The organism is Komarekiella delphini-convector SJRDD-AB1, assembly GCF_014831675.1.
In the GTDB taxonomy this organism is placed as follows: Bacteria; Cyanobacteriota; Cyanobacteriia; order Cyanobacteriales; family Nostocaceae; genus Komarekiella.
Genome location: NZ_VJXY01000001.1, coordinates 343681 through 574366 on the forward strand (window position 1 = coordinate 343681; position 230686 = coordinate 574366).

Sequence of the window (230686 nt, forward strand, 5' to 3'; positions counted from 1 at the left end):
TGGCAATTCTGTATTACGGGGACAGGAACCAGGAATCAACTCGACTTCAGACTATGTACTGATTGAGTAGAAAATCATATATGCACTACTTTTGTTGTGTGATGAAAATATGAGAGTCTCTTACAAAAATACTTAGTATCTTTGTATCTTGGTGTTTAAAAAATATTGAACCACCAAGGCACAAAGACACGAAGAAAAAGGTTTTGATTGGAAGGAGGTAAACGAATGAATGTTGCAAGCTTTAATCTTCAAAGCTGGCGGGGTTATTTAGAATTGATGCGTCCTGCCAATATTGTTACTGCTTGGGCGGATATTCTTGTTGGCTTTGCTGCTTCTGGCGGGATTATTTTTGATAAATTAATTAGTGGACAGGCAATTGCAACTCTAATTCCATTAGCTTGGTTGTTATTAGCCACAACTGGTTTATATGGTGGCGGTATTGTTTTTAATGATGTTTTCGATGCTGAATTAGATGAGAAAGAGCGACCGAATAGAGCAATTCCTAGTGGCCGCGTGTCTCGTGAAAGTGCTACTTTATTGGGAAGTGTGCTGTTTGTAATCGGCATTGTTGCGGCTTTTCAAGTATCTTGGTTGAGTGGTGCGATCGCTATAATCATAACTTTTTCAGCACTACTATATGACTCACTTGCTAAACATCATCCTTTTTTTGGCCCTTTAAATATGGGTTTGTGTCGTGGTAGTAACTTACTCTTAGGTGTAAGTGCTGTACCAGCAATAGTATGGGAACGTTGGTATTTAGCTTTAATTCCTGTTCTTTACATTGCTGCTATCACTGCAATTAGTCAGGGAGAAGTTCACGGAGGCAAGAAAATTACAGGAGTATTAGCATTACTATTAATTGCTATAGTCTTGACAGCAGTTTTAGCCTTGGGATTGTTAGAAGATTATGCAGTTTTAGCTGCATTACCATTTGCTGTTTTATTAGCTATTCGAGTAGTTCCTAATTTTATCTTAGCTGCACGTGAGCCAGTACCCGACAAAATCCGAACTGCTGTGAAAGTAGGCGTTTTATCTCTAATCATATTGGATGCAACAGTTGCATCTGGTTTTGCTGGTTTGTATTACGGCTTATTAGTTCTACTTTTACTCCCAGTTTCGATGAAATTAGCACAACTATTTGCCGTTACTTGAATCAGATTAAAAGATTAGCCATACAAACTCTAAAAACTCTCTGCGTCTTTGTCTTTAAAAGTTTCCTACGGCGGGAAACCCGCCTACAGAACTTTTCGCTGCGCCTTTGCGTGAGATTTAACTATGAAGATTACAACAAATAGCAACTTTCACCTAACTTACTGCACTAATATTCATCCTGGTGAGAGTTGGTTAGAGGTTTTCGCCAATTTAGAAAAAAATGTTCCCGAATTAAAGTCACGTCTATCGCCTAAAGCACCCTTTGGAATTGGTTTGAGGTTAGCAGATGTAGCCGTAAAACAACTTTTGGAAAGTAATAATTTGGCTCAATTTCAAGCGTGGCTAACTCAACAAGATTTATATGTTTTTACCTTAAATGGATTTCCTTACGGGGGATTTCATCGACAAGTGGTAAAAGACCATGTTTATGCACCAGATTGGTCAACTCAGGAACGACTGAATTACACGTTAAGCTTGATAGAAATTTTAGCAGATCTTCTACCAGAAGGTCTTGATGGTGGAATTTCTACACTACCTTTATCTTATAAACCTTGGTGGAAAAAAGACCAAGCAAGTTGTGAAACAGTTCTGAAAAATAGCTGTTTTAACATAGCATCAGTTGTAGCAGAAATGATTCGTATCCACGAACAAACAGGAAAACTGCTGCATATTGATTTAGAACCTGAGCCTGATGGATTAATTGAAAATACTTCAGAAGTGATTGATTTTTTTCAAAATTGGTTATTACCAATTGCTGGTAACTATTTATCAGAAAAATTAAATATTGAGCAGAATTTGGCAGAAACTAAACTGCTTGAACATGTTCGTATTTGCTATGATACCTGTCATTTTTCAGTTGAATATGAAGAACCAAAGTCTGTGTTTGCTCGTTTACAATCAGCTGGAATTAAGATTGGCAAGATTCAAATCAGTGCAGCGATTAAAGTAAAAATACCTGCTGAGGTTGAGAAGCGTAGCTTGATAGTTGAGCGCCTACGTCCATTTGCTGAATCTACTTATCTTCACCAAGTAATAGAACGTCGCAGTGACGGTACGCTTTATAACTATCCTGATTTAATAAATGCGTTACCACATTTAGAGCAATCTTTAGCTGAAGAATGGCGCACTCACTTCCATGTGCCAATTTTTATTCATGATTATCAAATTTTGCAGTCTACGCAAGACGATATTGCGACTGTTTTACAGTTACTTCAAGCAAATAATGCTTGTCAACATTTAGAAATTGAGACTTACACTTGGGATGTATTGCCATCCGAAATGAAGATAGATTTGCTGACTTCTATTCAGCGGGAATATGAGTGGGTATTATCGGAGCTTGCTGCATAATTAAGAGGAGATTAAGTTTATGCAAAAAACGGTTATTCTAAATGTCGTGGGATTAACGCCTAGTTTACTAGGAGAAAACACGCCGTTTTTATCTTCTTGGGCTGCTAAAGGGCAAGTTGTGAACATCGCACCAGTATTACCTGCTGTGACTTGTTCTGTTCAGGCTACTTATTTAACAGGAAAATTGCCTGATGAACATGGAATTGTTGCTAATGGCTGGTATTTCCGCGATGAGTGTGAAGTGAAGTTTTGGCGACAGTCTAATAAATTAGTGCAAGCTCCTAAAGTTTGGGATATAGCTAAATCCATTGATCCAAACTTTACTTGTGCCAACCTTTTTTGGTGGTACAACATGTATTCTTCAGTAGATTATGCCATTACACCACGCCCAATGTACCCCGCGGATGGCAGAAAATTACCTGATATTTATACTCATCCAGCAGATGTACGATCGCAAATTCAATCTGATTTAGGTCAGTTCCCTCTATTTGACTTTTGGGGCCCAAAAACTTCTATTAGTTCTAGTCAATGGATTGCTAACTCAGCAAAATGGATTGAGGAACGCTACAGCCCGACACTATCACTAGTTTACTTACCACATTTAGATTACTGTCTGCAACGATTTGGTAACGATGAAAAACAGACCCAAACAGATTTGCAAGAAATTGATGCTGTTTGTGGTGATCTAATTGAATATTATCAAGCACGTAATACCCAGGTAATTATTCTTTCTGAATATGGGATTACTCCAGTCTCCAAAGCAGTAGATTTGAACCGTATATTACGGGAAAACGGTTTAATTACTGTGCGGGAAGAATTGGGGCGAGAATTGCTCGATTTTGGTGCTAGTATTGCCTTTGCCGTAGCTGATCATCAAATTGCTCACGTATATGTGAATGATCCAGCTTATATCTCTAAAGTTCGCTCTGTTTTAGAAGCAACTGAAGGCGTAGCGCAGGTATTGGATGAAGAGGGTAAGCAAACCTACCACCTTGGTCATCCTAGATCGGGAGAGTTAATTGCGATCGCTCAATCAGATACTTGGTTTACCTATTATTATTGGCTTGATGATCATAAAGCGCCTGATTTTGCTAGAACTGTAGATATCCACCGTAAACCTGGTTACGATCCTGTAGAACTTTTCCTTGACCCACAGATCAAATTTCCTCAAGGAAAAATTGCTCTCAAATTACTTAAGAAACAACTAGGTTTTCGCTACTTAATGGACGTGATTCCTCTAGATGCTTCCTTAGTACGTGGTTCTCACGGTAACATTACCACTTCACCAGATGAAGGGCCTCTATTTATCACTCATCAAAGTCACCTAGTTGAGACAAACCGAATTGAAGCAACAGATGTTTGCTCATTGATTCTCAGACATTTAAATAAGTGAAATGGAGCAAAAATACCCACTTTAAAGAAGAAGTCAGAATTCAGAATGCTTTGAAGCAGACCTTACGATATTCTCACACAGTATTCCTAATAATTACTGATGTTTAAATATACATCTATAAAGGAAGCTAGAGAAAGTAAGTTCTTTGTGCATTTATGAAATTAATCCAAATACTAAAAGTAATTGTAATTCCTGTTTTGACTGTATTTAGCTTTCTGGGAGCATCAAATATAGCATTAGCTGACTACTTAAAGAGCCAAGGGACAGGAGGTAATTACCGTTATGAATTATGGTCTACTGATGATAACAACTATTACTACTTGAAAATTTGGTTACATGAAGCAAGTTCAAAAAGTGATCCATACTCCACAACTATAAAATTTACCTCTAGTAGAGAAGCTCTAATTTATTTTGATTGCAATTACACTGGTAAAAATTTACCAGAATGTTCTCGATGAAAGTTTTGAAACTCTCTCAAACCATCCTGGAAGTTAGCAGTGATATTTAGGAGCGGCTCTATATAAGGACTTTAACAAAACCATTGGCACAGAATTCAATTATAAATTCTGGCTGATTCCTGAATTCTTTTTTGTTAAAGTGTTTCACCTCAATTATCCTACTATTTAAAAAATATCTGCTACATATTCATTGTAGGGGCGCATAGCTAGCTGTGCGCCCCTACTGCTGCTTGTTCCAAAGATACAAAACAAAATTGTTGCAATTCATAGTCATACCGATTATGATTCATATATAAACTCGGTATGACTACGATTTAGTTAGCTCCAGCTAATGATTATTCGTCTATTTGCTAACTAAAATGTACTCTGGGCAATCTGAGTAACTCAATGGAGAACTTTTTTACCCATGACTGAACCCCAAAAATTGACAACTGCTGACGGTATCCCTATTGCTGATAACCAGAACTCACTCACTGCTGGGCCGCGTGGCCCTGTGTTGATGCAGGATTTCCACCTGATGGAAAAGCTGGCTCATTTCAACAGAGAACGTATACCTGAGCGGGTTGTCCACGCCAAAGGTGCGGCAGCTTTCGGTACTTTTACTGTTACCAACGATATCACTCGCTACAGTAAAGCCAAACTTTTTTCTGAAATTGGCAAAAAAACCGAAGTTCTCCTGCGCTTTTCGACAGTCGGGGGAGAAAAAGGTTCAGCAGATGCCGAGCGTGATCCTAGAGGCTTCGCCATCAAGTTCTATACTGAAGAAGGTAACTGGGATATTACAGGCAACAATACCCCTATTTTCTTCATCCGCGACCCGCTTAAGTTTCCTGATTTTATTCATACCCAAAAGCGTAATCCTCAAACCAATTGCAAAGACCATAATGCAAGGTGGGATTTCTGGTCACTCAGTCCAGAATCGCTCCACCAGGTGACAATCCTGTTTTCTGATCGAGGAATTCCGAAAACTTATCGACACATGGATGGGTTTGGTAGTCACACCTTCAGTTTGATTAATGATCAAGGCGATACTCTTTCAGAGTCACTTCGTGAACGCGTTTGGTGCAAATTTCACTTTAAGACGCTGCAAGGGCATCAAACTTTGACGGAACAAGAATCGGCCAAGCTCAAGGGAGAAGATCCCGATCATGCGACTCATGATTTGTTTGAAGCGATCGCTCAAGGAGACTATCCCAAGTGGCGGATGTGTATTCAGGTGATGAGCGAGGAGCAAGCGGCAAAACATCCAGACAATCCCTTTGATTTGACAAAAGTTTGGAAGCACTCAGACTATCCCTTAATCGAAGTTGGGATACTAGAGCTAAATCGTAACCCTGAAAATTATTTCGCCCAAGTTGAGCAAGCCGCTTTTAGTCCTAGTGCAGTAGTTCCTGGCGTTAGTTTCTCTCCAGACAAAATGCTGCAAGCTCGCATTATGTCTTACCCAGACGCTCAACGGTATCGCCTGGGTGGTAACTATCAGCAACTACCCGTCAACCAGCCCAAATGTCCGGTGATGCATTATCAGCGGGATGGCTTTATGGCTTTGGGAAACAACGGCGGTAGCACTCCTAACTATGAGCCAAATAGTGCTGAGAGTACGCCCAAACAAAATCCAGCTTACGCAGAGCCACCCATGCATCTGGGTGATGTTGCAGCTGATCGTTACGATCATCGTCAAGGAAATGACGATTACACCCAAGCAGGTAATCTCTATCGATTAATGACTCCTGAGCAGCAAGAGCGTCTTGCTCAGAACATTGTCGGCAGTCTTAGTCAGGCAAGGCAGGACATCCAAATGCGTCAACTTTGCCACTTCTTCCGCGCAGACGTTTCCTATGGTCGTCGTGTAGCTGAGGGATTGGGCATTTCAATTGATCCCTCAATGCTTCCCGCTATTGCTCAACCTGTAAGTATCTAGTGCAAGAAGGCAGGGAGAGTGGAGTGAGGAGTAAGGAGTGAGGAGTAAGGATTGAGGAGTCAGTATTTATTCCTGCTCTGCCCTCCTACCTCCTATCTCCTGCCTCCTATCTCCTACTTACTTCAATCACTCGCTTGATTAAACACTTCTAAAATTTGTCGGCAAATCTGTTTTAGCTTTTCCCTAACTTCACTAGAAGGCAAAGATGCGCCGACAAAACTCCAGTTTTCTACCGTAGAAAGTCGCCATGCCTCGCCGCGATGGTCAAATCCAGCTACTTCAACGCCGATCGCACGACGTGAGTCGTTAATGGGATCTTGGTAAAATCGGATTTGAATCAAAATACTGCGACTTCGCCAAGATTTGCTAATACCAGGAAAGTGAAAGCCAATATCTATAGAATCTGGATCAACCAACTCCCTGGTTTCTGGGTCATTTTTCCAGGGTTTGAGATCAGATTTGGCATCAGGGAATTCCAATTTGAACAAGTTAACTACCGTAGCAATCTTGCTGGCGAGTTCAAGGTTGGTTGCCTGTTCAGCTGCGTTCACTAAAAAACACTCCTATATTGGGTCGGCGTCTGGGATGTGAAGACAGAAAAACCGCCAGAAGGCTTACACTCTTGGTGTTTCAGCTTATCAATACCTTTGAGATTTAGCAACTCTAAATCTCATTTTCCTCACAATCATTGTTTACCAACAGATGCAAAAAATTGCTTCTTATTGTGACTGAGTAACACCTATTAAGTAATTGTACTTAAAAATTTCAAAATTGCAGATGAAACTCTGCCGTTTATGGAAAATATGGGATTTTCTACAAAATCCTTTGTTGGCAAGAAGGATAAATTGCGCCAGCGATCTAAAATTACACTGTTAATAGACAAACAAAAAGCAAGTAAATTCAGTGTATGGTGCGTCAACGCTCGATTTTGTCATTCATTCTGGTATTATTGGCCACATTTCTCATTAGTTGTGGCGGCCCAGGTGTTGCAGTAGCACCTCCAACCTACACAGCATCTCAAATTGAGAAAATTCAGACATACGTTCCTAAAATTCAGACTGTGCGCGATCGCTCAGAAGAACTGAAAAAGCTGATCCAAAGAAAAGATTGGATTGACGTGAGTAACTTTATACATGGCCCCATAACAGAAGCAAGGCTGAGTATGACTTATGTCACTCCCAATCTTTTACCCAAAGATCAACCTACAGCACGTCAAGTAACGCGAGATTTATTTAACCACCTGGTTAAAGTCAATCAAGCAGCGCTCGATAGGAACTCTCAACAAGCTTTGAGTAACTCCCAAGCGGCTTTCGCAGATATTGACAAATTCCTCCAGTTGCTTCCTCAGACAACCAGTCAGGTTGAGTAAGGAGTGAGGAGTGAGGAGTGAGGAGTAAGGAGGTAGGAGGGAGGAGTAAGGATTCAAGGGTCAAGGGTCAGTATTTATTACCCTCTGTCTCCTATCTCCTACCCTCCTATCTCCTACCCTCCTATCTCCTACCTCCTACCCATACCCCATAAAAAGTCATGAATGTAGTCATCATTGGTTGTGGCGTAGTTGGGGCTGCGATCGCCTATGAACTGAGTCAAGTTAAAGGAAGCAAAATCACAGTTTTCGACCGACAACCACCCGCCCAAGCCGCCACGGGTGCTGCACTTGGCGTTTTGATGGGTGTGATTAGCCATAAAATCAAGGGTAAGGCTTGGCAGATGCGACAAACTAGCATCCAGCGCTATGAAACCTTGGTTCCAGAACTAGAAGCCATAACCGGCCACAAAATCCCTTTCAACCGCCAGGGAATTCTCAGTCTTTGCTTGGAAGAAGAGAATTTCCCAGCATGGGAAAAACTAGTAGAAATTCGCCATTCTCAAGGCTGGCAGTTGGAAATTTTGGATACTGTTAAACTCAAAAATATCTGTCCTCAAGTCAATAATCCGAAAATTACTGGCGCTGTCTATTCTCCTCAAGACCGCCAACTTGATCCAACTGCTCTTACCTTAGCTTTAGTCAAAGCTGCTCAACACAACGGCGTTACTTTCAAATTTGGCGTGACTGTTTTGGATGCGCCAGCGTCACCCTCTGAGTCTGACTCTGAATTTTGCGAGCAATTAGAGACTACAGAAGGAAAAATATCAGCGGATTGGTTTGTGATAGCATCTGGACTGGGTTCAACGCCATTAACGGCAAACTTGAACCAAATTGTTGATATCCGCCCTGTGCTGGGGCAAGCATTGCAAATACATTTAGGGCATCCATTGGGAAATCCCGACTTTCAGCCAGTAATCACTGGGAATGATGTCCATATTGTGCCTGTTGGCGGTGGAGATTACTGGGTAGGTGCAACAGTGGAGTTTCCTAGCAATGACGATGAGATACCGCCAAATCAACAACTGCTGGAATCTATTAGAGAACAAGCGATCGCTTTTTGCCCAGAGTTAGCAGCAGCAAGTATCATCCGCACTTGGTCAGGGTTACGTCCCCGTCCTGAAGGACGCCCAGCACCCGTTATCGGTAAGCTACCAGGATTTAATAATGTCCTTCTTGCTACTGGACACTATCGCAACGGCGTTTTACTAGCACCCGCCACAGCTCATGCAATTCGTGAGATGATGATTTCTCAGGGGACTGGTGATTGGGGACTGGGGACTGGGGACTAGGAAAGAGTTTTGCCAATGCTCGATGCCAATCCCTTTTATAAAAAATACCTTTTTATCTTTGTGCCTTTCTTTATATGTAAGGCGCGAAACTTTTGCACTCCAAATTCATAGGAAAATAGCGTGTCAATAACAGAACATAAAATCAATGTAGATTCACTGGAATGGTTTTATCGAGAATCTTCACCAATTGGTAGAACTGACTTACTACCTGTATTGTTGCTGCATGGCATAGTATCACAAAGTTACAGTTGGCGTCATATTATACCTGCTTTAGCCAACCAGGGTACAAGAGCGATCGCTCCAGATTGGATTGGTTATGGCTTTTCTGCAAAACCAGAAAAACGAGATTTTGCTTACACTCCCGATGCTTTCATTAAGGCTTTAGAAGGATTTATCAAAGCCTTAGAAATTGAACGTTTTTCTTTAGTTGTGCAAGGATTTTTAGGTTCTGTAGGACTACAATATGCCTTGCGTCACCCGGAACAAATTGCTAACTTAGCTATCTTAAATACACCAATTTCAACTGCTGCCAAATTACCCTGGAAAATTAAACAAATGGGTTTACCTTTAGCTGGTGAAGTGATGACTCAAGACCCACTGTTAGTTGACCGGACGCTAGAAGGTGGTTGCCGTTACCGAATAGAAGATCAGGATTTAGATATTTATCGCAAACCATTTTTGAAAACTTCTGCTTCTGGACGAAGTTTATTAGGAACTATTCGCAATTTGCAACTGGAACCAGCAATGACAGAAATCGAATCTGGTTTTAAAGAATGGCAGCAACCAGTTCTTATTCAATGGGGTATGATTGACCCTTGGTTGCCCGTAGACGTAGCACAAAATTTTGTCGATTCTGTACCGAATACCGAATTAATCAAACTTAATAACGTTGGGCATTATCCTCAAGAACACTACCACGAGGTGATTCTACAAGACCTTTTACCCTTTGTTCGTCGTAAAGATTCCTAATGAGAATAGAAATCTGGCAAAAATCGATATTATAAAAATGAAACCACTGTCTTGGAAAATTCTGAGCGTTGAAAATTGAAACTCAGACTTTTCACTGATAAACACAGATAAAAATCGAGAATTTATCTGTCTTGAAAAGTTTTGCGCCGGGAGACCCGGACGCGCAAACTTTTTGCTGTGTTTATTGGTGTTCATCTGTGGTTAAAAAAATAAGTTAGAGGTTTTGCTAGCAATGGCTTATTCCTGGTATAAAGCATTTCATATTGTCGGATTTGTAGTTTGGTTCGCCGGTTTGTTCTACCTGGTACGTCTTTTCATCTATCACGTTGAAGCTAACCAAGAACCTGAACCAGCACGCACGATACTGAAGAATCAGTATCAAATTATGGAAAAACGCCTCTACAGAATCATCACGACTCCAGGAATGTTTTTGACGGTAGCAATGGCAATCGGTTTATTAAGCACTGAACCGGATGTTTTAAAAGAAGGTTGGTTGCATATCAAACTACTGTTTGTTGCCATTTTAATTGGCTATCATCATTACTGCGCTCGTCTGATGAAGCAGTTAGCAGTAGATGAGTGTCGCTGGAGTGGTCAGCAGTTGCGTGCTTTAAATGAAGCACCTACAGTCATGTTAGTGGTGATTGTATTGCTAGCTGTATTTAAGAACAATCTACCTACAGATATCACCGCCTGGGGCATTTTCGGGTTAATTATTTTTATGGCAGTAACAATTCAACTTTACGCTAAAAAACGCAAGCGAGATAAAGAGAAGGTGATGACACAAATACCACAAGTTCCCCAAGAACAAAGTTAGACAAAATTGCCTGAGATACTTTAAATTAAGAAATTTTAAGAAATAGGTTTGATATCTCAGAGGATGTTTGAAAAGTCCTTAGTGATGTATCAAATATTTTGAGATCCCCCTAAATCCACGCCACTTGCTACAAGTCGGGAAACCCGACGACAGTCGCCTCAAGTCGGGAAACCCGCCCACGGCGCTGTCTCCCCAACACAGTGGCTCCCCTTTGCAAGGGGGACTTTGAATCAAATTCCCCTCTTCTCAAGGCTACGGTGTACACACAAATCTTCTAGAGTTGTCCCACAGGCTTTTGATCCCCCCAACCCCCCTTAAAAAGGGGGGCAAAAACCTCTCAAAGTCCTCCTTTTTAAGGAGGATTTAGGAGGATCTACAACGATTTTAGTTTTGTACAGAGATGTGTGTACACTGTAGCCTTGCAAACAGGGTCAAAAACCTCTCAAAGTCCTCCTTTTTAAGGAGGATTTAGGAGGATCTACAACGATTTTGGTTTTGTACAGAGATGTGTGTACACCGTAGCTTCTCAAGGGGAGCCAGCGCGGTCTTCTCTACTTTGAGGCTGCGCCAAGGGGGTGGCTCCCCATGAGCGACTAGCGTGGGTTAGGGGGGAGCAACAAGTGCAAAGATACAGCCAACCACTTTTCAAACAACCTCTCAGGCGTAAATATTTCAGCTACAGTGGTTTGCAAGTAGGTGAGGTACATAACCAACATTTCAAAGCCAGATATTTAGGACTTAGGCATTGACACGAAAGACGAAATATGGAAATTGAAAAAACCACATCTGTCGTAGGGTAACAGCATTGCTGTGCCCTTACAGCGTGGGTCTATTTACCATCAAAGAATTATTAATAAAAACCTGAAACAATGTATTTACGTGAATACACAACATGATTATTTTGTACAGTGCGTAAGTTCTAATATTGAAAAATGTTTTACTCCTGGCTTCTGAATTCTGCTATGGAACCTACCTTTATTTGCTTGCAATAGCGAAGAAGGTAAACTAATGATGCAAAACCAATTATTTAATAATCGAGTGGGCATACTAGCTACAATGCATCAAAAAGAGAAAGTAATTGCCCCACTGTTGCAACAGGAATTAGGAATTAAAGTTATAGTACCGTCAAATTTTAATACTGACATTTTTGGAACATTCACTAGAGAGGTGAAACGTTCTGGTACTCAAATCGCAGCAGCAAGATTAAAAGCTGAAAAAGCATTGGATATTACAGGAGAAACTTTGGCGATCGCAAGCGAAGGTAGTTTTGTACCTCATCCAAGCTTACCTTTTATCTACTCTAACAGAGAAATTGTCATTTTATTAGATAAAGAAAATGATTTAGAGATTATTGGCGAGGAATTTTCTCTAGAAACTAATTTCAATTATCAGGTAGTGAGCAACTTTGAAGAAGCAAAGCATTTTGCTATAAAAGTTGGTTTTCCTGAACACGGACTAGTTACTAAGTTTGAGCTATCAGCCACAAATGATATCAAGATTATCAAAGGTATTACTACAGAAGAAAAACTTTTAGAAACTGTTAATTTTGCTTTGAATAATTCACTAGATGGTCAAATACATATCGAAACAGATATGCGGGCACTTTATAATCCCACGCGGATGAAAAATATAAATAAAGCTACCCATGACTTGGTAAGAAAAGTTAACAGCCATTGCCCAAACTGTTCTGCACCTGGTTTTTCAATAACTGAAAGCATTAAAGGATTGCCCTGTGCAATTTGTTATATGCCTACTTCTTTAACTCGTGCGGTAATTTACCAATGTAAAAAATGTGGTTTTAGTCAAGAAAACTTATTTATTGATGGTAACGAGTTCGCTGATCCGTCCCAATGTCCTTACTGTAATCCATAGGCTTTCAAGTGAACGCTAAATATTTAGATAAAACCCCCCCCTGTTAGGTAAAAACATGAGGGGAGCTAGAGTTAAAGTCCGGTAGGGTAATCGGGCTATCTAAGTATTTAATATTTATGCCTTCTTTCTTTGCTCCTCCTGAGGGCAGATAAAAATTTTATTGAAATTATGTGTTGGTATCTTTTGAAAAAATCCCCCTTTTCTAGGCAGTAAAGGGGGATGTAGGGTTAAAGTTATTCAGGTGATCGGAATATATATTTTTATAATTTATGATGTTTAAATTTATTCCTTCATTAGATAGAGAAATTTATTATCAAAATTCTCAAGCATGTATCCTTTAGTACAGAAAGTGAATATTACCCAAAATTAAATTTTAGTAATCAATAAAAAAGCTCTCTTGTGGTTAACCAGCAAGAGAGCAGCAATATGGTTATGGTGTGAGGAGCAAACTGAATATTTGCTTTCGTTTATAACCTAACAAGTGAATGTGGCATGTTTGTAACAATTGTATGAACATCATGCGATCGCTTTATCCCTAAACTAGAGCATTTTTTCTAAAAATTGCTTGGCGCGATCGCACTTAGGACTCTGAAAAAACTCGCTAGGTGTGGTATCCTCTGCTAAACTTCCTTGATCAAGAAACATAATCCGGCTAGCAACTTCTCTAGCAAAGCCCATTTCGTGAGTGACAATTGCCATTGTAATTCCCGTTATCGCCAAAGCTTTCATCACTTCCAGCACATCTTTGACCATTTCTGGATCTAAAGCAGAGGTGGGTTCATCAAACAAAATCATTTCTGGTTCCATTGCCAACGCGCGAGCGATCGCAACGCGTTGTTTCTGTCCGCCGGATAATTTGGATGGGTAAACATCGGCTTTTGGCTCTAAACCTACTTTACCGAGCAATTCTAAACCCTTCTGTTGCGCTTGCTGTTTATTAACCCCTTTGACCTTAATGGGTGCATAGGTGACATTTTGCAGCACTGTCATGTGAGGAAACAAATTAAAGTGTTGAAACACCATCACCAAACGTTGGCGAATCTTGCCGATATTTATTTTAGAATTAGTAATTTCTTGCTCGTGAAAGTAGACTCGTCCTCTGGTGGGGTATTCTAGCAAGTTCATGCATCGCAAAAAAGTAGACTTACCCGAACCAGAAGGGCCTAGGATAGCAACTACTTCTCCCTGGTAAATCTCTGTAGAAATATCTTTGAGTACATCGAGTTTGCCAAAAGATTTACACAAGAACTCTGTGCGAATTACGGCATTACTCACTTTGTCTTAACCTCTTTTCTAAAGCGGATGCGCCAAAAGTCAAACCCATCACCAGAACATAGTAAATTAACCCGGCAAACAGCAGGGGTTCAAAATAAATATACTTATTTGCACCCACAATTTGGGCACTGCGTAAGATTTCCACCACACCAATTGTTGACACCAGCGCAGAATCTTTCAAGAGTCCGATAGTTTCATTCACCAACGCAGGAAGAATGTTCTTCAATGCTTGAGGCAAAATCACATCCCACATCATCAACCAATAGGGTACACCCATAGACAGCGCCGCTTCACTCTGTCCTTTATCTACCGCCTGAATCCCACCTCGAATAGTTTCCGACATATATGCGCCTGAGTTGAGGGTAAAAGTTAGTACCCCTGCCTCCAATGCTGAAATATCATAGCCTGTGAGTTGAGGTGTGGCGTAGTAAACTAAAGCCAACTGTAACAGCAGAGGTGTGCCTCGAAATACAGAGGTATAAGCGTTAGCAAGCCAAGTAAGCGGCTTGATACCAGTAATTTTTAATAGTGAGAGAACTGTCCCCCAAATTAACCCTAAAGATACAGACAATAGCGTAAACAACAAAGTTAAAGGGATTCCCTGAAGAATAAAGGGAATATCTGGAAGGATTCTTCTGAAGTCTAGATTTAGTCCACTTTTAGTTGAGGATGCCGTATCAACAGTAGTTTTTTGCGAAAACCACTTAGTTGCGAGTTTTGCTAATTCGCCTTTATCCTTCATTTGTTGAAGGACTTTGTTAAACGGTTCAACCAGAGAGGAACCTTTAGGAAAAGCGATCGCCGATCCGCTAGCTTCCTCTGAAGGAATAACGTTAAACTCTAAATCTGGGTTGGCTTGGGCGAATCCCTTAGCAACGGTATCTTCAACAATTGCTGCATCAATTCGCCCAGATTTGATTTCTTGAACTACTTCTGGTACTTTGTTGAGTTGTTTTAGCTGAATACCCGCAACTTTTTGGGCAATTTTTTGAGCATTTTGCTCTTGGATAGTCCCTAGTTGTACTCCAACCTTTTTCCCTGATAAATCTTTTGGCTGCTTCAGGTTACTATTTTTAGGAGCGACAATTGTATCTTTTGCTTCGTAATAAATAATCGAGAAATCAACATTTTTTTGACGTTCTGGCGTCGGAGTCATCCCAGCCATCACAAAATCAGCCCGATTTGCTTGGAGTGCAGGAATTAAACCATTAAAATCGGATTCCATCACCTTGAGTTTGAAACCAAGTTCTTTGGCAAGGGTATTAGCAATATCAATATCAAAGCCAACAATTTGGCGATCGCCCCCTTTTGTGTCATAAAACTCATAAGGTGGGTAATCTGGTGAGGTAATTAACGTCAGCGTGTCTTTGCCAATAGATGAAACTGCTTGTAAGGGATTGCTATGGCCCGCGATGCTGATTACCAGCATCACTGCAAACATCGTCAATAGCCATGCTTTTCTGTTCTTCATAGGCTTGCTGATTATATAAATACACCCTGATATGAGCAGAATATCAGGCAATTATATAACTGTACCTTTTGAATAAACAGTAGAGACGTTGCAATGCAACGTCTCTACGATATAATCGGTTTTTTTGCTTGAATACTGAATCGGTGTTCTAGTGGCAGAAAACGCATTCAGCACTATGTTTGGTTATCTTTAAGACCGCGATCGCTTACTTGCACAAATATCTACATTTACTAAAATACCTTAAGTAAATTCTGAATTTTTATTAATAATCAAATGCTGGACTTGCTCGTAACAACAATCAATAAAATAACTAAACCAAGTAACTATTCCTAGAAATTTTGAGCCTTCTTCGATTGTGGAATGTAAAAACATTTTTTCTGGGGTAGCAACATCAACAATAGTTGATATCACAAAAAAGAAAAGTGATAGAAGCAAAATTGTATAATTAGTCTTTTGAAATAGCGATTTAAATTTTAACAAATAAATTAAGATTATAATAGCATACATAGCAAAGAAAATTGATTCAAAAAGGTTTTTAATAGGACTAGGATTAGTAAAAGTACTCAAATCTATAAAAGAGCGATAATAATATTCATGAATTTGAAATAAGTCATCCAAAAGAACAATCAGTGTAATGCAACCTGAAAATAGTAAAAATCTCGACCATTTTTTAGATTTTAATCCACCCTTTTTTTGTAAAAGGAAGGAACTAAATATAGAAGTTGCTGCTGACGCACACCAAAACAATATACCAAGCATAGAAATCATGCCTGTGTAAGGAGGTAATTTCCCCATTTCGTTAGGATCTACAACTAATACATAGAATGGAATGCCTTGAATTTTAACTATAATTTGCGTCACTATAAGAAAAATTGTTGTCGGCAAAACCACTCTAACCACGATTGCAGGTAGATTTTTAAATAACCGAGAGTTGAACGAATTTGATTGCATGTCCATTTTATAGTCATTCCTTAAATAAAAATTCGCGCTCTTAAAAAACAGAGGCGCATATAAATTTGCAATTTTTACCTGTAATGCATTGCGACATTAAAGGCATAAGTGCCATGCCAGATGAAGTATGCATCTGATAAGCGCTTTAGAACCATATACATTGACTTTGCCAAAGTGCCTAATCTATATGGGTATTAAAGTTAAGTAAAGATTAAGCTACTGCTAAGAATATCTTAAACTAAAAAGTCACTGAAGTTTTTTTACTTACAAAGTTTTTAAATAAAAAAGTCTACCCACTCTTTTATGTAGTTTTTTGTACATGAAGGATAAGTAATAAGACGTGGGACATTAGCCTGCATCTAGCACTCCGCTACGCCGCTCAATCTTCCCCAGTTGTTGGATTTGTCGTAGAGGTTAAAAAGAGCATGACAAATTTACCCAAGTAATCCTTCGGCGTAAACATCACCTGCTGTTGGCGACTCTAAAGTATAAAAACGTAAGTGTTATTAAGCATCAAAAAGTCAACATAATTCGTAATTGATAATGATGCTCAAGATCTCGCTACCGCTACGAAGCGCGTAATTCGTAGTTATAATCAGCTTAGGCTTGAACCCACCACTCTCTTACAAAGTTAAGCCAGTTGCTTGGGCGGGTTAAGAGACTTGTGAATTAGCGTAGCGGTAGCGACGCAGGAGATCACTGGCGTCAGAGAGCGCCGGCTTCCGGCGCTCTTACTTTGCGCTAATTGAAGACCACAAAGCCATGCAGATTTGGTGGGGGCTATGACACGAAGTAATTACGAATGACGCGCTTGGCAGCTCTCTTCGACGCAGGAGCATCCAGAGCGAATTAGTAATTATTTGGTCACTTTTCAAAACAAGACTTCATTGCCTCAATCCTCTAGCTGTTTTTTATGGGCTACAACCCGCTACGCTTACAGCATTCAGCACTACTGAACTACTTACAGTTACCATCTACACAGTATGCTGATTGATAGGTACTAGGACGCTTACCAAAAATTGTATAACGATTGTCGCGGACTTGTTCGTAGAAGCGATCGCCTACCCACTTAACTCCAGGTAAAGCTCGATAAGCATCTACAAATATACTTCCTAGTGGTAATAACCGCCCAATTTCTTCAGCAGCGTCACTACCTTGCCAACGTCTTTGAGGCACATTGCCATCAATTAAAATCATGCCTTGTTCGCAATCTTGGGCTGTGATTCCCCACCGTGAAAGTGTTTCTTCCTCTTGCATAGGGGCGTAGCGAAACAGCTTTCCTTGGTCTAGGGTTTCTAACAATTGCACTAAAGTAACGCAGAGATGACAATTTCCGTCGTAGATCACGTAGTAATTCATTTTTCCTGTTGTATCACTACATCTAGTGTAATTATTTTACATGTAATCTGCTGTGCAGCAATGCAGTGCCCCTACACCTGACGATGTAATGTTGTACTGCATCTGAATGAGAACCGCTATAAATATAATTTAGGATATAAGTCTGGAGCTTTTAATCACAGGTAGTTGTTAAAATCTTTTCCACTTGTTTAGGAGCTTTCATCTCAGCAAATAGCTGAATTGCTCGGTTAAAGTTTACTTTACTTTCATCAGTCTTTATCATTTTGGAATAAGTTAAACCTAATTTAAAATAAGCCTCAGCTAAGTCACATTTAGCACCTATTTTATCCAAAAGTTCAATCGCTTCTTGATGATTGGTAAGGGCTAACTTAAAATTACTTTGTTGGCGATGGATTTCTGCTAAGCCATTAAGTGTTTTTGCTTTTACCTGCATGTAATGACTCTCCTCAGCAAAAGTCAAAGCTTTGCAGAACATTTCATTTGCCTTGGCGAAATCTCCTAAATTGACGTATGTTTGACCTAAAATCTGAATAAAATAGGCAAATCTTCCGGTTTGTTCTGCTTTTTCATTCGTGATAGCATGATAAGCCACATCTGCTAGTGAGTAGGAAGCATCACACAAACCTAAATAGGAATTTACCAAAGCTAAACATACCGAAGCTTTTTCTGCCCAGCGATGATGATCAGTATTTTGAGCTAGGTAAATGACTTGTTGAAATAACTTTGCAGATGCCTCTAATTCCCACAAATCTATTTTGTAAAGACCAATGCTCAATAGAGAATCTACTTCTAGCATTCTGAGATAGTAGACTGTATGTTTATTTTCTGGCTGAGGTACGAGTGATTTGAGTGCTTGCGTTGCTAGGGTAATAGTTTTTTCCTGACAGGCGATCGCCTGATTAATTTTACCAGTTATCCAATACATATCACCTAAAATATTGTACAATTCAATTAAATGTTGCTCATCTTGAATATTGCTAATAATTTGATTAATCGCAGTCAGTATAGGCTGAATTAAACCCATACGATATAGCGTACTACCAAGAGTTAAAAACTGTCGCCATTGATTATTTCTACTTTTGAGAATAACTTTGCCTGCTAACTCAAATTCATTAATCTCTACATAGTGATAATAGGCTTCTAAAGCTTGTAAAGCATCTTTAAATATGGCAATTTTTTCAACACTAGCTGTCCAAAACTCTGCGGCTTTGTGGTTGGTAATTTCCCACTCATGGCTATTACGTAAGCGAGCGATCGCCTCGGCTCGAATCACCGGATGCAACCAGTATTCGCCTTTACGGCACTCTACCAAAGAACGATTTTTCAGAGAGGTAATGATTTGGCGATGCTCAGAAGATGGGACATCCCAAAGTAAACAGAACAGCCCTTGAGATGGAATAGTGGGTACGTCTTGGTAACGATAACATCCCAATCGGCAAAGCAAGCGATATGCTTGCAAATCGAGAGCTTGCAGACGGTTAATTTGACTAACAACTAAATTTTTTAAGTCGGTTGCTGCTAACGGATCAGCATTATTTTCTCGCCAATAGGCAGCCATATCACCCTCAAAATCCTCTTGAATCGAACCGCAGAGAATGCCCATTGCTTTAGCATTGCCTCCATAGGTGCGATGCATAGTTTGTATAGTTGGCTGGTCGATGGGTATTCCACGGTTAATAAAAAACTGTTGCCATGCAATTTGATTCAAGCCAGGAAGCCGATAGTGTTCAACATTTACCGCCGATTCACAGAGGCGATCGCGACTTGTAATTAGAGTTACAGACTGCACCCTTGCATCAGCCAAAACCCGCAATAATTCTACATAGCTGCGATGAGGAGAAATCAAGCGTCCTTGCTGATCTAACGCTGGTTCTAGGTTGTCAATTAACACCCCAATGCGCCGGGTGTGGAGTTGGCGCTTCAGTCGTCCCAGTGTAACCCCAAATTCTACTCCAGGTTCTTCCTGAAAGTCCTGTTTTAGCCATTCTTCTACTACACGTTCCGCAGATGTAATATTCTGAGTTTCCTTCGCCATCAGTAATTCTAAAACCAACTCAAATTCCTGATGAAGATATTGCTGAGCTAAGGTAGTTTTGCCTAAACCTCCCTCCCCTTGAATGACAATCACCTTAGACCCTTGATTTACCAAAGTATTGAGGTGAGCGATCGCTTCTTTGCGTCCAATAAAATTAGCGTCTTCTGACTCTGGAGGGAGGTTGTGAGGCGATCGCGAGTAATCAAGCTTGCTTGATATTACACTTGTTTTCCTTAAACACCGCTCTAAAGTGCTTCGACAATTACTTTTGGTAATCTTCTCCCGCAGAGCTTTAGAAAGCAACTTCCACAACTGCGAGCCAACATCCTTGGCGTGTCCTTCAGTACAACCGTAACAATTGGCGATATCTAAGTATTTTCTACCCAACCAAACTTGCTGAAGAATAACTTTTTGCAGATCGCTCAACCGTTCCCCGGTCTGAGCAGGAATTATGGTGTCTAACCATGCTAATGCTGCTTCAGCGTTCATTGCGTAACGACAAGGGTAGTTTATTTCAAATTTTAGAGTCAACTATAGTTACTCTACAGTTCCCCTCGCAATTTTTCGGATAATTTTCTGTGAATCCGACTTTTTTCCCGACTTTTACAAACTTCATTGAAAATTCAGTTTGGGGAATTACCAGAATAAGGTGAGCATTAACTTTAAGGAAGTGCTTTTTCAGCTTCTAACAAAAACAGAATTGTACTGGCAGTCATGTGAAGCTGATAAGCAGCAAAGTACTGTGGTACGTTAATCTGCTGAGAACCTTGACCATGCCCTCCATTTTTATTTCTTACAGCAGGAACTCCACTTTCAAGATTTTGCTTAAGCGAAGTAAATTGAGTCTGTAAGTAAGAAGGAATCAGGTTATTCTGAAAGCAAACATCAATAAGTTTTTTCGCCCCATCTGTAGGTTGATAAATCCAGCCTTGCGTATTGCAAATAATTTTCATAGTACTCTCGAAGGCTTTGAGACAATCAACAAGACATTCTTTGTAGCGCCCATGTCTGTGATGTTCGTGTGCTTGCAAAAATTCCTCGTTTGCTCCCTGAAATCTAGGATCACTAAGTAAATGTAAAACTGGCTTGACCACCTCAGCATGGATAATCTGAGAATCGACTCTTATAATTTCTCCTGACTCATGCTGATAGCCTACTCCGTGTTCTCTAAATCTAAAACAAATTTTTGACGTGAAAATACATACATTTTTCAACAGACTTTTCCAACTACATCATATAAAACTGCCGACTTCAGCCGACTGACAAAAGAAAGTGCGATCGCTTAGGCTATTGGACACAGAGGTAAAAATTAATGTAAAAAAATATGCTTAAGACCCTTAGCCAATCTACAGAAGATTTGGCTGCTCAAAACTATACTCAAGCTGATTATTTTCATATCCAGCGCCGCGTTCATTCTCTGATCAATAGTTATCTTACGGCTGGAAAACTACACGATCGCTTGCGGGATTTACAGTTACAGTTGCAAAATCCTCAATCGCGTCCTTGGAAACCTATTGATTGGCAGACAATTAATCGTGACCAAATTATTGGTATTGACCCAAAAATATTTTTGTCCATTCTTATAGGTGCAATGGATACAGAAGCTCCTATCCGAGGTTATACCCAAACCAGTCGGCAGTATTTGGAAAAATTGCATCCTCAAATGGCTCGCTTTGTTGGAGGAACAGTCGATGAAAATGACGAACTACTAGAGCTAGGTTTGTGGGAAAAGGAGGAGCGTCAGCACACACCTGCATTAATCAAGATCTACATGCAACTAACAGGTGAGAAAATTACCCCAAAACTTCGCACTGTTAGAGGCTATCTGCCTTCTAATGACCCCAACGAAGACTTATATCGCCACGGCTTACACCGCGTTGCTACTGAATACGGTGCTACTTGTCTCTATCTGTGGCTGATGGCTCATACCACTGGCGCACTCCAGGATGTTCTAGAAGAACTGGCTCAAGACGAAATTAACCACATGACGAAATTCTGGGGGTTTGGGGTTTGGGCTTTTCCTGATACCTCCCTGATGCGAATTGGACGCACGCTAATCAAAACGCGATCGCATAACTACAAGCGCAACAACCTGCTGCGTACCCTACGCCGCATGATGGAGACACTCAACTGGAATTCCTGGACTTTGAGCAACAAGACAACTCTCATCTTCACCTTCATCTATGCAATGCGTCGTCTGTGGGTTTGGAACAAAAGCCTAACACCAGAGTATTTGGACGATTTGTTTGGAATTAATCATTAAACTCTCTGTGCCTTTGCGTGACGGACACTTTCTTCACCTGACGGAGGCGCTACGCGAACAACGAGGGGAACCCCCGCACGGAAGTGTCCTCCTCTGCGTGAACTTTTCATACTGTTACTTAGCAACGCCCAAAATCCGATGAATTCAACATTACCCACCGATTTAAACCCTCAACACTTACCCCAACATGTAGCTGTCATCATGGATGGCAATGGTCGATGGGCGACCAGTCGAGGACTACCGCGCATTGCTGGACATCGCCAAGGGGCAAAGACGCTCAAAGAACTGTTACGATGCTGCAAGGATTGGGGAATCAAAGCGTTGACAGCCTACGCTTTCTCCACTGAGAATTGGCAACGACCAACTGAAGAGGTGGATTTTCTGATGCTTTTGTTTGAACGACTGCTGCGCCGCGAGTTAGCCCAAATGCATCGGGAAAGGGTGCGAATTTCGTTTATTGGGGATTTGTCAGCTCTACCCAAGTCTTTACAGGCAGAAATACAGCGTTCGATGACAGAGACATTAAACAATCAAGCAATTCACTTTACTGTTGCAGTTAACTACGGTAGTCGCAACGAAATTATAAGAGCCTGTCGTCAGGTAGCTGAACTAGTGCAACGCGGAGAACTCACAGCCGAAGAGGTAAATGAAAGTCTTGTGGAACAACACCTTTACACGGTGAATACCCCAGAGCCAGATCTGCTAATTCGCACTAGTGGAGAGATGCGGTTGAGCAATTTTCTGCTGTGGCAAATAGCGTATACAGAGATGTATTTTACTGATATTCTTTGGCCGGATTTTGACAGAGCAGCGTTTCATCAAGCATTGTTGAGTTACCAAGGACGCGATCGCCGTTTCGGTCAAGTTAAAGCTTCACTGTCAGCTTAAGTTTAGTTTGACTAAATCTTATACGGCAGCTTTCACAATAATTTTTTTATGCTGCTGATTGCACTCATATAATAAATGGAAAAAGCGGAAACCGTCTTGACGCCAACCTATTTATTACAGATGATTTGGTCGATGTCCCCCAAACACAGCAAAGCTAAAATTTTTGTACCAGCAATCCACATCTTCAAAACCTGCGGCTTCTAGCCAACTTAGTTGAATATCCAGGGTTGCCATGCGATCGTATTCCATACGTTTTTGTGCAGCTTTAAGATCTTCCTCTGAGATACCCAAAGCGCGGACAGAATCCAGCCAGCTTTGACGATAGAGTTTTTCTAGATTAGGAGTTTTGCCCAAAACTTGATCAGCGTTGACAAACATCCCTCCCGGATTGAGGACATTGTAAATCCGCTGAGCAAGACGTTCTTTATCAGCATTAGACAAATGGTGAATCGATAAGGCAGAAATTACAAGGTCATAAGAACCACCCAAATCAGCCTTAACGTAGTTACCAATCAAGATTTTGGGAGATTTACCCATTTTGCTAAATCGAGACTTAGCTTTCTCCAACATCTCAACAGCTAAGTCTACCAAGGTGAACTCTGCATTGGGAAATATTGCCTGAACCATACCTGAGAAAAGTCCAGTACCAGCGCCCAAATCTAAAACCTTCAGCGGTGCATTGCGATCGCCTGGTATGATTTCAACAGCCGTTTTGTAAAAGTCATCAAAACACGGAATTAGAGTACGACGCAGATTGTCGTAATCTGCTGCGGCAGTATTAAAAGCTTCTTGAATATTCATGTTTTAAGTTTTAATAGAGGTAGTACCTTCTGCTTTAATAAGTCAATTAAAGCTGGTTCCATAAATTCATATTCATCTGGTATATCCAAACATATAATTCTTTTGTTTTTTAGAAAGGGCTGAAAATTTTTTGATAGCTTGCTTTTATGTGATTTTTCCATCACAAAAATAATATCAGCCCATTCAATGACTTCTGTGGATATTTGTACTTCGGCATAGGGATCTAAACCTGCTGAGTCTGCCTCAAGTCCTTCATATTCAGAAAACACAGCCTCAGCGGTGGGACTTCGCAATTTATTCCGGCTACAGATAAATAAGAGCTTTTTCATTGATTAGTAAAAATTTGGCGTTGCTAAGTATAAGTATGAATTAGCCTTACTCAAAGAGAAGTTTTAAGCGGCGGAAGCCGCCTGCCGTAGGATGCCCGTTCGCCTTGGTCTCCTTTATGAGAAGGGCTGTAGGGCGAACGGTTGGCTCAGAGACTAAGAGTTTGAGATATAGAATTTTTGAATTTCATACTCATATTCAGCAACACCCAATTATGCTACGCCGTAATTAGACATTCAGAGGGTATTAATGGGGAAAAACTTCTTGTCGAGTCAAACCCAAGCAAGAAGAGTTTCCCAGATTACACTAGAGCCTACTACTTGATAATCTCTAGAGAACCACTGGTTGACGAACTGAGACTACCATAGCTAGTGAGATTTGCAATCAAGTTTGTACCATCTAAGGTAACGCTGCCCGAAACCTGTGCATCACGAGAGGAACCACTAGAGCGATAACTTGATGTGTAGCCAGGCCCTTGATTGCGGCTACTGTATTTGCCACGGTAGGTATCACCTGTACCCGTCCAGTTCAAATTTACTGTTGCAGTCTTGGTAGTCCCTAACGAGTAATCGTAGACTGGAAAGGTGGCATTCAAAGCAGCTGAGTTGAGCTTGCTACTCGTGAAAATAACGTTTTCACTAAAGCCACTACCATACACCTGTGTTCCAGTGCAGTAATCATAGCTTGAATAGTAGAAGTAAACCCCTGTCTGGGAAGTAGGAGCGCCAGGCCCGCTTTTAGTAACATTCTCAAAAGCAGAAACATAAACGTCGGTATAGCTGCAATTATCAGATTGGTAAAAAGAGGCAGAAGCATTCTGTCCCTTGAATTGGTATTTAGTAGCGCTAGCAGCTAGGACTGGAACAGTAGTTAGACTGACTAGTGCCAAAGCGGTTGCAATTGCTGTTGCAGTTTTCATGACTTTTTCTCCATTGGTGTTTGTTTTTCGCAACATTTGGACTTATGCACAGCACAAATTGACATTCCATGAGTAATGGAACTCTCTAGTTTGAGACTAATAAGATCATCTTCAAGCATTTATTTACTTGCACAAGCAAGCGAATAATCAAACATTAATGCTTGAAAATTGCTGCATTATTCTTAAGTATTTGTAATACTCTGTAAGCCCAAAAGATGTTTTTTAAGGGAATAAATTTGATGTTAGAGATGTGCTTACTATTCAAGTTTCTAGCACAACATTAAAATCCGGCTGTAGCGCTTATATAGCAGTCGAAGTATAGGTTAGGACAATGTTGATTGTCCAAAGCCTTAAATACCTGTATTTATCTCAGCACGGGCTAAACGCCCCGCTACGCTCTAAGCGCAGCCATGCCCACAGGACTTTACAGCACTTTGCTATACAGTCAGAGTTCTGCTGATTAGAGACATTTTTAAGGCTGTATGCCGAGACTAATTACCAAATATAACAGCCTCCTTTCAACTTGATAGGTGATGGTTGATAGTTGTATAGTACCATACCATTTGCTGGATAGAATATGCGGCATACATAATTCGTAAACAGCAAATTTAATGTCACTTCACTGTTCACAATCGCTTTCTTTAATTACTCTAAATAGAGAATAATACAAGCTAAATGATGAAAGTAGATTGAATGAGGAAACCAACGCTTGGACAACCTACCGTTCATCTAATAAAATGTTTGGTATACCAGTTTCGATAGCTAAACAAATAGCTTAACGCTCTCTATTATTTAGTTATTTGTAAATATTAAATGCTATTTTTGACAGGAAAAATAAATTTGAGCAATGTACCAATATGCAATAAAACAAAGACGCAGAAAACACCTCTGCGCCTTTGCCTTGGAAAGTTCTGTTCGGAGGAAACCTCCGCTCAGACTTTCCGCTGCGTCTGTGCGTGAAATATTTCCTACTTACACCATCTCAGACGAAGCTTGCACCATCGGCTGAGGCTGTGGCTGGAACATGAACAACGAATACACCACATCTCGGCGGATGTTGACCATCATATCTAAGAACAATTCATACCCTTCACTCTTATACTCAATCAGCGGGTCTTTTTGACCATAGCCACGTAATCCCACCGATTCGCGTAAGGCATCCATTTGTTGCAAGTGTTCTCGCCACAGGGTATCAATGCGTTGCAAAATAAAGAAGCGTTCAGCTTGGCGCATGAGTCCTGGCTGAATTTGGTCAATCTGTGCTTCTTTGAGGTCGTAAGCAATTCGCACTTGTTCGTGGAGAAAGAATTTAATCTCACTAACAGACATATCCTCTAATTGACTAGCTTGTAAGTCTGCTAGCAAATAGACGAATTCTTTGACTTTCTCAACCAACTTTTCTAATTCCCACTCTTCCGAGGGTAAGTCTGGGTTGATGTAGTAGTCAACGATGTCATCCATCGTTTTTTCAGCGTACTTAATTACCTGTTCTTTCAAGTCTTGACCTTCTAACACCCGGCGGCGTTCGGCGTAGATGGCGCGACGTTGGTTGTTCATTACCTCGTCGTACTCAAATACCTGCTTACGGATGTCGTAGTAGTAGGTTTCGACTTTTTTCTGTGCGCCTTCCAAACTGCGGGTAAGCATCCCAGATTCGATGGGCATATCTTCTTCAACTTGGAAAGCATTCATTAATCCAGCAACGCGATCGCCACCAAAAATCCGCAGTAAGTTATCCTCTAAACTGAGGAAGAATCTCGTTGTTCCAGGGTCGCCTTGTCGGCCTGCACGACCGCGCAACTGATTGTCAATACGTCGTGATTCGTGGCGTTCTGTACCAATGACGTGCAAACCGCCGATTTCCACTACTTCGTTATGTTCGCGGGTAGTAAATTGTTCGTACTCCTGCTTAACGCGGTTATAAGCTTCCCGCAATTTTTGGATTACAGGGTCGTCGATGGGAGCTTTTTCTGCTGCCACAGCTACCTTGTCTTCTGCTTCTAGTTCGGGTAAGCTGCGATCGCCATACTCACGCACCGCAATTTCTACTGCTTCTTTTAATAGCTGTTCTGTCTCTTTTGTCAATTGGGTAGGGAAAATTTCTGGTGAAGCCCGCCAAGTTTTGACTTTTTTGCCAGGGACAAAACCTTGACCACCACTACTTGCACTCGGTAGACCACCTGCTCTTTGAACACTAAACGCATCTTCATCTTCTGGCTGGACAATCCGCGGCATAAAGTATTCCCGCAGCTTCAGACGTGCCATGTATTCGGAGTTACCACCCAGAATAATGTCTGTACCTCTACCAGCCATGTTCGTAGCAATAGTCACAGCCCCTTTACGCCCTGCTTGAGCTACAATCTCTGCTTCACGTTCAACGTTTTCTGGTCTAGCGTTGAGTAGTTCGTGGGGAATTTCTAGCTGTTTAAGGAGTCGGCTGAGATACTCAGATTTTTCTACACTAGTGGTTCCTACTAATACGGGTCTACCGATTTCGTGCATTTCGGCACATTCTTTGGCGATCGCTCCCCATTTACCTGGTTCGGTCTTAAAGACCATATCAGACAAGTCTTCGCGTCGTCTATCGCGGTTAGTAGGAATTACCGCAACTTCTAGTTTGTAAATTTTTTCAAACTCAGGTTCTTCTGTTTTTGCCGTTCCTGTCATCCCACCCAGTTTTGGATACAGCAAGAACAGGTTTTGATAGGTAATCGTCGCCAAAGTTTGAGTTTCTGGCTGAATTTCTACGTGTTCTTTGGCTTCAATCGCTTGGTGCAGTCCATCACTCCAACGCCGTCCGGGGAGCACCCGACCGGTAAATTCATCTACAATCACTACTTCCCCGTTGCGGACGATATAGTTTACGTCCTTCAAAAACAGTTCTTTGGCTTTAATCGCATTAAAAACAAAGTGTGCCCAAGGATCTTCCGGGTCAAATAAATCTGTGACTCCCAAAAGATTTTCGGCTTCCGCAAAGCCTTCATCTGTCAGCAGCACGTTACGAGCTTTTTCATCCACCTCGTAATGCTCGTCATTTTTGAGAGTTAATGCTATTTCAGCGGCTTGCAGGTATTTTTCTGTAGGTCTTTCTACTTGTCCAGAAATAATCAGCGGTGTCCGCGCTTCATCAATTAAAATCGAGTCTACTTCGTCAATTACGCAGTAATTGAATGGGCGCTGTACCACATCTGCCATTGATGTCGCCATGTTATCCCGCAAGTAGTCAAAGCCTACCTCGCTGTTGGTAACATAGGTGATGTCACACTCATAGTTTCTTTGGCGTTCGCTGGGAGTCATGCTTGCTTGAATTAGCCCTACACTCAACCCCAAGAACCGATGCACCTGTCCCATCCATTCCGCGTCTCTACGAGCGAGGTAATCGTTGACGGTAACGACATGTACACCTTTACCACTAAGGGCATTCAAATAACTTGGCAAGGTAGCAACCAGCGTTTTACCCTCGCCGGTTTTCATTTCGGCAATTTGCCCTACATGCAGAATCACACCGCCTAAGAGTTGGACATCAAAGTGTCGCAAGCCTAAGACTCGGCGTCCTGCTTCCCGGACGACAGCATAAGCTTCTGGCAAAATGTCATCCAGAGCTTCACCTTTAGCAAGCCGCCCTTTAAACTCTGTGGTTTTACCTTTTAACTCATCATCAGAAAGAGCTTTAATTTCTTCCTCTAAAAGGTTAATTTCAGTAATGTAAGGTTGGTATTTTTTAAGCTTACGAGCGTTGGGATCGCCCAACAATATTTTTAGCATGGCAGGTTATGGAACTGAATCAAGGGGGATAGGGATTAAATGAGTGGTATTGATTATAAACGTTTAACCCAGCTTAGCCGTCTTATCCGTGAATGGGTCTTAAATGAGAATCAACTCCAAAATAGGAGAAAAACTTGCTAATCAGTTTACTAAATGATGGGTTTTAACTCTTATCTTATATTTAGACTTCCTTCATAGTATCATTTTGCCCCCATCTCAGGACACGGAAGGCTACCCATGCTGAGGTAGCGATCGCCGGAGTGAGGAAGTGGGGGATCATGGAAGGTAGATTATGCTTCCTCTGTTTCTATCCCCCGTCTTCAATGCGGCGGAAATTGAACTCACTAGCGCTGGGATGACAGCTAACACAGCTGCCGATTTGGACAGGACGTGGTAAGTTGACTTTTGGATGCAAAGCTCTGAAATAACGTGAGTTATTAACGCGGTAAGGTGTTTCTTCGTCTTTTAACTGGGTACGCGAGAAAGTCGAAAGATATTTCCACACCAAAACACGCGGCGGATCGACTAAAGGCTGTAGTTGTGCGCCGTAATGCTGCGAGTCTTGCAGGAGATTTTTCCAAGTTTGGGTGGGTAAGACTGCTGGTGGCAAAGCAAGGTGACATGTAGAGCAGTTTTCCAAATATAGTTGTTGTCCTAATTGGTACTGTGCAGGCACTATGTCAACAGTGCCAACTTCGGAGGTGGGAGTAGCGCTGTAGGCACTAGTTACTGAAGACAGCAGCCAACCCATAATAATACTCCAAGCCAAAACTATTAAAAGTAAACCGAAAGGTTGGGGTTTGAGCTGGCGTTGGTTATTTTGCTGTAGGACTTTGCGATCGCTGTAAAGCGTACGCTTTTCGCGATCGCGGGTTTTGCGCTTAACAAAAATTGACATTCCTCACATTCCCAGATATTTAAAAGTGGTGCTTGTGCTAATCATAGAACTTACGCAGTTTTGGCAGTGTTTCAATTTTGCGTAAGTATTTTTGGTAAACAACGCATCTGTAACATGCATAACAGTAATATAAATATCTATTCAGCGCACCACTGAACTATGCAAGGAAAATGTTCTAGCAGTTTTAACTTGAATCACTAGAAAAATCAGCTAAAATATCTCGGATTTCATTTGCACCAATATTTCCTCGGTCAGATTTTGAATAAATTGTTAATAGTAAAATATTTGTAGGTGACTTAACTTATAAAAAGGCGTCGTAAAACCCATTCCTTTTCGGTAGGTGATGAAAGACGCCTTTTTAGGCCGTTGACAGTTAACAGTTAACAGTTAACAGTCAACAGTTAACAGTTAACGTGAAATCCCATCCCCTTTTGAGGGTGAAATGAGCTTAACCCTTTTTTGTCACTCTCCGTATTAAGTAAATGGTGAATAAGTTAAACTATCCAGAAACATAAAAGGCTTTAAATTGATTGATTGTACAAATTAAATAAAGAGGGATACTTACAGCAACCCTTTAAGATGTACGCGCAAAATATCCTGAATCATCTGGTGTACAGTTTCTTTATTTAAACTGCCATTTACTCGCACAATCCGCGAGGGATTGGATGCTGCTAACTCTGCATATCCTTGCTGGACACGTTGATGAAAAGCGATTGTCTCCTGTTCAATGCGATCTAGTTTTGCTTCATCTTTGCGTTTCCTAGATAGTCCCACTTCTACATCGATATCTAGCCAGATAGTTAGGTCACTTTCTAAGCCAGTAGTGGCAATATCATTGAGTTGATGAATTAACTTGAAGTTAAGACCCCGGCCATAACCTTGGTAGGCAATGGTAGAGTCGGTGTAGCGATCGCACAAAATATATTTCCCTGCTGCTAGACTTGGCTTCAGTTCTTGTTCAACGTGTTGCGCTCTGTCAGCAGCATACAACAAAAGTTCTGTTACTTCGGCTACTGGTTTGTTCTCGGATTCTAACAACAGACTACGCAGATGTGAGCCTAATTCTGTTCCCCCTGGTTCACGAGTCAGAATCACAGAAATACCTAGACTTTTCAGCCAATTACTGCAAAGTTGCATTTGGCTAGTTTTGCCGCAACCTTCCACCCCTTCAAATACAATTAATTTGCCACCCATGCTGTTTTCAGTTTTTTGCAATCGACTTATTCACTGATGTTTTATTACGCTACCAGTTAAATCAGTGAACAGTAAACAGTAAACAGTAAACAGTTATCAAGGCGTATGGTGGGAAATTTAAACCCGCCAGATAGCGCTTGTCACTAATCGACTTTCAGTTATTAGTTTTCAGGTGTTCTTCAGGTAAGTTGTAGGCGATGTTTACGACGGGCTACGCCTACGCACTCATGTAAAATACTGGTACAGCCCAAAAATCAGCTAATGACCAGGTTTCCATACGACCAGTTTGCAAAAGACTATCTTAAAGAATTGTTACAACCATTAGGAGAAGTAGAAACAAGTCGCAAAGTTCCGGCAGAAATCCGAGAGATTGATGTTTATTATGCACCTTCACCCCAATCGACAAGCGATAAAATAGAATTAGGACTGTTAGGAAAATTGGCGACTGAACCCGCATTAATTGAACCATTTAGAAATGCGGCTACAATTGCAGAAATTCGCAGTTGTATTAACAAGTTATTTGATATATTTGCTGAAATAAAGCGTCAGGCTAAAGGAGATAAAAACCGGATTATCGAATCAGAATTACCACGTTTGTGGATTTTGTCACCCACGGCTTCTGAATCTATATTGAATTGTTTTAGAACTAGTATAAATGAAGAAAACTGGGAAGTGGGGGTAAATTTTTTAGGTGATTATTTGAGAACAGCAATTGTGGCAATTCATCAATTACCTTGTACAAAAGAAACATTATGGTTGAGAATTTTAGGTAAGGGAAGAGTTCAGCAACAAGCAATAGATGAATTAGAAGCACTTCCACAAGATAATCCCTTACGTTCCAAAGCAATAGACTTATTATTGAGTTTAAAGACTACCTTAGAAGTAAATCAAAACGTAGATGAAGAGGATAGAAATTTAATTATGCGCTTATCACCTATTTACGAGCAAAAATTAGCAGAAGCTAAACAGCAAGGACTTCAAGAAGGAATCCAAGAAGGACTTCAAGAAGGAATTCAAGCAGAACGCCGTAATGTTATAGAAAATTTATTGCAGGTTCGATTTGGCTCTTTAGATGCAGAATTACGAGTAATTATTGAACCCTTATTGGCATTATCTCCAGAAGAATTTACTCCTTTGTTATTGCAATTATCCCGTGAAGAATTATTAGAGAGGTTCCGTTAAAATACTCAGCTAAAAAGATTGGATTATCTACCTTTACTTAAAAATCGTTTAATTAGACAATTGAAGTTTTAGTCTAATATATTAGCTTCATTTCTTAACCCAAAGGCGCGATCGCACCAGATGGAATTCTTCAGGTAAGCTGTAGGCGATCGCATAAGTTAGCAAACTGCCTATATCGATATCACATTTTTAACTCTTTGAGGTGGAAATTTTCATTAAAATCTGCTATGGAGGGATAAGCGATCGCTGGAGTTTGATTAATCGTAATTATTTGGTCAACTTCGCTAGAAAGTTGAGTAGAACTGAAGCCACAGCATCCGGTGACTCAATCAACAAGCCATGACCTCCACAGTTGAGCACTACAATTTTAGCGTTCGGAATACTTTGAGCAAGTTGCTCAGAAAACTTCACCGGAGTGAGAATGTCCTGTTTACCAACCATAACCAAGGTGGGACAATGAATATATTTGAGGCGCTCTGTTGTGTCATTGCCAAGGATAGCTCGGCTGTGATGATAAAGTGTACGAGTAGAAGGCTGGAAGGGATAGTTGATTGCAAATTCGATTAAGCCTTCTATCATTCCAGGAATCGAGTAAAACTCATCTGTAAATATCCAAGGGAACACGACTTTTTCATAGAGCTTCAGGTCTACATTGCCAGGGAGGTCGCCCCACGTCTCAATAATGCTATTGAACCGTTGATCACCCTTTGCCCAAGATGATATTAACATCAGACTGTTGACCTTTTTAGGGTGTGCCAAAACTAGCTCTTGGGCAATCTGACTACCCATTGAATGACCTAATACATGCACCTTGTCGATGCCAATGAAATCAAGTAATAGCGCAACATCACTTGCCATCTGCTTAATAGTATAGGGATTGTCAGGTGCAGAACTCCGCCCCATACCCCGATTGTCTAGGCGAATTACCTGATGGCGCGAAACCAGCGACGGCATTAATAGCGACCAATAAGTATGATCGCAAAGAAAGCCAGCGATTAATAATAAAGGCTCACCAGCTCCCTTAATGTCGTAGAACAAATCAATCCCGTTAATCTGAACTTTTGGCATAATCAATTGAACAGCAAGATTCCCAACTTTTTAAAGAAGTCGGGAATCTTGGAAACATGTGTTAAATATAGTTGCATAAATTCTTAATGCACCTCTGATAAATCTACAAAAGAAGATTATTAATGCGAGACAAATTTATGGTCAAGCCTATTCAGGAACAAAAAGACGGCTTTATTTATCCACGCAGTCGGTATTATGGTGAATTTAAGCCAGAGAACTTAGTATTTAATGCCAACCTTCAGGAATTTTCTCAAAAAGTTGGTTACATTGCAAACTTAGAAACAGGTGGTAAACTCTCTCCTGAAGAAGCTTATGAATATATCCAGACGTTCTGGAAAGAGTTGAAACATAGCAAGCAGCAACTAAAAATTGGTCTAAAACAGGATAATTTGTAATTCGTAATTTGTAATGGGTTAGGCTCCGGTTCTCTATCAAAGACTGCGCGTAGATTGCTTCTGCTTGACAAGCCAGATGGAGAGCAAGGCAAGTGAGATACCAGCTGCAATAAAACAAGGAACATAGCCGAAACTATCCACAATCCTACCAAAGGCTGCTGCACCGATTCCCTGTCCGATAAACAGGTTAAAGACGAACAGTGAGACAGCAGTACCTCTGGCTTCAGGTGTTAATTCAGTAGCTTGGGTCTGGAGAGTGCTGTGCATCATATAAAAGCCTAATCCTGTTAACATGCTCAAGGGGATAAACAGCACCCAGTTTTGGAAAAGTGCGATCGCTAAGAAGCCAATGCACATTAAGCTGCCTCCAACCCCAATTAGACCAATCTCACCCAGTCGCCGCACCAACCACTTCACGGAGCGACTGTAAATTAATCCACCCAATCCAAAACCACTGAGCATAAACCCGATCGCTACATAGGGTAGATTATATTGCTCTCTCAAAAATGCACCAACGTAAGCGAATCCCCCAAACACACAAAAGCCTTCAATAAATACTCCTAAAATCACGGTACGCGCAACAGGTTGAGTCATGAGTTGGTAATAAGGCCGGAACGTTAGCACTATCCGACCTTGGGAACGATTCCCATCACTGAGGTGGCGCGTTCCTCGCCAGAGAAATCCAGCAATACCAACAGAGACGATGCCAAATAACAGAAAGATGTCACGCCAGCCGATATATTCCCCAAAAATGCCTCCCAAACTACCGCCCAGAATTTGGCCCAGCACCAGCGCACTCAAATACCGTCCGATAGCCGTTTGGCGTTCTTCGTAAGGGAAATTGTCACCAATATAAGCGAGTGTGATGGGAATGATCCCAGCAGCAGCCATCCCCGTCAAAAACCGTAGCAAGGTCAGTAAAATGATATTTGAGACAAAAGCACAAATAGCCGTACCAATAGCAAATGCCGTGAGTGCTGCCGTAATTACCTTAAGTTTACCGATGCGATCGCCCAGTGGGCCATAGATTAACTGAAATAGTCCGTAGGGAATTGTATAGGCTGAGATAATCACCGCAGCACTACCAACGCCAACGTTAAACTCGTCCGCAATGATGTGCAACAGGGGGTCAATCACACGCGCATCAGCAATTACCATGAAGGCAGCAGCACCCAACAATCCCAATGAAACAGGCTTCTTGCCTGTTATATCTGTTGCTAACTTGCCCACTCAGTTCTCCTATTTGGTAAGCACAAACTGCTCTAGGTCGTGATACTGTCCCTTGAAGAAGCCACACTGTTTCAGGACACCTTGGCTTTGAAAACCTAACTTTTTCAGCAACTTTTTAGAAGCTATGTTGTCCAGCATGACTTGGGCAATAACGAAACGCAAACCCATTTTCTTAAACCCAAATTGCAATATGGTACGCACCGCCTCAGTCATGATACCTTGTCTCCAAAAAGTGCTTGCAAGCTCGTAACCGACCTCAGCAGAGGGTTCTTGTGTGTTCCACCTCAACCCACAAGAACCGATCAAAATGTTGTCTTGCTTATGGGCAATTCCCCAGCGAATTCCATCTCCTCGCTCAAATTGCTTGGCTCTGCGTTCAATAACAGCGATCGCTTCTTCAATTGAAGTAAAGGTATCAAGATCATGAAACTGAGTCACGGCAAGATCAGAGAACACACTAAAGATAGCTTCAGCATCTTTCAAAGTTGTCTCACGAAGAAGTAGCCTTTCTGTTTCTAATTGAGGAAAGGAAGATAATGAGAAGTTGTTGCCCATAGTTGCTTTTGAGTTAGCGATCACCGCCACAGTAACAAAACACTCAAGGTGCTCAAGGCTGAATAGTCTTCGCGGACTGGTTAAATAACAAATCTCGTGATTTTTCGACATCTAGCGTCTGATTTTTGAAAGCTTCTGCCTTTTCATAAGCGCGAATTGTTGCTGGGCGTGCCTTAATTGTTTCAAACCAGCGCTTCAAGTTGGGAAAATCTTCTAGCTTCTGGCTTTGGCGCTCATAGGGCACAATCCAGGGGTAAGCGGCAATATCGGCGATGGAATAATCGCCAGCCACAAACTCTCTATCTGCCAATCGCTTATTTAGGACTGCATATAAGCGTCCTGTCTCCTTCACGTAGCGGTTGATGGCATAGTCAATTTTTTCGGGAGCATAGCTACTAAAGTGATGGTTTTGTCCCGCCATTGGCCCTAGCCCTCCCATTTGCCAGAATAACCACTCTAGGGTTGCAACGCGATCGCGCAAATCTTGAGAAATCAATTTCCCGGTTTTTTCTGCCAAATACAACAAGATTGCACCAGACTCAAAAACAGAAATCGGCGCACCTCCCGTTGCTGGTTCATGGTCAATGATCGCCGGGATGCGATTATTGGGAGAAATCTGAAGAAATTCCGGCTTAAATTGATCCCCAGCGCCAATATTCACAGGAATAATCGTGTATGGTAAGCCGACTTCTTCCAGGAACATCGTGATTTTATGACCGTTTGGGGTTGTCCAATAGTAAAGCTCAATCATGGGTTGTTTATCCTATTGTGTTTGATTCAGTATTAGCACGGATAGCCGAGTTGAATTATAACGTCTCTGCTCCTGTTGTTTCTTTGCTCAACAGCGAACATGAATCAAAAAAACTACGGTAAATTGAGAATTAAAGAACAATCCAGTTTAGATGTAGGTCAAAACATCAACATGTATGAGTAGTAATTATGACTTTGGTGATTTTGCGATCGCTACCCAAACTCGATGATGAACCTGAAGAATCGGCGTTAGATATTTTACATACTTCTATCTCTAGAATTTCTCAACCCACGGACGTAGTTCAATTTCCCATGTCCAAGCACTGCGGGGTTGACGTAGAATACTGAGATAAGTCTGAGCGATGTCTACGACGGGCTACGCCTACGCTTCTGGATCAAGAGTGCTATCAGGATTGTCTGCTGGGTCTTGGCGTTCAGCTGAACGAATTGCACCATCAATCACGAAATGCGCCACATGGATATTCTTTGGTGCTAGTTCCCTAGTAGTCTGCCAAGGAAACTTTGCATGGTGATAGGCTGAGGAAGCTGGAGAGGCTGGGGGAGAAAAAGCATTATTGAAAAAGAATTCTTTCTCCCCCTGCTCCCCCTGCTGCACCTCTCCCCCTGCTTTGCCTACACGGCAAAATTGGGTTGGTGAACTACTAGCGATGCTCTGAGCCAAACCACGTAAGGCAAATTTACCCATTGCAAAGGGAGCAGACTGAGGATAACCTTTGACGCCCGCTGAGGCTCCGGTAAAGAAGATAGCACCACTCCCTTGGTGTAACATCCTTTTGGCCGCAGCTTGAGCTACCAAAAAGCCACCATAGGCAGTAATATCTAGAGTTTTCGCCACTTCACTGGGGTCTAAATCAATAAGAGGCCCCCGGACTCGGAAGCTGGGATTGTAAACGACGACATTCAAAGAACCCAATTTTTTGTCAACATCAATAAATAACTGCTTCACCTCATCCGGTTTTGAAACATCAGCGGCGAAACTGACTGCTGCAATCTCATTACTGAGCTGAGTAAGTTTCTGAATTTGCCGAGCAACTAAACCTACAGTCATTCCCTCTTTTGCAAACAGGCGAGCTAACGAGGCACTTAGTCCACTACCCGCTCCAACTATTAAAGCTGTTGTTGACATACGTGTTCATGTTGTAAGTAATTGGGGACTGGGAAAGATTGCCTTACCTTAATACCTTTTTCAGTTAAGAGGGGAAAGGGAAAAGGCTGAAATTTACCCTTTACCCTTCAAAACGGGCTATTAGATCCCCGACTTCTTAAAGAAGTCGGGGATCTGACCACTTTTGCAACAGACAACTAGCTTTTATAAGGATTACCTATTGTGTCTACAGAGACGTTATAGGAGAATGGTAAACGACCGGGATTCAAGCGTGGTTCTGCTGCATAACCTACAGGAACTAAAACAGCGATCGCTAAATCTGGATTGTCTGTTGCACCAATGACTTCTTTAACTTTGTCTTCAATCCAGCCATTCATAAAGCAGGTTGACAATCCCAAACTTTCTGCTGCTAACACCAAATGGGTAGCCGCAATCATGGCATCTTTAATAGCATATTCCCGGCGCTTATCTCCCAGCGCTGCTTGGAATTGCGGAATGGCGGTTTGAAAATAGTTCACTGTACCTTCATTCCATGCTCCTGTTTGGAGTCCTCGCTCTAGGATTGGCGTCAAGTCTTTTTCGCCTGCTGTTGCATCAGCAGCAAAGACAAATGTAACAGGTGCTTGGATAATTTGCTGTTGATTCCAAGATGCTGCTGCTAGTGCTGCCTTTTGTGCTTCATCTTGGACGAGGATGATTTGCCAGTCTTGAATGTTATAACTGCTGGGTGCAGCTACGGTTAACTCTACTAGTTGCTTGAGCAGTTCTGGGGCAATGGGGTCTGTTTTAAAAGTTTTGATGGAACGACGTTTGACTATAGCACTGGGTACATCCAGAGCTGGAGTTTGGGTAATAGAACTCATGATCTCCCCTTACGTAATTTATGACATTGCTGTAGCGCTTTTTATTATCGGACTTAATGCCCTGTAGGTGTAAAAAGTCGCCGAAAAACAGATTATAGGAATTAATGATTGGCTACCTTGCTAGCAACCGACCAAAATGGATAGTCTGTATATCCCTTCTCAGTACCACCATAAAAGGTTGTCGGATCTGCTTCATTCAGTGGTGCATTCAAAGCCAAGCGTCGGGGTAAATCTGGATTTGATATAAATAAAGTGCCAAAGGCAACTAAATCCGCTTCTTTTTTTGCCAATACAGCATTACCTTTTTCACGGGTATAACCGCCATTGACGATGAGTGTACCTGTAAAGCGATCGCGCAGATGACTAGTTGGCACAATCGTCCCACCATGTCTGATGTCTGCGTCTGTAGCCTCAAATAAATGTAAATATGCCAAATCAAATCTGTTCAACGCTTGAGCCGCATAACCAAAAGTTTCTAGGGGATTGGAGTCACGCATATCATTAAAGGTTCCACTGGGGGAAAGGCGTACCCCTACTCGGTTAGAATCCCACACACTAGTTACCGCCTCTGTCACCTCCAACAAAAATCGTGCTCTATTCTCAATTGCACCGCCATACTGATCTGTGCGCTGATTAGTACCATCCCGGAGGAACTGGTCAATTAAATAACCATTAGCTGCGTGAATTTCTACCCCATCAAACCCAGCCGCTAGAGCATTTGCAGCGCCCTGACGGTACTGTTCTACAATTCCCGGTATTTCTAAAGTTTCCAAAGCACGGGGAGTAACAAAGGGTTTGGGCCCTTCATAGGTTGATGCCTGACCTTTGGGCGCAATAGCAGAAGGCGCTACAGGCAAGGCTCCATCTGGTTGTAAATCAGGGTGAGAAATCCTACCTACGTGCCATAGTTGCAGAAAAATTTTCCCTCCTTCCTGATGTACAGCATCCGTTACCAACCTCCAACCCGCCACCTGTTCTGGTGAATGAATTCCTGGTGTAAGAGGATACCCCTGTCCTTGAGGAGCAACCTGAGTTGCTTCCGCAATAATCAGCCCAGCTGAAGCGCGTTGGACGTAGTAAGTAGCGTTAAGTTGGCGTGGAACGTTTCCCTCACCTGCTCTGTTTCGAGTTAAGGGAGCCATAACTATCCGGTTGGATAGTTCCAAATTACCCAATTGATAAGGAGAAAATAAGTTGATCTCAGTATTCATTGGTCGTATCTCCAAATGAGTATGCAAAACTGTCAGGAGAAAGGAGAAAGGAGACAGTCAACAGTCAACAGTCAACAGTCAACAGTTAGGAAACAGCAGTTATTATTCCCCTGCTCCTCTGCTCCCCCTGCCCCTCTGCCCTCTGCTTCCTCCACTCAGCCCTATTATGAAATATGCTGTGCTAAGGTCTTATTTAAGGTGGTCTTTGGCACTGCCCCCACGACAGTATCGACTTGCCGACCACCCTTAAATACCATCAGTGTCGGTATGCTGCGAATCCCGTAGTGGCTAGCGACAGTAGGATTTTGATCTGTGTTCAGCTTCACAAATTTCACCTGTCCTTCGTATTCCGCAGCAACTTCATCGACTACTGGGCCCACCATCCGACAAGGGCCACACCAAGGTGCCCAAAAGTCCACTAAGACTGGAATCTCACTTTCTAGAACTTCTTGCTTGAACGTGGCTTCTGTGACATTTGTGATGGATGACATAAATCGTCCTTCTGATTTAATTCTATAATTCGATAATATCGAATAACAAAAATATATGCCACTTTAAGAGATAATGCAACTATGAAATTCCTATATCACCCAGATAGAAAAGACATATCTTTACCAGGAGTGCTGTACGCATTGGGCGACCCAGTGCGGCTAGAGATTGTGCGGCTGCTGGCCACTGAGGGGGAACAGTGCTGTGCTGGATTCGATTTTGCGATCGCAAAATCAACTATGTCCAATCACTTTAAGATTTTGCGGGAGTCAGGGATAGTTTTGACACGCAAAGAAGGGACGCAGCACATCAACAGGCTGCGGCATGAAGATTTAGAAGCGCTGTTTCCAGGGTTGCTAGATGCAGTGTTGCAATCGGCTCAACCGTTGCCTATTTGTTCAGCAGCTAAACAAAGAGCATCACAGATCTAAGCGCATCTCATTGCTTTGTGAGAAACCAAGGGTTTTCTAAACAGATTTACCCGATGGTGAACCAATTAAAAAAAAGAATGTGACAGACAGAACACGTAGAGACGTTGCAATGCAACGTCTCTACTTGGCGATACCTTGGTAGATGAGTGTCATAAAATACAAAAAAAATGTATTTTCTATCTTAAGGTAGATGAAAAAATTATTTTCTTTAGAAGAGTAAATTATGGATAATTTTCAGCCATGCAATTTTAGGAGAAAATCAGCTAAGCATTAGTTAGGCAAAACCTGTTGCTTGATGAATTTACGACAAATCTAGTTTCGCTACTTGAGGTACAATCAGCTACTTTCCTAAAAAGAGAATGAGATGTTAAGACGCACAAATTGCTATCAGCAAAGATGAATCAAGTCTCTCCCGTATCAATTGCTCAGTTAACAGATACGCATCTGTTTGCCTTGGAAAAACGCCAACTGCTAGGAATGCCCACTACAGAGTCTTTCCAAGCAGTCATAGAGCGGTTAAAGAATCTACAACCTGAACTTGATTTACTGCTGCTAACAGGAGATTTGTCTGGTGATGGTACGCCTGAGTCCTATGAAAATCTCCAAAACCTGCTGAGTCCATTACAAATACCGAGTTACTGGTTGCCAGGAAATCATGACTGTGCGATCGCAATGGATGAAATCTTAAATCTGGGGATGATTTCCCGGCGTAAGTCTTTTAAACGCGGCAGTTGGAATTTTATCTTACTCAACTCTTGTGTATCTGGGTGCGTGCATGGTCATCTTTCAGATAAAATCTTGGATTGGCTGGATTCCGAGTTAAAAATGTTGGGTGACAACCCGACTGTGGTAGCACTACATCATTCGCCTCTTTTTATAAATTCTCAATGGTTAGATGCAAGTATCCTAAAAAATCCAGAGGAACTTTTTGTTGTTTTAGATAGCCACCCACAAGTCAAGTTAGTTTTGTTTGGGCACATTCACCAAGAATTTCATCACCAGCGTTATGGTGTCCATTATCTAGGTACTCCCTCAACTTGCATTCAGTTTCAACCAGAAAGCTCAACTTTTGCGATCGACCAAACACCCCCTGGGTTTCGTTTATTGAAACTATATCCCAATGGTGATTGGCAAAGCTGGATTGAGCGAGTTCCTTATTCTTATCCACAAGAATTGGCAGCGATCAGATGTTAAAAGACAAATCGCTTCGCTCTAATTCGTAATTCGTAATACTCGCCAAGACGCGAGAAGCAAGCTACGTAATTTGTAATGGACTATGCCCCGCTGCTAACGTAATTTTTTAGGAGTCAGGAGATAGGAGTTTTGAATAAACAACTTTCTTTAACTCATCACTCCTAACTCAGGACTCAGGACTCAGGACTCAGGACTCACTTTCACTTCATCTGCAAAATTGCCCCAACGGACAAAGTGAAATGGGCCGGCGATAGAACCCCAGAGATGCTCATCGCTTTCTATATCCCGTCCCCTGTCGAGGCTAAAAAATTTCTCAGCATCAATCTCAAATTCATTGTCGAGATAGGTGTTTTTGCCGTCGCGAACTACGATGCAGGCTTTACCAGGTTCAACTCTGCCTTTGAAGCTTGTGCCTGTCCACTCTACAATCATGTTACAACCTGGCATTTTCTCCAGTTGGTCAATAGATAAGTCTTGAAGGCGTTCGGGGTTCCGAGATGCGCCGTAAAACTTTTGTTCTTCTTTAATTGTGTAGTGTTCGATGAGAATGTGGTTTTCTGCCTTAATCAAGTTCATTACCCGCATTCGGTAGGGTTGAGTGAGCATAAAATCATAAGCTTGTTCGAGAAACAAGCTAACCCCTGAGAACAATTCCAAGGGTAGGGGACGGATACACACACGAATATGGGCATATAAAGGCGGATTTTCAAAAGCTTGTTCTTGATTGCTAAAGTCAGCGGCCATCCAACGAGCTAAAGTAGCAATATCCGTAGAATGAGTCATTACAAATGATCAACCAGTTGTTTAAAAATTATCTGGGAGTATTGTAGAGCTGAGGAATGGGAACTGGGAACTAGGGAATGGGAAATGGGGACTGGGGACTGGGGAGCAGGGGAGCAGGGGAGCAGGGGCAGAGGGGTAGAGGGGTAGAGGGGTAGAGGGGCAGGGGGCAGGGGGCAAATGAAGGGAATAACTCTTGACCGTTGACTTTTGACCTTGACCTTTGGCTGTTGTCTCCTGACTCCTGACTCCTTTCTCCTAACTCCTTTCTCCTGACAAATGCAACTTACTCAAAGCAAGGTAAAGTATTGATGCTAAAGCGATTAATTGTTATTGTTACTGCCGCTACATTCTTTAGCAGTTCCTTGACGCTGGCACAGAGTAAAAAGCCCAAGGAGCCTGATAAATTTCCTCCGAGTCCGCTAGAAATTACTACACCCGATCCACTGCTACCACCTTTGCGTGATAAGCAGCCGTTAACTCCGGGTGAAAAGCAGAAGTTGGAGGTGGCGCTGGATGAGTTAAACCAAGAAGCTGCGGCAAAACTGCAAGCAGGGGATAAGGTGGGAGCGTTTGAAATTTGGAATCGAGAACTGCGCTTGCGGCGGTTTTTAGGTGCATTAGCAGAAGTGCAAGCACTATCACGAGTAGGTGCGATCGCCTGGAATCAAAACGATCGCCAAGAATTACAATATATTACTCAGCGCTTGCAAGCAATTCAAAAGCAAGCACAACCTAAAAAAACAGATACTCAAAAAAATGTCGATATAGAACTTTTGCGATCGTTAGGTGAAGCTTACCAAAATGTGCGATTGCCCAAACTAGCCGTAGAAGTTTATGAGCAAGTTTTGGCAGTGGTGCGACAACAAAATCCAGCAGCGCTAGTAGAAACTCTCAAGACGCTTGGGGAACTGAATTTGAGTTGGTTTGATTATCCCAAAGCTGCAACTACCTACGAGGAATTGTTAGCTTTAGCTACTTCTAAAGGCGATCGCCTGAATGAGTTAGCATACTTGAAACAACTCGCTTATATTTACAAGCAAGTAAAACAACCCCAGCAGGCAATTAATGTACAGAATAAGCTAGCTGAAATTTACATAAATGAAAATAATCTTACTGAAATCCCAGAATTGAAGCTAGCGATCGCTTCAGAATATGAATCCCTAGCAAAGGAAAATCCCAGTTTATTGCAACAAGCTTTTCAAAACTATCAAGAAGCTTACACTACAGCTTGGCAATTGCAGCAATATGTTCGTGCTGGTGAAGCTTTGCAGAAGTTAATCACACTGTACCGTTCTCAAGGACAAACAGACGAGGCTTTGCAAGCTAGCCAAATTCTCGTGGGAATTGAGGAGCGAGCTGTTAACTTTTACGGAATGATGCAAGCATATGACCAAATTGGTCAATTGTATTTAGAACGTAAAGAATATCCTCAAGCACTAACAGCTTTTCAAAAAGGGTTAGAACTAGCGAAACAGATCAAACATAAGGAAACATACTTTACTGGGCAAATTGAAAAACTGTCGAAAACAAATTTTTAATTGATCCCGTCAAGTATAAAATTTGATGAGCTATAACTTTCAAATATGTTGGAAAATAAAGAATTTTCAGACGAAAACAACTCTTCAGTTAAAAATATCTTGCTCCTAGGCGCAACTGGCTATATTGGTGGAGCGTTGTGCCGTAAGCTTCATCAAACGCCGGATTTTTCCGTCTTCGCGCTTGTGCGTCCAAGCAGTGATATTGAGGCTATCAAGCCGTTTTGTCAGGAAATAATCTGCTCCAAAGGAGTAGAAATTGCTAAAAATGATGTCGAAGAAGCAATTCGCAAACATGATGTTAAAACAATAATTAATTTGGCGTGGCACATGCCCCCAGAATTAACTAAAGAAGCTCAATTTGAAAAAGATCGTATAGCATTAGAAGCAGCTTTACACAGTGCTAGAGCAGTTTCACCAGATATTCACGTAATCGCAACCAGTGGAAATTTCTCTTTGATAACCGCTGATGGAGGACGAATAACAGAAACACCTCCGCACGAAGGTTTTGAAAAGCCTGACTATGCCGCGTGGATTGATTTAATAGTAAGCGTCAATTTGATGAAGGATAGACTAGTAGAGGAACATATAAACAATGGAGGTAACGCATCTATTGTTTATCCCTCATCAGTATATGGTTCGTCGCCAACCCGTGGGAGTTTCTGGGATTTTGCAATTCAGCAGTTTATTACGGGGAAACCACATCAGGGTTATCAACCGTTTCCACCAGACTTTATGACGGCGTGGATTCACGTTGAAGATTTAGCAGATTGCTATATCGCTGCTGCACGAAGAAGTTGCAAAGGAGAGCATTATCTCGCAGCAGGTGAAAATCTAAGTATTAGCCAGATGGCAAATTTGTTTGCGGAAGCTGCTCAGATAAAGTTCCAGTGGACAAGATTTGAAAATAAATATAATGTGGTATTTGATGATTCTCATACCCGAAAAATACTTCAACTTAAATGGAAGTATAAAGTAGCTGATCAGGTTAAATCTTGGGTAGAGCGAATTAAAGAGTTAGGGACTTATTTCTTAGAGTAGATATGAGCAATAGACTTGACAAATTTTGTAGTTTTTACAGATAATACCAATTTAAAAAAAGAATGTGACAGATAGACTATGTAGAGACGTTGCAATGCAACATCTCTACCAAGGATTTGTTGCAATCATTAATTGAATAGGTATAAGCCAAAGATTTATCACAGTACAAAGTAATACTGACAAAGAAGATAGATTTGAGACTAAATAAATAAAGTCCGCTTTCGCGGACTTTGGACATTGGATAAGGTTAAGTTGTCACCAAGAGCGTCTATCAAGATGTTAGACCTAATGTTTATTATTCATGACTAAACTTTAAAAATCAAGCTTTCACAATCAAGTATTAGGACTTAACTCCTTAATTTATGTCTTTTAATAATGTTAGTTTAAAATAAGTTTTACTGAGTTTTTATGACGTAAATAATTAATCTAAAACCCTTGATTAGTAAAAGGATTTGCGAAGTATGAAGCACTATAAATTATCTAAAAACTAGTAATTTATATTACTAAATTATCAGACATAAATATTTGAGTTATGTCGTTTTTTTTCAGATAATAATATTTTTATTCTCTCTGCTGCACCAAAACTTGCAGCCCAAAAATTTAAGCGATCGCCAACTAAAAATAAAGTAATGTAATTTTGTCCATAGTGAGCGATTTATCGTTATATTTCAGTCCCTAAGCGTAGAATTTAGCTTCTAGCCCGGAAATAATCCGGGCGGGATATGAAGCTAATTGAGAATTTGGCAAAATCTCAGTTGAATGAGACTCTCATACTGCCTGAACTTTCTTTGATATTTCAACGATCTGGTAAAGCTTGTCTTCAAACTTTTGCATACATGCCGACCAATCGAATTCGAGTATAGAGGGACGAGCCTGCCGAGTCAAATCTGCTTTCAGGTCGGGATTTTCTAGAATTGTAATCACCTTCTGGGCGAAATCTGCCGGGTTGTTGGGTTCAGCCAGGAAGCCGTTGTGTCCAGGGAATACCTGCTCTGAAGTTGAGGGAGCAAGCGCAGCAACTACAGGGGTTCCAGACGCCAGCGCTTCGTTGTTTGTAGTGCAGAAGTTCTCAGTGACGGATGGATTAACAAATACATCCGCTCTAGCAAACCAACCTAAAAGTTCTGCGCCGTGGGATTCACCCCACATAGTAATTCCAGATTTAAACTTTTGAGCACGCTCACGAATTTCTTCATCTTGAGGGCCGCTACCAACAATAACTAGATGGACATCAGGAATTTTAGCAGCGATGAGCGGATATGCATCTAGAAGTTGGCTGACATTCTTCTCCGCAGTAATGCGTCCAACAAATAGTAGAGTTGGTCGATGGTCATTGGGAATCGGATTATAACAAATATTTCGCGGATGAAATTTTTCGCAATCGATGCCTTGATAGGGAAGATATTCAGCGCGTTGGCATTTCATCTCCCTGTACTTAATCAACTGTTCTTGGGAAGAAAAGTAATTGAAGTCGTAAGACTCAGTAAATTGCTTGATTAAAGCCGGAATAATTGGACGCACCAAGCTAAAAAACTGATCTCCCAAATAATATTTGATATAGGCAACGATATCAGTATGGAAAAGCGAGATTATTGGCGTGCCTGTTCGCCTTGCGTATTCAGTGCCAACAGGGCGACCATAACCTTGCAACAAAAGTGAGTACAATCCTCTCATTTGCGCCGCTTCTTCAACCACTACAACATCAGGCTGAAAGTTCTCAAGTAACTTGGTATCACTCCAATGTCGATAGTTCAACGGTTGGGGCAGAGATTTGTAGAAAATTAGCGGCTTGGTGGGGAATGCATAAGCAGAAAAGTTGGGGAAGGGCTGTAGTTCATCCAGTCCTTGCATCGGACGTTTGCCAACTTTTTCGGGGTACTGGTCGTTGATTTGAGGGTGGACAAGTAAGACTTCATGTCCTTGTTGTAATAACCAGCGAACTCGTTGGTGTACTGCAACCGAAACCCCTGTCAAGAACGGCGCATATAATCCTGTAAACAGCGCAATCCGAAGAGGTGGTGTTTTCATAGTGCAAGATAATGCTTTTCTATTTTTTAATTTGTCATTTCTTACAAAGTTCTGATCTAAGGAAGCCTTAGCTCAGACTTTGCGCTTTGTCATTTGTCATTTGTTATTTGTTATTTGTTTTAATACCAATTCTTTAAATTAAGGCTACAGGTGCTTTATTTAAAAATCTAAGAATTACAAATTGGTATTAATTGGTTGTAACGATAAACTAATGACTAATGACCAATGACGTTAAAGAGAAGCCTTACTATCAACAGGTTGATCCAACCACTGATAAGGGCGGTATTCAACTAGTCGGATATTCCAGGGCCCTTTAACTCGATAGCTGACACCGCGCCAGGTGACTGTTGATATCCACAGTGATGATACTAGCGCTAACCCATAAACCCACTGTGTCAGAGGAATCCCAATCAACATTTTGATGATTGTGGTAGCCGATAATTCTGTCATCGGCTGCTCATTCAAGCGAATTACTTGCTGTACACCATACTCTACGATAAGCATTAGCAAAAGTAATCCTATGGTATAGATGCTATAGCTTTGAAATAAAAGAGCCGCTGTTTCCCATTGTGTCTCTAACAATGACTCTAAGAATAAAACTATGGCTGTAGTAGGAAACAGTATGCTAGAAATCGCTTCACTAACTAAAGCTAACCAATGCGGGTGATAAAATCGAGAACAAACCATCAGGCGTTTGAGATGATCTAGTAAGCTCGGTAAATCACTTTCTTCCCGATTGACTATTAATAAAGAAGGCACAAACTTTACCCGTAAACCTTGTTTTTTCAAGGCTTTATGGATCATGAGATCTTCGCCTAAAGCTTGTGCCCATTTATCTAGCAATCCTGTTTGGCGAAGTACTTCTGTTTTTACAGCCAAAGTCCCACCCCAAGGAATTTGGAAGAGGAACATTTGCACCACTGTAGATACGTTACCTATGTACCGTACCAAAGATCCCCAATGCTTACCTGTTGGCACATACCAACGGTTTCCCGTTGTTGCTCCCACTTTGGCATCAGCTAGAGGACTGACTAATTCTCGCAGCCAATTGGGATGGACTATTGTATCGGCATCTACTAAGGCAACTACCTTGTAGGAATCGTCCAACTCACGAACAGCTTGCACTAGGGAACTGCATTTGAGGCTACAATTGTTGCGTACGATTCTCAGAGGGCTAATTTGAACGTTGCTCGCTTCTTGCTCTGTGATGGTATTGCTGGCAATTTTCCAAGCAGGATCTTCGTGACTATCAACAATCAGCTTTAAATCATAGTTTGGGTAATTCTGGTTGAGGAGCGATCGCAAACAGTTGGGTAAAAAAGGATCGGCTCCACGTAAGCAAAGAATCACTGCTGTTTTAGGCAACTGGTCATCTGGTAATAAGTTTTTTTGGGACAAGCGCAGATACCATATAAAGACAAGTGTAAAAAACACCTGAATAGCCAGCCAACTTAGCAAAGACTTAGACAGAAATATCGTCAAATCTTTCATTAAATTTTAGTCTCCGGCAGAATATCGGCTTGTTTGTAGCGGCGGTTAATTGCCTGTGATGTGCTCTGGTGTGGGAGTTAGGAGTCAGGAGTTAGGAGTTAGGAGATTTCTGTACTTTTGGCTCCTGGCTGCTTAATTGGTAATAGTAGAAAAGCTATTACCAATTACTTTTTTATTTATGGATCTAGCGAATATTTCATGACAATGTTGAGTGTTGTATTTTTGCTCACCGCAACACTAGCATCACGAAACTTTGGTGTTCCTGTTTGGATTGAGACAGTGGGATTTTTGGAAATGCCAAAACCTTCTTTGGGAATACCGAAAAAGTCTGTATTGAGTTTGCGATCGCCATTTTGATCGTCAACTACAGCGACAGCATAAGCGCCCGGTTTTAAGCCAGAAAACACTTTTTTGACAGAATTTCCGGTAATTTTAGCGCAGCCACTTTGAACTTCACTGGTATCACTCAGAGGAAATCCTTCCTCATTTGCGAAAACTCTAAAACAAATCTCACCTTTTTGGTGACGGATGCCATTTACTGCAATAGTCAGGGTTGCAGTTTGCTCAGCATGTACGGTTTCAGCGAGGCTGAGGCTCATTAAAGTAGCAAGCAAAAGGTGATGGAGTTGAGATATTTTCAGCATAATCTGGTAATGAAAAAAGGTAGTTTTTGATTTTGTCTTGGTGCTCAGAAAAAACTGCATTAGTCGCAGATTTTGGCGCAGCGATCGCTAGGTTTTATTTCTGGCGATATTAGTTCAAAAGGTAACTTGCTGTTTCTTCGTTGATAGTATTTGCCACCGTTCCCAAAGTATTTGAATAACTCTCAGCAAATCTTCCAGAAGAAGATATTCTGTACCTTTTAACTGCGTATATAAACTTAGATGGCAACGTAATCGCTCATACAAACTCAGTTGAAACAGCCATATAGAGCGTGAATACTCCCATAAAATTGTCCAATGGGGCAACAAAATTTTCCCCTCATTTGCTGAATCAAACCACACTGAATAAGCATATAAATCAGACTTCATCCTCAATAATTCTTTTGGATTATCGTTAATAACCAACAAGTAATTGGGACAGAACATACTCATTGATTGTTGCGGATGGTATCTGGCAAAAAAGAGGTATTCTGGAATTTCATAAAACCGACCAAGAAGACTAAGCCTTAACAACAAAGTTGCGTCTGCTTGAGCGTAACTACCCATAGGTGGTACTATCCTCAAGGCACTGGCGCGGATTACCCCGTAACATTGATAATTTACATGCCTACTCAGTAATTCGTGAAAACGCTTGTGTGGTTGTAGTGAATCTGTCTTGAATTTAATATCGTAATTTTGGATAAATTTTCCATGTTCGTTAATGAAATACGCATGGGAATGGCACAAAATTACGGTAGGGTCTTTATCAAGTATCTCCACACATTTTATGAGAAAATCAGGCGCGTGCAAGTCATCATAGGCTGCCCACTTAAAGTATTCACCTGAAGATAATTCAAAGGTACGATTGAAATTACAGGCGCAACCTATATTCTTTTGATTGCGGTAATAACGTATACGTTGGTCTTGAGCTGCATAAGCTCTACAAATTTCCTCAGTTTTATCTGTAGATGCATTATCTGAAATAATTAGCTCAAAATCTTCAAAGGTTTGAGCCAAGAGTGAATCTATGGCTTCTTTGATAAACTTTTCACCATTGTATACAGGTAATCCAATACTCAATCGCGGCTGATTATTGCTCATGATCAACAATGTTTTGGAAAATCCATAGTTTATTGTATCAATTTGTGAATATCTGTCTTTTCAGTCATTTATATATTCACTAAAATCTCGCGTTTCGATAAATTATTGCTCTCTAATTAAATAAATTTTGTGCTTTATTGATGTAATAAGTAGATGCAAAAGGCATAAAATCTATCACTAGAAAGATGGCATTAATCAAATGCTCATTTTTGGTCTAGTAAAATAAATTTTGGTAAAGTTATTTTGATATGAAACTATAGTTCGTAGTTAGCACTTCAGCGCTAACTACAAACTCATCTCATTACTGAAGCAACTTTTGAATATCTGTTTCTTGCAGCCATTCATGTGTTCGCTGCATTCCTTCTTCTAAATCAATTGTTGGTTTAAAATTTAACAAGCTTTGTGCTTTGGCAATAGAACAGGCATAGGGACGAGTCATAAAATCTATAGACTCCGGTAGAATATCCACTTTTTTCCGAAACAGCTTTTGTCCTTGGACACGCAACCGTAGAAACAATTTGATTTCATCTTTTGGTAATGAAAGCGGTGCAGGTAAACTTTCCATTGCTGCTAAGCGCATAAAATACTCTTTCCAGGAAGTTTCTTGTCCGTCGGTGATATTAAATATTTCACCGTAAGGTTCTTTTTCTATTGCCAGAAAGATGCCATCGATGAGATTGTCTATATACACATGATTTATCACTCCTTTGCCATCGTTAGCATAGGCGAATAATTTTTGGCGCATCATGTGAATTGGTCGGACTATCCAGGGAATACTCCCAGGGCCGTAAATATCTCCGGCTCGAATGATAATAATGCCAAAATCTGGTGAAGCATTTAGTTCTAAAAGTGCTGTTTCGGCTTCTATTTTTGTTTGACAATAGGGATTATTATCGCCAGATATCGGCCCGGATTCTGTAACGCCATCAGGATAATCAAAACCGTAGACCATCACACTAGAGAGATGCACAAATGTTTTGACACCAGCATCTTTAGCAGCTTTAGCCATGTTGATACTACCGCCAACATTGATTTCTCGAAAATCATTAATTGAGCCTGCTTCCTGAGCAATTTGAGCGGTATGTAAAACGATATCTACTCCCTGACAAGCCTTTTTGGCAGTGGTAGGATCTGTAATGTTGCCAACAATTACATCAATACCTAAATCATGCGCTTTTTTGTCCTGTTCTGTGGAATGTAAACCACGAACTTTCATTCCCTGCGCTATGGCTAACTCGGCTGTACGTAAACCGATAAATTCGTCAATATCGGTAATCAGAAGAGTTTTGTTTTTGAGGTTCATATGGCAGGCTTAATTGGTAGATTGATTTGTGTTTAATTTGTCAGTTATAAGACTGTGATCCGCCATAGTAATTAGTACAGCGATCGCTTGCTTATTTGCATATATAATTGGATAATTTTTATTACTACGAATTGTCTAGAAAATATCTCCCGGATCTGCGGAACGAAGTTTATTAATCGCCAGCGCTCCAGAAGTTATGCACATGAGAATTGTTGATGTCAGGACAATTACTGCATTATTCACAGTCATAATTATTGGCAATTTAGTAGCTTTCATAGCAAAGTCATATAAAGCTACCGAAGCAAGAAATCCTGGAATATAACTCAAGATTGCCAAGATTAAAGCTTGCTGAAAAACCACATTTAGTAAATAATTATTTGCATAACCTATTGCTTTTAAAGTGGCGTAAGCAATGAACTGTGTAGCAATGTTGCTGTAAAGAATTTGATAGACAATAACCACACCAACGACAGCAGCCATTGTCAGCATCAAGTTAAGAATAAAACCAATAGGTGTTCTGACAGACCAATATTTTTTCTCAAAATCAATGAAGCCTTGACGAGTAAAAACTTGGATATCATTAGGTAAACTGGCTTGCAAATTTTTCAGTACTTTTTCTGGTTCAGCACCAGGTTTAAGAGTGATCACACCAACATCTATCATTTCTGCCGGGCGGCTATTTGGATTTATTCTCAGAAAAGTAGAGTCACTGACAATTAAATTGCCATCTACTCCAAAGGAAGGGCCTAAGCTAAATAAGCCACCAACTCTTACCCTATAGCCAATTAATGAATTAAAGGGAAATATTTCAATTGTCTGCTCAGAATCTCCCACATTAAATTGTTCAGCAATTGGCCCAAACTCTGTACGAGAATCCCGGTCAAAAAGCATGACATCAGGAATTTTTAGTTTATCTAAATTTCTATCAACCTCTGGAATATCCATCACAGGGTTTCCTGGATCGAAACCAATAACATATATTGAATATTTCTCTCCAGTTGCCGGATTTTTCAGTTTTGCAAACTGTAAATACATGGGGCTAACTGACTCTACACCATCAAACCCCAGAGCTTGATACAAACGAGTTCGTGAAAAGCTTTGATTTGAGGTCAAAGATTTATACTGCGAACTGACTAAAAATAAGTCTCCTCGCAGATTTTGATGCACTGCGGTGGCGCTAGAATAAAGAGCATCTTGGAAACCAAGTTGCACAAACATTAACAACACAATAAAAGCAATACCCGCTACAGCTACTACAAAACGCACTTTTTGTTGAGCTAGCTGTAGCCATGCCAAAGGAATCTTAAAATTCATGGATTTACTTGTTATTTGTTATTTGTCATTTGTGATTGGTTGTAACCACTGATTAATAACTGTTGACTGTTGACTGTTGACTGTTGACTGTTGACTGTTGACTGTTGACTGTTGACTATATTTGAATCGCAACATCTACCTGCAAGTTAGTTAAACGAGCCACCCGTTCACTATCTGCGGGATTATCGATGGAGATTTTGACCTCAACTATTCTGCGGTCTGTGTCTGAGCCGGGGTTAAGGCTGAAGATGCTTTGTTTGTCAACTTGCCAACCGATTTCTTTTACAGTTCCTTGTAATACTCCAGTAAATGCAGTGCTGGTAATGGTGGCTTTTTGTCCTACACGCACCTTTTGAACATCGGTTTGGTACACCTCTGCAATCACATACATCTGAGAGGTTTTACCTATCTCAGCAAATCCTGTATTAGTGATAACTTCTCCGGTTTTGGCATGAATTTTCAAAATTTTGCCATTTATGGGAGATTTGATATAGGTTAACTCTTGGTCTGCTTTTGCTTGTCTAATACTTGTCACAGCACTGTTGACATCGGCTTGCGCTACTTCAACATCTACAGTACGTACTTCGCTAATACTGTTGAGTTGAGCTTGTGCTTGCTTTTGTTGTTCTTGGAAAGTGTCCTGAGTCCGTTTGAGAGTGGCTTGAGCTTCTGTTAATTGCTGTTGTGCAGTTGTCAGTTCCAAAGCTTTAGTATCTGCTACGGAAGCTGCGATCGCACCTTGTCTGTATAACTGCTGATATCGATCATTCTCGGCTTGAGCGTTGTTTACCTGAGCCTGGATACGCGCAATTGTCGCCTCTTGTGTTGCAATGTCTCCTTTGAATTGAGACTCTAAAGTAGCGATCGCTGCTTCTTGAGCATTGATGTCTCCGGTTTTCGCCCCAGATTTGACTTGCGCTAGTTTAGCTTTAGCAACTTGCAGTTTATCTAAAGCTTGTTGTAGAGCTGCTGTAGAGCGAGTATAGTCTTCCAAATAAGCTAATACTTGTCCTGCTCTAACTTCGTCTCCTTCCTTAACCAAAAGTCTGTCTACTCGTACACCACTATTAGAATTAGGAGCAGACAAAGAGGTAATTTCGCCTTCTGGTTGCAAACGTCCTAGTGCAGTCACAGCAACTTTTACCGGAGTCACAGCCTTTGGTGGATTCGCCGGAGGTGTCTGAACTTTAGGTTTAGACCAAAATGGTGAAAAACTGTAAAAAGATACTAGTCCGGTAGCTAAAAGTATAGAGGTTGCCAATATTACTCGCCACCGACCTACGTGTTTTGTGAATAATCGGCTTTCTTTATTTACTGCCATATTTTTATTCCAATTCTGTTTTACCAAGGGATAGCCTAAATAGCTACATCAGTCGATTAGAACAGACTCATTCGATTAACTAAGAGGGCTTTTCCTCTGCGGTTTTACCTGAAGACATCAAAGAAGTCTAATTGGTTTTATATGAATTGTTGTACACCTTTACAGCCGCCATAAAGCACTAGGTTGGCGTCAAAATTAATAGTGGCGTTACTCCAAAGCTTCCTAAGTTTTATCCTAATTTGACCTCGAACCCAGTAGCGTAAAATACAATAGCGCTAGCTAAAAAAATTAAATCTCAAAAAGAATGAAGCGCTGGGAAAACTCGGATAAACTTATGTTCAAGTATGGCAAGAAAACTGCATTTTGTCAATCGGTTAATTCTATCTAATTTTCAATAGAATTACTATAATGTTTGTCATGGAAATAATTAAAGACTCAGAAAAACTACTCATCTAATAATTATCATTACAACAGATTATTAATTATCAATTGACTTTAATATTACTAGCAGATTATTGTTAGCATAGTTGTGTAGTATGAGACATTATCATCAGTTTTACTAACAGTAATAAAAGATATAAGGATAGGACGTACTTGTTTTGTTGGGGATGAGTTAACTGTAGAGACGTTGCAATGCAATGTCTCTACGAAATAATGGGTTTTTTCGCTGAATCGGTGTTCTAGTGGTATTCTGCGGTAGCAGAAGTGGACTGGAGAACGGCCCCCAAAGACATCCCCGTCAAGTTATTAGCATTATTGAAAAGAATTTCTCAGATTTACTGCGTCTCTTCTGCGAGTCATACCATTTTACGAAATTCTTGATACAAATCACTAAACAGTGAACAGTAAACAGTAAACAGTAAACAGGTGGGAGATTTAAACCCGCCAGATAGCGCCTGCGACTAATCGGGTTTGGGTTATTAGTTTTCAGTTGGAAGTGAGCACCCCCTTAGTGGTTCTCCTTAAACCCAATTATCTTGGCTGATTATTGTTTATCGTTTACTGATAACTGTAGGCGATAGCCCCCTCTATAGACATTCCCAGCCGCAGACTGGGAGCGAATAAACTTAAAAATGAAATCATTATTATGTTTATCACGCAACATATTAAAAATTAATATTTGCTTTATAAACAACCACTTTAGTTCTTAAATTGATTTAAATTAAAAATTCATCAAAAATCTTTGCTCAATTATGATGTTCCTCTGAGAAAAAGACACTTGTGGCTATTCAACTTATCTATGTATTCATTGAATTGTTACTTGTTAGACAATATGTTTGCGTTGTTAACTTAATCAAGAGAAAATTTATGAATTACCCGCAAAAAACAAAATTACTTACTAGAATCAAAGTCATAAATTATACTTTTTTCTAGAAAATTATTCAAAAATTACATCAGCGAGAAGTTATTTTATTTATAAAATAAATTTAAAGTAATGATTTAGTTTCTATAAAGTATGCTAGGGTTTTTATTAATTCAATGCTTCAAAGCGGTCAGATAAATTAGTTATTTAATTTATATTTTAAAAACAGAAATAACTAAATCTAACTACTTTGTCATTACCTTTAGACCATTTATGTAGTTGTTCATATTGCACAAATTTTGATTATAGGTAATGTCTTTTCTGTAACGAACTTGTCTTCTTTTTGTGGTCAAATTCCATAAGATAATTATCCTGGATGTCGAAACTGGCTATGACATTTTTCAAGATACAGAACGTTGTCATTAATACCAGCTATATTGCTGCAATTAGGCTAGAAAATCAAACTAGTTCAGGAGAAAAAAGCGTTTCTGTTCTAATAGCTGCTACTAAGTTTCCATTGCTCCAGTGGGATGCCATTTATAAAAAGGTCTCGGGAAAACCGATTCCTTCTAAGGATGGGATAAAAGACGCCCCGATGCCGTTGACGGTTAACAGTTAACAGTCAACAGTCGACAACATCGTTGACCTATTACCACAATACCAAGAGTCAAGCTCTGTATAACATTCTGACGCGATCGCTGTATGCCATGCCTATAAATCTGTGGCTCTATGAGGGCAGTATGTATCGTGTGGTGTTGATTTGGAGAAAAGCATTTATTCTTGCCTGCGACACGCTACACAAACGTAGATAAGATAGCTAGCTGCTTGTAATAAAAAGTAGCCCCTCATTGTTCGTAGGTAACAGAAATTACTGTCGCTACACAATCCACAGTACTCAAGATTAGTCTATGTCCTATGCCTGCTTATTCAATTGATACTGCCTTAGCAGAGTTAGAAGCTCAGATCAACAATTGTGAAAAGGATTTGATTAGGTCTATAGAAGGAAAGAAAATGAAATCAGAAAAATCAGTGTCAATCAACAAAATTAACAGACAACTGCAACATAATCCTATAGCGATCGTTGGGATGGCATCTCTATTACCCAAAGCCAGAAATTTGCGAGAATACTGGCAAAATATAGTCAACAAAATTGATTGTATTACTGATGTTCCATCCACTCACTGGAGCGTAGAAGATTACTACGATCCAAATCCGAGAACTTCCGAAGATAAAACCTATTGTAAAAGAGGTGGGTTTATTCCAGAAGTGGATTTTAACCCAATGGAATTTGGTATACCACCAAGCATTTTAGAAGTCACAGATGTATCGCAACTATTAAGTTTAGTAGTTGCAAAAGAGGCGATGGAAGATGCAGGTTACGGAGAACAACGTGACTTTAATCGCGAGATGGTTGGCGTCATCTTAGGTGTGGCAATGGCCAAGCAATTGGGAATGCCACTTTCTGCCAGATTAGAGTATCCCATTTGGGAAAAAGCTCTTAAAAGTAGCGGCTTATCTGATGAAGATACGCAAAAAATCGTCGATAAAATCAAAAGCGCTTATGTGAAGTGGGATGAGAATGCTTTCCCAGGGATGTTAGCTAACGTAGTCGCCGGCAGAATTGCCAATCGCCTGAATTTTGGCGGGATGAACTGTGTAGTTGATGCTGCTTGTGCGAGTTCCTTCGGTGCTTTAAAGATGGCAATTAGCGAGCTAGTTGAGCATCGCTCTGACATGATGCTAACTGGTGGTGTTGACACAGACAACACAATCATGGCTTATATATCATTCAGCAAAACACCGGCTGTCTCACCTAGTGAGAATGTCAAACCTTTCGATGCGAAGTCGGATGGGATGATGCTAGGTGAAGGTATCGGCATGATTGTACTCAAACGCCTAGAAGATGCCGAACGCGACAACGACAAAATCTATGCAGTCATCAAGGGGATTGGTACTTCTAGTGATGGGCGTTACAAGAGTATTTATGCCCCTCGCAAAGAAGGCCAAGTTAAAGCTTTAGAGCGTGCTTATGAGGATGCCGGCTTTTCTCCCGCCACAGTTGGTTTGATGGAAGCGCATGGTACAGGTACAATGGCTGGAGATCCAACAGAATTCGGATCTTTAAATGACTTTTTTGCTGAACATGACTCCAAAAAACAACACATTGCTCTAGGCAGTGTGAAATCCCAAATCGGACACACAAAAGCAGCTGCGGGTGCGGCAAGTTTGATTAAAACTGCTTTGGCGCTACATCACAAAGTATTACCACCCACAATTAACATCACTGAGCCGAACCCCAAACTTAATATCAAAAATTCGGCATTTTATTTGAATACAGAAACCAGACCTTGGATTCGCGCAGAAGGCGAAGCACCAAGACGAGCGGGTGTGAGTTCTTTCGGCTTTGGTGGCACTAACTATCACGTCGTTCTCGAAGAATATGGGGAAGAACAAAGCCATGCCTATCGCTTAAATAATGCTGCTAGCGAAGTTCTATTATTTGCTCCCACTCCAGCCCAATTGTTGGCTAAATCTGAAGAGATTTTAGCTAAGTTGCAATCGGATGGGGGTGACAGACACTATGCAGAATTAGTCAAAGAGTGCAAATCGCAAGAGATTCCTCTTTCTAATGCCAGAGTTGGGTTTGTTGCCGAAAATCTGCAAGAAGCTTGCAAGTTCCTGCAAGTTAGCATCGATTGGCTAAAACACAAAGGCTCAGTAGCATCCTGGGAGCATCCCCAAGGAATTTACTATCGTTCCTCTGGGATGAATCTGGGCGGAAAAGTAGTTGCGCTATTTTCTGGACAAGGTTCGCAATATTTGGAAATGGGTCGGGAAGCGGTGATGAACTTTCCGGCTCTGCGGCGTCTTTACGGGCAGATGGATAGCCTGTTACTCAAAGATAATTTGCGGCCAATTTCAGAGATAGTGTTTCCTCATCCTGTGTTTGAAGAAGCAGAAAAGAATGCCCAAATTGCTGCTTTACAACGCACAGAATATGCTCAACCTGCCATCGGGGTGTTTAGCGCTGGGCTTTATTCCATACTGCAACAAGCTGGGTTTAAATCAGATTTTGTCGCGGGACACAGCTTTGGAGAATTAACAGCCTTGTGGGCTGCGGGCGTTTTAAGTGAGGAAGATTACTTGTTCCTAGTGAAGGCTAGGGGTCAAGCAATGGCGGCTCCAGAAGACCCCGATCATGATGCGGGAAGTATGTTGGCTGTCAAAGAAGATATCAGCAAAGTAGAAGTAGTGCTGAGACATTTTCCACAAGTCACGATCGCAAACCAAAACTCTCCAACTCAATTTGTCTTAGCAGGGCCTACCGCCGAAATCGCCAAAGTCCGTCAGGCTCTACACGACAAAGGATATGCGGCTGTTTTATTACCTGTATCAGCAGCTTTCCATACACCGTTAATCGCCTTTGCTCAGAAATCCTTTGCGATCGCTACTAAGGCCGTCACCTTCCAAAATCCTCAAATCCCTGTTTACAGCAACGTCACCAGCAAGCAGTATCCCAAAGAACCGCAAACTATTCAAAAAATCCTAGAAAGCCATCTCTCAAACTCGGTGCTGTTTAAGCAAGAGATTGAAAATATCTATGCAGCCGGTGGTTATTGCTTTGTGGAATTTGGCCCTAGGAGGATTCTCACCAACTTGGTAAAAGATACCCTCGGCGATCGCCCACATCTTACCGTATCCCTAAACCCCAGCACCCAAAAGAATAGCGATCGCTCCTTACGTGAAGCAGTAGTGCAGTTGCGCGTAATTGGTTTGGCTTTGAATAACCTCGATCCCTACCAACTTCCTCAAACACTACCCGCAATTGAGAACAAGAAAGCCTTAAATGTACGTTTAAACGGCATCAACCATAGATCCGAAAAAACGAAAAATGCCTTTGCTCTAGCTTTGCAGAATGGACACAAAGCAACATTACCTGTCAACAGTCAACAGTTAACAGTCAACAGTCAACAGTCAATAGTTAACAGTCAACAGTTAACAGTCAACAGTCAACACTCTCTAGAAAGTAATGGACATAAAAAAACACCCCCATCAGTGAGCAGTGTGATTAACTCCCCCACTAGTATCACTACTCAACCAGAGCAACAAATGAATCCTGCAACCCTTGCACATCAAACAGCCCAGGAGTCTTACGCCCAGCATCCCGGAGGGAAGATGCAACCAACACCAGAAAAACTTGCAAATTATCAACAGCTTTTAGAAAGTTTAGAATACCTGCTGACACAGTTCCAGCAAAATCAAACGGAGAATTTACAAGTTCACGGAACTTATCTCAACCATCAGATGGAATACGCCAAAACGTTTTTCCAACTAATGCAACAGCAAAATTCTTTGTTGAGTAACAGCAAGTCTTCAATAGAAACTACCAAGCTCAAGCAAGTTGTCATGGAAAGCTTAGAGCGTAGCATGATGCAATTTCACTCTCAACAAGGTGAAACCCTACGCATCCATGAACAATATCTTCGAGAGCAGGTAGAACATACTAAAAACTTTTTCCAACTTATTCAACTAGAGTATTCTCAGCTAATTTCTGGTGATGAAACAACTCAATCTGTGGTGTCCGCTCAACCGCAAGAGACACTCAGCAACGGAGTAAAGGAACGCCATCATTTCGTACCTTTCACCACCGAAACAACTGTTACAGATGCACCTGTATCCCCAACTACCAAGATTGTAGAAAGCCAACCTTTACCTGCGATCGCGCCTGTAGCTAAAAATGGCGTAACTTTTACCCAAGCACCTCTCCCCGCCATTTCCAAGGTAGTTGAGCCGATAGTTGAGATACCCATCCCCCCAGTAGAGCCTGTAGTAGAAGTATCTGTTCCTCCAACAGTAGAGCCTATAGCTGAAGCATCGGTTCCCATAGCAGAACCCCATGCTGAGCTAGCAGTCAAAATTAGCTCGCCACCAGTCAACGAAGTTGTCGCATTTAGTCCAGAACCAGCACCAAGTGCAACCATTGATATTGTTGACTTGGATAAAAACCTGTTAGCCATCACCAGCGACAAAACGGGCTACCCAGTAGAGATGCTGGAAATGGACATGGATATGGAAGCAGATTTAGGGATTGACTCTATCAAACGAGTGGAAATCCTAGGGGCGCTACAGGAGATGTATCCCAACTTACCCAAACCAAACATGGAAGACTTGGGAGAACTACGCACCATCGGGCAAGTTGTAGAGTATCTGCAATCCCATGCTTCTAGAAGTGTTTCTGTAGAAATCGCCATTCACGAAGTACAACACGCAACCGAGACTCCAGAGGTAACGACTGCGCCTGTAGCTGAGGTAATCACTTCACCTGAGCCAAGCGTAGTTGTTGAACTCAACACAGTACAGGAACCTACAGTAAGTAATGAATTCGCAGACTTAGGTCAAACCCTGTTAGCCATTACCAGTGATAAAACTGGTTATCCAGTAGAAATGCTCGAACTGGAAATGGACATGGAAGCAGACTTAGGTATTGACTCCATCAAACGAGTAGAAATCTTGGGGGCGATGCAAGAAATGTACCCCAATCTACCCAAACCAAATATGGAAGATTTGGGAGAACTACGCACCATCGGTCAAATAGTCAATTATCTCCAGCAGTTGGTTGGAGGTGAAAAAAAAAAGTTTGAGCCTGAGTTTGAGCAGCAGCCACCTCAAATAGTCCACAATATTCCACGCCGTCCAGCCAAACTCAAACCCTTAGCGCCACCAGATTATTTGGATTTCAGTTTACCAGAGGGACACGTCGGCTTAATCACCGATGATGGTTCCCTCACTACCTCTAAATTAGCTGAGTCGCTAATTGAGCAAGGCTGGAAGGTAGTAGTTGTGAATTTTCCCCAATCGCTGATTCCCCAACAATCACCTTTACCCGCAGGCGTGACTCGCGTTACCCTAGCAAACTTGAGTGAAGAACATCTTCAACAACAATTGCAGGCGATCGCATCTCACTGCGGGACGATTGGGGCCTTTATCCACCTACATCCTGTATTTACAGCAGACACCGGAAGCATTTCTTATCTGGAACAGGAAAAGGCGATCGTCAAGCACGTCTTTTTGATGGCGAAATATCTCAAACCATCCCTAAATCAAGCGGCGCATCATGGACGTAGTTGCTTCTGCACAGTTGCTCATCTAGATGGAGCCTTTGGCTTAGAGCATCAAGTCAACTTTGGTGCAGTTGGCGCTGGTTTATTCGGATTAACCAAAACCCTGAGATGGGAATGGCCAAAAGTATTTACGCGGGCGATCGACCTAAATCCAGCTATAGACCCCAAACAGTCAGCACAACACATCATCGCCGAGCTTCACGATCCCAATCTTTATATCAGCGAAGTTGGCTACACTTCCCAAGGACGAGTCACCCTCATCGCTAGTTAATTACCTCATCTTCCTCTCTGCGCCTCCGCGGCTCTGCGTGAGCTTATTTTCACCTAACCGCAGAAGACGCAGAGTCACACAGGAAATAAATAATTTGATTTACGCAGATATTCCAGAGGATTTATGACACAAACAGCCCAGCTTAACCCATCATCTGTCTTTGTTGTGAGTGGCGGTGCAAAAGGGATTACGGCTGAGTGTACTATCAAATTGGCACAGCACCAACCCTGCAAATTCATCCTCCTCGGTCGTTCCGAACTATTAGAAACCGAACCAGATTTTGCTCAGGGTTGTTTGGAAGATTCCGCATTGAAAAAACGCATCATGGAGAATCTTCTTGCTCAAGGCGAGAAGCCCACACCGATGAGTGTGCAAAAAGTTTATAACAAGATTACCTCCAGCCGTGAAATCAAAAAAACCCTCTCTTCAATTCAACAAACTGGAGCGCAAGCAGAATATATTAGCGTTGATGTTACAGATACAGCGGCTTTACAGGAAAAATTAGCTACTGCTGTACAACGTTTGGGTACGATTACAGGAATCATCCACGGTGCGGGAAATTTAGCTGATAAGTTAATTGAAAAGAAAACAGAACAGGATTTTGAGAAAGTTTACACCGCCAAAGTTCAAGGTTTAGAAAATCTGTTAGCTTGCATTAATCCCAATCAACTTCAGCACTTAGTTTTGTTTTCTTCCGTAACAGGATTTTACGGTAATGTTGGTCAAACTGATTATGCGATCGCTAACGAAATTCTCAACAAATCAGCTCATTTAATCAAACAAAACTATCCCGCTTGTCATGTAGTAGCAATCAATTGGGGAGCCTGGGACAGTGGTATGGTGTCACCGGAACTCAAAAAAGCTTTTGCGGAAAGAGGAATTGAGGTTATTCCTGTAGATGTTGGGGCACAAATGTTAGTTAATGAACTGCATCCCGCGCATCATGAAAACACACAAGTTGTCATTGGTAGCCCCCTAACTCCGCCTGCAATAGAGTTAGATACTGAACTACGAACCTATCGTATCCGTCGCCAAATGACATTGGAAGCAAATCCATTTTTGCGTGATCACATGATCGCTGGTTATCCAGTTTTACCAGCTACTTGTGCAATGACATGGATTATCAATGCCTGTGAGCAACTTTATCCAGGCTATAGGTTGTTTAGTTACAAAGATTTCAAAGTTTTGAAGGGAATTACTTTCAATGAAAAACTCGCAAAGGAACATGTTTTAGAAATACAAGAAATTTCTAAAGTTAATTATCAAAACATTGAAATTAAGGCTCAAATATGGAGTAAAAATCCAGAAGGCAAAGTTCATTATAACTTTAGTGCTCAACTGAATCTCCAGCGAGAAATTCCCATTGTTCCCACCTACGAATCAATCAATCTTGAGTCGGATAATATTATTACCGCTACAGGAAAAGATTTTTATCAGAATGGGGGAGCTACATTATTTCATGGCCCAGCTTTTCAGGAAGTTAAAAGAGTTTTAAATATTAGTCCTGACAAGATAACTACAGAATGTTTTTGGCAAGGAATCAGCGAACAAGAACAAGGACAATTTCCAGTTCAATGGGTGAATCCTTATACAACTGACTTGAGTATGCACGCTTTATGGATTTGGACACAGCATTTCCATCAAGAAGGTTGCTTACCTGGAAGAGTAGATAAATTTGAACAGTTTGCAGCTGTACCATGCAATGAAACTTTTTATGTTTCTTGTGAAGTAAAAGCCAAAACAGCAAGTAGCGCGATCGCCAACTTTATCATACACGATGCTCAAGGGCAAATTTATTCACAAATGCTCGGAGCTAACGCCATTATTTGGTCTATGAAATTACTCAAAAGCTAGTAGTCTACTAGGTTCGTAGTGAGCGCTTTAGCGCTCAATTCAGCACTTTAGTGCTGACTACAAACATTTTCCTTTTAACACTCAGTTAGCAAGCTTTCATCGCATATTGACTTGCATTTATTCAGTTTGGGGAACAGCGTAAATCCTAGCGTTTCTTAGTTACTTCTTGCCTAATACCCAAACAGGTAAGTTAAATGCCTAGCGGCTGATGAGGATATAAACAGTGGAAAAAATAGCTATCATCGGATTATCTTGTCTATTCCCCGATGCTCAAAATCCTGAAGAATTTTGGCAGAATCTTATTGCTCAAAAAGATTCGACATCATCTGCAACTTCTGCGGAAATAGGGGTAGACCCGACAATGTTTTACCACCCAGTTAAAGGTACACCAGATAAAACATATTCTCTCAAAGGCGGATACATCCGCAATTTTCAGTTTGATCCATCTGAGTATAATCTACCAGCAGAACTTGCGGAAAGCTTGGATGATACTTTTAAATGGTCGCTCTATGCTGCTAAACAAGCAATTGTGCAGAGTGGTTATTGGGGAAATCAAGATGTTCTTTCAAAGTGTGGCGTAATTTTGGGAAATCTCTCATTCCCAACAAAATTTTCTAATCAATTATTCTCTCCGATTTACCAGCAAACTATTGCGCCTGCTGTTAGAGAACTTTTGCAGTATGAAGACTTCGATTTGGCTGGATTAACTACAAATAAAGCGTCTTTATACAATGCTATGATATCTGGCTTACCAGCCGCCGTAGTTGCTAGAGCTTTTGAACTATCGCAGATTCATCTATGTTTAGATGCTGCTTGTTCTTCATCATTTTATGCTATCAAGCTTGCGTCTCATTATTTGCGATCACACAAAGCTGATGTAATGTTAGCTGGAGCAATTAGTTGTGCAGATTCTCTGTTTGTGCGGATGTTATTTTCTGGTGTTCAAGGATATCCAGAAAATGGTATTAGTTCCCCATTCGATAAGTCATCTAGAGGACTAACTCCCGCTGATGGTATTGGCATGGTAATGCTGAAAAGATATTCTGATGCTGTGAGAGATGGCGATAATATTCTCGCTACCATCTGCGGTAATGGACTATCGAATGATGGCAAGGGTAAACATTTACTTAGCCCTAATTCTAAAGGGCAAACTTTGGCTTTTGAAAGAGCTTATACTGAGGCACAAATTAGTCCCCAAAGTATCGATTATCTAGAGTGTCATGCTACTGGTACATTACTAGGAGATACCACCGAAGTCAAATCTATAGAAACCTTTTTTGGTCAATATCATGCTACCCCTCAGCTAGGTTCTGTGAAAGCTAATGTTGGTCACTTGTTGACCGCTGCTGGCATGGTTGGTTTGACTAAAGTGGTTTTGAGTATGGCTCATGGCGTAATTCCGCCAACTATTAATGTTTCTGAGCCTTTAACATCTGAAAGTGGTATAATTTCCGCTGACAAAATTGTCAGGAAAGCTACAGCATGGCCACATAAGAATACATCAATTAAACGGGCCGCTGTAAGTGCTTTTGGTTTTGGCGGTACGAATTCCCATCTAATTGTTGAACAAGGAACTACAACACCAGCTGACTCAATTGCACCGCTTCCACCAGCCAAAATTGCCATTGTTGGTATGGATGCGTTTTTTGGTGGCTGCAATGGATTAGATGCTTTTGAACGCAGTATTTATGACGGTAAACAGCATTTTATTTCCCTACCACCAAACAGATGGCATGGAATTGAACAGCAAGAAAACTTACTCAAAGAATACGGATTGACTGAGGGGAAAGCACCAGTAGGGGCATATATCAAAGATTTTGATATCGATACTTTAGCTTACAAAATCCCCCCGAATGAAGTTGAAAAGCTAAATCCGCAACAACTGTTATTGCTGAAGGTGAGCGATCGCGCCCTCAAAGATGCCAAAATTCAAGAAGGTAGCAATGTTGCGGTTATTATTGCCGCAGAAGCCGAATTTTCTGTACATCAGTTACAGCAGAGATGGAATTCGTCCTGGCAAATTCAAGATGGCTTGAACGATGCACAAATTACTTTACCAGAAGAAAAACTTGCTCAACTAGAAAGCATTGTCAAAGACAGTGTTCACAATCCAGTAGAACTTGGTGAATATCTCAGTTACATCGCCAATATTATGGCGAGTCGGATTTCTGCACTGTGGAATTTCACCGGGCCGGCGTTCACCGTTGCGGCGGTGGAAACTTCCGTTCTTAAGGCGTTGGAAGTGGCACAAATGCTACTAACTACCGGGGAAGTTGATGCTGTTGTTGTTGGTGCTGTTGATTTAGCAGGCGGCGTGGAAAATGTCTTGCTGCGAAACCAACACTCACAAATTAACACTGGTGTTAATACTTTAAGTTACGACCAGAAAGCAGATGGCTGGATGGTTGGCGAAGGCGCGGGTGCAGTTGTGCTAAAGCGTCATGAAACCGCTCAAGAAAATAATGAACGCATCTATGCAGTCATTGATGCAATTAGTTTTGGACAAGCTAATTCGACCTCTGTAGATGCGGGAACTGTTAATGAAGTTTGCAACCAAGCTTTTCAGTTGGCGGGTATTGACCCTACAGAGGTGAACTATGTGGAAGTTTGCGGTAGTGGTATTCCCCAAGAAGATGCAGCCGAAATTACAGGTTTACTGCAAGCTTATCCTCCGGTGGGAAATGGTCTACACTGTGCGCTAGGTAGTGTCAAAGCTAATATTGGTCATACCTATGTAGCTTCGGGAATTGCCAGTTTAATTAAAACCGCTTTGTGTCTGCATTACAGATACATTCCTGCTACCCCTAACTGGTCTGGCGTCAAAACACCACAAATTTGGGAAGGCAGTCCTTTCTATGTCGCCACGGAATCAAGACCCTGGTTTCTGGACAAAGGTGGCACACGCAGAGTTGCAGCAATTAACGGTATGGGGATAGATGGGACTTACGCTCATTTAATCTTGTCAGAAGAACCCGTTCAAGAGGAGCGCAGCAGCAAGTATTTGCAGCAAATGCCTTTTTATCTTTTCCCCATAGCAGCGGAAAATAGATCAGATTTACCCGAACTTCTCAACAGTCTCCAGCACACTATCGAGGATAGTTCTTCTTTAGCAGCGATCGCTAGTCAAACATTTGCGACTTTTAAACAACATCCTGAAGCAAAATATGCTCTAGCAATTACAGGACGCAACAAAAAAGAACTACTCAAAGAAATTGAATCGGCTCACAAAGGTGTAAATAATGCTTTTGAAAATGGGACAGATTGGCAAACACCTTTAGGTAGTTATTTCACGGCTAAACCATTAGGTAAAAATGGAGCTTTAGCTTACGTTTATCCAGCGGCAGTCAATTCTTATATCGGCATTGGTCGCACTGTCTTCCGCTTATTTCCCAAAGTCTTTGAGGACTTGAAAAGTAACAATCTCTACAACCGTGCTGCTGATGTTGAGAAACTGGTTTATCCCAGAAGCTTGAATAAGTTGTCAACAAGGCAATTAGAAACTCTTGAAAAGCAATTGTTAGATGATTCTCTAGCAATGTTTGAAAGTGAAATAGCTTTTGCTAGATACATGACGGCAATTTTTCGAGATGATTTTCAAGTCAAGCCACAATGCGTTTTTGGCTACAGCTTGGGTGAAACTAGTATGATGGTTGCCCAAGGAGTTTGGAGTGATTTTGAGGGTGGAAGTAACACTTTAAATTCGTCTCCGTTGTTTGGAGATAAGTTATCTGGCCCGAAAAATGCGGTGCGTGAATATTGGGGATTGACACCAAATTCACAAAACAATGATTTTTGGAGTACCTATGTTCTCATGGCTACTCCATCACAAATTAGGGAATGTATTAAACATGAGAAGCATGTTTATTTAACTCAGATTAATACACCAGAGGAAGTTTTAATTGCTGGTGAAACAGCAGCTTGTAAAAGAGTGATTGAAACTCTAGGTTGCAATTCTTTTCCGGCTCCCTTCGATCATGTGATCCATTGTGAGGCAATGCGATCGCAATACGAGGAAATTAAGAAGGTAAACACTTTACCATCCCAAAATCTTCCGGGTGTTGTATTCTATTCGGCGGCTGATTATCAACCTATAGCACTGGATAGTGAGGTTATTGCTCACAATATTGCTACAGGATTATGCCAAGAACTGGATTTCCCGCGATTAGTTAACCATGTCTACGATGATGGTGTCCGAATATTTCTTGAAGCGGGTGCTGGTAGTGTTTGTTCTCGATGGATTGATAAAATCCTCGGCAATCAAGAACACATCACAATATCTCTAAATCGTAGAGGTATGGATGACCATACTTCGATGGTCAAAGCTTTAGCAAAACTACTCAGCCATCAGGTGAATGTGGATTTATCACCACTGTACAGTCTCACACCAGAAACTAATAACCATAAAACAACCTTGAGAACAATTACCCTAGGTGGCAACCCAATTACTAACGCAATATTGAGTGAAGAAAACCGGAAACTTTTTCAAGATATAGGTGAACAAATTAAACGCGATTCTCCTTTTGAGAGGCTGCGCCAACGCACCCAAAAACAGCAGCTAAATATACCTAATCTCCGAAACTTGGAAATAAATTCTGTGAACATTGGTGGTGCGATCGCTCAAGAAAAAAGTAATTCCCATCACATTTTACCATCTAATACTCAACCAGAAGAAGTCAAAACGAAAAATATCATTGATAACGGTTTTGAACTTAAAGAACAATTACAATCTTCTGAGTTAAGCGTAATTGAGCAGCAAATTCCTCAACCCATTTCTTCTCCACCTGCCATAACCCAAAAATTTGGTAAAACCATCAGTATGTTCGATTTAAATAAGTCCCAGTATCAAAAGCTCAACTCTAATAATTCAAAGTTAACTAGAGCACATACTGTTTTTTTACAGGCAAGACAAGACTTTAGTCAGCAAATGAGTGAAATCATTCAATTGCAATTAGCTTGTGCCGAAAATCTACTTAACGAAGAAACCTAATAATGAAGCGTGTAGGCTCTATAAAAGAGTCTACATTGTTCAACTTTTATTCGATACTAGGTACTAAGAATTAGGGACTCTTAAGATTTGGTTAAAACCCCGCCTAACGTGAATCGGATTTCTTCCCCAGTACCCAATCCCTAGTACCCAGTACCCAGTCCTGCTTATAATTTGAGGGATAACTGCCGTGACAACCGTAGATGCGGTACTCAGTAAACACGATAATGGTCTTGGATTTTCTGCCTGTTCTCATCACCAAAACCAAGTTTGGAAAGGTTCTTTAGAATCTATATCTTTTGAGCAATCAGCCATCAAAGAAAAATTGATGGTATTAGATAAACCTTGCTACATCGTTAAAGTTGCCGGAAAAATTGGTGTCACTAACGAAGGATATTTATCTGCTGCTGAGAATGACACAACATCACAAGTAGAACTGCTGACATTTGTACCACCAATTCGTATTCAACAATTAGGAGATCCCAATTTTATCTCCTTTCATGGCGTTAAATATGCCTATGTCACTGGTGCAATGGCTGGTGGTATTGCTTCTGAAGAAATGGTCATTGCACTTGGAAAACAACAAATTTTAAGTTCCTTTGGCGCAGGTGGTTTAACTCCAGACCGTTTAGAAGCGGCGATTAATCGCATTCAACAAGCTTTACCTCAAGGGCCCTATGCTTTTAATTTAATTCACAGTCCCAATGAACCCGCAATTGAACGGCGTGCGGTAGATTTATACCTCAAATATCAGGTAAGAACGGTAGAAGCTTCAGCATTTCTCGATTTGACTCCTAACATCGTCTACTACCGTGCTGCTGGACTTGGTTTAAATGACGCCAATCAAATTGAAATCAAAAATAAAGTCATTGCCAAAATTTCTCGCCGAGAAGTAGCGACTAAATTTATCCAACCAGCACCAGCTAGAATCCTCAAAGAACTTGTTGAGCAAGGATTAATAACTGAGTTACAAGCAACTCTTGCAGCCAAAGTTCCGATGGCTGATGATATTACCGTCGAGGCTGATTCTGGTGGTCATACAGACAATCGTCCTTTAGTCTGTTTGTTGCCTTCTATTATTGCCTTGCGCGATGAAATTCAGGAAAAATATCATTACCAAACACCCGTTAGAATTGGCGTAGCTGGAGGAATAGCTACACCGCAATCAGCTTTAGCAGCTTTTATGATGGGTGCGGCTTATATTATGACTGGCTCAATTAATCAGTCATGTATTGAATCTGGAGCTTGTGAACATACTAAAAAATTACTAGCTCAAGCAGAAATGGCTGATGTGATGATGGCTCCAGCCGCAGATATGTTTGAAATGGGGGTAAAACTACAAGTCCTCAAACGGGGTACGATGTTCCCCATGCGAGCGCAGAAACTATTTGAATTATATCGAACTTATGACTCGATTGAAGATATTCCTTTACCAGAAAGAGAGAAATTAGAAAAGCAAGTTTTTCGCAAAAGTATTGCTGAGGTATGGGAAGGTACTGCAACTTATTTGTCGCAAAAAAATCCTGAGAAACTAGGTAAAGCGGTCAATAATTCTAAGTTGAAAATGGCGCTAATTTTCCGCTGGTATTTAGGATTATCTTCTCGGTGGTCTAGTTCTGGTGAAAAAGGTCGAGAAGTCGATTATCAAATTTGGTGTGGCCCGGCAATGGGTAGTTTCAATGACTGGGTGCGTGGTTCTTATCTATCTGAACCCAAAAATCGTCGAGTCGTTGATGTTGCTGACCAAATTATGACTGGTGCAGTCTTTTTATACCGCATCCAAAGTTTAAAAATTCAAGGACTGCAAATACCTAATTATTACAGTCAGTATCACCCTCGTTCTACACTATTAGAGAGCTAAAAAATGAGTATAAAACAGACTTGTACCGCAGCAGATATTCAAGTTTTCTTAGTATCTAACTTAGCTGCTTTACTAGAGTTAGAAACAGATGAAATAGATGTTAAAGAGCATTTAGAAAGCTATGGTTTGGATTCAGCCCAGGCGATGATTCTGGTGGGTAAATTGGAGAAATTGTTGGGATTTCAACCTTCTCCACTTCTTCTGTGGCATTACCCAAATATTGAAGCTCTTTCGCAACGTTTAGCTGAAGAATTGCAAGAAAAGTCAGAGGTTCAAGATACAGGGAATGTCAACACTGCTACCCCTGTTCTAAATTTAAAAGCCGAAGCTGTTCTTGACCCTACTATTCATCCTGGCGCTGTACCTAACGTGCTAGGTGAACCCAAGAAAATCTTTTTAACTGGAGGAACAGGCTTTTTAGGAGCTTTTCTAATCCAGGGACTATTACAAGAAACTAAGGCAGATATATATTGCTTAGTACGTGCTGCTGATGCAGAAGAAGGTAAGAGCAAACTACAAAAGAACCTGCAACAATACGCAGTTTGGCAGGAACAGTTTAATTCCAGAATCATTCCTGTTGTCGGTGATTTATCTCAACCACTTTTAGGGATTGGCTCTGAACAGTTTCAAATCTTAGCTGCCAACATTGATACTATTTATCATAGTGCTGCTTTGCTGAATTATGTTTATCCCTATTCAGCACTGAAAACTGCTAATGTTCTGGGAACTCAAGAAGTTTTACGATTAGCGTGTCTAACTAAAGTCAAGCCTGTACATTACGTTTCTAGTGTCGCTGTTTTTGAATCACCTGCTTATGCTGGTAAGATAGTTAAAGAACAGGATGAATTTAGTCATTGGGAAGGTATTTATCTGGGTTATTCTCAGACTAAATGGGTAGCTGAAAAGTTAGTCAAGATTGCTGGTGAACGAGGACTTCCTGTAACTATCTACAGACCGCCATTAATTTCAGGTGATAGCCAAACAGGTATTTGTAACACCCATGACTTTATCAATCTAATGACCAAAGGCTGTCTACAAATGGGAAGTTTTCCCGATGTAGACTATATGTTGGATATGTCTCCTGTAGACTATGTTAGCAAAGCCATCGTTTATCTATCAAAGCAAAAATCATCTATAGGCAAAGCTTTCCATTTACAACATCCTCAACCTATTTCCTTGAAGAACTTAGTTGAGTGGATACGCTCTTTTGGTTATCCAGTTGAAATGATTCCTTATGACCAATGGCAAGCAGAGTTAATTAATAATGTGTCTTCTGTGGACAATCCTTTATATACCCTGCGACCTTTCTTATTGGAACGCTGGTCTGATGAACAACTGACCATTCCTGATTTGTATTTGCAAGCCAGAAGACCCCATATTAGCTGCCAAGATACTCTTCATGCACTAGCTGGTAGCTCTATTGTTTGTCCACCTATCGACTCTAAATTGTTGATGACTTATACCGCGTATTTGATTCAAAGCGGCTTTTTGAATGTCGCATAAGTAAGTCTGCGGGAGACTCCGTTATCTCGTAGACAAAGAGGGATAGCCGCACGCCGTTATACCAATTTAAAAAAAGAATGTGACAGATAGACCATGTAGAGACGTTGCAATGCAACGTCTCTACCAAAGGATTTGTTGCAATCATGCTCAAAAACTCTACACCACAAGTTGTGTAGAGTTTTTTATTCAACGACGGCTTTCAACGTGAGTTTTTTCCTGGGAAATAGTCTTTGGCTTCTTAGAGTTATTAGATTGATTAGATTTGCGGTTTTTCTTGAAGACGCGATCGCTCAATGTTTGAATTACGATATACAAAACTGGTACTACAAACAGAGTCAAGAAGGTAGCAACAAGCATCCCGCCAAATACTGTTGTACCAAGTGATTGTCGGCTACCTGCTCCTGCTCCCGTGGCAATTGCTAGCGGAAAAATCCCTAACAACGTAGAAATAGCAGTCATGAGAATTGGGCGCAAACGCTGTTGTGAGGCTTCAAGAGCAGCCTTGGTAATTGAATAACCGCGATCGCGCAACTGATTAGCAAATTCTACAATCAAAATCGCGTTTTTACTCGCCAATCCAATCAACATTACCAAACCAATTTGACAGTAAACATCGTTGGGCAAACCACGCAAGGATTGAGCCGCCAGCGCCCCCAAGATAGCTAAGGGCACAGCTAGAAGAATAATAAAAGGATCGACGTAGTTCTCGTATTGGGCAGCCAAAACCAAGAAAACGAAAACAAGCCCAAGACTGAAAATGATCGGTGCTTGACCGCCAGACTCCTGTTCTTCGGCAGAAATACCAGACCATTCATAACCTAAAGTCGGGGGCAAAATATCTTGGGCTAACTGCTCCATTACCTGAATTGCTTCCCCAGAACTAGAACCCGAAGCTGCTGAGCCAGTGATTTCAATCGAGCGAAATAGATTATAGCGATTTATTGTTTGTGCTCCAGTAGTGGGAGTAATCTTTACTAAATTGCTCAGAGGAATCATCCTATCTTGTTCGTTGCGAACATATAGTTGACCGATATCATCAGGGTTAGCTCGGTACTGTGCATCTGCTTGTACATAAACGCGGTAATTTCGCTGCTGTAACGTAAAGTCATTAACATATTGAGATCCCAACAGAGTTTGCAGTGTATTAAAGATATCTGCTATGGGAACTTGTAACGCCTTAGCTTGGTTGCGATTCACTTCTACAAGCACCTGGGGCGTATTTGCTGAAAAAGTGGTGTAAACACTTTGCAGTCCAGGTGTTTGATTGGCTTTTGCAATTAATTGGTTTGCCACTTGAACTAAAGTATCAAGACCCACGTTTCCTTGGTCTTGTAGCTGAAATTGGAAACCACCAGTAGAGCCTAAACCCGGAATTGCTGGGGGATTACTTGGGAGGACTCTGGCTTCGGATATCGCTGACAGCCTTCCTCTTAAGTTATTGATAATTGCCTGTACTGACTGCTCTGCTCCAGTTCGGTCTTCCCAAGGGTTAAGAGAAGTAAAAACTACACCATTGTTAGCAGTATTACCAGAGAAACCAAAACCACCAATTGCAAAAGTACTTCTGACTTCGGGCAATTTCAAGATTTCTTGTTCTACCTTAGCCATCACTTCATCGGTATATTCTAACGAGACCCCTGCTGGCCCTTGGATCAGGGTGATAAAGTAGCCTTGGTCTTCTTCAGGTAAAAATGCTGTTGGGACGCTGATAAACAGCCAAGCTGTCAACCCTAAGCTGGCGACAAACACAGCCAGAATAATGTATTTAATCTTGACTATCTGATTAAGAACTCGCTGATAACCTCGGCCCAACCAGTCAAGAAATCCATTAATGCGGTCAAAAATCCACCCCAACCAACCACCAGGTTTTTCTCTTTGACGTAGTAACAAACCTGAGAGTGATGGAGTAATTGTCAACGCTAAAAAGGTAGAAATCGCAATAGAAAAGGCGATCGTCAAGGCAAACTGTTGATAAAGCGCTCCCGTCGTTCCTGGGAAAAAAGCAACTGGGACAAACACGGCCATGAGTACAAGTGAAGTTGCAATCACTGCGCCAAATAGCTCGTGCATTGCTGTGGAAGCAGCTTCACGCGGCTCCATGCCTTCTTCTTGGATGAGGCGCGAGATATCCTCAACCACAACGATCGCATCATCAACGACCATCCCAGTTGCTAGGGTCAAACCGAACAATGTCAAGCTATTAATCGTGAACCCAAAAACTTTGATGAAAGCAAAAGTCCCAATCAAAGCAACTGGAATTGTCAGGGACGGGATAATTGTGGTGCGCCAGTCTTGCAAGAAGACAAAGATGATTAACACAACTAAAGCGATCGCGATCAATAAAGTCACGACCACTTCTGTAAGTGAAGCTTGCACAAACAAAGTTGTGTCAAACCCAATATCATATTTGATTCCTGGGGGGAAATTAAGAGCCAGCCTTTGCATTTCGGCTTTAGCCGCATTCGCAACATCCAAAGCATTACTACCAGGTAGTTGATAAATTCCCAACCCTACAGCATCTTTGCCCCGAAATCGCAGGAAGGAATCGTAGTTTTCTGCTCCTAGTTCCACCCTACCAACATCTTTCAGCCTGACCAGCGTGCCATTTTCCCCTGTTTTGATAATAATATTCTCAAACTCTGTAACATCTTGCAGTTGGCTCTGGGCCTGCACGTCAAGTTGATATCTTTGCCCCTCTGGTGCTGGCTGCTGTCCGAGCCGCCCCGCGCCTACTTGTAAATTCTGTTCTTGGAGGGCTGCGGTTACATCCTCAGCAGTGAGACTGCGACTAGCAAGCTGGCTTGGCTCTAGCCACACACGCATCGAATACCTACGTTCGCCAAAAATAGTGACATCACCAACGCCTTCTACACGTTTGAGAGCATCTACTAAATAGATGTCAGCGTAGTTACTTAAAAAGATGGTGTCATACTCGTTGTTGTCTGTATACAGACCAAAACCCATGAGAATGGAGCTAGATCTTTTCGTAACAGTGACTCCTGTCTGCTGCACCACTTCTGGTAACTGAGCTTCGGCCGCAGACACGCGGTTTTGGACATCAACAGCGGCAATATCTTGGTTACGGTTCGCGTCAAATGTGACTGATATTGAACTACTACCAGAGTTACTACTACTCGAACTGATATACCTCTGACCGGGAATACCATTAATTTCTCTTTCTAAAACAGTCGTAACGGTATTTTCGACAACCTCAGCATTCGCTCCCGTGTAGTTGGCACTAACGTTAACTTGGGGAGGACTAATTTCAGGATATTGAGCAATTGATAGCGTGGGAATACTAATCGCTCCAACTAGCAAGATGAGTATGGTGCAGACGCTAGCAAAAACAGGTCGCTTAATAAAGAAGTCAACAAACATAAGTAGATTAGCAGTAGGACTATTGAATTTAGGACTTACGCAATAACTCTCTGAAAGAAACTCTTATTTCTTTGTGTCCTTTGTCTTGAGAAGTTCTGAGCGGAGGAAACCTCTCTTACAAAGTTCTGATCGGAGGAAACCTCCGCTCAGACTTTGCGCTCTGCTCAGACTTCTCGCTGCGTCCTTTGCAGTTATTTTTTCCTGATTCTGCGTAAGTCCTGGAATTTAAAAAGCAGCAGTCAGAAGTCAGAAAATTCTGTTTCCTGACTGCTGAATTCTGACTTTTTCCTCACGAAAAACCGATTTTTGCAAGAAGTCTAATACTATTTACCCTACGATTCTGGGGTAATAGGAGCATTATTTCTCAGGTTAAGCAAACCTGTGACGATGATTCTTTCTCCTGCTTTTAATCCTTCGAGTACTTGATAACTATTACCTTGGATGTTGCCTAGCTTAACTGGCTTTTGTCTAGCTACCAGTTGAGGTTTTTCTTGCTGAGTTTCTGCTTGTTCAGCTACATAAACAAAAGTTTGCCCTCCCACGCGAGAGATTGCCTCAGTTGGAATGAGAACCCCAGGACGCTCTTGCCAAATGACTCTTGCTTGCACGTATGAATTAGCCCGCAGTTGACCTTTAGTATTGTCAAATAGGGCTTTAATTAGTACAGATTGAGTTTCATCAGCAGTCTGAGGAGAAATGAAGAATACTTTACTAGTACCAACTACCTGATCCTGTGAGTTAATTAGCTCTACTGGAGTACCTTCACGCACTCTAGTAGCCTGCTGTAAGGGCAGAGAAATATTTACTTCTAAGGGTTGATTTTGAGTAATGGTTGTTAGTTGAGTAGAAGTATTAACAAAGTCTCCTAGCTTAACTGGAATATTACCAACAGTTCCCGCAAAAGGTGCTTTCAATTGGAAGTACTGAAGTTGAACTTGTGCTTGCTTTGTATTCGCTTGTGCTTGCTGCACAGCTTTTTCAGCCTGGGCTACAACAGCTCGCTGAGCTTCAATCCGCTGATTGATCGCAGCAAGGCTGGAGTTAGCTGCTTGGAGTTGATTGAAATATTGATCTCTAGTATCTCGTGATACTGCTCCTTCTGTTGCTAGACGAGAGTATCTTTCGTATTGCTGTTGGCTTAATCTTGACTGAGATTGGTTGGAAACCCGCTCAGCTTCTAGAGAACTGAGTGTTGCTCTCGCATTTTTGACTTCAGCTTGTGCCGCTGCAATACTGGCACTAGCACTACTAACTGCTGCTTGTTGTTCATCAGGATTGATTTGAAGAATCGGCGTACCAGGTTTCACCTCATCCCCTGGTCTAACAAAAATCTGGGATACTCGACCCTGAATTTGAGGCACAAGAGTGACTGCTCGGCGTGACTCTAAGTTGGCGACAAACTCCGAACTTTCTCTAATTGTTCCTGTCGCCACTGGAGATATTTTTACAGGTATCGCTTGTGTTTGACTTTGACCTGCTGGTGTTTGCGTTTGAGCATTGCTGTGCCACCAACGCCAACCAATACCTCCGCCAGCTAGCAGCGCGATCGCCCCTAAAACCAGCAGCCACTTCCGTTTTTTTGATGATGAGTATTTTTGTTCAGATTCTTGCGAAGCATCAGTATTAACTTCATCTACCGTGTCAGTATCTTCCGATATAACTGCCACGTTAGAGCGCTGATCATCGCTGTCATCTTTACCCGCTCTTATCTGCTTTGTTTCCTCGAAAGATTCTGAGTTTTTCATAATGCGTAACTACCTAATTGGATAATCTCCTTTAAACAGGAAAAATGAGCAATCAACAGATGCTTTTAATGACATTTTAATTTCACTTTATTTGTCCTCTCATAGAAAATCACTATAAACATCTAATGATTTATTATTGTTAATTCATATCTCCTGAGATTTTTGTATAGGTGTTTGAGCTTGATGTTTAATTGTTTTAATATCTTATTAAAGCCTTTTTACTCGTAATTTGTAACTTCTCCTATAGGTAGATATTTTAAATTTTAATAACCTTTTCAATCTTACAAAGACATATCTGAGAAGTTATTAAATCAAGACAATCTTCTACTGAACACAACTTTATTAAGCAGTGTTTGGTCAGGTAAATTAAGCAATACCCTTCAATACTCCTCAAATTAATTTTTTAACTTTTCTTGGTAAGTTAGCTGGTGTTTATATACTAAATATCTTGCATCTAGCTTTTCGTCCATCAAGAAATAAATTCTTGGCTCATAACTCCAAGTCAGCTTTAACTGACTTAATATGTATTTCAGTCCGTTTTAGCGAACTTTGGCTATGAAGCCCTGAACTTTGGTTGAGGGTGTACTCACAGTTAAGTGCAAAATGTGACTACAAATTAATATGATACTATATAGATACATCAGTTTGATATAAATGCTTGAGTTAGCAACTTTAGGTTTACTGCTACGTGAACCCCTACATGGATATCGCCTAAAGCAGCAAATAGAACTGTTCATGAGCGGTTGCATCAGCGTCAACTACGGTGCGATTTACCCTCTGTTGAAGCGACTGGAAGAACAAGGAGCAATTTCTGTGTTAGTTGAGGGTGCAGATGGGGGTCAAACTCGTAAAGTTTACAGAATTACTGAGCTAGGGCGAGAGCGTTGGAAAAGAGAGATGCTAGAACACCCCCATGAAAGCTGGGTACACGCTCGTTCGCGCTTTATGATCAAGTTTTTCTTTTTTAGTTCTCTAGAACCCAAAGAACGGCTCAAGTTACTGGAACATCGTTTAATGGTTTGTCGGCTGCGCTTGGAAAGCCAAGAAATGGAACCACTCCCACCCGACCCCTATCAAACGGCGGCGTGGCAAAGGTATACAGCGTTTCTTCAAAGTGAAATACAGTGGCTAACCGAACAACTTGCTAGAGAGCAAACATCGATTACGCAAACGGTAAGTGGATAGTACAAGCGTGTCAATCGGTGTTTTACAGCGATTTTCATGTTTTTAGACCACACTCTTGATTTCTCTGTGTGGCTCTGCCTTGAAAAGTTCAAATCGCCGGAAGCCGGCGCTCCGACTTTTCGCTGCGCCTCTACGTGAGATCAAAAAAACGTGGTACATTTACCTAAAAATAGCTGTAAGCTGTTATGCATTTAAATTGCACATTACCTCGACATTAGCTTGACTGTTAACCGTTAACTGTCAACAGTTAACAGTTAACAACTACAAAGAGTAGTTATGCAATTTAGACGCGCGTTAGCTTAGTTATGTTATTTAGGTATAAGTGCTGAATACTGAGTAATCAAAGAATATATCCAACATTTCTTCATTCTTTACTCAGAAATCAGCAACTCAGAAATCAGTTAAAAATATCAAAACCAGTAGTGGCAATATAATTACCCTAATCTGTCGTGGTTTTAAAAATAAATTTTTAGAACTTACACATTGAGATAAAAAATCGAGTATACAATGGTAGTTGTTAGACACGAAAGCTTGACTTTTATATGCTTTTCTGTCTAACAGACTACATGTATTATAGAGTGGTCAATTAGCAGTTTGAAAGGAACTAAGTGCATTGATGCTTAAGTTTTACAATGCGTAAGTCCTAAATTTAGCTTTCCACTGCTACAGTTATCAAGCTCTCTACCAATGCACTACACAAGCATTTAAAAAGCTAAAGACTCAAGATGTTTCTTGTAGCTTTAGTCATTTAATTTACTTGATTTTAGGCAAGCGATCGCCACTGTAAATGTCAATGCAACACAGCTTAATCAAGTTGAATTCACCAACTTTATGACATGAATACAATACACCAAAGTCAGTGTAAACCAACTGCTCTTATTACTGGGGCAGCTAGTGGCATTGGCTACCAATTAGCACGCCTTTTTGCCGCTCATGATTATGATCTTGTAGTAGTAGACAGAAACGAAATAAAACTCATAGAGATGGTGTCTAAATTCCAAGAAGAATTTGGCATTTTCATCAAACCTATTATCAAGGATTTATCTATATCAACATCTCCCGAAGAAATTTTCACTGAGTTACAAAAAGCAACGATCAAAATTGATGTGCTAGTGAATAATGCTGGATTTGGGACTTACGGATTATTTAATGAAACAAATCTGACCACTGAATTGGAAATGCTCCAGGTAAATTTGGTGTGTCTGACTCATTTAACTAAGTTATTTCTCAAGGATATGGTAAAGCAAGGTGATGGCAAAATCTTAAACGTTGCCTCCGCTGCTGCTTTTCAACCAGGGCCTTTAATGGCAGTTTATTTTGCTACTAAAGCCTATATTTTATCGTTTTCAGAAGCGATCGCAAATGAATTAGAAGGTACAGGTGTCACCGTGACAGTTCTTTGCCCAGGCTCAACCGAATCTGCCTTTCATGAAAGAACAGGGATGGCAGGCTCTAAGCTGCTCAAGGGTAAGAAGATGATGGATGCAGAAACAGTAGCTAAAATTGGTTATCACGCCTTAATGCGCGGTAAAACAGTTGTTATTCCTGGTTTTATAAATAAAATACTCGCTAAAAGTGTCAGATTTATACCCAGAAAACAGGTGACAAAAATTGTCAGAAGTATGCAAGAAAATAAATAGCAAGAGTAGACGCGATTAATCGCGTCTGTACAAGGGTCAAGAGACGCGATTAATCGCGTCTGTACAAGGGTCAAGAGGCAGGAGATAATATTTATTCTTCCCCAATCCCCAGTCCCCATTCTCAAGACAAGTCTAATCAATATTGCCAGCATTTTAAATGCCAATCTAAACCTGCAACAGCCACCGCCGCAACATAATCTTTAGCAGGTACTAGTTCAACAAGACCCCAGTCTTCAGACGTTTGTAATGTGGCTGGTTCTGTGGGAGTTAGTAATACTTCAATGTGCTCTAGCCCAACTAATCCATCTCCAGTTGCCTTTAAATAAGCTTCTTTGCAAGTCCAGTAACGAAAAAATACCTCTTGCTGTTGGTTGGGAGATAGCGATCGCAATACAGCATATTCTCTAGCTAAAAAGAAGCGTTTGGCAAGAGATTCTAAGTCAGAAACCGGGCGAATATACTCTAAATCAACACCAATTTGACGAGTGCAATTCACTCCAAATAAACCTAAGTTCTGGGAATGAGACAAATTAAACACCAGTCCACTATCAGCAAATGTATCCGCTAATACTGGTTTACCTCGCAATTGATAATCAAATCGGATCTTTTGCGGCTCTATACTCAAGTAGCGACCTAATATAGTTCGCAAGATACCGCGCCCAGCGATAAAACGTTGCCGATGCTTTTGAAAATAGAACCGCTCAGCTCGAGCAATTTCGTCACTGGACAGAGTTGCAGCCAAATATTGTAGCTGTTGTTCTGGTTGGTCAAGGTCTATTTGCCAAACATGAACATCATTTGGTAACAAAGTTAAATCTGTCGGTGCAGGTAGCCAGAGATGATTAAGTGCAGTCATTAAGTCAGAAAGTCAAGGGAGGGATAAATAGAAGCAGCTGTTATAAGCTAACGCGCCTACATGTTGCATTTTCTCCTAAAGACCGTCATTAGTCATTTGTATTTACAAAGGACTAATAACTAATGACAAATATTAAGTTTAAATGTAAGCGTCACTACTTAATACTGGGTTATATATAATTAGCCGCGATCGCTTCAGTGAGTCTAATGTTATGATTTATGACTCCAAATATACCTGCCTCCTTATTACTCTAGATGTACGATCCCCAATTTGATGTTGAAACCTCTGAAAGAGAGTACGTTAAAACTCTTGACAGAGAATAGCAAATTTTCTTTTAGCTACAACATTAGTTATGACTGTATTACTCAGAGGAATTACAAGGAATGTCTGCAAGTTTTTTGGCAGTACCTAAGTTTCGTGAAGGTCAGATAGTAAGTTTTATTGGTGGGAAAGGCGTCGTCAAAAACTATCGATTTGAGTCAGATAGCTGGGACTCTTTGGTGGAAATGCCTATGGGGCCACCAGAAATGGGCCGGGTTGGTTATGAAACTATGATTTGGTTATCTGAGGTAGATATCTCTTCACCGCTCAATAGTTTTTCTCAGAAAGTGCTAAATCTGCAACAAAAAACCCTTGCCAAAGCTTGCTAAAAACCTATTAGGGTTATTTCCTTGTAAAGATAATGAGGATAAATGATGATAAATTTGGGCTATGTTGCCTTTTTTGTACTCCTACTAGCAGCGCTGCTATTAGCAATCAAGCAAATGAGCGTTGCTTTAGATGAAGTAGATATTGAGCGCTTTACTCTCTGGACAAGTATTGCTTCTGTCATTGCTGGTTTACCAATAATGTTGTGGTAGCGTCTGAATCAACGCCATCTTCTGTGCAATGATAGCTGCATCTGGTTAGATGATTGAATCAGGAACTTTAGAACCTTTGTTACTTTGTTTACTGCTCCTCCAACCATTGTAAAACTCGATTCCATGCCCACCAAGGGTCAGGGTCTTTTGCTTGACGCTGGCACTCTTTGCTGCTCAAATAGCCAACATGACCCCCGTAACGAGTCAGCAACAAATCTATTACAGGATTGCTAGCACAGGCAGCTTCTAAATCAGGTATGATAGCTGGGTGAAAAAGTGGGTCATCAGCAGCGTATACAATCAAGGTCGGTTTTGAGATCTGCGGCAGTATTTGCAGGGCGCTACTAGCTTGATAATATGCTTCTACAGAAGCAAAACCCAGTCGGTTAATTACCAGTTCCTTATCAAAATCCCAAATGCTGTTTGCTCTTTCAATTGCCGCTGGGTCAATGGTTCCAGGATGAGCATCATGTATTCGCCATGCTAGTTTTTTCAAATTCCGTGCAATCCCAGCTTCTAAATATTTGCCAAGAGGCCTCTTGACTAAATAAGATAGCGATCGCAAAGAATCCAAACTTGGGCAAATCACTGCACCACCAGCAATATCGCTGTTTTTTAGCCCAAAATACTCATCGTTTCTAGTTAGTACCGCAGCAGTTTTCACCCCCCACAACGCTAATTGTCCCCCTAAAGAAAACCCTGTGAACCAAAACTTTTTCGGACATCCCATTTCTGCTGCTGCTGCTGCAATGCGAACAAAATCTTCACCCTCGTACAACCCATCAGAAGTCAAAGTCGGGGATAATTCAGCAGTTTTGCCGTGAGCACGCCAATCAAATAACACTACAGCGTAGCCTTGAGCGTATGCCTTTTGTCCTAGAAGCTTCAAAGACCATTCCGTCTCTAGCTCACCTGTGATGCCATAAGTACCCACAATTGTGCTATGAGCATTTTCAGGGATGGCAACCCAACCAAAAATTGGTACATCTTGCCCACCCGTAAAGATTTTTTTATGGTATAACGGCTCAGGATATCGATTAATGTCCCAGGATCTTTTTCCCCACAAAGCCGTGTAAACAGTCATTGCCACCCCGTTTTGCAAAAACTTAGGCGGTTTGTAGGGAGGGTGACACATCATAGCTAGATTTTCCTGTAATTTAGTCTTGATTTCACAATTCTTTCATCTTAAGATTTATGTTAGATTTTAAAACTTTTTTATAATCTGTGCAGAAATCTTTGTATCTACCAAAGGTTCTTCTTTATCCTTAATAAGTAGTAATAATTTTTTAAGATGCCGAGGATTCTAGTCATAGACGATGACCCAGCAATTTCAGAACTCGTTGCCGTCAACTTAGAAATGGCCGGCTACGATGTTAGTCAAGCTGAAGACGGCATCAAAGGTCAGGCATTGGCTCTCCAGCTACAACCAGACTTGATCATGCTCGATCTAATGTTGCCAAGAGTAGATGGATTTACCGTTTGTCAACGCCTGCGTCGGGACGATCGCACCGCAGAAATTCCCGTGTTAATGTTGACGGCTCTAAGCCAAACTCAGGATAAGGTAGAAGGCTTCAATGCTGGCGCAGATGACTACCTTACCAAACCCTTTGAAGTTGAAGAAATGCTGGCGCGGGTACGAGCACTATTGCGGCGTACTGACCGCATTCCCCAAGCAGCCAAGCATAGTGAAATTCTTAACTATGGATCACTCACCCTCGTTCCCGAAAGATTTGAGGCGATATGGTTCAATGAGACAGTGAAATTGACTCACTTGGAATTTGAGCTACTTCACTGCTTGCTTCAACGCCACGGTCAGACAGTTTCCCCCAGTGAAATCCTTAGAGAAGTTTGGGGTTACGATCCAGATGATGACATTGAAACAATTCGGGTGCATATCCGCCACTTGAGAACTAAGTTAGAACCAGATCCCCGCCATCCTCGTTATATTAAAACTGTATATGGCGCGGGATATTGTCTAGAGTTACCCGGTGTACCTCCATCAGCTGAGGGAGCTTCCACATCAGTGGTTGAGTAAACGATTTGGCACTCTGTTCTGGAAAAATTCCCTGAGTGCCAGTCAATTAGTAACAGGTATTAAGATTACCAGTTAGTTACTGCTTGAGCGATCGCCTTTTGAGCTTGAGCGAAAGACTGTTCACGAGCAGCCTCACCCGCATTGAGGTTTTCCAGATGAATGAAAGAAACGTCTGTAATGCCAATAAAGCCAAAAATCGCTCTCAGATAGGGTTCTTGATAATCATAAGGAGCTGCGGGACTTCCATTTGTAAAGCTACCACCACGAGCCGTGATCACTAACAACTTTTTCCCTTCAACCAACCCTTGAAAATTCCCTTGCGCTGTAACAGCGAAGGTGCGACCAACACGAACAATTTGGTCAATGTAAGCCTTGAAGGTAGAAGGTATATTAAAGTTGTACATCGGTATACCGAAGACGTAGCGGTCAGCTGCAAGAAACTCATCAACTAAAGCATCAGACACCTGAATTGCCTCTGCTAATTCAGGTGTGTGTGCCTGCGGTGGTGTAAAAGCAGCAGCAATCCATGATTCATCTACATGAGGAACAGGATTGTGACCTAAGTCTCGATAGCTTACTGAGCTTTCAGGATGAACGGTTTGCCATTCTGTGACAAATTTATGGGTAAGTGTGCGTGAATGAGAACGCTCACCACGCGGACTAGAATCAATATGGAGAATATTTGTCATAAATAAATTTCCTACAAAAAATCGCTCCTACAAGTCTTTAACAGTGTTGAGGTCAAATTTTAAGTTCATCCCACCCCTAAAAGGGGATGGGATAACACGAAAGATTGTTGACAGTTGACTGTTAACTGTTAACCGTCAACGGCGTCGGGGCGTCTTTCATCACCTACCGAGAAGGAATGGGTTTTCCTGACGCCTTTTTATAAAACACTGCCGAGTTGACTTTAAACTATGTATAGCTAATATGAGAAGTAGGCACTGAAAAGTAAGATACTTACTAAAAAGTAACTATGAAAGCTGAAGCAGAAAACCATAGCAGGCTGAATTGTGAAGTGGAAACCACGCTAAAGGTGATTGGCGGACGCTGGAAGGTTTTGATTATTAGAGAATTAATGACCAACGTAAAACGGTTTGGCGAATTGCAGCGAGCCTTACCCGGAATTACTCAAAAAATGCTGACCCAGCAACTTAGAGAAATGGAGGAAGATGGTATTATTCATCGAGAAGTTTATCCTCAAATCCCACCCAAAGTGGAATATTCATTAACTTCTTTGGGAGAAAGTTTGCAACCAATTCTTTATGCAATGCATGAATGGGCTATTAAACATTACAGCTCAAATAAATCACATTTAAGTTAAAAATGAGCGTTGCTTTTTAAGGTGTAATGTATTTTTCTTGGTGTTTTAGTATCTTGGTGGTTCAAAAGTCAATTTTTTAACCATCAAGACACGTTCGCGGAGCGTCTCGCAGAGAAGACACGAAGATAAAAAGTCCGAAATTATGTAAACTTGTTTGGATTTTTGCCTACCTTGAAATGTATAGTCCTATGAGAGATGCAATTTTTGACTTTCATACTCATATTCAGCAAGCCCTGAAAATGCTTAATGGTTCAACCTTCTTCTATAAAGATGCTACGCAAACAGTAAATTAAAAATTCGGAATTACTCAAAATTAATTTTGAGTTTATTAGTTATTTTGCAAATATTCAATCGCCGCTTCTAATTTTGAGGAATATCTTTCAGCAAACCTTTCAAACCAAAGTCCTTCAGATGAAAAAGGATCTAATTTAGTTAACCATTCTTTTGCCTGTACTCTCAGAGCTTCTATTTGTTTAGCTTTGAGTTTTTCTTGTTGAATTCGTTCTTGTTCTAGTTCTTGTTGCCTTTTTAACTCCTCAGCAGCATCTTGCTCTGCAAAATTGGCCTTGACTTCTGCTAAAAGATTATCTATTAAAGATGCCGACTTTTTTGACGGTTGGATAAACGACTTGGCTATGTTTGACTTTGGTTGCTGCTGTTTAGGTTGTACTTCTTCGTACTCAGCTTTGAGTTGAGCTAACAGTTCATCAATAGAATCCATTGTTGCAAGTCCTATAAACAGTATAGCTAGTACGTTATAGCGGAAATCAACATACTGACCGACAAGATATTAGAAGCCAATAAAACAAGGATTTTTGACCTTTTTAATTTTTTAACTTCGCAAGCGTTGCTAGTCATTAATAGCATTAAGCAGCACTTCTGATAAACTTAAATCTTCCATATCTTCCATAGTAATAGTGTCACAGATATCAAACTTAGCACCAGCACTTTGAAGCTCATCGTCCAAAACTTTGAGAAAGCGGGTAGCTTGCTGATCTGTACCAACTTGAATAAAGGAAATGCCTAATTCTTCATCTCGATCCATACGACGAGAAGCTTCAATAATTACCCTCATTACAGCTTTGCGATCATCTGGTTCACCATCAGTAACTACTAAAATAGTTTCACCATTTGGCTTAGTTTGACCAGATGTTTTGCGTTGAAAGTAGTCATCAGTTGCGTGTTTCAATACCCCCGCCAAATCAGTAGTACCAGAGGGGTCATTTTCTTGGAAAATTTGTGATACTTTAGCTGATGTGACATTTTCATAACGCTTGAATTTACCTGAAAATACATAAATAGTGATGCCATCTGGATCAAATTGCTCACACTTACTAGCTAAAGCTAAGGTAGATTCCTGTGCTGCTACCCATCGGCTTCTACCACCCTTTTGATCTGGTGTGGCCATGCTGCCGCTTTTGTCAATAATCAAGGTGTAATCACGATTTTCTAGCATTATTCAATTCTCCAATTAAGAGTCAAAAGTCAAAACCTTTAGGCTATCGACGCATTAGTCCGTTATTGCGTTCATTAATACATCTGCCAGACTCATGTCTTCTAAATCGTCTAAAGTCACTGTGTCGCAAATATCAAATTTAGCGCCAACACTTTGCAACTGGTCATCCAAAGCTTTGAGAAACTTAGTAGCCTGAGAATCTGAACCGACTTGAATCATAGAAATTCCCAATTCTTCATCACGCTCCATTTGGCGAGTGGCTTGAATTATGACTTCAAATACTGCTTTGCGATCGTCTGGTTCACCATCGGTAATTACTAAAATTGTCTCGCCATTGGGTTTGGTTTGACCAGCTGCTTTGCGTTTAAAGTAATTATTGAGAGCATCTTGAAGTACACTTGCTAAGTTTGTCGTACCAGCAGGGTCATTTTCCAAAAATATCTGCGCTACTTTGGCTGAGGTGACATCATCGTAGCGTTTAAATCTACCGGAAAACACGTAAACAGTGATGCCATCTGGGTCAAACTGTTCGCATTTTCTTGCTAAAGCCAGAGTAGACTCTTGGGCTATCTCCCATCTACTTCTACCACCTACTTGATCAGGGGTGGACATACTGCCACTTTTGTCAATGATTAATGTATAGTCGCGATCGCTCATCATATTATTCCTTTGATTGTTACCCTGTGGTACTAGTCTAGTCTAGGGTTCCCTAGAGGTAGTTGGCTATTCAAGCTTCTTAACGGCTTTTGTTACTTAAAACAGATAGCTTAGTCAGTATTTTTAGCATAATCACATTTTCTGCACCCGCGGCAATGCCCTACGACACTTGGAATTCAGCATGATGTTATAAAAAAATTCCCTCAGAAATTCTGAGGGAGGTTGAGAAGAGTATTTTCTGATGAAATAACTATGCAGGATTGGGTTGAGTTCTGCTTTGGAGTAACTGGATAACCGCTGCTTTTTCTAAAATTCCCACTAGCACGCCGTTGTTACGAATTACGGGAAGCGCAGATAGCTTTTGTTGTTCGAGTAGCTGTACGACTTCCAAAAGTGGTTGATCAGATTGGACTGTGGTAGATTGAGCAATTGGTTGCATTACTTCTCTAACTTGAGTTTCTGACCACATTGCTGTCGGGATAGAACGCATATTATCAACTGCGATCGCACCTACTAATTGTCCCCCATCATCAGTCACCAAAAACCGCCGCCAGTTTTGTCCACTCACAAGCTGCTCATCGGCAAACTCTCTTAGGGTAAGATTAGCTGATACAACTGGGCTATTGAGTGTTACAGCATCTTCAGCTGTTAAGCCTGTAAGTTTTTCCTGGACTCTGGCAAATTGCGCCGCATTACCAGCATTTTGCAACAAGAAGAAACCAATTAATAAGTTCCAAAAATTACCGAAGCTGCCAAATAAGAGTAGTGGAAGTACACCGGAAAGAACCGCTACCCAACCAAAGATTTGTCCAACTCGACTGGCGAAAACTACACCTTTGTAAGGATTACCTGTAACTTTCCATACAGCAGCCTTGAGGATATTACCGCCATCTAATGGCAAGCCAGGAATCAGGTTAAATAGTGCTAATGCGAGGTTAACAGAAGCCAAAACGCCGATAATTGCAGCCAATGGCCCGGATGCAGCAGTAGCAAAACCAACTGCTGTAATACTTCCAAATAGTAGTAGGCTAACTAAAGGCCCGGCGATCGCCACCCAAAAAGCTTCTGCTGGAGTTTTCGACTCTTTCTCTAAGCTGGCCAAACCGCCAAATATGAACAGTGTAATTGATTTGACATCAATTCCCTGGCGAATGGCGACGAAACTGTGTCCTAATTCGTGGGCGACGACAGAGGCAAATAACAATAGCGCTGTCATCAATCCTAATAGTACAGCTAATCCCCCGGATATTAAGGGAAATTGCGCCGCCAGTCCACTGCTATAGCTCCAAGTTACCAAACCCAGAACTAAAAACCATGATGGATGGATATAGAAGGGAATGCCGAAGAGATTACCAACGCGAATTGTGCCATTCATGTCGTTCACCTTTGTTTTCATCTGCGAGATGTTGACTTTCGTCTGTCTCGATGTCTTTAGTGTAACGAAATGTTAAGAGGTTTTAATCTTGGTAGCTGTAGTGGTGTCCGTCCGTAAAGGTGCGGTTATTGTTAATTTTTGGGGAATCTTATAGCGTTTCCAACTCCGGTGAGCTACAAAATCACTCCTCCCTAACCCTCCCCTTGCTAAGGCTACGGTGTACACACAAATGCGTAGGCGTAGCCAGCCGTAGGCATCGCCAAAATAGCAAATGAGTTCTCCGAAATAGCAAATGAGTTCGCCAAAATAGCAAATGAGTTCTCCGAAATAGCAAATGAGTTCGCCAAAATAGCAAATGAGTTCTCCGAAATAGCAAATGAGTTCTCCGAAATAGCAAATGAGTTCTCCGAAATAGCAAATGAGTTCTCCGAAATAGCAAATGAGTTCGCCGAAATAGCAAATGAGTTCTCCGAAATAGCAAATGCGTAGGCGTAGCCATCTGTAGGCATCGCCGTTATTGCAATACTGCAAATCTTTGATGATGAGATTTTTCTGACTTGTGTGTACACTGTAGCTTTGCTAAGGGGAGGGTGCGCGACAGCGTGGGTGGGGTGTATTTCATGTGCTTGGGAATTGCTATAACTAAAAAACGCAGACATCCGGGATTTGATGTTAGCAGCGCCATTTTGGGGGAATTTAGATGAGGTAATTTCAGATAAACAGAACTTTTATTTACTGACTCCACGCAACTATCTAGTTAAAGATAGAAAAATCGTAGATAAACTGAGTTGGAACAGTCAAAAGATGGCATGGCTAAATCAACTATGAGAGTAATACTTGGTTAGCCATTAATTACTGGTAGAAGCCAAAGGAAATCAAGAAAAATCCTTGGCTATTTAGGCTTTTTGGACGACTTGACGTCAAACCCACAGCTATCTCATTGGGTTCATGACGGGATTGAACTAGATAACTTAGTCGTAGTTGATGATAGCAAAATTGGTATTATTTATAACATGCGGCTTAATCGCCAAACTCGTACTAAGTTAGAGAACGATATCAAAAAAGTGTAGATAAAGATATAATTATCCCTACTAGCTAGCGATCGCTACATTAATAATAATGTTGTACCAAAACCCAATAAACAAGCTGCAAAAATTCATCCAAAAACAAAGTTTTTTGCGTATGGGGCTTTTTCTAGCAATTCTGTTGGGTATCATATTGTTCAATTGGGTAGCACTCTCGCAGCGACCAGTTACCCTCAGTATGTTAATTACTGCCCCTGATGCTCAACCTTGGAAGCAGGGTTTGATTAGAGACTTTGAAGCTGAGAACCCAGGCATTCGCATTAACTTGGTTGAGGGGCCGAATGCCACAAATTTACTCGAAGACCTGTATACCTCATCTTTTATCTTAGGTGAATCCCCTTACGATTTAGTGAATATGGATGTCATCTGGACATCCAAGTTTGCTGCTGCTGGATGGTTGCTACCCCTAGACGATCGCATTTCCAAGCAGGAGTTGACAGCATTTTCACCCAAAGATGTAGAAGGCGGACGTTACCAGAACAAGCTGTACCGCATTCCCGTGCGTTCCGACGTGGGAATGCTCTACTATCGGGAAGATTTAATCAAAGAAGCAGGATTGAAACCGCCAGAAACCTTTGAGGATTTGATGCAAATTTCCCAAGCCTTGCAGAAAAAAGACAAGGTGAATTGGGGCTATGTTTGGCAGGGACGCCAATATGAAGGACTCGTAGCGATGTTTGTGGAAGTCCTTGATGGCTTTGGTGGCTTCTGGGTGAATCCCGACACCCTTGAAGTAGGACTAGATCGACCAGAAACATTACGAGCAATTGAGTTTTTGCGTAGTACTATCAGGGAAGGCGTTTCTCCTCCTGGAGTTACGACTTATCAAGAAGAAGACACTCGACGTTTGTTCCAAAGTGGTCAAGTGGCGTTTTTACGCAGCTGGCCCTATGCATGGCCTTTAGCCCAAGCAAAAGGTTCGCCAATTCAAGGCAAAATTGCAATTAAACCAATGGTTCATGCTCCTGGTCAGACTGGAGCGGCTTGCCTAGGAGGCTGGGGTATAGGAATTGCTAAATCTTCTAAACATCCCGAAGAAGCTTGGAAAGCAATTCAGTATTTTACCAGTGAAAAAGTACAGCACCGATTCATTTTGAGTGCAGGCTATGTGCCAAGTCGCCGAGATTTGTTCACAAATCCAGAGATTGTTGCCAAATATCCCCACTATCCGCAGTTATTGGAGGTCGTAGACAATGCAGTTTTGCGATCGCCCATCGCACAATACGCCCAGACATCGGATATTTTGCAGCGTTATCTCAGTGCCGCGCTATCCGGTAGGACAAGTCCAGAACGAGCAATGCAAGCTGCTGCCAATGAAACGCGCCGACTGCTTGTGGCTAGGGACTAGGGATTGGGGACTAGGGACTGGGAACTGGGGACTGGGAACTGAGAAGCAGGGGGGGCAGGGGGCAGAGGGGCAGAGGAGCAGGGGAAGAATAAATAACTCCTGACTAATGACTAATGACCAATGACTAACGACTAATGACAAATGACAAATCTGCATTCACTCCGAAGTCGGGAACAACGGACTGCTTGGATCTTACTAACACCAGCATTGCTGCTGTTGTTGTTTGTATTTGCCTATCCGATTTTACGAGCATTCTGGTTAAGTGTATTTACCAGGAATTTGGGAACTGAATTACAACCCGTATTCTCTGGCTTAGACAATTATGTGCGGATGGCGGGAGATGGTCGTTTCTGGCAGAGTTTATGGGCAACAACTGTGTTCACAACAGCATCCGTACTCTCAGAATTGTTGCTAGGATTGGGGATTGCCCTAGTTCTCAATCAGGCGTTTTTTGGACGGGGCATAGTGCGGACGACCGCTATTCTACCTTGGGCTTTGCCTACTGCTCTGATTGGTCTGGCATGGGCTTGGATTTTTAACGACCAGTTTGGGATTGTCAACGACATTCTCCTGCGATTGGGATTGATTCAAACTGGAATTAACTGGTTAGGAGATCCAACTCTGGCAATGAGCGCAGCGATCTTTGCTGATGTTTGGAAAACTACACCCTTTATCAGTATTCTGCTGCTAGCTGGTTTACAGTCGATATCAAAAGACCTCTATGAAGCTTACTCAGTCGATGGGGCAAATACTTGGCAAAGCTTCCGCAATATTACCCTGCCACTGCTGCTGCCGCAAATCTTAATTGCAGTCCTATTTCGATTTGCTCAAGCTTTCGGAATTTTCGACTTGATTGCTGTGATGACTGGGGGTGGCCCTGGTGGTGCTACTGAAGTAGTGTCGCTGTACATTTACTCCACGGTGATGCGTTACTTAGATTTTGGTTATGGAGCAGCTCTTGTAGTAGTAACATTTCTAATATTAATTGCTGCGGTGGCGATCGCTAGTTTCTTGCTTAACAAGTACCGTGCCAGAACACCAGGAGCCATTTGACCTATGACAACTCCACAAGCAGTTACAACAACTCCAGGACGAACAGGGAAAACCAAGTTTTCTTTTAAAAAAATCTTGCTGCTAATAGCAATTATATTAGTAATGTTATTCAGCCTAACGCCAGCTCTATGGCAATTGCTGACCTCGTTTAAAGTTAACGAAGATATTGCAGCTGTTCCTACTGTCTATTTCCCCACACGATTCACTTTCAATCACTACATTGAGTTATTCACCCGTCGTCCATTCTGGCGCTATATCTTCAACAGTGCCTTTGTGTCGATTACTTCTACAGCTTTAGCTTTAGCGATCGGAGCGCCCGCTGCCTATGCCCTTGCACGGTTACGCCCTTGGGGTGAACGAGTTATTCTCGCCAGCATTCTAATTGTGACTTTATTTCCGGGAATTCTGTTGTTTTTGGGACTGTTAGAAATTATCCAAGCACTCAGACTGGGCAACAACTATCTGGCGCTGATTATACCCTACACTGCCATCAATTTGCCGCTGACAATTCTAGTACTCAGAAGCTTTTTCCAGCAATTACCTAAAGATTTAGAAGATTCTGCTAGGGTCGATGGCTACAACACCTTTCAACTCCTGTGGCAAATCGTGCTGCCCATGACTCTTCCCGCCTTAGTGACTACTGGAATTCTCACCTTTATTTTTGCCTGGAACGAGTTTATCTTTGCTTTGACGTTTATGACCCGTGAAGAGTTGAAGACGATTCCCGTTGCTGCTGCTCAATTGGGTGGTGCGACAGTATTTGAAATTCCCTATGGTGCGATCGCTGCTGCTACTGTTGTGGGGACGTTACCTCTGGTTTTACTAGTTTTGTTTTTCCAGCGCCGGATTGTCCAAGGTCTTACCGCTGGTGCTGTCAAAGGATGAGGGAGCAGGGGAGGCAGGGGGAGCAGAGCGAGAGAAATTACAACTGACTCCTGACCATTGACCACTGACCATTGACCACTGACCACTGACAACTGACCACTGACAATTAGAAAAATGGCTAAACTTGAACTCAAAAACTTGAATAAAACCTATACTTCCAAAATCGTCCCTGTCAAAGACGTTAGCTTAACAGTAGATAACGATGAGTTTCTCACTTTACTGGGCCCTTCTGGCTGTGGCAAATCCACCGTCCTACGCATGATTGCGGGTCTTGAAGAACCTACTCGCGGTCAGATTAAGATTGGGGATGTGGATGTCACCTATAAGCCAGCAGGCGATCGCAACATTGCGATGGTATTTCAAAGCTATGCACTCTATCCCCACATGACAGTGTACGAAAATCTCGCTTCTGGACTCAAGCTAAGAAAAGTACCACCAACAGAAATTAAACAGCGAGTAGCAGAAGTAGCAGAAGTTTTAGGATTAGCAGAGTTAATGAACCGCAAGCCTGGTCAAATGTCTGGAGGTCAACGCCAGCGTGTTGCAGTCGGTCGCGCCTTAGTACGTAATGCCAATGTGTACCTGCTAGATGAACCGTTAAGTAACTTGGATGCCCTGTTGCGGGAACGAGTCAGAGCCGACCTCAAGCAAATTTTTGCAGATCAAAAAGTCCCAGTGGTTTATGTTACCCATGACCAAACAGAAGCAATGACACTCTCCACAAAAGTAGCTTTGCTCAACGATGGCTATGTCCAGCAACTAGACCCGCCCGAACTCATCTATAACCATCCAGCAAATTTATTCGTGGCTGGATTTGTTGGTAGTCCTCAGATGAATTTGCTGACTCTGCCTTGTAAAGGACGATACGCAATACTAGGTAACTTCCAAGTTCCTCTGCCAAATATACCAACTGTACCACCCCAGATTGTGCTAGGTATCCGCCCAGAAAACGTTCGCGTTGCCCAACCAGGCGATACCCAAACTATCCAAGGGCAAGTGTATCTAGTAGAAAACTTGGGTATGCACTATTTGGTCAGTGTCAGGGTTGAGAGTTCACAAACTGAAGCGATTATAGTACGTGCTTTGTTGCCAACAGACCAAAATTGGAGTAGCAAAAATATTACACTGACATTGCCCTCTGAAGATATTCACTGGTTTGATGTTCAATCTGGCCATGCTCTTGTCAGGAGGCAAATGTTAGGTGCGAGGGGCTAGTACTACAGTTATAGAGAATCTTGGAAATCTCGCTCAGCTATCTAGATTGCAGCGATAAAATTCATACCTTAATAATCATTGTCAGCAACACAAATCCCTTTACATTTAATACCGTTCGTAGCGGTGCGTTGACAATGAGAACATAAAACTTTTTCGTTTTCTGTTTCTTGATTTATCTTTATACTGGTGCTTGCCGTAAGAAAGTCGTTTTCGGTCTGGAGTTTTACAGTCATAAGAATAGAGGATTTCTTGTGGTTTATATTAGACTAGTCATAAAGATAGCGATTATCGGTAAGGCACGATCTCATAACTCCATTGCACACCAAATGTATTGAGTCTCTTCGTTATATCTATGATATAAAGCAACATTACAGTATATACAAAATATAGCTAATTATCACGGAGATGAATTGGCTCCAAAGTGTAACTTCTGCTGATTATCATCGTTTCTTTGTTGAATTAACTTTTGATTTCCGAAATATTTACCAAGATAGAAAGTGCAAATTTAGATAAAATTTTGATATAATAAATTATTGAATGTCTGGCGGCATAGCCAAGTGGTAAGGCAGAGGTCTGCAAAACCTCCATCCCCCGGTTCAAATCCGGGTGCCGCCTTTAGATAACTAGGAAACCTAGCGGTTTTACTACCATAAACCTTGACTTTGACTATTGGCTTGGCTATTCCTCTAAGGGAGATAGAGGTTATAGGGTAGCCAAGATGGTTAGTACTGGTCAGGAGGTTAGACAGTCTAAAGGTCATGTATGAGTTGAGGAGTACAAGGGCAAGCTAAGGCTGAGGTTGCCTAGAATGGCTAGGCGCTGTAAGGGGTTTGGGAGCCAATGCTGAGCAACATGCGCGGTTGATGCTATTGCTTGCCTATACCTGGCCTAGACCTGGGTTCTTATGGGTTCTCCATAGATAGTCCTATAGGTATCTAATGCCGCTATAACATCTGCATTAGTACTCAATGGGGCAGACAGTTCTATAACTGAGTTTTTGGTTATGGGTTGAACCATTTTGACTGCTTGACCAACGGCCTCAGCAATGCCTAAATTAGTAGTTACCAGGTACTTGTAACCATCTATTCTTACTATCTGGTAGTTCATCTGGGAAACTCTTACAGACATACTTCCTTACCCTAGCAGAGACAAAGTAGATATAGGAGACAGCAAGACAGCAAGAGGTACAGATGAGATAGACTAAACAGACATTCAGACTCTCAGAAAAGCTAGCTAAACAGTTCCATCTGAAGGTGGTAGAGAGAGAGGAGAGTATGGCAGCAGTACTAAGACAGGCTGTAGAGGTATAAACCTCTACTCCCCGATTCAAATCCGGGTTCCGCCTTAAAGATTCCAGCCTTTTGGGACTTTCAAAATCAGTTCAATAGGCATACTGGATAGTCAAATGTAGACGAGGAGAGAGGGCGATTGGAAGAATCGAGAAATTATTCTTTTCTTCCATTTCTCACTCCCTACTCTATTGCCGACTTATCCTTAAATATGAATTCCACATTCAGTTTTATTACTTCCCCGCCAGCGTCCGGCGCGTTCGTCTTCGCCTTGACCTACTTTGGTGGTAATAGGTTCATCCCCAATGCTCGGATAACCTTGGTCGTGCAGAGGGTTATAGATCACTTTGTGTTCAGCCACGTAAACCCAGCTATCTTGGCGTGTCCAGGTGGCAATAGGATTTACTTTCAGCCGACCTTGGTTGTCTAATTCAAATATGGGCATGTTAGCACGGGTTACTGCTTGGTCACGGCGGCGTCCGGTGATCCAAGCGACTGTATTTAGTTCGTCTAAACTACGTTGCAGAGGTTCAATTTTCGTAATGTGGTGGAATTGGGCGATATCTCTGTCCCAAAGTGCTTCGCCATATTTGGCGGTAAAGGCTTCGCGGGTGTCTACATCTGGGGTTTTGTATGTTTGCAGATCTAGGTTATAGATTTGTTTGGCTTTGGCAACTAGTTCTAGGCTTTCACGGAAGTGGTGCAAGGTGTCGAGAAATATCACAGGAACCGGATGCTTAAGTTCACTGTAAAGAATATGTGTAATTACCATATCATCCACGTTAAAGGCGCTAGTTTGCACTAGTCCTGTTGGGATATTCTCTATAGACCATGCCAAAATTTCTTTTGGAGTGGCAGTTTCAAATTGCTGATTTAATTGCTCTAGGTCAAAAGTGCTCGTTTGATTTTGAGATGCCGTGAAAGCTGTCATAGTAATTTTTTGTTCAAATATCTACCTTGATTAATGTAAATTTTACACTACAAAAGGCGCATAATCCGCTCGGAGATTAGGTAATTAGGATGTTCGGCGATCGCTACATTATAGAGCATGGAGCATCGGTCATTGTCCGATTTTTTATGCTCAGTACAATTGGCCAGGAAGTAAAAATCATAGTATTTACTAAGAAACTTTACAGGATTTTAAGTTTTGCTGTGTTTTTATGGATATTTATACTGGTATTGATATGGTTAAGAGAACCTTAATAAAAAGGATTTTACTTAAATGAACAATACATTAAGCCAATCTTTAACTATGGGCGTTTTGATTATGTTAACTAGCGTTAGCATTATTGCAATCATGAACGTGTTCTAAAATAAATAAAACTGAGAATTTTAGCAAAAAACTTTACATAACCCTGCTCAAAACTGAGTAGGGTTTTTACATTTTGTGTCTAAAGTAATCAAAGATGTGTTGGCATAGCCCACCGTAGGCATCGCAGACGTTAGCTTTGGTCTGGAGAGATAATTTCAATAGCTAAATCTGGAGGTATGGGACAAGCTTCATCGGCGATTACATCATTATTAAGCCGAGAGTAGGAGATATAAAGTAAGTCTGGTACTGGTACCCAGTCCCGACCCTTACGTTTTAAAGTAATTGCCCACTCGATACCAACCTCACCGCGATTTTGTACCTACTGGGTTAAAAGTATGTAAATTATGCCTGTTAGTCTAGAGTGGAATCTTTTTGCTTGTATTTTAGGTTTTGCTTCGCCATCAACTAATTCGTAGGTGATATCCCATTCCGGTAGTGCGAGGAATTCTTGTAGTGTGATTTGAGATTTGACTTAAGTCATAACAAGCATGTCTCCTTGGCGATGACTCTATTTTGATTAAGATTACAGCATTTTTCAAATAATTAGACCATAAATCGTAGCTAGTAGGGTGGGCATTGGCGACAAAAGGCTATGTGATGGACTTGAGATATTAGTGGCAATGCCCACCTTACAGAAAACCTGACTTATCTACACAGAAAAAACAGCTATTCATTTTATGCTTATCATGGCTTGTAAAGACGTGTATAGATCTCGTCTTTTTGACATAGATAAAAGTAGAAACGAATGCGATTAATTTTATACAGTAAACCTGGATGCCATTTGTGTGAGGGTTTGCAGGAAAAGTTAGAACAAATTCAAAATCTCAGTTTTGAGTTGGAAATTCGGGATATTACGACTCGTGAAGATTGGTTCGCTGCGTATCAGTATGAAGTGCCGGTACTTTATTTATCGAACCGCCATCGCGCAGCGTCTCGCACAGAAGACGCCAAGGGCGCGGAGGAAAAAAAGTTGATTGAGGAACCTTTGCCGCGTCCTTCTCCGCGTGCTAGTGTGCAGCAGTTGGAGCAAATGTTGCGTAAGTATTTATCCAATTAGAAAAAAAATAATGCAGAATAAGCGCAATAGAAATGTGTGACGAGGTTCACAAGATGAAATTGCGGGAATTACTTGCAGCGGTAGACAGTGTTGAGCAATTGACTAACCATCCTGCTTTGGAGGATGTGGAAGTTAAGGGTTTGAAGACGAATTCTCATGCTTGCAGTGTGGGAGATTTGTTTATTGGGATGCCAGGAACGCGGGTAGATGGTGGAGAATTTTGGCCAAGTGCGATCGCATCCGGTGCGGTGGCGGCGATTATCTCTCCCGAAGCTGTCCAAAAAAGTCCTCCCACGGCTGAAGCTTTGGTCATTAGTGCTACGGACATGACTAAAGCTTGTGGCCAGATAGCTAGCGCTTTTTACGGTTATCCAGGGCAAAAACTCAAGCTGGTAGGTGTAACTGGTACTAATGGCAAAACTACAACCACTCACTTAATTGAATTTCTGCTCACCAAAGCCAATTTATCTACGGCTTTGATGGGAACTCTCTACACTCGTTGGGCTGGTTTTGAGCAGACTGCTATTCACACTACGCCGTTTGCGGTGGAATTACAACAGCAGTTAGCGGAAGCTGTAAATGCTGGTTGTGAGTTTGGAGTAATGGAAGTTAGTTCTCACGCTTTAGCGCAAGGTCGAGTTTTGGGTTGTCAGTTTGAGGTGGGGGTGTTTAGCAATCTCACTCAAGACCATCTAGACTATCACAGCGATATGGAAGATTATTTTGCTGCCAAAGCGCTGTTGTTTAGTCCTAATTATCTCAAGGGACGGGCGATTATTAACGCTGATGACACCTACGGTAAGCGATTAATTGCATCGTTGAATTCAGATCGGTGGAGTTATAGTGTCAACGACAATAGTGCTGATTTGTGGATGAGTGATTTAAATTACGAGCCAAATGGTGTTAGTGGAATGTTGCATACACCAAAGGGTAATGTGGCTTTTCGTTCTCCCTTGGTTGGACAATACAATTTAGAAAATCTGTTGGCAGCGGTAGGAGCAGTTTTACATTTAGGGCTAGATTTAGAGTTAATCGTATCTGTGATACCTGAGTTTGCAGGAGTTCCCGGACGGATGGAACGAGTGCAAATTATTCCTGAGCAAGATATTAGTGTGATTGTAGATTATGCCCACACGCCTGATAGTTTAGAAAATCTACTCAAAGCCGCACGTCCGTTTATACCTGGGAAGATGATTTGCGTGTTTGGCTGTGGCGGCGATCGCGATCGCACTAAACGCCCAAAAATGGGTAAAATCGCCGCTTACTTAGCTGATGTTGCAGTAGTGACATCGGATAATCCCCGCACTGAAGACCCAGAAAGAATTTTACAAGATATTTTGGCGGGAATTCCTGAGACAGTAAAGCCTATTGTGAATGGCGATCGCGCTACTGCCATTCGCACCGCTATTTTACAAGCACAACCCGGTGATGGGGTATTGCTCGCTGGTAAAGGTCACGAAGACTATCAAATTCTCGGCACAGAAAAAATCCACTTTGACGACCGAGAACACGCACGTGATGCCTTACAAGAAAGACTGAAAATACGAGGTTAATTACGCGATCGCACGGGATTGGGCACAGGGCATTGGGAAAATGCCAGTCCCCAATCCCCAGTCAACAGTCCCCAATAAGTAATATCACTGAAAAAATCTTAGTATAATACTTTATTTCGGTGCTTCTACCGTGCCGTAACCGCTCGATTGTGGCTAGAAATGTGAAAATCTTATAGTTTTAAAGCTTATGTTTTTTAAAATAGGTGGCACGCTGGGAGCGATCGCTATTTTGTCAATTGGTACTGCGGCAAGTCTCCTTCAGAGAGGCTACGCCAACGCCCAAAATGCGGAAAGATATGTCACCGTGGGGCACGATAAAGGAGGAAACAGCGTCGCTCTGGATACTAAAACTATTCATGGTACGACATACAAGCTTTACGGACTTTACGGAGATGGCATATTCGAGACTACATTCTCTGCATCATGTACAGAATCACGGCTTTTTCTAAATCGCATTGCCATTTACGGAACAGGGGGACAGCTACTTGAAGAGGATAAGGAGAAAGGAGAAATTCCTTTTGTAGCAAGTTCTTCACCAGGTAAAGCAATGCGAATTGTTTGCCAGAAGATTGGGGCGCGTGGGTGGTAGATTTTGATAATTATTAGCAATTCTAAAACTAGAAGTAGTGAGTCATATAACTTAGATAATTCAGAATTTATATTTTTTCGGTAGCTTTTTTGTCAAAAATGTACATATAGGGGTGAAAATCGAAGACAGTATTATTTTTTTCTTAATCCTTCTTCGTTTTTCCTTAATTGTACTTAACTCATGAATGTTTCTCTGACTAAGGATCTATCTGTTTATCAGCTGGTTTTGGGAGTGCAATCGCCTCCTAAAGCATTGTCCCTCAGTCCTGCTACTCTGCTATCACTGGTGAGAGCGCAAATAGACTTACTCATTGAGCAGCAGATTGTAGCCACTTTATGGGTAAAACTACCACCAGAAAAAATTTGGCAATCAGAATTAGCACGTTATCAATCCTTGGTGGGTGCGTCTAGTCTCATCTATGTTTATCAACTCGCGGAGAGTGAAAGAGCACAAGCAGAGGGAGGTAGAGGAGCGGGGGAAGACAAGGGAGAACATTCTACCTCATCTGTTCATCATGTCCGTGTTCAACTACCAGCCAATAGTCAATTGCGGCGGGAAAACTTTTTGATGGTGTTATCGCCACAGTTTTGCAGTTTAGTTTTGGCGCATCGACCACTTAAAAAACGTGAAAATCCCATTTTGGGGAAGGCAAATACTAAAAAAAATCAGCCATTGCTGATTATAACTACTGTTGATGGAAAAATAATTCAACAAGTATTAGATGGGATTCAACAGGCGACTGCGCCAGAGTCATTTCCCATGTTACTTACTGATTTTATTTGCCCAAGTGCGCCTGAACCCGCATTGATGAATCAACTTTTAGCAAAACAGCTCCAGCGATTAGATGAAATTAATCGTCAAATCATGGCAGAACGCACTGCTAAGTTGCAGCAGCAAAATCAAAACCTGCATAATAAAGAGGAACTCAAGGATGAATACCTGAACAATGTGTGTCAAGAACTACGCACACCCCTGACGCACATGAAAACAGCACTCTCTTTGTTGAATTCTCCTAATCTCAAACCGCCGCAGCGACAACGTTATTTACAAATGCTAAATACCCAGTGCGATCGCCAAAATTCTTTGATTACTGGTTTATTGGATTTGGTGCAACTAGAGCGTAATTTGGAGGAGACGACTTTAGAGTCGGTACGTCTCTCAGATATTGTACCTGGGGTAGTCAGTACCTACCAGCCTGTAGCCCAAGAAAAAGGCATCATGCTAGCCTACACAGTACCTACTGAACTGCCTGCTGTTCGGTGTGTAAATGGTGGGCTGAGGCAGATTGTGATAAATCTGCTACATAACAGTATTAAGTTTACGCCCAATGGTGGTCGAGTATGGGTGCGTGCCCGTGTGCATGGCAATTGTGTTCAATTGGAATTCCGCGATACAGGTATCGGTATTGCCGAAAGTGAAATTCCCAAAATTTTTGACCGCTTTTATCGAGTACGTGTGGGAGCAACTGAAGATTATGGTGGCGCGGGGTTGGGGTTAACGATTGTACAGCAGTTGCTATTACGCTGTGGAGGCTCTATTTCTGTAAAAAGTAAGCTATATGAAGGTTCTAGCTTTATAGTACAACTGGCGAGTGTTGGCGACATCCCAAGAGCGATCGCTACAGAACATGAGTGATGTTTATGTGGCTCGTTTTTAAGGCGTTTCCTCAGATTCGGGACATTGAGTGTAAACATCAATAGAAAAATTCATCTGGCCAGCATCAAGATGCACAAAAATTGATTTGCTTTGAAAAAAGCTCTTAAGGATTCGTTTGAGTGAACTAAACTTAAGGCGTCTGATGGCTTTATTCACATCTAGCCATTGTCGTTTTCTTTGATTTGCTTCTGGATAATCTTCACTCACAATTTCAACTGGTAACAAATACATCTTGACTTGATAAATCCTGCCTCGTTTGCGGTACTTATAAGTACCCAGTTCATTTGCATCTACTTGTCCAATAACTCCAGCTTCTTCCCATGCCTCTTTAGCTGCTGAATCAGGTGGACTCATTCCATTAGGAATATCTCCTTTCGGAATTACCCAATGTTGATAGTTCCGAGTTGAAATTAGCAAAATTTCAATTTTGCCATTTCTAAATCTGTAAGGAATTACTCCAGACTGTTCAAACACTTTGCTGACTTTTCGACTCATATAAATTAGAAAGTGTACAACTTAGTTTTTTGTACAATTTTTATTTCAGAAAAGCAATATCTGATACTAAATATTGTTTGGTTAATATCAAGTTATAAAACAGATAATTTTTTTCCGCAGGAGTTATTTTAAAGCATAGAATTTGGTGTTCAGATCCCCGACTTCTTTAAGAAGTCGGGGATCTTGGTGAAACTACAGGTAAAGATTAGATGACATGGTTAATTCTTTAGTATGTATTTGTGAAAAATTTGAACACCAGCTTCTAGCACTCAGAATTTTCAAACATCTGACAATCATAAAAGTGACTGAGTGTAAAAGGGGTCTTCCTTTAGGCTGATTAACAAACACAGTACTTTTTTAAAAAAAATGTTTGCAGTATGAGCTTGGATATTTGTTATGGATGCAATTAACTCAATTTCTTAAGGTTTTGATAGATATACTGAGAAGAAATTGCATTAAAATCTACTTCTTGAGTCTCACTTTTATTAGTATTTTGAAATAGTACTGTAAATGCACCAGCACCTAACCTATCTTGAGGAAACATTCGATAACAAGGCATTGTAGTTAAATGCGACTGATATTTTAATAAATTGCTTACTTGCACTGGCTGAAAGTGAGGAAATCTTTCTAAAAACCATTCACAAACCTGCTCATTTTCCTCAGTCGAATATGTGCAAGTCATATAAGCAAGATAGCCTTGTGGTGAAACAATTTTAGCAGAGTTGGCTATAATCCGTTTCTGCCGATTTGCACTTTTATTAATAGCGGTTGGATGAAAGCACCCAGGAGCTTTTTCACCTTTGGCAAGTAAAGATTGTCCAGTGCAAGGAGCATCTACTATTACTAAATTACTAGAAAATGGAATTAAATCTGCAAATATACTTGAATCTCTATTAACTACAGCACTAGGGCTAATATGACAACGCTTCAAATTAGAAATTAGCATTCCTAGACGTTTACCAATTACTTCATTACTGATGATTAATTCCGGTTGTAAAGCCTTCCAGGCAAAGATACTTTTTCCTCCTGGTGCAGCACACATATCAAAAACTAAACGCACTGACTGAGAAATTGTTAACAAAGTAGCAGCAGCAAATACAGAAGAAAAATCTAAACAATAGAAATATCCTTTTTCATGTAGTGGATGCTGACCAGGTTTTTCTCCTAGATAGAGACGGTCTATAAAATCTGGTTGCCAATGTGTTGGTGTTTCCACCGAAAAAGAGGTAAATTCTGGCTTTTCCTGACACCAAAGAATACTTGGTTGAAAAGGCTGGGGATTCATTAAAGCCTCGACAAATCTTTCTTGATCATCTGGATTTGTAAACAAACGCCGTGAAAGTTTAAGTAATAAATTAGAAGGTTTTTCCATATAGATATATAAATAATTGTGTTGTCTGCGAATGCTAAATAAAACTGTTACACAAGAACAATGTAATTAAGGTACTTGGCTCCATACTGAAAATACAATGACCGCTTTTCAGCTCGCAATTGCCAAATTACCCCACTGCACCGGAGTAGGTCATGATCTTAGATAATTTTCCGCAAAAACTACGCAAAGAGGCACAACTGTGGAGAGATGAAGGACTAATTAGTTCTTCGCTGTATGAGCAAATAGCAGAACGTTATCAATTTAAAAACCTGGAAGCTGCTGCACGCGATCGCTTTGTTGCGATCGTGGTTGCCATAGGCAGCATACTTTTATGCTTAGGCATAATTACTTTTGTCGGAGCAAACTGGCAATCTGGGTCACGAGAAGTCAAGTTTATTTTATTAATGAGCTTGTTTTTCACAATTACTATCACTGGTTTTTACACCTGGAGACAACCTGAAGGAAAAAAACCAGAACAAAGTAAACGCATACTGGGAGAAGGATTGCTAATTTTAGCCGCTTTCATTTTAGGCGCAAATTTCGCCTTGATGGCCCAGATGTTCAATATTAGCGGTACAACTTCCCAACTTTTTTTGGCTTGGGGGTTGGGTGTTTTAGTCATGGCTTACAGTCTGTCCATAAATTCCTTGGGAATTCTGGCAATTATCTTAGTACAAATCGGGTACTGGACGGGACTGGAAGACTTGCTATACTCTTCAGGTGAATCGACTTGGGCGCGGCTAGTGGTGCAGCATATGCCTCTACTGTCATGGCTGCTATTTGTACCATTAGCATATTTTTGTCGATCGCGTTGGATTTTTGGTCTAGCAGCCTTCTGCTTTGCTAGTTCCTTGCAAGCTAACCTTAATCCGCTGCCACTGCTGAATTATGCTGAAGTAGCGCCTTGGGTGGCATCTTTTGCCTTTGCACTGCCACCTGCATTATTCTGGAGTTATGACGACTTGCTATTCCCCAGCATAAATTACAGGTTGTTTCAAATCCTTGCCCGTAATTTAGCGTTGGTGGCTTTTGGGGCTGTCTTTTATGTTCTGTCTTTTCGTTGGAGTTGGGAATCTCCTGATTATGCTTATAATCAGCCAACGAATTTGACAAACTTGTTCGAGTCTCTGCCGATCATCGATTTGGGAATTCTCAGCGGCTTGGCGGTATTTCAATGGTTGTTTCTGATGCGTCAACGAAATAACCCTCCTCGCCGCGAAGTGATTTTCACGACTGCTGTCATTAGTACCTTTATTGCCTTTATTGTTGTAGTACCTTTTTGGCATCAAACTATCAGCCGAATTGATGAACTTGGCATTTTTATTTTCAATGTACTTCTAGTAACATTAGCCTGGGGACTAATTCAAGAAGGGTTGAAATTAAACAACAGAAACTCCTTTTGGGGCGGTATGCTGTTGTTAACGCTGCAAGTTATCAGTCGAATGCTGGAATACGATACTGACTTACTCTTCAAGTCACTCGTCTTTGTCCTATGCGGTTCTGCTTTAATTAGCGCTGGACTCTGGTTTGAACGCCGCAAACCTGCTGCAAGTAAGAAGTAAAGAGTGCTGAGACGCGATTAATCGCGTCTGTACAAGAGTCAAGAGTCATTAGTATTTATTCCTCCTCTGCCCCTCTGCCTCCTTATTTAGATAGAGTTTCTCTGCGTTAGTCCTAATCTTGTTACTTTTGACCTCCGCAATACCCCTTCTTTTTAGGACTACGCTCATGAAAAGTAGCGCTTCTGACTCTAAAAATAAATCGTTGTCTCCTGAAGCGGAATTCTCTGAAAAATTAACTTTTCGGGATTACCTAATTGCATCTGAACAAAAATCGAATAAGCCTTTACCTATTTGGCGGCTAATAGCTCCCTTGCTCATCCAAACGGGTTTAATTATGGCAGTGCCAGCTCAAGCGCTGTACACAGACATGACAGGCAAGACAGTAATTTTGCAAACTGCGCCTGTAAATCCCAACAGTGTACAGCAGGGTAATTCCCTAGCGCTGGATTATAACATATCCCGGACTGCAACTTTGAGAAGATTGCCTGGTTGGGAGACTTTGGTTAGTAAAGGTCGTGGAAGTGGCAGACGATTGCCCGACGGAACCAACATATACGTGATTTTGCAAGAGCAATTTTCGTCTGGTAGTGGTGTTCCTAGAGCTTGGAGGCCAGTACGAGTGACTGGCGATCGCCCCACTTCCCTAAGAGCTAATCAGGCAGCCTTAAAAGGTGTGTACCAGGATGGCTTCGTTAACTATGGTTTAGAAACATATTACATCCCAGAAAACCAACGGCAGCAGATTAACAACGATATCCGACAAGCTCAACGGAATCGAAGAGGACAGCAGCCACCCATAGTGGTGAAAGCTAAAGTCGATCCTCAAGGTAACGCAGTGCCTATCAGTATGTGGGTGCGCGATCGCAACTATCGCTTTTAATCTTCATGCCGTAGACGCCATACTGCACCACAAGCAGCCCCAGCCCCGGCTAACAATCCGGTACTCATTCCTTGTAGAGTCTTTTGAATTGGGTCTTGGGTCAGGCACTCACTCGTAACCTTACTGTCTTGCAAGCAAAGACTGCTTTGTGCCCAACTGGCAGTACCTCCTAAAATTACACCAGTTACACTACAAGAAACAACAAGCAGCAAAAAGCGTCGGGTTTTTCTATCCATAGATGGATGTGTCAAGTATAAGAGTAGTCAACTCTCAACTACTTTACACATCCTCGCTGCTAATGTCAGCTGGTTTCTAGGAGACTAATGTTAATGCGTAAATTCTATCTTAACCTGGGTTCGGGTTAAGCCGACTGAGGCAAAGCCCATTATAAATGGAGTGAGAGCCTCTTGAAAAGAGGAAACCCAAAAAGCAATCTTTGGAATCCCCCGCTATACTTGGTACTCTGAGTTAGCGGTGGGAGAATGTCAACCGGTGCTAAAACCGTGCCTTTTCCTCATGCTGCTTTGGCATCTCTGCGGTTACTGAAATCAGAACCTCAACGAGTTAAAATTTTGTAACAGCGATCGCAACAATTTTTGCAACTAGCTCAAGCACAGGGTTGGAACACTGCCACAAGCCAGAATTCTCCCATCATTCCCATTGTCGTGGGAAATTCTCTAACTTGTATTCAGCTATCTCATGCTCTCTTCCAAGCTGGAATCAACGTTCAACCAATGATTTATCCTGCTGTCGCTAATGATGCTGCACGTCTGCGCTTTTTATCAGTTTGCATACAGAAGCACAAATTAATCAAAATGATCGCAGTTTTAGCAAATGCCAAATTATGTCCGCAGAGAAAGTGGCAATTGAGATTTTACAAGAAATTACCCGTAAAGCTTTTGCAATTACACCAGGACTAGCAATGTCTCTTTTGATGAGGCTGCACAGTCTTTTTGCTCCCCTACTGCAATGGTATTTTGATAGTTTTGTCAAAGAATCACACAAAACTAAAAAACTACGAATTACTAACAAAACTGAATTACCTGGTAACGAAATCAATTTTTATAAATGATCGGGATCAATATTTAATTCTCGCAACCTAGCGGCTAAACGTTCAGCACGCTGTTTTTCCTGTTCAGCACGCTGTTTTTCCTGTTCAGCACGCTGTTTTTCCTGTTCAGCAAATTCTTCTGGTGTCGGTAATAACTGTCCTTGTGCTGTAAAATAGCGTAATTGATTGTTATGCACACCTAAGTATAAATCTAACTGCTGACTCCATAACCAACCTTGGGAGTTCGGTTCTATCGGTTGGTAATTCCCGTCTGCTAGATGAAACCCAGCAAATTCTAAATTATATGGGTCAAACCAAAAATACTCTGGTGTGCGAAATGTATCTTGGTAGATTTGTTTTTTTAAGCCTTTGTCAGTGGCTTTTGTAGAAGACGAAAGTAACTCGACAATGATATTGGGATACTTACCATCTTCTTGCCAGATTACCCAGCTTTTGCGCGGGTGGCGATCGCATCCGTGTACTACAAAAAAGTCAGGCCCACGAAATTCTTCTGATTTCAGTTGACGTTGGCTGTAGTAAATTGTCAAATTTCCCGCCGCATAAAAGTCATTGCGGTTTTGCCACCACAATTCTAAGCATTGTAATAACAGAATAATCTGCCGTAGATGTAAATCGCTTTCCAATGGTGGTTCGTCACTGTATATATCTCCTGGTGGAAATATTATATCTTTTGCTGGTTCTAACTCTTGGGCAACTGACATAATTTGATTGGGGTTAGAGGTGAGATGGGCAGTTGAATAGCTGCGGGTAGATACACAGATGTTATGACTATCATAATCTAGCTGATTATAGTTATTCCCTAGACATTGCTCTATATTAAAAACTGTGCCTCTAAGTTTGCTTTTTGGGATAAGTTTTCCATAATATCAGCTTTAACGTTAACTGCACTTTATTGAATTATGAGTGATAAAAAAAACCTTTTTACTACATATTTTTACATTAAAGACAGGTAGGGAATATCACGCGACTTTACAAGCTTTAAATGCGATCGCCGAACAACAAAAACGATCTTAGGTGTAGCCAATCAATTCTACTTAATATTAGAAGGAGAAGCGGAAATATCTGTGAGCGATCGCCCATTATCTAAGCTGAAACCAGGCGAATCTTTTGGGAATGCACAGTTGATTGATGGGCAAAACTATCCTTTTACGGTTAGAGCCGCAGCCAATACTGACGTTGAAGTTATGACAGCTGATCGAGAAAGTTTTTGTAAGCTGTTATGCATTTAAATTGCACGTTACCTCGATATTAAGGTTGACTGTTAACCGTTAACTGTAAACAGTCAACAGTTAACAACTACAAAGAGTAGTTATGCAATTTAGACGCGCATTCGGAATCTTTGCTAGAGCGGGGATTCACTGCGCGATCGCTCAGTAATACCATTTTTATCACGACTCAGATGTTGAAATCAATGGTGCGATCGCCGATACATCCATACCTGTGACGCTAGCTACCTGTTCGGCCGTCATCCCACCCGCCAGTAAATTTCGTGCCGTTTGTAACAACTGCGCTTCAGCCCTGTCTGCTCGTTGGCGTTCGTGTTCGGCGCGTTGATATTCCTGTTCTTCTGGTGTTAGTAGTAATTCTCCCGCCAAAGTTGCCCAACGTAACCAAGTCGCCTCAATTCCTTTGTAATTTCCCTGCCAACGCTGCAACGCTAACCCCAAGGATTCACTTACCAATTGATTGCGATCGCTGACAACCAGTGGTTGGTAAACTCTTTGTTGGATAGAAAAACCCGCCCAATCATCTGGGTTAAAGGGGTCATACCAGAAATATTCTGGTACACGCATTTGATTTTGATAAATCAGCTTTTTCTCGTTTTTGTCTACGGTGGCTGTACTTTCGGAAAGTAACTCAATCACAACATCCGGTGCTTTTCCTTCTTCCCAAACTACCCAACTTTTGCGTTCACCTTGAGGGACACTCAGCACTACAAAAAAGTCTGGGCCTCTAAAATCTTGGTTTCGTAACTGCGCCAGACTGTAGTAGACAAACATATTCCCACCGACAAACCCGTCTTCTCGTTGTGACAACCAAGGAATTAAGGCATCTATCAGCAAGTCCATCTGTGCTTTATGCCTTGCACTTTCCATTGGAACACCATCATCATAGGGAAGTTCTGCTTGAGTGGGGGGATTTTCAATCAAGGGTGCAGGAAAAGTAGTTTCTGACATGGCTGTTCACGAGTGGGGTAGCCCGCAGCAAATATATATATGGTAATAGAAATCAAGAACGCTGCGGTTTTCTTACTTGCCACTGATATCGACTATTTCATTACTGAATATGAATTGATGCTCTTACTTGTAGTTTATTGAGAGTTTTAACCCGTTCGCTGTCATAGGGATGGAGGCCACTCAGGTTGGCTTTTGCCTCCTGCAATCTTTCTTCCTCAATCTCTACTTGCAAACGTCTGGTTTCAGTTTCGGCTAAGGAAACAGCCCCTTCTTGCAACAGAGTTTTGTACCGTTCATAGTCATTTTTGGCTTTGCGTAGTTCCACTTCCTGACGCGCAATCACAGATATTTATACCTTTACGCCCTCAACTAACTGAGCTTTCATTTCTGTAACTTTCTTTTGTTGGGCTTCAATTTGACCGTTAACAGTTAACAGTTAACAGTCAACAGTTAACAGTCAACTGTCAACATGAAATCCCATCCCCTTTTAGAGGTGGGATGAGCTTAACTTTACCAGGCAACTACTCAATTTTAATGTTGAAAGGCAAACGGGCATAAACTCCCTGTGGATCGTTCATCTTTTGCAGAATCCCAATTTCTTGTTGCAGTTTCTCAAATTCAGCGGTGAGGGGATTGGATTGTTTGAGTTTTGCCCCTTCAAGCCCCAAAGCAGTCTGCACCTCTTCAGTTGCTCGCCCGAAAAAGCGTTCTTCAAAGCTGCTAATTCGCGGGTACTCTTGTAATTCCCAATCATTACCTAGATTCGCCTGTTTAGCAGCGTATTCGATCGCAGCATTCAAACCGCCAATTTCATCCACCAAACCAATTTCTTTAGCCGCTACACCCGACCAAACTCGTCCTTGGGCAATTTCTGCTACTTTTTGTTCTGGCAGTTTCCGACCTTGAGAAACTTTATTCAAAAACATATTGTAAATCCGGTTAACACTGCGCTGGTAAAGCGCCAACTCTTGGGGTGATTTGGGGCGAGAAGCTGTTTGACTATCAGCATAGCGTCCAGTTTTTACCGAATCCCAGGTGATACCATTATCGTTTGCCAGTTTTTGACCATTCAACAGCACTCCAAACACACCAATTGAGCCTGTAATTGTATTTGGTTCGGCAAAAATCCGGTTAGAGTCGCTGGCAATCCAGTAACCACCAGAGGCGGCGACATCACCCATCGATACTACAACTGGTTTTACTTCACGAGTCAGCCGGACTTCTCGCTGCATGATTTCAGCAGCGGTAGCACTTCCACCAGGGCTATTAATCCGTAGAATCACTGCTTTGACATCATTATCTTGTCGCAGTTTGTTGAAGATTTTTGCAAAGCGATCGCCTCCTACTTCCCCAGTTTCACCTCTACCATCGACAATCTCACCCTCAACATAAACAATAGCAATTTTATTTTTCGAGTTGCGTTCTACACCTAACGATTTGCCGGGAACTTGCGCGTAGTTATCCAGGGTAATTTGCCGGAATGTTTTGTCTTCCTTTTTACTAGCTGTCAATTGTTTGAGGTCAGCTACCACTTGATCAATGTATGCTACTTGATCTATCAAACCGCTGGTTTTGGCTTCCGTTGCTTCTAGTACCGCTTGATTATCGGCGATCGCTTGCAACTGTTGGGGGTTAATTTTACGACTTGTTCCCACAGTTGTGCGCCATTCTCCCCAAACATCATCTAACAATTTTTGCGTTTGTTCGCGGTTTTCTGGACTCAGTTTTGTGAGGATTAATGGTTCTACTGCTCCCTTAAATTTCCCTACCCGCACGACTTGAACACCAATACCATACTTTTGCAATGCTCCCGCCAAGAAAATCGGTTGGCTACTCAAACCGTTGACTTCCATTAGTCCCACAGGGTTAAGTACGATGGTATTTGCCACCGAACTCAAATAATATTCCTGCTCACTCCAGTTGCCACCATAAGCTACAATCTTTTTTCCCGCAGTTCGGAATTTCTCCAAGGCTTGACGGACTTCTTTAAGAGATGCATAGCCGACGCTAGTAGCGTCTCTTGTGCGTGTCGCATCTAAATAAATACCAACAATTCGCGGATCACGCCGGGCCTTTTCCAGAGTTTCCAGAACTTTGCGGAGTGTCATCCTTTTATCTTCCACACCTGATAGTGTGTTTTGCAGCACTTCGCTGGAACTGGGTGCGCCATCAGTGATTTTCATCGACAAGTCAAAAACTAGCACTGACTTATCTTTGACTTCTGGGCCAACATTTTTGGAGGAGGTGGCAGCTACAAGTAACAATAGCAGTCCAGTAGTACCCAGACCAGAGAAAATAATCAGTCCTAGTAAACTACCAACTAAGCTAGCAAAAGTTTGTTTAAGAAAATTACGCATTAGTCAAAAGTCAAGAGTCAAAAGGGGCCACTGCTCGACTAGGGTTTCCCGGCAACCGCGCAAGTGGCATTCAACAGTCAAGAATCATTAGACAAATGACAAAGGGAGAAGCCTAAGCGGAGGGAAAAGCCGGAGCGAAGTTTCCTCCGTACCCTTTCAGGGAAGCAAGCTACGCACAGCGTCTCTGAAAGAGACTCTGGACTTTTTAAGATAGACTTCCTCCGCTCAGAACTTCGGGAACAAAGGACAAATGACTAATGACTAACGACCTACTTATCCTATTCTATGCGCTGTAAACTCCCAGAGTGCTTTAACTGATACAAGCTGTTGTTGCCAGTGCAGAATAAAACTGTGGTGATTTCAGCGATTAGTACCTCAGCCAGATCAGAAACGGCTGCTTCTGATACCGCTGCTGCTTTGAGGAAAGGCATTGCCAAACCAGCGATATCTGCCCCAAGAGCGATCGCTACTGCTGCATCTAGTCCATGACGCAATCCCCCCGAAGCAATCAAAGGTATATTAGGGGCGATCGCTCGAATACTCGTAATGCACTCTGCTGTCGGCAAACCCCAATCGGCAAATGTCCTCCCCAAGCGGCGTTGCAGGGCATTTTCTGCTCGCTCGCTTTCCACTTTTGCCCAAGAAGTACCACCCGCACCAGCCACATCAATCGCCGTTACTCCGGCGGCTATGAGTTTATCTGCCATTACCGCTGAGATCCCATTCCCCACTTCCTTGGCAATCACTGGCACTTGTAGCTTATTGCATAAGTTAGCAATTTTGTCCAGTAATCCCCGAAAATTAGTATCGCCTCTGGGTTGAATATATTCTTGCAACGGGTTGAGGTGCAAAATCAATGCATCAGCCTCTACGATATCGACTACCCGCAAACATTCATCTAAACCATACTTGTAGTTAAGTTGCACAGCGCCCAAATTCGCAAACAACAGCACATCAGGAGCATACTTGCGGATAGCAAAAGTATCAGCCACCTGGGGTTTTTCTACTGCTACTCGCTGGGAACCGACACCCATTGCAATTTTGTAGTGTTGTGCGACTTGGGCCAAACGTTGGTTAATTATTCCCGCTTGTTCCGTTCCTCCAGTCATGGAAGAAATTAATAAGGGTGCGCCGAGATGTTTCCCTAGAAAAGTCGTACTGATATCAATATCGTTGTGGTTTAATTCGGGCAAGCAAGAATGGGTGAAACGATAACGCTCCAGTCCATTGGTGATTTCATGGCACTGAACATCTTCTTCCAAGCAGATCCGAATATGATCCGCTTTGCGAGTCTGAGTTTGTGCTGAGATGTTGGTAGGTGCGTTCACGGTTAAGTATTACTCAACGTAGTTCTAATCACTATTTTTACAGTCTCAGGCATGATGTAGTAGGAGATGATAGCGGTTATATTTTAGACGCAATATACGTAAGCTTTAGCCATTACCAAACAAGCAGGCGATCGCTGATATCGCAGGAGGTAGGAGATAGGAGATAGGAGGTAATGGTATTTACGCTTTCAAAATATCGTAATCTATATGCTCTTGGCTATATCTCACTTGCAAATGCTTGAGAGTTTCTTATAAATGTTCAAGCATTTGTTGCAAACGTTTAAGCATTTGTTGCAAAGTTTTAAGCATTTGTTGCAATAACTTATATCTTATTTGCAAACACTTAAGCGTTTTTTATGAATGTTCGAGCATTTGTTGCAAAGTTTTAAGCGTTTATTGCAATAATTTATATTTTATTTACAAATACTTAAGCGTTTCTTATGAATGTTCAAGCATTTGTTGCAAATGTTCAAATATTTATAGGTTGCGTTTGAATTGTGACAACTCCTGTTTTGTTATTTGTTGTGATGACCGCTCATTTAATTTCTAAATTAGCGATCGCATCTCGAAAAGTAGGGAGATTTTTATCTAATGCCAATTCACGAAAATCTTGATACATATAGATTTCTCGTAGATTTTTAAAGTTAAATGATATGAGGTCGGTTGTATTTCAGCAAGCTCACGATTTTGCTAACTAATATTTCTGGCTCCACAGGTTTGGTAATGTGCATCTGAAATCCTGCTTGAATTGCTTTTTGCTGGTCAAGTTCTGCGGCATAAGCAGTAAGCGCGATCGCCCTTACGGTTCCGCCCTGGCTGGCTGGACGCGATCGAATCTGCTGCATCAGCATATAGCCATCCATCTTTGCCATGCCCACATCACTCACCAGCACATCGGGAACGAGTTGATCCAGCGCTTGCAATGCCTCCAAACCAGAGCTAACGGCTGTCACCTTAGCACCGCTCTGTTCCAGCAAAAATGCCTGAAATTCGCGGGTATCGGTATCATCATCCACGAGCAAAATTTGAATGTTGTCTAAAGGCGCTTCTGTATCTGTTTGGGTGCAAGTTGGCTCAGATATGATCGGCGTTGCTTGCTGCATGGCAGGTAATTGCACAATAAAGGTTGCGCCTTGATTCTCTCCCCGACTCTCTGCCCTAACCGTACCCCCGTGCATCTCGACAATTTGCCGCACGATCGCAAGGCCCAGCCCCAATCCCCCAAACTTACGGGTAGTTGATCCATCTTCTTGCCGAAAATACTCAAATACATGGGGCAAGAATTGCGGATTGATGCCCTTGCCCGTATCCATCACCCGAATCTGAGCTAGGCGATCAATCTGCTTGAGTTCAACAATCACTTGTCCACCATTAGGTGTAAACTTGACGGCATTGGTGAGCAAGTTCCACGCCACTTGCTGCAAGCGGGCAGCATCGCCAGAAATAGGAGCGATCGCTGTGTCAAGGTCAAGCTGTAGCTGAATGTTCTTCGCTTGTGCTGCCAACCGCACCGTGTCAACGGCGGCAGAAATTACAAACGCCAAATTGACATGAGCCGCTATTAAGGTTAGCTTGCCCTGCATGATGCGAGAGATGTCGAGTAAGTCTTCGATCAGTTGCGATTGCAGTCTGGCGTTGCGCTCGATGGTTGCCAGTGCTTCAGCTTGACGGGCTGCGTCGAATTTGCCAGATTGCAGCAGGCGTGCCCAGCCTAAGATGGGATTAAGGGGCGATCGCAGTTCATGTGACAGCACAGCTAAAAATTCATCTTTAATGCGATTGGCTTGTTCTGCGGCCTCTCGTGCTGCTTGCTCTTGTTGCAGAAGCTTCTCGCGTTCAGTGATGTCGCGGAAGTAGATAGTAATTCCGTTCGCGGCAGGGTAGGAGTGAACGTCATACCAACGATTGTGGTCAGGATAGAACGAGGTGATTGATGAAGCAACCCGTTCGTTCATCACGCGGCGATGGAGTTGCTCAAACTCGCTTCCAGCAAGTCCCGGAAATGTTTCCCAAAAATCCTTGCCAAGCAATTCGCCCGGAGTGTAGTTGAGTAGCCGTTCTGCCGCTTGATTTACATAAACAAACCGCCAGTCATGATCGAGTGCAAAGAACCCGTCATTAATGCTCTCCAAAATATATCGGCTCTGCTCCTCGCTTTGATGCAAGGCTTGTTCTGCCCGTTTGCGATCATCTTCGACGCGCACGCGTTCGGTAATGTCAACAGCAGCCCCGTAAATCACCTGTTCTTGTGGGTAGGACTGGGCGTTCCAGAGAAACCAGCGGTAGGAGCCGTCTTTGTGCCGATAACGGTTTTCAAACGCAAATGTTTCGTTGTTGGAAAAAAGACTGTCGGCTTCCGAAACGGATTTGCTAATATCGTCCGGGTGAACAAAATCAGTCCAGGGACGGGATATCATTTCGTCCACTGTCCAGCCGAGCGTTCGTTCAAAGGTTGGGCTGACCCATTGGAAATAACCGTTGATGCCAGTGATCACTTGCAAATCCGAACCGACGGCAAGAAACCGTTCGCGTTCCTGTTCAACCCGTTTGCGATCGCTAATGTTGGTAAACAAAATGGCGAACTGGTTGCTTTGGGCTGCACCGATGCAAAAAGCATTGACATCAAACCAACGGTTCAGGACAATTGATTGATTCTCAAACCGAACGGGTTCGCCTGTCCGTACGACTCTGCCATAAATCTCAAACCAATCGGCTTCAAGATTGGGGACAAGTTCCCGCGCCGTTTTACCCGTCGCTTGTTCCAGTCCCGTTAGCTTTTCAAAGACCGAATTAACTTCGAGGAACCGATAATCAATCGGTTTACCGTTCTTGTCAAACAGCATTTCGCAGATGCAAAAGCCTTCGTCGAGCGACTCGAACAACGTACGGTATTTTTCTTCTTCGCGCAGTGCTGCTTTTGCTCGTTTGCGATCGCGGCGTTCTTGGGCTGAGTGCAATGCCTGCTGGACACAGGGCACTAACCGCCCTAACCGTTGCTTGAGTACATAGTCTGTAGCTCCCAGTTTAAGTGCTTCGATCGCCAATTCCTCACCCAAACTGGCAGAGACAAAAATAAACGGAGTCTCAGGACACAGGTTAAGAGCAATTTCTAATGCAGCGATGCCATCAAAATCAGGTAGGGCATAATTTGCCAGAATCAAGTCAAACTTATCGGTTTCTAGTACTGTCACAAAATCAGCGCGAGTGTTCACCCTCAGGAGTTCATAGTCAATGCCGCTACCCGTCAGCATGGCTTGTATTGCCTCTACATCGAGTGGATTGTCTTCGAGCAACAGAAACCGAAATCTTGACATTATTACGTCTCCTGCTAAAAATTAGCTTCACTGGCAAACCATGCTGGTTTGTGCTGATTGGCTTGCTCAGTCATGCCCACTCCTTTCGCTAGTTTAATTTTGGAATGATTGAGATGCCGCCACTGCGTACTTAATCTACTCGATTAGTTATAATCCTTTTTTTCTTTCAAGCATCTTCTAAAATTCCCTTGAAAACTACCATACAGGCTTAACTCGTTACCACTTCAGTGACCGTCACCCTGAACGCGGAAGCTGTCGTTACTAACGAGCACGATTTTTTTCTTAAAATTACGACTTTGTTGCTAAGTAACGCTATTTTGGGAACAAGATACAGAACATACTTAAAAAGTAACTGAGAGCTTAAGTTGACACCAGTGACATCTGCTTACTCACCAAATACACCAACTTAAATCTGTTGAAGATAGTACTTAAACCGCTCCCGGAGTTGTTCAACTGTGAGATTTTGAGTCCAGTACTCGACTAGGGCGTGGCCAAATGCCCAGGCGTTGTGCTCAGGTGAAGTGGAATTTTCTAGCAGCAGCGGCCAGAGGGATAACAACTCAAAGTTGAGTGGGTTAGCGTTGCCAGTATTCAAGAGTGAGAAAAGCTCATACGCAATCTGGAGTTTACCAATCACAACGGGCAACTGTTCCACAGGAATTTGCTCTGCCAGCAGATAGGCTAGCTTTGGGGAACCTGTTGATATCGTAGAAACGAACTGGAGGACGGGACTTTTGAGCAGTGCTGTTAATCCCTGTGTTGTCGCCATCTGAAAGGTATAATGGTCGATGATTTTGGCAGCAGCGACGGTGCGGGCTTCGAGGTTACGCAAAAAGCGGGCAAGACGGAGTTGCTTGGTAGGTGCGATCGCTTCCACTAGTCCCAACGATAGCGCTTCTACTCCCCAAGCGGCTCGACCTGTTTGGGTATCACCTGTAACCACTGGCAGAACTAGATTAGAGAATTTCCTCAGCAATTTGGCGCGATACTCTGTAGCTTCCCGAATGGCAATTTCTTTTGGGCGATCGCCCCACTCCCAATCATAAGGCGGTTGCCACTCACGGATGGGACGCAAACGATCAACTTGGGTAACAATCGCGATCGCAGGTAAATCTGCAACTTCCGCTTTCATATCTTGCAGAAAGTCCACATCCATTTGCAGGGCTGGATCAAGGGCAGGGGTGACGAGCAGCAGCAAATCTGCATTTGTGGCATAATCAAGCACCAGCTTTCGTAAATCAGCGCGGTTGACTTGTTCATAACCAGGTGTATCCCATAGTGTCAGCGTTTCCCCGCCTTGAGTTTGCCACTGGTAATTCTGAATCCGATCAGTACTGGGCAAAACATCAACAGCTGCAAGATCTGCCTGAAATAGCGTATTAATCAAGCTGCTTTTTCCAGACCCCGTGCGCCCCACCAACAAAATATTAACGGGTTTTTGCTCAACCGCCTCAACTGGTTCTGCTTGAGTGAGAATGTCTCGGAGTGTTTGGGTTTTTGCTTTGGGTATCGGTGTGGCAACGGCGGACGCTGAAATCGGCAGTCTGCTACGTCCGTAAAGAGCGATCGCCTGTTGACATAAATTCCGTAAGGCAGCTTCCCGGAGCAACTGGCTCAAATTCACCAATAATTCCTGAGTAGCTCGGTTACTGTAACCTTGACTGGCTTGTTTTGCTACCGCCGCCACAGGATTTAAGAGCCACTGCGCCCAGTTCCAAACTCGCCAGAATTTCCGAGCGGATGGCTCCAACTTCCGGTAGACTTCGTATGCTTGGTATGCTTGTCCAACTGTCACCTGATTCAAGACAGGGGATAACTTTTGCATCCATTGATCGAGATCATCCACCGTTCCTCGAATCAATCCGTAAGCTTGAGGAACGTAAATATTTAGCAGAGGATATTGAACTTCAGGATTATAGATCCGAGCGATCGCCACAACCAAATCCTGACACCGCGTCCAGAAGGTTTGCCAGTCTTCCCAAATTGGGCGATCGCTTTGTGCTGCTTTCACAATCTCTTGCAGGGCGGCTTCTGCTTGCTTTGTGACGTCGCCTCCTGCTGTTGGCATGACTGTATCTTCCGTCGCCGATTCTAGTTCTTCACGGACTTCCGCTAATACAGCTTCTACTTGGTTGACCGCAGGTTGAGTCCATTTCACCAACAGCCAACGCCAGCCCACAAATACAAGAGTGAACACACCCCAGATCCAACTAATACCCCATGCATGGATTTGTGATCCTGCCGATATTAATAAGAAAGTGATGATAAACGCGATCGGGATTGCTAAGACTACCCACTGCCACGGTTTTAATCGTACCATTGCCCCATACCTGCCTTGGTTCAACTTCTTATATTGCTATTGTCGATCTAATACTCTTGTCATGATCTCTGGATTCTTGCGTGTATTAAAGTGTAATAATTTGCTGGTGATAGCTCATACTGGCTGCTTGCTAGTTAATATGACAAGTTGTGGTAAAAGTGGAGATTTGCTTACCTTCACGATAAGATTTACGTGAATAAATCACACATAAATGCTTTGTACGCCTTGAATTATGCTTGTAGACTTTACTGTCGAAAACTACCGCTCAATTAAAGAACCTGTAACCCTAAGTGCAGTTGCTCAAAAAAAAAGCGATCGTCAAACAAGCCAAAGCAGCAAACGCAAACGGGTGAAGTCAGATCATGAAATTGCACCTGGATATCATGTTGAAGGGTGGGACATTGAGCTTTTGCCTGTTCTAGCAATTTTTGGAGCTAATGCATCAGGCAAAAGTAATGTTATCCAAGCCCTGGATTATTTATTGCTCATGATGTCTCATGGCACACAGCAAGCAGTTGCATTCCAGAGAATTTTAAAATATGCAAAACTAGATCCTTTCAAGTTAGATAGCATCTCTGCTCAAAAACCTACAAGATTTGAATTAAGAACTTTGTTTGATAAGAATATTTATACTTATTCATTAGTAATTGATCAAAATCATATAGTATCAGAAAAGTTAGATTATGCTTTAAATACAACTAAGCGGACTCGTCGTTTATTTAATCGCCAATGGGATGAACTTAGTAAAAAATTTATATGGAAAACTGGTGATGATTTTGCTGGTTCCCATAATCAACTCCAAGATAATCTTAGAGAAAATGAGTTATTTATTAATACATTAGGAAAACTAAAAGTAGATGTAATTGAGCCTCTATTACGCTGGTTAATAGTTCGCTGGCTTGGAATTAATTTGGGAAATGAAAAGTACGATATTACCTCGATTACATCACTGCAAGGTACTGATAATCCCATAATAAATGAAATTTTTGAAGAAGCATTGACAATTGTACTAAAATTTGACACAGGATTGTCAAGAATCGATATGGTAAAGAAATATGATGATCCAAGTGACTACAATATATATGCTGTACATAATACCCATGATGGTAATTTAGTCACTTGGCTTTTTGATGAAGAATCTCTTGGAACTCAACGCTTATTTAGTTTAGCATTTCGGATAGTACTAGCTCTGAAAATAGGAGGATTGACAATTGTCGACGAATTAGGCACAAACATTCATCCTAATATTGTAAAAAGTATTATCAGAAGATTTCAAAATCCTAAAACAAATCCCAAACGCGCTCAATTTATTTTAACTAGTCACGATAATACATTACAAAGAAATAACTTATTGCGCCGCGACCAAATTTGGTTCACACAAAAGCGCTCTGATCAAAGCACTGAGTTGTATCCTTTGACAGATTTCCATGTAAGAAATGACTTGGCAATTGATAAAGCTTATTTAGATGGTCGTTTTGGAGCCGTTCCGTTTCTCCCACCCGATGAGGAAATGATTTTACAGGGTGACGAGCAGTGCCAAGAAGTTTAAATCGTCGCCCACCTAGCAGGAATATTGCTCAGAAAATACTAATTGCTTGTGAAGGAAGTAAAACAGAGCCAATTTATTTTAATAGCATCCGCAATGAATTACGTTCGCCAACTTTAAATATTATTGTATTACCTCATCAAAGTAGAACTGATCCACGTAGCATTATTGAAAGACTCATAGAAGAAAGGCAGCAAAGAAAAGATAATCAGCAGTGGAGTAAAGAAGATGAGGCTTGGGCTGTTTTTGATGGAGATGAGCATATTGAAAAAAGTCTGGCAAATTGGCAAAGTGCAATAAATCGAGCTAAAAGCCAAAAGATTAATCTGGCAATTACAAATCCTTGTTTTGAACTTTGGTATCTAATTCACTTTCAAGACCATTTTGCACAAATCACTCGTGATAGTTTGATTAATTTACTCAAAAAACATATAGCTGACTACGACAAATCAATGTGTTTGTATCCGAACCCATTGAAATTATTAACTGAGCAAGCGATTCAACGTGCTGAGAAGATTGTAAAGCAAATAGAACGAAATGAATTAGATGAACACTCCAATCCCTGCTGTCGTGGGTTGCCCAAACTAATTAGTAGTTTATTAACTCTAGAGAGTAGTTAAAGAAGTTTATGTGAATTACTGTAATCATTTTATCTTAATTGTCGTAATTCATCGGGCGGAGCGATCGCGCCCTTGCTTCTCTCAATGCAGTGACAAAAAAAGACATTACCTCGTAGGCAAGATACACAAAGAAATAATTAACCACAGATTAACATAGATAAATCTGTAGCTCATCCAAATGAGAACTGCGATATTTTTACCATTAAGAATAGCTTTTAAGAAATTGCCTGATAATTGTTAAAGCAATCTATAGAACGCAAAGATGCAGACTCTCGAAAAACTCTCTCTCCCAATTATGGGCTGCGGGACTTGGGCCTGGGGCAACCAATTGCTCTGGGGATATAACGAAAGCATGGATGACCAGTTGCAAGCTGTCTTTAACCTTTGTGTGAGCAATGGCGTCACTTTATTTGATACAGGTGATTCTTATGGAACTGGGAGATTAAATGGTCGCAGTGAGCTACTCTTGGGACGATTCGACCGAGAATATGTAGGTACGGGCAAAGAAAATATTTACATTGCTACCAAGCTTGCTGCTTACCCGTGGAGATGGACACGGCAATCAATGGTGCAGGCCTGTAAGGCTTCTGCTCAGCGTTTGGGAAGAAATGTAGATTTGGTACAGATGCACTGGTCAACAGCGAACTATGCCCCTTGGCAAGAAGCTGGGCTGCTAGATGGTCTTGCGGATCTTTATGAGCAAGGGTTAGTTAAAGGAGTAGGACTATCCAATTACGGCCCTAAACGCCTTAAACATGTGCATAAAAAGTTTGCTGAGCGAGGAGTCCCAATTGCTACTCTGCAAGTTCAGTACTCACTGTTGTCTACATATCCTGTCACCCAATTAAAGCTCAAAGATGTTTGTGATGAACTAGGAATACAAATGATTGCATACAGCCCTCTGGCATTGGGGTTGTTGACAGGAAAATTCTCAGAAAAAGGCCCTTTTCCTAAAGGTATCCGAGGTTTACTGTTTAGGCAGTTATTGCCAGGAATGCGATCGCTTTTAGCATGTTTACGAGAAGTTGCACAATCCAGAAATAAGTCTATGTCACAAGTAGCAATTAACTGGTGTATCTGCAAGGGAACTATTCCTATCCCTGGAGCGAAGACCTTAGAACAGTCAAGGGATAACATTGGTGCTTTGGGTTGGTATTTGAACGCAAGTGAGATTGCAGAGTTAGATCAAGCGGCCGCGAATGCGGATAAAAAAATGGTACAAAATATCTTTCAAACTAAATAACAGCAAGAGCACGGATGTTACGGAGGCTTGAGAATACCGAAATTCTTCACCGTATCTATAATCCAGCTATTCTCAAAGGATTGCTGGGCAAAAGATGCAGCTATGCGATGGGCTACGCCCCGCCGGAGGCGATCGCAGCCAGTCATATATAAAAATAGCTACACCTATACTAAATGAACCACTATTCATGTTATCCTCCCAAGGAAGAATAAAGAGGAGTGATATGCGAATCAAAAGATTGTCTGTACTTTTTTCAATCTTTGTCATTACTCTTTGCTGTTGTTTGAGCTTCAGAGTGGATGCACAGAATCAGATGACAAATAATGGGATCGCAACTATCATCGACGATATGAAACCGTTTCATGAGGGAATGCCACATGGTGTTCCAAAGAGTTATGGCTGGGCATCTGCTCCTCGTATAGGTATGGGGAACAATCCACAAGGTTCTAAAGCTATGATGGCATGGGGGCAACTATACGAAGCTGCTGAAGGTAATCCTGCTGCTAATACCAGGGTTCAGATAAAAGATATCAAGGCTTACATGCTCAGCAAGACAGATAGTAAATGGCATCTTCTCCAAAGTTCGACAGTAGTTGAAGGGGCTGCTTATCGAGAGGATTTTGCTAATGATACTAACAAATCCGCAGATATGCGTTCCGAGCAGGATGGTAGTATTTCAGCCAAAGCAGGCGATGGATACAACTTTCACTTCTGGTGTACATCTGGTCGGGTTAAAATTAATCCTTACGACGTGGCAGGAATGTTTACCACTGTTCAAGCCAGGCTGGGACTTGACAATACCAAAGGACAGGACGATCGCTCTCAAGCTCGCTATTTGCTAAGCATGGGTGGTGATTACTGGCCTGACTTAACTTCTGAGTGGGGCGAACGAGACACAATCGGTGATATAGCTATTGGCAAATTTAAGTACGTTACAAAAGACTGGAAAGCTTTTAATATGTCTAGTCTTTCACCGGAGCAAATCCGTCAAAACCCGCCACCAATCTAGTAGGGGAATGATACCCATTAGCTGACCAAAATATTGCACTCATAATACCTCTGGTGGCGATCGCCAAGTGTGTCGGAAACATTTTCCCAGTTTGTTAGTCATGGCATAGAGTTTTGATACAAGGTCGGTTATTGGCTCTACAATTTGCTAAACTCCAACTTCATGGACACATAAAAACTACTTGAGCATCGGGAATTTGGAGGGGGTCGCGGAGTGACTGATGATGGCGCAGATAATCTAGAACAGATTCATTCTAGAGAGTTCTCATGGCGATTATGGCCTGTTTTGCCACTCTATCCTTATGGCAAACGACGGACAATCCGCAAAGAAGTAGTTAAGGATACAATCTGGACTTTTGACCAACTTCAAGGCATCTTCTACGTTGTCGTACCAATTCGGATGACCGTTGTGAAGCTAGATGATGGAGGTCTTCTGGTCTATGCACCTGTTGCACCTACCCCAGAGTGTACCCGGCTCGTCAATGAGTTGGTAGCAAAACACGGCAACGTCAGGTATATCATCCTACCAACAATCTCTGGTTTAGAACACAAAGTCTTCGTCGGCCCCTTTGCTAGATGTTTTCCTAATGCACAGGTCTTTGTCGCTCCTAATCAGTGGAGTTTCCCGTTAAATCTGCCACTTAGCTGGCTTGGCTTACCCCCTAAACGTACTCAGGTACTACCACAAGATAGTACTAAAACCCCCTTTGCAGACCAGTTTGACTATGCAATCCTGGGCCCCATCGATTTGGGCCCAGGTAAATTTGCAGAGGTTGCATTTTTCCACAAGCGATCGCATACATTATTGGTAACAGACTCAGTAATTTCCATACCAGAAGATCCGCCTGCGATCGTGCAGTTAGATCCGTATCCCTTACTGTTCCATGCCAAAGACAAAGCCTCTGATATCGTTGCAGACATTCCAGTAAACCGCCGTAAGGGATGGCAACGTATTTCACTATTTGCTTTGTATTTCCAACCAAGCGCCCTGGAGATCAGTAGATGGGGTCAAGTATTTCGAGATGCCCTGAAAGCACCGGAACGCTCAAATAGAGCCTATTTTGGATTGTTTCCTTTTAAATGGCAAGAAAACTGGCAGCGATCATTTTATGCACTGCAAGGAGGTGGGCGTTTATTTGTAGCACCAATTTTACAGACGCTCATTCTCAATCGAGCACCAAGAGAAACCATCGACTGGGCTAATCAAGTAGCAAGTTGGGACTTCCAGTGGATTGTTCCTTGCCACTTTGACTCACCAATTAAAGTAGCACCGCATCAATTTCGCCAAGCTTTCTCCTTCCTAGAAAAGCAACCTGTCAATGTAGGTTTTGGTGATAACAGTTACCCTTTACCAGAGGAGGATTTTAAAGTACTTAGAGTAATCGATACAGGTTTAAATAAGTTAAATATTGTGCCGCCAGTGAAAGATAAGGTGTAGGAACTACAAATAGTGACATCCTCAGACTATTGATAGAATCCATATATCTATAAAGATAGAAAGAATACTTCGGTAATCAAGGTATTATTTATCCTAATCCTGATAATTGCTGTGTTTCTTGAATTCAATTTGGTGGAGTCGTAAAAATTTTGCGGCGAATTTTACCCCGGTTTGACTACGGGGTTTTTTATATTTCCAGGGCGATTCCTGCGGCGGGCTACGCCTACGCTAATCAACTAAGCTTGCAACGCCTTGAAGCACTTATTCAAAACTGTATTGATGGTTTGTTTAATCTGATGATTGCGGTTCCACTTCTGGAATGCGATTTCGTACTCTTCACCTTTAGTTTGAAAAGTATTCCAGGCATCAAGTCCTACTGGCAGTCCGCTGAACAGCAAAATATACAACGACCAGACAAGACCTCCGCTAGTGAGCAAATCGAGCAGCATCAAAAAACCATTGACAATTGTATAATTACCGAGACGCTTCTTAAATTTTCTGATACGGAAAGCGTCAAAGGCTTTTCGCTTTTGCACTTGCCCTTGTTGTACTACCCAATCGCGTTCTGCGAGTTTTAAAGACTCTGGAGAAATTTCCAACTCAGTTGCAATTTCCAAAAGATGCTCGTAAGAAAATTCTGTATCTTTATCATCTGCTTGACGGGCGATCGCCAATTGCAGAATTTGCTGCACATCTTCTTGGCTATAAGAGCGGATGCTGTTAGGTTCAAACGCTGTCATAATTCTTTCTCTTAATCTTACTTTTGGTTGAGATTTGCTGCCCGACAGATGTTATGGAACCAGACCGCCATCAGCAGTACTATCTCCATTATTCCTACACTAGCAAATCTAGAGAGTGCTGTAGGAACAAATTTCACCATATATTTTGAGTGCTGAAGCGCGGATAGCTATGGTTTAGCCCGTGTTGAGTCAGGAGTTCTGCGTAATGAGGGCTGAGTGATGAGTGCTGAGTGCTGAGTGCTGATACCATTTAACTTTAAAAATGATACAAATACGTTGGTAGGGACACGGCATTGCCCATACGTGTCAACTTAACGTAAAAGCCTAGTCTGATAAGAACAGTGAAAATTTCTCGATGTACCACCGAGATTTTCGATCCCCCCTAACCCCCCTTGGAAAGGGGGGAACTAGAATCGAATGCCCCCTTATCAAGGGGGTTGGGGGATCTAAAACGACGGTAAATTGAGTGTTTGAGCTGAAGTTGACACGTATGAGCATTGCCGTGCCCCTACAAGAAATCTATATGTATCAAGATTTTCGTGAATTGGTATGAGTCCTGAGTCAAGAATCAGTATCAGAACTTACGCACTCAGATCCCCCAACCCCCTTAAAAAGGGGGCTTTATAAATTCCTCCCTTTTGAAGGGGAGCCAGCGCGGTCTTCTCTACTTTGAGGCTGCGCCAAGGGGGTTTCCACGCCACTCCCCACAACGGATAGCGCAGCGAAGCGCGAGTCTTGTCTGCGACACGCTGCGCGAACGAGCGTCGGGAACCTCCACAAGGGGGTGGCTCCCCATGAGCGACTGGCGTGGGCTAGAGGGGATCTAGGTTTCAGCCTTCAGTGCGTAAGTCCTAAGTATTTATTCTCACCCTGCCCCTCTGCTCCCCTGCCTCCTCAATTTTGGATTTGAGATTATTCAATCCAAAATCTGTCTTGAAAAGTTTGCTACGGAGGGAACCCTCCTTACAACTTTCCGCAAAATCTAAAATCTAAAATTCTACTGCTTCCCTGCCCTTTCCTTTCACTATCTGCATTGAGGTTGTCGAAAGGCATAGATATCTTGAATCACTTGTACCCAACCATCAGCGACAGATTCGAGAATGCGATCGCCTTTTTCTGTAGTTGCGGTTGTGGCGTCGCCAATCACTCCACTTTTACTAATATCCCGCGTCACCCAAGCCACAGGTAATTTACCCTCCCAACTTAGCAAAGTACTCTGTGATTGTTCTGGTGGATACTCTGCAACAGCTTCCTCCAGCTTTACTTGTTCCGGCAAAATTGACAGCATAATACTAGTTTCTGCATCTCCGGCGTGCATTCCTAGCGCTGCTTCCTTCGGAGTCAATAAATCTTTAGTGATATTAGGCACACGCCAAGTAAACAGCGGAAATACTAAAAAGTCATCATACATAACATGCAAATCCCGCGCTGCCATTTGCATAACTTGGGGCTGTCCGCCGTGGGAGTTCATTAACACTAGTTTTCTAAAGCCAGCACGATAGATACTTTCTCCCACCTCCATGATGATTGCCGTGAGAGTTGCTGTACTCAAGCTAATCGTGCCAGGAAAGTGTAAGTGTTCGTTAGACTTGCCATAATAAAGCGTTGGTAAGGCATAGGCGGGAATCCCAGAGTTTAGCTTTTCCAATGCTTTTCCTAGTACTCCCACACCAATAGCAGCATCTACAATCAACGGCAGATGAGGGCCATGTTGTTCAACTGCTCCTACTGGTTGAATGATTACCACATTTTCCTTATCTGGCATGGACTGGATGTCAGTCCAAGTGAGGTAAGAAAAAAAGCGTTCTGGAGGGATGAAACTGTGCATATTACTTGGATTGCGCCATTTTTATCTTAACGGGATTGATGCAAGAAACAAGATTGTGGGCAAACTAACTTCAGCCAGGAAATTTGCTTTTTGCTTACATCTTGTACTTAGCCCTGGCGACTCTAATCGCTTAGTGCAAGATTAAGAGTTACCAAACTGCCTAATTGAAGCAATGAATCTTTCTGGCTTGTCATATTCTAAAAAGTTACCACTGCGCTTTGTACTCATCGTCCCTTTTGTGATCCAAATCTTTGCCGCTGTGGGGCTGGTGGGGTATCTCTCGTTTAAAAATGGACAGAAGGCAGTCAATGATCTTGCCAATCAATTGATGAGCAAAACCGGTAGCCTAGTTGATGAACACCTTGATACTTACTTGGCAACCCCGCATCAAATTAATCAAATCAACATTGATGCCATAGAACAAGGACTACTCAATTTACAAGACTTGCAAGGTACAGGGCGTTACTTTTGGAAACAAGCGCAGGTATTCAAAAATGTTAGCTACATTGGCTACAACCTGCAAACTTATCAAGGGGCGGGTGCAGGTCGTTGGCTACCAGGTCAGGGGATCTTAATTAGCGAAGATTCTGCCAAGAAAAACTACATTTACACGACCGATAGCCAAGGAAATCGCACAAAGTTGCTAGAAGTCGTAAATTATGATCCGCTAACCGATGTATGGTACGCAGAGACAGTAAAGGCAGGCAAACCCATCTGGAGTCGAATTTATGCATCAGAGGGATTTGAGGGATATGTTACGGCTTCAGCAAACCGTCCTATCTACGACAAAACTTATAAACTGATTGGTATCTTAGGTGTAGATTTACTGCTGTCGAATATTAGTGATTTTCTAGCCAACTTAAAAGTTAGTCCAAGCGCCAAGATTTTTATCATGGAACGCAATGGACTATTAATTGCTAATTCTAGTCGCCAAAAACCATTTACAGTAACGAATGGGAAAACACAACGCTTAAGCGTATTTAACAGTAACGACCTGTTAATTCAAGCAACAGCAAAGTATTTACAACAAAGATTTAGTGACTTTAACGCAATTAAAGACAGCCAAGAACTGAATTTTGAGTTCAAAGGCGATCGCGAATTTGTCCACGTTATGAATTGGCAAGATGAGTTTGGTCTGGACTGGTTAGTAGTTGTAGTTGTACCAGAAAGCGACTTCATGGCGCAAATCAACGCCAATAACCAGACAACAATCCTACTGTGTTTTGGTGCATTAGGGGTGGCGATAGTTTTGGGAATCTATACATCTTGTTGGATTACCAAACCTATGTGGGAATTAAGTAAAGCTAGTAGGGCGATCGCATCTGGTAATCTAGGTCAAGTAGTAAAAGTCTCGGATATCAAAGAACTCAGCATCCTTGCCCAATCTTTTAACCAAATGGCAGGACAGTTGCAAGAGTCTTTCACTGCTTTAGAAAAAACCAATCAAGACTTAGAAAAGCGAGTTCAAGAACGTACTGTAGAACTGAAAGCCGCAAAAGAAACTGCCGATGTTGCTAATCAAGCAAAAAGCGAATTTCTCGCAAACATGAGCCATGAACTCCGCACTCCCCTCAACGGAATTCTCGGCTACGCTCAAATTCTCCAACGCGATAAAATCGCTACTCCCAAACAACGGAACGGACTAAGCATTATTCAGCAGTGTGGCTCTCACCTACTAACATTAATTAATGACATCTTAGATATTTCTAAAATTGAAGCCAAAAAACTCGATATTTACACTAATGATTTTAATTTAGAAAACTTTCTTTTGGGAGTACGAGACATCTGTAGTATTAAAGCAGAGCAAAAAGAAATTAGCTTTAAATATGAAGTACTTAATCAACTACCTACCGCTATTAATACTGATGAAAAGCGTCTAAGACAAGTATTAATTAATCTTTTGGGTAATGCTGTTAAGTTTACAGAACGTGGAGGAGTAACATTTAAAGTAGGAGTTTTAGAAGATGAAAAAAATGAAACATCTTCAATAGTAAATCAAAAAACAAATATCAAAATTTGGAGAATTCGCTTCCAAATTGAAGATTCAGGCGTTGGGATGACTTCTGAACAATTAGATAGAATTTTCTTGCCTTTTGAGCAGGTAGGTGATAGCAAAAGTAAATCTGAAGGTACAGGTTTGGGATTGGCAATCAGTCGTCAAATCGTGGAGATGATGGGAGGTAATATCCAAGTCGAAAGTACCCCAAATCAAGGTAGCAAGTTTTGGTTTGATTTAAATCTATTAGAAGCTACTAATTGGATATCAACAAAAATGCCTGGGTTTAACAAAAACGTGATTTCTTACCAAGGTAGACAACAGGTAATTCTAATTGTTGATGATCGTTGGGAAAATCGCTCTGTAATTATCAATCTGCTCGAACCTGTTGGTTTTAAAGTCATTGAAGCACAAAATGGAGAAGAAGGTTTAAAAAAGGCTCAGGAATTTCAACCAGATTTAATTATTACCGACTTAGTAATGCCTGTGATGAATGGCTTAGAAATGACGCAACATTTACGCTCTAAATCGGAATTCCAGAATATCGTGATTATTGCATCTTCTGCAAGTGTATTTAGCTTGAATCGTCAAGAGAGCCAAGAAGCAGGTTGTAATGATTTTCTACCCAAACCAGTGCAAAGTTCCGAGTTATTTGACAAATTACAGCATTATCTGAATTTGCTCTGGATTTATGAACCAGAAAAGTTAGAAAGTAATTTACCTTTAGAGCAAATGATATTTCCGCCTAAAGAGCAGCTTATTAATTTGTATAATTTTGCTAAAACTGGTTGTATTCAAGATATTCAAGAAGAAGCAAGCCGCATTAAAGATTCAGACTCTAAATATACAGTTTTTGCTAACAAGATATTAGAATTAGCAGAAGAATTAGATGATGAAAAAATTATTGATTTAATAAAAGATAAATTAGCCCAAGTTGAAAAATGACTAACTATCAAAGAGATTTAATTTTAATTGTTGATGATATTCCAAATAATCTCAAGGTTCTATTTGATATTTTAAATAATTCTGGCTTTAAAGTCTCGATTGCCAAAAGCGGTGAAAGTGCATTAGAAAAAGCGCAAGAGACATTACCAAACTTAATTTTATTAGATGTGATGATGCCAGGAATAGATGGATTTGAAACTTGCCATCGTCTTAAAAAGAACCAAAAAACTAAGGATATTCCAGTAATTTTTATGACTGCGCTTTCTGAAACTGTGGAAAAAGTCAAGGGACTGCATTTGGGTGCGGTGGACTATATTACTAAGCCTATTGAACATGAAGAGGTTTTAGCCCGGATCAATGTCCACTTAGAATTGCGGAGAATGCAACTAAAGTTAGTACAAGAAGAAAAAATGTCTTCCTTGGGACAGTTGGTAGCAGGAATTGCTCATGAAATTAACAATCCAGTTAATTTTATTTATGGCAACTTAATTCACACTAAAAAATATATTGAAGACTTGTTAAAATTACTGAAATTGTACGAAGTTTATACACCAGTTGCTCATCAAGAAATTCAAGATTTTTCAGAATTAATTGAGCTTGATTTTATCAAAGAAGATATTCCCAAAATTTTATCGTCAATGATGCTGGGAGCTGAGCGTATTCAGGAAATTGTGCGATCGCTCCGAATTTTCTCCCGATTGGATGAAGCGGAAATCAAAGAAGTTGATTTGCATGTAGGTATCGATAGTACTCTAATGATTTTGCATCATCGCCTGAGAGCTACACACGAACGTCCAGCTATTGAAGTAGTTAAGGAGTACGGTGAATTAGTACCCATAGAGTGCTATGCAGGACAACTAAATCAAGTATTTCTAAATATCTTATCTAATGCTATTGATGCCATTGAAGAGAAAATTAATCATCCGCAAATTCTAAAATTAGAGAAAACAGAGGTAGATAAATTAATTTCCTTATCTTCTTCATATACTAAACTCTCAAATCCCGATTCCATCTTCCTGAAATGTAAAATTTATTTTACACCTCAAATCAAAATTAATACAGAACTAACTGAAGATAAAAAAACTATATTAATTCAAATTACCGACAATGGAATAGGAATGTCTCAGAAAGTTCAACAGCGGGTATTTGAACAATTTTTTACTACTAAAGATGTGGGTAAAGGTACTGGTTTAGGATTAGCGATCGCTCATCAAATTATTGTGGAAAAGCATAGAGGAACCTTAGAAGTAAAGTCAGTTCCAGGACATGGCTCACAGTTTACAATTGCCATTCCAATTTATTAAAATTCTAAATTAGAGACTCTTAAGATACTTGTGCTGTATAAATTGGGATCACTTGCAATTCCCCAGATGAAGACTCTCAGCATATCCAGTCTGATCGAGATGCAGCAGGGGATAATAACAGTATAAGCGGCACTAATAAGGACTTAAGCCAATGACTGAAGAAAATGGATCGATTCGCACCCTATCAGTTGATATTGGCGGTAGTGGTGTCAAAGCCATAGTTTTGGATATCACGGGAACTCCATTAACAGAAAGAGTACGTTTAGAAACACCTCAACCTGCTACACCCGAAGTTGTAATTAATGCAATTATCGTTTTAGCAGCTGCACAAGGGGAATTTCATCGCGTTTCGGTAGGATTTCCTGGTGTAGTGCGGTGTGGAGTAACGGAAACAGCAGTAAACTTACACCCAGATTGGATCGGGTTTAACTTGGAAACAGTATTGTCTAATAGCTTACATAAACCTGTACGTGTAATTAATGATGCAGATATGCAAGGGTTTGGGGCGATCGCAGGTAAAGGCGTAGAATTGGTGGTTACTCTGGGAACAGGATTTGGTTCGGCTTTGTTTGTGGATGGTAAATTAGTGCCAAATATGGAAATGGGTCATCATCAGTTTCGCAAAGGCGAGACTTATGAGCAACAACTGAGGCGTGCAGAGTTAGAAAAAATTGGTGAGAAAAGATGGAACAGGCGTTTAGAAAAAGCGATCGCATCCTTGCAACATCTATTCAATTATGATTACCTTTACATCGGCGGTGGTGAAGCCGTCAAGGTAAATATCCAATTGCCGTTAAATGTCAAACTTATCCCTAATATTGCTGGTTTATTAGGTGGTATCGCTTTATGGCGAGAGGAGAAAAAGTGAAAGCAGGCAGGAGACAGGAGATAGGAGACAGGAGACAGAAGACAGAAGACAGGAATCATCAATTATTTTCTCCCCTTGCCCCTCTGCCTCCCACTCCCCAGACATCTCTACCTTCTGCGTAAGTCTTACGAGGGATGCATCTACCCTTAATCAAACTTTACATAGAAGGAAGAGGGTAAGGGTGATTAACCATGCAATTGAAGCCAATTAGTCAGCAGGTAGTAGCCGTAGTTGGGGCTTCCAGCGGAATCGGAAGGGACACAGCAGTAAAGTTTGCCCAACGTGGTGCAAAGGTAGTAGTTGCAGCACGCAGCGAATTAGGGTTGAAGTCCTTAGTAGAAGAAATCCAAGGTTTTGGCGGTGATGCAATCTATGTTGTCGCCGATGTCAGTGACTTTCAGCAAGTAAAAGCGATCGCAGACAAAGCCGTAGCAAAATATGGACGGCTGGATACTTGGGTTCATGCTGCGGCGACAGGTATACTTGCGCCTTTCGAGAAAATTACACCGGAGGAATTTGAGCGAGTTGTTGATGTCACTTTGATGGGACAGGTGTATGGTGCAATGGCAGCACTACCTTATCTCAAACAAGAGGGACGCGGGGCGTTAATTCATATTTCCTCAATGGAGGGTAGGCGCAGTCTACCATTGCAAAGTCCCTACTCTACAGCCAAGCACGGTTTAGAAGGTTTCTTAGAAGCGTTGCGCGTTGAGTTGGAACACGAAAAGTGGCCTATCAGCGTCACGTCAATATTGCCTTCAGTCATTAACACACCTTTCTACAATAAAGTTCGCACCAAGCTAGGAGTGAAACCGACAGGGATACCGCCGTATTATGATCCTAGTTTAGTTGCTGATGCCATTCTCTACGTTGCCGAACATCCCACACGCGATTTTATCGTCGGAGATGTAGGCAGAGTGTTAGATGCGCTACAACGCGTTTCACCGTCTCTAGTGGATTCAGTGCTGGCAGCGATCGGCTTTGTAGGACAGCGTACTAATGAGCCGAAATCAGAGGATGCGCCAGACAATGTTTTTGAACCGATAAACGGCTATGACCGTGTTGAGGGAGACTTTAAAAACCTGATAATACCAAGCTTCTCAGATTGGTGGGATATGAATCCAACCTTGAAGTGGGGAGCGATCGGTTTAGCAGCGTTGGGGATAGCTGCGTTTCTGGGTGGGTGGCATGACGGCAAGGATGTTTGATGCAGCAACGCGTGGTAGAGACAAGAGTAGGTGTAATTGTTCTCTATCCGCCTTAGTAATTTAGTTAACTAAGTTAAATTTTAATTTACCCGTCGCCGAGTATTTTTGTCTCGTGAACGAGTATCAAAGACTCATCGCCGAGTATTTTTGTCTCGTGAGCATAAAAAATTACTACACTAATGTCCATTTAAAAAGCCTGCAAACATTGGACTTTATAACTTTTGATTGATGAGGTTGCTAGCTAATTAGACGAAAATTTTGCTGGACTTTAAAAAATATCAAGAAACAAACATGGCCAGCATCAAAATTACTAACTTACAACCTTTGAATAAAGTTGAAGAACAAGAACTATCTAATGCAGAACTCACAGCAGTCAGTGGAGGAATTCAATTTCAGCTTCTAGGTAATAACTATGTAGATGCAACATTTGGGGGTTTTAGATTAACGCTTTAAATTTGACAGCGTGCTTGTCTTTGCGAACACTATAATCGTTAATCTGAAATTTTTTTATCTGCAACCTGACCACCAAAATAATAAAACTTATCGTTCTTCTGTCCTGCCTGAAACAGATAAATAGTAATAGAAAATTAAATACCTCACAGCTTATTACTTCTTCAAAGGTTGCACACTAACCATCTGCTCAACTTCATTGACAGTTATTCGCCCTAGTCCAAATTGCTCAATAACCGCTGCATTCGTCGTTAAATGTGTACTAATTTCAGCGACTCGGTATTGACTTTCCTGTGAGGCTAAAGCCGCTGGTAATAATAACTGATCGGCTAAATGTTCATCTACTGGTGCGCCTGTTTGATGAAATTCAAGTAGTTGCTGACAAGCAATTTCTGCAACTGTTTCCGCTGATAACCGCAAACGCCCAAACCCACCAAACCCAGTCAAGCTATTTTGATATTCAGCAGTTAGGAAAATACCCGCCCCCGGTGCAACGCCTTTTTCTCGTAAAGCCTGTACAGTAACTTTTAACTGCGCTTCTCTTAACAAATTCTCGGCACGATTCGCCATCCGTTGCGGAATATGCGAAGGAAGTTCTGTGACTACCGCTAGTCCCCGCACCTGCTTTAAATCTCCCCGTTCTAGCAAGTTGATCCCACTAAGTTTACTACCACCAGCCACCCGCATCTCTACCTCTCCACCACCTTGAGGATACCACCCCCAAGCGCCTAACTTAACTTGGGCTTCCACTCCCATACGTTGCAATATTGGCAGATAAACTTGCTCAATGTAAGTCACTGTCGGACTAAAGATGACATGAGTTCCACCCCGTAGCGTTACTAGGGAATCACCATTTGCTAGTGCCAAAGGTAAAAGAATAGTCTGTAAAACTAGAGCGATCGCCCCAGCAGAACCCCCAGTTCGCACTTCACCCACATCAAAAGTATAAGTTCCAGTTTGTACAGAACTACCAGGGATGAATTCCAGTAGCATTGAACCCAAAGCATCACCTCGGAGTTGAGCATTACAAATTCTTGCCGCAGCCCGAACTGCTGTTAAATGTTGTGCTGCTAATCCTGGCTTTTTGCGTCCGGCGCGAATGCCTGTAATACGTATGGGTTCGCCAGTGATGGCGGCGAGACTCAGGGAAGTGCGAAGAACCTGTCCGCCTCCCTCTCCGTAGGAACCGTCAATTTCAATCATGCGCGATTTTAGGATGATGGAGCCACTGGTATGCTCTCGAAACCATTGAGCCAAGTAGCGTGATTGTGGGTTTTCCCCACGTTTATTGAATCAAACTATAAGAGGTTACACAAATATACACAGATTCGGATCTGTGTGTCTGTAACTTCCTAAAATTGCACTTTTAATTATGAATTTTTAATTGTAAAGCCTTACTTTTACCGGGATTCATTAACCCATAAGGGTCAACCATTTCCTTAAATTTTAATTGCTCAGGATCAATAACTTTTCTTCCCCCATCTTCAATAATATAAGTGTGAGGATTGGCAATAAACACACCCTGCGCCTCATGATAGCGGATAATTTCGTTGAGGCGTTCCTCTGTGGTGTAGCGCACAAGTTGCAAAGCACCAGGAATTACACTACCATTCACCCGAAAAAATTCTAAATGCATCATCACCTCATCACCAAAATGATGATATAGATGCTCTACCAGTTGCAAACTTTGATTAGCAGGAAACATACTTTGCAAATAGGTAATTGAAGTATCTACCGTCCGGGCGTGCAAGGTAGTATGGTTCCAAGTAAATTCTGCTAAATGCGTGCCTTTTCCTGCTTCCTGGGCTGGTTTCTGATAAGTAATCTTACCGCCGTATTCCTGCACTAAACCAGGTAATAATTCCAAACTCGATTCGGCAAGCATTAACAATACCGGGTGAGTACCTTGAGGAATATAATCTTGCAGAGCGTGAAAATATTGTGGAATCTGGGATGCAAACACAGAAATCAACTTCTTAATCATGCCATCAGCATTACCCAGCGCTTGACCAAAATTTACCGCTGCCATAAAGTCATCAAATGTGACAATGACTTCTGCCCAAGGATAAGCTGGCCCCAAAGGTATTTCTAATTCGGTGATAATGCCATTAATCCCCCAAGCATGATTCACCTTTTGCACATCGTCCCCCCGCAATTCAATGATACGGGGTTCATCTTCTACAGTCACAACTCGTAGAGCTAAGATATTACCGCGATCGCCTAGCAATCCATATTGTACAGACCCAATACCCCCACTCCCACCAGCAATAAATCCGCCAATTGTCGCTGTGCGGTACGTCGAGGGTGTCATCCGCATTTCCCAACCAATTTCTCTGGCTTTTTTATCCAACGCCGCCAATTTTACCCCAGCTTCCACCCGCGCCACTCCCGGTTTCACCCAAGGAATCTCATGCATCCGTGTCATATCCAGAATTACACCACCGTGCAGCGGTACGCATTGCCCATAATTTCCAGTTCCCGCACCCCGCACAGTCACGGGTACACGATATTTGGCACAAGCCGCCGCAACCTTTAAAACCTCTTCTTCATTAGCGGGACGCACCACAATATCCCCCACCTTTCCCTCTAACTTCGGTACTAAAACTGGGCTAAAAGTGTGGTAATCCTGAGATAATTTTGCTACTTGGCTAAGTTCGGTGATAATTTCTAGACCTTCTAGAGAATTAATCAAGGTATCTAATCTTGTTGTCATAAGTTATATCCTTTTTTTACGCAGCGAGAAGTCTGAAGCTTTCTTCCCCGTAGGGATACCGTGAGCGCAGATAGTTTCCTTTGCGTTACTCTGCGCTTTCCTTAGCGCCCCTTTGCGTTTTAAAACCTTAATTTTCTTCTTTAACAGCACTTTCATGCCACTTACTTAATATAAAGCCAGATACGGCACTCAGACTAACGAAAATTGAGATTAGTGTAAGTTAAATGCTTACCACATATCACTTTGCACCCAACTGACATCTTTCCTTTAATAGATGGGTACTATAAGCTTACTCTGCTAACAACATCTTCATGAAGTTGCCTTCAGATAAAACAGATATCCGCAAACTTACTGTGAATTTATGGTGTTTTTATGCTTTGTTCTTCCAGAATTAATAATTTTCAAAAAATCGGTATTTCCCTGATTAAATTAAACAATTTATCAATGATATAACTTTAATAAATTGTTTTTTGTAGCTATCTTAATTAAAAAAACAGTAAATCAATATGCAGTAGTCGTATAACTATAATCTCAATTTTTGCCTCCAAAATCACTTTACAAGCATTCTTGATTTTACCGAAAATCATTCCATAATTCGCCACAAATCACTTGATAGGGAAGCAGCTATGTCTCGAAAGCGTCGGACATTCAAAGCAATAAAAAAAACCTTCATCCAAATTAGCAAGCAATTTTTATCTGCAATTAAAAAGCAAATTATTTGGCTACTGCGGAATTTTGTTGTCACAGGAAGAAAACGAAACTCAGTAAATGCCGGTTTTGTTTTACCAACAGTAGCAATGGTAAGTTTAGTAGTTGTACTACTAACAACTGCAATTTTATTTCGCTCTTTTGAACGCTCCAAAAATGCTAGTAATGTCCGAGTGAATGAGGCTACTCTTAATGCTGCGACTCCAGCAATTGACCGCGCTAGAGCTAAATTAAACAAGCTATTTCAAGACGGGCGCCTACCACGAGCTACGCCAACAGATGATGCGTTGTACTCTACTTTAACAACAATACCCAATATCAACGAATACACTTTTGGCGACGAAATTCAACTACAGCTGACTCAAGGCTCAGACAATTTAAAGACAGCATGGCTGTACCCTGTAGATACCGACAACAACGGCAAATTTGATAGCTACACTCTTTATGGAATTTACTTTAAAAATCCTCCAATAGCCAGTGGTGCATATACCCGCGCTAGAAATTCTCTAGAGGCGAGAACTCCACCCATGACTGCTGGTAGTGTGAGTGGAGATTGTGGAGATACCCTAGGCACGAGCGCCACCTTGGTAGGTAACACTGGCTGGTTTAATATTGGCGGAAAATTAAAAAAAGCCTTTTTTGCTTACACTGCAACTGTTCCTATTACCACTACACCTACAGATACTACTAACTATGAGAAATACAAAGGTAATAAAGGTTTTTCTGCCATAGAGTATCAGCAAGAACGCGTACAACTTCCTCTGGTTAATAATGCTGTTATTTATGAGGATGACATAGGACTTACTCCCGGCCCTGCCTTTAGATTGAACGGGCGGATTTTTACTAATAGTAATTTCCTTACTGGTTCACCAGGAAGTGGTGTCACTTTATATCAAGTTAGCAGTAAAGCATCCTGCTTCTATGAAGATGACAATGCCAAAATTATTCTGGGTGGGAATTTAGGCGCTGGTGGATTTACAGATGCAAGTGATTTGGGTACTACTAGCAAAGTTCATCTATACAAAGGAAAAAGCACTGATCCTGATTTAACCTCTGAAGTTACGGCTAACAAATCAGTTGGTGGAAATCCAAACAATATAGCCTACAACAGCCTAGCTTATGTACAACGTATCAATCGCTTAGTGAGTGCTCATATTACTGCTGCAACTGCTGATCCACAAGAGGTTATAGATAATATTGCTAAAGAAAAAACGAAGCTTGGTTTACCAAGTTACACCACAGAAGAAAATGAAAGAATACGACGACAACAACTAGAGCTTTACTTTAAAAGACGCACTCGCCGTGTACCTTATGCAGAGGTTGGTTTTGGTGGCGATGCTCTAGGAAATTACAAAGTAGGGGGTAGCCAAGAAACTGAAATACTTCAAGGCAGTGGTAACACGTTACGTCCACCAGATCCTTGGATATATCCCATCAAACCTAGTGATGGTACAAGTAATACTGGTCTGGCATTAAGGACTAATACAGGCGATGCTACAAAGCTTTTACCTGGTGCAACCGAACCAACTAAACTGCAAAAACAGTTGGGAGGTATAGAGCAATTTTTGGGTGACAGGGTTTTGATGGGTAACAACCTCCCTGAACTCTGGTGGAACGGAACAAGCTTTGTTGGGCCAAATCCGCAAGATACCCAAAATATCACAGGTATTGTATGGGATGACGGAGATGGAACTCGTACTCGTCGTAGTCGTGTAGAAATACTGGCTGATTTAGGAGCTACAGACCGAGATAAAGACTGGGAATTAGCAGCTGCTAAAGTGCCGACTAATCCCCAAGACCCTGCTGGTGGCTTACGAGTGGTAACTGGTGCTGGGATTTATCTGCCTAGTGGTTATACTGTCACTGAGACTAGTGCTCAGTACACAGCAGCCAAAACTGCTACAGACAAAATCTGGTCAGATATGATGCCAGTTATTTCTACCGCTGCAACTGCAACTGCTACCAGTACTAAGGATACAGATATCGCATTTCCAGATAACGCAAATACACCTTACCTGCGGATGCGGGCGACAGTGGTTTATCACTATAACATTGCAAGCTACAATCAGCAGACTCCAGCACCTATTGCTTGTATTAGCAGCTACTACGATCCTACTAATAGCATTAGAGCTAGAAATCAAGAAGGTCTACCTAATGCCTCCCCTATTGGCTCTGACCCTAGTACAAATGTCACTGCTGCCAATGCTGGGAATTCCAATAACGGCATAGTTTACGCTGCTCCTGATATTGCTAGTGGCGAAACAACTTATGCAGCAGTCCTGAGTTACCAAGCCCAATTAAAATATCCCAATGGACGTTTGGTGAATGAGCCACTTCAAAAGGCTCTGGCAAAAACTGCCGCTAATCGTACTCTTTCAGAAAGATCTGCTGTTGAGTCTGCACTTTGCGCTCTCCAAATTTCAGATGGCACTATTAGCGTTCAGAGTACTCCTGTCATTCCTCACGGCGCAATTATGGAAACTGCCTTTCTTGATGCTAGGCAGATTAAGGCAATTCATGCAGACAATCCAGCAACCCCATCTGACCCAGCTAACCCACCGATATTAGAAACATTTACAAATGCAGATGGGGGCGCTGTAATACCATCAGCTATAGACTACAATCTTCCCATTCAAGATCGTCAACCTCTAGAAATTCGCACCACAGTATTAGATATCAATAAGCTGCGAGAAAAAACTATTAGTGGTGGCGTAACGACAGCAACCGAATATTTACTACCCAACAGCGGTATTATCTACGCTACTCGTGATGACGCACTTTTGGATGCGAGTGCAACAGGAATAAACCAGAAGACAGAAAGCCCTGTTGACTTTAAACTTGACCCGACTCGCCGTCCTAACGCCATTATGTTAATCAATAGTGACCTTAGCAATGACGGCCCAATCTGGCGAACGTTGGGTTATAGAGATACAGAAAAAGGGCTAATTTTAGCTTCCAACTTGCCTGTATATGTTAAAGGCAACTTCAATCGTCATACTCAACAAGAGTTTACAACAGCACTGGCAGATGATTGGAACAACTTTTATACTCGCACCGCAGCTCAACGCAATGTCCACTTTGCTTGTCGCTCAGGTGATCCGAGGCTGCCAAATTGTACTACTGGGGATAAATGGCGACCTGCAAGTATAATAGCCGATGCTGTAACCCTACTCTCTAATAACTTCCAGTTGGGTTTCCGCAACGAGGGAGACTATGACCTGAACAACAACCTGGGGGATACGAATTCTATTAACCAGTTTAAACAAAATGGCTTTTCTACTAATTTACATGTCACCAATGCTCAATGGTATGATCCAGCTACAACAAATACAGAGGTTCCTCCTGTAGTCAGTAGTTCCTACCTCAACAACTTTGTTACACCAGTTCAGCGACGAGGGAAATTCAACGAGTATTTAATGGAAGTCTGCGAAAAACTACCTGTCTCAGCGTGTACACCTCAAGACTGGAAAGTTAAGCCATCCACAAACGAAACCTCATGGAATATTGCTGGTGGTATTGTAGGTAAATCGAGAGGAGATAAAACGGCAACACCAGAAGTGCCCAGTGAAATCGAGTCGGGTACAACGGCTGTTCCTCCTATTGCTGCATATCAACGCTACCCCCGTCGAGTTGCTTTCAAACGCTACACTCAAGCTGATGTTGATGCCTATGCAGGCCCTAGTCCGACACCACAATTAGGTGCGTTATTTTTTAATGCTAGTGGCAAGCCAGTTATTCTAGGAATTGATGGAGGCATAGTCAAGGAGTATAGCCTTGGAAATAATACTGTTCAACCTCCATTAGTAAATAATGCTAAAGCTTTGTGGTTTAAGACAAGCAATGATGACAAAGCAATTGATGCTAGCAACCCAGGTTATTTGCAAGCTAGCTTCACAGCAGACGTAACGCCAGAGAACCAACCTATATTGCAGCCAGTCTTACAAATCAATATGCCTTTTGGTTCGCCTCAAACACCAAACAGTAGTACAATCGTGGGCCCTGATAGTGGCAACTATCATAACAACTGGTTGCAAATAGCTAGCGAAACCACCTTCAATTTGGTCGCTGCGGCTGGAGATACTCCCCCACGTCCCGCTGAAGATAATGGTGGTTTGCATAACTTTGTGCGGTTTTTGGAAAACTGGAACTCAACCGGCGGTACAGCGGATGCTACAAAAGCTAGAATTAGTGGCTCCTTTATCCAGTTCAAACGCAGTGCTTATGCTACAGGCCCATTTAGAGCCTTGTTATCAGGTGAGTATAAGATTACTGGAAACCAGCGCAGAGCTCCTTTCTACATCGCTCCTGGAAGGCAGTGGGGTTATGATGTAGGGCTACTGTCACAATCACCTGACTTGTTTGCCCAAAAATTGGTGAGAACGCCAGACGATCTGCCGGATGAATACTTCCGAGAAGTTGGGCGAGATGACCTCTGGGTAGCAACTTTGCTGTGTGCAAAAGACCCTAAAGGAACCGTTGCTGTGAGTGATGATACTTATGTAATTGACCAAGATCAACGTCCTTCTAGCTGTCAATCATAAAATCTTAGAAACTGGTGATAAGCAATGATTAAACGCAAACAACAGCTAATAAGCTGCCCTTCTGGTGAGTCTGGTTTTACGATTATTGAGTCGTTGGTAGCAATACTCGTAGTTTCTATTTTACTAACAGCGATCGCACCTGTAATCGTCCTGGCAACAGCAACCCGCGTTCAGTCTAGGCGGGTAGAACTGGCAACCCAAGCGGCAAAAACATTTATTGATGGTGTCAGAACTGGAGCAATTGCAGCGCCAGGTGCAATTACTCCAGCATTAGATGCACCAAGCACGACTATTAAAAGAAATCTTGTAGATAGACCAGGCGACTATTTAATTAATACTACAAAAATGCCTGTTCCTACGGCATCGACTACTTTGTATTGCTTTAACAAAAATGGTCTGCTAAATCCACCCAATTGTACTAGCGATTTGTTTTACATTCAGGCTAATCGAATTGTTCAAAGTACTGGTGCAAACGATGGCTACCGTCTGGGAATTCGAGTTTATCGGGCAGATGCGGACTTTACAAAAACTCTAACTGCCAGCACAGGTACTACTAAAAATACACAAAAACCTTTTACAGGCGGGTTGGGTGAACGTCAAGCACCATTGATAGAAATGACAACCGACATTGCTAGTACTAACACTTCATTTCAAGCTTTATGTCAACGTCTTGGTACTGCAACCAATCAAGCCTGTCAATAAAAGACTGGGCAAATTCACATTATGAAATTGATAGCTGTGTATCTATACAGTAAAGAGAATACCGCAACATGATGAGGACACTAAAATTCCTGCTCAGCAAGCAGATGCGACGCTCTCAAGGTGTTGAACAAGTTGGTGGTTTCACCATGATTGAATTGCTGATAGCTATGATTCTGGCATTCCTTGTCATCACCCCATTGATGGGATTCATGATCAACATTATGAATACAGACCAGCAGGAGCAAGCCAAGGCAAATTCTGAGCAAGAAATCCAAGCTGCACTGGATTATATTGCTCGTGATTTACAGCAAGCAATTTATATCTATGATGCTACTGGAATTGGTTGTCTAACTGGTACTGCTGATACTAATACTCCTAGCACTTGCCCAAATGCAGGTACAACTGGCAATCAACTACCTAGCCCAACCGCGACAGATAGAGTTCCTGTTCTTGTCTTTTGGAAACGAGAATTAGTTAGCCAAGCAATTACAATTACAGGCAGCCAAAAAGATGATACTTTTGTGTACTCATTAGTTGCCTACTATTTAATTAAAGACACTAGTGCTACTTGGTCTAAAGCTGCTCGTATCGCCAGATGGCAAATTAGGGATGGCATAGCAGATCCCAGCAGTACACAAACTTGTGGAAAGTATTTAGCAGGTCAGTGTCCTAGTCCAGGCTTTGCCCCATTTAAGCTCGATGGAGTCGGCACACTAGCCGAAAAGATGAATGCTTGGACAAAAGCCACAGCCACTTATACTGCCGATAGCATAGTGCTTGTTGACTTTATTGACCAAACCAAAACTGACGACGTACCAGCAGCGCCAGCGGTAACATGCCCTCCTAACTCCGCTAGCATCACATGGTCAAAAGTATCACCAAACACAGCCAGCTTCAATACTCGTGCTACAGGTAAAATGACTAGTTTTTATGCCTGTGTCGATAGAGTTAACACAACAGCACAGGTATTTTTACGAGGAAACGCGCTTGCTCGTATCGAAAACGATTCAACTAAACTGAATTACACTGAGAGCAAAAAAACTTATTTTCCAACTGCAAGTGTACGAGTACAAGGACGCGGATACTTGTATACCAAGTAAAAGCTGAAAATCAAAGGACTATTTAATAGCAGCTGATTATGGAAAATTTAAGTTTGAAGTTGCACCCCGGTAACTGGAATAGGAACAGTAAACAGCGATATCTGGTTAACAGGCTGCGCTATGCTTCTAGATACACCCGACATGATGCTGGCTTTAGTTTACTGGAATTAATCGCAGTGGTGTTGATGATAGGTATTTTAGGTGCGATCGCGGCTCCTGGTTGGCTTGCCTTTGTAAATAGACAGCGGGTAAATAAGGCTAATGACGCTGTTATAGCTGCGTTACAGGAAGCACAGCGAGAAGCTAAAAAGAAAAAACTAAGCTACAGTGTCAGCTTTACAACTGATATCACCACTAAAGTTACACAAATTGCCATACATCCCAAGGGTTCTACACCTAACAGTTTTTGGCGTGATTTGGGTGGAGATTTGGGAATTCAACCGGGACAGGTATTGCTTGGTACAAATCTTAGCGAAGTAAATACCGTCAGTTCGCTCACATATGCTTCTAGCTTTAATAGCAGCGCACCACAAACGATTACTTTTGATTACATGGGTATTTTGGCACCTAAGACTAACAATAATGCTCCTGATACGGGTTTAAAAGTTGTATTAGCTGTACCCCAAGGAAATAATAGTGCTAGCAATGTGAAGCGGTGCGTGATTGTTGATACTCTAATTGGAGGAATGCGAACAGCGAAAGACTCTCAATGCAATTAAATAAATTTGTTTGGTAGCGAAATGCTGCAAAAATTTCTGTAATCATACGGTACGGGAAACTGCACCTTAAGAGCAAAATTGTAATATTAGATCTAAGTTTCTGGTTTTAAACATTATTGTTTACTTGTAACCAATTAGCCATACAATACGCCCTATTGCATTTTTAACATTCGCTGGCATATCAAAAAGTACTTTAACAAAATATAAATTTGGGAAGATGACTGAGAGCCTTGACTTTACTGTAGCTATCCCAACTTACAACGGTGAAAGTCGTTTGCCTGAACTACTGGAGCGGCTGCAAAACCAAATTGATACAGAAAATTTAACTTGGGAAATTATAGTTGTAGATAATAACAGCACCGATAACACGAAGAAAGTTGTTCAAACCTATCAACAAAATTGGCAATGCCTTTACCCTTTAAAGTATTGCTTTGAAGCACGACAGGGAGCAGCTTATGCTCGAAAACGAGCAGTTGAAGAAGCTAAAGGCAAATTTATAGGTTTTTTAGACGATGATAATTACCCGATATCAACCTGGGTAGCCGCAGCTTATGCTTTTGGTCAAAAGTATCTTAAAGCGGGAGCTTATGGTAGCCAGATTCACCCTGACTGGGAAGTAGAACCACCGCAAAACTTTCAGCGAATTGCTCCATTTTTGGCAATTACAGAGCGAGGAAATTTACCGCTACTGTATGAACCTGCAAAAAAATTGCTACCGCCTTCTGCCGGACTTGTTATCCGCAGACAAGCTTGGTTAGAAAGCGTACCAGATCATTCTATTTTAACTGGTAGAATTAACGGTAATATGCTCACCAGTGAAGACTTGGAAATGCTGTCATACATTCAAAAATCAGGATGGGAAATTTGGTATAACCCAGAGATGGAAATTTATCATAAAATACCAATTTTTCGATTGCAAAAAGCCTATTTAATTCCATTTTTTCGAGGTATTGGGCTTAGTCGTTATATTACTAGGATGGTAAATATAAAACCTATATATAGACCAGCTACTTGTTTAGCTTATATGATAAATGATTTACGTAAAATTGGTTTTCACTTAATTAAATATAAAACAAAATTAAAAACTGATTTGGTAGCAGCTTGTGAAATGCAACTTTTTTTAAGTAGCTTCATTAGTCCTTTTTATCTTTGGAAAAACGGATATTTAAAAACAAATCATAAATAATTGACTATTATGACTGAGTTACTAATTGAAAGTCTAGATATAACTATAGCCATTCCTACATATAACGGTGCAACTCGTTTACCTAAGATTTTGGATAAGCTTTTGGCCCAGACGGGAGTAGAACACCTTAATGGAGAAATTATTATTGTGGATAATAATAGTTTCGATAATACGTATGAGGTAATAGAGAGTTACCAAAAAATCTGCAATAGTAAATTTCCATTGAGATACTTTTTAGAAACCGAACAGGGAGCCGCCTTTGCAAGACTGCGTGCAGTACGCGAAGCCAGAGGTGAACTCATCGCATTTTTAGATGATGATAACCTCCCCGCTCCTAATTGGTTAGCAGAAGCTTATACTTTTGGGGTTGAGCATCCTCAAGCAGGCGTTTGGAGTGGACAAATTCATGGTGATTTTGAAGTAAAACCACCGGAAGAGTTTGAGAGAATCCAAGCTTTTCTCGCTATCAGAGAACACGGACTAGAACCACATTTATTTGATGCTGCTAATTTAAGACTTCCCCCTGGTGCGGCTCTTGTTGTTCGTAAACAAGCGTGGCGTGAGAATGTTCCACAACGACCTAAATTGAGTGGAAAATTACCTGGCATTTTGGTGCAGGGTGATGACTATGAACCATTGCTTTACATCCACTATGCAGGCTGGGAAATTTGGTATAACCCAAATATGCATACTTATCATCAAATACCACATTGGCGATTAGAAAAAGATTATTTACTAACTCTGGCTCGTGGCTGTGGTTTGTGTATTTGTCAGTTACGCTTGATCAATACTAAAAACTGGCAAAAACCGATAATCTTTGTAAGAACCTTTTTGGGTAATTTGCGCCGAGTCTTAGAGCATTTAATTAAGTATAGAGGTAAAATAAAAAGTGATTTAATCGCACTTTTTGAAATCCAATTTTACTTGGGTAGTATGATCAGCCCTTTTTATTACTTAAAAATAAATCTACAAAAATTAACTAATTAATTAGCTATTTATTCATTGTTTATTATTTCTGTCACTTAATCTGAATAAATAGTACCACTTAAGTCATGCTCGAAAGCAACAGTTAAATAATAATTTAATCTATTTTTTACATAGAAATGTTAGTTTGGCAAAATTACAGGGAAAACTATATTTGTGACCTTTGATAATAAATCAATCAGATGATACCAAATATTTCTGTAATTATACCAGCTTACAATAGCGAAAAAACTATTAAAGTAACAATCGAATCTGTTTTAAGGCAAACTTTTGTTGATTTTGAGTTAATTATAATTAATGATGGTTCGCAAGATTCCACTTTAGATATAATTTCACAATTTAAAGACTCTAGAATAAAAGTATTTTCCTTTAATAATTCTGGGGGTAACGTTAGCCGTAACCGTGGGTTGAATTATGCCATTGGAGAATTTATTAGTTTCTTAGATGCAGATGATATCTGGACAGCTGATAAGCTAGAAATTCAGTTGAAAGCCTTGCAGGAAAACCCCCAAGCAGTAGTTGCTTATAGTTGGACTGATTATATTAACGAAAATGGTGAATTCGTAGTCTCAGGCACACACATTAATATCAATGGCAATGTTTATGAAAATCTATTGTTGACTAATTTTTTAGAGAATGGGTCAAATCCTTTAATTCGTAGAGAAGCTTTAATCGAATTAGGTGGATTTGATAAATACTTAAGTGCTGCTCAAGATTGGGATATGTGGTTGCGATTAGCTTGCAAGTTCGATTTTGTATGCATACCATCTGTACAAATTTTATACCGAATCAGTGCTAATTCAGTTTCTTCTAATCTTGTCAGACAAGAAAAAGCCTGCTTACAAGTTCTGGAACGAGCATATCAGATAAGACCATTGGCACTTAAAGATAATTGGAATATAAGCCTTGCCAACTTATATAAATATCTAACTTGTAAAGCATTACAAAAGCCGTTTAATAGACAAAATACTCTGATAGCGGCTAAATTTTTATGGAATTATATTTTGAATGACTCTTCAAGGCTCCAACGTATAAATTTCAGCTTAAAACTATTATTGAAAATTGTTATAGTTCTTTTCCTACCTACCTCACTAAACAGAATTATTAATCAGCACAGAAACAGAAGCCAGGAGGCTGAAAATCGACCAGAAAATAAAAGTGGATACTCAGGTGCATTTACCGTTTCTAGTTAATACAAAATATTTTTTGAACCGCTCTAACAGTGGCTTTACTTTGCCAGAAATGTTAGTTGTTGTTGTACTAATTGGTATATTAGCTGCGCTGGGAATACCTAATTGGCTGACTTTTGTGAACACTCGTCGCCTCAATACTGCACAAAATGAAGTTCACCTTGCTATGCGCCAAGCTCGAAGTCAAGCTATCAAAGAAAAATTGACTTGGCAAGTTAGCTTTCGTGAACACAACGGTATTATTCAATGGGCTGTTCATCCTGCTACAGTAAACCCATCTGCCGCTAACTGGAATAATTTAGATCCCAGTATCCATTTTGATTCTGAGACAAACTTTACACTCTCAAATGGAATACGCAAAGTTGAGTTTGACTATAGAGGTAATGCTAAAAGCCTCAACGACCTAGGACGGATCACGTTATCTAGTAAATATGGTGGTAAAGCTAAGCGTTGCGTTATTGTTTCGACAATTATAGGGGGAATGCGAACGGAAAAAGAGCAGGCTACAGCTGAAGGTGGCAAGTATTGTTATTAAGATATTTTTAGTTTATTCAAACAAGGTATAGTGTGCTGAAATTACCAAAAAGCTCAAAACAGCACTTAATTATTTTTACTCGTTATCCAGAACCAGGCAAGACAAAAACCCGCCTGATACCTGCTTTGGGTACTCTCGGTGCTGCTAATCTTCAACGGGAGATGACCGAATATACGATATTTCAGGTTAGAGAATTGCAAAAGGTAACTGCTATATCTGTGGAAGTACGGTTTGCAGGCGGTGATTTGCAACTCATGCAAGACTGGCTGGGGTTGGGTTTAGTTTACCAGCCTCAAGGTGAAGGGGATCTAGGTTCACGCATGGCGCGATCGCTATTTGATGCTTTTGAATCTGGTGCAGAAAAAGTAATGATCATCGGTACAGATTGTCCTGGAGTGAATGCCCAGATTTTAGCAACAGCCTTTGAGCAACTACAAGCCTTTGAACTTGTGCTTGGCCCGGCTATCGATGGTGGTTATTACCTGATTGGTTTGCGCCAGCCTATCCCTGAGTTATTCGTTAACATCGAGTGGGGAACTGCTCAAGTATTCCAAAAAACTGTGGAGATTGCTCATTTACTGAATTTGTCGCCTGTATACTTGCCTACTTTGGCTGATGTTGATCGTCCAGAGGACTTACCAATTTGGGAACAAACCCTTGAGGGAGAAATGAGGAGTTAAGGATTGGGAGAATGAGGGCTAGGGCTGTGGAGGAGTGGAAAATAGAAACTAAATTCTTCGCAATGTCCAATACCCAATGCCCCTATTTGCTTTCGTATCTTCCAACACCAGGAATTTTCTGAAGACAGTCTACATTACAGATGCTACTGTGGTGTAGTTTAAAACCAAGAGGTGAAGATTCTTGACTAGTCTTGAATCAGTCTTGTGTTCATACACAACATTTAAAGTTATGGGAACAATATTCAAGTAACTTGAAATATGAAAATCACTCTTATTTACCGCAAGTTTGAAAGACTATGGTTAACCGTTTTGCTGCCTTGAACACTGCCTTAACACTGAAGGTAGTTGGAATAATCTGCATTTTGTCCTTTTTTGTAGACTTTGTGATTCTACTGTTACCCTTTCAACCAACTGATCGGGGATGGCAAATCAGCATAGCAACAGCCTTGGTTGACCGGGGAATTGTGCCTCTGGTAGGCTTAGGTCTGTTGTTTGCTGCATATTGGATTGATAGTGCTGATACTGGCGATCGCCCATCAGGTATCGATTTAAGATTTCCCGCCCTGATTATATCCAGTATTTTAGGGTTAATGTTCTTATTGATTTTTCCTCTGCACCTCAATAATGTGCGTCAAGCTAGCACTCAAACAGTAAATCAAATTTCCCAGGATGCAGATCAGGCAGAAAATCAACTGAAAAACCAGCTATCTCAATTCCAAGCACAACTGAACAATGATCAAGCAAAAGCTCAGTTAGAACAATTGCGAAACCAAGCTAGAGCTCAGTTTACTGAACTACTTAAAGACGAGCAGAAGTATAAGCAAGCGCTTGCAAATCCCCAACTTCCCGCTGAGCAAAAAGAATTACTCAAGAAGTTTAAAGCAAATCCCCAAGAACTTGACAAATTTATCGCGCAGCGCACAGATCCTCAAGGAGTTGCAAATCAAAGACTGAATCAAATTCGCCAGCGCAGAGACGAAGCTGAAAAACAAGCTAAGGATAATGCTTGGAAGTCTGGACTGAGAATTGGTATTAGCAGTTTGCTGTTGTCTATTGGTTACATTATCATCGGCTGGACAGGATTAAGAGGTATGGGTAGTTTACAAGGTGGTGGACGTAAAGCTACCGCGCGTTAATCAACTATCGGTATGGCAGTATGGACGCATCAAGCAGTTGTTGATGGTTCATGCTGCCACATACCTAATAGCTAATAACAATAAAAAGATAATTAACAACTTAATCAAATCGCTATAAAACCTGAGATGTTCTCAATTTACATACTGACATATAACGAAGAATTAGATATTGCTGCTTGTATCGAGTCAGCGATGCTATCGGATGACATTATTGTTGTAGACTCATGCAGTAGCGATCGCACCGTAGAAATTGCTAGTCGCTATCCTATCCGCATCGTCCAACATCCTTTTGAAAGCCACGGACGCCAACGCACCTGGATGTTAGAGTCTATCCCTCCAAAGCACGAATGGGTCTACATTCTCGAAGCTGATGAGCGCATGACACCAGAGCTTTTCACTGAAAGCGAAAAGGCTATTGAGAATCCAGACTACATTGGCTACTACGTTGCTGAACGCGTCATGTTCATGAATCGTTGGATTCGTCATAGCACCCAGTATCCCCGTTATCAAATGCGCCTCTTCCGCCACTGTAAGGTGTGGTTTACAGACTATGGTCACACTGAAAGGGAAGTTTGTGACGGTGCTACTAGTTTTTTAAAAGAAACCTACCCCCACTACACTTGCAGCAAAGGCTTGAGTCGCTGGATTGAAAAGCACAATCGATATTCCACAGATGAAGCGCAAGAAACGTTGTATCAACTAGAACAGGGTAAAGTTAACTGGCGAGATTTGTTCTTTGGTAAATCAGAAGTAGAAAAACGCCGTGCTCTCAAAGATTTGTCTTTGCGTTTACCCGCTAGACCGTTGCTACGCTTTTTATATATGTATTTTATCTTGGGTGGCTGTTTAGACGGACGTGCTGGAATGGCTTGGTGTACATTGCAAGCATTCTATGAATACCTGATTTTGCTCAAAGTCTGGGAAATGAAGTATTTACCCAAGCCCAGCTTAGATGCAAAAGTAATTCTTGCAGAAGATAATACACAACAGGTGCAGTGCGTGGCTTCAGAAACTACACAAGCTGATGCAGCTTAGAGAAATTTGGGAGTTGGGAGTCAAAAGAATTTTTGTTTTAGTTTTTGATTTCCCAAGCCTTTAAGGATGAAACTTTAAATATACATCAGCTGATTACAGCCCGAATTTGATAAATTAATATTTTTAACACAACTTTTTCAGAAAAGCCGCTCCTAGCAATGTGTAAATTACTCACCGGACAAGACGACTCCTAAGTTTGCCTGGTGGTGTTTCCACAATCATGAGCAGCTTTTGGCTGAGCGCGGTAGATTAGTAATACCTAAGAGACTTGCAGCAATCATTTACAAGTCTTACAAAGAAAAGTAACATCCTCTAAGACTAACCACCCGCTAGTCGGTTGGTGCATGTCTTTTCATACAAAGTTGTATGAAAATAGCTGATTTCTAGCAACAAGTGAGTATTTCTGTGGTAGCAGCCAAACAGCTTGCTGTTTGTACAGTTACTTGCGGCAAAAGATGCCTGAAGTAAAGTCTTCGCAATTTGACGAATCTGCTGGTATGAAGACCAATAATCAAAGTTCCTCTAGCCTCAAAAAGGAGAATCAGGGCTTGGTAATCGAACGCCTAAAACAGGACTTAAAAAATGACCTGATTGCTGGTTTGTTGGTAGTTATTCCCCTAGCAACTACCATCTGGCTAACGATTACAATTGCCACTTGGGTAATCAACTTTCTCACCCAAATTCCCAAACAACTGAATCCCTTTGATGGGTTGCATCCAATACTAGTGAATCTGCTGAATTTTGTAGTGGGATTAGCAGTGCCATTACTAAGTATTCTTTTGATTGGCTTAATGGCTCGGAATATTGCTGGGCGGTGGTTACTTGATTTTGGTGAACGCGTTCTACAAGCTATACCGTTAGCTGGACAAGTATACAAAACTCTCAAGCAACTTTTAGAAACAATACTAAAAGACTCAAATGGCAAGTTTCGCCGTGTAATTTTGGTAGAGTATCCGAGGCGGGGAATTTGGGCGATCGCCTTTGTCACTGGCGCGATCAGCGGTGATATTCAATCTCAAATGTCTCACCCGATGCTGAGTGTTTTTATCCCCACCACCCCAAACCCCACTACCGGATGGTATGCAGTAGTTCCTGAAGACGAGGTAGTGAACCTCTCATTATCGATTGAAGACGCCTTTAAAATAGTTGTGTCTGGTGGCATTGTCGCCCCCAATACGCCCTTGGTTTTCCCCAAAGAATCTCAACTGGAAGTAAAACACGACGAAACAAAGCAGTCAATTATCCCCGTCGAAGAAACTTAAAATCAATCAGGCAAAGTCACAAGCAATTGGATAACGTTGTTGTTTGGCTGTGCCAAAATTGATACACTTTTAAATCCACTCCTTCTAGTTAATCAATTCTCGCACAATCACTCCTCATTTTTATGCAACCTCGTAAACCCCAGCAAATTGCTCGTGAATTGGCGCTTTTAAGCCTTAGCCAACTGCCAGTAAATCCAAAAAAATTGGATCAATTACAAGATGAGCAATTAGTATCCAAGTTGGTACTAGGCGCAGTACGCACCCTGACATCAGAAGTGCAAGATACCTTGGATAATGCCGCAGGTGAATTGCAACGCAGTAATGATCGCCTCTTAAGCAGCCAAACTCGGGCCTCAGACATCAACACTGCTAGAACAATGCTCCAAGAGGCGATCACATATACTCAAACAGCAATCAATCAGCTGGGTACAGCAATTGATTTCCCAGAATTGATTCAGTTAGCTAATCAGGACAAGGGAGTCCGCAATTACGCCAAAGAGATTGTAATTACAGTCAATGAAAACCGAAATATTATAGATGAACTCATTTCGACTGCCTTAGTAGATTGGCAAGTAACTCGCCTCGCCCAAATTGACCGGGACATTCTGCAAATCGCTGTAGCAGAAATGAAGTTCCTGGGAGTTCCAGACAGTATTGCCATCAATGAAGCAGTAGAACTAGCCAAACGCTACAGTGGAGACGAAGGTCATCGGTTTATTAACGGCGTTTTACGCCGAGTCACAGAGCAGAAAAAAACTGCATAGGGTTTTTACCTCACTTCCTCAGCTGCATGATTGCTAAGTTTTGAGCTAAGAGTAAGGAGGCAGTTGTTTGCAAAAATAAATCTGAGCATCTGCTTTCGACTCTCAGAACTTTTGAGGGTTCTGCCCGTCGTTGTAGCGACTCTTGTCAAACTAGCGTTGAAAAGTGAGGATAACCTGGGGGTTTTCACTCCAGGAAAGAGTACACAGTTAAATTAAACTCATAACTTATAACTCATAACTTATAACTCACATAACAACTAGTACTGTTGCAATGGTTTTTAATTGGTTCCGTCGTCAACATAACGATTCTTCTAAAACTCCCTCTGAGCAGAAACAGGAAGAAACTTCTCCTGTTAAAGAACCCCAAACAGAGCCAGCCGAAACGCCAACGCTAGAAACTACACAAGACACGGGCGCGGATTTGTTGGCATTTGCTAAAGCCGCCTACAAAAATATCCAGCAAAAACAACAATCTCATGTAGAAGAAACTCCGCCTGATTTAACAGATACTCAAGCTTCACTAGAACAACCTGAGACCGCCGAAACTCTACAAACGCAGGTAACGGAAACGGCACAAGAAACAGCTGAGGAACCTACTGGCATTACTTTAGAAACTGCTCCTAAAGCAGCGACAGAAACGTTACAGCCGGAAGCAGCAGTTATTGATATTGCCCAAACAACGAGTGAGGAACCTGCTGGTACAAATGAAGAAAGTGCAACCAATTTCGATGAGCTAGATGTCTCTAGCCCAGAACTAACTGCGAGTGAAACTGAACCAACAACGCCAGCCAATTTATCGTTCTTAGAACGAGCCGCCGCAGAACGGCAAGCCAGACAGGAACGACTGATCGCCAGCGCGATTGAAGTCCCAGAACCAGAGGTAGCTCAGCCAATAGCTGCAACTGCACCAGAGACAACAGAAGAAATTCCCGGCTTGACATTTGATGAAGGATTTGTGTGGTCAGCAGAAGTTTTGGCCGCTCAAGGTAGGCGTCCAGAAGATGTTTCTATTGAAGAAATTACCTGGCTGAAAAAGCTCCGCCAAGGTTTAGACAAAACTCGTCGTGGTATCCTGAACCAACTGAAGGCGATTGTTGGTCAAGGGCCGCTCAACCAAGCCGCTGTGACGGAAATTGAGGCGTTACTCCTGCAAGCTGATGTGGGTGTGGAGGCGACAGACTTGATCATCAACGCCCTACAGAAAAAACTGCGAGAAGAAGTTACCCCACCAGATGAGGCGATCGCTTTCCTGAAAAAAATATTGCGGGATATGTTGGATGCACCGAGCCAAACATCCTACAAATCTACTTTTACCCCAGAAAAAGATACTCTCAATATTTGGTTAATCACCGGGGTGAATGGTGCTGGTAAAACTACTACCATCGGTAAAATTTCCCACCTAGCCCAGAAATCTGGCTATAAATGCTTGATTGGAGCAGCAGATACTTTCCGCGCTGCTGCTGTAGAACAGGTGAAAGTTTGGGGTACTAGAAGCGGTGTAGAAGTAATTGCTAATCCTGGAAAGAATACAGATCCGGCAGCAGTGGTGTTTGATGCGATCGCAGCTGCTCAAGCACGGCAAACGGAATTACTTTTAGTAGATACTGCTGGACGACTGCAAAATAAGAAAAATTTGATGGATGAACTTAGTAAAATCCGTCGCATTATCGACAAAAAAGCCCCAAATGCCAAAGTAGAATCACTATTGGTTCTAGATGCCACTTTAGGGCAAAATGGATTGCGGCAAGCCGAAGTCTTTTCCCAAGCCGCTCAACTTAGTGGTGTTGTCTTAACTAAGCTAGATGGTACTGCTAAAGGAGGTGTAGCCCTTGCCGTTGTGCAGCAGTTGGGTTTACCCATTCGCTTCATTGGTGCTGGCGAAGGCATCGAAGACCTACGCCCTTTTTCCAGCTATGAGTTTGTCGAAGCGCTATTGAGTGGTTAAGTGGCTAGTTGAAAAATTGTAGTTAAGATTTTCTCTTTACAAACTCATAAATTTAGGGCTTACTGATCTGGTATTATCACTTGGATAAACTACAAACAAAATGCTGGAAAGAGTGTAAGCCCTAATTTCATGGGTTGATCGCTACTTGCGGGTGACTTTGATAAAATTTCAAACTAATGCTATTTTTTTACGCCCTAAATGGGTTTTTAAATATAGCAGCACTCTGATTTAGTTGCAATACAGAGAAGTTCGAGCAGAACTTTGGATAGTTGTCCTTACTAATGGATTCCAAACGTGAATTGATGTAAGTAAGCTGGGTCAACACTGACATGTGTATTCCCGGCTTCTGCCTGCAAAAGTGTCTGTAAATATTCTCTAGAGGAAATTTAAAAGTTTGAAGTGCGATCGCTAAACCATAACAACCTTTCTGGCTTTTGAGTTAGAGGTCTGAAAATATGCTTTTTCTAAATTTTGTGTAATCACTTTTTTTGAGATTTTACTACGTACTAAAGACCTCTTTAAAATAAATCTTTGGCTAATATCTTAACTTAATCTCAACTGACTAAAAGCCCTGCAATGTATAGCTTTTATCCATTGAAAGGCTTTTAAAATTTAAGCTTCAACTGAATTTTAGTGACTCTGATACAAGATGTATGTTCTAATTATTTTTTGAGTGAGCTAAAATACACCTCTGAGCACTTAAAAAGTTAATAAATGACAAATGAAAAAGTGGGAAACACAATTTGGCAAGTATCCTGGGAATCATGATATATAAATTAAATCTTTAAAAGCTTATTTGCTATTTCTCACTTATGATATGAGCGTTAGAAAGTTATACAAGTGCCTATGTAGATCCTCTCTCACAACTCCCTAAACACATTCCTCAGCCTAAACGTTTACTCTGAAAGGATTATATATTATTCTTCTATCAAAGTATTTTTATAACTTGAGATATATGATTTGGGAATTAAGTTATGAAAAAATGAAAAATTTTCTAGAGTCTCGCTAGCATTACTGATTTTTACAGATGGAATTTCGATTAAAAATACATTACCTAAAATTTCTAATATTGAGCAAGAAATGCAATAAGCAAATACAATACTCATAAAAGTTACACCTTACGTCTTTATACTCTTGCTAAAGTGACAATCCTTGTCTCAATATGGTTTAGCAATGCCGACGCCAAAGGATTTATAAGTCTAAAATCTGCCGATATCAAGTGCAATAGTACCTGTGCCTGTGTCTCAACTGCCCTCTCAACCCACTGACAGCAATAGTAGTGCCGCGACAGATGTCACACCAGTAGTGGCGCTGAAAGAACTCGTGGCGCGGTTGCATCGGGAACAAAATAAAATCCAAGATTTACTAAGTTCTTTAGGATTTGCCCTGAGAAGCTTCAATAATTTGAATCAGTTTTTAGAATTGATTCCGCTGATGGCAACACGGGTTACAGATGCGGACGGCAGTGCTCTGTTTCTCTACAAACCTAATGGTCAAGTCAGGTTAGAGCAACTACACTGGCAAGATAGTCGCCAGCGTAAAAATATCCGCAAAGCGCTGGAAACAGCTAGCAGTCAGATTACACTTGTGCCTAACACTGTTCCTTTAGCAGCGGCTACAGGGATTTTGGATGACCAAATGCATCGCTATTTGGGGCCAGATGTGCAAATCTTTGGCACGGCAATTTTGGTTAAGCATACAGAACGGGGATGGCTGTACGTCTTGAGCCGCGATCCTGAATATAGCTGGACAGAAACCAGACAGAAGTTAGTTAGGTTAGTGGCAGATCAAACAGCGGTAGCTATTGAAAACGATGAACTAGCCGTAGAACTAAGAAAGAAAGAACGTCTAGACCAAGAACTAGAAATTGGTGCAGAAATTCAACGACGACTTTTGCCACGTCAATGCCCCACAATTCCTGGTGTAGCTCTCGCCGCACGCTGTAAACCTGCTAATCGTGTTGGCGGAGACTATTACGACTTTATTCCCACCAATCACAATCAGATTCAGCCAACTACTCAAAGCAGTGTGGAAACTGGGCGTTGGGGTTTAGTAATTGGGGATGTCATGGGAAAAGGCGTTCCCGCAGGGCTGATCATGACTATGATGCGGGGAATGCTACGAGGAGAAGTACTACATGGTAATTCTCCAGCAGGAATTTTACAAAACTTAAACCGCGTCATGTATGCGGATTTGGAAAATTCCCACCGCTTTGTAACGTTATTTTACTCAGAATATAATCCTGAAAGCCAAATTTTGTCTTACAGCAATGCGGCGCACAATCCTCCTTTGTGGTGGCACGCAGCTACAAAAGCTGTTACGCGTCTGGATACCTTGGGAATGCTAATCGGTTTAGATGCTAATAGCCAATATGAGGATGCCCAGGCACAGTTAGAGCCTGGAGACACAATTATTTACTATACAGATGGATTGACTGATGCTGCTGCCGCAGGTGGCGATCGCTTCGACGAAGACAACTTTATTACTGCTTTCAACACAGCTTGTAAGTATTGTAATGGCCCACAGGAGATTGTGGATTACCTATTTGACCAAGTTCAGCAATTCATCGGTTCTGATAAGCAAAACACAGATGATATGACACTAGTTGTTTTACAAATTCTGTACCCAACAGTTAGTAGCCAGTAGTTATTAGCTAATAACTTATAACTTGTGGACTAGTAAATTAGTTACAACTTGTGTAGATCAGGTTGAGAACGTAACCCAGCAAAGTCCTGACAATATTGGATTGAAGAACGAAACTCAAACGCATTGGTCTAAAAATATCAACTTGTTGTCCTTTCAAAACGTATAATTTCATCACTATTAGCACGGTTATATCTAACAACGGCGATAACTTTAGATTGTTGATCGTTTACAGTGATTAATCCAGATCTGTTGCTAAGTTGCATCGAATTCAAACTAGAGCGGGTAATTGCAAACTGCTTAACTTCGTTTGGCTGAAGAATACCACTCAATGGTTGAGGACGAGCTGCTTTATCGCGCATCTCCCAACTTGTTAAGTCAATCGGTTTATCTGTCACATTCTGCAACTTAACCCACTCTCCTATGTCCTCTGCTCCTACAGGATTTGCTAACGCTTCTACAATTATTACTGGCTGATTATTTTTGATTTCTATTGGCACAACCTCCACATCAGGACGCTCTTTAGAAACATCTGGAAGTGTTTCCGTCCCCTCGTTACCGAGAAATATAGGGAAGAATGAACGAATAAAATCTCCGCGACTACCATCAGATTTGATATTGCGGTATATGACTAAATCGTAGACGCCACTATTGATAATAGTACGTCTCTTGTCTTGCTTTACTCTGTCATTTATGCTCTCAAAGTAAACAACTGTTCCCATTGCAATTTCCGACTCTGGACTAGAACCGACAAAAAATCCACCTTTTTTCTTAAACAACTGAGCGATAACTTCGCCTCGCATATTAGTAAGATACTGTAACATTTGCAAGGTGATCACATTTGGATGATTTGGTATTTCATCACCTTGCAAATCATATTTATAGCCGAGAAAGTTGACGTTACGAATTTTTTCATCAAAGTAGAACTTAATCCAGGAGTGATAACCAGAAATTTCTCCTAAGTTCTGTGTTCTATCTCTAGTGCTTCTGAAATTTTCGTCAAACTTCGCTTCTCCAACAAAGACATGTTCAAAACCAGAACAGAAATGAGTAGATTTGCCTTTGTAGTAGTTGGTATACATCTCAAACCAAATCTGTTTGAGTCTGGCTCGGAATTTTTGCTGTGAAAGATTTTCTCCCAATTCTTGATTGATATATTCTAATGCCAGCTTCATCGGTTCAGTGGGCAGAATGGCATCAAGAAATTTTTCGATTTCTTCCTGTTCTTCGGTAGTTAAAATTTCATCTGCACGAAAATTGGCAACATAATTGTTTAGGAGTTGGACAAAGGTGGTATAAGTTTGACCATTTAACTTTTCCTCATTTACCTGGAAAAATAGAGGTTGAGTAGCTAAGTCAATATTAGTTTTACCACTTGCTTCTGTCTGTAAATCAAGGAGAATATCAGCATCGGGATTTTTCCAACCGTCTCCACTTCTCAGACTGACTGAGAACCCATTCTTGTCGCTATTCCAGATCTGTTGATAGATATCGCTCACGGGTGTATCTCCTGTTGTTGTTATAAATACCAGCTTGATGTCAATAGCCTGTAGCCAAACTTTTTCTAAAGTTTAGCTGAACATCTCCGTATCTAAAAATTAAATGCCTTATTTAACTCATTTAAAGTACGGTAATTACAGGTGTATCATCTGAATTATGGGCGTGACCTTATCGGTTGCAAAGGCAATTAATCGGTTAGGCATCAGATAGTTGTGAACTACCGCATTTTGAAATTAAGGTATTAGCGATCGCCACCAATGGTCTAATACTTTACTCATGATTAGGCTTTCGCTCAGGTTCTCTAAGTTAAAGTATAACTACGTAATCGACAGTTGTTTTTTATTACAAACTGTAATACCATCACCAATAATGGCTCAGTGTTGTTAGGCATGGCAGTACCCCACTGGGTGATTTTGCTTGCCTTGTCAGTAATTACCGATAAACAAGCCCTAGCCAATGAGGATAAGCATAAGAATCCGCAGCCCCCAATCTTGACCCCTGATAAGTATTGAATATAGAACTGGCTGTTGTCTGAAGATTATCCATCAAGCACACATCCTCGCCGGAAGCTTCAAAGCCAATACTCCACCAAGGATTGTCCCTAATCACTAGATGTGTGATTTCCACAGTACAAGGGTTATCTATGTTCTCATTGCCTACAACGGGTTGTACTGAAGAGTCGGGTAAGACTTGATAAAGTTGTGAATAACGAACTTTCTGCACACTCACCCACGAAGCGTTGTCTAAAACTGTTGCAGGCTGGAAACTTTCTCCTGTGGAATCGCAACACAGCCACTTACCCCATTTTTCTGCTCTACCCTCTGCTAATTCCCCAAAACGTACTAAGTCTAATTCTGCTTGACGCCATTTGACTTCTAGCCTTCCTTGTCGCAGTTTTATCCCCATGTAATCACACCCTGGTGAGTAGAGATACAAATCTTCTCTTGATTCTGGTGATTGAAATGGGTCAACAAGACAGTTTTGCTGAAACCAAAGTTTAATGTCTTCCGGGATTGTGCCAGGGTAGAACCAGCGCAATTCGTTAGTTATCAGCATAATTTGTTTAGTCAGGAGATAGGAGGTAGGAGTTATAAAAATTCCCCTCTGCTTCCCTCATATTCCCATGTCCCAATCTAGTGCGTCATCCGAAGCGTCCCTGATGATGGGAGAATAAAAACGAGAAATGATGCTGGCATTGTGTTGCCTCCAGCCTAAAGGAATCTATAGAAATGTGGAAACGAATTGCATTGATTTTGCTATTGGTGTTGAGCTTCAGCTTGAGTAATTCTGGTGTAGCGGCTGCGGCTGGACTCAAAAGCTTTGTAGACACTAATGATGGCTATGAGTTTTTATATCCTAACGGCTGGGTGCAAGTTAAAGTTGCTAACGGCCCAGATGTGGTATTTCACGATTTGATTGAGATATCTGAAAATGTATCTGTGGTGATTAGTCCCGTTCCAGAAGGTAAAACGTTGCCAGAACTAGGGACACCCACAGAAGTAGGATATAAGTTAGGAAAAGCTGCTCTAGCTCCTCCTGACTCTGGTCGCTCAGCTGAATTGGTCAATGCCGTTGAGCGAGAAGTTGACGGTAAAACGTACTACCTTCTGGAGTATGAGGTTAAACTTCCCAATCAGCAAGAACGACACAACATCGCCAGCGTTGCTGTTAGCCGTGGTAAACTTTTCACCTTGAATGCCTCAATTCCTGAAAGGCGTTGGCAGAAAGTTAAACGTATGATTGACAATGTTGTGAATTCTTTTTCTGTTTATTAGTCATTTGTCATTTGTCATTTGTTTAAGTAAAAGTCTTTTTGTCTTTTTATCTCCCCTAGTTCTCTATGGGAATTCTACCCTTTGTACTTGCTTCTGCTTCTCCAGCGCGACGCCGCTTGCTGCAAACTGTTGGTATTGAACCGATAGTTAGACCCAGTGATTTTGATGAGTCGCAAATTCAATTAAATGAGCCTGCACAATTGGTCAAAACTCTCGCCCAGTGCAAGGCGGAAACTGTCGTACCGCAGTTTGAATCAGCTTTGATTATGGGTTGTGATTCGGTTTTGTCACTCAATGGTGAGATTCATGGCAAACCAGCAAACGCCTCAGAAGCGATCGCTCGTTGGCAGGTGATGCAAGGTAATTTTGGCGACTTGTACACAGGTCATGCCTTGATTGACCTTTCTCAAAACCGCACCATAGTTAAATCCCAAGTGACAAGGGTTTACTTTGGTCAAATGAGCGATCGCGCAATTGCTGCCTATGTAGCCACAGGTGAACCCCTCAAATGTGCTGGTGCTTTCGCCCTCGAAGGTTTTGGCAGTCTATTTGTCGAAAAAATCGAAGGTTGTCACAGCAACGTGATTGGACTCAGTTTACCTCTGCTGCGGCACATGTTAGCGGAACTAGGATACGATGTTACTGATTTTTGGCGATAGTCTAACCGCTACACAAAGTCCAGAATCCAAAATATTAACCCTTGACCCTTCTACAGACGCGATTAATCGCGTCTCTACTCTTGACCCTTAACGAAATTGTCTCCTGTGCAGCAGCGCTTCCCCATGATCTGGAATCCAAACCAGCCACTCGTCTTCAGAAACCGCACACAATAAAAGTGCTTCATCAAAACTATATAGGTTAGGAAGTTGCAAAAGCTCTACCCAAGTAGAAGCTTTTAGCTGCATATTTTCCAAATTGTGTCTTCTTGCTTGTAAAGCAAAATCTGGTCTATTAGAATCTAGTTTCATAGCTGTGTACTAGTCTAAGCTCATGGACTAATTAAAAATTATTTCTGTAACCTAGACTACAAAATAAATAATATTATTGGAAAGTCAATGTTTCATAACTTTACGTTGGCTGGGTTTAAGTGTTTGCTTATATTGCAAGCTAGAACAGGTGTGGCACAGCAGGCTGTAGACTGGCAACTAGATAACATTTCTCAGTAGAACATGTCATTTACTTCTATTCCCTCACTGCGTGAGCAACAACATCCCCTAATTCGTCAGCTAGCTGATTGCATTGAGGCAGCTTGGCATAAGCACTTGGAGCTGTCGCCTTACCAGTTGCCTGCTGAGTTAGGGTATGTAGAAGGTAGATTAGAGGGCGAAAAACTAATAATTCAAAACAGCTGTTACCAAACTCCCCAGTTCCGAAAAATCCACTTGGAACTGGCAAAAGTAGGAAATATGCTGGATATTTTGCACTGTGTGATGTTTCCGCGTCCAGAATATGACTTGCCGATGTTTGGTTGTGATTTAGTTGCGGGTAGGGGTCAAATTAGTGCGGCGATCGCAGACCTTTCACCTGTTCACATAGAGCGTGTCTTACCAGCATCTTATACTTCTGCATTGACGGCGTTAACAACCCTTAACTTTTCCCAACCTCGTGAATTACCGGAATGGGGAAATATCTTTTCAGATTTTTGTATTTTTGTGCGCCCAGGTTCTTCAGAAGAAGAAACGATGTTTCTCTCTCGCGTGGGTGATTTTTTAGATATTCATTGCACCCAGGCGATCGCCTCTAGTCCAGTTTCGCCTGAACAAGTAACGCAAAATCTTGCTGGACAACACAACTACTGCACCAAACAGCAGCAAAACGACAAAACCCGCCGCGTATTGGAAAAAGCCTTTGGCTCAGCTTGGGCAGAACATTACATGACCACAGTTTTATTTGACCTCCCAGATTCATCATCTCCCTCTCCCCATCTGTAGGCTCTGTTACGTTTTCCCGTAACTGATGAATGTAGAATTCATTCAACGAGAGTTTGATGGAGTCCCAAAGCAGCAATCAAAGCAGCAAGTTTTTTGGAGCAAATAGCCAAAGATGCTTTCAGCCCTGCTACAAGTTGACCAAATTAAGGAAACTGTGATGTTAAGAATGCTCAAGTTGAGAAAAATTTTTTAGTTGGTCGCTGACTTACTGAAGGAAGACTTGCTTTGGCAACAAAATCGTTTCCAACAACAGCAACAGTGTGTTTACTAAATACGCGCTATTCCTCGCTCACTGGTGTAACTATTTCTGCGAGGTTAAACAGTGCCTTTATTTATTTCAAGGTGTTTGCATATCAGATAATTAAGGGCTTTGTCTAAGATATTTGACAGCCAATAAATTCACCTGTGGCTTACTTCCCATAGCTTAAAACTAGGGAACTCCGTCACGAATATTTTTGGTGGATTCTCATAACTGCCATCATATTCACGTCTCCATAAGACTCAAATTTATAAAAAGGCGTCGGGAAAACCCATTTCTTCTCGGTAGGTAATGAAAGACGCCCTGACGCCGTTGACAGTTGACGGTTAACAGTTAACAGTCAACTGTCAACGTGTTATCCCATTCCCTTTTAGGAATGGGATGAGCTTAATTAATAGCCAGCAAACACAAAACGCTATTTCGCAAAGCTATGGTGTTGAGCATTCATCAAGCAGTGGATTTGAAGCAACGTCCAGCTTTAAACCACTGTTGTTTCTCCTATGCAACTGGCTGTTTACTAAAAACCCTTTTTGACTAACTAATTTAACTGCACTTAACTCATTTTTTTTACTGCCATCACCACAATTCAGATAGACGGGCAACATACCATGTCAAGGGTGACTGAGAAGCCAAAACCAAGCGAGCAGCCACTTAATCATGAACAAGCAAAGATTTGGTGGGGCATTGCTGTAGCTGTGCCGATAGTAATCGCCGCTGGAGTACTAGGTACAGCCAAAATCGAGCAGTTAAGAAAACTAACTACGCCCGTACCCGTAGCGCCAGTTGCCAATAGCATTAGCGCTGTTGGCCGTTTGGAGCCGCGGGGAGAAGTCGTTAAACTGTCTGCCCCAAGTGGAGGATTAGCAGCATCTTCACGAATTCAGCAAATCTTCGTGAGAGAGGGTGAACGGGTAAGGCAAGGTCAAGTAGTTGCGATTTTGGACAACCGCGATACCCAAGTAGCGGCAGTAGAAGAGGCAAAAGCCAAACTGCAAGAATCTCGTGCGAATTTAGCTCAAGTAAGAGCGGGTTCACCAAGAGACATTCAAGCTCAAAGAGCAGTTATTGCTCGACTACAAGCTCAGTTAAGTGGGGAAAGGGATGCTCAACAAGCAACAATCGCTCGGATTGCCGCCCAGTTAAGTGGGGAAAAAATCGCTCAACAAGCAATGGTGAATCGCCTAGAAGCTGAGCTGGTTGGGCAAAGAGATACTTTAAGAGCGACAATTACACGGATCAGAGCCGAGCAACGCAATGCCCAAGTCGATGCTGGACGATATGATATGTTATACCGAGAAGGTGCGATTTCCCAGCAAGAACGGGATAGAAGACGCCTCAGTGCCATAACTTCTAATCAGCAAGTTGTCGAAAGCCAAGCTACTTTAAGACAAACATTGGCAACTCTACGACAGCAACTTGCCGAAGCTAGAGCTAATCAGATCACAAATTTAGCAACTTTGCAACAGCAGCTAATCGAAGCCAGAGTTAACCGTGACAAAACTGTAGCAACTGTGCAAAGGCAAATCGACGAAGAAAAAGCCAAACTGAGCAGAATTTTGGAAGTTAGCCCGACTGACTCACAAGTAGCACAAGCCCAAGTTAGCAATGCGATCGCAAATGTCAGAAAAGCAGAAGCAGAGCTAAAGTTGAGCTATGTTCAAGCACCAATTGCTGGAGAAATTTTAAAAATTCATACAAAATCAGGCGAAGCCATCAGTTCAAATGGCATTGCTGAGATTGGACAAACTAATCAGATGTTTGTGATTGCTGAAGTTCCTGAAGACGGCATTGGTAAAGTGCGCGTTGGTCAAAATGCTACTATCACCAGTGATAATGGAGCATTTAACGGGGAATTAAAAGGAACCGTCACTGAGATTGGTAGAAAAATAGGCAAAAAGGATGTGTTGAATACAGATCCAGCAGCAGATGTGGATGCCAGAGTTGTAGAAGTTAAAATCGCTCTGTCTCCAGAAGATAGCCAACTAGTTTCTGGATTGACCTACGCTAAAGTGGTTGTCGAAATTAATATCTAATCAAGTTATAGGTGAGCAGTAATGATTTATTTTTACTGCAATACTTGTATTATTTGTAATGGAGATAATCATAATTATTAGTCAGCAAAATAATTTTAAAAATCATTACTTAAGCGTTTTATAATTGATGCTTTATGAATTAAATACTACCTGCTTAAAAGCCTAGAAAATGAATCAAAAAATACCTCTATCTTGGCTACAATTGACAAGAGAAAAAACTCGCCTAGCCGTGGCTTTGGCAGGAATTGCCTTTGCAGATATTTTAATGTTTATGCAACTTGGTTTTCGAGATGCTCTTTATTATAGTAACGTTCGGTTCCATACTAGCTTGCAGGGCGATATTGTTTTAATCAACAGTCAATCTAACGCTCTGTTGGCGATGAAAAGTTTTTCCCAACGGCGATTATATAAGGCTTTAGATTTACAAGCAGTACAATCAGTCCATCCGATATATTTGGACTATACAAGTTGGAAAAATCCTGTAACTGGTCGTCCTCGTAATATCCTAATTTTTGGAATTAATCCAGAAGTTAACTTGTTAAACTTACCTGGAGTTCAAGAAAATTTAGATAAAATTAAACTACCTGATGTAGTTTTATATGACCGTTCTTCTAGAGTTGAGTATGGCCCAATTGCGGCTAATTTTGAGCAAGGAAAGATAGTAACAGCAGAAGTCAGAAGGAGGCAAATTAAAGTAGAAGGACTATTTACATTAGGTGCATCCTTTGGGGCAGATGGTAATTTAATCACGAGCGATGTTAACTTTATACGGATATTTACCAATCGTCAGCGAGGATTAATTGATATTGGACTAATTAGACTGAAACCGGGAGCAAATGCTACAGTCGTTGTCCAAAATTTACGTAACTATTTACCTAAAGACATTAATGTTTTAACTAAGCAAGAATTTATTGACTTTGAGCGGAATTACTGGGCGAGTGGTACGGCGATCGGATTTATTTTCACGCTAGGGACAATCATGGGTTTTATTGTGGGAACTGTGATTGTGTATCAAATACTTTATACAGAAGTTACAGAGCATTTGGCTGAGTATGCCACTCTTAAAGCAATCGGCTACACACAAAGATATTTGTTGATTGTGATTTTACAAGAAGCTTTATTGTTAGCAGTTTTAGGATATATTCCTGGATTTACTTTTACGATGTTTCTTTATCAAAGAGCTAGAGAGGCTACACTTTTACCAGTTTTTATGAGCTTTGGTCGTGCCGTTATGGTGTTAATTATGACTATTTTAATGTGCTTTATTTCTGGTGCGATCGCTGTACGAAAATTACGCTCTGCTGATCCAGCAGATATCTTTTAATTAAAATTACAAGCTATCTTTAATTATGAATATTATAAATTCAAGATTAATTATTAACAGATAATAAAAATCTTGAATCATAATTTATAGTTGAGATATAAATTCTCAAGCTTACTAAATTGTCTCAAAAAAGCTAACTTGTAGCTCCTAATTTTATGATGAAAAAAGAGCCAGTAATTACCATTAAAAATCTGAATCACTACTATGGTAAAGGTGCACTGAAAAGACAAATTTTATTTGACATTAACCTAGATATTTATGCTGGAGAGATTGTAATTATGACTGGGCCATCAGGGTCAGGTAAAACAACATTACTGAGCTTGATTGGTGGTTTGCGGTCTGTACAAGAGGGAAGCTTGAAATTTTTAGGTGAAGAACTATTTGGTGTCAGTCAGAACAAGCTGGTGCAGATGCGGCGCAAAATTGGTTATATTTTCCAGGCTCATAATTTGCTGGGATTCTTGACTGCTAGGCAAAATGTGCAAATGGCAGTGGAATTGAATGAAAATATTTCTCAAACTGAGGCAGTATCTAAGTCAGAAGGTATGCTGGGGGCTGTTGGTTTAAAAGAACGAATTAATTATTATCCAGACAATCTTTCTGGTGGACAAAAACAAAGAATAGCGATCGCCCGCGCCTTGGTGAATCATCCCCCATTAGTGCTAGCAGATGAACCAACAGCAGCTTTAGATAAACAATCAGGACGCGATGTCGTAGAAATAATGCAGAGCCTTGCCAAAGAGCAGGGAACTACTATCTTGTTAGTAACGCACGACAACCGCATTTTAGATATAGCCGATCGCATCATAGAAATGGAAGATGGTCTTTTAGCCCGTAATTCCCAAAGTGCAGTTATCAGTTAATAACACGATTCTAAAATCAAAATTTAAAAACCTCCCCAAAAGGGGGAGGCGACTAGGGAGAATATTCTTCAGCCCAGGGATTAGGGTTTGGTGCTGGTGCGCTGGCTGAACAGTCTAGTAATGGTTCAGGTTAATACCAGCTTCTTTTGCCATTGCTTCCAACCCTTTCGTTTCTAGGGTTTTGATTGCTTTAGTACACAGCTTCAGTTTCACCCACCGATTACCACCTTGCCACCAAACGCGCTTGTTTTGCAGATTGGCATGTTGAAGCCGTTTTGTGCGGCGGTGGGAGTGGGAAACGGCAAAGGCATTATTTGCCTTTTTACCAGTTAGTTCACAGCGACGAGACATAGCAACTATCTCCAGTTAGTTTTTGAATACAGCCTTTCCATTTTAGGACTTAGGCAGCGGAAGTAGTTAAGGAAGGAGTGAGGGAGTGGGGGCAGAGGGGCGGAGGGGCAGGGGAGGTAGAGGGGCAGAGGTGAAAATCAAAAATTTCTCCCCAGTCCCCAGTCCCCAGTCCTCAGTCCCCAGTCCCTATCCTACTTACTAGCTTGTTCCGTCAGCTTGGTGAGTACTTCGTTTGAGCGCTCAACGAAAGATTTCATTCCCTCAGCGTCAAACCCTTTTTGGGACATCAGCGCCAAATCATAGACGTGTTGGCAAATCATATTCACCAACTGATTTGTAGGCGATTGACCGTCACCTTGGATTATACTGCCTTGATTGAGATTCGCTAAGTTTTGAATTAGCGGGTGAGCAGTATTCACCAGTAAAATGTGGTCTTCGGGAAACTCGGCTGTTTGCTGCTGCATCATGGCATTCATTTCTCGCAGGCGGCGGAGAATCTCTGGTAGTAGCACGATCGCAGGTGGTGTTCCTTGGGGATTATCGGCTTTCAAAGCTTCGGTACGGATATTGAGTTTGGGTTTGTTGAGAGATTTCTCAAATAACTCTTTGATGACCTCACTTCGGGTTTTGTTAGTTGTGGGGTCAACAATTTCCGCAGCTTTGTCTTTTTCCAACAAGGTATTATCCAAGTCGGAGTCTACTCGTGTAAACTTGACATCCTGATATTCCCGCTCTAGGAAGTTGATAAAGTGGGTATCGATGAAGGAGTCCATAAATAGGACTTCTAAACCTTGGTTTTTGTGCAGTTCTACGTAGGTAGCTTGGGTTGCTTCATCGGTGCTGTAGAAAACCCGGTTTTCGTGGCGTTCTTTGTTGCGTTCTAAATACTCTTTTAGTGTCGTATAGGGAGCGCTAAGTACTGAGTTCTCAGAATTGGATGCAGGAGTAACATCTTGCCACGCATCCCCTTCTGAAGACTGTACCTCAACTGCTGGAGTTTCGGCAGCAGGTTTGTCTGTAAGTTTAGCTGTGGTGCGAAAAACGATGATATCTTCGATTTGTTTTTTGAATTTCTCGTCGTTGAGAACACCAAATTTTACAAAAGTTCCGAGGTCTTTCCAAGCACTAATGTATTGTTCGCGGTTGTCGCGGAACAGTTCTTTGAGGCGATCGCCTACTTTTTTGGCAATGTAGTCGCCAATTCGCCGCACGGTGCGATCGCCTTGCAATGCACTACGCGAAACGTTCAAAGGAATATCACTGCTATCAATCACACCCCGCATCGGTGTTAAAAATTGCGGGATAATTTCTTCGCAGTTGTCGCTAACAAAAACTTGATTGCAAAATAGCTTAATCTGCCCTTTAGTAACATCTACATCGGGCTTCATTTTCGGAAAATACAGAATACCGTTGATGATAAAGGGATAGTCTGTATTCAGATGCACCCACAACAGCGGTTCTTCCTGAAAAGGATACAGATAGCGGTAAAACTCTAAATAATCTTCTTGACTCAGACTACTTGGTGACTCACGCCACGGTGCTTTTTGCCTATTTAAGACTTCGCCTTCCAATTTAATTGGCACTGGCATAAAGTCACAGTAGGTCTTGACAAGATTTTTAATCCGTGCTGACTCTAAAAATTCTTCCTCTTCTCCTTGCAGAGTCAGGGTAATGGTAGTGCCGCGAGTTGTACGGGGTGAATCTTCTAGGGTAAATTCTGGGGAACCATCGCAAGTCCAATGAACCGCCTGGGCTCCTTCTTGGTAGGAAAGGGTATCAATTTCAACTTTTTGCGCCACCATGAACGAGGAGTAGAAGCCAAGACCGAAGTGACCGATAATTGGTTGATCTGATTTGCCTTGATACTTATGAATAAATTCTTCAGCACTGGAGAAGGCAACCTGATTGATGTATTTTTTCACTTCCTCTGCTGTCATGCCGATACCGTTGTCGGAAATAGAGAGGGTCTTGTTATCTTTGTCGATGGCGATTTCAATTTCTGGTTCGCCTATGTCTCCACTATACTCCCCGGCTTGAGATACCATTTTCAGTTTTTGAATGGCGTCTACAGCGTTGGATACCAGTTCCCGCAAGAAGATTTGGTGATCTGAGTAGAGCGACTTCTTGATAATTGGGAAAATATTCTCAGTATGAATACTGATAGTACCTTGTTCTAGCATGGTTATCCGTCTGTGTTAGTTGCAGAGATAATTCTGAGGATCAATTTTCCGCGATTCCTCTGTTGTCTTAGGTAAGGAATGCCTCTTAATTTTATTCGGATTTCACTACCATCAATCATAAATGCTGTTGAAACTACCGTTGCAGCTTGTTATATATGGCAGCTATTTCCGCAGCTTGCATATTTAGAGTACGAACTGGTTTAATCCCTTGACGTAATTTATTCAGTAAATTTGCATCTGTTGCTAATAGCCGAAGGCTCTCAGTCCAAGCCTTGGTATCGTTAGCAGTTACTAACCAACCATCCATGCCATGTCTTACCAGTTCTGCAATACCGCCCAAATTGGAACCGATTACAGGTAAAGATAGGGCATGGGCTTCTAGTACGACTAAAGGGCCAGTTTCTAGCCATTGAGAAGGCACAGCCAGTATATCGTAATTAGCCATAACCTTGGGCAGTTCTTCTCTTGTTAGTTGTTTTTCTACACGAATCCGAGGATCGTTGTCGATTAAGTTAAAAATTGTTTGGCGATATCGTTCATCCTGCGCTATTCCATGAATTATTAACTCAATGGGAATTTCCGCAGGTAAATCTTTAACTGCTTGTACTAAGATATCGATGCCTTTATATATATCCCAGCGTCCTAAAAAAACTACTTTTAAAGGGACAGATTGCTCATGTGCTGGTGGTGATTTTTCTTGTGTAGCGTAACCAATTCCATAGCGGCAAAGAACAAGTTTTTCTTCAGGGATGCCGTTGATGAGTAGAGCTTTATAGAGCCAATCACACACTGCTATGATGCGATCAGCGAATTTTGCCATTTCTAGTAAACTTTGTTGACGGGCAGTGACATAACCAGGTACGACAAATGGACGTACAAACCGCCCTAATTCTTCGTCTACTGAAGCAGGCAGATAGGCACTTGTGGGTAAAGGTAATTGACTTAGGACAGACATAGGCAAATGGCTCAAAGTTTTGACCATTGCCGCAGGTAGTTTACTGCTTAAAGTATCGGCACACTGGGAACAACGCACTACATCAATTTTGCCATCACAAACTTGTTGTCCATTAAACATTAAGGTAGTTCGTTGGCAAATAGGTAGAGGATAGTGGATTGTTACCACTGTTGACATGCCTAATTCTTTAGCTAAACGCAGATGAGGCAATCCACAATATGTTTCCCAATGATGTTGATGGTAAATATCTGCTTTTTGACTGGTTAACCAATTAGCAAAATATTCAAATTTCCCATGTGGAAATTGTCCATGATTGGGTTGTGTTTTAGGTACTGGAAAGACAGGATATCGATAAACTTCTATGTCGTTATGTTTATAACTATCTTCCTTTTGGGAACCGTTACTAGCCGCTGCTATTTTGATATCAATATTATGCGATCGCAATTGCGGCAGCAGCTCATTCAGGTTTACTTGAATACCACCACATTTATCCGGGAAATAACGAGCAAGAGCTTGGATTGCTTTCATGATGGGCACTTCCGAAACAGGATAACGGCTCTTGCTATTTTATTCGCTGTATTGTCAATTACCCAGTAATAGGCAGTCCCGCCTGGGAATTTATTCCCAGGCTCATAGCTGAAGTCTTCTAAAGAAAACTGAAATGTTTTAGTCCACTTGAGTGAACTTGAGCTGGGCTATTAGATCCCCGACTTCTTCAAGAAGTCGGGGATCTGACCACCGCCACTAGTTGGCTAATTAAGATGCTTCAAGATCTTAGTTTTAGCTAAAGTTTCAAGGTTCGGGTGCTGGCTCTAATAATTTGACAGTTGTTTTTGGAACTGACACCTTAACAGACGATTTTTTGCTAAACGATAGACCGTTTTCACCTTTATCAATGAAAATCGTGTCTCCAGAGATAAAAGTATTTTCCAGTAACTTGGTGGCGATGGGGTTTTCTACTTCTCGCTGAATTGCTCGTTTTAGTGGGCGTGCGCCGTAAACTGGGTCGTAGCCTGTTTCTACAAGGTAATCACAGGCAGGTTGTGATATCTCGAAAGAGATTTTTTGCTCTCGGAGAAGATTTTCTACTCGTTTGAGTTGAATGCGGATGATGTGCCGCATTTCTGTACGACTGAGGGTATGGAAGAGAATAATATCATCGACGCGGTTAAGAAATTCGGGGCGGAAGTGCGATCGCAACGCATCTGTCACCCGCACCCGCATCATTTCATACTTGGTGTCATCACCAGAAACATCCAAGATGTACTCACTGCCAATGTTACTAGTCATGACAATGACGCTGTTCCGAAAATCTACCGTTCTTCCCTGTGAATCAGTAATTCTCCCATCATCTAGCACTTGCAGCAAAATATTAAACACATCGGGGTGAGCCTTTTCAACTTCATCCAGCAACACCACCGAATAGGGACGGCGGCGAACAGCCTCGGAAAGTTGACCGCCTTCTTCATATCCGATGTATCCTGGAGGCGCTCCCACCAGCCGGGAAACTGAGTGTTTTTCCATATACTCAGACATATCCAGGCGCACTAAGGCATCATCAGAATCAAAGAGAAACTGAGCTAAAGCACGAGCGAGTTCAGTTTTACCTACACCAGTGGGCCCCATGAACAAAAATGAACCAATGGGACGAGATGGGTCTTTCATCCCAGCACGGGCGCGACGAATTGCCGCTGCAACCGCTGCTACAGCTTCCTGTTGCCCAATGACTCGTTCATGCAAATGATGCTCTAGTTGCAGTAATTTTTGCCGTTCTGATTCCAATAGGCGATTGACGGGGATTCCTGTCCATTTGGCGACGATTTCGGCAATATCGGCTTCTATAACTTGTTCTCGCAGTAAGGTAGAACCTTTGCTTTGAATTTCTAGAAGTTTGGTTTCTTTGGCTTCGCGATCGCGCTGCATTCCCTCCAATTTGCCATACTTCAATTGGGCAGCTTTGTTTAAATCGTAGTCGCGTTCTGCCTGTTCAATTTGCACGCGCAAGGCATCTTCTTCTTTCTTTAAGGTGCTAATAGCTTCTAATAGCTGCTTTTCACCTTGCCATTGCTCATTAAATTTTTGCTGTTTGATCGTCAACTTGGCGATTTCTTGCTCAATACGCTCCAAACGCTCTCTGGTTTGGGCAGTACCCTTTTCTTCTCCAGCCAATGACAGCTTTTCCATTTCTAGCTGCATCAGACGGCGGTCAATAGTTTCTAATTCCGCTGGTTTGGAAGTAATTTCCATTTTCAGCTTTGCCGCTGCTTCATCTACCAAGTCAATGGCTTTATCTGGTAAGAAGCGGTCAGAAATGTAACGCGCTGACAGGGTTGCTGCTGCTACCAGGGCGGAATCAGAAATTTTGACGTTGTGATGGACTTCGTAGCGTTCTTTTAAGCCCCGGAGAATGGAAATAGTATTTTCTACGCTGGGCTGATCCACAAATACTTGCTGAAAGCGGCGTTCTAGTGCCGCATCTTTTTCGATGTGTTTGCGGTATTCATCCAAGGTACTTGCACCGATGCAACGCAGTTCGCCTCGTGCCAACATCGGTTTGAGTAAATTCCCCGCATCCATTGCTCCTTGTTGACTCGAACCAGTACCGACTACGGTGTGGAGTTCGTCAATAAACAGAACAATATCACCGTTAGATTCAATAACTTCTTTAAGAACTGCTTTTAGGCGTTCTTCAAATTCCCCCCGCAATTTTGCCCCAGCAATCAAACTACCGATATCTAAAGAGATAAGCTGGCGGTTTTTCAGGGATTCGGGAACGTCGCCGTTCACCATGCGCTGTGCCAATGCTTCAGCGATCGCAGTTTTACCTACTCCAGGTTCACCAATTAACACCGGGTTATTCTTGCTGCGACGAGACAATACCTGGATTACCCGACGAATTTCGTCATCTCGTCCAATTACCGGGTCAAGTTTTCCAGCTTTTGCCTGTTCTGTCAAGTCCCTGCCAAACTTTTGTAAAGCTTCATAACGGGATTCTGGACTTTGGTCTGTCACTTTTTGACTGCCGCGAACGGTTTTGATAGCAGATTCTAGCTTAGCAATGTCTACGTTAAAGCCCTTGAGAACTCGCCGGCCAATGCGATCGTCATCACTAAAAGCCAGAAGAATGTGTTCTACAGAGACGTAGGAATCTTTCATCTTGGCTCTAATTTCCTCGGCTCTGTCTAGTAGAACATCTAAACTGCGACCGAGGTAGAGCTGATCACTTTTACCAACTTTGGGTTGACGTTGAGTGAATGCTTCTAGTTGCTGTTGTAAGCGGATGGGATCGACCTCAGCTCGAGTGAGGATACGGATTGCTATACTGGTGGGTTCTTCTAAAAGGGCAATAATTAAATGTTCAACATCTAGTTGCTGTTGTTGATAAGCACGGACTATATCCTGAGATTTGACAATTGCTTCCCAGGCTTTATCAGTAAATTTATTGGGATCTGTAGGTTGCATTTTTAGGATTTTAGCTTTGGGATTTTTATTTTAGGGATTGGGGATTATCCCAGAAAGTGTTGCTTGGTGAGTGGTTGTAATGGTACTCCCAAATTATCCAAACATTATTGGTGTATATCCGCTTGTATCTTCAGTGGCAACTTTAGATTGATAGTTGGTGATATTTTGATTCATTATCTATATTTCTAATTTAAAACGAAAACACTGTTCTCAGCTTACTTTGCTAGATAGTAGCAAGTAGGGCGATCGCTAATTGTCTTCAGCTGCTAAACCCTAGCCAAAAATTTTTGCGAACAGATTCTTTGCCACACCTATTGCTTTATGCTCAACTCGAACATTAGTACAAGAAGGCAAGCAGCAGAAGGATATTGCTTTTAAATTCAGCTTTTTAGCTTTTTAAACTGCATAATTCTTTCTGCGCTGCACTAGTCTTCTTTCCTCTGAATTACTGACTCACAAGCTGTTCTTGTGATTCCTGTTTTGCTGCTGACCCTTGAGTACCCAGCTGAATTAGTTCAACTTTATACCCATCTGGGTCTTCTACAAAAGCAATTACCGTCGAACCGTGTTTCATTGGGCCTGGTTCTCGGACAACTTTACCGCCATGATTTCGGATTTCCTCACATGTGGCGTAAATATCATCAACACCAAGGGCAATATGACCGTAAGCATTACCCAATTCGTACTTTTCTACCCCCCAGTTGTAAGTTAGTTCAAGCACCGTGTTATCGCTTTCATCACCGTAACCAACAAAAGCTAGGGTAAATTCTCCTCCCGGATAATCTTTTCGTCGGAGTAATTTCATTCCCAGCACTTCGCAGTAAAACTTCAAGGACTCTTCAAGGTTGCCGACTCGTAGCATTGTGTGTAGTAATCGCATATTGACCTTTGATCTGTACTCGGTTCAGTATTATTATCTGCAAACATTTTACAAAGCTTGGGGACTGGGGATTGGGGAACTCGGGGCCCCCTCTGGGGATAAAGGGCAATGGGGACTGGAGAGTAATTACTGAACTCTTGACCAATTGCCAATCATTGGAAATCTTCTTTAATCTCAGCCTATAAAGTCTCCTTAACGCCTATGCTAGCGATTGGGTTAGCCACTGGACTGTATGCGATCGGCGCTCAGAACTCACTCGAAGTAAAAGAATACAAAGGACGAACTACAGATGAGTAACATTCTAGATACTACAATCGAGGCGATCGCTGCCCGCGAAATTCTCGATTCACGAGGCAGACCAACGGTTGAAGCTGAAGTACATTTGATTAATGGTGTTGTGGGACTAGCACAGGTTCCTAGTGGTGCTTCTACCGGCACTTTTGAGGCACACGAACTGCGTGATGGCGATAAAAGTCGTTATGGGGGCAAAGGAGTACTCAAGGCGGTGCAAAACATCAAAGAGGCCCTTGCTCCAAAATTGTTAAACCTGGATGTCCTCAACCAAGAACAGCTAGACCGAACAATGATTGCTTTGGATGGTTCTGCTAACAAATCTAATTTGGGAGCTAATGCAATTTTGGCGGTTTCTCTAGCAGCAGCGAAAGCGGGTGCTGAATCTCTGGCAATTCCCTTATATCGCTATTTAGGTGGCCCTTTAGCGAATTTGTTGCCAGTACCCTTAATGAACGTGATTAACGGTGGAGCACACGCGTCAAACAACGTAGATTTTCAAGAGTTTATGATTGTCCCAATTGGGGCATCTTCTTTTCGGGAAGCTTTGCGCTGGGGTGCAGAGGTATTTGCTACCCTCAGCCAGGTATTGGATGAGAAGGGTTTGCTCACTGGTGTGGGCGATGAAGGCGGCTTTGCTCCTAATTTAGAGTCCAATCAGGTGGCTTTGGAATTGTTGGTTGCTGCCATTCAAAAAGCTGGTTACAAGCCAGGAGAACAAGTTGCTTTGGCGTTGGATGTGGCAGCTAGTGAGTTTTACAAGAATGGGCAATATGTCTATGACGGTAAACCTCACGCTCCTACAGAGTTTATTGATTATTTAGCGCAATTGGTTGACCAATATCCCATTATATCAATTGAGGATGGGTTGCATGAAGAAGACTGGCAAAGTTGGCAATTGCTCACCCAGAAGTTAGGTTCGCGGGTACAGTTAGTAGGGGATGACTTGTTTGTGACTAATGCTACTCGCTTGCAAAGAGGCATTCAGGAAAAAGCTGGTAACGCTATTTTGATTAAACTCAATCAAATTGGTTCGCTCACCGAAACCTTGGAAACAATTGATTTGGCAACTCGCAACGGTTTTCGCTCAGTAATTAGCCATCGTTCTGGTGAAACCGAAGACACAACGATCGCCGATCTTTCCGTGGCAACTCGTGCCGGTCAAATCAAAACAGGTTCTTTGTGCCGCAGCGAACGGGTAGCAAAATACAATCGCTTACTGCGTATTGAAGATGAACTAGGCGATCGCGCCCTTTATGCTGGTGCTGTAGGTTTAGGGCCGAAATAGGAACTTGGGGCAGGGGAAGCAGCGGAAGCAGGGGAAGAATTAAATACTAATTCCCCATTCCCCAATCCCCATTGCCCCTTATCCCCAGAGGGGGCCCCGAGTTCCCCAATCCCCAGTCCCCAATTACGGATAAAACCCCAACTTGGGCAACCCTAGAGTTTCATCCCAGCCCATCATCAGGTTAAGGCATTGAATTGCTTGACCCGCCTGTCCTTTTATTAGGTTGTCAATTGCTGACATCACAATTACCCGACCAGTACGTGGATCGACTTCTAAGCCGATGTAGCAAAGATTGCTACCACTTGCCCACTTGGTTTGAGGATAAACCCCGCTCTCACAGATTTTTATCCAAGGTGAGTTACGGTAAAAAGCAGTAAAAATCGTGATTAAATCATCTCGCACTAGTCCGGGATCGCGTAGTCTGGCATATACAGTAGCTAAAATCCCGCGCACCATTGGGACAAGGTGCGGTGTAAATTGGATCATGAGTTCGTGACCAGCTAAGTCACTGCAAATTTGCTCAATTTCTGGGGTATGACGGTGACGGGCGACACCATAGGCGGCTAAGGAGTTGTCTGCCTCGGCTAGCAATAAGTCGGTTTTGGCTTGCCGTCCGCTGCCAGATGTGCCCGACTTGGCGTCGATAATGGCTGTTTCTGGTACGATTAAGCCTTGTTTCAGAAGTGGTGAAAGTGCTAGGAGACTGGCGGTGGGATAGCAACCAGGACAGCCAATTAGCTGGGCTTCGGCAATGCGATCGCGGTACAGTTCTGGTAGTCCATAAACCGCTGTGGCAGCAGTTGCGCGATCATTTCTCTGTGTGCCATACCAATCTGTATAAGTTGTTAAATCACTGAACCGATAGTCTGCACTCAGATCCAGTACTTTACATCCTTTTTCTAAAAGTTTGGGTGCGATTTGACAAGCCAAACCATTAGGTAAAGAGAGGAACACGACTTCACAGCGGTGAGCAATTATTTCTGGCTCTATCGCTTCTATTGGCAGGTTAACTGCATGAGCCAGATGTGGGTAGATATTAGTAAAGGATTTCCCGGCGCTGTTCTCACCGCCCAAATAAACCAGTTCTACTTCTGGATGATCCATTAGTAGTCGGACTAACTGTACTCCGCCATAGCCTGACGCGCCAACAATCCCAACGGGTACGCGTCTAAATTTGCCCATGATCTGAAATCCTTATCCGCTTTTGGTTAATTCGTTCTCAGCTATCAACATATCAGCGACTAGACGCCCGGTGCATAAAACGCCAAACCCCTCTATTTCATTCTGGGGAGTCCAGAGTCAAAAACTCAACAGTTTTTAACCCTTGATCCTTGAGGGCCAGTCGCCTCTCTTGGCAAAGACGCTGCGCGTAGCTTGCTTCCCGTAGGGGTACAAGTTGGGAAACCCTTGACGCTCCTGTCACTACCGCTGCGCTAACACCACGGCGCTGGCTCCCCTTGACCCTTGACTTCACAGAGTGAGTATTCAAATTTCGCTGCACTTTGGTGCTAAACTCCAATAATTTTTGGTGATAGAAATTTTTGCCATATTATCAAATCATTGCTAGTCTACTTCTCTGCCTTATAAAGGAGCTACAATCTAAAAGAAGAAATTGTTAAAAAAATTTACGTTAGGTAGCTGGAATTCTTCTGTGTCACAGCCTAAGACTACCCAAGCTTTTAAATTTGATTCGATTGATGCCGCCTTGGCAGACCTGAAATCTGGTCGCGTCATTGTAGTGGTCGATGATGAAAATAGAGAAAATGAAGGCGACTTGATTTGTGCTGCCCAATTTGCCACACCTGACATGATTAATTTCATGGCGGTGGAAGCTAGAGGGTTGATTTGTTTAGCGATGACTGGCGATCGCCTTGATGAACTAGACTTACCATTGATGGTGAGCAATATTACAGATACTAACCAGACTGCCTTCACCGTCAGTATTGATGCCGGCCCACATTTAGGCGTCAGTACTGGGATTTCAGCGGAAGACCGCGCCCGCACTATCCAAGTTACTCTCAACCCAGCTACAAAACCTTTAGATTTACGTCGTCCTGGTCATATTTTCCCGATTCGAGCTAGGGAAGGAGGCGTACTAAAACGGGCAGGACATACAGAAGCAGCTGTAGACTTATCTCGACTAGCAGGGCTATATCCAGCGGGGGTAATTTGTGAAATTCAAAACCCCGATGGTTCAATGGCGCGGTTGCAGCAGTTAATTGAATATGCTCAACATCACAATCTAAAAATTATTAGTATTGCGGATTTAATTAGTTATCGCCTTCAACACGATCGCTTAGTATATCGCGAAGTTGTAACTAAGCTACCCAGCCAGTTCGGTCAGTTTGAAATTTACGCCTACCGCCACACTCTGGATAATACAGAACATGTTGCCATTGTCAAGGGTGATCCAGCTAACTTTAAAGATGAGCCAGTGATGGTGCGGATGCATTCAGAATGCTTAACTGGTGACGCTTTGGGGTCTTTGCGCTGCGATTGTCGGATGCAACTACAGGCAGCACTAAAAATGATTGAGAGTGCTGGTCAAGGTGTAGTTGTATACCTGCGGCAAGAAGGACGAGGAATCGGGTTGATTAATAAGCTGAAAGCCTACTCGTTGCAGGATATGGGGCTGGATACAGTTGAAGCGAATGAGCGTTTGGGCTTTCCCGCTGACTTGCGAGACTATGGGATGGGAGCGCAAATGCTGATGGATTTAGGCATTAAAAAGATTCGCTTGATAACTAATAATCCTCGCAAAATTGCTGGAGTCAAGGGTTATGGGTTGGAAGTCGTTGACCGCGTACCGTTGTTGATTGAAGCGAATGACTACAACTCCTATTATTTGGCAACGAAGGCGAAAAAGCTAGGTCACATGCTGTTACAGACTTATCTGGTGACAGTGGCAATTCACTGGCAAGATGACCCGCAGTTGGTGACGAAACGCTATGAACGTTTAGAGAAATTGCGACATTTAGCGAGAAGCCATGATTTATTGTTGCAAGAAGAGGCGCGTCCGTTAGGGCTGGCATTGTTTGACGAGCCAGCTTTGACAGTACACTTGGGTTTTGATCAACCAAAAGTTGCTAGCTGTGATTGGTATCAGCAGAGTGGTCATCCTTACTTACAAGCCATCTTCCAAATTTTGGATAATCTTGCAACTTTGCCTTACGTCCAGAAGCTAGAATTTCTGATTTCTTCTGGTAGCGACCCCTTGAGTAATTTGCAAGTCCAACTAGATCGGCAAATCTTCTCGGATGATACACTGCCTTCATCGTTGAGCGATCGCCTAGAAACACAACAAATTTATAGCTTTAGTAAATAAGCTAATGCGCGTCTAAATTGCATAACTACTCTTTGTAATTGTTAACTGTTGACTGTTGACAGTTAACCGTTAACAGTCAACCTGAATGTCGAGGTAATGTGCAATTTAAATGCATGACAGCTTAGTTATTTGTCATTTGTCATTAATTATTCTCTTCCCCAGTCCCCAGTCCCTAGTCCCCAGTCCCCAGCTTGTAAGTTGGTTTCACCTGACGATAGGTATGAAGTAGGCTGAGGAACTTGTCAGAGTCAAAATTTATCGGGTCAACTTTTTGACCAGAACGGTCTACTTCCTGGTGAGTGGTGATGCGATCGTCTGGTACTTGACTTTGAGCAACTAACCAGGCTAGAGAATTATATTGAGCTTCAGTGTAGCCGCTATGGGTTTTTTGGCTACTGTTATAACTATCTGGCGGTGTTTCCAAAGAAACGTGATATGCAAAATTATTCACAGATGGCGGTAAATCTGGATTAGTCTTCACAGTTTCAGACCCATCAGGACTATCAAATACTGAGTTAGCTGCGCCGAAAGCTCGCTTTTCTGGCGGTACTAGATAAACAATCGTCCCATCTAGCTTGATTAAGGTGTGATAACTCGCTTGAACACTTTCATCATTATGGGGTGCTTGAAAAAAATTAATGGCGCTGGAAGCAGAATAACCGGTTTCATGAAGTACTATAATCGCTTCGTTATTGATAAGTTCGCCATTAATATCTTTGGCGTAGCGTTCTCCATAGTTGCTGGGGTTAACGGCAGCAATTTCATAACTAGGTCTGTATTGTGCAAAAGCCTCAGTTGTGCTGTATCTGGCTACAGCCTTGTTCGTCTTGACTGAGGATTTAACAACTTTTTTAGACTCGTTACCTTGATTTTTTGCTGATTGCAATTGCGCCTTTGGATATTGACTCAAGGTTATATTTTCTGGATTCGATGTTGGCGTATTACTTTGTAATTGTGTCCCTTTTCCAGCAAGCAGCACCAAAATTAAAGCGGCGAACATTAGAGAAATTAGCATGACTCTAGTCGCCCAGTCTTTAAACTTCATGATCCTAATATTTGTAAAACGGTAGATATTAACTTAATTATCTTAATTTTAGTAATAACTTGGTTATAAGTATATGTTTTAATCCTAGGTATTTTTTTTAGGTGCTTCCTCTGCCTATAGGGCTATTTAGAGGCTATTTATAAACAAAATATAAAATTGACAATTGTATTAACGTTTGTACTCTGCGGCATGGTGTTCGCATAGCCATAGATAATGTCCTTCTGGAGTTAAGATATTTTTTAATCCACCCCAGTGTTGCTGTGGGTCTTTTTCATCTAATAGTTGGCGCAAGGCACGTAAAGCAGCGCCATCAGAACGTTCTGGATCTAAATCTTCACCTCTAGCAATCTTGTCTGCTAATTCTAAATCTTTAGATTCTTTGAGTTCAGGTAATTTTGTTGCTAATTCTTTAAATAGTTCTAAATCATTTTTGAATAGCGTTTCATATTCTTTGGGATTTACTACACCCAGCCAAGGGCCTACTATGGGTGCAGCATATTTCAAAATGCGAAATAATCTACTAATATAAGGTGCAGTTACTCTTAACCATTCGGCAGGTTCATTTATCTCATATAAACCGCCTTCTTGGGTGGGATGCCAACAGCCTGCTGCTTGGCAATAGAGTTGTAAATCTAATTTCTGTCCAGTTATATTTCTCTGCCAAACTTTACTGCCATGCGGACGCAGGACAAATACATTAGGACAATGAGAATCTATTTTTGATTGTTCGCGGCGGAATGCATTAGTAAATTCTCTTTGCGTCAGTTCTAGAAGATTATCCAGTTTATTTTTAATATCATCATTACCTTTATCAACTTTATTCTTTAAATCGTTGAGACTGTCTAAAACTGCATCTTGTTTAGTCCAATACAATCCCTGTAATAGTGCTGTTACTGATACATCTTCGTCTTCTGTGGCTTCTGGGCATTCAATTGTGTGTTTCTGTTTTTGCAATCGCTTTTGTACTTGTTCATAGTCAAACTCATGAGGGCAAGGTTTACCATTATGACCAAGACAGGGTATTTTGCGTTGAATTTGCAATCCGGGAAACCGTTCAAGCGTCTTTTCGATACCATCCTTGAGGAGTACAAAGAAATTCAGCGGGTATGCTCCCCGGACTGTTAATTGCAAGTAGCGTTCATGAGGAAATGCTTGCACTAAAGCTAAATGTTTTTGCTCTGGTGTATCAGCAAATAGGACACCATTTCGCCAATGGGTATTGGTTGTAAAGCGATGTTGACGCGCAATAAACCAAGTGGGAATACCCGCAGGGATAGTATTGAGTTGGAATTTCATCGAAATTTCATGGCACTCGCTTGATTGTTTTATTTGCTGCCATTTCTGTTCATAGTTAGGCGGGTCGAAGGGCAAACGTTCAACAACTCAACTGATATCACGGTTTTCTTGAGTGCGGTAGGAAAGGTCAAAACGCTCCATTAGATGCAAAAAGTGGTCGCGCATTGATGGCTCTAAGTCTCGCCAAAGTTGAGCCATTTCCTGACGGGTGAAGATGCCAACGCGCTTGATTACTTCTTCGCTTTCTAAGACTTTGCTGATATATTCAGTTACCCATTGGGGTTGTAGGATAACGGTATCGTTAAGTTCTTCGTTGTCTTGGAAGTAGAGAATTTCGCCTAATTCATGCAGCCATCGCGCTAGCACTTCTTTGCTAATATCAGCAACTTTGGACTCAGCCATGATGTCCCACAATTGTTGTGGTGTGATTTGTTTTTTTGAGTGGGTGCGGATAGCATTGGCAGCATTTAGCCAGGTGGTAGGCCAGATTTCACCCATCAAAGGTAACTTGGCGGCTGCTTCTGCAATTGTCTGGCGAAGTTCTTCAACGCCGAAGCTAATCTTAGAGCTAATTTTACAGTGTTCGATAATCTCGGGGTACTTGCGGCGTAACTCAGCCAGGGGAAGGTCTGCATTTCGTTCGTCGATGTGGGTGGCGACGAGTAATATCGGAGATTCTGGGGCTAAGGCTTTGATGGTATCTAGCCAGTAGTAGAGTTTACCTTGTTCAAATCCCAGTCGGGCATTCCAGGCGAGTAAGAACAGGGAGCGGTTAGTGAGAAAGAATTGATGGGTGGCGTGATAGATTTCCTGTCCACCAAAATCCCAGGTGTTCAGCTGCATGGTGACTGCTTGCGTGGGATGGGTTAATTCGAGGGACTTAATTTCAATACCGTGGGTGGTAGATTCCTGGGTGTCGAACTCTTCGCCGCGCAATGCTCTTAATAAGGATGTCTTACCTACACCTCCTTCACCGACGACTAGGAGTTTAGAAACCCACTGGCGTAGGCTACCCTCTAAGCGTTCTCGAAGATAGATTAAAATCGCCTGCGTTTCTTGCTCAACAATTTCAGGAGGGGGCGAGGTTAATGGATTGTTATGGAGGAATAGCCTTGTCAGGTTGGAGAGTTGGCAGATTTCTGGCGGCAGGCTGCTGAGTTGATTGTTAGAGAGAAATAGCCTTGTCAGGTTGGAGAGTTGGCAGATTTCTGGCGGCAGGCTGCTGAGTTGATTGTCAGGGAGGTATAGCTCTGTCAGGTTGGAGAGTTGGCAGATTTCTGGCGGCAGGCTGCTGAGTTGATTGTTAGAGAGGTCTAGCCTTGTCAGGTTGGAGAGTTGGCAGATTTCTGGCGGCAGGCTGCTGAGTTGATTGTCAGAGAGGTCTAGCTCTGTCACCTTTTCTTTGGCAGCTTGTTCAATAATTTGCAACAGTTCTTCGTTTGTCACCTGCAAACCTCACCAACTCTATAGCCTTATTTACCAGAATAGTTTATTGCAACTAGAGTATGGGGCTAGATTAGTGTGTTCTATCTACATAAGAACGGCTGTAATGTTTAAATTAACGGGGCGCGTAGGCGTAGCCCGTCGTAGACATCGCTAATTTCCCCAAAACGCTCACTCCTTCACAAATATCAAAGATTCATCGGTAAATATCAAAGATTCATCGGCGAATATTAAAGATTCATCGGTAAATATCAAAGATTCATCGGCGAATATCAAAGACTCGTCGGCGAATATCAAAGACTCATTGGTGAATATCAAAGATTCATCGGCGAATATCAAAGACTCATTGGTGAATATCAAAGATTCATCGGTGAATATCAAAGATTCATTGGTGAATATCAAAGATTCATCGGCGAATATCAAAGATTCATCGGTGAATATCAAAGATTCATCGGCGAATATCAAAGGGTGGTTACGCTTTCGCGCTAACACACCTTACAACTACGACCAGTTTATAATTGCGATCGCACCAACGCTAAAGACGATCATCTGTTCTAACTGAGAGCTTGCATCAATCCTAACAACCGCATCAGAATGAATTAAGTAGAATAGTAGAAGATGCCGTACTTTCGGTGCTAACATACCCTACGACTAAACCACTTGATAATTGCGATCGCACCACCAACGCTACAGGCGATCGTCTCATGACATACATTAAATATAGTTAGCAGTCGGCAATTCTATGAGTATTCGTCAAGAACTTCTAAGTGTGATTGAACAACTGAATGATGAGCAGTTATCAGCACTGCTAGATTTAGCTCTTTCTTTCAAGAATGGAGAAAAATCTGTTAATCCTACTGTTGAATCTCAGGCTTATTAGGATTGGGTAAGTCCTGAGAATGATATTTACGACGAAGTATTTGCTGATGAACTTACAGCGCGGTGATGTCGTATTGTGTCGAGTTCCCATGCCTTCAACCGGATTCACACAGTTTAAAGTTCGCCCTGCTGTTGTTATTTCGGCTAATCAATTGAATCAAATTCTTGATGATTTGATGGTTGTGCCTTGTACTTCCAACACTAATCGTCCTTTAACGGTGACGCAATATTTAATAACAGGCGATGAAATTGCCATGTGAGTCAATTTTTACATTAAATAAACCTATGGTTCTCACAAAGCTGGGTTCTCTTTCCTTTGAGGCGATTAATCAGGTGAATTCCTGTCTAGTAACGGCTTTGGAATTAGAGAGTACAGAACTTACGCGCTCAGATCCCCCAACCCCCTTAAAAAGGGGGCTTTAGAAATTCCCCCTTTTGAAGGGGAGCCAGCGCGGTCTTCTCCCAAAGGGAGAGGCTAGCGCCAAGGGGGTTTCCACGCCACTCCCCACAACGGAGGGAACCTCCGCAAGGGGGTGGCTCCCCATGAGCGACTGGCGTGGGCTAGGGGGGATCTAGGTTTCAGCCTTCAGTGCGTAAGTCCTAGAGTAGATAAAATTTTTGCCTCACGCAGAGGCGCAGCGAAAAGTTCTGTAGGCGGAGAGAAGTCTGAGCGCCGGCGTCCGGCGATGGTCTGTATCACTGCCGAGAGGCGCAAAGCCTTGCGCCTCTCCCTTGTGTCCAAAGGACACAAGGCAACCGTTCTGAAAGAACGGTTGGGCAGTAAGACCCGCATAGCGATCAGAACTTCGGGGTTTCCCGCCGTAGGAAACTTTTCAAGACAGAGTCACAGAGGAGTAAAGAAGAGGTTTGGCAAGAATGTAGAATCAGGGTTTAGTGAGCGATCGCTGTTCTTCAGCATACCTGGTTTCATTAAACTCGAACTAAAGTCTTGCAATTATGGAAAATAATAGATTAAGTAGAGTATCACAAAACTTACTTAATTTCCTTATTTCTTCTAGGAAAATATGACTCATTCTTTCCTTGAATGCCTGCGTAGTCCAGATAGTCCAGTTCTCGTCTTCGATGGGGCGATGGGAACTAACCTACAAACCCAAAACCTCACTGCTGAAGACTTCGGCGGCCCGCAGTATGAAGGTTGTAACGAATATCTAGTCCACACGAAACCGGAAGCTGTGGCTAAGGTTCACCGTGACTTTCTCGCCGCTGGTGCAGATGTGATTGAAACGGATACTTTTGGCAGTACGTCGATTGTGCTGGCAGAATATGACTTGGCTGACAAGGCGTATTACCTCAGCAAGACAGCCGCAGAATTGGCGAAACGTGTCGCTGCGGAATTTTCGACGCCGGAAAAACCAAGGTTTGTCGCGGGTTCCATCGGCCCGACAACTAAACTTCCTACCTTGGGACATATTGACTTTGACACGATGAAAGCTACTTTTGCGGAACAAGCAGAAGCGCTGTGGGATGGTGGTGTTGATTTATTCCTGGTGGAGACTTGCCAAGATGTGCTGCAAATTAAAGCGGCGCTGAATGGGATTGAAGAGGTGTTTGCTAAGAAGGGCGATCGCCGTCCGTTGATGGTGTCTGTGACAATGGAAAGCATGGGCACAATGTTGGTAGGTTCAGAAATCAGTGCTGTGCTGACAATTTTGGAACCTTACCCAATTGATATTCTTGGTCTGAATTGCGCTACTGGCCCAGACTTGATGAAACCACATATCAAATATCTGGCTGAACACTCACCTTTCATCGTTTCCTGTATTCCTAATGCAGGTTTGCCTGAGAACGTCGGTGGTCAAGCACACTACCGACTGACACCGTTAGAATTACGGATGTCGTTGATGCACTTTGTTGAAGATTTGGGTGTCCAAGTGATTGGGGGTTGCTGTGGGACGCGTCCAGAACACATTCAACAATTGGCAGAAATCGCCAAAGAACTGAAGCCAAAGGTTAGACAGCCTAGTTTAGAACCAGCAGCAGCATCAATTTACACTACTCAGCCTTACGACCAAGATAATTCTTTCTTGATTGTGGGTGAACGTCTCAACGCTAGTGGTTCCAAGAAGTGCCGCGATTTGCTGAATGCTGAAGATTGGGATGGACTCGTCTCGATGGCCAGGGCCCAGGTAAAGGAAGGCGCACACATCCTTGATGTCAACGTCGATTATGTGGGACGCGACGGCGTGCGAGATATGCACGAATTAGTTTCGCGCATCGTTAATAATGTCACACTGCCTTTGATGCTCGATTCCACCGAATGGGAAAAGATGGAGGCGGGTTTAAAGGTTGCCGGCGGTAAGTGTTTGCTAAACTCCACGAACTACGAAGACGGGGAACCGCGCTTTTTAAAGGTGTTGGAGTTGGCGAAGAAATACGGCGCTGGTGTCGTCATTGGGACTATTGATGAGGATGGAATGGCGCGGACAGCAGACAAAAAGTTTGCGATCGCTCAACGTGCTTACCGACAGGCTGTAGAATACGGTATACCTGCCACAGAAATATTCTTTGACACTTTAGCGTTACCCATTTCCACCGGGATTGAAGAAGACCGAGAAAACGGTAAGGCGACAATTGAGTCCATTCGGCGCATTCGTCAAGAATTGCCTGGGTGTCATGTAATTTTGGGTGTTTCTAATATTTCTTTTGGTCTTTCCCCCGCATCGCGGATGGTGCTGAACTCGGTGTTTTTGCACGAAGCGACGACGGCGGGAATGGATGCAGCGATTGTCAGTGCAAACAAGATTTTACCGCTGTCTAAGATTGAGGAACGCCATCAAGAAGTTTGTCGCCAGTTGATTTATGATCAGCGTCAATTTGAGGGTAATGTTTGCGTTTACGATCCCTTGGGAGAGCTTACCACATTGTTTGCGGGGGTGACGACAAAGCGCGATCGCTCCCTTGACGAAAGTCTCCCCATCCCAGAACGCCTCAAGCGCCATATTATCGACGGCGAACGCATTGGTTTAGAAGAACATCTGACAAAAGCCTTAGAAGAATATCCCCCCTTAGAAATTATCAACACCTTCCTGCTAGACGGCATGAAAGTTGTCGGGGAATTATTTGGTTCTGGACAAATGCAACTTCCCTTCGTCTTGCAATCTGCGGAAACCATGAAAGCGGCGGTAGCCTATCTCGAACCGTTCATGGAGAAGTCCGAATCTGGCAACAACGCCAAAGGGAGCTTTATCATTGCCACAGTCAAAGGCGATGTCCACGACATAGGTAAAAACCTGGTAGATATCATCTTGTCCAACAACGGCTACAAAGTAATTAACCTGGGAATTAAACAGCCGGTGGAAAATATCATCCAAGCTTACGAACAGCACAAAGCTGATTGTATTGCTATGAGTGGTTTGTTAGTGAAATCCACTGCCTTCATGAAAGAGAATTTGGAGATATTCAACGAAAAGGGAATTACCGTCCCTGTGATTTTAGGTGGTGCGGCGTTGACTCCCAAGTTTGTGCATGAAGATTGCCAAAACACCTATAAAGGTAAAGTTGTTTATGGCAAAGATGCCTTTTCTGACTTGCACTTCATGGATAAATTAATGCCAGCAAAGACTGCTGGTAACTGGGATGATTTCCAGGGATTTTTGAACGAAGTCGAGGAAACGGCTGAAGTCTCGAAGAATGGTAACAAAGAATCAGTAACTACAACTGCTGAGGAAACATCTGCGGAACCAAAAGAGGTGGACACTCGGCGTTCCGAAGCAGTGGCGATAGATATTGAACGTCCCACGCCGCCTTTCTGGGGAACGAAGTTGTTGCAGCCTAGTGATATTCCCATTGAGGAAATATTCTGGCACTTAGATTTACAAGCTTTGATTGCTGGACAGTGGCAATTCCGTAAGCCGAAGGAGCAATCTAAGGAAGAATATCAGGCTTTCTTGGCTGAGAAAGTGTATCCTGTTTTAGAGACTTGGAAGCAGCGGATTATTGAGGAGAATCTGTTGCATCCGCAGGTGATTTATGGGTATTTTCCTTGTCAGGCTGAGGGGAATACGCTGTATGTTTATGAAACGAACCGCAGAAGCGCAGAGGACGCAGAGGTAAGAGTCAGTTTTGAGTTTCCAAGGCAAAGGTCTTTGAGGAAGCTGTGCATTGCTGATTTCTTTGCGCCGAAGGAGTCGGGGGTAATTGATGTGTTCCCGATGCAGGCGGTAACTGTGGGTGAGATTGCGACGGAGTTCGCCCAAAAGCTGTTTGCTGATAATCAATACACTGATTATTTGTATTTCCACGGTATGGCGGTGCAGATAGCGGAGGCGTTGGCTGAATGGACACACGCCAGAATTCGTCGGGAGTTGGGTTTTGCTGCTGAGGAACCGGATAATATTCGGGATATTTTGGCGCAGCGCTATCAAGGCTCGCGGTATAGTTTTGGGTATCCGGCTTGTCCGAATATCCAAGACCAATATAAGCAACTGGAGTTATTGGAGACTGACAGGATTAACCTATATATGGACGAAAGTGAACAACTTTATCCAGAACAGTCTACAACAGCAATTATTGCTTATCACCCTGTAGCGAAATACTTTAGCGCATAACCTCTGTTCATTTTTTGTAAAGGGTGCTGAGTGGGGGACAAGGAGAAATAATTAATGATGATCCTTGTCTCCCGTCTCCTGTCTCCTATCTCTCATCTTAAATTTTCAATTTCTCTCCTCGAATCGCATAATCCAACAACTCCATCGGATGGATTACGGAAATCTTCTTACCCTGCAACTTTAAATGCTTAGTGATTTGCAAAGTACAACCAGGATTCGCAGAAGCAATTAACTCAGCACCAGTATTTAACAAATTCTGCACTTTTTGCTGACCCAATTCATCAGCCACTTCCGGTTGCAGCATATTGTAAACCCCAGCACTGCCACAACACAAAGCCGCATCTATTGGTTCTCGTAATTTCACCCCTGGAATTTGCCGCAACAACTGACGTGGTTGCACACTAATCTTTTGTCCATGTAATAAATGACAAGCATCTTGATAAACTAAATTCAAAAGTTTATCAGTCAGCGGTGAAAGTTTAGTTGTTAACCCAACAGTTGCTAAAAACTCTTGAGCATCTTTCACCTTTGCCGCAAATTCCTTAGCTTTTTCTCGATATTCTGGGTCATCTTCTAAGATATGACCGTATTCTTTCAAAGTATGACCGCAACCAGCAGCATTGATAATCACAAAATCTACATCAGTCTTGGCAAAACTATCAATCATCTGCCTAGCTAAAGCTTGCGCTTGTTCTGTTTGTCCTTGGTGTTCAGGAAGCGCCGCACAACAACCTTGAGATTTGGGAATAACAACTTCACAACCATTCGCCGTTAAAACCCGCACCGTCGCTTCATTGACTGGAGAGAACAACAACCGTTGCACACATCCCAAAATCACCCCAACTCTATAGCGCTTCTCCCCTTGCGCTGGGATAACGGTAGGCAAATTATTTTGAAAAGATTTGAGAGTAATTTCTGGCAGAATTGATTCCATTGCTGCCAAACGGGGCGATATTTTCTTGAGTAAACCCGTAGCGCGAAAGAACTTAGCAAAACCCAACTTTTGATAAACCAATAATGGAACTAATAAAACTCGTAAAAGGTTGGGATAGGGAAACAGAGAAAATATTAATTTACGAAACAGTGTATCTGGTAAACTCCGAGGATAATTTCTTTCAACTTGGTGACGAGTTGCAGAAATTAACTTGTCATATTGCACACCAGAAGGACAAGTCGTCACACAAGCAAGACACCCCAAACAAGAATCAAAATGTTCTACCGTTGCTGTATTCAGAGCAATCTCACCCTCATTAATTGCATCCATTAAATAGATGCGTCCCCTAGGAGAATCCATCTCCTTACCAAGCACCCGATAACTAGGACAAGTCGAAAGACAAAACCCACAATGCACACAACTATCAATCAACTTCGGCTCAGGCGGATGATTCTCATCAAACCCCTTCAAATTCTTCAAACTAGCCGTATTATTAACCGAATTTTCTGAAACTTGCATATTTATTCCTTTCCCCTCTCTCTTGGCGTCCTTGGCGTCCTTGGCGGTTCGTTTAAATTAAATCCCACCTACAAACCGCCCTGGACTTAAAATATTCTTACTATCAAACTGTTTCTTAATTCGTCGCATCAACGGCAAAGCATTGTCAGTGTAACCCCAAACATCTACTTGTTGTTTAACCGTCACTGGTGCTTCTAAAATTGTGAGAAAACCATTATTAGCTTGAATGCGATCACCTCCGGCGGAGCGTAGCTGATCGCGTACTTCCAAAACCTGACTTTGACTATCCAGCTGCAACATCCCCAAACCAGTACCACTGTGAATCATACCCAACTCCACCTGAGTCAAAATCTCCACGGCAGCAGTGGGTAATACTCCTATTTTGCAAGTAATTACAGACTTTGTGGGAGAAGAATGCATACATTCTCGCAATCTCTGCCATAGAGTAGCTTCATCCCCATCTGAATAAATCGCTCCATCCAACCCCAATTTTTGCCCTACTTCTAAAAGTCGGTTTGACTGTTCCTTGACACTCTCACTAATGCTTTGGAAACAAGCAATTAAGCCCAGTCCTTTACCCAAACCTAAGCTAGACACCAGTTTAATTGATAGCAAATCAGCTTGGGTTGGCGTTAATGCCGAACCTCGGAGGATATCAGCAGCTTGAGATATAGCCTCCGCCATGCCAGTTAATACTACTGTCCCCGATGCCTCCTGTAGTGGATAAACACGAAACGTTACTTGACTAATAATCCCCAATGTGCCGTAAGAGCCAGTAAACAACTTCATCAAGTCGTATCCGGCAACATTTTTGACTACTCGTCCCCCAGCTTTGGCGATTTGTCCATCAGCGCGCACAAAGGTAATTCCCAGCAATTGGTCACGCACACCGCCATAACGCTGTCGCCAGGAACCTGTATCAGCTGTGGCGACAATACCACCAATGGTTGCTAACTCTGGCTTAGCAGGGTCAAGGGCGAGAAATTGGCGTGAATCTGCCAAAATCGCTTGGAGATGAGAGAACTTCATCCCAGCTTCTACCGTGATAGTCAAATCGCCAACAGCATGTTCAATTAGTCGGTTGATCCGTTCTGTACTAACTACGACATCAATGTCTTTAGCTAAACCCCCCCAGCTAAGTTTACTACCACTACCGCAAGGCAGGACGCGCCAGTTGTTACTGTGAGCTGCTGCAATGACTGCGGCTAATTGTTCTTGAGTGCGGGGATAGACGATACAACTGGGATGATTTCTAGAAGCGTAGACGCTTTGCGGCTTCTCGTTAGCGATCGCTTCTTGGATATGTTTCTGCTGACTAAGTTCAATATTTTCCCAAAGGCAAACAGCATTTTCTTCGCCGACGATAGATGCAAGATCAGAAGCAATTACTTTCATCAGTTTATTTTTTACTCCCTATATCTAACTTTACTGGCTAACCTTACCAAAAAAGTGCATAAGTTGATTTTCGAGTAGTTCGGATAGAAATTCTGAACTACTTGACTAGTGAACTACTTCAAATTGCCACTACCATTTTCAGTCTTGTCTTTAACAACCAGTAGTGTGAATTTTTTCTAAAGTAAACCGCAGATTTTATTAAGTATTAACCACGTAGCAATAACATCAATTGTGCTTTAATCTAGCGAAAGATGACTAATATATATTCATCTAAAATTGCTAAATCTAATATTTAACACACAGTTTTTACTGTCAAATCTGCATAATTTTCTCCTCACTGTGATCTTGCAATGAAAGAAAAAATTCTAGTTGTTGAAGATGAAATAATTGTCGGTGAAGATATTAAATATTGTTTGGAAAAGTCAGGCTATACCGTTCCTGATGTTGCTATTTATGGAAAGCAAGCAATTGAAAGTGTCGCAAAACTACATCCAGACTTAGTTCTAATAGATGTGATGATCAAAGGGGATGTTAATGGTATAGAAACCGCTGAAGAGATTGTAAACCGTTTTAATATACCAGTAGTTTATTTAACTGATTATTCAGACAATGAAATTTTACAAAAAGCAAAAAGTACACAACCTTTCGGCTATATATTTAAACCCCTTGAAGAAACCCAGTTAATTACTACCATTGAAATTGCCCTTAACAAGCATCAAACCGAAATGGTTATGCGTGATGCTTTAGAAAGAGAAAAAGAGATAAGAAAAATTAAATCTCGCTTTATCTCGATGATTAGCCATGAATTTCGTAATCCTTTAAGTAATATTTTTACTTATAGTGAAGTTTTAGCAAATTACAGCCATCAATTAAACGAAGTGCAAAAATGTGAGTATATCCTTCATATACAAAAATCTGTTAAACACTTGGAACATCTGTTAAGTGATGTTTTGCTCATTGGTAAAGCAGAAACATGTAGTTCCTCTGTTAATGCTGCACCACTAGATTTGGAAAATCTTTGCAAAGATTTAGTGACAGAAATTCAATTTAATACTGATAATAATCATAAAATTATCTTCACAATTCAAGAAGGATGCAGAATTATAGAAGATATTAGCGCTCTACCAAATTCACTACTAACTCCACAATATCAACTGCCTTGCTTAGATGAGAAACTGCTGCGACATATCCTCACTAATTTGCTAATAAATGCTCTTAAATATTCACCTCAAGGTGGTACAGTACATTTTGACCTATTTTGTGTCCAGGGAGAAGCCATTTTCCGTATTCAAGATGAAGGCATTGGTATTCCAGAAACCGATCAAGAAAACCTGTTCAATTCTTTCTATAGAGGAAGCAATGTTGGCAAGATACCAGGGCATGGTTTAGGACTAGCAATTGTTAAACATTACGTGGAGTTACATGGCGGAGAAATTACTTTTGCCAGTAAAGTTGGACGAGGTACAACATTTATCGTCAGTGTACCGTTTCAGAATAATTAGTCAGTGGTCAGTTGCTTATTATTCAATACTGACCACTAACAAAGGACAATTACACGTTTATCGGTTGCTTACTATTAGCTGATGTATAAGAATTAGTGTTGTTATCAATTCCTAACTGTGCAAGTGATTCTTGTCCTGTAATCAATCTTGCTCCACGATTGCGGGTAAAATAGTTCCATACCCACTGAATCATTACTACTAATTTGTTGTCAAATTCAATTAAAAAGTAGATATGAATTAATAACCAAAATAGCCATCCCAAGAAACCTTTAAGTTTAATAAAGCCAAAATCTACAACAGCATAATTTTGCCCAATCATCGCTAAACTACCCCGCTCATTGTAATGAAATGGGGGTAAAATTTTATCTTCAAGCCGCTTTTTAATTAGTGTTGCTACATATTCTCCTTCCTGCTTAGCTACAGGTGCAACACCAGGTAAAGGTTTGCCATTTTGATGCGAAAAATTTGCTAAGTCGCCAATTACAAAAATATTGGCATATCCCTTAATACTCAAGTCAGGTTCGACAATAACACGTCCAGCGCGATCGCATTGGGCACCTATGCCTTCTAAGACTTTTCCCATTGCTGAAGCTTTCACACCTGCTGCCCATAATACCGTTTTTGAGGCAATCTCTTTAACTTCATCACCTTGTTTAAGGGTGACAATGTCATTTTCAATATTAGTTACCATTGTTTTTGTCTGGACAATCACCCCCAACCGCGTCAGAGATGCTTCCGCTTCTTGTGATAACTCTGGTGCAAAAGGTGGCAAGATGCGATCCATGCCTTCTAATAGCAAAATTCTGGCGTCTGTTGTGTCGATGTTGCGGAAATCTTCTTTGAGGGTTTGATTTGCTAACTCTGCGATCGCACCTGCTAATTCTACACCGGTAGGGCCACCACCAACGATTACAAAAGTTAACCAGGCACGGCGTTTTACTGGATCTGTTTCCTTCTCTGCGGCTTCAAATGCTGTAAATATCCGGCGACGCATTTCTATTGCATCTTCTACAGTCTTTAAACCGGGAGCAAACTCTTCCCAATTGTCTTTACCAAAGTAGGAATGCTTCGCACCTGTAGCAACAATTAACGTATCGTAAGGTATTGCTTCGCCGCCCACAATCACTTGTTGTGCTTCTGAATCAATATCATTCACTTCTCCCAGCAGCACTTTTGTATTTTTGCTCTTGCTGAGTACAGAACGCAATGGTGAGGAAATATCAGCGGGAGATAAAGCACCTGTAGCAACTTGGTACAAAAGTGGTTGAAATAGATGAAAGTTGCGTTTATCGATCACAGTAACGTCTACCGCAGCCTTGGCCAGTGTTTTGGCTGCGTAAAGTCCACCAAAACCACCACCAACGATAACTACTTTATGAGGTGGGTTATTATCAAACGAATTTACCATAAGAAATATTTCCCCGTATTACGAGTGTTGTTACTCTTCTTAACAAATTTGTATCAAACTTATCACAATTTTTTCTGTAGTGCTTTGCACATCTGAAAAAATAATTAAAGTAATCAAGAATACTGTGGAGCAGGGGAAGCAGGGGAAGTAGGGGAAGCAGGGGAAGCAGGGGAAGTAGGGGAAGCAGGGGAAGCAGGGGAAGCAGGGGAAGCAGGGGAAGATAATTTTTGACTTTTGACTCTTGACTCCTGACTCCTAACTAATCCCTAATGCCCAATTTGAGGTACAATCGAAAGCCTGCCAATTAATGACGATGCTTGCTGACAGGAGATGCTTCTATGGCCCGGATGTATTATGACGAAGATGCCAATTTAGACCTTTTGGCTGGAAAAACCATTGCTATTATCGGCTATGGTTCACAAGGTCATGCCCACGCCCTCAATCTAAAAGATAGTGGTTTGGATGTCATTGTAGGACTATATCCGGGCAGTAAGTCAGCAGAAAAAGCTTCAGCAGCCGGGTTAACTGTGAAAAATGTTGCAGATGCGGCTAATGCTGCTGACTTCATCATGATTTTGTTGCCTGATGAAGTGCAAAAAACAGTCTACAAAAACGAGATTGAACCAAATCTAGAAGAAGGGAACGTCTTAGCCTTTGCCCATGGGTTTAATATTCACTTTGGGCAAGTCGTACCGCCAGCGAATGTGGATGTGGTGATGGTAGCACCGAAAGGGCCAGGGCATTTAGTGCGGCGGACTTATGAACAGGGGCAAGGCGTACCTGCGTTATTTGCGGTTTATCAAAATGCTAGTGGTCAGGCACGCGATCGCGCGATGGCTTATGCTAGAGGTATCGGTGGTAGCCGCGCTGGTATTCTTGAAACTTCTTTCCGCGAAGAAACAGAAACAGATTTGTTTGGTGAACAAGCTGTATTGTGTGGTGGTTTGAGTGCTTTAATCAAAGCCGGATTTGAAACTTTGGTGGAAGCTGGATATCAACCAGAATTGGCTTATTTTGAATGTCTCCACGAAGTCAAATTGATTGTTGACTTGGTTGTTGAAGGCGGTTTAGCCAAGATGCGCGACAGCATTTCTAACACTGCTGAATATGGCGATTATACTCGTGGCCCGCGAATTGTTACCGCAGAAACTAAAGCCGAAATGCAGAAGATTCTCAGCGAAATTCAATCTGGGCAATTTGCACGGGAATTCGTTTTAGAAAACCAAGCCGGTAAACCTGGATTTACCTCTATGCGTCGTCAAGAAGCTGAACACAAAATTGAGGAAGTAGGCAAAGATTTACGCGCCATGTTTAGCTGGTTGAAAAAGGCTTAAATGTGATTCAGTGAATAGTTAACAGACTTATAAATGATAACTATTCACTGATTACTGATTTCAGGAATGACTGTATTCTAGAAAATACATATCGGATGCTCTTTTCATCAGCATATTGGGGGTTAATTGGTATCTCCTTACCAGATTTCAGGACAATCACAACTCGATAAAGCTTAGAGTATTTAAATTGTTTTTCTTGGATATCAAGGCGTAGAATTGATTCTAGTGGCTGCTCAATAATTTGGTTGCCACGCAAACTTTTGCGTTCTATAAATAACTGGTTCAGAGTCTTGTAAAAAGTGCAGTTGGTAACAGGTGATGTGGCGAAAAAAGCAGCGATCGCCATTACAATCAACAGAGATAAACTGAAGAAAAATATATAGTTTCGCTGATTTTGCTGCACTGATAAAGAAGTTTGATTAGAATTGATAAAATTATTAATTTTAAAGACAACCTCTTGATTTTCTTGATAGCTAACGTGTGATAAAAGAGCAAAATCTCTTAACGGAGTCACAATAATAACCTGATAGGTTTTTCCCCCTTTACTACCCCTCCTTGTAAGGATGTATGCTTCCTGTGGATCAAAAATCTTCAGTTTCTCCATGCCTCCCAGCAAATTAAACCGCCTTAATTCACAGTTAATTTGGTTGGGTGAGGAGCGATTCTCCGAAGGAGACGCTACGCGAACGCAAGTTACACTGGCTGAAGCAAAATCAAAAACTGTGCAGTAAATCAAAGAACTCAAACAGATAGTAAAAATGCACCATCCGATAGACCAATATCTGACTGGTCGATGCTTAAGCCGCAATCTGGTATGGGTTTCCTCTACAATTTTCATTAGTGCTTGGCATGAAACACTTAACTTTTGGTATAGTATTCCCCTCATAGCTGATTTAGTAATCACCAAGTCTAAATACTGGCATAATCTGTAATAAATAAACATCATTAACTAAACCTATAACCCTGAGATAGATGAATTATTAAAAGATATTTGAGTAGCTAGTAGATAATTGGGGCAAAAAATTATGGCTATAAATATGGAAACCAAACAGCTAGGAAAAACTGGTATCTTTGTGAGTGCGATCGGTTTGGGTGGAATGCCGATGTCAATCTCTAATCGCCCTCCCGAATCGCAATCAATCCCAGTTATACATCGTGCTTTAGATTTGGGTATTACATTTATTGACACTGCTGATTCTTACTGCAAAGATGAATCGGATAAGCATCACAATGAGCAATTAATTCATAAGGCAATTACCAGTTATAAAGGCGATATCAGCCAAGTAATTGTAGCGACTAAAGGCGGTTTGATGCGTCCCAATGGGAGTTGGACACGCAACGGTAGCCCAGAACATTTGCGCCAAACAATTCGAGTTAGCTTTGAAGCTTTGGGCGGTGCTAAACCTATTGATGTTTGGCAATACCATTCCCCCGATTCTAATTACACCATTGAAGAATCTCTTGCACCAGTAAAAGAAGCGGTAGAAACAGGTTTGATTAGGTTTGTAGGAGTTTCTAATTTTTCTGTAGAACAAATTAAACGGGCGCGGGATGTGGTAGATATTGTCTCAGTGCAGAATCAATACAGTCCTTGGGAACGACAGCCAGAAAATGATGGTGTATTGAAGTATTGCGAACAGGAAGGATTAACCTTTTTGCCTTGGAGTCCCTTTGGTGGAAGTCGTCGCCATCAAAATTTGCAAGATATTCCTGCGATCGCTCAGTTAGCTAAGGAAAAAGGCGTATCTGTGTATAATATTGTTTTGGCGTGGTTGCGTTCAAAGTCGCCCTCTATTTTGCCAATTCCTGGTGCTAGCAAGATTTCCAGCATCGAAGACTCGGTACATGCGATCAATGTGACATTATCTAATGAAGAAGTGCAAAAAATTGATCGAGCAACCTAATCATGATAAAGGGGACTAGAGTAATCGCAAAAAACCGATTTCTTTTTGGTAAAACGACCAATTCTCGTTGACTGTAGAGAGATTGCAATGCAACGTCTCTACTCATAACACCTAATTTCTTATCCAAATAGTGTCTAATTTACACAAAGGCACAAAGTCTCAGTAACTTTGTGTCTTTGTGTATTATTGTGGGACTATTATTTCAGTAATTAATCTAGAATTTATGCATCTCAATTCTGCAAACTATAAGTTTGTAAGAGTGTTTGTGATTCTACTGCTATCCACACTCTACTGGCAAAATCCAGTAGACGCGCAGTCTCAGCTAAATACACCGCTTCTACCATTTTTTGATAATGTAGATAACCCTGTTCCTGTAGGCTTCCCCGCAGGACAGAAATTAGACATTACACCATCCCCACCGCTGCTAAATTCTTTTGACCAAGCTGTACTACAAATCTGCGGCCCTATTGGAACAAGAGTTACTAGCAATAAATTTAAGCAGTTGCTATCCTTTTACCCTGATGTGTTACAGAAACTTCAGCAAGCTAGCGGTGGTGAATTGCGTCCGGGACGTCGGAAAAAAGCGCAATTTCTCGAAGATTTAACTAATATCTGGTTCAAACGTCGGGGATTTGAACACATTTTTTGTGGTGAAATATATAACGCTAAAGATATTGGCGGCTTGCATTTTCATGGCAGATATCTACAGCTACAAAATGAAGGAATTGGGGGACGCCTACCAAATAACCAAGGGCGAGAGGAAGTTGTTCCTGGTGTAATTTATACAATGGGTGTAGTGCTTAAACAGGAAAACCGTACAGTAACAGATGTGATCAAAGGCTATGGCTACCTTAGCAACGCCGAAGAAATGCTTATAGATACAACCCGAATATTTAAACTACAAGGAAATACTGAGGGAGCGTGTATTTATAATGTGGGCGATCGCGAATCAGGTAAATCTTTTCCCACAGTTTTTGTGAGGAAAGAGAAGGCGATCATTACCTTCTATCCCGATGCTACTCCGCAGGGTACAAAATGTAAAAGTTAATTCCTTCTTTGAGCTATCAGAAGTCGCGGTGTTAAGATCCCTGACTTCTTTAAGAAGTCGGGGATCTTGATTCTGTACTCATCTAGCTAGTGTTGATGCACTCGCTCTAGCAACCACAGCGAAGTAACAGTACCAATAAAGTGAGCAGCAATCCCATTGACGTTTGCTAATACCACAAAAACATCAAGTGCTCGAATAATCTTGTAGGGATCTGTGATTGCGACTCCTGGAGGTTGGGATATAGATTTTGCTACTAGTACTGCTACAGTTGCTCCAGCACCCAAGAGGGTTAATAATATCCCCACTAAACTTAAAAATACCCCTAGTCGAATGATTTTAGTAGTATCCGCCTTACTGGAATGCAGAGCCGGATTAGGATTTTCTAGACTTTTACCTATACGGGTGTAGCGAAAATCCCAATACACACTGAATAACAATACTACGACACCGCATACAGCCCAAAATATGCCAACCCCAAGTCCGGCATTTGGTTGCTCAGTCAAACCACGACCAGTATAGGCAAATAACAATACTAAGCCAGAAACTACTGCAAGTCCCAATTGTACCCAGAAAGTAATCCAGCCTGTAAGACGTATAGTATTCCCAATTGAACGAGTTTCTGGTGCTAGCGATCGCGCTTCTGATTCTGTTTGCATATTGAATTCCATTAAGTCTAATTGTCCTATCCCCCAACCTTTAACAATATTTTCATAGCTCGTTGTATACCCCCATCCTCAGACATAATTACCTCAAAATCTTGAGGAATAAAATCTCAACATTTTTAATTTTTAATTTGTAATGGAAGCGTAGCGACTGACTTCTGAAATACTTCTAAATAATAGAAAGTTATCAAACTTAGGGATGATAAGCAATCAGCAATTAAATTGACAAAATTGCACCATAAAGCGTGATATTTAAGCGATAGGCAGCGATAGCAAAGGATAAGGGGTATGATTAAATCTTGGATGGTGATTGGGGGTGTGGCTTTCTTGGTTGCTCTAGCGGCTAACTTTATTACACCAAGCGATCGCCAATGGTTCAAACGCTTACAACGACCTAGATGGCTAACTTTTGAGGGAGCAATTCCAATTATTTGGACTGTAATCTTTATTTGTGGTGCATGGTCAGCTTATATCGTCTGGGAAAACGACCCAGGAAGCACCACAACTTGGTTAATGATGGGTTTATACCTGCTTCTAGAAATTGTTACCATCGCCTATACGCCTGTAATGTTCAGGCTTCGCAGTCTGAAAGTTGGAACAATTCTCGGTGGTACAGGTTTGATCATCAGTGTTTTGTTGATACTTGCAGTATTAACTATTTCTGGTTGGGCAGCATTGTTACTAATTCCTTATTTGCTGTGGAGTCCTATTGGCACTTATACCACTTGGCAGATGGCTAGTCTCAATCCTCAAGATACCTGAGATTCCAACTAGCGAATGATTCAACTTATGCTCTAAATTGTCAAACTTGCAGTGTATAACTTGACAAAATACACAGGCAACAGTTAGGCATGATTAAATCTTGGATGGTGATTGCGGCTATAACTTTATTAATCGAGTTTGGTAGTTTCTTGATTACGCCGCGCGATGTAAAATGGTTTGCACAGTTAAGACGCCCTAAATGGCTAGTTTTTGAGCCGCTTATCCCCATCATTTGGACTGTGATTTTTATTTGCGGTGCATTTTCAGCTAATATCGTTTGGCAAAAAAATCCCGGAAGTGCCATTACCTGGCTGCTAATGGGTTTGTATCTCCTACTGGAAATCATTACCGTCGCCTACATACCTCTAATGCTGAGATTTCGCAGTCTAAAAGCTGGAGAAATCATTGGGCTAACTGGTCTAATTTTAGGCGTTGTCCTAGCAATATGCGTTCTGCCAATTTCCAGACTAGCGGCGCTGTTACTTGCTCCTTATCTAATTTGGAGTCCAATTGGGACTTATACCACCGACGAGTTGAAAGAGCTAAATCCTCAAGATGCGTAGATAGGAGACGGGAGATAGGAGATAGGAGTCATTTTTTGAGAGTCAAGGGTTATTTTTATATCTCTCCACTCCTCTACTCCCACTACACAAGACGCCCATAGCGTGCTGTAACTGGATTAGCTGGATTAAATTGATTATTTAGCCAAGCCCACATTTGATCACCAAAAGAAAAATGCCACCACTCCCTAGGATTGCGTTGAAATTGCGCTTTTAACATCACATCTCGCAATAACTGACGGTAAGCATGATATTGTTGTGCTTCTGGATGTTCATTATTGGCATAGTAATCGGGATGCGATCGCTCTGACATTTCATCAATTGGTGAACCCATATTCACTATTTGCCCTGCATCATCTACCAGCGTCACATCTACTGCTGCACCTGTACTGTGGGGTGGGGGAGTTTTTTCGTCCAAACTTGGTACAGCCCAAATTTCATAAACTGCTTTCCAAATCTCTTGGCGTTGCTGTGGTGATAACTCAGTTTCAGTTAGTCCTCTTTGTTGCAACGCTACCGTGAAGCTGTAATCTACCATAAACTGCTGTACTGCGATCGGGCGATAGGCATCAAAAATTTGGATGCGCCAGTTGGGATGCAAGCGATGGAGATAATTTTGCGCTTGGCTCAAATTGTCAACAACACTTTTACGGAGATAGTAAGGGGAATTTTTTCCATAAGGCGCACCCAGTTTTTCATAAGGATGGGGCGATTCCACTGCAAACAATTCTAAAGGAATTTCTACTAAGGGTTCACCACACTCATAAATAGGTATTTGGTGATAAGGTCTCATATCAATTTTGGATTTTGCATTCGCGTAGCGTGTCGGAGACAAAAGTTGTAAGGAGGGTTTCCCTCCGTGGCAAACTTTTCAAGACGGATTTTGGATTTTGGATTAAAGCCTTTACTAAAAAGCTGTTCTATAGCTCTCAAACAATATACTTATCCAAATTTAGTATCATTTATTTTGCTGCTACTGCCGTTTATTGAGTGCATCTAAAAATCGAATCTGAATCCAACTAATTTGTACCACACTATTGCTCTTTCACTTTTTCTACTACATCGGGAACTGGGTCGTAACCACCTGGATGAAAGGGATGACAGCGCAAAATACGCCAAATTGCCATCCACCCGCCACGTAATACGCCAAATCGTTCAATTGCTTGGATGGCATACATTGAACAAGTTGGTTGAAAGCGACAAGTCGGGAGATACAGCGGTGAAATAAACATTCGGTAGCCGCGAATCAGCCAAATTAATAATATTTTCATTGCGTCACCTAAATCTTATAAATTAGTAACAATGGTAATAATTTCTATTTTGTTGCATCTCTGTTGATTACATTTTCTGCTTTGACTTCAATTCCGCTTTTATGGCTGCAAATTGCGATCGTTGCAGTTTGGGTATTATTCATCCTCCTAATTGCATGGTGGGTAAATCGTTTTGCTAATCGCGATCCAGAAATTGTACGGAAGATAGTTCATATTGGCACTGGCAATGTAATTTTACTCGCTTGGTGGCTAGATATTCCTGCAATTGTCGGGATTACGGCTTCAATTCTAGCGAGTGTAATTACCTTATTATCCTATCGATTTCCCATTCTTCCTGGTATCAACAGCGTCGGACGCCAAAGTTTTGGGACATTTTTTTATTCTGTCAGTTTTGGCATTTTAGTTGCCTGGTTTTGGCATTTGCAACAACCCCAGTACGCAGCGCTAGGAATTTTAGTAATGTCGTGGGGAGATGGACTAGCAGCCTTGATTGGGCAACGCTTTGGTACACATAAGTATAAAGTGTTTGGCAGAGAAAAAAGTTGGGAAGGATCTTTGACTATGACGCTAGTTAGTTTCGTTATCAGTAGTTTAATTTTAATTTGTACACAAGGAAACAACTGGCAAACTTGGGTGATATCACTTGTAGTGGCAATTATCGCTACTGGTTTGGAAGCTTTTTCGTTTTTAGGCGTTGATAATTTAACAGTTCCTTTAGGTAGTGCTGCGCTGGCTTTTGTGTTAATCCAACAACTGGTACTTTAAGGATACTGCATTTCAAACTTATACCTATTTAATTTAAAAAAAGTATGTGACAGATAGACCATGTAGAGGCGTTGCAATGCAACATCTCTACCAAGGGATTTGTTGCTTTTTGATGATTTTCTGCGTAATACTGTTAGCTTCATTCCAGTGAAATTGCCTAAAAAGATGAATATTGAAGTATAAAGTCAGAACTTACGCACTCAGATCCCCTAACCCCCTTCAAAAGGGGGTTTTATAAATTCCCCCCTTCTCAAGGGGAGCCAGCGCGGTCTTCTCTACTTTGAGGCTGCGCCAAGGGGGTTTCCACGCCACTCCCCACAACGGATAGCGCAGCGAAGCGCGAGTCTTGTCTGCGACACGCTGCGCGAACGAGCGTCGGGAACCTCCGCAAGGGGGTGGCTCCCCATGAGCGACTGGCGTGGGCTAGGGGGGATCTAGGTTTCAGCCTTCAGTGCGTAAGTCCTAAAAGTATCTATTTAATTTATCAATGATAAATCTTGCATTTGGATTTGGTAGGTAGAAACTACGTGTCTACTAACTATACGTAAAAGTTATAGTTTTAACTCTCTAAAATCTGTTAATATCTCTTCAAATATCTTAGATCGCTTCAAAAACATTGAATATTGACCATTCCCACTCTAGGGGTATTAGTTTATCTCAAAAAAATGAAAGATTGTATATCTACTTTGGGGAATAATTATTTAAGTCTGATTTCTACCTCTAGATTTATGAATTCCTGACAAACAGTCTTTATAGTTGGTTACTTAAGTAGGGAAACCACCGAATTGCATATGTGAGGTTAATAATCATGTCACATCAAATAACTGCATACCGAGTTGTTTGTCGGGTTATCTGAATCAGTAATAGGAGACTTTAGCTAGCTGTACAGATTAGAATCGGATTAACAGCAATATTACTCTAGGAACTAGCGCCTTTACAGGGAACAACCACTTCTAAGTTCTAAGACAGCACTAGTAAAATTCTTAGCTTAGAATAAAGTCATAAATATGGCAGCACAAGACTGATTAGGTTTGGTTGCAACCATTCCTATAGACATCATGGGCTTCTTGGATTCTGTACTTATTCTTTAACAATTGTCATATCAAGTTTGTTTAGTCACTTATCAAAAAATATCTTTCATGCTGAGCGTAACTCAGTGGTGCATAGGAGCACAGACGCGCTCCACACCGCTTCCCAAAGGGTAGTATCAGTATCTCGTAGATTAATCTCTTGTTGGAGACATTACGCGTAGCTTGCTTCTTGCTCTGAATTAAAACTATTTAGCCTGACTGAATATCACACTAATCTAAAAAATTCTCTATCACAGTATAAAACTTTGCACATCTAAGCAGAAATTAGTTTAATAGGAGTCGCCAATCATTCAAAAGTCAATATGTTTTTGGCTCAACATCAAACTGATTATTTCTCTTCCAACTGTAAATATAAATGTTAGTAGTTGTGACGCTTAGTAATTTTGAGCTTTCGTGTCATCTTCTGCTTTGTATAGCTAACGCTCTAGCTAAATGCTTCGGACAAAACTAAATATGCCAATAAATTGCTGAAGTTTTTTTGTTGTATACAAAAAAGGGGGTTGGAGGAGGTTTCTATGACTCGCTCAACGTAAGTGAGGACTTTGAGGGAGTTTGAGCTTTCTCCTCCGTTTTCTTTACTCAACGCGTTGCCCACGTTTGAGATTTGAGAAAGATAATTTTCGCATATTGCGTATACCCTTCTCGCCCCCTTTACTAATTATATAACATTGCAAAGTTTGATTGTTGCTACTGTTAGCAGCAGATGTTAGCGTTTCACCATTTAACACACTAAAGACTTATATCTACAGGATATTTTGTAATGTTTAATGCTTCACTTGACTATTCCCCTTGACTTATTACCAAAGATAGTTATTTTTCTGCCTTGCACGATTTGCAATCAAGTTATATGCATCTACCTGTTTTGAGAATCTGCATTGCAGTGTTCTTCGGAAATTAACAGGTATGACATCAGATAACCGTACTTATCCACTCCAAACAAAGGTGCAATGCCGTGAGTTTCTTACGCCAAGAAAGAAATAATGTTTGGCATAGGTTAGATGAACCTAATCCAGAGCAACTCCATTTAGTTGAAGCTAACGAGTTTCTACCTCGTATCAGTAAATGGACAAACATTGGAGGAGGAGTTCTGCTTACTACCTTTGTAGCAGGAATTACTCTGACATCTGTTTTAAAGTACAACGTTACAGTCAAAGTTCCTGCAACTATCCGACCTGTAGGAGAACTGCGAGTTGTTCAGTCTGCCATTACTGGAACTATTCAAAAGATTGAGGCTAGAGATAATCAGGTAGTAACTAAAGGAGAAGCTATTGCTTACATTGATGATTCTCGCCTGCAAAATCAAAAGAGCCAATTAGAAAATACGATTCAGCAGAGTCAACTACAACTAAGTCAAATTTATGCTCAGCTTGGTGAAATTAATACTCAGATTGCAGCGCAGACAAACTTAATTAACCGCACAATTATAGCTGCACAAGCTGAGCTAGGTGGTACTCAACGCAACTATGAAGACCAGCAAATTAAAGCTACAGCTGATATGGCACAAGTAGAAGCAGCCTTGACGTTAGCGAGGGTGCAGCGAGACAGATTACAGCGGGAAAAACTCTTAACGGCAACTGTGCAAGAAGCAGAAACAGCCTTGATTTTAGCGAGGGTGCAGCGAGACAGATTGCAGCGGGAAAAAGTCTTAACGGCAACTGTACAAGAAGCAGAAGCGGCCTTGAAGTTAGCTAGGGTGCAACGAGAGAGATTGAAGCCAATAGTAGCATCGGGAGCAATTTCTCGGACTTTGTTTGAGGAGAAAGAACAAGAGGTGAAATCTGCTGAAGCCAAGCTAGAACAAGCTAAAGCCAATGCTAAAAATCTTTTGGAAGAAAAAGCCCAAGCGGTGAAATCTGCTGAAGCCAAGCTAGAACAAGCTAAAGAAAACGCTAAAAATCTTTTGGAAGAGAAAGACCAAGCCGTTAAAGTCGCGCAAACGAACTTAGAAAAGGCTAAAACTGCGATTAATCCTAGTAACGCAACTGTAACCGTAGCATCTGAAAAAATTAAGCAAGAAAAGGCACAAGGTGAGGCTACTTTAGCTGCTTTGAAAAAAGAAAGAGAGACTCTACTCCAGCAAAATCTAGAATTCCAAAAGCAACTTGTTACTAATCGCAAAGAACTGCAACAGGTAGAAACCGACCTAAAACAGAGTGTGATTCGATCGCCAATTGAAGGTACTGTGTTGCAACTGAATCTTCGTAACCCTGGACAGGTAGTACAACCAAGTGAAGCTATTGCCCAGATTGCTCCTCTCAATGCTCCCGTGCTGATCAAGGCTCAAGTGCCGGCTCAAGATATTGGCAAGGTAAAAGCAGGTCAAAAAGTCCAGATGCAGGTTTCTGCTTGCCCTTATCCAGACTACGGCACTCTTAAAGGGACTGTCACAACAATTGCACCAGATGCCCTCTCTATTGCAAAAAATAGTGCATCTCCAGGTACACAGCAAGCTATACCGCAGGCTGCTACCTATGAGGTAACTATTGAGCCACAAACCCTACACGTGGGTAGAAGCGATCGCCAATGCTATCTCAAGTCTGGGATGGAAGGTAGAGCAGATATTATTTCCCGGCGGGAAACAGTACTTCAGTTCATTCTCAGAAAAGCAAGATTAATTACGGATTTTTAATCCCCTTGATTTGGGACTGGGGGCTGGGGACTGGGGACTGGGGAACTCGGGGCCCCCTCTGGGGATAAGGGGCAATGGGGGCTGGGGACTGGGTGTAGAGAAAACTCTTTGCATATTCTTAATTCCTAATCCCCAGTCCCTAATACCCTATGACCAATATCAAATCCTTTTGTATAGCAATTTAATAGATTTGGTGATCATGTTTAATCTATTCCAATCTCATAAAAATTACCAGTGTGTTTTACAGTTGAGTGAAGAAGACTGTGGAGCAGCTTGTTTGGCTTCGATTTCCAAACATTATGGACGGTTCCTAAGCATTAATCGCAGCCGCGAAGCAGTAGGGACTGGACAGTTAGGAACAACCATGTTGGGTCTAAAACGTGGCTCTGAAAATCTGGGTTTTAATGCTAGGGCAGTTAAAGCTTCGCCAACAATTATAGACAGAATTAAAGAAGTTCATCTGCCAGCTATCATACATTGGCAAGGTTATCACTGGGTTGTTTTATACGACAAACTGGGTAGTAAGTATGCGATCGCCGATCCTTCTGTAGGTATCCGTTATATCAGCCGAGAAGAATTAACCGAAGCATGGAATGGGGTGATGCTCTTACTGGAGCCAGATCCCGAACGTTTTAATGAGCAGCCTAAAGAAGAAGCCAAAGGTGGTTTAGGACGCTTTTTTAAGCGCATCTTGCCTTTTCGTGGGCTGTTAACTCATGTTTTGATGATCAATGTTGTCTTGGGACTGCTCGCTCTAGGTACTCCCATCTTGATCCAACTGCTCACAGATGATGTTCTGATACGTGGAGATACTCAGTTACTCACTGTTGTGGTGTCAGCCGTTGTAGTCATGACCTTGTTTAGCAGTGGTCTGCAAGTATTACAAGGTATCATGATTGCTCATTTTGGTCAACGGCTGCAATTAGGACTGGTTTTAGAGTTTGGGCGTAAAATTCTCCAATTACCCTTGAATTACTACGAAGCTCGTCGTAGTGGCGAAATCAGCAGCCGACTACGAGATATAAATGACATCAACCAGTTAGTATCACAGGTTGTGGTTCTTTTACCCAGCCAGTTTTTCGTTGCAGTGGTTTCTTTCTGTTTCATGTTGATTTATAGTTGGCAGTTAACATTTGCAGTTGTCCTTGTTGGCGCTTTAATGACTTTATCCACCTTACCTTTTTTACCTATTCTTCAACAAAAAACCCGCAATCTTTTGGTCTTGGGCGCAGAAAATCAAGGTGTGTTAGTGGAAACTTTTAAAGGAGCACAAGTTCTCAAAACTACAAATGCTGCACCGCAATTCTGGGATGAATTTCAAAGTCGTTTTGGTCGCCTTGCTAATCTTTCTTTCAGCACACTTCAAATCGGGATTATCAATAATACTCTTGCTGATCTCCTTTCTACAATCGGCGGTGTCATTATACTTGGACTAGGGAGCATGTTGGTAATTCGGGGGGAATTAAGCATCGGTCAAATGCTTGCTTTTAACGCTTTACAGATAAATGTTCTAAATTTAATTGACTCGTTAGTTAACTTAACGGATGAATATTTTCGCTCCCAAACAGCAGTTTCTCGCCTTTTAGAGGTGATTGACGCTACACCAGAAGTGGTAGGAGGTAGTCAAAAGCCAATTGCCCAAATCTCTGGTGATGCAGATATTCGTTGCTCTCAAGTTACATTTCATCATGCTGGCAGAATTGACTTATTAGAAGATTTTTCCGTCAAACTTCCTGGAGGAAAAGTTGTTGCTTTGATTGGAAAATCTGGCTGTGGTAAAAGTACCTTAGCTAAATTGATAGCAGGTTTATATCAGCCGAACTCTGGTAATATCCGCATTGGTTTTTTTAACACACAAGATATCTGTCTGGATTGCTTACGACAACAAGTAGTTTATGTACCCCAAGAACCTCATTTCTGGAGTCGCTCAATTTTAGATAATTTCCGCTTAGGAACACCTTATATTTCTTTTGAAGAAATTGTCACAGCTTGCCATGTTGCTGATGCAGACAGCTTTATTAGTCAACTTCCCAATAACTATCAAACTGTTTTAGGAGAGTTTGGTGCAAATCTCTCTGGTGGACAAAGACAAAGATTAGCGATCGCTAGAGGAATTCTCACTGATCCACCTGTACTAATTTTAGATGAAGCAACTGCGGGATTAGACCCAGTGAGTGAATCTCAAGTACTAGATCGGCTCTTGGAATACCGAAAAGGCAGAACCACGATTTTGATCACCCATCGCCCCAGCGTCATCAATCGCGCTGATTGGATCGTACTACTAGATAAAGGTCAGGTGAAAATCCAAGGTACGTTAGAAACTTTTCTCTCTCAACAAGGAGAGCATTTAAAGTTTTTATAACTGTGAAATTGGATAAAAACAAGTTGCAGAGACAATTATCAACTCTGCAACTATTAACAAGTAATGATCTTTAATTAAAAATAATAATTACCTGTCTTATACCATTTAACTTTAAAAATAATACAAATACGTTGGTAGGGGCACAGCATTGCCGTGCCCCTACGAGAAACCTATATGTATTAAGTGAAATTTTCTGAGCTAATAACAGTTAGTATATTAGTTACAAAAAATATACTTATTTTGATTAGAATTTATCTATTAAAGCTATCACAATCTATAATAAATACATTTTTTATGATTAACTTCTATCTAGAGAATAATTTAAAATATACGAGAATAGTTAATAATAAAAATATAGGTATTTAACACCTATTTACGTAAGTGAGGTCATCGATTATGTCTATTAAATTCATCAAATCTGAGCTACTTGTAGAGTTATCTATAGAGCAACAACAGCTTCTATCGGGGGGACGAGGAGCATATTTTGCAACAGTTTCAAGTCCCGATATTATCGTTCGTGGTCAACTTAGTACTAAAGAGGGCGTGAGTTTTCCTGTTGATATTGTCGGCATTAGGCGTGATTCATAGTTGATTGATAGACTTGTATAAATTGCAAGACTTTATAAACCCGCTTTATTTAAATAAAGCGGGTTTTTTAATTTTTAACTAATTATTGATATTGTTATTTACGTAAATAAAAGCAAATATTTTGTATAACGAATTATAAGAATTATATTACTATTAGCAAATATAAAAATCGGAAGCGATCGCTAGCAAAAAAAAACAAAAAATAAAGTCATTTCAACAAAAAGCATAAAAACAATTGTTGTTATTTATAAACATATTTCATTCTGCTGAAGAAAGTATTTAATATAAGTCTAAAGCTAGAATTTAAACTTCCGAATTTATAACTTTAGGATAATTTAATCCTTGGAAATTATTTCTATAACTAAAAGTATAGGTATTACATACCTATGACGTAAGTGAGGCAATTGATTATGTCTATATCATCTCAAATTATTACCTCTGATTTACTCATGGATTTATCCACAGAAGAACAGCAGTTCCTATCTGGTGGATTCTCCAAAGGCGACAACGGCGACGATGACGACGACGATGACGATAAATGTAAGAAAGACAAGAGTCCTTCCAAAATCTTCATTGTCAAAGTCTACAAAAAACGTTCATGTTGCAAACCCAAACCTTGCTGCTCTCATTAAGTTGATGTAGTAGCTCTATGATTTAAACTTTGGAATTCGTGAGTTAAGAAAAAGACTTATAAAAAGGCGTTGAGAAAACCCATTCCTTCTAGGGATAGGATGAAAGACGCCCCGACGCAGTTGACAGTTGACTGTTAACAGTCAACTGTCAACATGAAATCCCATCCCCTTTTAGCCCTTCGACTACGCTCAGGGCTAACGGTGAGCGAAGCCGAACCGTTAGGGGTGGGATGAGCCTAAATAACTTCCTCACGAATAATCAAGTTTTGGTCAAGATGGTAGCTGAAACATAACATTTATCAAGATATTTCCCCAGATAGAATGCTATCTATAGCAATCTCCTGGATTTGTGGAAATTGCCAGCTTTTTAAACTCGTTTTCTCAAGGAAAACGGGTTTTTTAGTCTTTATAGACTGTTGAGTATTTTTATATAGATACAACTATCAATAAATGCCTTAGAGGATGTCTGAAAACTTTTTGGTGTTGTATTCGAGACTTGTAGATCCCCCTAAATCCCCCCTAAAAAGGGGGACTTTATTCCGGTTCCCCCCTTAAAAAGGGGGACTTTGATTCCGGTTCCCCCCTTAAAAAGGGGGGCTAGGGGGGATCAAGCAAAATATTTAATACTTCTTAGACATCCTCTTACGTCAAAATTATCAGCTAACTTAATACTATTAGTTAACAGATACATGAAGAAGCGATCGCCAACAATAAAAACTTAGTTTTTATTAACTTTTATAAATAAAAATCTTTATTTATTTTTTGTAGTTTTAAAAAAAACTCATGTAACTTCAGATAGTATCTTAGATTATCCAAAAGTTATAAATTTAGCTTTTTAATCTCTCACTTTAGGAGAGTTTAATTATTAAAAAAAGTCCTTATAAAGAAAAGCGTAGGTATAACATACCTATGTACGTAAGTGAGGTAATTAATTATGCCATCTCAAATCATCACGTCTGATTTACTTGTAGATTTATCTACAAACGAGCAGCAGCTTCTATCTGGAGGTTTCTACTACAAAGGCGGCGATAACGGCGGCGATAACGGTAACGGTAACGGCGACGATAATGGCGACGACAAGGGCAAAAATGGCTGTGGCCCTAAGAAGAAATGTAAAACTTTCAAAGTCACAGTTTGTAAAATACACAAACCCTCATGTTGTAAGCCGAAATCTTGTTGCAGCTGAGTTAGTACAACCTAAAAACTGGGTAGTCTTGTAGTTCAAACTTTGCTATTAAGGGGGAGATGAGAAGAATTATATAATTTACTCAAAATAAATCAGATTTTGAGAGTTTATAGTAAATCTTCTCTGTTTTTGTAAAGCATTAAATTAGTGCCTTAAAGAATAGGAAAGTAAACTGCCAAGGGGAATGTTTACCTTTCTGCTCTCCCTTTATTTATGATTTACATAGTTTTGACTACTTGACAAACAGACTTTTACGGAAAAATTCAGATTAGTAGGCTGAATTTTGTGTCTATAAAGGTATTTTCTAGAATAGAAATGCTATTTATGGCAATTCTGTTCAAGTTGTGAAAATAACTAAACTTCAGAAACCCAGTTTTTTAAAAAACTGGGTTTTTAGTATTTTAATAACATATTAAAAATGTTTATGATATATAAACTCAAAATAAAATTTATAGATTTACATATAGCGGTTCTCGCTTGAGTGAGCTACACAGAAATTGTAATTAAAAGAAGTAATTAACCACAGATGAACAACGGACACTTGCTACAACGGAGGGAACCCCCGAAGTTCTAATGCTTTCTCTACGTTCGCGTAGCGTGTCGTAGACAGAGGCTACGCCAACGCGAACCGCTCAGACTTATCTTTGCAACGTAGTGTCCTCCCGATGAACACTGATAAATTTGTACCTCAGCCGACTAGGAAATGCCATGACATAGCTAATTAATAAATAGCCTGGTCATAAAGAGTGCGTTTAAATAAAGCTAATTAACTTAAATTATTGCATACTATAATTATAAAAACTTTTAATCAGCAATTAGATATAGTTTACGTTAGCCAAAAGCTATAAATAAAGCCTTTTAATTTCTAGCCTCAGGATAATTTAATTTCTAAAAAACCTGTTTATAAGTGAAACCATAGGTGTTAAAAACCTATGTACGTAAAGTGGGGCTAAAAGTTATGTCAATTCAAATCATCAAATCTGACTTTTTGAGAGAATTGTCCTTAGAAGAACAACAGCTCCTATCTGGAGGACAAGATTCTTATTACGGCAAAGATAAAGACGACTACAAAGAAGATTACGACAAAGAAGATGACTACAAAGGAGATAAGTACGGCAAAAAACGACGTTACCGCTGCTGCTACTACTCTTGGTATCCTTGCAAAAAATACTAAGTTGGCAAAGCCTGTAGGTGGATAGTTTCGTAGTTTAAACTTGACAAGCTGAGAGAGGAGAAAACTACTAGGACAGCTCTTAGTTTTCTGCTTATTCTCTTGCTCTAAACGCAAATAGTTTTAACTACTTTGCCAGTGCATATTTTACAGCTAACACTTTTATTTAGGCTGTAAAATATGCATTTTAATGTGTAATTTTTAACTTTTAATTTTAATTCAAAAAAGGTCAACAAAGCGATCGCTAGTATCATACGATTTAAATCCCACATTCCGAATGGAGATTCAGAGTATGTCACCGTGGCTTGTTGAGCGAGTCACTCAACTGAGTTCCTGTATAATTGGGAACCCATCCATCAGCGATCGCAAAGTAGCGTACTGCTTTAAAATGTAAAGATGCAGTTGGGCTACACCAATGTTCAATTCCGGCTGGGATGCAGAGATAGTCTTGTGTCTCAACTAAAAGCTGTACTTGACTACCATCAGGTCGCACGAACCCATAAATCATTTCTCCCGCCAAAACGTAGAGAGGTTCAGCAGCAGTGTGAGTATGGTAGCGGCTATAGGTTACTATCAGTTGGTGAAGATTCGCCGAACCTGGATGCACATTCAGTAAATCACACCAGAGAAAGCCATTTTCTTGCTGAAGAAATTCAAAGACGCTGTTATGGAGCTCTACAATGTAGTGTTTCTCAGACTCAGTTACAACATCTTGGTCTAGCAGATTCGCAAACAGAAGCGATGTTCCTGGGTCGTAGTGTCTGAGTTGGATGCCGAGAGGGGCAAGTTCACGAACTATTTCGCCTAAATCGCTCTCGATTTTGCCATCGTCAAGTAGTAGAGTAGCCATAACAAAAAACTAATTAACTGTTAAAAAGAGTATACTTAACTTTGAGTCAATAAGCCACTATTTCCGATAGACAAACTGTTGATTGATTTTCTCCTGCCCAAACCCTTAATTTTTCGTCACTATGCGTGAGTCCTGAGATTATTGGACACGAGTAGAACTACTACGGCGTAGTAAGCCAATAGTTCCAGCAATTATTCCTAAACCCAACATAGTACCAGGCTCAGGTACTCTTCTAGTTGTTTTTCTAGCCACTACCTTGTAATCAGGGCCATTGTAATATTCGGAATCATTATTAGCTTGACTCTTAGCTATAACTTGAATCCCACTCAGAGAATCGACACCCAATTGATTAAGGTTAACTCCCCAATAGCCAACTTGTTGAGAACCGGAAATTTCTGTAGTGTCAATTGAGTAGCCAGCGCTTTTTTGCTCAGTTCTAGACAGCTTTAAGAAGTTACCAAGTAATTTCCCAGTGCTATCAATCGCTTGCACACCTAAGTCACTATTCATGCCTCGTTCCCAGAAGAACAAGTTATCTAATCCAGTATTATCTTGTTCGATAGAACTGTCGAAGAATAAGTTAATTTTAGAAGCACCAATTTCCTCTGTATCAATAATATTATTTAAATTGCGATTACCTAATATAGCGGAAATTTCGCTATTAGTTGGATTATTTAGCCCAGAAACAGGCACAGGAGAAGTGGCATAATCTCCTTTTTCTGTACTGGCGGCTCCGGTATTGTTGTTGCCTGGCCCAGGTATGCTGCTAGCTCCAGGTTTAACACCTATGATTGGTGTATTATATAGTATTTCGGCTGATTTAACTAATGAGAAATTATCAAATGTTTGTTGATTTTGAGTAATAGAATTTAACCAAATATCTTCTTGAGAATTATATTTCTCTGGAGTCAAATTAGTCTTAAAGTTTGCGGCTTTTGCAAATGGAGAAATAGATAAATTTATGCCAATGGCAAACAATGTAAAGGCAACAAAAGATTGAAGTTGAAATCTCATAATTTCTACCGAAAAAGCACCGGATAACAAAATACACAGTAAATATCCCATACACTTTTGGTAAATCTATTACTCCACATTCCGCTCTTTAAACTGGCACATGTGGTTTTTGGGCATGGGTCATCAGAGTGGCTTTTCGCCAATGCCACAAGGAGGATACCGCCGCTTTCAATAAAATTTATCGGCAGAATGATGCTCAGGGTATGATTAACGTTTAAGCTAGTACAAGTGAACTGCCCTTAGTGTGGAATGTCTAACCTAATTCTGTTTTGGCATCGCCGTGATTTGCGTATTTCTGACAATACAGGACTGGCTGCGGCAAGACAGCAGAGTCCAAAAGTTGTGGGTGTTTTTTGCCTTGATCCGAATCTCCTGGAACGAGATGATGTTGCTCCGGTGAGAGTAACTTATATGATCGGCTGTTTGCAGAAATTACAGGAGCGATATGCCCAAGTGGGCAGCGAATTATTAATACTCCACGCCAATCCTGTGCAAGCGATACCAGCTTTAGCAGCGGCTTTGGGAGCCAAAGCTGTTTTTTGGAATTGGGATGTAGAACCGTACTCGCAAGAACGCGATCGCACCATCATCAATGCCCTCAGTGAAAATGGCATTCAGTTTCTTGACCAAAACTGGGATCAGATTCTCCACTCTCCCGAAGAAATTCGTACAGGTTCCAACGGTCGTTACACAGTTTATACCCCCTTCTGGAAAAATTGGATTAGTAAACCGAAGGCGAATCCAGTCGAAACTCTGCAAAATGCTGAGGGTTTAACGGCACAAGAACAGGAAATTGCTAAACACGCAGGAGCGATCGCTCTACCCTCAGCCAAAGATTTAGGATTTATCTGGGATGAAGAATTGATTCTTTCACCAGGAGAAGCAGCCGCTCAAGCCAGACTAGAAGAATTTACTACAAGAGCAATTACTGAATATCAAGAACAGCGCAATTTTCCCGCAGTAGATGGGACATCGCAACTAAGCGCAGCTTTAAAATTTGGCGTCATTGGCATTCGTAATGTTTGGCAAGCCACTATAGAAGTGTTAGAAAATAGCCGCAGCGATGAAGCAGCAACCAATATCCGTACATGGCAACAAGAATTAGCTTGGCGGGAGTTTTATCAACACGCAATGTATAACTTCCCTGAATTGGCTGATGGTGCTTACCGCGAAACCTTCAAAAGCTTCCCTTGGGAAACTAATGAAGAACATTTCCAAGCTTGGTGTGAAGGGAAAACCGGGTATCCCATCGTAGATGCAGCGATGCGCCAGATGAATGAAATCGGCTGGATGCACAACCGCTGTCGGATGATTGTCGCTAGTTTCTTGACCAAAGATTTGCTGATTAACCCCCAATTAGGGGAAAAATATTTTATGCAGCATCTCATTGACGGTGATTTATCTGCCAATAATGGCGGTTGGCAATGGAGTGCTTCTAGCGGGATGGATCCCAAACCTGTGCGGATTTTTAACCCAGCCAGCCAATCACAAAAGTTTGATCCAGAAGGTGAATATATCCGCCAATGGATTCCCGAATTGCGGTCTGTGGATACAGAATATTTGGTTACTGGTAAAATTTCACCTTTGGAACGCCATGCTGTTGGCTATCCTGACCCAATTGTCGATCATAAAATACAGCAGCAGCAGTTTAAACACCGTTATCAGCAGCAAAAAGCTTTTAGTGGTGCTGAGTAAAGTCTAGGATTTTCCTCTTCAGCGATGCCTACGGCTGGCACGCCTACGCATTTGCTATTTCGGCGATGCCTACGGCTGGCTACGCCTACGCATTTGCTATTTCGGCGAGCGCATTTGCTATTTCAGCGAGCGCATTTGCTATTTCAGCGAGCGCATTTGCTATTTCAGCGAGCGCATTTGCTATTTCAGTGACCGCATTTGCTATTTCAGTGACCGCATTTGCTATTTCAGCGATGCCTACGGCTGGCTACGCCTACGCATTTGCTATTTCAGTGACCGCATTTGCTATTTCGGCGATGCCTCAAACAAATTAAGACAAAGACCTTTAAGAGGTTTTACCACACAAAACCTGTCCTTGTTTGAGCTAGGGAAGGCTTGAACTTGAGTTTAAGGCAGGGAGAGGTTTGTCAAACTCACGTTTTGATAAGTCTGCGATGAGCTACGCTCCGCCGGAGGCGATCGCAGCAGTAAACGTTTTGTAGTGAATAGCAAAAAGTCCAAACTCAAAATCCTGCCAATTAAATCGTCTCAATCAATCTCTGTGTATTGTTTTCAGGCTTTGTAACTCATAAATTACACATATAGTCTTGTTTTTTATCCTGCTGCCACAAAAACTCCCAGTAAAACGGGAAAGACTAGACCTCCTGCATAAATGCTTAAATTGTCATGTTGAGCGGAGCGAAACATCTGAGTGACTGAGTAAGATTCTTCCCTCCACTACGTTCTGGTCAGAATGACACTAATAATTTTCGGACTTTTGCGAGAGGTTTACTGATTAGAGGGCTGTTAAACCAAGTTTGAGAGGTGAGCTTCTGATTAAGTTTAACGTTCTCTAATATTGAGTTTATTGGGTTGTGGCTTGTCAACGTTGTATTAAATGTTGTTCGCACAGGAGTATAAACAAGTTGCTAAAGCTTTCACAAGAATCTCCTCTATTTATTTTGTTGATTATTATTAGTTTCTTAATAGTAACTTTAGCTGCTTGGCTATCATCTAAACCATTTGTTATCAAACAATTTGGATTCAATGATATTATACAGCTACTCGCATTACCATTTTTTATTTCTCTCTTGCTGGAGCGTTCTTTAGAAGTTTTTATAACTACTTGGCGAGGCCCAGCCGCAGAGCAATTAAATATCAGTGTTCAACAACAGAAGCTTTTAGTTCATGAACATAGAAACTTTCTAGAAACGCAACAAAAACAAAATCCACTGGCTGCTTTAGAATATAATCAAATTAATGAACTCCCTCCTGTAGGGATGAGTTTAGAGCAGCAAATTATCCAAAACTTTACTCAAAATCAAGAATTACCTAGCACAACCAAATTACAAATTGATAATTTAAATCACAAAATTCATGAGCTAACTGAAAAAGAACGCAAAAGAGTAGCTTATAAGTCTGATACACGAATAATTGCGTTATGGACATCCCTTTTATTTGGTCTTTTAATCAGTGCAATAGGTATTCGCTCAATCGAGCCACTAGTGATTATTGATTCAGATAATACAATGCAAGTAATTCTTTTTCGTTGTTTAGATGCATTGTTAACGGGTGGTTTAATTGCTGGAGGTAGCGAGGGAATTCATAAGCTCATACAAGTTTTTATCGATTTTATGGAAGCTACATCCAAACAAATCAAAGGTAAGGGATTATCCTAGCCACTACCACCCGTTTTATTTTCATAGAAGTCTATTATCTAACGCCAGCCCTTTCAAGAGCTAAATTAAAAAGATGTATTTTTCTTAGTGTTTTAGTGTCTTTGTGTTTCAAAAGTCAAATTTTTCACCACAAAGCCACAAGGACACAAAGGTGAAAAGCCCACAATTGGGCAAAATTTTCTGGGATTTTTACTCACTTTGAAAAGGCTAATTACAAAAACCATTCCTGATTACTTGTCAAGGTCAATAGCGTAAAATCAGCAACTAAACTACTTAGCGCTCAAAAAAATTAACATGAGTCAGTTAAATAAGTGACACAGATAGAGTCAAAATATACTTTAATTAAACCAAATTATTTAAGTATATACTTATACAACTGTGGCTTATGTCATCGCCCCTTGAGCGCCCGCTGAAAATTGAAGTTAATCTGCCATCATCCCATCCTCGGTTATTAAAAGGACTGGATATGTGGTTGCGCTTGGGTTTGATATCTGACACCCAAGTTAGGCAGCTATGCCGAGAGTATCTCGTCTGCGAGGTGATATTACAACCTCTAGCTCAACCCGCAACTTCCGATCCTGTGCCGCATTTGCCTGTAACAGTTTTAGAATCTCATAACCGCAAAAAGCCGCGCCAAAAGGTAGTAGCTACCAGCTTTATCAGCACTATGTTGCAGTCACTAGGGGCAGAGTTGAGTGTCCGGTGGCTACTGTTTTTAGGAGTATTCCTAGTAGTGTTGTCTTCTGGCGTACTGGCTGCTAGTCAGTGGGAGAGATTTCCCGCTTCTGGACAGTACGGGGTTTTGTTGGCTTATACCTTGAGTTTTTGGGGCTTAAGCTTCTGGGCAACTAAACAAAGTAACCTCAGATTAACGGCTCAGACATTGCTGATTGTTACTCTTTTACTAGTGCCAGTAAATTTTTGGGCAATGGATAGCTTCCAGTTGTGGCAAAATCCTTTGGATTGGATTGTAGTTGCGATCGCCTGGCCGCTTCTCACAGCTATTACTGTTTTAGTTTGGAATAATCGAACTATTTTTCCTAATTTACATAGTGGCTATTTACCTTTAATTAATATTCTGGGACTAAGTTATCTACATTGGGGTTGGAAATTCCCAGGATTTCCCTTAATTGCCGTTTACTTGGCAATGATCGGCACAGCTATTATTACGGTTTATCAAAATCGCTACCCTCAGCATCACCCGCTAATCAGTAGGGAGCATAACAATAGACTTGGAATTTCTTCACCCGCTTTAGTAGTAATTTATGCTTTGGTAGTCCTGCTAGTGCGAGCAATTTTTGTTGTTCGATTAGATGTCACTCAGTTAGGGTTAGCCATTGGTGTTTGCGGCTGGCTAGTCACTTGGTTAGCAGAGCAAGGAGGCAGAGGGGCAGGGGAGCAGGGGAGCAGGGGAGCAGGGGAGAAAGAATTGCTTTCTACTTCTCCTGTGCCCCTCTACCCTTTACTCTGGGAAAAACTCGGCGGAATCTTACTGTTGCTGGGTTGGCTCGTTTCAGTAATACCTTATCCGTGGCAAGCAATAGCTGTATGTGGTTTGGGTTTGTGGTTTGAGGGAAGCCGTTTACGGCGGTACAGTTTAAAGGCTGATTTAGCGGCGATTTTTGTCATCGGCTTACAGACTATTTGGCTGGGTTGGCGGTTAGTACCTTCTGGACTACAGCAATGGGCGATCGCAACTAGCACGTATCTCACCAATGCTCAAAATGAACCTTGGGCGTTACTGGGTGTAGCTTTATTTCCCTACATAATTTTGATGGTGGTGCTCAATGAGAGCCTGTATCGCATTAATAAGCAAGAATTAGCTAAATTTGGCGAACTGTTAGCGCTGTTATTTGGCGCTTTTTTAACAACGCTCGCCTTAGCAAATCCCGCATTGCGATCGCTAAATCTACTACTTTCCACCGCCACTCTCGTCATCATCACCAAACGCCGCTCCCCTCCTCCCTCCCTCGTATACCTAACTCACATCATGGGAGTGCTGACATTTTGCTCTACCATCAATTGGCTTGTGCCAACTCTCAGTAAAGAAGCTTGGGCAAGCATTTTATTAGCTGTAATGGTGGCAGAATGGGGATTTAGCCTTGGCAATGGATTATGGCGACGCAGTGCTTGGTACATCGGTTTAGGGCTAGCTGCCGTTAGTTTTATTCTCTTGTGGGTAAATGCTAGCTCATCTTGGTATGGTGTAGCTGATAGCCAAGATCGTTGGGGAATCATTTGGCTAGCTACGCCTTTAGCTCTCACTGGCGTTGCCAATCGCACAACTACAGAGCGTCGTCCTATAAACAGTTACTTGAGCATTTTGGCTGTAGGCGTCGCCCAGTTACTTACTTTGCAGCTACCAGGAAGTAGATTAATCGGTTTGGCTGTGGGTACGGGGCTAATGTTCACGAATACTCGCTATTTGCGAAACCAAGCAGCGGCGTTAATCACAATAGGTTTTGGGCTGAGTTTCATCGGGGCGCTGTTGTGGACAGGTTTGCCTGGTTTTTCTCGCTTGGCGCTAGCAGGTTGGTTTATCGTGGGGGCGATCGCAACTCTAAGCTTATGGCTATCACGTACAGTACTATTGCTACGAGGTAACGAATTAGCAAATATCTATGCAACAGCAAGTAATAAATGGGCGATCGCCTTGTGTAGCTTTGAGTTATTAATGCTGACGTTGCACTCCGTGCTAGTTTACCAGGGGATTGTCTCGCCAGGATTTCTGTACTTTACTGCCACTGCCATAACCTTAGGAGCGATCGCTTATCGCAGTTGGCGAGAACCAACAGATTGGGCATTTTATGCCATTGGTTGGTGTCTGGAATTGTTAATTGCTGAAGTGCTGGGATTTGGGGAATATTCAACTCAGAGAATTGCCATCGCTAACATTGCCTTGGGTTTGATTGCTCAACTTTTAGGAGAGTGGTGGCGGCGACGACATCAATTAGAAAGACTTCCTAGCAGGTTTCATATTCTGCCACTTATCTATGGTGCATTTAGTGTATTGCTGCGTTTAGATACCTTTACCAACTGGACAGGCTTGTGTTCCTTGGGTGTAGCTTTAGTCGTGATTGGTGTAGGACGACGCCGCGAGAACTTCAAACCGCTACTTTACTTAGGAATCATTGGCGTATCAATTTCTGCCTATGAACTTTTGCTCTACCAGATGTTACAAGCCAGAGGAGGAGCATTAGGTGATGGATTAATTGCTATGTCTGCTCTTGGCACTGGCATCATGTATGCTTATCGCATCCTTTCCCCTTGGCTTGTAGCCTACTTACGCCTGACTTCGCAAGAACTCAAAAGAATTGCTCATATTCACTGGGCTTGGAGTAGCTTTTTATTGATGGCTGCCATTCCTACTCCCATTGAAGTTAACCGTTTGGTGGGATTGGCAACCGGGGCATTTTTGATTCGATATGCCATCTTTCAGGGACGGCGATCGCGCATTGTACAGCAGTTACTACAACTAAGGGAACCCTCAGAAATTCCGAAAGTTGGAAGCAGCCAATCCTCGGACTTATTTGCACAACATACTGCCTTACTTATTAACGAAATTCCCCTCTACAAGTTGGGAGGAATAACGATAGCAGAAATGTGGGTTTACCTCGGTTTATTAGAGGTAGCTGGCATGAGAATTTACTGGCGGGAGACAGCAGTAGGACAATTTTTGACTGGGCCGCTAATTCCTTGGAATGGTGCGATCGCTTGTGTGGTAGCTTATTTTCTGTACATTCTGCCTTGGGAAAATTGGGGTTGGTCTAAAAGACCTTGGCAACAAGCTGCATACATTGTGCCATTGATAATTTTATGGGAAACCAAACTGCGAGTTTACCCAATCTCCATACTAATTGCCGCTGGATTCTACATCTTCCTGGCAATATTCGGTAAAAACATTCGTTTTACTTATATTAGTGCGGCATTAGTTGATTGGGCACTTTACCGCTGGTTTTATCACTTAAATCTCACTGATCCTTTGTGGTATGTAACACCAATTGGGTTATCACTGCTTTATGTTGCTCAAATAGATCCCCAGTTGAGACTACCAGAATATAAAATAGCTCGTCATAGCTTTCGATTATTAGGTAGTGGTGTAATTTGTGGATGGGCAATTTTATTTCATCAAGACACAGCCTGGATACCTGGAATTTTCAGCCTCATCGCCATTTTTGCCGGCTTAGCTTTGCGAGTACGGGCTTTTCTCTACATTGGCACAGCCACGTTTTTAATCACTAGTATCTATCAATCAGTGATTTTAAGCTGGCGCTACCCTTTTATGAAATGGGTTGTTGGCTTGCTAGTAGGTATCGCATTGATTTCAATTGCAGCCAACTTTGAAACCCGTCGCGCTCAACTAACTGCCCTAATTCGCAACGCTATTGATGAATTTCAGTCCTGGGAATAGGAAATATTAGACCTGCCTTGAAAATAGGGGCTGGGGACTGGGAACCTACGGTGTACACACAAGTCTTTGAGAATGGCCTCACAAGCTTTTTATCCCCCCAACCCCCCTTTCCAAGGGGGGCAAAAACTTCTCAAAGTCCTCCTTTTTAAGGAGGATTTAGGAGGATCTACACAATTTTGGTTTGGTACAGAGATGTGTGTACACCGTAGCCTTACTAAGGAGAGGGGCTGGGGGTGAGGTTTTGATATGTACCTCATCCACCTGGGAATCGCTATAGTCTATACAATAAATTAAGTACGAAACCTTTGATAATACCAGGAGGTGACTTATGCAGAGTGTAAATCGCTCCTGGCAGCTAAAAAACTACGGTATTGCTGTACTCGCCAGCGCTTTAGCACTGTTATTTTCCCTACTGATATCGCCACTGCTGGAGAACTTTACTTTCTCAGCATTTTTTGCAGCGGTGGTGTTGAGTTCATGGTACGGTAATCGTGGCTCAGGTCTGCTGGCAACCTTTCTTAGTACCTTGGCTGTTGCTTACTTCTTTTTACAGCCCATCTATTCACTGTCTACAGTGACACTGGATAGTATCATCCGCTTGGGGTTATTTACTGTTGTCTCTCTGCTAACCACAGAGTTAAATGCTGCTTGGAGAAAGGCAGAATTAAAGCTACGAGAAAGCGAAAGTCGCTATCGAGAAATGATCGAGGCGGTGCAAGACTATGCCATTTATAGATTAGACCCAGAGGGGCGAATTGTCACCTGGAATACTGGGGCAGAACGCATTAAAGGTTACACAACTAAAGAAATTTTAGGTCAGCATTTCTCCCGCTTCTACACAGCCAGTGACTTAGAGCGAGGTCATCCTACCCAATCCCTTCAGATAGCTGCATCCCAAGGAAAGTTTGCCGAAGAAGGTTGGCGAGTCCGCAAAGATGGCTCGCAGTTCTGGGCGAGTGTTTTGCTAACAGTTATCCAAGATAAGCAAAAAAAGCTACGCGGCTTCTCTAATTTTGTACGTGATATAACAGAGCGCAAAAGAGCCGAAGAGGAACTGCAAAAGCGATCGCAACAACAAGAAGCGATCGCTCAGTTGGGTCAATTGGCACTCTCTGGCATCAGTCTGATGGCGTTAATGAATGAAACTGTAACCCTGGTAGCTCAAACTCTAAACGCAGAATACTGCAAAGTATTAGAGCTATTACCACAGGATGTGCTGTTATTAAGGGCAGGTATAGGATGGGAAGCTGAATTAATAGGTCATGCCACAGTTAGCACAGGTAGTGATTCTCAAGCAGGTTATACCTTGCTTTCCACTCAGCCTGTTGTGGTGACAGACATTAACACAGAGACGCGGTTCCGTGGTTCTCCCTTGCTGTACAACCACGGAATTATCAGCGGTATCAGCGTGATTATTAATGGACATCAGCCACCCTGGGGCGTTTTGGGTGTTCACACCATCCATCAACGAACCTTTACCCAAAATGATATTAATTTCTTGCAAGCCGTTGCCAATATCCTGGCTGATGCAATCAATACTGAAGAGTCAGCGCAAGCATTACAGCAAAGTTATAGCTTGCTGCAAAGTGTCATTGAAGGCACAAATGATGCCGTATTTGTCAAAGACTTCCAGGGGCGCTACAAACTGATTAATACTACAACAGCGCGAATTTTGGGTAGAACCAAAGACGAAATTCTTGGCAAAGATGACACTGAGTTACTTACGGCTGACTTTGCGACTGTTATTAGAGAAACAGATCGCCGTATTATGACCACAGGAAAGGCAGAGGTTATTGAAGAAATGTTGATAGAAGCGGGTAGCCTGCATACTTTCCTATCTACTAAAGATCCCTACCGGGACGCACAGGGAAACATCATCGGCATAATTGCCATATCACGAGACATCACAGAGCGCAAGCAGGCTGAAGCAGCATTGTTCCGCTCGAATCAGCGTTTGGAAACCTTGCAAGCAATCGACCGGGCCATCTTAATGGCAGAGTCACCAGCGCAAATTGCCCAAGCCGCCCTCGAACGCTTGAGTAGTATTATTACTTGCCAACACGCTGCTGTTATTTTGTTTAACTTCAACACAGGTGAAGCCCAAATCCTGGCGGGGCAAATTGCTCTTAATCTTCCTGGATCTGTGATACCGATTACTGATTTAGTACCAGTAGAAATGGTTAGGTATCGAGAACCTACCTTATATATAGAAGATATTGCTACCTCAAGCATTCGCACACCCGCCCTAGAGCGTCAAATGGTCACAGGCTCTCGAAGTTTTCTGACGGTAGCGTTGCTAGTTGAAGGCAATTTGATCGGAGACTTGACTCTATTTGCCAACGAACCTGCGGCTTTTAATTCAGAATACCAGACGATCGCCACCGAAATCGCCAATCAATTGGCGATCGCTATCCAGCAATCCCGACTGCGAGAACAATTACAAAACTATGCCAATGAATTAGAGCAACGAGTCGCAGACCGAACAGCTGCCCTTGTGGAAGCCAACAATGAACTCGAAACCTTCGGCTATTCTGTCTCTCACGACTTACGCGCCCCTCTGCGATCAATGCAAGGCTTAGCCCAAGCACTACAAGAGGACTACAGTCATCAATTAGATAGTGATGGACAAGAGTATATCGAGCGGATTGCTGGCTCGGCAGAGCGGATGGATGGGCTAATTCAAGACTTGCTCGACTATTCACGCCTGAGTCAGACTGAAATTAACCTCCGTGTACTAAATTTGACAGAAATTGTCACAGAAGCCCAAAATCAACTAGAAGCAGAATTGCGATCGCGCCAAGCTCAAGTAACTGTAGAACAACCACTTCCAGAAGTTATGGCTCACCGCACAACTTTAATCCAAGTGATTGTTAACCTGCTAAGTAATGCTATCAAATTTGTCCCCCCTAGTCGGCAACCCCAAATTCGGGTACGAGCAGAAGTCATAGGAGCAGGGGGAGCAGGGGGAGCAGGGGAGCAGGGGAGCAGAGAAGACAAAGGGAATCTAAATAAAACATTTTCTACTACTTCCACTACTCAGCACGGGCTAAACCATAGCTATCCGCTAACAGGACTCAGGACTCAGCACTCAGCACTCAGTACTCAGGACTCAGCACGGGCTAAACGCCCCGCTACCGCTAACAGCACTCAGGACTCAGCACTCCCACGAGTTCGCCTCTGGGTAGAAGATAACGGCATTGGCATTGCACCAGAGCATCAGCAGCGAATTTTCAACGTATTTGAAAGGCTACATGGTGAAGAGAGCTATCCTGGTTCTGGCATTGGCTTAGCCATTGTCCGCAAAGGTGTTGAGCGTATGGGGGGACAGGTCGGTGTAGAGTCTTTAGTAGACCAAGGTAGCCACTTTTGGATTGAACTACAAACAGATACCATGAAAACATGAACACAGATCAACAGACCATTTTGTTGGCAGAGGACGACTCTAATCAAGTCCTGCTGATTCGGCGTGCTCTACGCAAAGCGAATCTGACACAACCACTCCAAGTTGTTACCAATGGGGAAGCTGCCATATCTTACCTCTGTGGTGAAGGTGATTATGCTGACCGGAAGTCCTATCCTCTACCAATACTGGTTTTGTTAGACCTGAAAATGCCCCGGAAATCTGGGTTTGAGGTTTTAGAGTGGCTGAGGCAGCAACCTGAACTGAAACGCTTACCTGTTATCGTACTCACAACTTCCAAAGAAAAAACAGACATTCACAAAGCTTATGACTTAGGTGTCAACTCTTACTTAGTCAAACCTATAGCCTTCAATGACTTAACCGCAATGATAAAGTTACTTGATGACTACTGGGTAAATTTGAATCAGCAACCGTTCTACACTGATTAAAAGTTTAGTAGAGACTGCACACCCCATATTTGTAATCAGTAAACAGTAAACAGTAAACAGTAAACATAATTGGGTTTAAGGAGAACTACTAAGGGGGCGATCGCAAACAAGCTGAAAACTAATAACCCAAAGCCGATGAGTGGCAGGCACTATCTGGCGGGTTTAAATCCCCCACCATAGGCCGTCAGGACTGATAACTATTTACTGTTTACTGTTTACCGTTTACTGTTTACTGTTTTTTGTCTCCCCATGCACATTCTAATCATTGACGACAATCCAAATGACCGCTTCATGATTATCCGAGAAATGCGCCGGGAGTTTCCTGATGTAGAAGTGGAGGAAGTGGGTGCTCCAGAAGAGTTTGAGCAAGCACTGGCATCAGGTCGTTTTGACCTAACCATTACCGACTATCAGCTGCGTTGGGCTAATGGTTTGGAAATATTGCGTACTCTCAAGCATCGCTACCCTGAGCGTCCTGTGATTATGTTTACAAACACGGGGAGCCAGGAAATTGCTGTTGAAGCAATGAAAAGTGGACTTGATGATTACATCCTTAAGTCAGCTAAGCACCTGGTTCGGCTATCGGCAACCGTAAAGTCTGTCTTAGAACGCAATGAAACTCGACGTAGAGCCAGCTTTTTTGAGAACCGCCTGCAATTTCTGCTCAACCAATTAAATGTCGGTGTGTTTCGGGCAATTCCCGACGGAAGGCTACTCGAAGTCAACAGTGCTTTTCTCAGGTGTCTGGGACTTAATTCTCTAGACGAAATTCGGTCTAATAATCGCTTTGATGAAATTTTTTCTAGAGCGGGGGATATTATGCCAGAGCAAAGACGAGAACGAGAATTAAAGTTACGTAGAGCAGATGGTAGCTCGTTCTGGGTTGCCGTGAATGAAACTCTCAATACTACTCATGGAGATCCGGTCATTGATGGGCTGGTGGAAGATATCACCGGGCGCAAACGTGCGGAAGAAACACTAAAGCGTTATGCAACAAGATTAAAAACTCTACAGGAGTTAGATCGCTCAATCCTGCGGGCAATTTCTCCTACAGAAATTGCTCAAGCTGCCCTTGCTTACACCTATCCATTAATTCCTTGTGAGTTACTGGATGTGACATTATTTGACTTGGAGCATCAACAAGCTTCTGTGCTGGCTGTTGAGTCTAGCGATCGCATTGGCTTTAATAGTGGTGAGAGTTTATCATTGCAAGACTTTGGCGACATTAGCATTTTGCAACAAAACCAGGTGATGCTCATTGAAAACCTGGCTGAGCATCCCAAACCTTATCATGTCCAACAACGACTATTTGACCAAGGCATTCGCTTATTAATCAATGTGCCTGTGATTGCTCAAGGACAGCTCATCGGCTCTTTGAATGTGGGAGCAATCCAGCCCAAGTCATTGACTGAGGAAGATGTAGAAATCGCTCGCGAAGTGGCGAATCAGTTAGCGATCGCCATCAAGCAGTCCCGTATGCGTGAGGAATTGCAGCGCTATACTGAACAACTCGAACAACTGGTTAGCAACCGTACACAACAGCTAGAAGAAGCAAATAGTGCTTTAGAAGCTTTTACCTATTCTATCTCTCACGACTTACAAGAACCTCTGCGTGCGATGCGGGGATTTGCCGCTATTCTCTTAGAAGAATACGAAACCGCCTTGAATTCAGTCGGGCAAGATTTACTTAATCGGATCGCCAGCAGTGTGGAGCGGATGGATAATCTGCTGGTGGACTTATTAGACTACAGCCGTTTGAGTCGCGTTGATTTGCCACTTCAACCAATTAACCTCAACTCACTACTGACGCAAGTACTGACGCAACTAGAGCCATCACTTCAAACACAGCAGGCTCAAGTGATCGTCTCTGAACCCTTGCTGGAAGTTGTCGGAAACTACCGCACTGTTGAGCAGATTGTTATAAATCTACTAACCAATGCCATCAAGTTTGTCGTTCCCGGAGTTCAACCCCAAGTCCGAGTATGGACTGAACACCGCAACAGGGGCGACCGCTGGGTGCGTTTGTGGGTAGAAGACAATGGAATTGGCATCCAACCTCAATATAGTGAGCGGATTTTTGGCGTTTTTGAACGTCTGCACAGCATTGAAGCTTACCCAGGAACAGGAATTGGATTAGCGATCGTCCGTAAAGGCATCGAACGCATGGGCGGTCAAGCCGGGATGGAGTCAGAAATCGGTCATGGTAGTCGTTTTTGGATTGAACTACCAGAATTTGTTAAGTGAAGGGGATTGGATATTGGGGAAAAGTTAGAGGAGTAGGGGGCGGAGGGGCGGAGGGGTGGAGGGGCGGAGCAGGGGAGGCAGGGGAAGCAGGGGTGGAGGGGTGGAGGGGCGGAGGGGCAGAGGGGCAGAGGGGCGGAGGGGCGGAGGGGCGGAGCAGGGGAGGCAGGGGAAGCAGGGGGAGCAGAAAATGTTAACAACCCTCAGAACGCCGTTAATGGAGCTATGAACTCCGTTAACGAACCTTTGAACTCCGTTAACGAACCTTTGAGCTTCGTGAATCTACCTTTGAACTCTGTTAACAAACCTTTGAGCTTCGTGAATCCACCTTTGAACTCCGTTAACGAACCTTTGAGCTTCGTGAACAAGCATAAAAACTCTACTCTTTTGCCCCCTTGCCTCCCCTGCCCCCCTGCCCCTCAAAAGTCCCCAATTCCCAGTAAAAATATCAATGGTAAAATAGGACAACTTTAATAAAAAGTCAATAACTGTCTATTTTCGTTAGAGTGAGATAACAATCAAAGTGTGAGGGTTGATACTGATGCGAGTCTTGCTAGTGTATCCGATATTTCCTAAAACCTTTTGGTCATACGAAAAAATTTTGGCATTAGTTGATCGCAAGGTTTTGTTACCACCTTTGGGTTTAGTAACAGTAGCGGCAATTTTGCCTCAAGAGTGGGAATTCAAGCTGGTTGATCGCAACATTCGCCCAGCCACAGAGGAAGAATGGGCATGGGCAGATGTAGTAATTTTCTCTGCAATGATTGTCCAAAAACAAGATTTACTTGACCAAATTACAGAAGCAAAGCGGCGTGGTAAATTAGTCGCGGTGGGTGGGCCCTATCCTACTTCTGTACCTCACGAAGTGCAAAATGTTGGCGCAGATTTTCTCATTTTGGATGAAGGGGAAATCACTTTGCCGATGTTTGTGGAGGCAATTCAAAAAGGAGAAACTTCTGGAACATTCCGCACCGCAGAAAAACCTGATGTCACATGTACACCAGTGCCCCGCTTTGATTTATTAGAATTAAATGCCTATGACATGATGTCGGTGCAGTTTTCGCGCGGGTGTCCCTTCCAGTGCGAATTTTGCGACATTATTGTTCTTTACGGTCGCAAGCCACGCACTAAAACCCCTGCACAACTTTTGGCAGAGTTAGATTATCTCTATGAATTGGGTTGGCGGCGGGGTGTGTTCATGGTGGATGATAACTTTATTGGCAACAAGCGGAATGTCAAATTGTTGCTCAAAGAGTTGAAAGTCTGGATGGCAGAACACAAGTATCCGTTCAAGTTTGACACTGAAGCTTCAATTGACCTAGCCCAAGACCCAGAATTGATGGAGTTAATGGTTGAATCTGGCTTTGCTGCGGTGTTTTTGGGAATTGAAACACCGGATGAAGACAGTTTGCAAATGACTAAGAAGTTTCAAAATACTCGCAGTTCGCTGACTGATGCAGTACAAAGCATCATTAAAGCCGGGTTGCGCCCAATGGCTGGGTTTATTATTGGGTTTGATGGCGAAAAAGCTGGTGCAGGCGATCGCATTGTCCGTTTTGCAGAACAAGCAGCAATTCCGTCTACTACTTTCGCTATGTTACAAGCATTACCCAATACCGCGCTGTGGCATCGTCTGAAAAAAGAAGGACGACTACGGGAAAACCAAGACGGCAACATCAACCAAACAACTTTGATGAACTTTGTTGCCACCCGTCCTCTTGAAGATATTGCCAGAGAATATATTGAAGCTTTTTGTGCTTTATATGACCCCATACAGTATTTGGATCGCACCTATCGTTGTTTTTTAATGATGGGTTTGCCGAGTTGGAAAGCACCAGCTAAAAAGCCAGAGTTGGTAGTTGTGAAAGCGCTGCTAATTGTGATTTGGCGACAAGGAATCAAACGCGAAACCCGCTGGAAGTTCTGGCATCATTTGTTTAGCATCCTCAAACGTAACCCTGGAGTTGTTGAACATTATCTTTCTGCTTGCGCCCACAACGAGCATTTCCTAGAGTATCGCCAAATTGTGCGCGATCAAATTGAAAGTCAGTTAGCTGAATATTTAGCACAAGGCGCAGAAAAACCGTATGTGCTTGTGAAGGAAAAAGCTGAGGAAAAAGCGGAAGCGGTAATTAGTTAAGCGTAGTAACTGGAAATAGGTAATAGTAAGAAGTTATCTATTAACAGTTACTAATTAGCAGAATATAAATAATGGCGATCGCTTTTTAAGTTGAGAAGTTAAGAGCGATCGCTTTATTTTATTTTTTGAGCATTGCTACCATTAAATGCAATTTTAAAGAATATCATCACTTGAGAAAAGTGTCTCTAAATCCCGATAACCACTGACAACACGCACAATTGCCACACCACCATCAATAAGGCGGTAAAATATCAAGTAATCTTCTACCGGGAAGCTCCGTAAACCACTTGCAAAATTATCACAACTT

General features: G+C 41.8%; 178 protein-coding genes, 1 tRNA gene and 3 pseudogenes (2 of these 182 running past the window's edge). 102 read left to right on the forward strand and 80 right to left on the reverse strand.

Annotated features, from left to right (window positions below; all coding sequences use genetic code 11):
• The 6 genes from FNW02_RS01520 to FNW02_RS01545 form a co-directional block, all read left to right on the forward strand.
• A protein-coding gene (locus FNW02_RS01520; protein ID WP_225225333.1) for a TatD family hydrolase crosses the window boundary here: on the forward strand, window positions 1–70 show its 3' end. It extends 839 nt beyond the left edge of the window; 70 of the gene's 909 nt are visible here — the last part of the coding sequence; its start codon lies beyond the left edge, outside the window; its stop codon occupies window positions 68–70.
• Between the two features lie 155 nt (window positions 71–225).
• Window positions 226–1152 (forward strand): UbiA-like protein EboC, encoded by a 927-nt coding sequence (gene eboC, locus FNW02_RS01525; RefSeq protein WP_225225334.1) that lies wholly within the window; start codon window positions 226–228, stop codon window positions 1150–1152.
• A 123-nt stretch (window positions 1153–1275) separates the two neighbouring features.
• The gene (eboE, locus tag FNW02_RS01530) at window positions 1276–2499 is read left to right on the forward strand and encodes a metabolite traffic protein EboE (protein ID WP_191755825.1); all 1224 of its coding nucleotides are present in this window, start codon (window positions 1276–1278) and stop codon (window positions 2497–2499) included.
• A 19-nt stretch (window positions 2500–2518) separates the two neighbouring features.
• Window positions 2519–3892, forward strand: coding sequence for an alkaline phosphatase family protein (locus FNW02_RS01535; protein ID WP_191755826.1), 1374 nt, complete (start codon window positions 2519–2521; stop codon window positions 3890–3892).
• A 155-nt stretch (window positions 3893–4047) separates the two neighbouring features.
• Window positions 4048–4350, forward strand: coding sequence for a hypothetical protein (locus FNW02_RS01540; protein WP_191755827.1), 303 nt, complete (start codon window positions 4048–4050; stop codon window positions 4348–4350).
• 406 nt (window positions 4351–4756) lie between these two features.
• A complete protein-coding gene (locus FNW02_RS01545) occupies window positions 4757–6271 on the forward strand; it encodes a catalase (RefSeq protein WP_191755828.1) in 1515 nt (504 codons plus the stop codon).
• A gap of 122 nt (window positions 6272–6393) precedes the next feature.
• Here FNW02_RS01545 and FNW02_RS01550 read toward each other — a convergent pair whose 3' ends face one another.
• A complete protein-coding gene (locus FNW02_RS01550; protein WP_191755829.1) occupies window positions 6394–6822 on the reverse strand; it encodes a hypothetical protein in 429 nt (142 codons plus the stop codon).
• Window positions 6823–7178: 356 nt separating this feature from the next.
• On the opposite strand from FNW02_RS01550, the gene psbQ reads away from it, so the two are divergent.
• The 5 genes from psbQ to FNW02_RS01575 all read left to right on the forward strand — a co-directional run bounded on the left by psbQ (window position 7179) and on the right by FNW02_RS01575 (window position 12587).
• A complete protein-coding gene (psbQ, locus tag FNW02_RS01555; RefSeq protein WP_191755830.1) occupies window positions 7179–7640 on the forward strand; it encodes a photosystem II protein PsbQ in 462 nt (153 codons plus the stop codon).
• Between the two features lie 158 nt (window positions 7641–7798).
• Window positions 7799–8929, forward strand: coding sequence for an NAD(P)/FAD-dependent oxidoreductase (locus FNW02_RS01560; protein ID WP_191755831.1), 1131 nt, complete (start codon window positions 7799–7801; stop codon window positions 8927–8929).
• A 120-nt stretch (window positions 8930–9049) separates the two neighbouring features.
• Window positions 9050–9898, forward strand: coding sequence for an alpha/beta fold hydrolase (locus FNW02_RS01565; RefSeq protein WP_191755832.1), 849 nt, complete (start codon window positions 9050–9052; stop codon window positions 9896–9898).
• Between the two features lie 232 nt (window positions 9899–10130).
• The gene (gene hemJ / locus FNW02_RS01570) at window positions 10131–10715 is read left to right on the forward strand and encodes a protoporphyrinogen oxidase HemJ (RefSeq protein WP_191755833.1); all 585 of its coding nucleotides are present in this window, start codon (window positions 10131–10133) and stop codon (window positions 10713–10715) included.
• A gap of 1008 nt (window positions 10716–11723) precedes the next feature.
• Window positions 11724–12587, forward strand: coding sequence for a DUF6671 family protein (locus FNW02_RS01575; protein ID WP_191755834.1), 864 nt, complete (start codon window positions 11724–11726; stop codon window positions 12585–12587).
• 540 nt (window positions 12588–13127) lie between these two features.
• Here FNW02_RS01575 and FNW02_RS01580 read toward each other — a convergent pair.
• The 6 genes and pseudogenes from FNW02_RS01580 to FNW02_RS01605 all read right to left on the reverse strand — a co-directional run.
• Entirely contained in the window at window positions 13128–13862 is a 735-nt protein-coding gene (locus tag FNW02_RS01580; RefSeq protein WP_191755835.1) for an ATP-binding cassette domain-containing protein, read from the reverse strand.
• Window positions 13855–15333, reverse strand: a complete 1479-nt coding sequence (locus FNW02_RS01585; RefSeq protein WP_191755836.1) for an ABC transporter permease subunit — start codon at window positions 15331–15333, stop codon at window positions 13855–13857. Before FNW02_RS01585 ends, FNW02_RS01580 begins: the two co-directional genes overlap by 8 nt.
• A gap of 240 nt (window positions 15334–15573) precedes the next feature.
• The gene (locus FNW02_RS01590) at window positions 15574–16224 is read right to left on the reverse strand and encodes a hypothetical protein (RefSeq protein WP_348535355.1); all 651 of its coding nucleotides are present in this window, start codon (window positions 16222–16224) and stop codon (window positions 15574–15576) included.
• Window positions 16225–17241: 1017 nt separating this feature from the next.
• A complete protein-coding gene (locus tag FNW02_RS01595; protein ID WP_191755838.1) occupies window positions 17242–17643 on the reverse strand; it encodes a thiol-disulfide oxidoreductase DCC family protein in 402 nt (133 codons plus the stop codon).
• Window positions 17644–17794: 151 nt separating this feature from the next.
• Complete coding sequence (locus FNW02_RS01600; RefSeq protein WP_191755839.1) at window positions 17795–20167, reverse strand: tetratricopeptide repeat protein; 2373 nt, start codon at window positions 20165–20167, stop codon at window positions 17795–17797.
• Between the two features lie 173 nt (window positions 20168–20340).
• Window positions 20341–20856 (reverse strand): annotated as a pseudogene (locus FNW02_RS01605) (STM4504/CBY_0614 family protein); the annotation flags it as partial.
• A gap of 146 nt (window positions 20857–21002) precedes the next feature.
• Here FNW02_RS01605 and FNW02_RS01610 point away from each other — a divergent pair.
• Window positions 21003–21941, forward strand: coding sequence for a ferritin-like domain-containing protein (locus FNW02_RS01610; RefSeq protein WP_191755840.1), 939 nt, complete (start codon window positions 21003–21005; stop codon window positions 21939–21941).
• A gap of 111 nt (window positions 21942–22052) precedes the next feature.
• Entirely contained in the window at window positions 22053–22829 is a 777-nt protein-coding gene (gene uppS, locus FNW02_RS01615; RefSeq protein WP_263627714.1) for a polyprenyl diphosphate synthase, read from the forward strand.
• Window positions 22830–22943: 114 nt separating this feature from the next.
• Here the strand turns inward: uppS and FNW02_RS01620 are convergent, their stop codons facing one another.
• From FNW02_RS01620 to tmk, 6 genes are all read right to left on the reverse strand, one after another.
• Window positions 22944–23630: a class I SAM-dependent methyltransferase gene (locus FNW02_RS01620; RefSeq protein WP_191755842.1), complete on the reverse strand. Its 687-nt coding sequence runs from the start codon at window positions 23628–23630 to the stop codon at window positions 22944–22946.
• Window positions 23627–23959, reverse strand: a complete 333-nt coding sequence (locus FNW02_RS01625) for a low molecular weight protein tyrosine phosphatase family protein (protein ID WP_191755843.1) — start codon at window positions 23957–23959, stop codon at window positions 23627–23629. The genes FNW02_RS01620 and FNW02_RS01625 overlap by 4 nt, the downstream gene beginning before the upstream one ends.
• Before the next feature lie 314 nt (window positions 23960–24273).
• A complete protein-coding gene (locus tag FNW02_RS01630; protein WP_191755844.1) occupies window positions 24274–24876 on the reverse strand; it encodes a hypothetical protein in 603 nt (200 codons plus the stop codon).
• 972 nt (window positions 24877–25848) lie between these two features.
• On the reverse strand, window positions 25849–28641 hold the full coding sequence (secA, locus tag FNW02_RS01635; protein ID WP_191755845.1) for a preprotein translocase subunit SecA: 2793 nt from the start codon (window positions 28639–28641) through the stop codon (window positions 25849–25851).
• Between the two features lie 307 nt (window positions 28642–28948).
• The gene (locus tag FNW02_RS01640; RefSeq protein WP_191755846.1) at window positions 28949–29539 is read right to left on the reverse strand and encodes a diheme cytochrome c; all 591 of its coding nucleotides are present in this window, start codon (window positions 29537–29539) and stop codon (window positions 28949–28951) included.
• Between the two features lie 561 nt (window positions 29540–30100).
• Window positions 30101–30733, reverse strand: a complete 633-nt coding sequence (gene tmk, locus FNW02_RS01645; RefSeq protein ID WP_191755847.1) for a dTMP kinase — start codon at window positions 30731–30733, stop codon at window positions 30101–30103.
• Window positions 30734–30994: 261 nt separating this feature from the next.
• Here tmk and FNW02_RS01650 point away from each other — a divergent pair, with 261 nt between their 5' ends.
• Window positions 30995–31915: a Yae1 family protein gene (locus FNW02_RS01650; protein ID WP_191755848.1), complete on the forward strand. Its 921-nt coding sequence runs from the start codon at window positions 30995–30997 to the stop codon at window positions 31913–31915.
• 267 nt (window positions 31916–32182) lie between these two features.
• Here FNW02_RS01650 and FNW02_RS01655 read toward each other — a convergent pair whose 3' ends face one another.
• A complete protein-coding gene (locus FNW02_RS01655) occupies window positions 32183–32983 on the reverse strand; it encodes an alpha/beta fold hydrolase (RefSeq protein ID WP_191755849.1) in 801 nt (266 codons plus the stop codon).
• 122 nt (window positions 32984–33105) lie between these two features.
• Here FNW02_RS01655 and FNW02_RS01660 point away from each other — a divergent pair, with 122 nt between their 5' ends.
• Window positions 33106–33378 carry a DUF7219 family protein gene (locus tag FNW02_RS01660; RefSeq protein ID WP_225225337.1) on the forward strand — a complete coding sequence of 91 codons (273 nt, stop codon included), beginning with the start codon at window positions 33106–33108 and terminating at the stop codon, window positions 33376–33378.
• A 36-nt stretch (window positions 33379–33414) separates the two neighbouring features.
• Here FNW02_RS01660 and FNW02_RS01665 read toward each other — a convergent pair whose 3' ends face one another.
• From FNW02_RS01665 to FNW02_RS01675, 3 genes are read right to left on the reverse strand one after another with little or no spacing between them, the layout of a single operon-like run.
• Complete coding sequence (locus FNW02_RS01665; protein WP_191755850.1) at window positions 33415–34608, reverse strand: MFS transporter; 1194 nt, start codon at window positions 34606–34608, stop codon at window positions 33415–33417.
• Between the two features lie 9 nt (window positions 34609–34617).
• The gene (locus tag FNW02_RS01670; RefSeq protein ID WP_225225338.1) at window positions 34618–35274 is read right to left on the reverse strand and encodes a GNAT family N-acetyltransferase; all 657 of its coding nucleotides are present in this window, start codon (window positions 35272–35274) and stop codon (window positions 34618–34620) included.
• Window positions 35216–35914, reverse strand: coding sequence for a glutathione binding-like protein (locus FNW02_RS01675; RefSeq protein WP_191755852.1), 699 nt, complete (start codon window positions 35912–35914; stop codon window positions 35216–35218). The genes FNW02_RS01670 and FNW02_RS01675 overlap by 59 nt, the downstream gene beginning before the upstream one ends.
• A gap of 188 nt (window positions 35915–36102) precedes the next feature.
• On the opposite strand from FNW02_RS01675, the gene FNW02_RS01680 reads away from it, so the two are divergent.
• Window positions 36103–36261 (forward strand): hypothetical protein, encoded by a 159-nt coding sequence (locus FNW02_RS01680; protein WP_191756057.1) that lies wholly within the window; start codon window positions 36103–36105, stop codon window positions 36259–36261.
• Window positions 36262–36295: 34 nt separating this feature from the next.
• On the opposite strand, the gene FNW02_RS01685 is transcribed toward FNW02_RS01680, so the two are convergent.
• The 4 genes from FNW02_RS01685 to trxA form a co-directional block, all read right to left on the reverse strand.
• Window positions 36296–37060, reverse strand: coding sequence for an SDR family NAD(P)-dependent oxidoreductase (locus FNW02_RS01685; protein ID WP_225225339.1), 765 nt, complete (start codon window positions 37058–37060; stop codon window positions 36296–36298).
• A 176-nt stretch (window positions 37061–37236) separates the two neighbouring features.
• The gene (locus FNW02_RS01690) at window positions 37237–37902 is read right to left on the reverse strand and encodes a nitroreductase family protein (RefSeq protein ID WP_191755853.1); all 666 of its coding nucleotides are present in this window, start codon (window positions 37900–37902) and stop codon (window positions 37237–37239) included.
• Between the two features lie 101 nt (window positions 37903–38003).
• Window positions 38004–39113, reverse strand: a complete 1110-nt coding sequence (locus FNW02_RS01695) for an alkene reductase (protein WP_191755854.1) — start codon at window positions 39111–39113, stop codon at window positions 38004–38006.
• A 164-nt stretch (window positions 39114–39277) separates the two neighbouring features.
• Window positions 39278–39604: a thioredoxin gene (gene trxA, locus FNW02_RS01700; RefSeq protein ID WP_162394459.1), complete on the reverse strand. Its 327-nt coding sequence runs from the start codon at window positions 39602–39604 to the stop codon at window positions 39278–39280.
• 81 nt (window positions 39605–39685) lie between these two features.
• Between trxA and FNW02_RS01705 the strand changes: the two genes are divergently transcribed.
• Both FNW02_RS01705 and cpdA read left to right on the forward strand, forming a co-directional pair.
• Window positions 39686–40033: an ArsR/SmtB family transcription factor gene (locus FNW02_RS01705; protein ID WP_191755855.1), complete on the forward strand. Its 348-nt coding sequence runs from the start codon at window positions 39686–39688 to the stop codon at window positions 40031–40033.
• 396 nt (window positions 40034–40429) lie between these two features.
• Window positions 40430–41227, forward strand: a complete 798-nt coding sequence (gene cpdA, locus FNW02_RS01710; RefSeq protein ID WP_191755856.1) for a 3',5'-cyclic-AMP phosphodiesterase — start codon at window positions 40430–40432, stop codon at window positions 41225–41227.
• A 180-nt stretch (window positions 41228–41407) separates the two neighbouring features.
• Here cpdA and FNW02_RS01715 read toward each other — a convergent pair whose 3' ends face one another.
• Entirely contained in the window at window positions 41408–42010 is a 603-nt protein-coding gene (locus FNW02_RS01715) for a chromophore lyase CpcT/CpeT (RefSeq protein ID WP_191755857.1), read from the reverse strand.
• Window positions 42011–42318: 308 nt separating this feature from the next.
• Here FNW02_RS01715 and FNW02_RS01720 point away from each other — a divergent pair, with 308 nt between their 5' ends.
• Both FNW02_RS01720 and FNW02_RS01725 read left to right on the forward strand, forming a co-directional pair.
• Window positions 42319–43548, forward strand: coding sequence for a tetratricopeptide repeat protein (locus tag FNW02_RS01720; protein ID WP_191755858.1), 1230 nt, complete (start codon window positions 42319–42321; stop codon window positions 43546–43548).
• A 45-nt stretch (window positions 43549–43593) separates the two neighbouring features.
• Window positions 43594–44586 carry an NAD-dependent epimerase/dehydratase family protein gene (locus FNW02_RS01725; protein WP_191755859.1) on the forward strand — a complete coding sequence of 331 codons (993 nt, stop codon included), beginning with the start codon at window positions 43594–43596 and terminating at the stop codon, window positions 44584–44586.
• Window positions 44587–45354: 768 nt separating this feature from the next.
• On the opposite strand, the gene FNW02_RS01730 is transcribed toward FNW02_RS01725, so the two are convergent.
• The 7 genes from FNW02_RS01730 to FNW02_RS01760 form a co-directional block, all read right to left on the reverse strand.
• Window positions 45355–46614, reverse strand: coding sequence for a glycosyltransferase (locus tag FNW02_RS01730; RefSeq protein ID WP_191755860.1), 1260 nt, complete (start codon window positions 46612–46614; stop codon window positions 45355–45357).
• Window positions 46615–46845: 231 nt separating this feature from the next.
• Window positions 46846–48105, reverse strand: a complete 1260-nt coding sequence (locus FNW02_RS01735; RefSeq protein ID WP_191755861.1) for a glycosyltransferase family 2 protein — start codon at window positions 48103–48105, stop codon at window positions 46846–46848.
• A gap of 176 nt (window positions 48106–48281) precedes the next feature.
• Window positions 48282–48749 (reverse strand): DUF2141 domain-containing protein, encoded by a 468-nt coding sequence (locus tag FNW02_RS01740; RefSeq protein ID WP_191755862.1) that lies wholly within the window; start codon window positions 48747–48749, stop codon window positions 48282–48284.
• Between the two features lie 114 nt (window positions 48750–48863).
• Window positions 48864–49847, reverse strand: a complete 984-nt coding sequence (locus tag FNW02_RS01745; protein ID WP_191755863.1) for a glycosyltransferase family 2 protein — start codon at window positions 49845–49847, stop codon at window positions 48864–48866.
• Window positions 49848–50148: 301 nt separating this feature from the next.
• Window positions 50149–51150: an NAD-dependent epimerase/dehydratase family protein gene (locus FNW02_RS01750; protein WP_191755864.1), complete on the reverse strand. Its 1002-nt coding sequence runs from the start codon at window positions 51148–51150 to the stop codon at window positions 50149–50151.
• A 135-nt stretch (window positions 51151–51285) separates the two neighbouring features.
• Complete coding sequence (devC, locus tag FNW02_RS01755) at window positions 51286–52464, reverse strand: ABC transporter permease DevC (protein ID WP_191755865.1); 1179 nt, start codon at window positions 52462–52464, stop codon at window positions 51286–51288.
• A 115-nt stretch (window positions 52465–52579) separates the two neighbouring features.
• Window positions 52580–53785 (reverse strand): ABC exporter membrane fusion protein, encoded by a 1206-nt coding sequence (locus FNW02_RS01760; RefSeq protein WP_191755866.1) that lies wholly within the window; start codon window positions 53783–53785, stop codon window positions 52580–52582.
• A gap of 2218 nt (window positions 53786–56003) precedes the next feature.
• Here FNW02_RS01760 and FNW02_RS01770 point away from each other — a divergent pair.
• The 5 genes and pseudogenes from FNW02_RS01770 to FNW02_RS01790 all read left to right on the forward strand — a co-directional run.
• Window positions 56004–60695 (forward strand): annotated as a pseudogene (locus FNW02_RS01770) (beta-ketoacyl synthase N-terminal-like domain-containing protein); the annotation flags it as partial.
• A 909-nt stretch (window positions 60696–61604) separates the two neighbouring features.
• On the forward strand, window positions 61605–63335 hold the full coding sequence (locus tag FNW02_RS01775; RefSeq protein WP_191755869.1) for an SDR family NAD(P)-dependent oxidoreductase: 1731 nt from the start codon (window positions 61605–61607) through the stop codon (window positions 63333–63335).
• A 223-nt stretch (window positions 63336–63558) separates the two neighbouring features.
• The gene (locus FNW02_RS01780; RefSeq protein ID WP_191755870.1) at window positions 63559–68322 is read left to right on the forward strand and encodes a PfaB family protein; all 4764 of its coding nucleotides are present in this window, start codon (window positions 63559–63561) and stop codon (window positions 68320–68322) included.
• A gap of 187 nt (window positions 68323–68509) precedes the next feature.
• On the forward strand, window positions 68510–70180 hold the full coding sequence (locus tag FNW02_RS01785; RefSeq protein WP_191755871.1) for a PfaD family polyunsaturated fatty acid/polyketide biosynthesis protein: 1671 nt from the start codon (window positions 68510–68512) through the stop codon (window positions 70178–70180).
• 3 nt (window positions 70181–70183) lie between these two features.
• Window positions 70184–71683 (forward strand): thioester reductase domain-containing protein, encoded by a 1500-nt coding sequence (locus tag FNW02_RS01790; RefSeq protein WP_191755872.1) that lies wholly within the window; start codon window positions 70184–70186, stop codon window positions 71681–71683.
• 186 nt (window positions 71684–71869) lie between these two features.
• On the opposite strand, the gene FNW02_RS01795 is transcribed toward FNW02_RS01790, so the two are convergent.
• Both FNW02_RS01795 and FNW02_RS01800 read right to left on the reverse strand, forming a co-directional pair.
• Window positions 71870–75061, reverse strand: coding sequence for an efflux RND transporter permease subunit (locus FNW02_RS01795; RefSeq protein ID WP_191755873.1), 3192 nt, complete (start codon window positions 75059–75061; stop codon window positions 71870–71872).
• A gap of 332 nt (window positions 75062–75393) precedes the next feature.
• Complete coding sequence (locus tag FNW02_RS01800) at window positions 75394–76806, reverse strand: efflux RND transporter periplasmic adaptor subunit (protein WP_191755874.1); 1413 nt, start codon at window positions 76804–76806, stop codon at window positions 75394–75396.
• A gap of 654 nt (window positions 76807–77460) precedes the next feature.
• On the opposite strand from FNW02_RS01800, the gene FNW02_RS01805 reads away from it, so the two are divergent.
• Together FNW02_RS01805 and FNW02_RS01810 are read left to right on the forward strand one after the other, a co-directional pair.
• Entirely contained in the window at window positions 77461–77991 is a 531-nt protein-coding gene (locus FNW02_RS01805) for a PadR family transcriptional regulator (RefSeq protein WP_191755875.1), read from the forward strand.
• Window positions 77992–78827: 836 nt separating this feature from the next.
• Window positions 78828–79631 (forward strand): SDR family NAD(P)-dependent oxidoreductase, encoded by an 804-nt coding sequence (locus FNW02_RS01810; protein WP_191755876.1) that lies wholly within the window; start codon window positions 78828–78830, stop codon window positions 79629–79631.
• A gap of 136 nt (window positions 79632–79767) precedes the next feature.
• Here FNW02_RS01810 and hetI read toward each other — a convergent pair whose 3' ends face one another.
• Complete coding sequence (gene hetI / locus FNW02_RS01815; RefSeq protein ID WP_191755877.1) at window positions 79768–80487, reverse strand: 4'-phosphopantetheinyl transferase HetI; 720 nt, start codon at window positions 80485–80487, stop codon at window positions 79768–79770.
• Window positions 80488–80870: 383 nt separating this feature from the next.
• Here hetI and FNW02_RS01820 point away from each other — a divergent pair, with 383 nt between their 5' ends.
• Both FNW02_RS01820 and FNW02_RS01825 read left to right on the forward strand, forming a co-directional pair.
• Window positions 80871–81137, forward strand: coding sequence for a CBM20 domain-containing protein (locus FNW02_RS01820; RefSeq protein WP_191755878.1), 267 nt, complete (start codon window positions 80871–80873; stop codon window positions 81135–81137).
• Between the two features lie 42 nt (window positions 81138–81179).
• Complete coding sequence (locus FNW02_RS01825) at window positions 81180–81347, forward strand: hypothetical protein (protein ID WP_191756058.1); 168 nt, start codon at window positions 81180–81182, stop codon at window positions 81345–81347.
• An 88-nt stretch (window positions 81348–81435) separates the two neighbouring features.
• On the opposite strand, the gene FNW02_RS01830 is transcribed toward FNW02_RS01825, so the two are convergent.
• Window positions 81436–82485 carry a YheT family hydrolase gene (locus FNW02_RS01830; protein ID WP_191755879.1) on the reverse strand — a complete coding sequence of 350 codons (1050 nt, stop codon included), beginning with the start codon at window positions 82483–82485 and terminating at the stop codon, window positions 81436–81438.
• Between the two features lie 153 nt (window positions 82486–82638).
• Between FNW02_RS01830 and FNW02_RS01835 the strand changes: the two genes are divergently transcribed.
• Window positions 82639–83382, forward strand: a complete 744-nt coding sequence (locus tag FNW02_RS01835; protein WP_191755880.1) for a response regulator transcription factor — start codon at window positions 82639–82641, stop codon at window positions 83380–83382.
• Between the two features lie 65 nt (window positions 83383–83447).
• Here FNW02_RS01835 and FNW02_RS01840 read toward each other — a convergent pair whose 3' ends face one another.
• Complete coding sequence (locus tag FNW02_RS01840) at window positions 83448–84071, reverse strand: FMN-dependent NADH-azoreductase (RefSeq protein ID WP_191755881.1); 624 nt, start codon at window positions 84069–84071, stop codon at window positions 83448–83450.
• A gap of 287 nt (window positions 84072–84358) precedes the next feature.
• Between FNW02_RS01840 and FNW02_RS01845 the strand changes: the two genes are divergently transcribed.
• Window positions 84359–84706, forward strand: a complete 348-nt coding sequence (locus FNW02_RS01845; RefSeq protein ID WP_191755882.1) for a winged helix-turn-helix transcriptional regulator — start codon at window positions 84359–84361, stop codon at window positions 84704–84706.
• Window positions 84707–85034: 328 nt separating this feature from the next.
• Here FNW02_RS01845 and FNW02_RS01850 read toward each other — a convergent pair whose 3' ends face one another.
• The 5 genes from FNW02_RS01850 to FNW02_RS01870 form a co-directional block, all read right to left on the reverse strand.
• On the reverse strand, window positions 85035–85427 hold the full coding sequence (locus FNW02_RS01850; RefSeq protein WP_191755883.1) for a salt stress protein, Slr1339 family: 393 nt from the start codon (window positions 85425–85427) through the stop codon (window positions 85035–85037).
• Between the two features lie 129 nt (window positions 85428–85556).
• The gene (locus FNW02_RS01855; RefSeq protein WP_191755884.1) at window positions 85557–86162 is read right to left on the reverse strand and encodes a vWA domain-containing protein; all 606 of its coding nucleotides are present in this window, start codon (window positions 86160–86162) and stop codon (window positions 85557–85559) included.
• A 54-nt stretch (window positions 86163–86216) separates the two neighbouring features.
• On the reverse strand, window positions 86217–86822 hold the full coding sequence (locus tag FNW02_RS01860) for a vWA domain-containing protein (RefSeq protein WP_191755885.1): 606 nt from the start codon (window positions 86820–86822) through the stop codon (window positions 86217–86219).
• Window positions 86823–87069: 247 nt separating this feature from the next.
• Window positions 87070–88194 (reverse strand): site-2 protease family protein, encoded by a 1125-nt coding sequence (locus tag FNW02_RS01865; RefSeq protein WP_191756040.1) that lies wholly within the window; start codon window positions 88192–88194, stop codon window positions 87070–87072.
• Window positions 88195–88406: 212 nt separating this feature from the next.
• Entirely contained in the window at window positions 88407–88703 is a 297-nt protein-coding gene (locus tag FNW02_RS01870) for a hypothetical protein (protein WP_191755886.1), read from the reverse strand.
• A gap of 673 nt (window positions 88704–89376) precedes the next feature.
• On the opposite strand from FNW02_RS01870, the gene FNW02_RS01875 reads away from it, so the two are divergent.
• From FNW02_RS01875 to FNW02_RS01895, 5 genes are all read left to right on the forward strand, one after another.
• Window positions 89377–90627, forward strand: a complete 1251-nt coding sequence (locus tag FNW02_RS01875; protein ID WP_431356786.1) for an ABC transporter substrate-binding protein — start codon at window positions 89377–89379, stop codon at window positions 90625–90627.
• Window positions 90628–90768: 141 nt separating this feature from the next.
• Window positions 90769–91680: a carbohydrate ABC transporter permease gene (locus FNW02_RS01880; protein ID WP_191755888.1), complete on the forward strand. Its 912-nt coding sequence runs from the start codon at window positions 90769–90771 to the stop codon at window positions 91678–91680.
• Window positions 91681–91683: 3 nt separating this feature from the next.
• Window positions 91684–92565, forward strand: coding sequence for a carbohydrate ABC transporter permease (locus tag FNW02_RS01885; RefSeq protein ID WP_191755889.1), 882 nt, complete (start codon window positions 91684–91686; stop codon window positions 92563–92565).
• A gap of 114 nt (window positions 92566–92679) precedes the next feature.
• A complete protein-coding gene (locus FNW02_RS01890; protein WP_191755890.1) occupies window positions 92680–93780 on the forward strand; it encodes an ABC transporter ATP-binding protein in 1101 nt (366 codons plus the stop codon).
• 543 nt (window positions 93781–94323) lie between these two features.
• Window positions 94324–94395, forward strand: a tRNA-Cys gene (locus FNW02_RS01895).
• A gap of 273 nt (window positions 94396–94668) precedes the next feature.
• Here FNW02_RS01895 and FNW02_RS01900 read toward each other — a convergent pair.
• The 3 genes and pseudogenes from FNW02_RS01900 to FNW02_RS01910 form a co-directional block, all read right to left on the reverse strand.
• Window positions 94669–94887, reverse strand: coding sequence for a hypothetical protein (locus FNW02_RS01900; RefSeq protein WP_225225340.1), 219 nt, complete (start codon window positions 94885–94887; stop codon window positions 94669–94671).
• A 387-nt stretch (window positions 94888–95274) separates the two neighbouring features.
• Window positions 95275–96000 (reverse strand): phosphoadenosine phosphosulfate reductase, encoded by a 726-nt coding sequence (gene cysH / locus FNW02_RS01905; RefSeq protein WP_191755892.1) that lies wholly within the window; start codon window positions 95998–96000, stop codon window positions 95275–95277.
• 514 nt (window positions 96001–96514) lie between these two features.
• Window positions 96515–96841, reverse strand: a pseudogene (locus tag FNW02_RS01910) (Uma2 family endonuclease); the annotation flags it as partial.
• Window positions 96842–97126: 285 nt separating this feature from the next.
• On the opposite strand from FNW02_RS01910, the gene FNW02_RS01915 reads away from it, so the two are divergent.
• The 4 genes from FNW02_RS01915 (at window position 97127) to FNW02_RS01930 (ending at window position 101215) form a co-directional block, all read left to right on the forward strand.
• Entirely contained in the window at window positions 97127–97438 is a 312-nt protein-coding gene (locus FNW02_RS01915) for a glutaredoxin family protein (protein ID WP_191755893.1), read from the forward strand.
• Window positions 97439–97491: 53 nt separating this feature from the next.
• On the forward strand, window positions 97492–98991 hold the full coding sequence (locus FNW02_RS01920; protein WP_191756041.1) for a UDP-N-acetylmuramoyl-L-alanyl-D-glutamate--2,6-diaminopimelate ligase: 1500 nt from the start codon (window positions 97492–97494) through the stop codon (window positions 98989–98991).
• Between the two features lie 187 nt (window positions 98992–99178).
• Window positions 99179–99580, forward strand: coding sequence for a hypothetical protein (locus FNW02_RS01925; protein WP_191755894.1), 402 nt, complete (start codon window positions 99179–99181; stop codon window positions 99578–99580).
• Window positions 99581–99760: 180 nt separating this feature from the next.
• The gene (locus FNW02_RS01930; RefSeq protein WP_191755895.1) at window positions 99761–101215 is read left to right on the forward strand and encodes a DICT sensory domain-containing protein; all 1455 of its coding nucleotides are present in this window, start codon (window positions 99761–99763) and stop codon (window positions 101213–101215) included.
• 18 nt (window positions 101216–101233) lie between these two features.
• Here FNW02_RS01930 and FNW02_RS01935 read toward each other — a convergent pair whose 3' ends face one another.
• Both FNW02_RS01935 and FNW02_RS01940 read right to left on the reverse strand, forming a co-directional pair.
• Entirely contained in the window at window positions 101234–101731 is a 498-nt protein-coding gene (locus FNW02_RS01935) for an NUDIX hydrolase (protein WP_191755896.1), read from the reverse strand.
• A gap of 406 nt (window positions 101732–102137) precedes the next feature.
• Complete coding sequence (locus FNW02_RS01940; RefSeq protein WP_191755897.1) at window positions 102138–103103, reverse strand: RsmB/NOP family class I SAM-dependent RNA methyltransferase; 966 nt, start codon at window positions 103101–103103, stop codon at window positions 102138–102140.
• Window positions 103104–103255: 152 nt separating this feature from the next.
• On the opposite strand from FNW02_RS01940, the gene FNW02_RS01945 reads away from it, so the two are divergent.
• Both FNW02_RS01945 and FNW02_RS01950 read left to right on the forward strand, forming a co-directional pair.
• A complete protein-coding gene (locus FNW02_RS01945; protein WP_191755898.1) occupies window positions 103256–104665 on the forward strand; it encodes a DUF2157 domain-containing protein in 1410 nt (469 codons plus the stop codon).
• A 166-nt stretch (window positions 104666–104831) separates the two neighbouring features.
• Window positions 104832–105545: a GDYXXLXY domain-containing protein gene (locus FNW02_RS01950; RefSeq protein ID WP_191755899.1), complete on the forward strand. Its 714-nt coding sequence runs from the start codon at window positions 104832–104834 to the stop codon at window positions 105543–105545.
• Here the strand turns inward: FNW02_RS01950 and FNW02_RS01955 are convergent.
• Window positions 105542–105781, reverse strand: a complete 240-nt coding sequence (locus FNW02_RS01955) for a hypothetical protein (protein ID WP_191755900.1) — start codon at window positions 105779–105781, stop codon at window positions 105542–105544. The genes FNW02_RS01950 and FNW02_RS01955 overlap by 4 nt on opposite strands.
• 608 nt (window positions 105782–106389) lie before the next feature.
• On the opposite strand from FNW02_RS01955, the gene FNW02_RS01965 reads away from it, so the two are divergent.
• Window positions 106390–106617 (forward strand): hypothetical protein, encoded by a 228-nt coding sequence (locus FNW02_RS01965; protein WP_225225341.1) that lies wholly within the window; start codon window positions 106390–106392, stop codon window positions 106615–106617.
• Here FNW02_RS01965 and FNW02_RS01970 read toward each other — a convergent pair.
• Window positions 106608–107318 carry a Uma2 family endonuclease gene (locus FNW02_RS01970; protein ID WP_191755901.1) on the reverse strand — a complete coding sequence of 237 codons (711 nt, stop codon included), beginning with the start codon at window positions 107316–107318 and terminating at the stop codon, window positions 106608–106610. The genes FNW02_RS01965 and FNW02_RS01970 overlap by 10 nt on opposite strands.
• Before the next feature lie 306 nt (window positions 107319–107624).
• On the opposite strand from FNW02_RS01970, the gene FNW02_RS01975 reads away from it, so the two are divergent.
• Window positions 107625–107846 (forward strand): cyclic nucleotide-binding domain-containing protein, encoded by a 222-nt coding sequence (locus FNW02_RS01975; RefSeq protein ID WP_348535356.1) that lies wholly within the window; start codon window positions 107625–107627, stop codon window positions 107844–107846.
• Window positions 107847–108005: 159 nt separating this feature from the next.
• On the opposite strand, the gene FNW02_RS01980 is transcribed toward FNW02_RS01975, so the two are convergent.
• The 6 genes from FNW02_RS01980 to FNW02_RS02005 form a co-directional block, all read right to left on the reverse strand.
• Window positions 108006–108794 carry a Uma2 family endonuclease gene (locus FNW02_RS01980; protein WP_191755902.1) on the reverse strand — a complete coding sequence of 263 codons (789 nt, stop codon included), beginning with the start codon at window positions 108792–108794 and terminating at the stop codon, window positions 108006–108008.
• Window positions 108795–108894: 100 nt separating this feature from the next.
• Window positions 108895–109137: an efflux RND transporter periplasmic adaptor subunit gene (locus FNW02_RS01985; protein WP_225225342.1), complete on the reverse strand. Its 243-nt coding sequence runs from the start codon at window positions 109135–109137 to the stop codon at window positions 108895–108897.
• A 178-nt stretch (window positions 109138–109315) separates the two neighbouring features.
• Complete coding sequence (gene sppA / locus FNW02_RS01990) at window positions 109316–111151, reverse strand: signal peptide peptidase SppA (RefSeq protein ID WP_191755903.1); 1836 nt, start codon at window positions 111149–111151, stop codon at window positions 109316–109318.
• 278 nt (window positions 111152–111429) lie between these two features.
• Entirely contained in the window at window positions 111430–112479 is a 1050-nt protein-coding gene (gene fni / locus FNW02_RS01995) for a type 2 isopentenyl-diphosphate Delta-isomerase (RefSeq protein WP_191755904.1), read from the reverse strand.
• Window positions 112480–113123: 644 nt separating this feature from the next.
• A complete protein-coding gene (locus FNW02_RS02000) occupies window positions 113124–115793 on the reverse strand; it encodes a PAS domain S-box protein (RefSeq protein ID WP_191755905.1) in 2670 nt (889 codons plus the stop codon).
• 406 nt (window positions 115794–116199) lie between these two features.
• Window positions 116200–118113 carry a GTPase family protein gene (locus tag FNW02_RS02005; RefSeq protein ID WP_191755906.1) on the reverse strand — a complete coding sequence of 638 codons (1914 nt, stop codon included), beginning with the start codon at window positions 118111–118113 and terminating at the stop codon, window positions 116200–116202.
• Window positions 118114–118345: 232 nt separating this feature from the next.
• On the opposite strand from FNW02_RS02005, the gene FNW02_RS02010 reads away from it, so the two are divergent.
• The 6 genes from FNW02_RS02010 to FNW02_RS02035 all read left to right on the forward strand — a co-directional run bounded on the left by FNW02_RS02010 (window position 118346) and on the right by FNW02_RS02035 (window position 123968).
• Window positions 118346–119662 (forward strand): AAA family ATPase, encoded by a 1317-nt coding sequence (locus FNW02_RS02010; protein WP_191755907.1) that lies wholly within the window; start codon window positions 118346–118348, stop codon window positions 119660–119662.
• Window positions 119647–120279 (forward strand): RloB domain-containing protein, encoded by a 633-nt coding sequence (locus FNW02_RS02015; protein ID WP_191755908.1) that lies wholly within the window; start codon window positions 119647–119649, stop codon window positions 120277–120279. The genes FNW02_RS02010 and FNW02_RS02015 overlap by 16 nt, the downstream gene beginning before the upstream one ends.
• Before the next feature lie 262 nt (window positions 120280–120541).
• The gene (locus FNW02_RS02020) at window positions 120542–121522 is read left to right on the forward strand and encodes an aldo/keto reductase (protein ID WP_191755909.1); all 981 of its coding nucleotides are present in this window, start codon (window positions 120542–120544) and stop codon (window positions 121520–121522) included.
• 14 nt (window positions 121523–121536) lie between these two features.
• Window positions 121537–121674 carry a hypothetical protein gene (locus FNW02_RS02025; RefSeq protein WP_191755910.1) on the forward strand — a complete coding sequence of 46 codons (138 nt, stop codon included), beginning with the start codon at window positions 121537–121539 and terminating at the stop codon, window positions 121672–121674.
• 161 nt (window positions 121675–121835) lie between these two features.
• On the forward strand, window positions 121836–122531 hold the full coding sequence (locus FNW02_RS02030) for a hypothetical protein (RefSeq protein WP_191755911.1): 696 nt from the start codon (window positions 121836–121838) through the stop codon (window positions 122529–122531).
• 213 nt (window positions 122532–122744) lie between these two features.
• Entirely contained in the window at window positions 122745–123968 is a 1224-nt protein-coding gene (locus FNW02_RS02035; RefSeq protein WP_191755912.1) for a DUF4336 domain-containing protein, read from the forward strand.
• A gap of 236 nt (window positions 123969–124204) precedes the next feature.
• On the opposite strand, the gene FNW02_RS02040 is transcribed toward FNW02_RS02035, so the two are convergent.
• A complete protein-coding gene (locus FNW02_RS02040; protein ID WP_191755913.1) occupies window positions 124205–124708 on the reverse strand; it encodes a 2TM domain-containing protein in 504 nt (167 codons plus the stop codon).
• A gap of 1024 nt (window positions 124709–125732) precedes the next feature.
• Window positions 125733–126536, reverse strand: coding sequence for a creatininase family protein (locus tag FNW02_RS02045; protein ID WP_191755914.1), 804 nt, complete (start codon window positions 126534–126536; stop codon window positions 125733–125735).
• A 172-nt stretch (window positions 126537–126708) separates the two neighbouring features.
• Here FNW02_RS02045 and FNW02_RS02050 point away from each other — a divergent pair, with 172 nt between their 5' ends.
• The 5 genes from FNW02_RS02050 (at window position 126709) to FNW02_RS02070 (ending at window position 133310) form a co-directional block, all read left to right on the forward strand.
• Window positions 126709–129477, forward strand: a complete 2769-nt coding sequence (locus FNW02_RS02050; RefSeq protein WP_191755915.1) for a hybrid sensor histidine kinase/response regulator — start codon at window positions 126709–126711, stop codon at window positions 129475–129477.
• Complete coding sequence (locus FNW02_RS02055; protein ID WP_191755916.1) at window positions 129474–130781, forward strand: sensor histidine kinase; 1308 nt, start codon at window positions 129474–129476, stop codon at window positions 130779–130781. The genes FNW02_RS02050 and FNW02_RS02055 overlap by 4 nt, the downstream gene beginning before the upstream one ends.
• A 151-nt stretch (window positions 130782–130932) precedes the next feature.
• Complete coding sequence (locus FNW02_RS02060; protein WP_191755917.1) at window positions 130933–131649, forward strand: ROK family protein; 717 nt, start codon at window positions 130933–130935, stop codon at window positions 131647–131649.
• A gap of 191 nt (window positions 131650–131840) precedes the next feature.
• Complete coding sequence (locus tag FNW02_RS02065; RefSeq protein WP_191755918.1) at window positions 131841–132857, forward strand: SDR family oxidoreductase; 1017 nt, start codon at window positions 131841–131843, stop codon at window positions 132855–132857.
• Window positions 132858–133148: 291 nt separating this feature from the next.
• A complete protein-coding gene (locus FNW02_RS02070; RefSeq protein ID WP_191755919.1) occupies window positions 133149–133310 on the forward strand; it encodes a hypothetical protein in 162 nt (53 codons plus the stop codon).
• A 153-nt stretch (window positions 133311–133463) separates the two neighbouring features.
• Here FNW02_RS02070 and rtcA read toward each other — a convergent pair whose 3' ends face one another.
• Window positions 133464–134510, reverse strand: a complete 1047-nt coding sequence (rtcA, locus tag FNW02_RS02075; protein WP_191756043.1) for an RNA 3'-terminal phosphate cyclase — start codon at window positions 134508–134510, stop codon at window positions 133464–133466.
• Window positions 134511–134673: 163 nt separating this feature from the next.
• Window positions 134674–136020, reverse strand: a complete 1347-nt coding sequence (locus FNW02_RS02080; RefSeq protein WP_191755920.1) for an FAD-binding oxidoreductase — start codon at window positions 136018–136020, stop codon at window positions 134674–134676.
• A gap of 626 nt (window positions 136021–136646) precedes the next feature.
• On the opposite strand from FNW02_RS02080, the gene hpsA reads away from it, so the two are divergent.
• The 15 genes from hpsA to FNW02_RS02155 all read left to right on the forward strand — a co-directional run bounded on the left by hpsA (window position 136647) and on the right by FNW02_RS02155 (window position 157153).
• The gene (hpsA, locus tag FNW02_RS02085) at window positions 136647–141269 is read left to right on the forward strand and encodes a hormogonium polysaccharide biosynthesis protein HpsA (RefSeq protein WP_191755921.1); all 4623 of its coding nucleotides are present in this window, start codon (window positions 136647–136649) and stop codon (window positions 141267–141269) included.
• 24 nt (window positions 141270–141293) lie between these two features.
• The gene (hpsB, locus tag FNW02_RS02090; RefSeq protein ID WP_191755922.1) at window positions 141294–141971 is read left to right on the forward strand and encodes a hormogonium polysaccharide secretion pseudopilin HpsB; all 678 of its coding nucleotides are present in this window, start codon (window positions 141294–141296) and stop codon (window positions 141969–141971) included.
• A gap of 71 nt (window positions 141972–142042) precedes the next feature.
• The gene (gene hpsC, locus FNW02_RS02095; protein WP_191756044.1) at window positions 142043–143071 is read left to right on the forward strand and encodes a hormogonium polysaccharide secretion pseudopilin HpsC; all 1029 of its coding nucleotides are present in this window, start codon (window positions 142043–142045) and stop codon (window positions 143069–143071) included.
• 38 nt (window positions 143072–143109) lie between these two features.
• A complete protein-coding gene (locus FNW02_RS02100) occupies window positions 143110–143790 on the forward strand; it encodes a pilus assembly FimT family protein (RefSeq protein WP_191755923.1) in 681 nt (226 codons plus the stop codon).
• Between the two features lie 217 nt (window positions 143791–144007).
• Window positions 144008–144976, forward strand: a complete 969-nt coding sequence (gene hpsE, locus FNW02_RS02105; RefSeq protein ID WP_191755924.1) for a hormogonium polysaccharide biosynthesis glycosyltransferase HpsE — start codon at window positions 144008–144010, stop codon at window positions 144974–144976.
• 9 nt (window positions 144977–144985) lie between these two features.
• The gene (hpsE, locus tag FNW02_RS02110) at window positions 144986–145963 is read left to right on the forward strand and encodes a hormogonium polysaccharide biosynthesis glycosyltransferase HpsE (RefSeq protein ID WP_191755925.1); all 978 of its coding nucleotides are present in this window, start codon (window positions 144986–144988) and stop codon (window positions 145961–145963) included.
• A 179-nt stretch (window positions 145964–146142) separates the two neighbouring features.
• The gene (locus FNW02_RS02115; RefSeq protein WP_191755926.1) at window positions 146143–147153 is read left to right on the forward strand and encodes a glycosyltransferase; all 1011 of its coding nucleotides are present in this window, start codon (window positions 146143–146145) and stop codon (window positions 147151–147153) included.
• A gap of 13 nt (window positions 147154–147166) precedes the next feature.
• Window positions 147167–147685 carry a GspH/FimT family pseudopilin gene (locus FNW02_RS02120; protein ID WP_225225343.1) on the forward strand — a complete coding sequence of 173 codons (519 nt, stop codon included), beginning with the start codon at window positions 147167–147169 and terminating at the stop codon, window positions 147683–147685.
• Between the two features lie 32 nt (window positions 147686–147717).
• On the forward strand, window positions 147718–148365 hold the full coding sequence (locus FNW02_RS02125) for a TIGR04282 family arsenosugar biosynthesis glycosyltransferase (protein WP_191755927.1): 648 nt from the start codon (window positions 147718–147720) through the stop codon (window positions 148363–148365).
• Window positions 148366–148661: 296 nt separating this feature from the next.
• Window positions 148662–149501, forward strand: a complete 840-nt coding sequence (gene hpsJ-B / locus FNW02_RS02130; protein WP_191755928.1) for a hormogonium polysaccharide biosynthesis protein HpsJ — start codon at window positions 148662–148664, stop codon at window positions 149499–149501.
• Between the two features lie 126 nt (window positions 149502–149627).
• Window positions 149628–150536: a glycosyltransferase family 2 protein gene (locus FNW02_RS02135; protein WP_191755929.1), complete on the forward strand. Its 909-nt coding sequence runs from the start codon at window positions 149628–149630 to the stop codon at window positions 150534–150536.
• Between the two features lie 497 nt (window positions 150537–151033).
• Window positions 151034–151798 (forward strand): DUF502 domain-containing protein, encoded by a 765-nt coding sequence (locus tag FNW02_RS02140; protein WP_191756046.1) that lies wholly within the window; start codon window positions 151034–151036, stop codon window positions 151796–151798.
• A 122-nt stretch (window positions 151799–151920) separates the two neighbouring features.
• The gene (gene nusB / locus FNW02_RS02145; protein ID WP_191755930.1) at window positions 151921–152562 is read left to right on the forward strand and encodes a transcription antitermination factor NusB; all 642 of its coding nucleotides are present in this window, start codon (window positions 151921–151923) and stop codon (window positions 152560–152562) included.
• Between the two features lie 271 nt (window positions 152563–152833).
• On the forward strand, window positions 152834–154507 hold the full coding sequence (gene ftsY, locus FNW02_RS02150; RefSeq protein ID WP_191755931.1) for a signal recognition particle-docking protein FtsY: 1674 nt from the start codon (window positions 152834–152836) through the stop codon (window positions 154505–154507).
• Between the two features lie 1233 nt (window positions 154508–155740).
• On the forward strand, window positions 155741–157153 hold the full coding sequence (locus FNW02_RS02155; RefSeq protein ID WP_191755932.1) for a SpoIIE family protein phosphatase: 1413 nt from the start codon (window positions 155741–155743) through the stop codon (window positions 157151–157153).
• Window positions 157154–157290: 137 nt separating this feature from the next.
• On the opposite strand, the gene FNW02_RS02160 is transcribed toward FNW02_RS02155, so the two are convergent.
• Complete coding sequence (locus FNW02_RS02160; protein ID WP_191755933.1) at window positions 157291–158649, reverse strand: endoribonuclease; 1359 nt, start codon at window positions 158647–158649, stop codon at window positions 157291–157293.
• 433 nt (window positions 158650–159082) lie between these two features.
• Window positions 159083–159706 (reverse strand): hypothetical protein, encoded by a 624-nt coding sequence (locus tag FNW02_RS02165; RefSeq protein ID WP_191755934.1) that lies wholly within the window; start codon window positions 159704–159706, stop codon window positions 159083–159085.
• A gap of 173 nt (window positions 159707–159879) precedes the next feature.
• Here FNW02_RS02165 and psbP point away from each other — a divergent pair, with 173 nt between their 5' ends.
• Window positions 159880–160425, forward strand: coding sequence for a photosystem II reaction center PsbP (psbP, locus tag FNW02_RS02170; RefSeq protein WP_191755935.1), 546 nt, complete (start codon window positions 159880–159882; stop codon window positions 160423–160425).
• Between the two features lie 65 nt (window positions 160426–160490).
• A complete protein-coding gene (locus tag FNW02_RS02175; RefSeq protein ID WP_191755936.1) occupies window positions 160491–161084 on the forward strand; it encodes a Maf family protein in 594 nt (197 codons plus the stop codon).
• A gap of 87 nt (window positions 161085–161171) precedes the next feature.
• Here FNW02_RS02175 and FNW02_RS02180 read toward each other — a convergent pair whose 3' ends face one another.
• Complete coding sequence (locus FNW02_RS02180) at window positions 161172–161393, reverse strand: hypothetical protein (RefSeq protein ID WP_191755937.1); 222 nt, start codon at window positions 161391–161393, stop codon at window positions 161172–161174.
• Between the two features lie 201 nt (window positions 161394–161594).
• Here FNW02_RS02180 and FNW02_RS02185 point away from each other — a divergent pair, with 201 nt between their 5' ends.
• The 4 genes from FNW02_RS02185 to FNW02_RS02200 all read left to right on the forward strand — a co-directional run bounded on the left by FNW02_RS02185 (window position 161595) and on the right by FNW02_RS02200 (window position 166835).
• Window positions 161595–162356, forward strand: coding sequence for a phycocyanobilin:ferredoxin oxidoreductase (locus FNW02_RS02185; protein ID WP_191755938.1), 762 nt, complete (start codon window positions 161595–161597; stop codon window positions 162354–162356).
• 867 nt (window positions 162357–163223) lie between these two features.
• Entirely contained in the window at window positions 163224–164648 is a 1425-nt protein-coding gene (locus tag FNW02_RS02190) for an HlyD family efflux transporter periplasmic adaptor subunit (protein WP_191755939.1), read from the forward strand.
• Window positions 164649–164817: 169 nt separating this feature from the next.
• The gene (gene devC / locus FNW02_RS02195) at window positions 164818–165972 is read left to right on the forward strand and encodes an ABC transporter permease DevC (protein WP_191755940.1); all 1155 of its coding nucleotides are present in this window, start codon (window positions 164818–164820) and stop codon (window positions 165970–165972) included.
• 158 nt (window positions 165973–166130) lie between these two features.
• On the forward strand, window positions 166131–166835 hold the full coding sequence (locus tag FNW02_RS02200) for a DevA family ABC transporter ATP-binding protein (RefSeq protein WP_191756047.1): 705 nt from the start codon (window positions 166131–166133) through the stop codon (window positions 166833–166835).
• A 114-nt stretch (window positions 166836–166949) separates the two neighbouring features.
• On the opposite strand, the gene rpmB is transcribed toward FNW02_RS02200, so the two are convergent.
• From rpmB to gloA, 5 genes are all read right to left on the reverse strand, one after another.
• Complete coding sequence (gene rpmB / locus FNW02_RS02205) at window positions 166950–167186, reverse strand: 50S ribosomal protein L28 (protein ID WP_191755941.1); 237 nt, start codon at window positions 167184–167186, stop codon at window positions 166950–166952.
• 191 nt (window positions 167187–167377) lie between these two features.
• Complete coding sequence (gene htpG / locus FNW02_RS02210; protein ID WP_191755942.1) at window positions 167378–169366, reverse strand: molecular chaperone HtpG; 1989 nt, start codon at window positions 169364–169366, stop codon at window positions 167378–167380.
• Between the two features lie 133 nt (window positions 169367–169499).
• Window positions 169500–170849, reverse strand: a complete 1350-nt coding sequence (locus FNW02_RS02215; protein WP_191755943.1) for a glycosyltransferase — start codon at window positions 170847–170849, stop codon at window positions 169500–169502.
• A 264-nt stretch (window positions 170850–171113) separates the two neighbouring features.
• Entirely contained in the window at window positions 171114–173783 is a 2670-nt protein-coding gene (gene clpB / locus FNW02_RS02220; protein WP_191755944.1) for an ATP-dependent chaperone ClpB, read from the reverse strand.
• Window positions 173784–174228: 445 nt separating this feature from the next.
• On the reverse strand, window positions 174229–174663 hold the full coding sequence (gloA, locus tag FNW02_RS02225) for a lactoylglutathione lyase (RefSeq protein WP_191755945.1): 435 nt from the start codon (window positions 174661–174663) through the stop codon (window positions 174229–174231).
• A gap of 289 nt (window positions 174664–174952) precedes the next feature.
• Here gloA and eno point away from each other — a divergent pair, with 289 nt between their 5' ends.
• Window positions 174953–176242 carry a phosphopyruvate hydratase gene (eno, locus tag FNW02_RS02230; protein ID WP_191755946.1) on the forward strand — a complete coding sequence of 430 codons (1290 nt, stop codon included), beginning with the start codon at window positions 174953–174955 and terminating at the stop codon, window positions 176240–176242.
• A gap of 123 nt (window positions 176243–176365) precedes the next feature.
• Here the strand turns inward: eno and argC are convergent, their stop codons facing one another.
• Window positions 176366–177424 (reverse strand): N-acetyl-gamma-glutamyl-phosphate reductase, encoded by a 1059-nt coding sequence (gene argC / locus FNW02_RS02235; RefSeq protein ID WP_191755947.1) that lies wholly within the window; start codon window positions 177422–177424, stop codon window positions 176366–176368.
• 469 nt (window positions 177425–177893) lie between these two features.
• Between argC and ribBA the strand changes: the two genes are divergently transcribed.
• A complete protein-coding gene (gene ribBA / locus FNW02_RS02240) occupies window positions 177894–179567 on the forward strand; it encodes a bifunctional 3,4-dihydroxy-2-butanone-4-phosphate synthase/GTP cyclohydrolase II (protein WP_191755948.1) in 1674 nt (557 codons plus the stop codon).
• A gap of 172 nt (window positions 179568–179739) precedes the next feature.
• Here the strand turns inward: ribBA and FNW02_RS02245 are convergent, their stop codons facing one another.
• The 5 genes from FNW02_RS02245 to FNW02_RS39455 all read right to left on the reverse strand — a co-directional run bounded on the left by FNW02_RS02245 (window position 179740) and on the right by FNW02_RS39455 (window position 184066).
• Entirely contained in the window at window positions 179740–180612 is an 873-nt protein-coding gene (locus FNW02_RS02245; protein WP_191755949.1) for a peptidoglycan recognition protein family protein, read from the reverse strand.
• Between the two features lie 168 nt (window positions 180613–180780).
• On the reverse strand, window positions 180781–181908 hold the full coding sequence (locus tag FNW02_RS38310; RefSeq protein WP_225225345.1) for a hypothetical protein: 1128 nt from the start codon (window positions 181906–181908) through the stop codon (window positions 180781–180783).
• Window positions 181909–181995: 87 nt separating this feature from the next.
• Window positions 181996–183354, reverse strand: a complete 1359-nt coding sequence (locus tag FNW02_RS38315; protein ID WP_348535348.1) for a COR domain-containing protein — start codon at window positions 183352–183354, stop codon at window positions 181996–181998.
• Window positions 183355–183522: 168 nt separating this feature from the next.
• Window positions 183523–183843, reverse strand: coding sequence for a hypothetical protein (locus tag FNW02_RS02255; protein ID WP_348535349.1), 321 nt, complete (start codon window positions 183841–183843; stop codon window positions 183523–183525).
• Window positions 183844–183940: 97 nt separating this feature from the next.
• Window positions 183941–184066, reverse strand: coding sequence for a hypothetical protein (locus FNW02_RS39455; protein WP_263627712.1), 126 nt, complete (start codon window positions 184064–184066; stop codon window positions 183941–183943).
• 27 nt (window positions 184067–184093) lie between these two features.
• Between FNW02_RS39455 and FNW02_RS02260 the strand changes: the two genes are divergently transcribed.
• From FNW02_RS02260 to metH, 3 genes are all read left to right on the forward strand, one after another.
• On the forward strand, window positions 184094–184231 hold the full coding sequence (locus tag FNW02_RS02260) for a hypothetical protein (protein ID WP_225225346.1): 138 nt from the start codon (window positions 184094–184096) through the stop codon (window positions 184229–184231).
• A 46-nt stretch (window positions 184232–184277) separates the two neighbouring features.
• The gene (locus FNW02_RS38320) at window positions 184278–184490 is read left to right on the forward strand and encodes a type II toxin-antitoxin system PemK/MazF family toxin (RefSeq protein WP_225225347.1); all 213 of its coding nucleotides are present in this window, start codon (window positions 184278–184280) and stop codon (window positions 184488–184490) included.
• A 765-nt stretch (window positions 184491–185255) separates the two neighbouring features.
• A complete protein-coding gene (metH, locus tag FNW02_RS02275) occupies window positions 185256–188798 on the forward strand; it encodes a methionine synthase (RefSeq protein ID WP_191755951.1) in 3543 nt (1180 codons plus the stop codon).
• A gap of 97 nt (window positions 188799–188895) precedes the next feature.
• Here the strand turns inward: metH and FNW02_RS02280 are convergent, their stop codons facing one another.
• Both FNW02_RS02280 and FNW02_RS02285 read right to left on the reverse strand, forming a co-directional pair.
• Entirely contained in the window at window positions 188896–190251 is a 1356-nt protein-coding gene (locus FNW02_RS02280; protein WP_191755952.1) for a (Fe-S)-binding protein, read from the reverse strand.
• A gap of 57 nt (window positions 190252–190308) precedes the next feature.
• The gene (locus FNW02_RS02285; RefSeq protein ID WP_191755953.1) at window positions 190309–191646 is read right to left on the reverse strand and encodes an FAD-binding oxidoreductase; all 1338 of its coding nucleotides are present in this window, start codon (window positions 191644–191646) and stop codon (window positions 190309–190311) included.
• 350 nt (window positions 191647–191996) lie between these two features.
• Between FNW02_RS02285 and FNW02_RS02290 the strand changes: the two genes are divergently transcribed.
• Entirely contained in the window at window positions 191997–193148 is a 1152-nt protein-coding gene (locus FNW02_RS02290; protein ID WP_191755954.1) for a hybrid sensor histidine kinase/response regulator, read from the forward strand.
• 49 nt (window positions 193149–193197) lie between these two features.
• Here the strand turns inward: FNW02_RS02290 and FNW02_RS02295 are convergent, their stop codons facing one another.
• Entirely contained in the window at window positions 193198–194556 is a 1359-nt protein-coding gene (locus tag FNW02_RS02295; protein ID WP_191755955.1) for an NAD(P)/FAD-dependent oxidoreductase, read from the reverse strand.
• Between the two features lie 338 nt (window positions 194557–194894).
• On the opposite strand from FNW02_RS02295, the gene ilvC reads away from it, so the two are divergent.
• Window positions 194895–195890, forward strand: coding sequence for a ketol-acid reductoisomerase (gene ilvC / locus FNW02_RS02300; RefSeq protein ID WP_191755956.1), 996 nt, complete (start codon window positions 194895–194897; stop codon window positions 195888–195890).
• A gap of 40 nt (window positions 195891–195930) precedes the next feature.
• Here the strand turns inward: ilvC and FNW02_RS38325 are convergent, their stop codons facing one another.
• Window positions 195931–196728, reverse strand: coding sequence for a DUF4564 domain-containing protein (locus tag FNW02_RS38325; RefSeq protein ID WP_225225348.1), 798 nt, complete (start codon window positions 196726–196728; stop codon window positions 195931–195933).
• Window positions 196729–196927: 199 nt separating this feature from the next.
• On the opposite strand from FNW02_RS38325, the gene FNW02_RS02310 reads away from it, so the two are divergent.
• Entirely contained in the window at window positions 196928–197794 is an 867-nt protein-coding gene (locus FNW02_RS02310) for an aldo/keto reductase (RefSeq protein WP_191756050.1), read from the forward strand.
• Between the two features lie 223 nt (window positions 197795–198017).
• On the forward strand, window positions 198018–198842 hold the full coding sequence (locus tag FNW02_RS02315; protein WP_191755957.1) for an EndoU domain-containing protein: 825 nt from the start codon (window positions 198018–198020) through the stop codon (window positions 198840–198842).
• A gap of 86 nt (window positions 198843–198928) precedes the next feature.
• Here FNW02_RS02315 and FNW02_RS02320 read toward each other — a convergent pair whose 3' ends face one another.
• Window positions 198929–199498 (reverse strand): DUF3611 family protein, encoded by a 570-nt coding sequence (locus FNW02_RS02320; RefSeq protein ID WP_191755958.1) that lies wholly within the window; start codon window positions 199496–199498, stop codon window positions 198929–198931.
• A 294-nt stretch (window positions 199499–199792) separates the two neighbouring features.
• On the opposite strand from FNW02_RS02320, the gene FNW02_RS02325 reads away from it, so the two are divergent.
• The gene (locus FNW02_RS02325; RefSeq protein WP_191755959.1) at window positions 199793–200266 is read left to right on the forward strand and encodes a TspO/MBR family protein; all 474 of its coding nucleotides are present in this window, start codon (window positions 199793–199795) and stop codon (window positions 200264–200266) included.
• Window positions 200267–200355: 89 nt separating this feature from the next.
• Complete coding sequence (locus tag FNW02_RS02330; protein ID WP_191755960.1) at window positions 200356–200829, forward strand: TspO/MBR family protein; 474 nt, start codon at window positions 200356–200358, stop codon at window positions 200827–200829.
• Between the two features lie 82 nt (window positions 200830–200911).
• On the opposite strand, the gene FNW02_RS02335 is transcribed toward FNW02_RS02330, so the two are convergent.
• The gene (locus tag FNW02_RS02335; protein ID WP_191755961.1) at window positions 200912–201619 is read right to left on the reverse strand and encodes a M15 family metallopeptidase; all 708 of its coding nucleotides are present in this window, start codon (window positions 201617–201619) and stop codon (window positions 200912–200914) included.
• A gap of 241 nt (window positions 201620–201860) precedes the next feature.
• Complete coding sequence (gene yidD / locus FNW02_RS02340) at window positions 201861–202097, reverse strand: membrane protein insertion efficiency factor YidD (protein ID WP_191755962.1); 237 nt, start codon at window positions 202095–202097, stop codon at window positions 201861–201863.
• Between the two features lie 60 nt (window positions 202098–202157).
• Between yidD and FNW02_RS02345 the strand changes: the two genes are divergently transcribed.
• The 7 genes from FNW02_RS02345 to FNW02_RS02375 all read left to right on the forward strand — a co-directional run bounded on the left by FNW02_RS02345 (window position 202158) and on the right by FNW02_RS02375 (window position 212524).
• Window positions 202158–202862 (forward strand): diacylglycerol/polyprenol kinase family protein, encoded by a 705-nt coding sequence (locus FNW02_RS02345; protein ID WP_191756051.1) that lies wholly within the window; start codon window positions 202158–202160, stop codon window positions 202860–202862.
• 2043 nt (window positions 202863–204905) lie between these two features.
• Window positions 204906–206582, forward strand: coding sequence for an HlyD family efflux transporter periplasmic adaptor subunit (locus tag FNW02_RS02350; RefSeq protein WP_191755963.1), 1677 nt, complete (start codon window positions 204906–204908; stop codon window positions 206580–206582).
• Between the two features lie 199 nt (window positions 206583–206781).
• Window positions 206782–208944, forward strand: a complete 2163-nt coding sequence (locus FNW02_RS02355; RefSeq protein WP_191755964.1) for a peptidase domain-containing ABC transporter — start codon at window positions 206782–206784, stop codon at window positions 208942–208944.
• Window positions 208945–209340: 396 nt separating this feature from the next.
• Window positions 209341–209532 carry a hypothetical protein gene (locus FNW02_RS02360; RefSeq protein WP_191755965.1) on the forward strand — a complete coding sequence of 64 codons (192 nt, stop codon included), beginning with the start codon at window positions 209341–209343 and terminating at the stop codon, window positions 209530–209532.
• Between the two features lie 410 nt (window positions 209533–209942).
• Window positions 209943–210164 (forward strand): hypothetical protein, encoded by a 222-nt coding sequence (locus tag FNW02_RS02365; protein WP_191756059.1) that lies wholly within the window; start codon window positions 209943–209945, stop codon window positions 210162–210164.
• A gap of 934 nt (window positions 210165–211098) precedes the next feature.
• Window positions 211099–211350, forward strand: coding sequence for a hypothetical protein (locus FNW02_RS02370; RefSeq protein WP_191755966.1), 252 nt, complete (start codon window positions 211099–211101; stop codon window positions 211348–211350).
• A gap of 958 nt (window positions 211351–212308) precedes the next feature.
• Window positions 212309–212524 carry a hypothetical protein gene (locus FNW02_RS02375; protein WP_191755967.1) on the forward strand — a complete coding sequence of 72 codons (216 nt, stop codon included), beginning with the start codon at window positions 212309–212311 and terminating at the stop codon, window positions 212522–212524.
• Window positions 212525–212816: 292 nt separating this feature from the next.
• Here the strand turns inward: FNW02_RS02375 and FNW02_RS02380 are convergent, their stop codons facing one another.
• Both FNW02_RS02380 and FNW02_RS02385 read right to left on the reverse strand, forming a co-directional pair.
• Entirely contained in the window at window positions 212817–213371 is a 555-nt protein-coding gene (locus tag FNW02_RS02380; RefSeq protein WP_191755968.1) for a 1,2-dihydroxy-3-keto-5-methylthiopentene dioxygenase, read from the reverse strand.
• Between the two features lie 138 nt (window positions 213372–213509).
• Complete coding sequence (locus tag FNW02_RS02385) at window positions 213510–214385, reverse strand: exosortase-dependent surface protein XDP2 (RefSeq protein WP_191755969.1); 876 nt, start codon at window positions 214383–214385, stop codon at window positions 213510–213512.
• Between the two features lie 249 nt (window positions 214386–214634).
• Between FNW02_RS02385 and FNW02_RS02390 the strand changes: the two genes are divergently transcribed.
• From FNW02_RS02390 to FNW02_RS02435, 8 genes are all read left to right on the forward strand, one after another.
• Complete coding sequence (locus tag FNW02_RS02390) at window positions 214635–216080, forward strand: deoxyribodipyrimidine photo-lyase, 8-HDF type (RefSeq protein ID WP_191755970.1); 1446 nt, start codon at window positions 214635–214637, stop codon at window positions 216078–216080.
• Window positions 216081–216145: 65 nt separating this feature from the next.
• Window positions 216146–216394 carry a hypothetical protein gene (locus FNW02_RS02395; RefSeq protein WP_225225349.1) on the forward strand — a complete coding sequence of 83 codons (249 nt, stop codon included), beginning with the start codon at window positions 216146–216148 and terminating at the stop codon, window positions 216392–216394.
• Between the two features lie 591 nt (window positions 216395–216985).
• The gene (locus tag FNW02_RS02400) at window positions 216986–217738 is read left to right on the forward strand and encodes a hypothetical protein (RefSeq protein WP_191755971.1); all 753 of its coding nucleotides are present in this window, start codon (window positions 216986–216988) and stop codon (window positions 217736–217738) included.
• Window positions 217739–218123: 385 nt separating this feature from the next.
• Window positions 218124–222149, forward strand: coding sequence for a DUF2157 domain-containing protein (locus FNW02_RS02405; RefSeq protein WP_191755972.1), 4026 nt, complete (start codon window positions 218124–218126; stop codon window positions 222147–222149).
• Between the two features lie 328 nt (window positions 222150–222477).
• Window positions 222478–225552: a PAS domain S-box protein gene (locus FNW02_RS38330; protein ID WP_225225350.1), complete on the forward strand. Its 3075-nt coding sequence runs from the start codon at window positions 222478–222480 to the stop codon at window positions 225550–225552.
• The gene (locus FNW02_RS02425; RefSeq protein WP_191755973.1) at window positions 225549–225998 is read left to right on the forward strand and encodes a response regulator; all 450 of its coding nucleotides are present in this window, start codon (window positions 225549–225551) and stop codon (window positions 225996–225998) included. The genes FNW02_RS38330 and FNW02_RS02425 overlap by 4 nt, the downstream gene beginning before the upstream one ends.
• A gap of 249 nt (window positions 225999–226247) precedes the next feature.
• On the forward strand, window positions 226248–228242 hold the full coding sequence (locus tag FNW02_RS02430) for an ATP-binding protein (RefSeq protein WP_191755974.1): 1995 nt from the start codon (window positions 226248–226250) through the stop codon (window positions 228240–228242).
• A gap of 538 nt (window positions 228243–228780) precedes the next feature.
• Window positions 228781–230379 (forward strand): B12-binding domain-containing radical SAM protein, encoded by a 1599-nt coding sequence (locus tag FNW02_RS02435; protein ID WP_191755975.1) that lies wholly within the window; start codon window positions 228781–228783, stop codon window positions 230377–230379.
• A 153-nt stretch (window positions 230380–230532) separates the two neighbouring features.
• Here FNW02_RS02435 and FNW02_RS02440 read toward each other — a convergent pair whose 3' ends face one another.
• On the reverse strand, window positions 230533–230686 hold the 3' portion of the coding sequence (locus FNW02_RS02440; protein WP_191755976.1) for a type II toxin-antitoxin system RelE/ParE family toxin. It continues 152 nt past the right edge of the window; the window shows 154 of its 306 coding nt (coding positions 153–306); the start codon falls outside the window, past its right edge; the stop codon is at window positions 230533–230535.

Coding starts and splice junctions, on each gene's coding strand:
- rpmB (WP_191755941.1), bottom strand. CDS start 167,186: ATGTCTCGTCGCTGTGAACTAACTGGTAAAAAGGCAAATAATGCCTTT.
- hpsE (WP_191755924.1), top strand. CDS start 144,008: ATGACTGAGAGCCTTGACTTTACTGTAGCTATCCCAACTTACAACGGT.
- gloA (WP_191755945.1), bottom strand. CDS start 174,663: ATGCGATTACTACACACAATGCTACGAGTCGGCAACCTTGAAGAGTCC.
- ftsY (WP_191755931.1), top strand. CDS start 152,834: ATGGTTTTTAATTGGTTCCGTCGTCAACATAACGATTCTTCTAAAACT.
- FNW02_RS02245 (WP_191755949.1), bottom strand. CDS start 180,612: ATGAAGTTTAAAGACTGGGCGACTAGAGTCATGCTAATTTCTCTAATG.
- ilvC (WP_191755956.1), top strand. CDS start 194,895: ATGGCCCGGATGTATTATGACGAAGATGCCAATTTAGACCTTTTGGCT.
- FNW02_RS02315 (WP_191755957.1), top strand. CDS start 198,018: ATGCATCTCAATTCTGCAAACTATAAGTTTGTAAGAGTGTTTGTGATT.
- FNW02_RS01735 (WP_191755861.1), bottom strand. CDS start 48,105: ATGAAAGATTTGACGATATTTCTGTCTAAGTCTTTGCTAAGTTGGCTG.
- FNW02_RS01965 (WP_225225341.1), top strand. CDS start 106,390: ATGTCCGCAGAGAAAGTGGCAATTGAGATTTTACAAGAAATTACCCGT.
- FNW02_RS02040 (WP_191755913.1), bottom strand. CDS start 124,708: ATGACAGCGTTTGAACCTAACAGCATCCGCTCTTATAGCCAAGAAGAT.
- FNW02_RS02140 (WP_191756046.1), top strand. CDS start 151,034: ATGAAGACCAATAATCAAAGTTCCTCTAGCCTCAAAAAGGAGAATCAG.
- secA (WP_191755845.1), bottom strand. CDS start 28,641: ATGCTAAAAATATTGTTGGGCGATCCCAACGCTCGTAAGCTTAAAAAA.
- FNW02_RS02430 (WP_191755974.1), top strand. CDS start 226,248: ATGCACATTCTAATCATTGACGACAATCCAAATGACCGCTTCATGATT.
- FNW02_RS01795 (WP_191755873.1), bottom strand. CDS start 75,061: ATGTTTGTTGACTTCTTTATTAAGCGACCTGTTTTTGCTAGCGTCTGC.
- rtcA (WP_191756043.1), bottom strand. CDS start 134,510: ATGATTGAAATTGACGGTTCCTACGGAGAGGGAGGCGGACAGGTTCTT.
- FNW02_RS01865 (WP_191756040.1), bottom strand. CDS start 88,194: ATGAATGGCACAATTCGCGTTGGTAATCTCTTCGGCATTCCCTTCTAT.
- FNW02_RS02000 (WP_191755905.1), bottom strand. CDS start 115,793: ATGTCAAGATTTCGGTTTCTGTTGCTCGAAGACAATCCACTCGATGTA.
- FNW02_RS02020 (WP_191755909.1), top strand. CDS start 120,542: ATGCAGACTCTCGAAAAACTCTCTCTCCCAATTATGGGCTGCGGGACT.
- FNW02_RS01915 (WP_191755893.1), top strand. CDS start 97,127: ATGCGATTAATTTTATACAGTAAACCTGGATGCCATTTGTGTGAGGGT.
- FNW02_RS01585 (WP_191755836.1), bottom strand. CDS start 15,333: ATGAAGAACAGAAAAGCATGGCTATTGACGATGTTTGCAGTGATGCTG.
- FNW02_RS01970 (WP_191755901.1), bottom strand. CDS start 107,318: ATGTCAGTTGCCCAAGAGTTAGAACCAGCAAAAGATATAATATTTCCA.
- FNW02_RS01670 (WP_225225338.1), bottom strand. CDS start 35,274: ATGTCGAAAAATCACGAGATTTGTTATTTAACCAGTCCGCGAAGACTA.
- FNW02_RS01870 (WP_191755886.1), bottom strand. CDS start 88,703: ATGCCTACAGATGGCTACGCCTACGCATTTGCTATTTCGGAGAACTCA.
- FNW02_RS01955 (WP_191755900.1), bottom strand. CDS start 105,781: ATGGATAGAAAAACCCGACGCTTTTTGCTGCTTGTTGTTTCTTGTAGT.
- hpsB (WP_191755922.1), top strand. CDS start 141,294: ATGATTAAACGCAAACAACAGCTAATAAGCTGCCCTTCTGGTGAGTCT.
- FNW02_RS02185 (WP_191755938.1), top strand. CDS start 161,595: ATGTCATTTACTTCTATTCCCTCACTGCGTGAGCAACAACATCCCCTA.
- FNW02_RS02385 (WP_191755969.1), bottom strand. CDS start 214,385: ATGAGATTTCAACTTCAATCTTTTGTTGCCTTTACATTGTTTGCCATT.
- psbQ (WP_191755830.1), top strand. CDS start 7,179: ATGGTGCGTCAACGCTCGATTTTGTCATTCATTCTGGTATTATTGGCC.
- FNW02_RS02180 (WP_191755937.1), bottom strand. CDS start 161,393: ATGAAACTAGATTCTAATAGACCAGATTTTGCTTTACAAGCAAGAAGA.
- FNW02_RS01675 (WP_191755852.1), bottom strand. CDS start 35,914: ATGATTGAGCTTTACTATTGGACAACCCCAAACGGTCATAAAATCACG.
- FNW02_RS01610 (WP_191755840.1), top strand. CDS start 21,003: ATGCTTAAGACCCTTAGCCAATCTACAGAAGATTTGGCTGCTCAAAAC.
- FNW02_RS02190 (WP_191755939.1), top strand. CDS start 163,224: ATGTCAAGGGTGACTGAGAAGCCAAAACCAAGCGAGCAGCCACTTAAT.
- hetI (WP_191755877.1), bottom strand. CDS start 80,487: ATGACTGCACTTAATCATCTCTGGCTACCTGCACCGACAGATTTAACT.
- FNW02_RS01950 (WP_191755899.1), top strand. CDS start 104,832: ATGAAAAGTAGCGCTTCTGACTCTAAAAATAAATCGTTGTCTCCTGAA.
- FNW02_RS01620 (WP_191755842.1), bottom strand. CDS start 23,630: ATGAATATTCAAGAAGCTTTTAATACTGCCGCAGCAGATTACGACAAT.
- FNW02_RS01630 (WP_191755844.1), bottom strand. CDS start 24,876: ATGAAAACTGCAACAGCAATTGCAACCGCTTTGGCACTAGTCAGTCTA.
- FNW02_RS01920 (WP_191756041.1), top strand. CDS start 97,492: ATGAAATTGCGGGAATTACTTGCAGCGGTAGACAGTGTTGAGCAATTG.
- yidD (WP_191755962.1), bottom strand. CDS start 202,097: ATGAAAATATTATTAATTTGGCTGATTCGCGGCTACCGAATGTTTATT.
- FNW02_RS01845 (WP_191755882.1), top strand. CDS start 84,359: ATGAAAGCTGAAGCAGAAAACCATAGCAGGCTGAATTGTGAAGTGGAA.
- FNW02_RS01740 (WP_191755862.1), bottom strand. CDS start 48,749: ATGCTGAAAATATCTCAACTCCATCACCTTTTGCTTGCTACTTTAATG.
- FNW02_RS38325 (WP_225225348.1), bottom strand. CDS start 196,728: ATGAAAATTGTAGAGGAAACCCATACCAGATTGCGGCTTAAGCATCGA.
- FNW02_RS01935 (WP_191755896.1), bottom strand. CDS start 101,731: ATGAGTCGAAAAGTCAGCAAAGTGTTTGAACAGTCTGGAGTAATTCCT.
- FNW02_RS01790 (WP_191755872.1), top strand. CDS start 70,184: ATGAGTATAAAACAGACTTGTACCGCAGCAGATATTCAAGTTTTCTTA.
- FNW02_RS02070 (WP_191755919.1), top strand. CDS start 133,149: ATGGCCAGCATCAAAATTACTAACTTACAACCTTTGAATAAAGTTGAA.
- FNW02_RS01775 (WP_191755869.1), top strand. CDS start 61,605: ATGACACAAACAGCCCAGCTTAACCCATCATCTGTCTTTGTTGTGAGT.
- FNW02_RS02355 (WP_191755964.1), top strand. CDS start 206,782: ATGTTTAATCTATTCCAATCTCATAAAAATTACCAGTGTGTTTTACAG.
- FNW02_RS01660 (WP_225225337.1), top strand. CDS start 33,106: ATGCGAGACAAATTTATGGTCAAGCCTATTCAGGAACAAAAAGACGGC.
- FNW02_RS02030 (WP_191755911.1), top strand. CDS start 121,836: ATGACAAATAATGGGATCGCAACTATCATCGACGATATGAAACCGTTT.
- FNW02_RS02395 (WP_225225349.1), top strand. CDS start 216,146: ATGCCTACGGCTGGCTACGCCTACGCATTTGCTATTTCGGCGAGCGCA.
- FNW02_RS02025 (WP_191755910.1), top strand. CDS start 121,537: ATGTTACGGAGGCTTGAGAATACCGAAATTCTTCACCGTATCTATAAT.
- psbP (WP_191755935.1), top strand. CDS start 159,880: ATGTGGAAACGAATTGCATTGATTTTGCTATTGGTGTTGAGCTTCAGC.
- FNW02_RS01600 (WP_191755839.1), bottom strand. CDS start 20,167: ATGAACGCTGAAGCAGCATTAGCATGGTTAGACACCATAATTCCTGCT.
- FNW02_RS01900 (WP_225225340.1), bottom strand. CDS start 94,887: ATGAACTACCAGATAGTAAGAATAGATGGTTACAAGTACCTGGTAACT.
- FNW02_RS01810 (WP_191755876.1), top strand. CDS start 78,828: ATGAATACAATACACCAAAGTCAGTGTAAACCAACTGCTCTTATTACT.
- eno (WP_191755946.1), top strand. CDS start 174,953: ATGAGTAACATTCTAGATACTACAATCGAGGCGATCGCTGCCCGCGAA.
- FNW02_RS02280 (WP_191755952.1), bottom strand. CDS start 190,251: ATGCAAGTTTCAGAAAATTCGGTTAATAATACGGCTAGTTTGAAGAAT.
- FNW02_RS38310 (WP_225225345.1), bottom strand. CDS start 181,908: ATGAAATTCCAACTCAATACTATCCCTGCGGGTATTCCCACTTGGTTT.
- hemJ (WP_191755833.1), top strand. CDS start 10,131: ATGGCTTATTCCTGGTATAAAGCATTTCATATTGTCGGATTTGTAGTT.
- FNW02_RS02045 (WP_191755914.1), bottom strand. CDS start 126,536: ATGCACAGTTTCATCCCTCCAGAACGCTTTTTTTCTTACCTCACTTGG.
- FNW02_RS02390 (WP_191755970.1), top strand. CDS start 214,635: ATGTCTAACCTAATTCTGTTTTGGCATCGCCGTGATTTGCGTATTTCT.
- FNW02_RS01980 (WP_191755902.1), bottom strand. CDS start 108,794: ATGTCAGAAACTACTTTTCCTGCACCCTTGATTGAAAATCCCCCCACT.
- eboC (WP_225225334.1), top strand. CDS start 226: ATGAATGTTGCAAGCTTTAATCTTCAAAGCTGGCGGGGTTATTTAGAA.
- FNW02_RS02135 (WP_191755929.1), top strand. CDS start 149,628: ATGTTCTCAATTTACATACTGACATATAACGAAGAATTAGATATTGCT.
- FNW02_RS02260 (WP_225225346.1), top strand. CDS start 184,094: ATGAGTATTCGTCAAGAACTTCTAAGTGTGATTGAACAACTGAATGAT.
- FNW02_RS02080 (WP_191755920.1), bottom strand. CDS start 136,020: ATGACAACAAGATTAGATACCTTGATTAATTCTCTAGAAGGTCTAGAA.
- FNW02_RS02005 (WP_191755906.1), bottom strand. CDS start 118,113: ATGGTACGATTAAAACCGTGGCAGTGGGTAGTCTTAGCAATCCCGATC.
- FNW02_RS02175 (WP_191755936.1), top strand. CDS start 160,491: ATGGGAATTCTACCCTTTGTACTTGCTTCTGCTTCTCCAGCGCGACGC.
- FNW02_RS02380 (WP_191755968.1), bottom strand. CDS start 213,371: ATGGCTACTCTACTACTTGACGATGGCAAAATCGAGAGCGATTTAGGC.
- FNW02_RS01540 (WP_191755827.1), top strand. CDS start 4,048: ATGAAATTAATCCAAATACTAAAAGTAATTGTAATTCCTGTTTTGACT.
- FNW02_RS02285 (WP_191755953.1), bottom strand. CDS start 191,646: ATGAAAGTAATTGCTTCTGATCTTGCATCTATCGTCGGCGAAGAAAAT.
- FNW02_RS01880 (WP_191755888.1), top strand. CDS start 90,769: ATGACAAATCTGCATTCACTCCGAAGTCGGGAACAACGGACTGCTTGG.
- FNW02_RS02050 (WP_191755915.1), top strand. CDS start 126,709: ATGAATCTTTCTGGCTTGTCATATTCTAAAAAGTTACCACTGCGCTTT.
- FNW02_RS02405 (WP_191755972.1), top strand. CDS start 218,124: ATGTCATCGCCCCTTGAGCGCCCGCTGAAAATTGAAGTTAATCTGCCA.
- FNW02_RS02295 (WP_191755955.1), bottom strand. CDS start 194,556: ATGGTAAATTCGTTTGATAATAACCCACCTCATAAAGTAGTTATCGTT.
- FNW02_RS01930 (WP_191755895.1), top strand. CDS start 99,761: ATGAATGTTTCTCTGACTAAGGATCTATCTGTTTATCAGCTGGTTTTG.
- FNW02_RS02310 (WP_191756050.1), top strand. CDS start 196,928: ATGGAAACCAAACAGCTAGGAAAAACTGGTATCTTTGTGAGTGCGATC.
- FNW02_RS01690 (WP_191755853.1), bottom strand. CDS start 37,902: ATGAGTTCTATTACCCAAACTCCAGCTCTGGATGTACCCAGTGCTATA.
- trxA (WP_162394459.1), bottom strand. CDS start 39,604: ATGTCATCCATCACAAATGTCACAGAAGCCACGTTCAAGCAAGAAGTT.
- FNW02_RS01745 (WP_191755863.1), bottom strand. CDS start 49,847: ATGAGCAATAATCAGCCGCGATTGAGTATTGGATTACCTGTATACAAT.
- FNW02_RS01695 (WP_191755854.1), bottom strand. CDS start 39,113: ATGAATACTGAGATCAACTTATTTTCTCCTTATCAATTGGGTAATTTG.
- FNW02_RS02100 (WP_191755923.1), top strand. CDS start 143,110: ATGGAAAATTTAAGTTTGAAGTTGCACCCCGGTAACTGGAATAGGAAC.
- hpsE (WP_191755925.1), top strand. CDS start 144,986: ATGACTGAGTTACTAATTGAAAGTCTAGATATAACTATAGCCATTCCT.
- FNW02_RS01650 (WP_191755848.1), top strand. CDS start 30,995: ATGACCAGGTTTCCATACGACCAGTTTGCAAAAGACTATCTTAAAGAA.
- FNW02_RS01655 (WP_191755849.1), bottom strand. CDS start 32,983: ATGCCAAAAGTTCAGATTAACGGGATTGATTTGTTCTACGACATTAAG.
- metH (WP_191755951.1), top strand. CDS start 185,256: ATGACTCATTCTTTCCTTGAATGCCTGCGTAGTCCAGATAGTCCAGTT.
- cpdA (WP_191755856.1), top strand. CDS start 40,430: ATGAATCAAGTCTCTCCCGTATCAATTGCTCAGTTAACAGATACGCAT.
- FNW02_RS02435 (WP_191755975.1), top strand. CDS start 228,781: ATGCGAGTCTTGCTAGTGTATCCGATATTTCCTAAAACCTTTTGGTCA.
- clpB (WP_191755944.1), bottom strand. CDS start 173,783: ATGCAACCTACAGATCCCAATAAATTTACTGATAAAGCCTGGGAAGCA.
- FNW02_RS02360 (WP_191755965.1), top strand. CDS start 209,341: ATGTCTATTAAATTCATCAAATCTGAGCTACTTGTAGAGTTATCTATA.
- tmk (WP_191755847.1), bottom strand. CDS start 30,733: ATGGGTGGCAAATTAATTGTATTTGAAGGGGTGGAAGGTTGCGGCAAA.
- FNW02_RS01750 (WP_191755864.1), bottom strand. CDS start 51,150: ATGAACCTCAAAAACAAAACTCTTCTGATTACCGATATTGACGAATTT.
- FNW02_RS01720 (WP_191755858.1), top strand. CDS start 42,319: ATGCTAAAGCGATTAATTGTTATTGTTACTGCCGCTACATTCTTTAGC.
- FNW02_RS01890 (WP_191755890.1), top strand. CDS start 92,680: ATGGCTAAACTTGAACTCAAAAACTTGAATAAAACCTATACTTCCAAA.
- FNW02_RS02200 (WP_191756047.1), top strand. CDS start 166,131: ATGAAAAAAGAGCCAGTAATTACCATTAAAAATCTGAATCACTACTAT.
- FNW02_RS01945 (WP_191755898.1), top strand. CDS start 103,256: ATGATCTTAGATAATTTTCCGCAAAAACTACGCAAAGAGGCACAACTG.
- FNW02_RS01850 (WP_191755883.1), bottom strand. CDS start 85,427: ATGGATTCTATTGATGAACTGTTAGCTCAACTCAAAGCTGAGTACGAA.
- FNW02_RS02010 (WP_191755907.1), top strand. CDS start 118,346: ATGCTTGTAGACTTTACTGTCGAAAACTACCGCTCAATTAAAGAACCT.
- hpsA (WP_191755921.1), top strand. CDS start 136,647: ATGTCTCGAAAGCGTCGGACATTCAAAGCAATAAAAAAAACCTTCATC.
- FNW02_RS01830 (WP_191755879.1), bottom strand. CDS start 82,485: ATGATGTGTCACCCTCCCTACAAACCGCCTAAGTTTTTGCAAAACGGG.
- FNW02_RS01725 (WP_191755859.1), top strand. CDS start 43,594: ATGTTGGAAAATAAAGAATTTTCAGACGAAAACAACTCTTCAGTTAAA.
- FNW02_RS01855 (WP_191755884.1), bottom strand. CDS start 86,162: ATGCTAGAAAATCGTGATTACACCTTGATTATTGACAAAAGCGGCAGC.
- FNW02_RS01840 (WP_191755881.1), bottom strand. CDS start 84,071: ATGACAAATATTCTCCATATTGATTCTAGTCCGCGTGGTGAGCGTTCT.
- FNW02_RS02065 (WP_191755918.1), top strand. CDS start 131,841: ATGCAATTGAAGCCAATTAGTCAGCAGGTAGTAGCCGTAGTTGGGGCT.
- FNW02_RS01940 (WP_191755897.1), bottom strand. CDS start 103,103: ATGGAAAAACCTTCTAATTTATTACTTAAACTTTCACGGCGTTTGTTT.
- FNW02_RS02290 (WP_191755954.1), top strand. CDS start 191,997: ATGAAAGAAAAAATTCTAGTTGTTGAAGATGAAATAATTGTCGGTGAA.
- devC (WP_191755865.1), bottom strand. CDS start 52,464: ATGAATTTTAAGATTCCTTTGGCATGGCTACAGCTAGCTCAACAAAAA.
- FNW02_RS01925 (WP_191755894.1), top strand. CDS start 99,179: ATGTTTTTTAAAATAGGTGGCACGCTGGGAGCGATCGCTATTTTGTCA.
- FNW02_RS01545 (WP_191755828.1), top strand. CDS start 4,757: ATGACTGAACCCCAAAAATTGACAACTGCTGACGGTATCCCTATTGCT.
- FNW02_RS38330 (WP_225225350.1), top strand. CDS start 222,478: ATGCAGAGTGTAAATCGCTCCTGGCAGCTAAAAAACTACGGTATTGCT.
- FNW02_RS01640 (WP_191755846.1), bottom strand. CDS start 29,539: ATGTCAATTTTTGTTAAGCGCAAAACCCGCGATCGCGAAAAGCGTACG.
- FNW02_RS01575 (WP_191755834.1), top strand. CDS start 11,724: ATGATGCAAAACCAATTATTTAATAATCGAGTGGGCATACTAGCTACA.
- FNW02_RS01625 (WP_191755843.1), bottom strand. CDS start 23,959: ATGAAAAAGCTCTTATTTATCTGTAGCCGGAATAAATTGCGAAGTCCC.
- FNW02_RS01680 (WP_191756057.1), top strand. CDS start 36,103: ATGACTTTGGTGATTTTGCGATCGCTACCCAAACTCGATGATGAACCT.
- FNW02_RS02425 (WP_191755973.1), top strand. CDS start 225,549: ATGAACACAGATCAACAGACCATTTTGTTGGCAGAGGACGACTCTAAT.
- FNW02_RS02055 (WP_191755916.1), top strand. CDS start 129,474: ATGACTAACTATCAAAGAGATTTAATTTTAATTGTTGATGATATTCCA.
- FNW02_RS01885 (WP_191755889.1), top strand. CDS start 91,684: ATGACAACTCCACAAGCAGTTACAACAACTCCAGGACGAACAGGGAAA.
- hpsC (WP_191756044.1), top strand. CDS start 142,043: ATGAGGACACTAAAATTCCTGCTCAGCAAGCAGATGCGACGCTCTCAA.
- FNW02_RS02165 (WP_191755934.1), bottom strand. CDS start 159,706: ATGCTGATAACTAACGAATTGCGCTGGTTCTACCCTGGCACAATCCCG.
- FNW02_RS02060 (WP_191755917.1), top strand. CDS start 130,933: ATGACTGAAGAAAATGGATCGATTCGCACCCTATCAGTTGATATTGGC.
- FNW02_RS02335 (WP_191755961.1), bottom strand. CDS start 201,619: ATGAGACCTTATCACCAAATACCTATTTATGAGTGTGGTGAACCCTTA.
- FNW02_RS01730 (WP_191755860.1), bottom strand. CDS start 46,614: ATGAAAACACCACCTCTTCGGATTGCGCTGTTTACAGGATTATATGCG.
- FNW02_RS01760 (WP_191755866.1), bottom strand. CDS start 53,785: ATGGCAGTAAATAAAGAAAGCCGATTATTCACAAAACACGTAGGTCGG.
- FNW02_RS02365 (WP_191756059.1), top strand. CDS start 209,943: ATGTCTATATCATCTCAAATTATTACCTCTGATTTACTCATGGATTTA.
- FNW02_RS02375 (WP_191755967.1), top strand. CDS start 212,309: ATGTCAATTCAAATCATCAAATCTGACTTTTTGAGAGAATTGTCCTTA.
- nusB (WP_191755930.1), top strand. CDS start 151,921: ATGCAACCTCGTAAACCCCAGCAAATTGCTCGTGAATTGGCGCTTTTA.
- FNW02_RS01560 (WP_191755831.1), top strand. CDS start 7,799: ATGAATGTAGTCATCATTGGTTGTGGCGTAGTTGGGGCTGCGATCGCC.
- hpsJ-B (WP_191755928.1), top strand. CDS start 148,662: ATGGTTAACCGTTTTGCTGCCTTGAACACTGCCTTAACACTGAAGGTA.
- FNW02_RS01875 (WP_431356786.1), top strand. CDS start 89,377: ATGGGGCTTTTTCTAGCAATTCTGTTGGGTATCATATTGTTCAATTGG.
- devC (WP_191755940.1), top strand. CDS start 164,818: ATGAATCAAAAAATACCTCTATCTTGGCTACAATTGACAAGAGAAAAA.
- FNW02_RS02370 (WP_191755966.1), top strand. CDS start 211,099: ATGCCATCTCAAATCATCACGTCTGATTTACTTGTAGATTTATCTACA.
- FNW02_RS01705 (WP_191755855.1), top strand. CDS start 39,686: ATGAAATTCCTATATCACCCAGATAGAAAAGACATATCTTTACCAGGA.
- sppA (WP_191755903.1), bottom strand. CDS start 111,151: ATGCGTAATTTTCTTAAACAAACTTTTGCTAGCTTAGTTGGTAGTTTA.
- FNW02_RS01595 (WP_191755838.1), bottom strand. CDS start 17,643: ATGAATTACTACGTGATCTACGACGGAAATTGTCATCTCTGCGTTACT.
- FNW02_RS01805 (WP_191755875.1), top strand. CDS start 77,461: ATGCTTGAGTTAGCAACTTTAGGTTTACTGCTACGTGAACCCCTACAT.
- FNW02_RS39455 (WP_263627712.1), bottom strand. CDS start 184,066: ATGTATGTCATGAGACGATCGCCTGTAGCGTTGGTGGTGCGATCGCAA.
- FNW02_RS02115 (WP_191755926.1), top strand. CDS start 146,143: ATGATACCAAATATTTCTGTAATTATACCAGCTTACAATAGCGAAAAA.
- FNW02_RS01820 (WP_191755878.1), top strand. CDS start 80,871: ATGTCTGCAAGTTTTTTGGCAGTACCTAAGTTTCGTGAAGGTCAGATA.
- FNW02_RS38320 (WP_225225347.1), top strand. CDS start 184,278: ATGAACTTACAGCGCGGTGATGTCGTATTGTGTCGAGTTCCCATGCCT.
- FNW02_RS01835 (WP_191755880.1), top strand. CDS start 82,639: ATGCCGAGGATTCTAGTCATAGACGATGACCCAGCAATTTCAGAACTC.
- FNW02_RS01825 (WP_191756058.1), top strand. CDS start 81,180: ATGATGATAAATTTGGGCTATGTTGCCTTTTTTGTACTCCTACTAGCA.
- cysH (WP_191755892.1), bottom strand. CDS start 96,000: ATGACAGCTTTCACGGCATCTCAAAATCAAACGAGCACTTTTGACCTA.
- FNW02_RS01715 (WP_191755857.1), bottom strand. CDS start 42,010: ATGACTCATTCTACGGATATTGCTACTTTAGCTCGTTGGATGGCCGCT.
- argC (WP_191755947.1), bottom strand. CDS start 177,424: ATGGGCAAATTTAGACGCGTACCCGTTGGGATTGTTGGCGCGTCAGGC.
- eboE (WP_191755825.1), top strand. CDS start 1,276: ATGAAGATTACAACAAATAGCAACTTTCACCTAACTTACTGCACTAAT.
- htpG (WP_191755942.1), bottom strand. CDS start 169,366: ATGCTAGAACAAGGTACTATCAGTATTCATACTGAGAATATTTTCCCA.
- FNW02_RS02320 (WP_191755958.1), bottom strand. CDS start 199,498: ATGCAAACAGAATCAGAAGCGCGATCGCTAGCACCAGAAACTCGTTCA.
- FNW02_RS01860 (WP_191755885.1), bottom strand. CDS start 86,822: ATGATGAGCGATCGCGACTATACATTAATCATTGACAAAAGTGGCAGT.
- FNW02_RS02215 (WP_191755943.1), bottom strand. CDS start 170,849: ATGAAAGCAATCCAAGCTCTTGCTCGTTATTTCCCGGATAAATGTGGT.
- FNW02_RS02330 (WP_191755960.1), top strand. CDS start 200,356: ATGATTAAATCTTGGATGGTGATTGCGGCTATAACTTTATTAATCGAG.
- FNW02_RS01535 (WP_191755826.1), top strand. CDS start 2,519: ATGCAAAAAACGGTTATTCTAAATGTCGTGGGATTAACGCCTAGTTTA.
- FNW02_RS01685 (WP_225225339.1), bottom strand. CDS start 37,060: ATGTCAACAACAGCTTTAATAGTTGGAGCGGGTAGTGGACTAAGTGCC.
- FNW02_RS01800 (WP_191755874.1), bottom strand. CDS start 76,806: ATGAAAAACTCAGAATCTTTCGAGGAAACAAAGCAGATAAGAGCGGGT.
- FNW02_RS02325 (WP_191755959.1), top strand. CDS start 199,793: ATGATTAAATCTTGGATGGTGATTGGGGGTGTGGCTTTCTTGGTTGCT.